Below are 162,929 nucleotides of genomic sequence, written 5' to 3'. Positions count from 1 at the left end.
GATCGGGGGTTTGGTGTATGAGCTTGACGATGACCTACTCTCACATGGGGAAGCCCCACACTACCATCGGCGATGCGTCGTTTCACTTCTGAGTTCGGGATGGGATCAGGTGGTTCCAACGCTCTATGGTCGTCAAGCAATTCGGTTGGGGAGTCGGTGTTGAGTCGCTTCCCCTAATTGGGCATGTGATGGTGGTGCTTTGTTTCGGTTCGCTTTGCGAGCGATGCGTCTTTTCGGTTTGTTTGTCGACTTCGACCGTCTGACACGCAAACATCAAATTGTTTGGGTGTTATATGGTCAAGCCTCACGGGCAATTAGTACAGGTTAGCTCAACGCCTCACAACGCTTACACACCCTGCCTATCAACGTCGTAGTCTTCGACGGCCCTTCAGGGAGCTCAAGGCTCCAGTGAGATCTCATCTTGAGGCAAGTTTCCCGCTTAGATGCTTTCAGCGGTTATCTCTTCCGAACATAGCTACCCGGCAATGCCACTGGCGTGACAACCGGAACACCAGAGGTTCGTCCACTCCGGTCCTCTCGTACTAGGAGCAGCCCCTCTCAAATCTCAAACGTCCACGGCAGATAGGGACCGAACTGTCTCACGACGTTCTAAACCCAGCTCGCGTACCACTTTAAATGGCGAACAGCCATACCCTTGGGACCGGCTTCAGCCCCAGGATGTGATGAGCCGACATCGAGGTGCCAAACACCGCCGTCGATATGAACTCTTGGGCGGTATCAGCCTGTTATCCCCGGAGTACCTTTTATCCGTTGAGCGATGGCCCTTCCATACAGAACCACCGGATCACTAAGACCTACTTTCGTACCTGCTCGACGTGTCTGTCTCGCAGTCAAGCGCGCTTTTGCCTTTATACTCTGCGACCGATTTCCGACCGGTCTGAGCGCACCTTCGTACTCCTCCGTTACTCTTTAGGAGGAGACCGCCCCAGTCAAACTACCCACCATACACTGTCCTCGATCCGGATAACGGACCCGAGTTAGAACCTCAAGGTTGCCAGGGTGGTATTTCAAGGTTGGCTCCACGCGAACTGGCGTCCACGCTTCAAAGCCTCCCACCTATCCTACACAAGCAAGCTCAAAGTCCAGTGCAAAGCTATAGTAAAGGTTCACGGGGTCTTTCCGTCTAGCCGCGGATACACTGCATCTTCACAGCGATTTCAATTTCACTGAGTCTCGGGTGGAGACAGCGCCGCCATCGTTACGCCATTCGTGCAGGTCGGAACTTACCCGACAAGGAATTTCGCTACCTTAGGACCGTTATAGTTACGGCCGCCGTTTACCGGGGCTTCGATCAAGAGCTTCGCTTGCGCTAACCCCATCAATTAACCTTCCGGCACCGGGCAGGCGTCACACCCTATACGTCCACTTTCGTGTTTGCAGAGTGCTGTGTTTTTAATAAACAGTCGCAGCGGCCTGGTATCTTCGACCGGCAAAAGCTTACGCAGTAAATGCTTCACCCTCACCGGCGCACCTTCTCCCGAAGTTACGGTGCCATTTTGCCTAGTTCCTTCACCCGAGTTCTCTCAAGCGCCTTGGTATTCTCTACCCAACCACCTGTGTCGGTTTGGGGTACGGTTCCTGATTACCTGAAGCTTAGAGGCTTTTCCTGGAAGCATGGCATCAACCACTTCGCTTTCTAAAAGAAAGCTCGTCATCAGTTCTCGGCATTAAGACCCCGGATTTACCTAAGATCTCTGCCTACCACCTTAAACTTGGACAACCAACGCCAAGCTGGCCTAGCCTTCTCCGTCCCCCCATCGCAGTAACCAGAAGTACGGGAATATTAACCCGTTTCCCATCGACTACGCTCTTCAGCCTCGCCTTAGGGACCGACTCACCCTGCGTCGATTAACGTTGCGCAGGAACCCTTGGTCTTTCGGCGTGCGAGTTTTTCACTCGCATTGTCGTTACTCATGTCAGCATTCGCACTTCTGATACCTCCAGCCAGCTTCTCAACTGACCTTCACAGGCTTACAGAACGCTCCTCTACCGCTCACCTTACGGTGAACCCGTAGCTTCGGTACCTGGTTTGAGCCCCGTTACATCTTCCGCGCAGGCCGACTCGACTAGTGAGCTATTACGCTTTCTTTAAAGGATGGCTGCTTCTAAGCCAACCTCCTAGCTGTCTAAGCCTTCCCACATCGTTTCCCACTTAACCAGGATTTTGGGACCTTAGCTGACGGTCTGGGTTGTTTCCCTTTTCACGACGGACGTTAGCACCCGCCGTGTGTCTCCCGTGCTGACACTTGCTGGTATTCGGAGTTTGCATCGGTTTGGTAAGTCGGGATGACCCCCTAGCCGAAACAGTGCTCTACCCCCAGCAGTGATACACGAGGCGCTACCTAAATAGCTTTCGAGGAGAACCAGCTATCTCCGAGCTTGATTAGCCTTTCACTCCGATCCACAGGTCATCCGCTAACTTTTCAACGGTAGTCGGTTCGGTCCTCCAGTCAGTGTTACCTAACCTTCAACCTGCCCATGGATAGATCGCCCGGTTTCGGGTCTATTCCCAGCGACTAAACGCCCTATTAAGACTCGCTTTCGCTACGCCTCCCCTATTCGGTTAAGCTCGCCACTGAAAATAAGTCGCTGACCCATTATACAAAAGGTACGCAGTCACCTAACAAAGTAGGCTCCCACTGCTTGTACGCATACGGTTTCAGGTTCTATTTCACTCCCCTCTCCGGGGTTCTTTTCGCCTTTCCCTCACGGTACTGGTTCACTATCGGTCAGTCAGTAGTATTTAGCCTTGGAGGATGGTCCCCCCATATTCAGACAAAGTTTCTCGTGCTCCGTCCTACTCGATTTCATTGATAAGAGATTTTCGCGTACAGGGCTATCACCCACTATGGCCGCACTTTCCAGAGCGTTCCGCTAATCTCAAATCAACTTAAGGGCTAGTCCCCGTTCGCTCGCCACTACTAAGGGAATCTCGGTTGATTTCTTTTCCTCAGGGTACTTAGATGTTTCAGTTCCCCTGGTTCGCCTCACACACCTATGGATTCAGTGTGTGATAACCAGCTTATGCTGGCTGGGTTCCCCCATTCAGAGATCTCCGGATCAAAGTCTGTTTGCCGACTCCCCGAAGCTTTTCGCAGGCTACCACGTCTTTCATCGCCTCTGACTGCCAAGGCATCCACCGTATGCGCTTCTTCACTTGACCATATAACCCCAAGCAATCTGGTTACTGTCTTAAACGTGAAGACGACATTCGCCGAAAATCCGCACTTCGCTCTTTCGAGCAACTCGCAAATTTTACCTTAGCCTGAACAATGCCCAGTGAAAGACACCATTCAGTCTATTTCTATCACATACCCAAATTTTTAAAGAACGATTCTGGTAAAGACCAGAAATCAACATTCATCCGCACCGCGGAAAATGCTCATTTCTGAACTCTGAACAGGACGATTTCAAGATGGTGGAGCCAAGCGGGATCGAACCGCTGACCTCCTGCGTGCAAGGCAGGCGCTCTCCCAGCTGAGCTATGGCCCCAATGTCTTGAAGCCTGCGCCCCACTCGACATTGGTGGGTCTGGGCAGATTCGAACTGCCGACCTCACCCTTATCAGGGGTGCGCTCTAACCAACTGAGCTACAGACCCAATCGTCTTCGCAATGAATCAAGCAATTCGTGTGGGAACTTATGAAGAAGCTGATGGCTTCGATTAAGGAGGTGATCCAGCCGCAGGTTCCCCTACGGCTACCTTGTTACGACTTCACCCCAGTCATGAATCACTCCGTGGTAACCGTCCTCCCGAAGGTTAGACTAGCTACTTCTGGAGCAACCCACTCCCATGGTGTGACGGGCGGTGTGTACAAGGCCCGGGAACGTATTCACCGTGACATTCTGATTCACGATTACTAGCGATTCCGACTTCACGCAGTCGAGTTGCAGACTGCGATCCGGACTACGATCGGTTTTATGGGATTAGCTCCACCTCGCGGCTTGGCAACCCTTTGTACCGACCATTGTAGCACGTGTGTAGCCCAGGCCGTAAGGGCCATGATGACTTGACGTCATCCCCACCTTCCTCCGGTTTGTCACCGGCAGTCTCCTTAGAGTGCCCACCATAACGTGCTGGTAACTAAGGACAAGGGTTGCGCTCGTTACGGGACTTAACCCAACATCTCACGACACGAGCTGACGACAGCCATGCAGCACCTGTGTCAGAGTTCCCGAAGGCACCAATCCATCTCTGGAAAGTTCTCTGCATGTCAAGGCCTGGTAAGGTTCTTCGCGTTGCTTCGAATTAAACCACATGCTCCACCGCTTGTGCGGGCCCCCGTCAATTCATTTGAGTTTTAACCTTGCGGCCGTACTCCCCAGGCGGTCAACTTAATGCGTTAGCTGCGCCACTAAGTTCTCAAGGAACCCAACGGCTAGTTGACATCGTTTACGGCGTGGACTACCAGGGTATCTAATCCTGTTTGCTCCCCACGCTTTCGCACCTCAGTGTCAGTATTAGCCCAGGTGGTCGCCTTCGCCACTGATGTTCCTTCCTATATCTACGCATTTCACCGCTACACAGGAAATTCCACCACCCTCTGCCATACTCTAGCTTGCCAGTTTTGAAAGCAGTTCCCAGGTTGAGCCCGGGGCTTTCACTTCCAACTTGACAAACCACCTACGCGCGCTTTACGCCCAGTAATTCCGATTAACGCTTGCACCCTTCGTATTACCGCGGCTGCTGGCACGAAGTTAGCCGGTGCTTATTCTGTTGGTAACGTCAAAATTGCAGAGTATTAATCTACAACCCTTCCTCCCAACTTAAAGTGCTTTACAATCCGAAGACCTTCTTCACACACGCGGCATGGCTGGATCAGGCTTTCGCCCATTGTCCAATATTCCCCACTGCTGCCTCCCGTAGGAGTCTGGACCGTGTCTCAGTTCCAGTGTGACTGATCATCCTCTCAGACCAGTTACGGATCGCAGCCTTGGTGAGCCATTACCTCACCAACAAGCTAATCCGACCTAGGCTCATCTGATAGCGCAAGGCCCGAAGGTCCCCTGCTTTCTCCCGTAGGACGTATGCGGTATTAGCGCCCGTTTCCGGACGTTATCCCCCACTACCAGGCAGATTCCTAGGCATTACTCACCCGTCCGCCGCTAAATCCAGGAGCAAGCTCCCTTCATCCGCTCGACTTGCATGTGTTAGGCCTGCCGCCAGCGTTCAATCTGAGCCATGATCAAACTCTTCAGTTCAATACTGCTTGGGTTTTGAGAAAACCCTAAACTTGGCTCAGCAATCGCAATCTCTTCCAGAGAATCTCCAGAAGAGCACTCAATGATTTCTCGTTGAGTACATTGTGATGCTGATAATCTTGCTGACCATCAGTCTTACCTCACAAGCACCCACACGAATTGCTTGATTCAGTTGTTAAAGAGCGTTTCGATCAGGCCTTTCGGCTCAACCGAGGCCGCGCATTCTACAGCAGCCTTGTGTCGCGTCAAGCTGTTTTTGAAGAAGTTTTTCTTTCTTCTCAACCGCTTATGCCTTCGATCAACTCAGCGCCTCTCGTCAGCGGGAGGCGAATTCTACAGCGTTCAAACCCGCTGTCAACCACCTCTTTCAACCGCTTTCGATCCACCTGACCGAAGCGCCAACAGAGCCATACCACCACCCTGCCAGCCCGGCGCATTCTACGTGAATCCGCCGTCCGTGCAAGCCTTTAATTTAGCTAACTTCTTGATTTACAAGAGGTTTTGCTGAAGGCCTGCGCCGGAGAAGGTGCGCATTATAGGCACCTCAAATCTCGCGTCAACCGCTATTTGAAGATTTATTCGGCGAGCAGTCGTAGCGCGCCTTTATACATAGCAGGATCGCCTCAGGCCTACTGCTCCGTGCGCATTGCGCTAAGCTCGGCACATGAACTATCTCGCACATCTTCACCTGGGCGGCTCCCAGCCCGGCGACATGCTTGGCAGCCTCTATGGTGACTTCGTCAAAGGTCCGCTGAATGGCCAGTGGGAGCCAGATATCGAAGCTGGCATTCGTTTACATCGCCAGATCGACGCCTTTACCGACAGTCATCCGCTGGTATTGCAGGCCAAACAGCGTTTTCCCCGTGAGCGCCGTCGCTATGCAGGAATTCTGATCGACCTGTTCTTTGACCATTGCCTGGCGGTGCATTGGCATAGCTATGCCGACGAACCTCTGAACATCTTCACTGCGCGTGTTTATCAAGCACTGCGTGAAGAAGAGCTTAGACTTCCAGGCAAGCTTGCATTGATCGCACCACGCATGGCAGCTCAAGACTGGCTTGGCAGCTACCGAAACTTCTCGGTGATGGAGCAGGTTATAACAGCTATGAGTCGCAGACTCTCACGCCCCGAGGGCCTTGTTGGTGGGGCCGTCGAACTGGAGCGGTTGTATCAACCTCTCCAGCAAGATTTCCACGACTTCTATCCGCAGCTGCAGATCTTTGCCAAACAGAACAGCACCGCTCCCCCTGAGCGATAATCTTGACCCTAGCCCTGTCGAACCGCCTCAGCTACGCAGGGCCGCTACGAAGCTGTCCAGCCATGGCTCGGCGTCGCTTTCAGGAGTTACAGTCTCGCTTGCATCGAGGCGCAGCATGTCTACTACCTCGTTAACGCCCAGCTCGGCAAAAAGCTCGCGAACCAGCTCTCCCCCGCCACAAAACGTTGCGCCATAACTGGCATCGCCCAAGGCAATGATTCCTCCCGGCAAGCCTGCCCAGGCAGGAAACTCATCCCGAATCGCCGAGTACAGCGGGATGAAGTTGTCCGGCAGCTCGCCCATACCCGTAGTCGCCGTCACTACCAACAGCGCTTGCGGGGAGAACTCAACAACCTGCGCCAACTGCGCACGCGGGTCATGCCAAGCTTCGAAGCCAGCCGCCTGCAGTCTACTAGCTGCATGCCTGGCGACATCTTCAGCTGTGCCGTAGACCGTACCGGAAAGAATGGCCACTCTCATAATCGACTCCTTGCAATGAATCCTGGAGATTACCGCATTCCAGCGACCGACTTAGCGTACTCGCCTAAGGAACCATCTGATAAAGAAGAGGTCCTAGAGGCACCCAATTACGGGTTCACCCTCGAGTCGACTGGAAAGGGCTCAGCCAACCGCCTCGAAAGGACAGAAAAAAATGGCGGACAAGATTGCTCTCACCAATGCCGAACTGGCCTACATCAAAAGGCTTCTCGGCAGCTCCGAACTCGATTCCGATGAAGTCCAGACCGGCTTCAGTATTGAAGGCGGCGAGCATGCAAATGGGCTGTTACTGCAGCTTGCGGCAAAGGCCAGCCTGACACTTGAGGCGCAGCTGGATGAATATTGCATGCGATTCCCGCTACGCCTGAATGAAGACGAACTTCACGGCATTCAATTGCAGCTGGCCCCCCCGACCATCTACGAACGCGGCCCCGTTCTCAGGGCCTGGCGTTTGCCTTTGGAAGAGCCCCTTGCGCTTCTGTCGCACGATGGTCGCGAAACCGCATTAAGCGTCCATGAGCTGTCGGCTCACGGACTTTTGGTAGACACCGGCGCGAAAAAAGCCCCCAAGCGACTCCACCTGCAGCTACCACTCCCAGGCGAATCCCCCCTCAAGTTCGACGCTCTACAGGTCCGTAACACGCCAGGCGGATTGACTGTCTATGAAGTCGAGTATCACAGCAAGGATGCCGAGCGAATCCGCTCCTATCTATATGAGCAACATCAGCGTCTACATCCGGAGCTACAGCAGGAACTGCCGGTAAAAATCGCCAGCTGAAGAAACCTCTCACCGTCTGGTATAAGCTGGTTCGCATTCGCGCCGCAGCAGCGAGCGCCCGAACCACCCGCTTACCCGTCAAACATGAACCGGACCCGACCTCCAATTCTTATTACAGGCGCCAGCCAGCGTATCGGCCTGCATTGTGCCGAACGCCTGCTCGACGATGGCCAGCCAGTGATCGTCAGTTACCGGACTCACCGCGCCAGTCTCGAGCGGCTACGTAATCGCGGCGCGGTGACAATTCAGGCGGACTTTTCCGGGGCTGGCTCAATACACGCCTTTATCACCACGCTGAAGCAACAGACGTCATCCTTGCGCGCCATCATTCACAACGCGTCGGACTGGCACATCGAGACGACGGGGCAAGAGGCCGAAGTCTTTCAGCGGATGTTCGAGGTGCATATGCTTGCGCCTTACTTGATCAACCTGCATTGCGCCGAACTACTGCAACAGGGCGGCCCGGCGGACATCATTCATATCGGTGACGATGTCACACGCCGCGGCAGCAAGAAGCACATTGCCTACGCGGCCAGCAAAGCCGGGCTGGACAACCTCACCCTGTCCTTCGCCAGCAGCCTGGCGCCCGCTATAAAGGTCAACGCCATTGCGCCGGCGCTGATACAGTTCAACACAAACGATGACGAGGAATACCGGCGCAAGGCGCTGGCCAAATCTGCGCTGGGTATTGAACCCGGCGCAGAAGTGATCTATCAGAGCCTTCGTTATCTTCTGGACAACCCTTACGTCACCGGCACGATACTAAGCGTCAACGGTGGACGCCATCTGATCTGACTATCAAAGGAAAACCATGCTCCGACTGGAACCTTCGATGGCGCGCATACGCGTCAAGGACTTGAGACTGCGCACCTTCATTGGCATCAAGGAAGAGGAAATCATCAACAAGCAGGACGTGTTGATCAACCTGACGATGCTCTATTCAGCTGCCGATGCTGTGCGCGACAACGATATCGAACATGCCCTGAACTACCGCACCATTACCAAGGCCGTCATTCAGCACGTCGAAGAAAACCGCTTCGCCCTGCTCGAACGACTCACCCAGGAAATCCTCGACTTGGTCATGCGGCATCCAGAGGTGCGCTATGCCGAAGTTGAAGTCGACAAGCCTCACGCCTTGCGCTTCGCCGAATCGGTATCGATAACCCTGGCAGCCCATCGCGACTGAGCGATGTCGGTCGCAATTATATTTCCGAATTCACCCGCAACACCGAGACCATGCCATGAATGAACAACAACGCCTCGAAATCGAAGCCGCTGCTTTCCGTCGTCTGGTACAGCATCTGCGCAGCCGTCCGGATGCACAAAACATAGAGCTGATGAACCTCGCCGGCTTCTGCCGCAACTGCCTGTCGAAATGGTACAAGGCAGCCGCTGACGACCTGGACATCGAAATCAGCATGGATCAGGCGCGCGAAGAGATATACGGCATGCCCTACGCCGAATGGAAGCAGCGCTACCAGAAAGAGGCTACTCCAGAGCAGCAGGCCGCCTTTGCAAAGTCGCAGAAGCCATGAGCGACTTTGGTGTATTTCGCGCCAGCCTAGAAAGCCCCGATCACACCTTCAGTGAAACCCTGGCTTACATCGCCGGTGCTTACGACTATCAGCCCCGCCGCTTCACCAATGGCAGCCTGGAAAATGCGGCCGGCGAGAATGAAGGCTCATGCAAGATCTTGGGGCTGGCGATACTGGAAGGGCTTACTACCGAGCAGGCTCTGTTGGCATTCGGGGAGCACTACCGTGCGGTGCTGGCCGAGCCTGAGGCAACGGACCACCGCAACATTCGTGCGCTAATGCAGTCAGGCTTGTCTGGCGTGCACTTCGACCAGCTGCCGCTGAAGCGCAAGGCAAAATAAAAAAGGGCCATCCAGCACTTGGGGAAGGCCTGGAAGCGGATGGCCCTGGGAAACCTGCAAACAAGTCTGCCCATTCACCTCCAGCTAGGCCATTTGGCAATCCAAATGGCCTGCATAGCCGGAGCCTATTGACGACTGTTTCGCCCTTCCGACAGACAATCGCCCTTCATTGCATTCGGAGCCCTATATGCCTATCGCCGCCCTAACCGGCCCGCAATATCTGCGTGAAGGCTTGAAGCTGGTTCTCGGCCCAGGCCTGCGCCGGTTCGTGATCCTGCCGCTGACGGTAAACCTGCTTGTATTCATTGGCCTGATCTATCTGGCTGTACGCCAGTTTGGCAGCTGGGTAGACGCATTCATGCCCAGCCTGCCCGAGTGGCTAATGTTTCTCGAATACGTTCTATGGCCGTTGTTTGTGGCGCTGGTTGTGTTGATGGTGTTCTTCACCTTCACCTTGCTGGCCAACATCATCGCCGCGCCGTTCAATGGCTTTCTTGCCGAAAAGGTCGAGCTGGTCGCGCGTGGTCAGGACAACTCCCCGCCTTTCAGCTGGGCCGAACTGCTGGCCATGCTGCCACGCACCATAGGGCGCGAGGCACGCAAACTGGCCTACTTCGCCCCCAGGGCGCTTGCTTTGCTGGTTTTATCCTTTATCCCGCTGGCCAACCTGGCTGCTGCGCCGCTATGGCTACTCTTTGGGATCTGGATGATGGCAGTGCAATACATCGACTACCCGGCAGATAACAACAAAATGAGCTGGGGCGAAATGATGAACTGGCTGCGCGGTCGACGCTGGAAGAGCCTGAGCTTCGGCGCGGCAACCTATGCCGCCCTGCTGGTTCCGGTGCTAAACCTGTTGATCATGCCGGCAGCCGTTGCCGGAGCGACACTGTTCTGGGTGCGCGAAGGTGGTCAGGGCCAGCCTGCCACGCACCACTAAACAGCCTGGGCAGTCAGCCCGCGAGAGCGCTCTCGATAGCCTGGATCAGCTGAGGATCCTCTGGTGCGGTACGAGGCGAGAAGCGGGCCAGCACACGACCGTCCCGATCAACGAGAAACTTCTCGAAATTCCAGCTGATATCGCCCGGAAAATCCGCACCCTCGCCCGCCAGCAGACGATACAGCGGGTGACGTTGCGGACCGTTGACCTCAAGCTTGCCGCTCAGGGGAAAGCTGATGCCGTAGTTTTCGGAACAGAACTGCAGGATCGCCGCATCACTACCCGGCTCCTGCGAGCCGAACTGGTTACAGGGGATGCCAAGCACGCCGAAACCACGCTCCTGATAACGCTGATGCAGCTCCTGCAGCCCCGCGTATTGCGGAGTCAGGCCGCATTCGGAGGCTACGTTGACCACCAGGGTCAACTGCTCTTTCAGCGGGGCAAGCGGCAGCTCTCGACCGTCGAGGCCGGGAAGAACCAGTTCGTGGAACGCGCTCATTTTTCTCTACTCCAGAAGATACAAAAGCGCTCCGACAAAACCGAAGCGCTTCCAGGGTCCGGTCGTACACAACAGCGTTACGACCGCTCACCTCGCTGGGGGGTGAATCAGTGATGGTGCCCACCTTCACCGTGGACGTGGCCATGGGCGACTTCTTCTTCGCTGGCGTCACGCACGCTGACAATCTTGACCTCGAAATTGAGGCGCTGCCCAGCGAGCGGGTGATTGCCATCGACGATCACGTCATCACCTTCCACATCGCGGATGGTGACAATCTGCATACCGCCGTCCGGGCCGGAAGCGTGGAACTGCATGCCCACTTCCAATTCGTCGACACCCTCGAACATGGCGCGGTTAAGTGTCGCAACCAGCTCGGGGCTGTATTCGCCGTAGGCGTCCTGCGGTTCAATGGAGACCTTGACCTCATCCCCGCCCTGCTTGCCTTCCAGGGCTTTTTCAAGGCCAGCGATGATGTTGCCTGCACCGTGCAGGTAGACCAGCGGGGCGCCGCCGGCCGAGCTGTCGATCACCTCACCAGCGTCATTAGTGAGGGTATAGTCGATTGACACAGCCTTGTTAGCGGCAATCTGCATGAGGCGAAACCTTTTACTGGGAAATGTGGGAAGAAAGTTTAACCGGGGGCGCCGACGATTGCGAATCAAGGTCGGATAAACGGAGCAACCTAGACACCTGCAGACGATATGTAGTCCTGCGTCGGTTGGGGCTACATACAACCTTTGGAGAGCATCCATACCCTCAATAGCTGTGCAAGAATCAGGGCCAGAATGATAGGCGACCCCTACCCCACAATTACTCAAGCTTAGATAAGGAGCACCGATGTCGGCTCGTAACATCCTTGTGATTAACTGCGGCAGCTCGTCGATGAAGTTCGCACTGGTGAACGAAGAGCAAGCCACATTCCCTCTGCAAGGCCTGGCCGAACGCCTCGGCAGTCCCGAAGCGGTGCTTCACTGGCAACTGGGCGATAACAAGCAGAGCCTTGAGATTCCCGGTGCCGATCATCACGCTGCCCTGCAGCACGTCCTGCCCATGGCCCAGGATGCCTCCGGCGGCCATCTGTCGGCCATTGGCCACCGTGTAGTACATGGTGGCGAACACTTCACTGGCTCCTGCTTGATCAATGAGGAAGTCCTGAACGCCATCCGCGACAACGCGCAACTGGCTCCGCTGCACAACCCGGCCAACCTCGTCGGCATCAACGCCACCCTGGATCTGTTCCCCGATCTGCCGCAGGTGGCAGTGTTCGACACCGCGTTCCATCAGACCATGCCCGAGTATGCCTACCGCTACGCCGTGCCGGAGTTCCTCTACAAGGAACACAGCGTGCGTCGCTATGGCTTCCACGGCACCAGCCACAACTATGTAAGCAAGCGCGCCGCCGAGATGACCGGCCTGCCGGTCGAAGACAGCTGCTGGCTGACCGCACACCTGGGCAACGGCTGCTCCACCTGCGCCATCGTCAACGGCGAAAGCCGCGATACCAGCATGGGTATGACCCCGCTCGAAGGCCTGGTCATGGGTACACGCAGTGGCGATGTCGACCCGAACCTGCACAGCTACCTGAACCGCACTCTGGGCTGGAGCCTGGAGCAAATCGACCGCGCGCTAAACCACGACAGCGGCATCAAGGGCCTGTCCGGGCTTTCCAACGACATGCGCACCCTGTCCGAAGCGCGTATGGCGGGCCACCCCGGCGCCAACCTGGCGTTCGAAGTGTTCTGCTATCGTCTGGCCAAATCCCTCGCAGCCATGGCTTGCGCACTGCCGAAGCTCGACGGTCTGATCTTCACCGGCGGTATCGGCGAGAACTCGGCGCCTGTGCGCGAACGCACCCTGGAACATCTCAAGTTGTTCAACTTCAAGCTCGACAAAGCCGCTAACGAGCGTTGCACCCGCGGTGTCGCTGGCGAAATCCAGGCAGAAGGCAGCCCTCGCGTACTGGTAGTGCCGACCAACGAGGAGCGCCAGATCGCCCTAGAGTCACTCGAGCTTCTCGACGCCTGACAGCTGACGAAAAACCGCGCAGGCACGCGTGGCATAACAAACCCGAAGCCCTTTTGCGGCTTCGGGTTTGAGCTGTTCACCCATGCGTTGCCCGAACCCTCTGTTTGACAGGAGATTCCCATGCATACGCTTTTTCTCGCCCCCTGCGGTTTCGGCGGCGGCCTCAACTCCATCAGCCTTGGCCTGATACGCGCCCTGGAGCGTGCAGGCCTGAAAGTCGGCTTTTTCAAGCCGATCGCCCAGCCGTTCCCCAATGATCAGGGCCGCGAGCGCTCCTGCCTGCTGGTCGAAAGCACCCTCAGCATCACCTCTCCCGAGCCCGTGCCACTGGCGCAACTGGAGCGTCAACTGGCTAATGGCGAACTCGACCTGCTGCTTGAAGACGTGGTCAGCCGCTATCAGCAAGTTGCCGCTGGCAAGGACGTGGTAATCGTCGAGGGCATGGTGCCAACCCGCGAAAGCGACTACACCGCTCGCATCAACGCTCTGCTGGCCAAGAGCCTGGACGCCGAAGTGATCCTGGTCGCAGCGCAAGGCGATGACGAGCTCAAGCAACTGGCCGAGCGCATCGAGATCCAGGCGCAGATGTTCGGCGGCGCCAAGGACCCCAAGGTATTGGGCACCATACTCAACAAGGTCAAAAGCGAAGACGGCGTGCCTGCCTTCGTCGAACGCATCAAAGCCCAACTGCCTCTGCTCGGCAGCGATATTTTCCAGCTGCTCGGCGCCGTCCCCTTCAACGCGGAGCTCAATGCCCTGCGCACCTGCGATATCGCCTCAGCTCTGGGTGCCCGCGTATTGAGCGCTGGCGAAGCCGACCAGCGCCGCGTGCAGAAGATCATCCTGGCCGCGCGCACCGTACCGAACATGGCGCACCTGCTACAGCCCGGTGTGCTGGTCGTAACCCCCGGCGACCGTGACGATGTCATCCTGGCCGCCTGCCTGGCTTCGCTCAATGGCGTCAAACTGGGCGGCCTGCTGCTGACCGGCGACTTTGGCCCCGACCAGCGCATCCTCGATCTTTGCAAGGCCGCGCTGGACAGCGGCCTGCCGGTAATGACCGTGCAGACCGGCTCCTACGAGACCGCCACCAATCTGAACGGTCTAAACCGCGAAACCCCGGCCGACGATGTCGAGCGCGCGGCCAAGGTCACCGATTTCATCGCCTCGCATCTGCAACCCGAACTGCTCCATCCTCGGCTCAGCGTGCCGCGTAGCGAGCTGCGCCTGTCACCGCCGGCGTTCCGCTACCAGTTGGTCAAGCGTGCCCAGGATGCCAACAAGCGCATTGTCCTGCCCGAAGGCAACGAGCCGCGCACCATCCGCGCAGCAGTCATCTGCCAGGAACGCGGCATTGCCCGTTGCGTACTCCTGGCCAAGCCGGAAGAAGTGCAGGCCGTGGCCCGCGAGCAAGGCATCGTGCTGCCGGCGAGCCTGGAGATTCTCGACCCGGATGCGATCACCGAGCGCTACGTTGCACCCATGTGCGAAATGCGCAAGGCCAAGGGGCTGACCCCGGATGATGCCCGCGAGCAGCTCAAGGACACCGTAGTACTTGGCACCATGATGCTTGCTCTGGATGAAGTGGACGGCCTGGTTTCCGGCGCCGTACATACCACCGCGAACACCATCCGTCCGGCCCTGCAGCTGATCAAGACCGCACCGGGCTACAGCCTCGTGTCTTCGGTATTTTTCATGCTGCTGCCCGACCAGGTGCTGGTCTACGGCGACTGCGCGGTCAACCCGAACCCGAGCGCTTCCGAGCTGGCAGAAATTGCCCTGCAGAGCGCCGAGTCGGCCGTTGCCCTGGGCGTCAACCCGCGTGTAGCGATGATCAGCTACTCCACCGGCAGCTCCGGCGCTGGTGCTGAAGTGGAAAAGGTCACCGAGGCCACGCGCATTGCTCAAGAGCGTGCGCCTGACCTGCCGATCGACGGCCCTCTGCAGTACGATGCCGCCTCCGTACTCAGCGTTGGCAAGCAGAAGGCTCCAAACAGCAAGGTTGCAGGCCAAGCCACCGTGTTCATCTTCCCCGACCTGAACACCGGCAACACCACCTACAAGGCGGTTCAGCGCAACGCTAACTGCCTCAGCGTGGGCCCGATGCTGCAAGGACTGGCCAAGCCGGTCAACGACCTCTCCCGCGGCGCCCTGGTCGACGACATCGTCTTCACCATCGCCCTCACCGCACTGCAGGCTGCTAACCGCACCGCCTGATGTCCCGCCTCCGCTCCCGGCCAACCCGGCCGGGAGCGGAGGCTGCCGGGTCACTTCCCGCTTGCAGTTCATCGGACAATCATTACTCTTGCCGCCATTGTTGTCCTGGCGAGCCGATTGATGCTGAGTTTTCTTCCTGCCCCGCTGCGGGGCGTTCTGGCCGGTTTGATACTGGCGCTGAATACGTTGTTCTGGTGCTGGCCGCTGTTCTTGCTTGCGTTGCTCAAACTGCTCCTACCTGTCCCCCCAATACAACGTGCTTTGCGTACCGGCATGCACTGGATCGCCGAGTCCTGGATGGGGGTAAATGCTTTCTGGATGGATTCGGTCCAGCGCACCCGATGGCATGTCGAAGGTCTGGAGAAGGTCGATATGCGCCATTCCTGGTTGGTCACCAGCAATCACCAGAGCTGGGCTGACATTCTGATGTTGCAATACCAGCTCAACCGACGGATGCCGATTCTCAAGTTCTTTCTCAAGCAGGAGCTGATCTGGGTGCCGGTGATCGGCCTGTGCTGGTGGGCGCTGGAGTTTCCCTTCATGAAACGCTTCAGCAAGGAATATCTGGCCAAGCATCCGGAGAAACGCGGCGAAGACCTGGCCACCACGCGCAAGGCGTGCGAGCGCTACCGAACCAACCCTGTATCGGTGTTCAACTTCCTCGAAGGCACGCGTTTTACAACCGGCAAGCACGCCGAACAGGCGTCGCCCTACCGCCACCTGTTAAGGCCCAAGGCCGGCGGTATCGCCTTCGTCATCGACGCAATGGGTGAGCAGCTTACCGCGCTGATCGATATCACCATCCACTACCCCAGCGGCAACCCAAGCTTCTGGGACTTGCTCTGCGGCCGGGTAGACCAAGTGGTCATGTGCATCGACTCGCGGCCCATACCGGACGAGTTCCTGAGCCGCAGTTATGACCAGGATGAAAGCTATCGCACGAGTTTCCAGCTGTGGGTTAACCAGCTCTGGGCCGAAAAAGACACCCAGCTCGACCGGCTGCACCAGCAGTTTCCTTCGAGCTAGCTGCTGCCCACTTCATCCAGCTGCAGCCAGTCCACCTGACTCGGGAAGTTCTGGGTTTCCTCGAGAGTCAATCCCGGGGCAACCAGGAAGCCCTGCATTACCTGGCAACCATGTGCGACCAACCAGTCGCGCTGTGCTACGGTCTCGACGCCTTCGGCAATCACTTCGAGCTCCAGATTGCGCCCCAGGTCGATGATGGTGCTGACCACAGCAGCATCGCGTGGCGAGTCCAGCATATTGGCGATGAACAATCGATCGATCTTCAGCGTATCCAGTTCGAAGTGACGCAGGTAGGCCAGGGATGAATAGCCTGTGCCGAAGTCGTCCACTGCCACCCGTACCCCGAGCTCCCGCAACCGGCGCAATTGATCGCAGCTCTGCTGCAGATCCTGCATCAGTGCGCCTTCGGTGACCTCCAACTCAAGTTGATGTGGATCGAGCTGGAACTCGTCCAGCAGACGGCGCAGGTCGTCGAGCAGCCCGGCACGACCGAACTGTACCGGGCTGACGTTGAAACTGAGTACCAGGTCCTTTCCAAAACTGTCACGCCACTCGCGGCACTGAGCCATGCCTTCGCGCAAAGCCCACTGACCGACACGGTCGATCAGCCGGGTTTCTTCCAACAGGGGAATGAAGACATTCGGCTCGACCTCTCCACGCCCCTTGAAATCCCAGCGCAGCAAGGCCTCGAAACCGCGCAGCTCACCGGTTTCGAGCATGATCTGCGGCTGGTAGACCAAATCGAAACCATTGCGGTCGATGGTGCTGCGCAGGTTTTCCTCCATCATCAGGCGTGCATGGGCGCGCCCGTTCATTTCCTTGGAGAAGAACCGATACTGCTGCCGCCCTGCCCGTTTGGCTTCGTACATGGCCATATCTGCCGAGCGCAGAAGCTCTTCGACGCTTTGTCCGCAGTCAGGAAAGTGAGCGATGCCAATGCTCGCACCGAGGGTTACTTCGGTGCCGTCGACGGTGTGCCGAACGGAAATGAGTTCGATGAGCTTTTCCGCCACCCTGGCGGCATCTTCCGGATGATCGAGCGAGTCCAGCAAGGCGGTGAATTCGTCACCGCCCATGCGCGCGATGATGTCGTAAGGACGCATGCAGGTTTCCAGCAGCCGCGCCACTCGACAGAGGATTTCGTCACCGGCATCGTGCCCCAGGGAATCATTGATGCGTTTGAAGCCATCCAGGTCGATATAGAGGATGGCCATACGCTTGCCGTTTCGATCGACCCGCGCCAGCGCGGAATCCAGGGCCTGGTGAAAGCCGCGGCGGTTGAGCAAGCCGGTCAGCGAGTCGGTAACAGCCTGGGTCTCCAGCTGCACATGCAGGTTGCGCACGACCGACATGTCCAGGGCAATCACCACCATCGAGCGCTGCTGGCGTGGCAGAGGCGAGGCTGACAGGGCAACCGGCAGGGTGCCGCCACGAGCGGTGTTCAGCTGGGCTTCGTGCAGCCGATAAGTCTCGCCGTTGCGCCAATGCTTGTAGAAGTCACTGTCGCGCCAGGCATCGGGCAGCTGCGGACTGGCAAGGTGATCCGCCAGCGCGGTGCCCTGCAAATGTTCCACATCGGTATGCAGCATCCGCGCAATGGCCGGATTGGCGAAATTGATGTAGCCGTCCTCACCAACCACCAGAATGCCTTCGGCAGCATTGTTCAGCACCGATGCATTGAACGCCCGAGCGCTGTCCAGCTGCTGGCTGAGCAGCTGCAGATTGCGCCGATTGTGTTCGTGGCTTAGCAACGTGTTGATCTTGAGCTTGAGCACCTGAGGGTCGAAAGGCTTAAGGACGAAGTCCACCGCGCCGGTCGCGTAACCGCGTAGGACCGATTCACGGGTATGGGCTATGGCCGAAACGAAAATGATCGGCGTGTAGCGCGTATGCGGGTTGCCGCGCATCAATCGAGCCACTTCAAAGCCGTCCATGCCCGGCATCTGAACGTCCAGCAGCACCAGCTCGACATCCAGATCCAGCAGCGCTTGCAGCGCTGCCTCGCCAGAGTTGACCGTATGTACAGTCCAGTCCTCATCGCCCAGCAGGGCTTCCATCGCGACCAGGTTCGCCTCGCGATCATCCACCACCAGCAGCGTGCGGGCCTCTGACTGCTCCTTGGCCTGGGGCCAGGGCATCAGTCGCACTTCCGGCGGGATAGGCACCCGACGCCGGCTCGAGCGATGCGGACTGCTAGACCGGATGAGAATGTGGGGCGCATCGAAGACTCTCCTTATTGTGAGCCGGGCCTGATTATCGTGGGCCCGACAAGGCTGCGGCATTTCCCAGGCAGCGCTGCAGCAGCATACTCAAAGCGACGCTTTCTACCGGCTTGCTCAGCCAGTCGTCAGCACCAGCGGCAAGTCCCGCCTCGCGCTCTTCAGGCGCTTCGGTCGCCGTCAAAACGACGATGGGCACCTGGCAGCCATAGTCGTTTCTCAATTGCCGAATCAGAGCGATACCATCTTCGTTAGGCAGTTTCATATCCACCAGTGCAAGGTCGAAGGCATCTTCATCGAAGCGTTTTAGCGCTTCGATGGCTGTCGTTGCCGGCACCACCTGCAGGCCCTGCTCATCCAGCAGGGCACTGATGGCATAGATGGATCGCACATCGGGCACAGCCAGCAATACCCGCTGGCCCAACATCGGCTGTTCCTGCTCGTTTATTGCCACTGCCACAGGAGTATTCGCAGCAGGTTTCAGTGCATCATCCATGTGCTCAAGTCCTTCGTTTTTTGACAACGCCACCGACGAATAGCGCCGCAAGCGTTGCAGATTTTTTTGCGAAAGAGGTTCGCTGCTGGTCAGCAGCACGCGCGTATCATCCAGGGGACGCAGGCGGTCGAGCGCTTCGAGCAGATCCAGCCCATTTTCATCAGGCAGGTCGAAGTCAATGACCAGCACAACGAAGGAATGTTCGGCAAAAGCCAGCCGAGCCTCTTCACTGCGCCGGCATTCGGTAACGCGATATCCCATTTCCTCGAACCGGTTGCGCAGCTGCCGGCGTCTTTCGCCGTCGGTCTCGACCAGCAGCAGACGTGCTGGATTGATCTCCTGCACCGCCAAGTCGATAAACAGTCGCTCCAGCTCTGCCTGGGCTACTGGCTTGAGCAGCCAGCGCGAATCGTCATCCGTCCAGTCTGCCGGTTGCGCTACGGTGGAAATGAGATACACCGGCATGCCCTGATGACGGCCATCGGCACGCAGCATGCGGTAGACCTGCCAGCCACTCATGTCGGGCAACAGGATGTCGAGGAAGACCGCCGCAAAACGGTTGCGCTCCAGCGCCACCAATCCCTGCTCTCCAGTAGTACAGCTGACACTGGAGAAGCCGTGCTCCAGCCCAACGTCGCGGATCTCGGCAGTTAGCTCGGCGTCGTTATCAATGATCAGTACGTTGGAGCCACCGCTACGGACGCTCACCTCGCCTCGGCTTCGTGGTTCGCTCGCAGGCACCTGCCCTACCGGCAGATCCACAATGAAGCACGCCCCGCAACCCTCGCTGCTCTCCAGCCTGATCTTGCCGCCAAGCACCTCGGTCAGCTGGCGCGCGATGGCCAGCCCTAATCCCGTTCCGCCATATTGACGACTGATGGAGCCGTCGATCTGCTGAAACGCCAGGAAGATGCGCTCATGCTGATCCTCGGCGATGCCTATTCCTGTGTCCCGAATTTCGATGCGCAACATCTCGCCGTCGGCTTCCACGCGATAGCTGGCGTAGATCGTTACCGAACCCTGCTGGGTGAATTTCAGCGCGTTGGTAACCAGATTGAGCAGGATCTGCTGCAGGCGCTGGCGATCACTGATGATCGTAGCCGGCACATCGGCATCGATCTGCGTGCTCAGGGCCAGCTTTTTCTGCTCAGCCATGGGCGCGAGCGTGCTGGTCAGCTCGGCCAGCAGCCCAGGCAGATCCAGCGGCTCCAGCCTGATCTGCATATGCCCGCTCTCGATCCTGGCCAGATCAAGCACATCATTGATCAGTTGCAGCAGATCTTGCCCGGAGCGGTAAATGATGTCGGCGTGCCGGACCTGCTTCTCCGTAAGATTATTGCCGGCGTTCTGCCGAAGCTGGTCGCCGAGGATCAGGATGCTGTTGAGCGGCGTGCGCAGCTCATGGGACATATTGGCAAGAAATTCGGACTTGTAACGGTTGGCCACCATCAGTTCATGAGCCTGATCACGCAGACGCCGCTCGGCTTCCTTGCGGTGACTTATGTCGGTCACCACCGCCTGCACCAGCAACTCTTCGCCGCTACGCAGCGGCGATAGCCCCACCTCTACCGGCACCAGATGACCATCGCGTCGACGGCCAAACAGCTCACGATTGTCCCCAAGCCGGAGAGATTCCGGCTCCTGCATGAAGCGGTGGCGTACCTGCAGGTAGGCTTTGTGCATCGACTCGGGTATCAGTATCTCAACCGGCTGCCCAACCAGCTCCTGCCGGTCGTAACCGAACAGCAGTTCGGTCTGGCGGTTGACCATGACGATCCGGCCCCTGTGATCCAGTAGCAGAAACGCATTGGGCGAGGCTTCAACCACGTTGCGGAAGCGCTCCTCGTCGCGCTTGCGCGGCTGCAGATCAACCAGGTTGAGCAGATGGTAGATGCCGTCGTCCCGATTGAAACTGGTCAGGCTGAGGGAAACCGGGATCACCCGCCCGTCTTCACGCAGCGCCGAGGTTTCCTGCTGGCCGTCCATGGGCTGCTGCTCGCGCGATGGCTCCTCCAGCGCGCCCGGCACGTAGCGGTTGAGTCGTTCACCGGCAAGCAGGCCTGCCGTACTGCCCAGAAGCGTCGCAGCGCTCTGGTTGGCCAGTTCGATACGCCCCTGGGAGTTGCACAGCAGGGTCGCCACCGGAAGCTGTTCAATAAGATGGCGAAAACGCGCCTCGCGCTCCTGCAATCGCGCGCCAAGCTCCTGGCTGCTGCGCAGCGCACGCTCACGGAGGTAGAGGTAACCGCCGACCAACAGAGAAAACAGCAAGGCTGCCGTCAGCGCCGTCACCAGATTAAAGGCCCGCCCGACGCGAGCAAGAATCGCCTCGTACTCAGGGGTACTGGCAACTTCCAACTGCCAGCTACGACCGTACACATAAAGATTGCGCGTGCGGTGATACATGGCATCGGTACTGACTGGTGCTCGCCCCACCAGCAGCGGCGTCTCGGGGTCGGCTGCATCGAAAAGCTGCAGCTGGAACAGCCGACTGCGTGAACCCAACACGCCTTCCATCAGATCGGTGAGCCTAAAGGCTCCGTGCAAGGTGCCGGCGAAGGAGCGCTGGCGCTCTTCAAGCGTAGTGACCGGCTCCCCAGGACGATACAGCGGCAAATAAAGAAGCACGCCCGCCTGTGCGTTCTCCTCGGTTTCCTGTTTCAGGCGCAGGGGTTCGGTCAGCATCGGCATGCCCATATTGCGCGCAGCCAGAACCGCATCCCGCCGCGCCGCCTCGCTGAGCATGTCGAAGCCCTGCACACGACGATTGCGCCAGCCAAGCGGGTGAATGAAGTCAGTGATCAGATAATCGTCGCGCTCCCCGGCTGGATATACGCGAAAGTCGCTGCGACCGCTGGCGATGATCCGCTCAAGCATGCCTGGCATTTCATCGGCACGAACATAGCGAGCCAACGCAACGGCCTGGATACCGGGGTAGAGCTCCTGCACCTGCAACTGGTCTGCAGCCTGCGTCCACTCGGCCAGGGATACATCGTCGCCGGCTACAAAAAGGCCCGCCAACCCACGCAGCACCATCTCGTAGGCCCGCATGCGTTCGCGCAATGTGCTTTCGACATCGTTGACCGCCAGGTTGAATCGCTGTGCCTGTTCGGCTCGTACGCGCGCTTCCTGGACATGCCACTGCCAGCCAATCCACCCACTCAGCCCGGCCATCAATACGGAGGTCACCAGCAGAGGCAACCAAGGCTTGCGAGGATGGAGAGCGGACCGACTATCCATTCGACCTCCTCAGTGCCATGGCTCGCTGTCACCAGCGTGAGAGTCACGGAGTGTCGATAGGTTCCATGGGAGAAGAGAAAAGCTGGATTAATGACGCCAGTACTTCGACGCAGGCGAGCCCATTGCGGGCCACGCCTGCTATTACGAACTTAAAGCGGGCGCAGATTGATCTCGACGCGGCGATTCTGCGCGCGACCTGCAGCGGTATCGTTGCTGGCGATCGGTTGGCTCGGTCCGGCACCGTAAGAGGAGATACGTGAAGGTGCTACACCGTTGCCTTCAAGATAGGCAGCGACACTACGTGCACGGCGGTTCGACAGGTCCTGGTTGAGCTGCAGCGAACCAGTGCTATCGGTATGGCCGACGATATCGATGCCGTTCTTGTTGAACTCTTTGAATACCAGCACCAGCGAGTTCAGGGTCGGGTAAAAGCTACTGGAAATATCTGCCGAGCTGCTGGCAAAGGTGATGTTGCCCGGCATGATCAGGGTCAGGTTGTCGCCCTGGCGCTGAACCTGGACGCCAGTGCCCTGCAGCGTCTGGCGCAGCTTGGCTTCCTGGGTATCGACGTAATAACCGTAGCCACCAGCAGCGGCACCACCAACTGCCGCGCCGATCAGCGCACCCTTGGCACGATCCTTCTTGCTTGACGTCGCTGCACCGATCACGGCGCCACTGACCGCGCCTACGCCACCGTAGATGCCGGCCTTGCCCGCTTCGCGCTCGCCTGTATAGGGGTTGGTCGTACAGCCGGCCAGTAGAGCAAGGGAGGCGGCGAATGCGGTCAACTTCAGCGTTTTCATGGGGAGTACTTCCTTCATCTCTTCAATTACCCGAAGGGCCGCCGCCTGGCTGGGGCAACCCTGAACAGGCCGTAGGGTAGCATCGCCCAGCGGTAAAAACGGGAACGAAAGAGCAAAAGCTGCCCGATTCCACCTGCGAAGTCATGCTGGGAAAATGGCTGGCATAAAGGCATTTTGCCTCAGGCCATCTCACTGGCTACCAGACGTACGCCGAGGCCAATCAGCACCAGTCCCGTCAGCCAGTCGAACCAATGCCCCATGCGAGCGAAGCCGGCCCGCACCCGCGAGCGGCTGAACAGCCAGGCCAGCAGGCAGAACCAGGCACCGGTGGCGAGCGCCAGATACAACCCGTATCCGGCCTGAACGGCCAGCGGGGTGTGAGGGTCGATTACCACTGTAAACAGAGACAGGAAAAACAGCGTCGCCTTGGGGTTAAGACCGTTGGTGACGAAGCCGATGGTGAAGGCTCGTCTGCGCGACCGGGGCTCATCCGGGACGCCAGCTGAAATATCACCGACCGCAGCAGGGCGCGCGCGCAATGCCTGGAACCCCAGGTAAAACAGATAGCCCGCAGCCAACCACTTGAAGAGGTTGAACAGCAGGATCGACTGCGAGACGATCAGGCCAATACCGAGCAACGAATAGCCGACGTGCAAGCCAATACCGCAGCCTATACCCAGTGCAGTCCAGCTACCGCTGCGCTGACCATGGGTCACGCTTTCGCGCACGACAACTGCAAAATCCGGCCCGGGGCTGGCCACCGCCAGCAGATGCACCAGAGCCACCGTGAGAAATTCCATCCAGTACATTCGCCGACTCCGCCGTATCAATCATTCGCTACAGATCACTTCAGGTAAGACTTCATGAGCAACCGCCGCGCCGTATTTCTCGACCTCGCCCCCCTCGATCAGGGCGATCTCGATCTGACTCCACTGCAATCGGTCTTCGATGAGCTGATTTGTCATACCCAGACCAATGAGTCCCAGATCATCGAGCGCCTTCAGGGCGCACAGGTCGCCATCGTCAACAAGCTCAGGCTGGGCGATGAGGTCTTCAGCGCGTGTCCGGATCTGAAACTGATCCTGGTGGCCGCCACCGGCCTCAACAATATCGACCTGGCTGCTGCCCGCCAGCGCGGCATCAGCGTCTGCAACTGCCAGGGCTACGGCACCGCCACGGTTGCCCAGCACGCCCTGATGTTATTGCTGGCGCTGGCCACACGCCTGCCCGACTATCAAGCCGCGGTCGCCCGCGGTCGCTGGCAAGAAAGTGGACAATTTTGCCTGCTGGACTTCCCAATCGTCGAGCTCGCTGGCAAGACACTTGGCATTCTCGGCCACGGCGAACTGGGCAGCGCAGTCGCCAAACTGGCTGAAGCGTTCGGTATGCGCGTGCTGACCGGCAATCTGCCGGGCCGCCCGCCGCGCCCCGAGCGCCTTGATCTCGACGAACTGCTGCCTGAGGTCGATGCCCTGAGCCTGCATTGTCCGCTGACCGAGCAGACGCGCAACCTGATCGGCGCCCGCGAGCTGCAACTGATGAAACCAACGGCGTACATCATCAATACCGCGCGCGGCGGCCTGATCGACGAACAGGCACTGGCCGACACCCTACGCCGGGGCCATTTGGGCGGTGCCGCCACCGACGTACTGACCAGCGAGCCACCGAGCAATGACAACCCGCTGCTAGCAGCGGACATACCGCGCCTAATCGTCACCCCACACAGCGCCTGGGGCAGCCGCGAGGCACGGCAGCGCATCGTCGGCCAGATGTGTGAAAACGCTGAGACGTTCTTCACCGGTACGCCCAAGCGCCTGGTCAACTGACGTCGCTACGCTTATCAGGCAGCGGCAAGCTTGCTAAGCTCGCCGGCTTTTCCCGGAGGCACCATGGATCCCCGAAGCGAAGTACTGCTGCGCCAGGCCGGACTTTTCACTGGCAAGTTGCTGCTGGCCGGCTTGCCGGCGGACGACCTCCTCGGGCAGCTCCCGGGAGCCAGCGGCTGGAGCTGGCACGCCGGGGATCATCAGGCGCTGCAGGCCCGCTTCTCCGGTCGCTGCACATTTGGTGTAGAGCCGCCGGCGGTCGGCTTCGATACAGCGGTGCTGTTTCTTCCCAAATCCCGTGAGCTGACCGATTACCTCCTCCAGGCGCTGGCCTCCAGGCTCGTAGGCCGCCTGCTGTACCTGGTCGGCGAGAAGCGCGCCGGCGTTGAGCGCGCGGCAAAGCAATTGGCACCCTTCGGCGAGACGCGCAAACTCGACAGCGCGCGGCACTGTCAGCTCTGGCAAGTGCGTGTGGAACACAGCCCCCAGCCACCGGAGCTATCGAAACTGGCTCAGCGTTTCAGTCTGGAACTGGCGGACGGACCGTTGCAGGTCGTCAGCCTGCCCGGCGTCTTCAGCCATGGTCGGTTGGACCGGGGCACACAGCTGCTGCTGGCGCACCTAGATGATTTGCCAAGCGGGCGTCTATTGGATTTCGGCTGTGGCGCCGGCGTCATCGGCGCCTCGCTACAACGCCGCTACCCCGATAGCGAGGTATGCCTGCTGGACGTCGACGCCTTCGCTGCCGAAAGCAGCCGGATGACCCTCGCCGCCAACTGGCTACAAGCCGAAGTCATCAGCGGTGACGGCATTGATGCAGCCCCCCACGAATGCGCAGCGATCATCAGCAATCCGCCCTTCCATCAAGGCGTGCACACCCATTACACAGCCAGCGAAAATTTGCTGCAGCGTGCAGCTTCCCACCTTCGCCCTGGAGGAGAGCTGCGCCTGGTGGCGAACGCCTTTCTCAAGTATCCACCACTGATCGAAGCGCACCTGGGTCGCTGCGAGACCTTGGCCAGCGCCGACGGTTTTCGCATCTACCGCGCACGACGCACCAGCTGATCGACTTGCACAACGCGCTGGGCTTGGGCAAACTCGCGTCCGTCCTGGGGGAGTAGTCTCCGGCGAGCGCCCTGCTCGCCTGGCATGCGTCAACATACTTGGTCCACAGACCATGGTGCATGCGACCTGCGCGGCAGCATCGGCAGCCGACGCCCGGTTTGACAAGACCCATGACACCAACCTCTGACCCTGGGCGGGCGGATGTTGCGTGTCATGGTATCGAGTCGACCCGCCCTTCAAGGAACCCGCTTGGAATCGCTTTACATCTCCACACTGATCGTCGCGCTCGCTGAAATCGGCGACAAGACTCAGCTGCTCGCCCTGCTCTTGGCCGCACGCTACAGACGCCCGGCTCCAATCATCTGGGGCATCCTCATTGCTACGCTAATCAACCATGCATTGGCAGGGGTAGTAGGCAACTGGGTATCCACGCTGGTGTCACCGGCCATTCTCAGCTGGGTCCTTGCCGCCTCCTTCGCCGCTGTCGCGCTGTGGACGCTGGTACCGGACAAGCTGGAAGCGGACGAAGCCGCGCGTGGTCGCTACTTTGGCCCCTTCCTGGCAACTCTGGTCGCATTCTTCCTCGCCGAAATGGGTGACAAGACGCAAGTGGCGACGGTCATGCTCGCGGCGCAGTACTCGGATCTGCTGCTGGTGGTGCTGGGTACGACCCTGGGCATGCTGCTTGCCAACGTGCCTGTGGTGCTGGTCGGCAACTTCGCCGCCGACCGCCTGCCGCTGACGCTGATCCGCCGGATCGCTGCCATCGGCTTCGCCGCCCTGGCCTTGTATGCCACCTATCAGGCGCTGAGTCTGAACGGCATGCTTCCAGTCTGATACACAGCGCAACCTGCCAATTCTCCGCTGCTGCTAGAGTGCCGCCATACCGCGTTCTGGCAGCAACCCAGGGGGAGCAGGCTGCATGTCACCAGAAGAACAAAAACGTCGGGTTGTCAAACACGTCGAACTGAGCTGGGGAAAGGGCCGCCTGGCGCTCGCCGAGCAGCTGCAGAGCCGCTACTTCACCTACAAGAGTTCTTTTATCAGCCAGCCGGTCAATAGCGCAGGATTTGGCCTGATCGTGCGGGAAATCCGCTCGGCGATGGAGGATCTGGAAGTCGTCGTGGACGAATGTCTCAGTGAAGGGAACCGCGTGGTCACTTCCAGCACACTGTTCGGCACCCTGACGAAGCCTGCGTTCGGTCACTCCGCGACCGGCAAGATCCTCACCGTGGCGGTCATGTCCTTCTGGACCCTGAACCCCAATGGCGATATCGAGGAAATCAACAGCCTGTTCGACCTGGAAAGCGCCCGACAACAGCTGGGTATGGACAGCCCGCTGCCGATCACCCTGCCACCGACCTGAAGCGGACGGTGGCAGGCCCTTGCTTCAACGGTTCTTGCGGCGCTGTTCGTACAGCGGCATCACCTTGGGAATAGTGCTCTGCAAAGCCTGTGTACGGCTGCTTGAAGAAGGGTGTGTGCTGAGGAACTCCGGCGGCGCCGAACCTGCTGCCGCTCCCATCTTTTCCCACAGGCTGATCGCGGCGTTCGGGTTGTAACCGGCGCGAGCGGCCAACTCCAGCCCGATCAGATCGGCTTCGTTCTCGTTGCTGCGGCTGTTGGGCAGCGTCATCAGGTATTCGACGCCCATGTTGGCCAGTTGCAGGCTGCCATCACCAACGCCAAAGGCCGAACCCAGTTGAGTCGCCATCTGCACGCCATAGGCCTTGGACATTGCTTCACGCCCGTGCTCGCGCAGCGCGTGGGCGATCTCATGACCCATCACCGCAGCGATTTCGTCATCGGTCAACTTGAGTTTGTCGATCAGGCCGCTGTAGAAAATGATCTTGCCGCCCGGCCCGCAGTTGGCATTCAACTCCGGGCTTTCGATCACATTGACTTCCCAATCCCACTGGGCGGCATCTGGACGGAACGCCGGCACCTCGGCAATCAGTCTCTGAGCGATGCCGTTGACGCGCTTGCTCAGCGCACTGTTCTTGGCCAGCACGCCTTTCTGCGATGCGGCGCTCAGGGTCTCCTGGTAGGACTGCGCGTACATCTGGTTGACCTGTTCAGTGGACAGCATGCTGAACATGTACTGCTTGCGCTCGACGCCGACAGCACCGCCGCTGGTGGTGTTGACGGCCTGACAACCGAGAAGCAGGGAAGCGGCCAGGGTCAGGGTAAAAAGGTGCGGCTTTGGCATGTCGCGTCTCCAGTGAATACTGCGCCGTATGCTAGAGCGAGCCTCTCGGCCGGGCAATAAGCACAATGTTCGCCGGAGCAGAAACAAGTCCCGAAGGGAGCCAGGCTGATCAACCTGTTTCGAAGCTGACTCAGCCTGCTAGTTGGCTGGCGTCAGACATTCTGGCGCATCCAGCTTGGGGTCATTGATAAAGGTCGCCAGGGGCCGCTCGCGCAGAACTGGCTGCGGCGCAGCAAGCAACTCCTGCAGCGATTCGAGGGGCGTATGGGGGTCAAGCCAAGCGCGCACACCTGCCTCATCCACGACCAGAGGACGGCGCTGATTCGCCGCCGGCAAGGTCACCACGGCCGCGCTGAGATAGGTGTGCCCCTCCACCGGGTAGGCTTCCCACACCGCAGCGAAATACATCAACGAAGCTTCACCGGTCATCCAGTAAGGACGTTTTCGCGCCGTACCACGCCATTCATAGAAACCGTTGGCCGGCAAAACGCCTCGCCGCTGGCGAAAGGCATCACGAAACATCGGTTGCTCGGCCAAGGTTTCCGCCCGCGCCTGAGCCGGAGTGCGGGTGAAATCGCTCAGCCAGGCTGGCGTCAGCCCCCAGCGCACACGGCTGAGCTGTACTTCATCTGCCTCACCCCGATGCAGCATAAGCACCGAAGCCCCAGGAGCCAGACTCCAGTGCGGAGATTGATCGGCAGGGAAGCCGGGCAAAGCGGCAAAAGCCGGGCTCCAGCGAAACAGGGCATAGCGGCCACACATGGGAAAACTCAACAAGGGAAAGCGAAAGCAATCAGCAGATAAGCTCGCCCGGATAACTCACGGGGCCGTCTGGCTCATCGCCGGGCAACAATTCGGCGTCATTGTACTCGGCGATCAGCTGTCGCGCGCGCTCGGCCTGGTCGTCGTTCACCATTAGCCCGAGCAACCCGGCTGCTGGCAACTCACCGATCGCACCAATCAGATGTCGTCCGGTCAGGAACGTCTCGATCCCCTCGTTGGCCAGCATGCCGATAAGCATTTCGGCTTCCAGCAGATCTCGTGCCTCATATATGCGTTGCATCGCAGCTTCCTTCTGGCAAATGACTACGATCCACAGTTCTCCCGTTAGGGAGTGTGGCCCAGTTTCGCTATCAACGTCGCCCGCGTGACTTGCCGTTATAATCGCCGTCTAGTCACGACCCCAAATCGATTGGGGTTATTCAATGGTTTCCCTTACAGAGAGCATGATGGACGAGTTCGAAACCATCCGACCGTACGCTGACGCCGAAGTCCCTACCGTGATGGCACGGCTTTTTGCAGATCGTGAGTTTCTCGATATCTTGGCGCGTTTCCGCTTCCCTCGACTGGCTGGCACCTTCGGCTGGCTACTCAAGCCGCTGATTGCCCAACGCCTGCGTAGCGAGTTTGCCGGCATTCATTCAGTGGATACGTTGCAGGCGCGGATCGAGATGTACCTGGATCGCACCATCGAGCGCGCCACAGACGGCATCACCTACTCCGGTCTGGACAGGCTGCAGCAAGGCTGCGCTTATCTGCTCATGGCCAACCACCGCGACATCGTGATGGATCCTGCGTTCGTCAACTACGCGGTGTTCCAGGCCAAGCTGCGCACCCCACGCATCGCCATTGGCGACAACCTTTTGCAGCGGCCTTTCGTCAGCGACCTGATGCGCCTGAACAAAAGCTTCATCGTGCGCCGCTCGATCACCGCTCGACGCGAGAAACTTGCGGCCTATCAGCAGCTGTCGGCCTATATCAACCATTCGATTCGCAACGACGGCGAGTCGATCTGGATCGCTCAGGCCGAAGGACGGGCGAAGGACGGCGACGACCGCACCGATACCGCCATCCTGAAAATGCTGCACATGAGCCGCAAGGACGAGCCATTCGCGGACGCCTTGTCGGCCCTGCGACCCACGCCGGTATCCATCAGCTATGAATACGACCCCTGCGATCAGGCCAAGGCTCGCGAGCTGTATATCCGTGACACCACCGGCAGCTACACCAAGGCGCCCGGCGAGGATGATGCCAGCATCGCCCTTGGTATCACCGGCTACAAGGGCCGTGTGCATATCAATTTCGGTACACCCATTACCCAGGTTCCGGAAGATCCCAAGCAACTGGCCGCCGAGATCGACCGGCAGATCCTCTGCGACTACCGCCTGTTCCCGGTGCATTATTTGGCCTATGCAATGTGGGACCAGCGCGACCCGGAACTGGCGATACCCGGTCTCAGCGAGCTGTTCGACAAAGAAGAGATCGCCCGCGCCGAGGGCGAATGGAGCCGCCGCCTTGGCGCTTGCCCAAGCGAGTACCGCCCCTATTTGATCAAGCAATACGCCACGCCGGTGCGCAACCAATACCGCCTCAAGGCCGGCCTGCCGCTTTAATCCCTCTCTGCGAACACTCGCTCGGTGTCCGCTTCGCCGCAACGGCAAGCGGACGCCGTTCTTCCGATCTGCCGCGATTTAGCGGCTGATTGTGCCATTTATCCCGATAGAGCCTGGTTGTTCCTTGACTAGCAGGGGCATTGGGCTTAACCCTCGTTCCGCTCCAAATGACTGGAATAGAGCACCCGCCCGAGAATGGAGCATTCAGGCGAACAGCCCGTTACGGAGAACGGAAACGCGTGCCGGCGCTCGCAGGATCAGACAGGACCTCATAATGAATAAGAACAGAGCACGAACGGGGGCACTCTCACTCACTCTGCTGGCAGGCACCATTCTGGCCAATGGGGCAATCGCCGCCGTGTCCGAAACGCAAGCAGCCAAGCTCGGCGTCAGCCTGACTCCCATTGGCGCCGAGATGGCTGGCAATGCGGCCGGCACCATTCCCGCCTGGACCGGCGGCCTGCCGACCGATGCTGCCCCCATCAGCGCGGATGGCTTCGTCAGTGATCCTTTTTCGAATGACACTGCCAAATTCACCATCACGGCACAGAACTACGAGCAGTATCAGGACAACCTGACACCCGGCCAGATCGCCATGCTCAAGCGTTACCCCAACACCTATCGGTTGCCGGTCTTCGAAACCCGCCGCAGCGCGGCCATGCCGCAGCACATCTATGATGCCGCGCAGCGCAACGCCACACGGACCAATCTGGTACGCGACGGCAATGGTCTGGAGAACCTCGATACGGCCGTCGCCTTCCCTATTCCGCAGAACGGTCTCGAAGCGATCTGGAACCACATCACCCGCTACCGCGGTGGCTCGGCTCGGCGCGTCGTGGCGCAGGCAACCCCTCAGGTCAACGGCAACTACAGCCTGGTCAAGTTTGTCGATGAAGTCGTCTATACCGACACCTTGAGCGACTACAGCCCGGATAAGCATGGCAACGTGCTGTTCTATTTCAAACAGCAGGTCACCGAGCCTTCTCGCCTGGCAGGCAACGTGCTGCTGGTGCACGAGACCCTGGACCAGGTGAAGGAACCGCGTATGGCCTGGATCTACAACGCCGGCCAGCGTCGGGTGCGCCGCGCCCCGCAGGTGGCATACGACGGCCCCGGCACTGCCGCCGATGGCCTGCGCACCTCCGACAACCTGGATATGTTCAACGGCGCGCCGGATCGCTACGAATGGAAACTGGTGGGCAAGAAAGAACTGTATATCCCCTACAACTCCTACCGCCTGGATTCACCGCAGCTCAAGTACAGCGACATCGTCAAGGCCGGCCATATCAACCAGGATCTGGCCCGCTACGAGTTGCACCGCGTATGGGAAGTGGAAGCCACGCTGAAGAGCGGCGAGCGGCATATTTACGCCAAGCGCAACTTCTTTATCGACGAAGACACCTGGCAAGCCGCCGTCATCGATCATTACGATGGCCGCAATTCTCTATGGCGTGTAGCCGAGGCGCATAACGCCTACTACTACCACGAGCAGGTGCCCCTTTATGCCATGGAGACCCTGTATGACCTGATTTCAGGCCGCTACCTGGTCATGGGCATGAAGAACGAAGAGAAGAACCCCTACCACTACAACTATCAAACCAGCTCGAACCGCTACACGCCGGCGGCATTGCGCAGTTCCGGGGTGCGCTAAAAGCGCAACTGCACTCGCTGTCTGTAGCTGCATAAAAAGAAACCCGCAGTCAATGCGGGTTTCTTTTTTGTCTGGCGTCAGGTGCAGGTGTTACTGGGACAGCAGCTGACCGATATTGGGATCCTTGAATACTCGCGTAAGGGCATCGCTCAGCACGTCGCTGACCAGCTTGGTATTGGTCTGCTCGTTGGGCGCCATGCCGAAGCGCTGGTTTAGCGTCGCGCCATAACGGCCGTTATAGCGCCGACCGCCATTCTGCACCTCGATGCGGAACGTGGCACCGATGGTCGCCTCGGTAACGTACAGCCCTTCCTTGGGCGACTGATACTTCAGTTCGGCCAGGGTAAGGGTCAGCTGCGGCGCATTGTAGGCATTGGGCGATGGGGTGAATCCGAGCAGGCGCACGGCTGCTTCGGCTTCAGCCTGGAGCTTGGGCAGGATTTTTTCCTTGGGCACGCTGACCGCGCTGGTTTCAGGATACAAGCCACCGCGCGTACCGAGAGTAGCGGACTGACGACCATCAACGATGCGCACCGCGACCGGCTGGCCCTGGCCGACCGGGCTGATGGTGCCGGTGAGTTTCGGGGATGGATCGAGCTGTTGCGGGCTATGTGCACAGCCGGCGAGCGCCAGCGCGGACACAGCGAAAAGGCTGAACAACAAGCGTTGCAGCATGCCATTTTCTCCAGATTGGGGTGAGCGATGGAGTGCAGTATAACCAGCGCCGACGCCCTTCGACAGTGATGCCCGCAGCGTCAGCGGAAGACGGTAATGAGGCTGTAACGCCGAGCTGCGATAACACCGTCAAGCACACTCGGAGCCAGCCCCATGCCGTTGCCGATCGCCCTGCTGCGCCAACCCAGACGCCGCCACTATGCACTTCTGGATGAACAGCGCCGTTGCCGCATGCTGCTGACCGCAGAACAACCACCACGCGGCGCGAATTGGGTGGAGGTACCTGAAATCTGTCTCCAATGGATTGGCAAGCCAGTACCCGGAGCCGCCATGACTTCGTCCACGACTGCGGCCATGTCGGGATAGGCCCGGTACGCTACGGAAGGTTGATGGCTCAAGCGCTACCACACTGAGCGAAAGCAACCGCTTTATAAATGAAAAACCGCCCTGCTCATGACAAGCAGGACGGTTTCGAACGCAGGATGCCAGCCGCTTTAGTCAGCCAAACCCAGGCGTTTGTCAGTTGCAGCAACCACCTCACGGTAGACAGCTGCATCGCTTTCCAGAACCGTTTCACGGGCCGGGAAGATTTCGTTGAGCTTGGTGGTCCAGGCCTCGCTGACTGCCTGCTCGGGGAAGCAGCGCTGAATCAGATCCAGCATGATGGAGACCGTTACCGAAGCGCCCGGCGAAGCGCCCAGCAGGGCTGCGATGGAGCCGTCCTGAGCGGACACCAGCTCAGTTCCGAACTGCAGAATGCCACCCTTTTTCGGATCCTTCTTGATGATCTGCACGCGCTGGCCGGCCACCTCCAGACGCCAGTCCGCAGGATTGAGCTCGGGGTAGAAGCCTCGCAGCGTGTTCAGACGGTCTTCCATGGACTGCCGCACTTCCTTGATCAGGTAGCGGGTCAGATCCATGTTGTCACGAGCAACGGCCAGCATCGGCTTCAGGTTGCTTGGACGGATCGACATGGGCAGATCGAGGGGCGAGCCGTATTTCAGGAACTTGGTGGTAAAGCCGGCATACGGCCCGAAGAGCAGGGACTTTTTGCCGTCGACCACTCGCGTATCCAGATGCGGCACGGACATCGGCGGCGCGCCCACAGCTGCGAGACTGTAGACCTTGGCCTGATGCTGACTGACGATTTCCGGATTGTCGCAACGCAGCCACTGACCGCTGACCGGGAAGCCGCCGTAGCCGTTACCTTCTTCAATACCGGACATCTGCAGCAGCGGCAGCGCCGCACCGCCAGCGCCAAGAAACACGAATCCGGCATCGATTTCACGGCTGCTGCCGTCCTGGAGACTCTTGACCTCGACCCGCCAACCCTTGCCGTTACGTGACAGGCCGGTGACCTTCTGGCGGTAGGACATCTTCACACCCGTGCGGGTGGCCAGATAGTCCAGCATCTGGCGGGTCAGCTTGCCGAAGTTGACGTCGGTGCCGTTCATGGCACGGGTAGCAGCCACTCGCTCATCAGCCGGGCGGCCCGGCATCATCAGCGGCATCCACTCTTGCATGGTGGCGCGATCTTCCGTGTACACCATGTTTTCGAAGGCATGGTGCTGCTTCAACGCGTCAAAACGGCGCTTGAGGTAATCAATGTTCTTCTCGCCGCGGACGAAACTCAGATGCGGCACTACATTGAGGAAGTCCTTGGGACTGCCGAAGCCTTCACGATCGCTGAGGTAGGCCCAGAACTGCTTCGAGACCTCGAACTGGGTATTGATGGTGACGGCTTTCTTGATGTCGATCGAGCCATCCTTGCTGTCCGGCGTGTAGTTCAGCTCACACAGCCCCGCATGGCCGGTACCGGCGTTGTTCCAGGGGTTGGAGCTCTCGACGGCTCCAGACTCCTGCAGTTCGACAATTTCAAGGCGGATGTTGGGATCGAGTTCCTTGAGCAGTACTGCCAGAGTGGCACTCATGATACCGGCCCCCACCAGCACCATATCTACCGCTTCGCTATCGTGTTGCGCCATTAACGCGTTCTCCAGAAACACAGCATTAAACTGTCACGACCGCAGTACGCGATCGCGTGAATCCACTAGCCAGACGGTTGAAAACGGAGTTGGTCTTCATACCGCTGTCCGGGCTGGTGCCCGAAAACAACCCTCGTCTAACGAAAGCTGTCCGCTGTCAGGAGAACGGCTTTTGGCCTACTCCCTCCTACCCCAGGCGTCCCGGAGCAAGGCCACTGGCCTGGGCTCTACAGGAAGCGCGCAGCAGGAAAATCTTGTGTGACGACCTCTCACTCGGCCTGCATTACAACAGGCCCTATGCCGGTAATCCGCTTGCTCAGCCGCGAGCGGTCCGGATAGCTTCTATATAAGGTGCTGCCTGACGCTGATCACCAACCAGGTCGACGAAATCCCGCCCCTTTGCATCCTTCGCCTGCAGGTCATAGCCCGCTTCGGTGAAAAAGCCGATGAAGCGCTCGAAATCATGGACGCGCAAACCGCGATAAGCCTTGATCAGCTTGTGCAGCGATGGCGGCGTATCGTCAGCAGGCTCGGGCTCGAGAAACAGCTTGATCGACTCGTCAGATATCTCTTCACCAATCACCTTCTGCTTATCTTTGCGCATCTTCACTCCAATCACCGAGCCTTACGGGGGCGGCAGTTTACTCCTGCGAGCCAACTCTCTCAACGAACCAACGACCGTTGCGACCAAGGTCGTACAGATCACCTGGGCATTTGCAGGCCGGCTTCGCTCTGGGCATATACTCTGGCTTTGCGCACATGGAGTGTTCGGATGAGTTTTCCGCCCTTGTTCGCCGCTTGGCGTCAAGCCTTGCGCTCAGGCTATGACCGTCACGCCCTGCGTGGTGATATCAGCGCTGGGCTTACGGTCGGCATCATCGCCATACCTCTGGCCATGGCGCTGGCCATTGCCGTAGGCGCACCGCCGCAACACGGCCTTTATACCGTGCTGGTCGCCGCCCCCTTGATCGCCTTGACCGGCGGCTCACGCTTCAACGTATCCGGTCCGACAGCGGCTTTCGTGGTTATCCTGCTGCCCATCACTCAGCAATTCGGCCTGGGCGGCCTGTTGCTGTGCACCATGCTGGCAGGCCTGATCCTGATTGCCATGGGCCTGCTGCGCGCCGGCAGACTGATCGCTTTCGTGCCTTACCCGGTGATTCTTGGGTTTACTGCTGGCATCGGCATTGTCATCGCCACGCTACAGCTGAAGGATGTATTCGGCCTCAGCTTCAGCGAGCAGCCGCAGCATTACATCGAGCAGATCAGTCTGCTGGTAAGCGCCTTCCCCAGCGTGCAAATGGGCGACACGCTAATCGCGGCACTCTGCCTGACGGTCCTGATTCTCTGGCCCCGCTGGGTGCCCAAGGTACCCGGCCATCTGGTCGCGCTCACACTCGGCGCACTGGCCGGGCTTGCGCTTGAGGCCTGGGGGGTGCCGATAGCCACTTTGGGCGAGCGTTTCAGTTATAGCGTCAATGGGGTGAGCTACCCCGGGATCCCACCATTTCTTCCCGATTTCGCCTGGCCCTGGGCGCTCCCGGGGCCCGACGGGCAGCCACTAGTACTGAGCTTCGAGCTGTTTCATCAGTTGCTGGCCCCGGCCTTCGCGATTGCCATGCTAGGCGCCATCGAGTCACTGTTGTGTGCGGTGGTCGCAGATGGCATGACCGGTAGCAGTCACGACCCCAACGCAGAACTGCTCGGCCAAGGCATCGGCAACCTGGTAGCGCCGCTGTTCGGTGGTATCACCGCCACCGCCGCCATCGCACGCAGCGCTGCCAACGTACGTGCAGGTGCGTTTTCGCCACTGGCGGCGATCATCCATGCTGGCGTGGTACTGGTCGCCATTCTCTGGCTGGCGCCCTTGTTCAGTTATTTGCCGATGGCGGCCTTGGCGGCGTTGCTACTTATGGTCGCCTGGAACATGAGCGAAGCCCCCCATGTGCTGAAAACCCTGCGCATCGCTCCACGCAGCGACGTCCTGGTATTGCTCACCTGCCTGATCCTGACCGTCTTGTTCGACATGGTGCTGGCCGTGGGGGTAGGCCTGTTGCTGGCGGCCGGCCTGTTCATCAAACGCATGAGCGAGTTGACCGATACCACCAGCCTGCGTCAGAGCCAGAAACGGTTATTTGCCGATATGCCCGAGCATGTGGCCGCCTACAGCATTCGCGGACCGCTGTTCTTTGGTGCAGCCGAAAAGGCGCTCAGCGCGCTGCGGCGCTTCAACCCGGAAGTCAAGGTGGTGATCGTCGATATCAGCGGCGTGCCGATGCTGGACATGACAGCCCTTGCGGCGCTGGAAAACGTGCTGCTGGACTACCGCAAGCAGGATATCGCCCTGATCCTCGTGGGCTGCAGCCCAAATGTACGCCTCAAGCTGCGCCATGCCGGCATCCGTAGCTTGCCGGGGCGCCTGCATTACGTACGCGATCTGCCCCAGGCCAAGCTGACGGCCCAACGTCTTGTTCCCGTCAGCACCTAGCAGGAGCACACAACCTGAACCCGCACTCGACAAAATCAGCTTGTGCCCAGGCGATCCCGTTATCCGGCTTCGCTCGACAGGGGTCGGTAATAAGGCAGGCGAGCCCCCTGGCCCTGTTGCTCATAGCTCTCCTGCTCTTGGCTGGATGCGGAGAGACTGCATCGGACAGCATCGAGCAACAGCTTGAAGCCCGAGGCCTCGTGGAACTCCAGGCAGCGGTGCCCAAAGACTGGGAGCGCGTCTGCATCCTTGGCCCCTACTCCAACGATGAGGCCGCCATGAAGACGCTTGGCTTCAACTGGCCGGTCGAAAAACATTCAAGCATTTCTTACAACGACGGTATTGCCCTGCTGGTTTTTGTGCGCGATCGGAAAGTCGTCAAGGCTCTTGAAGACCCCAGGCGCAGCGGAGACTTTTCCGATCTTTCGGGACGCTGCTTCCCCAGAGATAAAGCCCAGTTCGTCCAGCAGGCTCTGCCAGATGACGGTTGGCTACGGCTAGTGCCCAGGATGGAGCCTGACACCAGCCCGTAACCCGACACTCTCGCGGCTGAGTTCAGCGGTGTTTCTGCAGGTTGGCCATCATCTCCTGCAGCGCCTGCATGTTGTCGGTCGGGTGTGTGGCGTTGTCGAAGCTGCAGATATCGCCCCAGCGGACGGCGACATCTTCGACGTCGAAACCCGCCGCCGGATCGAAGCCGGCGCCGCGGCTGCGCTCCCAGCGCACTTTGCCCATCCAGCCGCCGCCCACCTCGAACAGGCCGGCAGTTTCCTGGCAGCGCTCGCTGGCCAGGTACACCACCAGCGGACTGACCAGCTCGGGCTTGAGTTGCTCGAAGATCTGCGGCGGGATCAGCCCTTCGGTCATTCGCGTGGCCCCTGTCGGCGCAATGGCGTTGACCAGGATATTGCTCTTGCGCCCTTCCAGCGCCAGGGTGCGGGTCAGGCCGTAAAGACCCAGCTTGGCCATGCCGTAGTTGGCTTGGCCAAAGTTTCCGTAAATGCCGGAAGTGGATGAGGTGAAGATCACCCGCCCGTAGCCCTGCTCTCGCATATATGGCCAGGCGGCGCGCGTAACCTTGTAGGCGCCTTCGACATGCACCCGGTAGACCGAGTCCCAGTCGGCCTCGTCCATCTTGTGGAAAGACTTGTCGCGCAGGATTCCAGCATTGTTGACCACCACATCCAGGCGTCCGAAGCTGTCCAGAGCCTGCTGCACAATCTTCCCGCCATCGGTAACCGAGTCATGATTGGCGACCGCGGTCCCGCCTGCCTGGCGGATTTCCTCCACCACCTGATCAGCGGCGGAACGGCTGGCGCCTTCGCCCTGAGCACTGCCACCAAGGTCGTTGACCACGACACGGGCGCCATGACGGGCAAACAGCAAGGCATGGGCACGACCAAGACCGCCACCGGCACCTGTAACTATCACCACCTTGTCGTCAAAACGGATGGTTTCACTCATCTGAGCACTCCATAGTGCGATTTGTCCGCGCAAAGTGTCCGTTCCACTTCGCCGTCCTGCAATCGCTCAATCCAGGGTGAATGCCCTGCCATAAGGCTTAGGGTGGATGGCGCGTCGGTAAAAGACTTTAGGCTCAGTACATTAGCGTTCACTGATCAACAAATGATCAACAACCGCTACGCTGCGCCTGACGGACCTTTGGCAAAGCTGCAAAGAGGTTATCCACAGGGCCATGCACAACGATCTTGGATAACCGGTGCAAAGGCTATGGCTGTCATTGGCATAAGCAAAGAGCGCTAAGCCCAGAGCGCGGCTAATCTTGCGCTACAGCATTGAAGGAGAGCTGCCATGTCCCAGTCCAAATCGTCTTTTTTCGAAACGCTGTTTGCCAACTACGCCCTGGCTGCGAGTGGTTCCAGTACCCACTAAGGCTTTGTCTGAATACGGCTGATCAACAAGTCTGATCAAAAAACACACAGAAAGCTGCACGCCTCGGTGTGTAAGGCTTGGGGGAAGTTCGCCAGAGCTTATCCACAATGCCTTCCACATCTGGCGGGGATAACTTCAAGCCTGCGCCCGCTGCTGTTTCGGAAGCGCCTAGATCAGGGTTCGAAGGACTTGTTAGAAGCGCAGCGCTGTGCTTGTATGTTCTCTTCACAAGCCTTGGCTAAAAAACATACAAAGCTCTGAACAGCCCATTCCAAGCAGGGCCTGGGGATTAACCCCAAGGTTATCCACAGAACGCCGCACAGATAAGCGGGATAACTTTCCGGCAGATGTCTCTACGAACTTCCCAGTCCCGCGAAGGCTCCAACCCACATACTTCCCCGATCCCTGGATCGTTAAAAACACGCAACCCTACTGGCAGGACGTCGCCTCATGTATCCGCAGCCCTGTTTCCACGGTTATGCTTTTGCTTTTCGGGGTTCGGTCAATCGAGGCGGAGTTCAATGACAGCCTTTATCACGCTGGTGCTGGCCGCCTTTGTCTGTTTCACGCTGGTGTTCTACATCAAACAGCGGCAGTTCCGGCACCCGGCATTGAGCATGCCCTATCAGCTTAGGCGGCCTGTATTAAAGACTGAAGAGCGCGAGCTCTTGGCCATGCTTCAGCAAGCCGTGGCCGATGACTACCTGATTCTGTGCAAGATACGTGTCGCTGATGTGGTCGACGTCACGGCAATACCCCGACGTACCCCCTGGTATCAGGCGACCAATAGAATCTCGGCCGGGTGTTTCGACTTTCTTCTATGCGACCCCCAAACACTGGACCCCGTCTGCGCCATCGAAATGGAGCCGGCAGACGACGGCAATGCATTCCTCGATCAACTGTGCAGCACCATCGGGCTGCCGCTGGTGCGGCTACCCGCGGAAAAGGCACGCTCCTACAGCGAAGTGCGCTCTGCCATCCAGCGTGTCGCTACGGCCTAAGCACAGCCCCGGCCGCCGGGCCCTGCTCGCGCGCTCTTGATTGGCGGCATTTAGGAGATTCGGCATGCCGCTGAAATCCTGGTTCACCGCCGGTTTCAAGTGGGGATCGCGACTCATAAGTCGCTACCCGGGCAGCATTGCGCTGTTCGGCTTCTGCTCGGGCATCGCCAGTTTCGTGCTGGTGGAACGTCAGGCCGGACTGGCCAAATTCATCGCTGCCCTGATGCTGTTCAGTTGGCTCTGGCTTATGCTGGAGAACTCCTTGCGCCGCACTCTGGAGCGGCGGCTTGGCTGGAAAGTGCCTCCACCCCTGCTGCGCTATGTCACCCAGATGGTGCATCAGGAAAGCCTGTTCTTCATCATCCCGTTCTTTTTCGTCACCACCACCTGGAACAGCGGCCAGTCCGTGTTCACGGTGATACTGGGGCTGGCCGCACTGATCTCGCTGGTCGATCCGCTTTATTACAAATGGCTGGCGCCACGGCGCTGGTTCTATCTGGCATTCCATGCACTGACGCTGTTTGCAGTGCTGCTCACGGCCCTGCCGATCATCTTTCACCTCTCGACCCCGCAGAGTTATCTCTGGGCGCTGGGTATCGCCGTACTACTGGCACTGCCGAGCCTGCGCGGGCTGTTTCCGGAGTGGAACTGGAAAAGCCTGCTCGCGATTCCACTGCTGACCCTCGTCGTCGCCATGGGCGGCTGGCTGGGACGCACCTGGGTGCCGCCCGCCACGTTATGGATGACCGACGTCGCTGTGACGCAGAGCCTGGACAACGCTTCGCGCAAGCCCGGCAACCGCCTCAAACGAGTGAGCCAGGCCGAGCTGCATGCCGAGGGGCTGTTCGCCTTCACTGCGATCAATGCGCCACGCGGCCTGAAGGAGCGGATCTATCACGAGTGGGTACATAACGGCAGGCGGGTCGATCGCATCCCGCTCGACATCAATGGCGGGCGCAAGGCGGGCTACCGAGCCTGGACGCACAAACGCAACTTTCCCGCTGACGCCGCTGGCAAGTGGCGCGTGCAGGTCATGACCGAAGCTGGACAAATGATCGGCATGCTGCGCTTCGAGGTCACTCAATGAACCGCGCCTGGGCTGCAGACTCGAAATGCACGAGAGCAGCTGTCGTTACGGTCGAAAGGAGAAATTCATGGAATGGTGGGAGGTGGTGGGCAACACCGTTGCCGCAGAGTTTTCTGACCTTCCCGATCTAGAGCACGCCACCCGCGTTTCGGTACGGCTGCTGCTGGCCGCCACCCTGGGTGGCGTGCTCGGCTACGAGCGCGAACACAAGGGCAAGGCCGCGGGACTGCGCACGCATATGCTGGTCGCTGTGGGGGCTGCGCTATTCGTGCTGGTACCTCTGCAGGCCGGCATGCCCCTCGAAGACGCCTCACGGGTGATACAAGGCATCATCGCCGGTATCGGTTTCCTTGGCGCCGGTACTATCCTCAAGGGCAACTCGGCTCAGGACGTTAAAGGTTTGACCACCGCAGCGGGGATCTGGCTGACGGCCGCCATCGGCGTTGCCTGCGGACTGGGGCACGAGGCTACCGCTGTGCTCACCACCGGCTTTGCGCTGGCTATCTTCGTCCTGATGCCGCGTCTGGAGCAGCATGCCTCCGAATATATGGAGGACACCAGCCACGAAGGGCGCGACAGCGAACGGAACCCCTGATATTCATGCAGGAGACCTCATGCGCAACCATCCAATCCTGTTGGCAACAGCAATTGCCATGTTCGGCCTCGCCGGCTGCGGCGAAACCGCAAAGTTGCCTGTGGGATCCGGTTACGGACCGCACCCCACCTTGCCTGAACCCAATAAAACGCTGATTCCCACCGTCAGTATCGCCAAGGCAACCGGCTGGCCCGAAGGCGCAAAGCCACTGGCGGCACCCGGCCTGCGCGTTGAAGCATTCGCTGGCAACCTCGATCACCCACGCTGGCTGCATGTGCTGCCCAACGGCGACGTACTGGTAGCCGAAAGCGACGCACCGGCGAAGCCGGAAGGATTTCGCGGCCTGCGCGGCTGGGTCATGAAGAAGGCCATGGCACGGGCCGGCTCTGGCGGACAGAGCGCCAACCGCATCACCCTGCTACGCGACCGCGATGGTGACGGCACACCCGAAGTGCGCACGGTATTGCTTGAGGGTTTGAACTCGCCCTTTGGCATGGCGCTGGTCGACGACTGGCTGTACATCGCCAACACCGGCGCGCTGCTGCGCTTCCCCTATAAAGAAGGCGCCACGCGGATCGACGAGCCCGGGGAAAAAGTGGTCGATCTGCCGGCCGGCCCAATAAACCACCACTGGACCAAGAACGTGATCGCTAGCCGTGACGGCTCGCGCCTGTATGTCACCAGCGGCTCCAACAGCAACGTCGGTGAAAACGGCATGGACGCGGAGAAAAACCGCGCCGCCATCCTGGAAGTCGACCCACAGCACAAGCGCCTGCGCCTGTTCGCCTCGGGCCTGCGCAATCCCAACGGGCTGGCCTGGCAACCGGACAGCGGCGAGCTGTGGACCACCGTCAACGAACGCGACGAAATCGGCAGCGATCTAGTGCCCGATTACATGACGTCCGTGCAGGACGGCGGCTTCTACGGCTGGCCCTACAGTTACTTCGGCCAGCACCTCGACAAGCGCGCCGAGCCGCCACGAGCCGATCTGGTGGCCAAGGCGATCGTTCCCGATTACGCCCTGGGGGCGCATACCTCTTCCATGGGCCTGGCCTTTTACGAGAGCCAACTTTTACCGGAGCGTTACCGCAACGGCGCCTTCATCGGCCAGCACGGCTCCTGGAACCGCAAGCCGCGCAGTGGCTACAAGGTAATTTTCGTGCCATTCAAGGATGGCAAGCCGGACGGCCCACCCGAGGATATTCTCACCGGATTCGTCAGTGCCGACGAAAAAGCTCTGGGGCGTCCCGTAGGCGTCGCGGTCGACAAGACCGGCGCCCTGCTGGTTGCCGATGATGTCGGTGACGTCATCTGGCGCGTGACGCCGGACGCCGACTGAGACGGCTCAGAGAATCACCGGGAGCCTCTGGGTCAAACGGATTTCCTCCGGCGAGATCTCCACGCCATAGGCCAATACCTCGACGCCCGCCGCCACCGCATCACGCAAGGCGGTGGCGTACAACGGGTCGATCTCGGTGGCCGGGCGCACCGCTTCGATGCCGGTCAGGTTCACGCAGTACAGCTGCACGGCACGCACGCCGTCACGGGCCAGCGTCGCCAGCTCACGCAGATGGCGCGTGCCACGGGTGGTGACTGCATCGGGGAAGGCTGCGACCGCCGTATCACTGAAGCCCAGGGTGACGCTCTTGACCTCGACGAAGGCCGGCCCTGTCGGATAATCCAGGCGAAAATCCACCCGGCTGTTCTCCGTGCCATAAGCGACTTCCCGCTTGAGCGCAGTAAAGCCAATCAGCTCTTCGACCACACCGCCCATCAGGGCCTCCTCTACCAGGCGGTTGGCACGTGCAGTATTCACACAGGCCAACCGACCCTGCGGCGTCTCTACCAGCTCCCAGGTGCCGGGCAGTTTGCGCTTGGGATCATCGTTGCGCTGGAACCAGACTCGGGCGCCCTCCCCCATGCAGTTGAGCATCGAGCCGGTGTTGGGACAGTGAATGCACAAATGCTCACCGTTGTCCGTGACGATATCAGCGAGAAAGCGCTTATAGCGGCGCACCAGCCGCCCCGTTTCCAACGGGCTGGAAAAAAGCATCAGCCTTGCCAGCTCTGCAGTCCGCGGGCAATACGCTCGACCGCCATTTCAAGCCGGGGCAGGTCCTGGGTATAGGCGAAACGTACGTGATGCCCGGCCTGGTGGCGTCCAAAATCCAGCCCCGGCGTAATGGCCACGAACTGGGTTTCCAGCATGTGCTGACAGAAGGCAAAGGCATCGCCACCGAAGGCACTGATGTCGGCATACAAGTAGAACGCGCCTTCCGGCTCCACCGCGATGCGGAAGCCCAGCTCACGCAGGGCCGGCAACAGGAAATCACGGCGGCGGGCGAACTCTGCGCGGCGTGCCTCGAAGATCTCCAGCGTGGCCGGTTCAAAGCAGGCCAATGCCGCATGCTGAGCCATGGTCGGTGCGCTGATGTAAAGGTTCTGCGCCAGCTTTTCCAGCTCGGGCACGGCTGCTTGCGGCGCAACCATCCAGCCCAGGCGCCAGCCGGTCATGCCGAAATATTTGGAGAAGCTGTTGAGTACGAATGCCTCATCGTCCACTTCCAGCACGCTGGCCGCATCGGTGCCATAGGTCAGACCGTGATAGATCTCATCCACCACCAGGTGCCCGCCACGCGCCTTGAGCTCGGTCGACAGCCCCGCTAGCTCATCACGCTTCAACAGGGTTCCGGTCGGGTTGGCCGGCGAGGCCACCAGCGCGCCAACGCTGTGCTCATCCCAGTGTCTTGCAATCAGCTCAGGCGTCAGCTGGTAACGCACCTCCGGCCCTACCGCCACCAGTTGCGCCGCACCTTCGATCAGGCGCAGGAAGTGCCGATTGCAGGGATAACCGGGGTCCGCCAACAGCCAGTGCTTGCCCGGATCGACCAGCAGGCTGCTGGTAAGTAACAAAGCACCGGAACCGCCGGGAGTAATCAGCACGCGTTCGGGGTCAATAGACAGCTGATAACGCTGCGCATAGAACCCGGCGATAGCCTCACGCAGCTGCGGCAGCCCTCGGGCAGCCGTATAACTCGTGTGGCCAGCGGCAAGCGCAGCTTGACCCGCCGCGACTATGGGCGCTGCGGTGGTGAAGTCCGGCTCGCCGATTTCCAGATGAATGACATCGCGCCCCAGGGCCTGTAACTCATTGGCACGCGCAAGCAGCGCCATGACGTGAAAAGGCTCTATCGCGCGGCTACGTGCACTGTAAAACGAGGTCATATGACCTCCCTGACGAAAAGAAAAAACGATTCTACCCAAGGTCTCCCCGACGCTGCAGCCACCGTGATACTCGGGAGTAGCGCACCCCGGTACGATCTGGTAAGTTCGCCCGCTTGTAGCCGCAGGGCCGGCACGGGCCGGCAGAGGGATCCATCATCCTGCGCAATGGACATAGCGAGAGGCGTTCATCCATGCCCATTACCAAAACGAAAAAAAGCACCCAACTGATTCGCGCCTTCGAGCCTTACAAGGAATCCAAAGGTGAGGAGTACATGAGCGACAAGATGCGCGCTCACTTCACCGGCATCCTCAACAAGTGGAAGCAGGAGCTTATGGAGGAAGTCGACCGCACCGTGCATCACATGCAGGACGAAGCGGCCAACTTCCCTGATCCGGCCGACCGCGCCAGTCAGGAAGAAGAGTTCAGCCTGGAACTGCGCGCCCGCGACCGCGAGCGCAAGCTGATCAAGAAGATCGATGAAACCCTGCAGCTGATCGAAGAAAACGAATACGGCTGGTGTGATTCCTGTGGCGTCGAGATCGGCATCCGCCGCCTTGAAGCCCGCCCCACCGCTACGCTCTGCATCGACTGCAAGACGCTGGCGGAAATCAAGGAAAAGCAGATCGGTTCCTGATCTGAGAACGGGGCGCTAAGGCGCCCCGCTTCATTTATGCCCCCCGCCTCGTGGAACAGCAACCGAGCCGGCCATGTCGTCATCTCCTTCCATCAATACCGCCTACACCGGCCGCTTCGCGCCCACCCCTAGCGGTTACCTGCACTTCGGTTCGCTGGTTGCGGCCCTAGCCTCCTACCTGGATGCTCGCGCCGTCGGCGGCCGCTGGCTGCTGCGGATGGAAGACCTCGACCCGCCACGGGAAATGCCCGGCGCACAAGCGGCCATTGTGGAAAGCCTGCGCAACTACGGCTTCGAGTGGGATGGCGAAATGCAGCGCCAGAGCGACCGCCATGACGCCTACGAACAGGTCATCGAGCGCCTGCTGCGTGAAGGCCTGGCCTATCCTTGCCAATGCTCACGCAAACAGCTCGAAGACTGGCCAGGCGCCTACCCTGGCTTCTGCCGCGATGCCAACCAGCCGCTGCAAAACGCTGCAATCCGCCTCCGTGTACCTGAGCTGGAATACCGCTTCACTGATCGCGTCCAGGGTGAGTACGGCCAACATCTCGGCCGCGACGTGGGCGATTTCGTGATTCGTCGTCGCGATGGCCTGTTCGCCTACCAACTAGCCGTGGTCCTGGATGACGCCTGGCAGGGCGTGACCGACGTGGTGCGCGGCGCCGACCTGCTCGATTCGACCCCGCGGCAGCTGTATCTGCAGGAGTTACTCGGCCTGCCGCAACCGCGCTACCTTCATGTGCCACTGATCATCCAGCCGGACGGGCACAAGCTGGGCAAGAGTTATCGCTCCCCGCCACTGCGCCCGGACGAAGCCGTGCCGCTGCTGCTGCGGGCACTGCGCACCCTCGGCCAGCCCACCGTTCCCGAGCTGAAAGACGCCCTACCTGGCGAACTCCTGGCGTGGGCCATTCCACGCTGGAATGCCGAACGCATCCCGCGCACCCTTACGCTGGCTGAAGCGCAGTTGCGCTGACACAAAGTCGAACTACGGCTTTTCCGAAGGCTGTGGCTTGCAGCTTGCCGCTTCCTTTACCATCCGTCTCACTTCTGACACGAGACCCGGCATGTACATCTACCGACTGGTACTGCTCCTGGTAGTGGGGATCTATCTGTTCTCCCCCGCGATCATGGACTGGTGGATCGACCCCAACGGCGCCTGGTACCGGCCCTATCTGTTGTGGCTGATCCTTATCGTGGTGACTTTCATTCTTCAGAGCCAGCGCGATGCAGACGAGCTTTAGCCTCAGCCACCTGATCCTCATCAGCGTCGCCTACCTGCTGCTGCTATTCGGCGTAGCCTGGGTCAGCGAGCGCGGATTGATACCACGCTGGATCATTCGCCACCCGCTGACCTACACCTTGTCACTGGGCGTGTACGCCAGTGCCTGGGCCTTCTACGGCACCGTCGGCCTGGCCTATCAGTATGGCTATGGTTTTCTTGCGACCTACCTGGGCGTCTGCGGCGCCTTTCTGCTGGCACCGGTCCTGCTCTATCCGATCCTGCGTATAACCCGCACCTACCAGCTGGCATCGCTGGCAGACCTGGTCGCCTTTCGCTTTCGCAGCACCTGGGCCGGTGCGCTGACGACCATCGTCATGCTGGTCGGCATGTTGCCGCTATTGGCCCTGCAGATACAGGCCGTTGCCGACGCCATCGGCATTCTCACCCTGGAACCGCTGCAGGAACGCGTAGCCTTGGGCTACTGCGTGATGATCATGCTCTTCACCATTCTCTTCGGTGCCCGGCATATCGCCACCCGTGAGAAGCATGAGGGGCTGGTGTTTGCGATTGCCTTCGAATCGCTGGTCAAGCTGGGGACCTTCGGCGCCATTGGTCTGTATGCGCTCTACGTTGTCTTCGGCGGCCCGCACCAGCTGGAAATCTGGCTGCTGCAAAACCAGTCAGCCCTCCAGGCGCTGCACACGCCACTGCAGGAAGGGCCCTGGCGCACACTGCTGCTGGTTTTCTTCGCCTCGGCGATCGTCATGCCGCACATGTATCACATGACCTTTACCGAAAACCTCAACCCGCGGGCGCTGGTCAGTGCCAGCTGGGGGTTGCCGCTGTACCTGCTGCTGATGAGCCTGGCGGTGCCGCTGATTCTCTGGGCCGGACTCAAGCTGGGGGTTAGCACCAATCCCGAGTACTTCACGCTGGGCTTGGGCATCACCGCGCAAAGCGAAGTGCTCACCCTATTGGCATTCGTGGGCGGCCTGTCGGCGTCCAGCGGCTTGATCATCGTCTGTACCCTGGCGCTGTCTGGCATGGCTCTCAACCATCTGGTACTGCCGCTTTATCAGCCCCCCACCGAAGGCAACATCTATCGCTGGCTGAAGTGGACTCGGCGCAGCCTGATCCTGACCATCATCATGGCCGGCTACGGCTTCTATCTGATGCTGGGCGCCGAGCAGGACCTGTCCAACCTGGGCATCGTAGCCTTCGTCGCCACCCTGCAGTTCCTGCCGGGCGTACTCTCGGTTCTTTATTGGCCCACCGCCAATCGGCGTGGCTACATCGTCGGACTGCTCGCGGGGATCAGCGTCTGGGTGGTCACCATGCTGCTGCCGCTGGTGGGCAACCTGAATGGCTTCTATATACCGCTGTTCAACCTCGTCTACGTGCTCGATGACACCAGCTGGCACCTGGCGGCAATCGCCTCGCTGGCGGTCAACGTGCTGGCCTTCTCGCTGTTCTCGCTGTTCACCGAAACCAGCCCCGAGGAGCAGAGTGCCGCCGAAGCCTGCGCTGTGGAGAACATCCGCCGCCCGCAACGCCGCGAACTGACGGCCAACTCGCCGCAAGAATTCGCCGTGCAGCTGGCCAAACCGCTGGGAGGCAAAACCGCACAGCGTGAAGTGGAGCAGGCCCTGCGCGATCTGCAGCTGCCCTTTGACGAACACCGCCCCTATGCCCTGCGGCGTCTGCGCGACCGTATCGAGGCGAACCTGTCCGGGCTGATGGGCCCGAGTGTGGCGCAGGATATCGTCGAAAACTTCCTGCCCTACAAGGACGGCGCCGAGGGCTATGTGACCGAAGATATCCACTTCATCGAGAACCGCCTCGAGGAGTATCACTCGCGTCTGACCGGTCTCGCCGGCGAGCTTGATGCCCTGCGCCGTTACCACCGACAGACGTTGCAGGATCTGCCCATGGGCGTCTGCTCGCTGGCCAAGGATCAGGAAGTGTTGATGTGGAACCGTGCCCTGGAGGAGCTCACGGGAATCCCTGCACTGCAGGTGGTCGGTTCACGCCTGACTACCATCAGCGAGCCCTGGCAGAGCCTGCTGAGCGACTTCATCGGTCAGCCAGATGAGCATCTGCACAAGCAGCGCCTATCCATAGAAGGTGACACCCGCTGGCTGAACCTGCACAAAGCCGCTATCGACGAACCTCTGGCCCCCGGTAACAGCGGACTGGTCCTGCTGATCGAAGACCTCACCGAAACCCAGGTGCTGGAAGATCGCCTGGTGCACTCCGAACGCCTGGCCAGCATTGGCCGTCTCGCCGCGGGCGTCGCTCACGAGATCGGCAACCCCATCACCGGCATCGCCTGCCTGGCACAGAACCTGCGCGAGGAGCGCGAAGAGGATGGCGAAATCACCGAAATCAGCAGCCAGATCATTGAGCAGACCAAACGCGTGTCGCGCATCGTCCAGTCCCTGATGAGCTTTGCCCATGCTGGCGGGCGCCAGCACAACCTGTATCCGGTATCCCTAGCCGCGATTACCCAGGATGCCATTGGCCTGCTCTCGCTCAATCGCGAATCCACCGAAGTGCAGTACTTCAACCTCTGCGACCCGCAGCATCTGGCCGAAGGCGATCCCCAGCGTCTTGCCCAGGTGTTGATCAACCTGCTCTCCAACGCCCGCGACGCCTCCGAGCCGGGCGGCATCATTCGCATCCACAGCGAAGTGTCCGAGCAGACGGTTTATCTGATCATCGAGGACGAAGGCAGCGGTATTCCCAAGCTTGTCCAGGACCGGCTGTTCGAGCCGTTCTACACCACCAAAGACCCCGGAGAAGGGACCGGTCTGGGCCTTGCGCTGGTCTATTCCATCGTGGAAGAGCATTATGGACAGATCAATATCGACAGCCCCACCGATCCTGAAACCCAACGCGGCACCCGTTTCCGGATCACCTTGCCCCGGTTTACCGAGGCATCGGAGGCTGTAAGTTGAAGAGGCGATCACAGAAATCTGCCCATAGCAGGCCGTCACATGCGACGGCCGTAGCAGGCTGCTGAAACGTAGGCGAAACAGGCAGGACAAGGCGCAACCACCAGAGAAAGTAACAGCTCTGGACTCACCCAAAGGGCGAGCGCCGCGAGTGCAAACAGCCAAAGATGCGGAGTTTAGTTTTCTAAATGAGCATGCCGAGGCCGATCTTAACGACGTCATGCCAACGCAGTTTCGGTGGCCTGTTAGCCGCCTCCAGACCGTCGAGAGAGTACTGATGTCACATATTCTGATCGTCGAAGACGAAACCATCATCCGCTCCGCCTTGCGCCGGTTGCTCGAACGCAACCAATACGAAGTGAGCGAAGCAGGCTCGGTACAGGAAGCCCAAGAGCGCTATGACATTCGCGGCTTCGACCTCATCATCAGCGACCTGCGCTTGCCCGGAGCGCCCGGTACCGAATTGATCAAGCTTGCTGAAGGCGTACCGGTGCTGATCATGACCAGTTACGCCAGCCTGCGCTCTGCCGTCGATTCGATGAAAATGGGCGCCGTTGATTACATCGCCAAGCCATTCGACCATGATGAAATGCTGCAAACCGCCGCGCGCATTCTTAGTGAGCGCGAGCAGGCTTCCAGCACACCCCAGGCACAGAGCACACAGCCCACAGCAGCAGCGGAGGCGACCCAAGGCGAGATCGGCATCATCGGTCACTGCGCACCGATGCAAGACCTGTTCGTGAAGATCCGCAAGGTTGCCCCCACCGACTCTAACGTCCTGATCCAGGGCGAATCCGGAACCGGCAAGGAACTGGTTGCCCGCGCGCTGCACAATCTTTCGCAACGCGCCAAGGCCCCGATGATTTCCGTCAACTGCGCGGCGATCCCGGAAACGCTGATCGAGTCCGAGCTGTTCGGCCACGAAAAGGGTGCATTCACGGGCGCTAGTGCCGGACGGGCCGGTCTGGTTGAAGCTGCCGACGGCGGCACGCTGTTTCTCGATGAAATCGGAGAATTGCCCCTGGAAGCTCAGGCGAGACTGCTACGGGTACTTCAGGAAGGCGAGATCCGCCGCGTCGGCTCGACCCAGTCGCAGAAGGTCAACGTACGCCTGGTGGCTGCGACGCACCGCGACCTGAAGAACCTGGCCAAGCTCGGCGAGTTTCGTGAAGACCTCTACTACCGTCTGCACGTCATTGCTCTCAAGCTGCCGCCGCTACGTGAGCGTGGCAGCGATATTCTGGAGATTGCCAAGGCTTTCCTCGCCCGCCAGAGCGCTCGTATGGGAGGTGAAGAGATGCACTTCTCACACGAAGCCGAGCAGGCCATCCGTCACTACTCCTGGCCTGGCAACGTGCGCGAGCTGGAAAATGCCATCGAGCGCGCGGCCATCCTCAGCGAGAGCCCGGAAATCAGCGCGGAACTGCTGGGTGTCGACATCGAACTCGATGGCCTTGACGACGAGTACGACGAGCACTGCGAGCCCCTTGGTGGCGGCAGTACCGGCGCCCCCAGCAATGAGCCGACCGAAGACCTTTCACTGGAAGACTATTTTCAGCACTTCGTGCTTGAGCATCAGGACCACATGACCGAGACCGAGCTGGCGCGCAAGTTGGGAATCAGTCGCAAGTGCCTATGGGAACGGCGCCAGCGCCTGGGCATCCCGCGACGGAAATCCAGCACAACTGCGGGGTAGCGTGTTACCTACCACCCCCTCGCGTAACAGCGAACCGGGTTCATAGGTAACGAAATGCAACTTCCCACACCTGCCACCCCAACCACCAAACCCTGTAAGTCATTGATTTGTAAGGGATATCAAAACCTGGCACGGCAAGTGCTTTATATCTGGCACAACAACAATAACAAGCAGACCCACAATAAGAACAAAACGTACCGACTCCAGCAAAATAACGACAAGAAGGCGGAGGCGTAGCTAACTGATTCTTTTGGAGAGGACTTGCCAAATGGGGTTCAGCCCCACGACCAGGCCGAGAACAACAAGAACTGCTCTAAGCAGTACCTGCACTGGTTGGATCACAGGATCAATGGCAGCTCAGCGACCAAAGCAATCCGTTTGCTCTTGGCTCCCAATGTAGGAGCGATTCCCTAAAAGCGATGGCCAAAGGGAACGGGCGAACCAACAAAAACAACACGCCCGAATATTAATAACAACAAAGCACGCAACATCTTTAAAAGGGAGCTTCGGCTCCCTTTGTGCTTTGCGATCCCTACCGAGTTTTGACACCCCCTCTCGCTTCGTTCACCATCCCCCGATTCCGGTGCTAGAATTCACGAAGTTTTGTGCAATTTCTACCTCACCCGCCCTTTCGCCACACAGTGCCTCCCATGCTGAAAAAGCTGTTCCAGTCTTTTCGTTCTCCCCTGCGCCGTTTTCCGCGCCCTCGACACACACCCGAAATTCTGTCCGGCAGACAACATTCACTGCACAGCGAGGACATCAATCGCCACGCTGTCAGCGTCGTCGAGAGGCTCCAGCAGGCTGGCTATGAGGCATATGTGGTGGGCGGCTGCGTGCGCGACCTGCTGCTGCATCTCTCCCCCAAGGACTATGACGTGGCTACCAGTGCCACGCCCGAACAGGTTCGCGCCGAGTTTCGCAATGCTCGCATCATCGGCCGGCGTTTCAAGCTGGTTCACGTGCACTACGGTCGCGAAATCATTGAAGTTGCCACCTTCCGCGCCAACCACCCTGAAACCGATGACGAGGATGATGCCAGCCATCTGGCTTCGCGCAATGAAAGCGGCCGCATCCTGCGGGACAACATCTACGGAACACTTGAGGATGATGCCCAGCGCCGCGACTTCACTATCAATGCGCTGTATTACGACCCGACCAGCGAACGTATTCTCGACCACACCCGTGGCGTCCACGACATCCGCAACCGACTGATCCGTCTGATCGGCGACCCTGAACAGCGCTACCTCGAAGATCCGGTACGGATGCTGCGGGCCGTGCGTTTCGCCGCCAAGCTGGACTTCGAGATCGAGAAACACAGCGCCGAACCCATCGCCGAGCTGTCCGACCTGCTCTGTGACGTGCCCTCAGCGCGCCTGTTCGATGAGATTCTCAAGCTGTTCCTGGGCGGCAAGGCTCTGCGCACATTCGAGTTGCTGCTGGAATATGACCTCTTCGCTCCGCTGTTCCCGGCAAGCGCCGAGGCGCTTGAGGACAATCCGGAGTATGCCGGCACGCTGATTCGCAACGCCCTGGCCAACACCGACCAGCGCATTGCCCAGGGCAAGCCCGTAACGCCTGCGTTCCTGTTCGCCGCACTGCTCTGGCCGGCCTTGCCGGCGCGCGTGCAGGAAGCTCAGGGGCGCGGCCTGCCGCCGATCCCGGCGATGCAGGAAGCTGCGCATGAACTCGTCTGGGAGCAGTGCCAGCGCACCGCCATTCCCAAGCGTTTCACCATGCCCATGCGCGAGATCTGGGACATGCAGGAACGCCTTCCACGTCGCCAGGGACGCCGCGCCGACCAACTGCTGGATAACCCGCGGTTCCGTGCCGGTTACGATTTTCTGCTGCTGCGCGAGAGCGCTGGCGAGCAGACCAACGGCCTTGGCGACTGGTGGACCGAGTATCAGGAGGCCGGAGATAGCGAACGCCGCAGCATGATTCGCGAGCTCAGCAATCGGAGCGACGACAGCGGTGCACCACGCAAACGCCGCCGTAGCGGTGGACGCCGCAAGCGTGGGGCGAATGAGGGTGCTCCTGCGAGCGAATGATGGAACGCGTTTATATAGGTCTTGGTAGCAATCTTGCCGAGCCGCAGCAGCAGTTGCGCTGCGCGCTCATGGCGCTCGATGCCCTCCCCGACAGCCGCCTCGTTGCCGTTTCTTCTCTGTATGCCAGCGATCCGCTCGGCCCTGCTGACCAGCCTCGCTATAACAATGCCGTCGCAGCGCTGGATACCAGCCTCGCGCCTCTGCAACTGCTCGACGCACTGCAAGCCATCGAACAAGCCCAGGGCCGCGAGCGCAAAGCCGAACGTTGGGGGCCGCGCACACTGGATTTGGACATCCTGCTGTTTGGCCAACGCCTGATCGACGAACCCAGGCTCACCGTCCCTCACTATCACCTGCACGCGAGAGCCTTCGTACTCTACCCGCTGGCCGAAATTGCTCCAGCCGGGCTGCAGCTAGCGGATGGCCGCCAGCTCGCCGCATTGCTGGCGGCATGCCCCTTCGAGGGAATAGAGCGGCTGGCTGCGCTCAGGTAACACGTAACGCGTGCGGTAACACTCTCATTGACTTGGCAGGCCGCCATCGAGACTATTAGCGCCCTCTGCCGGCAAGTGCTCATTTGACGCAGCAAAGCGGCTCGCGCAAAACCTAGGAGGACGGCATTCATGGCCGACGTAACCCTGACCACCCTGCAAGGGCTCAAACAGAAAGGCGAAAAGATCGTCATGCTTACCTGCTATGACGCCACCTTCGCCAAGACCGCCAGCGAAGCTGGGGTCGAGATGCTGCTGATCGGCGATTCCCTGGGTATGGTTCTGCAGGGGCATGACAGCACACTGCCCGTCTCTGTCGAGGAGATGGCCTATCACACTGCGTGCGTGAAGCGCGGCAACCGTGGCGCCATGATTGTCACCGACCTGCCGTTCATGGCCAACGCCACCATCGAGCAAACGCTGAACAACTCAGCCGCACTGATGAAAGCCGGTGCGCACATGATCAAGGTCGAAGGCACAGCCTGGCTGGCTGAATCCATCCGCCTGTTGGCCGAACGCGGGATTCCTGTCTGCGCCCACATGGGGCTTACACCACAGGCGGTGAATATCTTCGGCGGCTACAAGGTGCAGGGGCGCCAGGAAGCTCAGGCGCAACAGATGGTCGAAGACGCCAAGGCACTGGAAGCCGCCGGCGCGGCCCTGCTGCTGCTCGAATGCGTGCCCAGCGAATTGGCCGCACGCATCACTCAAGCGGTTTCGGTCCCGGTGATCGGCATCGGCGCCGGCAGCGAAACCGACGGCCAAGTTCTGGTTCTGCATGACATGCTGGGTCTGTCGCTCAGCGGTCGCACGCCGAAGTTCGTGAAGAACTTCATGGCCGAGCATGGCGACATCGCCAAAGCTATCGCCGCCTATGTCGCCGCCGTCAAGGCTGTGGAGTTCCCCGCTGCCGAACACGGATTCTCCGCATGAACGTAGTCAGGACCGTTGCCGATCTGCGTGCTGCGATCAAGCGTGCACGCAACGAGGGCAAACGCATCGGTTTCGTGCCGACCATGGGCAACCTGCACGACGGCCATATCGCACTGGTCCGAAAGGCTGGCCAGCGCGCCGACTTCGTTGTCGCCAGCATCTTTGTCAACCCGCTGCAGTTCGGCCCCAACGAAGACCTGGCCAGTTATCCGCGCACTCTGGCGGCCGACCAGGACAAGCTGTTCGAAGCCGGCTGCCACCTGCTGTTTGCGCCCAACGTGGAAGAGATGTATCCCAACGGCCAGGGTCTGCAGACCATCGTCAGCGTGCCCGGCGTTTCCGAAGGGCTCTGCGGCGGAAGCCGTCCTGGCCACTTCGATGGCGTCTCGACGGTGGTCAGCAAGCTGTTCAATATGGTGCAGCCGGATCTTGCCGTGTTCGGCGAGAAGGATTTCCAGCAACTGGCAGTCATCCGCACCATGGTGCGGGACCTGAATATGCCGGTGCAGATCATCGGTGAGCCCATCGTACGCGCCGCAGACGGTCTTGCACTGTCCTCGCGCAACGGCTACCTCAGCCCTGCAGAGCGCGAAAGCGCACCGGCGTTGTATCGCACGCTGAAGCAGATGGCCGAGGCGCTGCGCAACGGCGAACAGGACTACGCAGCGCTGCTGCGTCAGGGACGCGAAGCCCTGGAAGCCGCTGGCATGCGTCCCGACTACCTGGAAATCCGTAGCGCCAGCGACCTGCAACCGGCCACGCCCGGGACCCGCGAGCGGATCATCCTGGCCGCCGCGTTCCTCGGCAAGACCCGCCTGATCGACAACCTGCAAGTCGATAGCGGCCCGTCCCACCCGTAACAGGCCGTTGAGCAACGTAGCGAGAACAGGCGAGGAAGCGGAGCTTAGTGTTTCAAATGAGCGTTCCGAGCCTGCTTCTAACGCAGCAATGCTCACGTAGGTAGCTTTCAACGGCCTGGTAAACCATTGATATCCCGAACTTCTTAACCTTGAACACGCCGGGGGGTTCGGGCACACTCTGCGCCGCTTGCGAACCCGGAGGATCCCGCCATGCACGCCATCATGCTCAAGGCCAAACTGCACCGCGCCCAGGTGACCCACGCGGTACTGGACTACGAAGGCTCCTGCGCCATTGACGGCGACTGGCTGGACCTGGCCGGCATTCGCGAATACGAACAGATCCAGATCTACAACGTCGACAATGGCGAGCGCTTCACCACCTACGCCATCCGTGGCGAGGAAGGTTCGAAGATCATCTCCGTCAACGGCGCTGCAGCGCACAAGGCCGGCGTTGGTCATCGCCTGATCATCTGTGCCTATGCCCACTACAGCGAGGCTGAACTGGCCAGCTTCAAGCCAAGCGTCCTTTATATGGGCGACGATGGCGATCTCAGCCATACCAGCAACGCCATTCCGGTGCAGGTTGCCTAGTCGCAGCGCACCACCCCGAAAGCCCGCAACGCCCAGCGCGTCGCGGGCTTTTTACTATCCGGGGGTTTTACTTGGCGGGTGAATCTGCAATGGTTTCGCAGCTGCACCCGGCGCTAGCGAAGCGGCACGACAGCTTCGGAACGCAGAGCGTTTTTTCCAGTCAGACCAGTCTGCGACACCGGATGTATCGCCGCCGCTTCGAACACTGCGCAGCGGCCCGCAGCTACAGGATTCAGGAAGAATGCGCTTGCATGATCGGATGTTTCCGGATCGAGCCTGGCAACTACCAGCGCATGCAGCCGCTACAGCAACCGTGCAGTCAGTCCGCCACGCAAAGGAAGCCGCACCCCATGAGTTACTATCAGCACCCTCTCGACGCTACTGCCTTGCCCTCCTGGAAGGCCCTGGAAGAACATCGGCTGGCCATGCAGAACTTCAGCATGCGCGAGGCGTTCAAGTCAGACCCAACACGTTTCGAGGATCTCTCGGCTTCCTGCTGCGGCCTGTTTCTCGACTACTCGAAAAATCTGATCACGCCTGAAACCCGCGCCCTGCTGGTCAACCTAGCGCGCGAAGCCGGAGTCGAGCAGGCTACCCGCGCCATGTTCGAAGGCGAACGGATCAACGCTTCGGAAAACCGTCCGGTTCTGCACACCGCCCTGCGCCGGCCAATGGGCGACAGCGTGATGGTCGACGGGAAGAACATCGTCCGTGAGGTCCACACCGCGCTGGCGCAGATGACCGATTTCGTCACTCGCATCCACAACAACCTTTGGCGTGGCTACAGCGAAAAGACCATCACCGACGTGGTGAATATTGGTATCGGCGGCTCCTTCCTCGGACCCCAGCTGGTTTCAGAGGCGCTGCTGCCGTTTACCCAGCACGGCGTGCGCAACCATTACCTGGCCAACATCGACGGCAGCGAGTTCCGTGAGGTAACTGCCAAACTGAACGCCGAGACCACCCTGTTCATCATTTCCAGCAAGACCTTCGGCACCCTGGAGACGCTGAAGAACGCCCAGGCCGCACGTAGCTGGTACCTGGGCAAGGGCGGCACCGAGGAAAAGCTCTACCGCCATTTCGTCGCGGTAACCAGCAACCGCCAGGCGGCCGTCGACTTCGGCATTCGCGAAAAGAACATCTTCCCCATGTGGGACTGGGTCGGAGGACGCTATTCGCTGTGGTCGGCCATCGGCCTGCCCATCGCGCTGGCCATCGGCATGTCCAACTTCAAGGACCTGCTCTCCGGCGCCTACAGCATGGACCAGCATTTCCTTACCGAGCCGTTCGAAAGCAACATGCCGGTGCTGCTGGCCATGCTCGGCGTCTGGTATCAGAACTTCTGGGGCGCGCAAAGCTACGCCTTCCTGCCCTACGACCATTACCTGCGCAACTTCGTCCAGCACCTGCAGCAGCTGGATATGGAGTCCAACGGCAAAAGCGTGCGTCAGGACGGTTCGCCCGTTGCCTGCGGTACCGGGCCGGTGATCTGGGGCGGCGTCGGCGCCAACGGCCAACACGCCTATCACCAGCTGTTGCACCAGGGCACACCGCTGATTCCTGCGGACTTTATCGTCCCGGTGGTCAGTCATAACCCGGTGGCCGATCACCATGAGTGGCTTTACGCCAACTGCCTGTCCCAGAGCCAGGCGCTGATGCTCGGTAAAACCCGTGAAGAAGCCGAAGCCGAGTTGCGCGCCAAGGGACTTCCCGAAGCCGAAGTGCAGCGTCTGGCGCCGCACAAGGTCATTCCCGGCAACCGACCAAGCAACACGGTGGTGATGGAAACCATCAGCCCCGGCCGTCTCGGCGCACTGATCGCGCTCTATGAGCACAAGGTATTCGTGCAAGGCGTGATCTGGGGGATCAACTCGTTCGACCAGTGGGGCGTCGAGCTTGGCAAGGATCTGGGCAAGGTGGTCTATGGCCAGATGACCAGCTTCGATGCGGCACCAGCCGACGATGCATCGACCCAAGGTTTGATCGACTTCTTCCGCAGCCGTCATCGCGGCTGAAGCTGCGCCTGGCAACCGGATGGCACGGCGCTCGCCGTCCGGTTGCCGCTTCTACGGTGAGCCAGGCGTTCGGGTACCATTCGTCCTCTCCTCCAACACTGTCGCCGCCCGCCATGGAATTCGTTCGCCGCCATATAGAAGCCCAGGTACAGAGCCTCACCGGCCTGGCCATCGGCGGTGTGGACTATGAAAACCCGCCGGGCGATCCGGGGCTGTTCGGCCCGGATTCGGTGTGCTGGAAAGTGCATGGCGATTTCACCTCAATGCTCATCGGCGGCATCTCGGCACTGCTGCTGCAGGCATTGCACCCGCTGGCCCTGGCCGGCGTCTGGGATCATTCGAACTTTCGTCAGGACTTGCTGGGTCGCCTGCGCCGCACCGGGCAGTTCATCTCCGGCACCACCTTCGGCAGCCATGCCGATGCCCAGCGTCTGATTGAGCGGGTCCGCACGATACATCTGCAGGTCACGGGACATGCGCCGGATGGGCGTCCATATGCGGCCAGCGATCCCGACCTGCTGACCTGGGTTCATGTCGCCGAAGTCAGCAGCTTCCTCAAGGCGCATCTGCGCTACCTCAACCCGGAGTTGCCCGGCAGCGAGCAGGATCGCTACTACGCCGAAGTTGCTCGGATCGCTGAAGCTCTCGGCGCCCGCGACGTACCCCGCAGCCGCAACGAAGTGGCAAATTATTTCCAGACACTGCGCCCCCAATTGCAGTGCGACGAGCGCTCGCAAGAGGTTCTGCGCATTCTGCTCAACGCACCTGCACCCAGCGCACTGGCCAAGCCCTTCGGCGCCCTGATGATGCAGGCTGGCATTGAGCTGCTACCGGATTGGGCCAGCGAGCAGTTCAGACTCCAGCAAGGTTCCCGTCAGCGCCAGCTGATTCGGCTCGGGGTCAGATGCACCGCCCCACTGTTGCGTTGGGCGGTACGCAATGGCTCAGTACATCGCGCCAGACGCCGTATGGGCCTCCCGTTGCACTCGCCACGCTGAGCTATTGCTGGCGGCCGCGCACACCTGAACCCGAGACCCATGCCATACTCCAACGCAGTCAATCGTCTGGAATCCACGTCGCATGCCAACCGGAATAAAGCGCGCGCTCATCGGCCTGATGGCCGCTTTGACCTGTTACTGCCTGATCGGCTTTCTGATCCTGCCGGGCGTCGCCCAGCGCATCATCAACCAGCAACTGGTTCAGTACGCCACCGTTCCGGCGCGCCTGGAGCGGATCGAGTTCAACCCCTTCACGCTCAAATTGACGCTATTCAACCTGCACCTGGGCGAAGAGGGGCAGCAACAGCTTGGCTTCGAACGCCTCTTCCTGGATCTGGAGTGGAGCAGTCTCTGGCGCCGCGAGCTGCAGATCGCCGACCTCGAATTGGTGCGGCTGCAGACCCAGGTGCTGTTCGACAAACAGGGTGAGCTTAATCTGAGCCAACTGTTCAACCTTCCGCAAAGCAGCGAAGAGCAAGCTGACGAAGCCGACGCAGAGCCCTTTGCTCTGAGCATCGGACGGCTGCAATTGATAGAAGGCTCGCTTCGATTCGCCGACCAGCGCCCCGCCGAGCCCATCGATTTTCTGCTCGACTCCCTGAACTTCGAGCTCCTCAACTTCGCCACCCGCGCGGATAACTCGGCCGCTGCGAACCTGGTCGCCACCGGCCCCAGCGGCGCACGCGTGGACTGGACTGGACAGTTCGGCCTGTCGCCCATAGCTTCATCCGGCCAGCTGAAGATCAGCAACCTGCAGCTAAAGGATTTCTGGGCCTACGCCCAGGACGCCTTGCCCCTGAGGCTCGTCGAAGGCCGAGCCAGCTTCGCCAGTGATTACCGCCTCGACCTTGGACAAGGCACCGAACTGCAGCTGAGCGACCTGAGCCTGCAGCTTTCCCCGTTCAAACTCGACAGCACGGACGGCCAACCACTGGTGCGGTTGGAGCAACTTCAGATCAGCCAGAGCTCGCTGGACTTGGCCAAACAGCAGGTTGTCATCGGCGCGCTGAGCAGCCAGAAGCTCGAAACCTGGGCAACCCGCGAGCGCGACGGTGAGCTGAACTGGCAGAAACTGCTCGCCGGCTCCAAGGGAGAAGAACCGGCAGCTGAGCCCCCTGAAGCAGCAGAGGATGCTGAGCCAGCACAGGCATGGCAGGTTCTTTTGCAGAGCGCGCAGCTTCGCGATTATCAACTGCACTTGAGCGATCGTGTTCCGGAGCAGGAAGTGGCTCTGGAGGTTGGGCCGCTGAACCTTGAGGTCTCCGATTTCGACAGCCGCGGCACCTCGCCTTTCGGACTCAAACTCGATACCGGCATTGGCAATCGAGGCTCACTGCAGGCGCAGGGCCAGCTGCAGCTGACGCCATTGACGGGTACGCTGGCCATCGACAGCCAGGATATCGACCTGCGCATAGCCCAGGCCTACCTGACGCCTTTCGTGCATCTGGAGTTGCGCAGCGGCTTTCTCGCCAGCCAATTGAAGCTCGAACTGACCGAAGCAGAACCACTGGCGTTCAACCTGACCGGGGACGTCGAGGTCACCCAACTGCATACGCTGGACACCATTAAGAACCGCGACTTCCTCAAATGGCAACGCCTGCAGCTCAAAGGGCTGGACTACCGGCACTCACAGCAATTGCAGATGGCGAGTATCGATCTGACTCAGCCCTATGCCCGTTTCATCATCAACCCCGACCTCACCACCAACATCAATGACCTGCTGGTGGACAAGAGCGCAACGTCTGCGGATGACGCCGCAGCCGGAACATCGTCGCAGGAAGCCCCGCTGGCTATTCGCATCGGCGGGATCAACATCAACGACGGCTCGGCCAACTTCTCCGACCTCAGCCTGCGACCACCCTTCATTACCGCCGTGCAGGATCTCAACGGTGCAGTCGGCACACTGGACAATCATCAGCAAAAGCCGGCCTCAGTGAACATCGCTGGCAAAGTTGACCGCTACGCGCCGGTAACGATCAAAGGCAGCCTGACACCCTTCGACCCACTGCAGAGCCTGGACATCGCAACCAGCTTCAAACAGGTCGAACTCACCACGCTATCGCCCTACTCCGGCAAGTTTGCCGGCTATCGCATCCAGAAAGGCCGAATGGACCTGGACCTTCACTACCGCATCCAGCAGGGCCAGCTCAACGCTGAAAACAAGGTCGTTCTGCAACAGTTGCAGCTCGGCGAACAGGTCGACAGCCCCGAGGCCGTCGACCTGCCTGTACGCCTGGCGGTGGCGCTGCTCAAGGACAGCAAAGGCACCATATCCATTGAGCTGCCGGTACAGGGTGACCTCAACAACCCGCAGTTCGATGTCATGCCCATTGTCTGGCAGACCCTGCGCAACCTGATCACCCGTGCCGTTCAGGCGCCCTTCAAGTTTCTCGCAGGGCTGGTGGATGGTGATCAGGTGGACCTCAGCCAGGTGCTGTTCACCCCCGGCAGCAGCGAGCTCGACCCGCAGGCACGCAGCAATCTCGACACCCTGGCCAAGGCACTGAATGAGCGTCCGGTGCTGCGTCTGGAGATCGAAGGACAAAGCTCGGCACAGGCCGACGGTCCCCTGCTCGCCGAGCAGTGGTTACAACGCGAGTATCAAGAGACGCTGTACAGGATGATGCAACGGCGGGGTGACAAGGTGCCGGCCGATGCAGCGCAGCTGGAGGTCAGCGAAGAAGACAAGTCAGCCCTGCTCGAAGGCATCTACCGTAGCCGCCTGAAACAGCAGCCCCCCGAGGAGTGGAAAGAACTCGATGACGCACAGCGCTTGCAGAACATGCATGACGCCGTGATTGCCAGCCGTGCCGACAGTACCGCGCTGCTGCGTGCGCTGAGCCGAGAGCGAGCCAATTCGATCAAGGATTACCTGGTCGATCAGACCGGCCTCGACGCTTCACGTGCCTATCTGCTTGATACCAGCACCAGCGAAACGGCAGCTAACGGCCAAGTTCCCACCGCCCTGCACTTGGGGAGTGAATGAGTGCGCAGGCCCTTTCATCTATTGCTGCTCGGCGTGATCTGCAGCCCTGCCATCCAGGCCGACACCTTGCGTTGCGGCACTCAGCTTGTAAGTACGGGCGACCGGACATTCGAGGTCGAACGCAAATGCGGTGCACCCAGTCAACGTGATTTGGTTGGCTACACCCTCGGGCCGAATGTCAGGCAGGAAATGGTTATCGAGGAGTGGCTCTACGGCCCTACCAACGGAAAGCTCAGCATTCTTACCTTTCAGGGCAATCGCCTGATACGGATAGAATTTCGCCGTGCACCCTGAGAGGAGTGGATGAACATGAGTAAGGTGCCGCCTCTTGTCGCGCTGTTCTTGCTCAGCGTGGCTTGCAATGCCCAGGCCTCTTCGACCTACCGTTGCGGCAGTGCATTAGTCAGTCTGGATGCTTCTACAACTGAAGTTCGGGCCAAGTGCGGCGAACCCGCCAGCGCAGCGCCGATAGGCTTCAAACAGATCGTGGATGACTATGGCTTTCGTCAGGAAGTACAGGTCGAAGAATGGACCTATGGGCCCAAGCACGGCATGTATCATTTCCTGCGTTTCGAAGGGAACCGCCTGCGCCGCATCGACAGCGAGCGCGGGCGTTAAGGCTTTGCCTCTGCTGACGAGGCATCCATGCCTGCATCAACAGTGGCGATCAGCACTTTAAGGTAACGGTTTAGTCAGCAGCTTTCAGACCGTCTGCGGAAACTTCACGTACGCCCTTGATGCCCTTGGCCTTGTTGATGGCCATTTCACGCTCGGCCTCAGTGGCTACGGTACCGGAAAGCGAAACAACGCCGTCCTTGGTTTCAACTTCAATGTCCATGCCAGGTGTCGCATCCTCGGCCAGCAAGGTTGATTTCACCTTGGTGGTAATCCAGGTATCGGAAACGGCGTCACCAGCCTTTTCCACGTTGTCGTTAGCGGCCAGCATAAGCGTATCGGTCTTTTGCACCGCTGGGTTGACGTCGGCGAAGGCAGCACCGGCCATAGGCAGGCTCAGGGCAGCAGCAATGGCGGTAGCAGTAAGAGATTTCTGGATTGTATTCATAATGGCACTCCTGTTTTTTAAATGACTGCGGTATTACTCCGACCGCAGATCCACAGGAAATATCGCAAGCGGCATGCCAGTTTTTTACGCTTAAAAAAGCCTTAAATTTCAATAACTTGAAAACCAGCAATGGCTTAAAGCCACTAGCACCTTGCATGTTTTGCGGTGCCAGAGCGTGCAAGTTGCACAGGTTTGCCCGCTGAAAACAAAACGCCCCGACGAGTCGGGGCGTTTGGTCAAACGGCATGCCTGATGACGCCAGGCTTGCGAGCTGCCTTTCGGTCAATCAGGCTTCGGAAGCCTTCGCCGCAGCAACGTCCTTGATCGAGAGCTTGATGCGACCGCGGTTGTCCACGTCCAGCACCAGCACCTCGACTTCCTGACCTTCTTTCAGAATGTCAGTCACTTTTTCGACACGCTGATCGCTCAACATCGAAATGTGCACCAGACCGTCCTTGCCCGGCAGGATGTTGACGAAGGCACCGAAGTCGACGATGCGCTCCACCTTGCCGACGTAGATCTTGCCGATCTCGGCTTCTGCCGTGATGGCCAGCACGCGCTGCTTGGCAGCCTCGGCCGCATCTTTGGTTTCGCCAAAGATCTTGATCGAGCCATCGTCTTCGATGTCGATCGAGGCCTTGGTTTCTTCGCAGATGCCACGGATGGTCGCGCCACCCTTGCCGATCACGTCGCGGATCTTGTCCTGATCGATCTTCATCGCAATCATGGTCGGCGCGTTGGCCGACAGCTCGCTGCGCGACTGGGAAATGACCTGGTTCATCTGGCCGAGGATGTTCAGGCGCGCTTCCAGCGCCTGCTCCAGCGCCTGCTCCATGATCTCTTCGGTGATGCCCTGGATCTTGATGTCCATCTGCAGCGCGGTGACGCCATTGGCGGTACCGGCCACCTTGAAGTCCATATCGCCCAGGTGGTCCTCGTCACCGAGGATGTCGGTCAGTACGGCAAACTTGTCGCCTTCCTTGACCAGGCCCATGGCGATACCGGCCACCGGCGCCTTCATCGGCACACCGGCGTCCATCAACGCCAGGGAAGCACCGCAGACGGAAGCCATCGAGCTGGAGCCGTTGGATTCGGTGATCTCCGAAACCACGCGAATGGTGTACGGGAACTCGTCAGCGCTCGGCAGCATTGCGGCAACACCACGACGGGCCAGACGGCCGTGACCGATTTCGCGACGGCCAGTGGCGCCCATGCGACCACACTCACCGACCGAGTACGGCGGGAAGTTGTAGTGCAGCAGGAAGGGGTCTTTCTTCTCGCCTTCCAGGGTGTCGAGGATCTGTGCGTCACGGGCGGTGCCGAGGGTGGCTACGACCAGTGCCTGGGTTTCGCCACGGGTGAACAGCGCGGAACCGTGGGTCTTGTCGAGCACGCCGACCTCGATGTTCAGACCACGCACGGTACGGGTGTCACGGCCGTCGATACGCGGCTTGCCGTTGACGATGTTCTCGCGAACGGTGCGGTATTCGATCTCGCCGAACGCATCCTTCACTTCACCCGCGGAAGGCTGACCTTCTTCCTTGGCGAAGCGGGCAACCACCTGCTCGCGCAGCTCGCCCAGGCGTGCATAGCGGTCCTGCTTGATGGTGATGGTGTAGGCCTGGGAAATCGCCTCGCCAAACTCGCTGCGAATAGCGTTGAGCAGCTCGGTGTTTTCCGCCGGCGGCTGCCAGTCCCAAGTCGGCTTGCCGGCTTCGGCGGCCAGCTCGGCAACGGCCTGGATAACCACCTGGAATTCGTCGTGGGCGAACAGCACCGCGCCCAGCATCTGGTCTTCGGTGAGCTCCTTGGCTTCGGACTCCACCATCAGGACGGCGTCCTTGGTGCCGGCCACGACCATGTCCAGGCTGGAAGCCTTGAGCTGCTCGTAGGTCGGGTTCAGCAGGTAGCCGGTTTCCGGATGGAAAGCCACGCGCGCGGCGCCAATGGGGCCGTTGAACGGAATACCGGAGATGGCCAGCGCAGCCGAGGTACCGATCATCGCTGCAATGTCCGGATCGGTCTTCTTGCTGGTCGATACCACGGTGCAGATCACCTGCACTTCATTCTGGAAACCTTCCGGGAACAGCGGGCGGATCGGACGGTCGATCAGGCGCGAGGTCAGGGTTTCCTTTTCGGACGGGCGCGCTTCACGCTTGAAGAAGCCACCCGGAATCTTGCCGGCAGCGTAGGTCTTTTCCTGGTAATGGACCGACAGCGGGAAAAAGCCCTTGCTCGGGTCGGCGGTCTTGGCGCCAACGACGGTGACCAGCACGCTCACGTCGTTGTCGACGGTGACCAGGACGGCGCCGGAGGCCTGACGGGCAATACGGCCAGTCTCGAGGGTTACGGTCGACTGACCGAACTGAAATTTCTTGATTACCGGGTTCACGGTGTTTTCCTTCTCTCTGTTGCCTTTGGGGGAAATTGGCGGGAGTGGCGGGAATCGGACCCGGTCTCTCCTGCAGAAGCCAAAAAGCTGGAAGCCCGAAGTCGCAAGCGGAGGATTGTTCCGTCTTTCAACTTCAAGCTTCCAGCTCTAGGTTTCCAGCTCGCTACGTCTTAACGACGCAGACCCAGACGACCGATCAGGGTGCTGTAACGAGTAGCATCCTTGCCCTTCAGGTAATCCAGCAGCTTACGACGCTGGTTGACCATACGGATCAGGCCACGACGGGAGTGGTGGTCCTTGCCGTTGGCCTTGAAGTGGCCTTGCAGCTTGTTGATGTTGGCGGTCAGCAGGGCAACCTGCACTTCCGGGCTACCGGTATCGCCTTCAGCTTGCTTGTACTCGTTAACGATCTGGGCTTTTTCTTCAACGCTAAGTGCCATGATGGGCTCCTTACAGTGAACAGGCCGGGAATATCCCGTGTTTAAAAAGAGGGCTGACCGTGCCTGCCAACAGCCATCCTCATGACGCAATGCACACTCAGGAGCATTGCGTATCGGTCATTCCGACCGAATCAGTCGACGCGGCGCAATACGCCCGTCATCACTCACTTCACCGATACCGATAAAGCGACCGTTGTGATCTTGTACCCGCAGCATGCCGAATTGCGGCGCTTGCGGTGCACGTACGGGCTGCCCGTGCAGCCAGTAAAAGGCGCTGTGCTCCGATAGCTGCAGCAGAGGCCAATGCTCCAGACCGCTGTCGACCGGAAGGAGGAAGGCATCAAGCGCCTCTGGTCCACCATCGGCATGAGCCTGTTCCAGCTCTTCGAGCGTGACCGTCCGGCTCAAATCGAAGGGGCCTGCCTGGGTTCGCCGCAGCTCTGCCACGTGCGCCCCACAGCCCAGCTCCCGTCCGATATCCTCGACCAGCGTACGGATATAGGTGCCCTTACTGCACGACACTGCGAGCCTTGCCCGATCAGCCTCCAGAGACAGCAGATCCAGGCGCGCAATGGTAACAGAACGTGGCTCGCGCTCCACCACTTCTCCTGCGCGGGCCAGCTTGTAAAGTGGCTGTCCGTCACGCTTGAGAGCGGAGTACATCGGCGGAACCTGCTGCAGGTCACCGCGGAACTGCGGCAAAACCGCTTCGAGCTGGGCCTGGCTGATATTCACCGGCTTACGCTCGATAACCTCGCCTTCGGCATCCGCCGTGGTCGTGGTTACGCCAAGTTGAGCGACCGTCTCGTAGGCCTTGTCGGCATCGAGCAGATACTGGGAAAACTTGGTGGCCTCGCCGAAGCACAGCGGCAACACACCGGTTGCCAGTGGATCGAGGCTGCCGGTGTGGCCGGCCTTCTCGGCGTTCAGCAGCCAGCGAACCTTCTGCAGTGCAGCGTTGGAAGTAAACCCGCGCGGCTTATCGAGAAGAATGATGCCACTGACCGCGCGGCGAATGCGTTTTACCTGGGCCACGCCTTATTCTCCATCGCCATGCTGGTGCTTGCGGTCTTCGGCAACCGCCCGCTCGATCAGCGAAGCCAACTCGACCCCGCGACGAACACTGGCGTCATAGCTGAAGTGCAGCTGCGGAACCGTACGCAGTTTCATTGCCTTGCCCAACTGCATACGCAGGAAGCCGACCGCGTCATTGAGTATCCGCAGGTTGTCCTTGACCGCATCCTCATCATCGTCCTTGCCCATGACAGTGATGAACACCTTGGCATGGGAGAGGTCGCGGCTGACTTCGACTCCGGTAATTGTTACCAGAGCCAGGCGCGGGTCTTTGATTTCGCGCTGAATCAGCGAAGCCAGCTCGCGTTGCATCTGGTCGCCGATACGCTGGGTACGGCTGTAATCTTTTGCCATGACTCTAACCTTCTTAAAAGCCAAAAGCTGGAAGCTCGAAGCCGGAGACCACTTGGGTGGCGTCCGGCTTCTGAGTTCCAGCTTCCAGTTTGCGTTTGATTACAGAGAACGCGCTACTTCGACTTTCTCGAAGACTTCGATCTTGTCGCCAACCTTCACGTCGTTATAGCTCTTCACGCCAATACCGCATTCCATGCCGGCACGTACTTCGGCAACGTCATCCTTGAAGCGACGCAGCGATTCCAGCTCACCTTCGAAGATAACCACGTCCTCACGCAATACGCGGATTGGACGGTTACGATGCACCATGCCTTCAAGAACCATACAACCGGCAACGGCACCGAACTTCGGCGAGCGGAACACGTCACGCACTTCCGCGACGCCGAGGATGTTCTCGCGAACATCGCTGCCAAGCATGCCGGTCAGGGCTTTCTTGACGTCCTCGATGATGTCGTAGATCACGTTGTAATAACGCAGATCCAGACCTTCCTGCTCGACGATCCTGCGCGCGCCTGCGTCGGCCCGCACGTTGAAGCCGAACAGCACCGCATTGGACGCCAGCGCCAGGTTGGCATCGCTTTCGGTAATACCACCGACACCGCCACCGATGACGCGCACCTGCACTTCGTCGTTGCCCAGACCGCTGAGCGAACCCTGCAGCGCCTCGAGCGTACCGCGCACGTCGGTCTTGAGGACGATATTGAGCGTCTTCTTCTCTTCCTGCCCCATGCTCTCGAAAATGTTTTCGAGCTTGCCGGCATGGGCGCGAGCCAATTTGACTTCGCGGAACTTGCCTTGGCGGAACAGCGCCACTTCGCGCGCTTTCTTCTCGTCACTCAGCACACTGAGCTCGTCACCCGCCTCAGGCGTGCCATCGAGACCGAGGATTTCCACCGGAATCGATGGACCGGCTTCCTTGATGCTCTTGCCGTTCTCGTCGAGCATTGCGCGGATGCGGCCATAGGTCGATCCGACCAGGGCCATATCACCCTGACGCAGCGTGCCTTCCTGAACCAGAACGGTCGCCACCGGGCCACGACCCTTGTCCAGACGCGACTCAACCACCACGCCACGGCCAGGCGCCGAGGGCGTGGCAGTAAGCTCGAGCAGTTCAGCCTGAAGCAGTACGGCCTCAAGCAGTTCGTCGACACCGGTACCCATCTTCGCCGATACCGGCACAAACGGAGTATCTCCGCCCCAGTCTTCCGGAATCACATCCAGCGCGGCCAGGCCGTTCTTGATGTTGTCCGGGTTGGCTTCCGGCTTGTCGATCTTGTTCACCGCAACCACGATCGGCACGCCAGCCGCTTTCGCGTGCTGAACGGCTTCCTGGGTCTGCGGCATCACGCCGTCGTCGGCTGCCACAACCAGAATCACGATATCGGTCGCCTTGGCACCACGGGCACGCATTGCCGTAAAGGCCGCGTGACCGGGGGTGTCGAGGAAGGTAACCATGCCGCGCTCGGTTTCCACATGGTAGGCACCGATATGCTGGGTAATCCCGCCAGCCTCGCCAGTGGCGACCTTGGCGCGACGAATATAGTCGAGCAGCGAAGTCTTGCCGTGGTCAACGTGACCCATCACGGTCACAACCGGGGCGCGGGTGATGGCCTCGCCCTCGTACTTGAGCATTTCTGCCAGCTGTTCTTCCAGGGCGTTGTCACTGACCAGCTTGACCTTGTGGCCCAGCTCTTCAGCGATCAGCTGAGCGGTTTCCTGATCCAGCACCTGGTTGATGGTCACCGGGGTGCCCAGCTTGAACATGAACTTGATGACTTCAGCAGCCTTAACAGACATCTGCTGAGCCAGATCGGCCACTGTAATGGTCTCGCCAATAGCCACTTCGCGAACGATAGGGCCGCTCGGGCTCTGGAAACCATGCGCGTTACGCTTCTTCAGCTTGGATTTACCACGTCCGCCACGACGGAAGCTGTCGGCATCATCATCACCGCTGCGCACGGCACGCGACAGGGGAGCCTTGGCTTTGGCCGCCGGGCGCTGCTGAGCCTGCTTGCGTTCACGACGCTCGTCGTCATCGCTGCGCGACTTCTCGGCGCGACGCGGCTCTTCCTTCTTGCGCTCTTCAACCGGAGCAACGGCTTCAACGGGAGCTTCCTGGACCGGAGCCGGAGCGACAACCGGCGATCCGGCGCGCGCCTCCAGCTCAGCCTGCGCCTTACGACGCGCTTCTTCCTCGGCCTGCTGACGCGCTTCTTCCTCGCTCTTCAGGCGTGCGGCCTCTTCGGCGGCGCGCTGGGCTTCCAGTTCGCGCTGCTTCTCGGCCTCAATCTCGTCCGGGGTACGCTTGACGAAGGTTTTCTTCTTGCGTACCTCGACACTGATGGTCTTGCTACCAGCCACTTTCAGCTTGGTGGTGGTCTTGCGCTGCAAGGTAATCTTGCGCGGCTCGTCCACCTTGGCGCCATGGCTGCTTTTCAGGTGCGCCAACAGCGCGTGCTTTTCATTATCGGTCACTACTTGCTCGGCGCTGGTGTGCGGCAGTCCTGCCTCACGCATCTGCTGCAGCAGTCGCTCGACCGGTGTGTCGACCACCTGGGCCAGTTCTTTCACCGTGACTTGCGTCATGCATCTCTCTCCTCAGGCCGCTAATTACTTACTCGAACCAATGGGCTCGGGCGGCCATGATCAGCTTGCCGGCACGTTCTTCATCAATGCCGTCTATGTCGAGCAGGTCGTCAATCGACTGCTCGGCCAGGTCTTCGCGGGTGATGACTCCCCGCACTGCCAACTCGACCGCCAGTTCTTTGTCCATGCCTTCCAGCGCGAGTAAATCCTCGTCTGGCTGGGCATCTGCCAGTTTCTCTTCCGTCGCGATCGCCTTGGTCAGCAGGCGATCTTTGGCACGGGTACGTAGCTCATTGACGATCTCTTCGTCGAAGCCTTCAATGCCGAGCATTTCCTCCAGCGGGACGTAGGCAATTTCTTCGAGAGTAGAGAAACCTTCCTCTACCAGGACCTGTGCCAGTTCTTCATCGACATCCAGCTCTTCAATGAAATTGCGCAGGATATCGCCCGTTTCTTCCTGCTGCTTGGCCTGGATGTCGTCCTCGGTCATCACGTTCAACGTCCAGCCAGTCAGCTGACTGGCCAGTCGCACGTTCTGGCCACCACGGCCAATAGCCTGGGCCAGGTTGTCTTCGGCAACGGCGATGTCCATGGCGTGGGCATCCTCATCAACGATGATGGCAGCCACTTCGGCGGGTGCCATGGCGTTGATGACGAACTGCGCCGGGTTCTCGTCCCAGAGGACGATATCGACACGCTCGCCACCGATCTCACCCGAAACCGCCTGTACACGTGAGCCACGCATACCAATACAGGCGCCTTGCGGATCGATGCGCTTGTCCTTGGAGCGGACCGCGATCTTGGCACGAGAGCCCGGATCACGCGACGCGCCCATTACCTCGATCAGCTCTTCGGCAATTTCCGGCACTTCAATGCGGAACAGCTCGATCAGCATCTGCGGCGCGGTACGCGACAGGATCAGCTGCGGGCCGCGGTTCTCGGTGCGAATTTCCTTGAGCAGCGCACGAACACGAGCACCTACACGGAAGGTTTCGCGTGCAATGATGTCCTCGCGAGCCAGCAACGCTTCGGCGTTGTTGCCCAGATCGACAATCACGCTGTCGCGGGTAACCTTTTTCACCGTGCCGGAGATGATCTCGCCCAGACGATCACGGTAGGCCTCGACGACCTGCGCGCGTTCAGCCTCACGAACTTTCTGCACGATGACCTGCTTGGCGGTCTGGGCGGCGATACGACCGAACTCGATGGACTCGACCTTCTCTTCGAGCACATCGCCAACCTTGGCGTTGGCCTCGCGGGCCTGCTCCATATCGACCGTCAACTGATGTGCCGGATCGTCGAAATCCTCTTCTTCGACCACAGTCCAGCGACGGAACGTTTCATAGCTGCCGTTCTGTCGATTGATCTCTACACGCAGGTCAACTTCGTCCTCGAAACGCTTTTTGGTAGCCGTGGCCAAAGCCAGCTCCAACGCCTCGAAAATCACACCGGCCGGTACGCCTTTTTCGTTGGATACCGATTCCACAACCAGCAGTACTTCTTTGCTCATCGTACGCCTCGCCTTTCGCAATCCATTGGGGTCCGCGGGAACCGCGTTTTACTCAAAACGGGGAACAATATTTGCCTTGTCGATCATATCGACCGGCAACAGATACTCGTGATCATCAACCAGCACCACCACATCCTGCTCTTCCACCCCGCGAAGAAGACCCTGGAAATTTCGCCGCCCCTCAAAGGGCGATCGCAGTTTTATTTTGACCTGCTCACCAGCATTCGCAGCGTACTGTTCCAGCGTAAACAACGGCCGGTCCAACCCAGGCGAAGACACTTCAAGGGTGTAGTCGCTGCTGATGGGATCTTCAACATCGAGCACACCGCTAAGCTGGCGACTGACCTTTTCACAGTCATCGACAAGAATGCCGTTGGAATGATCGATATATACCCTCAGCAAGGAATGCTTACCCTGCGAGAGAAACTCGACTCCCCAGCATTGATAGCCCAGTGCTTCAACCACCGGGGCCAGCAAGGCGTGCAACTGTTCTAGCTTGCTCGACATCGAAGTCCCTCGCGCATGCTGTACAAATGAAAAATGGGCGAAACGCCCATCCCTATTGATCGCCTGTAAATGCCGGCGACCTGGCTAGTAGCTAATAAAAAGCCCCTCTATAGGGGCCTTTATCAACTGGTTGCGGGGGCTGGATTTGAACCAACGACCTTCGGGTTATGAGCCCGACGAGCTACCAGACTGCTCCACCCCGCGACAAACTGGGCACGAATTATACAATTGCATAACACGCAGGTCAATCAAAACGCTGAAACAAGAAAGCCCGCATATGCGGGCCTGCTTGTATGGTACCGAGGAGGGGACTCGAACCCCTACAGCCTATGGCCACTACCACCTCAAGGTAGCGTGTCTACCAATTCCACCACCTCGGCAAAAACCCTTGCTTACTGCTTCTCCTCAACCTGAGGAACATCACCAGCAGAACCTGCGGACGGAGCGGACTCCAGAACAGGTACATCTTCGACAGCTGGCTTGCTGACCGGAATCTCAAGAACCGCCGGATCAGGAAGACCCGCCTGAGACAGCATTCCTGCTTGCTGGGTAGCGAAGTAGGCCAGACCCAAACTTGTCAGGAAAAAAACGCCGGCAAGTATAGCAGTAAAACGACTAAGAAAGGTAGTAGAACCCTGACTTCCAAACACGGTTGCCGAAGCACCCGAACCGAAGGAAGCGCCAGCATCCGCACCCTTGCCCTGCTGCAGCAGAACCAACACAACCAAAGCAAGGGCAACCAGCAGATGCACCACAATCACAACAGTCTGCAACATCTGATCAGTTCCCTGCAGCGCGACAGATCGCACCGAATTCATTCGCTTTCAGAGAGGCGCCACCGATAAGCCCCCCGTCGATATCCGCCATCGCAAAAAGCTCAGCGGCATTTTCCGCCTTTACGCTGCCGCCGTACAGAATACGCACACCATCAGCGATGCGCTTGTCCTCATGCGACAGCTGCTCACGAATAGCAGCATGTATTTCCTGAGCCTGCTGTGGCGTTGCCGTCAAACCCGAGCCGATAGCCCAGACCGGCTCATACGCCACAACCGCCTTTTCAAAAGAGCCTATACCGGCAATCGCCAGCACACTGGCCAACTGACGCCCAACCACTTCGAGCGTCTGCCCCGCCTGACGCTGTTCGAGCGTTTCGCCAAGGCACAGCACCGGTGTCATATCACACGCCAATGCCGCTTTGAACTTGCGGCCAGTCATCTCGTCACTCTCGCCTAAAATCAGGCGCCGCTCGGAATGACCAACCAATACCCACCCGCACCCGACATCCACCAACTGGGAAGCAGATACTTCACCTGTAAGTGCAGCAAAACCGGGCTCTGCTGCGCAGTCCTGAGCACCGACGGCAATCGCACTATCCGCCAGCCCGCTCACGACCTGCCCAACATGGACGCATGATGGAAAAACCACCATCTCTACCGATTCAGGAAACTCCTGCTGGCCGAGCGCTTCGATCAGCTCTGCGACGCTGGCGCGGGTACCGTTCATCTTCCAGTTACCAGCTACCAGGGGGCGACGCATGCTTTACCTCGTCGATCAAAGTGGGCGCAGATGGTACTCAAGGAAATCCAACCTGGCAAGCGAGAATCACGCACAAACTTCAGTAACCACTGCGGTCAGTTCTTCGGCATAGCTACGCACTTGATTCTCGTCGTCACCTTCGACCATAACCCGCACCAAAGGCTCTGTTCCCGACTTGCGCAGCAGTACGCGCCCCCGACCGGCCATGCGCTCTGTAACACTGTCACAGGCAGCCTTCACCTGCGGATCGGAAATTGGATCCCGGTCGCCGGCGAAGCGCACATTGATCAAGACTTGCGGGAATTTCTTCCAGGCCAGACGTTCCTGGGCCAGGCTTTGCCCACGGCGCTTGAGGGCAAGCAATACCTGCAACGCGGCGATAATTGCATCACCCGTGGTCACATGTTGCGAGCAGACGATGTGCCCTGAGTTTTCGCCACCGAGCACCCAGTTACGTTCCAGCATCTCGGCCATGACGTAGCGGTCCCCGACCTTTGCACGCACAAATGGGATTTCGCGCTTCTGAAGCGCCAGCTCCAGCCCAAGATTGCTCATCAGGGTACCAACGACGCCACCCTCGAGACGCCCACGCTCCTGCAGATCGGTCGCGATCACATAGAGCAACTCGTCGCCGTCGACCAAAGCACCGGTGTGATCAACCATCATCACCCGGTCGCCATCACCATCGAAGGCGATGCCAAGATCGGCACCGTGTTCGAGCACTGCCTTCTGCAGCTGTCCGACATGGGTCGAGCCGACATCGGCGTTGATATTGAGGCCGTCCGGCTGCGCACCGATGACCACCACTTCGGCTCCCAGCTCACGAAACACGCTGGGCGCTACCCTGTAGGTCGCACCGTGAGCGCAATCGATCACCAGCTTGAGGCCGGAAAAGTCGGTACTGGTCGGCACGCTGCTCTTGCAGAACTCGATATAGCGGCCGGCCGCGTCGTTAATTCGCGAAGCCTTGCCCAGCTGGGCTGATTCGACCACCGTCATCGGCGTATCGATCAGCTCTTCAATCATCAGCTCGACCTCGTCGGGAAGCTTGGTGCCGCGCCCGGAGAAAAACTTGATGCCGTTGTCATGATGCGGATTGTGCGAGGCACTGATGACGATTCCTGCCTCAGCGTGGAAGGTACGGGTCAGGTAAGCCACCGCCGGAGTCGGCATAGGACCCAGTAGCGCAACATCGGCGCCCGCAGCGGAAAGGCCGGCCTGCAGCGCAGACTCGAACATGTAACCGGAGATGCGCGTGTCCTTGCCAACCAGAATGCGGCACTTGCCCTGCTTTCGAAATGCCATACCGGCTGCCCAGCCGAGCTTGAGCATGAATTCCGGAGTGATGGGGAACTGCCCCACCTGACCGCGGATGCCATCGGTTCCAAAGTATTTTCTGCTCATGGGCTTCCCTATTCCGCGGCCTGCACCGCAGCAATCATTCGGACTACATCAACCGTTTCAGCCACATCGTGCACCCGCACGATGTGCGCACCCTTACTGACAGCCAATGCCGCCAGCCCCAGACTGCCATACAGGCGTTGCCCGACATCGCGCCCCAACGCCTGCCCGATCATGCTTTTTCTTGAAACACCAACCAGCAGTGGACGCCCCAGTGCATGCAGACGCTCCATGTGTTTGAACAGACTGAGGTTGTGCGCCAAGGTCTTGGCAAAGCCGAAGCCCGGATCGAGCACGATACGGTCCTGCGCAATGCCCGCGGAGGCACAGGATGCCATGCGCTCGGCGAGGAAAGTGTAAACCGCTTCGGTCACGTCGTCGTAGCGCGGATCATCCTGCATATCGACCGGCTCGCCGCGCATGTGCATCAGGCATACCGGGAGCCCACTGTCGGCCGCAGCATCCAGCGCCCCGTCGCGGGTGAGCGAGCGAACATCATTGATCAATCCGGCCCCCAACCGCGCGGTCTCACGCATCACCGCTGGGGTAGAAGTATCCACGGAGATGATCACATCTAGCTCGCGCGCGATGGCATCGACGACTGGAGCGACACGTTCCAGCTCCTCGGTGGGCGAAACGGCTCGCGCACCAGGCCGCGTTGACTCGCCGCCTACGTCAATCAGAGTCGCGCCGGCGGCAACCATTGCAGCAGCATGGCGCAAGGCGGCATCGATGCCTTCGTGCCGGCCACCGTCAGAGAAGGAGTCTGGCGTAACGTTGAGAATGCCCATGACGTGCGGGCGTGATAAATCAAGAACCCGACTGCCGCAAGGCAGTCGGGTTGGGTGCATCGTTTCAGTCATTAGCTTCAGCCTGGGCTTAGTGTTCGCCTGCCGGACCACCAATTGGCGTTTGCGGCAGATCACCTTCCGGCTGCACCGGCATTCCCGCCGAACCGGAACCACCCTGCCAGTCTCGAGGTTCACGTGGCATGCGGCCGTTCATGATGTCGTCGATCTGCTCGGCATCGATGGTTTCATACTTCATCAGCGCTTCGGCCATGAGGTCGAGCTTGTCACGGTTGTCTGCAAGAATCTGCTTAGCCGTGCCGTAGCAGTGATCGATGATGCTGCGCACCTCAAGGTCGATCAGCTTCGCCGTGTCACCGGAAACGTTGGTGTGCTGACTACCTGCGCTGCGACCGAGGAAGACTTCACCCTCCTCCTCCGCGTACATCAATGGACCGAGCTTCTCGGACAGCCCCCACTTGGTAACCATGTTCCGCGCCAACTGGGTCGCACGCATGATGTCGTTGGATGCACCGGTAGTGACGCCATCGAAGCCCAGCGTCATCTCTTCAGCGATACGCCCGCCGAACAGGGAGCAGATCTGACTGATCAACGCGCGCTTGGACAGGCTGTAACGATCTTCTTCAGGCAGGAACATGGTTACACCCAGCGCCCTGCCACGAGGAATGATGGAGACCTTGTAAACAGGATCATGCTCGGGAACAAGGCGACCGACGATGGCGTGGCCCGCTTCGTGATAGGCAGTATTCAGGCGTTCCTTCTCCGACATGACCATGGACTTGCGCTCGGCGCCCATCATGATCTTGTCCTTGGCCAGCTCGAACTCCTTCATCTCGACCACGCGCTTTCCGGCACGAGCCGCGAAGAGCGACGCCTCGTTGACCAGGTTGGCCAAGTCGGCACCGGAGAAGCCCGGGGTGCCACGCGCGATCAACGCCGGCTCGACGCTATCACCCAGCGGAACCTTGCGCATATGGACGTTGAGGATCTGTTCACGGCCGCGAATATCCGGCAGACCGACCACCACCTGACGGTCGAAACGGCCTGGACGCAGCAGCGCCGGGTCAAGCACGTCGGGACGGTTGGTAGCGGCAATCACGATGATGCCGTCATTCATTTCGAAACCGTCCATCTCAACCAGCAACTGGTTGAGGGTCTGTTCACGCTCATCGTGACCACCGCCCAGCCCGGCGCCTCGATGGCGACCGACGGCATCGATCTCGTCAATGAAAATGATGCAGGGCGCATGCTTCTTGGCCTGCTCGAACATGTCGCGCACGCGGCTCGCACCCACACCCACAAACATCTCGACGAAGTCGGAACCGGAAATGGTGAAGAACGGCACCTTGGCCTCACCCGCAACGGCCTTGGCCAGCAATGTCTTACCGGTACCCGGTGAACCGACCATCAAAACACCGCGCGGAATACGACCGCCGAGGCGCTGGAACTTGCCCGGATCACGCAAAAACTCGACGAGCTCGGTCACTTCTTCCTTGGCTTCGTCGCAACCGGCTACATCGGCAAAGGTGGTCTTGACCTGATCTTCAGAGAGCAGGCGCGCCTTGCTCTTGCCGAAGCTCATTGGCCCACCCTTGCCGCCTGCACCGCCCTGCATCTGGCGCATGAAGAACATGAACACCGCGATGATCACCAGGATCGGAAAGCTGGCAACCAGCAACTGGGTCCAGATGCTCTGCTGTTCGGGCTGCTTGCCTTCGATCAGCACGTTGTTGTTGAGCAGATCGCCAATCAGGCCGTTGTCCTGAATCGCCGGGCGGATCGTCTTGAAGCTTTCGCCATCGCTGCGCTTGCCGATGATCACGTAGCCGTCGACGGTCACACGCTCGACGCGACCTTCCTTGACCTGTTCAAGGAACTGCGAATAGTTGAGCGTCTGTGGTTCGCTCGGACTGGAAAAATTGTTCATCACAGTCACCAGCACGGCGGCGATGATCAACCACAGAATCAGGTTTTTTGCCATGTCATTCAAATTCATTACCCTCTGGAACGACCTGCTGTCGTTGGCCCGCATCGCGGCCTTGTTGGCTGCTCTGGCTAACTTACTACACATCCCCGCCGAACACGCAGGGCGGTCTGTAACGCCGTATTAAACATCTTAGCCCGACTGCACCGGGCCGCCGCAAAAAACCTTTCGCGAGCCTGATCGGCCACATGCATACCACTCATATTGGGGCCAGGCAGGAAACTACAAGGTCTTTTTCCGGATCTCCAGCAACTTGCTATTCAGTACTGGGACAGCAATGACTGCCACTCTGCTTTCCCCTAAAGCGATCCCTGAATATCTTCAGCTAACGCGTGCTTCCCCGAGCGCACCGTTACCTCCTGTGCGGTTCGGTACCTCTCAGTTACACTAGCGCCCGTTTTTCAGGATTCTGACGCAAGGGTCGAATTATGCCGCTCACCAACGAGCAGAAGAAACACTACAAATCCATCGGCCATTACTTGAAGCCGGTGCTGATCGTATCCGAAAACGGACTGACCGAAGGCGTACAGGCCGAACTGGATCGCGCACTGACCGATCATGAGCTGATCAAGGTACAGCTACGCATCACCGAGCGCGACGATCGCCGCGCGCTGATCGACGAACTGTGCCGCATTGGGCAGTGCGAACTGGTGCAAACCATCGGCAAGATGGCGCTGGTCTATCGCAAGAACCCCAAGGTCAACAAGCAATTGTCCAACGTGCATCGTTACCAGAGCTGATCGTAGCTCAGGCCGCTGGAGCCTTGGTGGAGCCCGTCGCGCGCGGCGGCTCCTGCAATACCAGCATCAATCCGCACAACCCGATCATCAGAAAGCTGAACAGCATCCAACGGGCCGATTCGAGCCACGGCGCCGCGACGAAGAAACTGGCCGCCAGCAGCACAACTGCCAACAGCAACTGACCGCGTACGTCGCGCCAAAGACTGCGCAAGCCGGCCGCCTGTATCAGCACGGCGATTTGCAGCAGCGCGCAGAAAGCGGCGAAGCCCACCATCAACGGCCTCAGTGCGGCGGCGATTTCCGCCACCAGCAATGGCGCCAGACCGATTTTGTCCAGCGCCGGCAACATCACGAACTGCAGTAGCCAGAGCCCGCCGACCCAGAAAGTCTGGGCCAGCCGCCAACTGATGATGCCGGCACGCAAGGGACGCGACTCAGAGATGGCGTACCTCGACAATCTCAAACTCGACCAATCCGCCTGGTGTCTTGACCACGGCGACATCACCTTCCTGCTTGCCGATCAGCGCACGGGCGATGGGGGAGCTAACCGAGATCTTGCTCAGCTTGATCTCCGCCTCGTCCTCGCCAACGATCTGGTAGGTGACGCGCTCGTCAGTCTCGACATTGGCAATTTCGACCGTCGTACCGAAGATTACCTTTCCGGAGTGCGGAATCGCCGTGACGTCAATGATCTGCGCATTCTGCAGACGCCCTTCGATATCGCGGATCCGCGCCTCGACCATGCCCTGCTGCTCGCGCGCCGCATGGTATTCGGCATTCTCCTTGAGGTCCCCCAGCTCACGCGCCACACCAATGTCGTGGCTTAGCTTGGGCCGCACCACCTTGGTGAGATGCTGGAGTTCTTCTTCCAGGGCGCGAGCGCCCTGGACGGTCATTGGATACTTGGTCATGTCTCAATTCCTGCATGAAGGTCCTGCAGACGGCGCACGGTCTTCTCAGGACCGAATTTGAGCGCCTCACAAACTGCCTGGCCACCGGCAATGGTGGTGGTGATGCAGATCTTGTGCTGCAGAGCGTTACGACGAATGGAGTAAGAATCAGCGATGGACTGACGCCCTTCGGTGGTGTTGATGATCAGGGTAACTTCTTCGTTCTTGATCATATCAACTATGTGCGGGCGCCCCTCGGTCACCTTGTTCACGCGGCGCACCGGCAAACCAGCGGCCTCGATGATACGCGCCGTACCGGCGGTGGCCACCACTTCGAAGCCGAGACCGATAAGATCACGGGCCACGTCTTCGACGAAGGGCTTATCGTCCTCGCGCACGCTGATGAAGGCGCAACCAGAGGTCGGGAGGATCTCGCTCGCTCCAAGCTGAGCCTTGGCGAAGGCTTCGGCGAAGCTGTCGCCGACGCCCATCACCTCACCGGTGGACTTCATTTCCGGACCGAGAATGGTGTCCACGCCCGGGAACTTGGCGAAGGGGAACACTGCCTCCTTGACGCTGAAGAACGGCGGAATGATTTCTTTGGTGAAGCCAATCTCCGCCAGGGTCTTGCCAGCCATGACACGCGCGGCCACCTTGGCCAGGGACTCGCCGATGCACTTGGAAACGAACGGCACGGTACGCGAGGCGCGCGGGTTCACTTCCAGTACGTAGATGTCTTCGCCCTGCACGGCCATCTGCACGTTCATCAAGCCAATCACATCGAGCTCCAGCGCCATCTTGCGCACCTGCTCGCGGATCTCGTCCTGGATGTGTTCGGGCAGCGAATACGCCGGCAGCGAACAGGCCGAGTCACCAGAGTGCACGCCCGCCTGTTCGATGTGCTGCATGATGCCGCCGATCACCACTTGCTCGCCGTCGCACACGGCATCCACGTCCACCTCGATGGCGCAGTTGAGGAAGTGGTCGAGCAGCACCGGGCTATCGTTGGAAACCTTTACCGCCTCGCGCATGTAGCGCTTGAGTTCTTCTTCCTCATAGACGATTTCCATGGCGCGGCCGCCCAGCACGTAGGACGGACGCACCACCAGCGGATAGCCGATGGCCTTGGAAGCAGCGATGGCTTCTTCCTCGCTGCGCGCGGTGGCGTTTTGTGGCTGACGCAGGTTCAGGCGCTGAACCATCTGCTGGAAGCGCTCACGATCCTCGGCGCGGTCGATGGCGTCGGGGCTGGTGCCGATGATCGGCACGCCGGCCTCTTCCAGAGCGCGGCAGATCTTCAGCGGAGTCTGGCCGCCGTACTGCACGATGACGCCCTTGGGCTGCTCAACGCGGACGATCTCAAGCACGTCTTCCAGTGTCACCGGCTCGAAGTATAGACGGTCGGAGGTGTCGTAGTCGGTGGAGACGGTTTCCGGGTTGCAGTTGACCATGATGGTCTCGTAGCCGTCTTCGCGCATGGCCAGCGCGGCATGTACGCAGCAGTAGTCGAACTCGATGCCCTGACCGATACGGTTCGGGCCGCCACCGAGGATCATGATCTTGTCGCGGCTGGAGGCATTAGCCTCGCACTCTTCCTCATAGGTCGAGTACATGTAGGCCGTGTCGGTGGCGAACTCGGCGGCGCAGGTATCCACGCGCTTGTACACCGGCAGCACTTTCAGCTTGTGGCGATGGCTGCGCAGGTTCTTCTCGGTGATGCCCAGCAGCTTGGCCAGACGGGCGTCGGAGAAACCCTTGCGCTTGAGACGGTACATCAGGTCGCGGTCGATGCTGGACAGACCCATGGTCTTGACCTGCTCTTCTTCCTTGACCAGATCCTCGATCTGCACCAGGAACCAGGGATCGATCTTGGTCAGGGCAAAGACATCCTCGATGCTCTTGCCGGCACGGAAGGCATCGGCCACATACCAGATACGGTCAGCACCTGGCACGGTCAGCTCACGGGTCAGTGTGCTCTCAGCCTCGGCAGACTCCAGGTTGAGCTTGGGATCGAAACCGGTGGCGCCGACCTCCAAGCCACGCAGGGCCTTCTGCATGGACTCCTGGAAGGTCCGCCCGATGGCCATGACTTCACCCACGGATTTCATCTGGGTGGTCAGGCGTGCATCGGCCTTGGGGAATTTCTCGAAGGCGAAGCGCGGGATCTTGGTCACGACATAGTCGATGGCCGGCTCGAAGGATGCCGGAGTGCGGCCGCCGGTGATGTCGTTGGACAGCTCGTCCAGGGTGTAGCCGACCGCCAGCTTGGCAGCGATCTTGGCGATCGGGAAACCGGTAGCCTTGGAAGCCAGGGCCGAGGAACGCGACACGCGCGGGTTCATCTCGATCACCACCATGCGCCCGGTGTTCGGGCAAATGCCGAACTGCACGTTGGAGCCGCCGGTTTCCACGCCGATCTCACGCAGTACCGCCAGGGAGGCGTTGCGCAGGATCTGGTATTCCTTGTCGGTGAGCGTCTGCGCCGGTGCGACGGTGATGGAGTCGCCGGTGTGCACGCCCATCGGGTCGAAGTTTTCGATGGAGCAGACGATGATGCAGTTGTCCTTCTTATCGCGGACCACTTCCATCTCGTATTCTTTCCAGCCGATCAGCGATTCGTCGATCAGCAGCTCGTTGGTTGGCGACAGGTCCAGACCCCGGGTGCAGATCTCTTCGAACTCTTCACGGTTGTAAGCAATGCCGCCACCAGTGCCGCCCATGGTGAACGAGGGGCGGATAATGCACGGGAAGCCGACCTTGTCGAGGACCTTGAAGGCTTCTTCCATGCTGCGTGCGATACCTGAAACCGGGCAAGACAGGCCGATATCCTTCATCGCCTTGTCGAAGCGCGAACGGTCTTCGGCCTTATCGATGGTGTCGGCATTGGCACCAATCATCTCGACGCCGAATTTCTCCAGAACGCCGTGCTTTTCCAGGTCCAGCGCGCAGTTCAGCGCGGTCTGGCCGCCCATGGTTGGCAGCAGCGCATCAGGGCGCTCTTTCTCGATGATCTTGGCCACCGTCTGCCATTTGATCGGCTCGATGTAGGTGGCATCGGCCATGGCCGGGTCGGTCATGATGGTGGCCGGGTTGGAGTTCACCAGAATGACGCGGAAGCCTTCTTCGCGCAGGGCCTTGCAGGCCTGTGCGCCGGAATAGTCGAATTCGCAGGCCTGGCCGATGACGATGGGGCCGGCGCCGAGGATCAGGATGCTTTTAATATCTGTACGTTTTGGCATGAAGTAGCTCTCGAATTCCTGGTTTCAGCGATCAGCGACGGGCCGCCATGGCGGAAATGAAGCGGTCGAACAGCGGCGCGACATCGCACGGGCCAGGGCTCGCTTCCGGATGGCCCTGGAAGCCGAAGGCCGCCTTGTCGGTACGCTCGATGCCCTGCAGGGTGCCGTCGAACAGCGACTTGTGGGTAGCGCGCAGATTGGCCGGCAGGCTCGCCTCGTCGGCGCAGAAGCCGTGGTTCTGGCTGGTGATCATCACCACACCGGTGGCCGTGTCCTGCACCGGATGGTTGGCGCCATGGTGGCCGCTGGGCATTTTTACCGTCTTGGCACCGGAGGCCAGCGCCAGCAGCTGATGGCCCAGGCAGATGCCGAATACCGGAATGTCGGTCTCGAGCACTTCCTGAATCGCCTTGATGGCGTAATCGCACGGCTCGGGGTCGCCCGGGCCGTTGGCGAGGAAGACACCGTCCGGGTTGAGTGCCAGCGCCTCGCTGGCCGGGGTCTGCGCCGGCAGCACGGTCACGCGGCAACCGCGCGCTACCAGCATGCGCAGGATGTTGTATTTGACGCCGTAGTCATAGGCGACCACGTGGTACGGCAGCTCGCTGGCCGGGATTTCCGGATGGCTGTCGGTTGCCAGGTCCCAGAGCCCGGAGCGCCACTCGTAGCGTTCCTTGACGCTGACCTCCTTGGCCAGGTCCATGCCCTTGAGGCCGGGGAAGCTGCGCGCCAGCTCCAGCGCTTTTTCTTCTGTCGCATCCGCTCCAGTCAGAATGCAACCGTTCTGCGCGCCCTTTTCCCTCAGGATGCGCGTCAGGCGCCGGGTATCGATGCCGGCGATGGCGACGGTGCCATTTTCCTTCAGGTAGGCATCCAGCGGCTGCTTGTTGCGCCAGTTGCTGGCCAGCAACGGCAGATCACGAATGACCAGGCCGGCAGCCCATACCTGACGGGACTCGGCATCCTCCGGCGTGGTACCGGTATTGCCGATGTGCGGATAAGTCAGGGTGACGATTTGCTTGGTATAGGACGGGTCGGTGAGGATTTCCTGATAGCCGGTCATGGCAGTGTTGAACACCACCTCGCCGATTGTCTGGCCGTCGGCACCGATGGATTCGCCGCGAAAGATGCTGCCATCGGCAAGGGCCAGAATGGCTGGCGTAGGAGCTGGCTTAGTCAAGAGACCTCCCAAAGATCATGGCTGGAGCAGGCGCAGATTGTAAAAAAGCGGGATGACGTGTGAAGGTCATCCCGCTTTTTATTAGAGTCATTCTGCGCAACTTTTAGTGGACACACTAAAGCGGGAAGCTTACAGAAAAGCCCTTTTACGGTCCAGCCGTAATCCGCGCCAATTGCATCGTGGCGACGAACTCAGCGCAGGCCCAGCACGTCCTGCATGTCGTACAGGCCGGCAGGCTTTTCCTCCAGCCATAGCGCTGCACGCACCGCGCCCTTGGCAAAGGTCATGCGGCTGGACGCCTTATGGGTGATTTCCACGCGCTCGCCGTCCGCTGCGAACAATACGGTGTGATCACCCACCACATCGCCAGCGCGCACGGTGGCAAAACCAATGGTCTCGCGCTCGCGCGCTCCGGTCTGCCCTTCGCGCCCATAGACCGCAACCTTCTGCAGATCACGCCCCAGGGCCTCGGCAACCACCTCACCCATGCGCAGCGCGGTACCGGAAGGCGCATCGACCTTGTGCCGGTGGTGCGCTTCGATGATCTCGATATCCACTTCGTCGCCCAGCACCCGCGCGGCAGTGTCCAGCAACTTCAGGCAGAGGTTGACGCCAACACTGTAGTTCGCCGCAAAGACGATGGGGATTTCCTTCGCGGCAGCGGCCAGGCGCTCCTTTTCCTCAGCAGTGAAACCGGTGGTGCCAATCACCATGGCTTTGCCGGCGCGCCGACAGATCTCAAGATTCTTCAGCGTCACCGAGGGATGGGTGAAGTCAATCAGCACATCGAACTCGTCGATCGTCTTCGCCACTTCGCCGGTCAGCGGCACACCGAGGCGACCGATGCCCGCCAGTTCACCAGCATCCGCACCGACCAGCGTACTGTCCGGACGATCCACCGCAGCGGTCAGCCCAGCGGCGCCAGCGGTCTGCTGCACTGCCTCGATAAGAATCTTGCCCATGCGCCCGGCGGCGCCCATTACTGCTATACGTCGCATAACTCAGAGCTCCAAGCTGGAAGCTGAAAGCTGGAAACTGGCCCGACGCACTTCAGACTTCAGGCTTGCGGCTCCCAGCTCCCGCTCAAACATCACCAAAAAAGCGCTTTACGCCTTCGAACCAACCGCTGGCCTTGGGAGAGTGGGAGGTATCGCCCTGAAGCGTGCCACGGAACTCCTCGAGCATTTCACGCTGGCGCTTGCTCAGATTGACCGGCGTCTCTACCGCCACCCGGCACAGCAAATCGCCAGGCGCGCCACCACGCACCGGCGCCACACCCTTGCCACGCAGGCGGAACTGCTTACCGGTCTGGGTACCCTCGGGGATCTTCAGCTTGACCCGACCGTCCAGGGTCGGCACTTCCAGCTCGCCACCCAGTGCCGCATCGGCAAAGCTGATCGGCACTTCGCAATAGAGGTGCTTGCCGTCACGCTGGAAAATCGCGTGCTCACGCACATTGACCACAACGTAGAGGTCGCCGGACGGGCCGCCCTGGGTACCCGCTTCGCCCTCTCCGCTCAGGCGGATGCGGTCGCCGGTATCGACCCCTGCCGGCACCTTGACCGAGAGGGTCTTCTGCTCCTCGACCCGGCCCTGCCCATGGCAACTGCCGCAAGGATCGGAAATCATCTTGCCGCTGCCATGGCAGCGCGGGCAGGTCTGCTGAACGGAGAAAAAGCCCTGCTGCATGCGCACCTGGCCGATACCGCCACAGGTGGTACAGGTGACCGGGCTGGTGCCCTTCTTGGCGCCCGAGCCATCGCAGGTCTTGCATTCGGCTAGGGTCGGCACGCGGATGGTCACGGTGGTGCCACGAACCGCCTCTTCCAGGTCCAGCTCCAGGGTGTAGCGCAGGTCGCTGCCGCGCTGTGCGCCACCGCGAGAACTGCCGCGAGCACCGGTGAAGAAGTCGCTGAACACATCACCGAAGATATCGGAGAAGTTGGCACCGCCATAGGCCGCACCCGCACCTGCACCCATCTGCGGATCGACACCAGCATGACCATACTGGTCATAGGCCTGGCGCTTGCTCGCGTCGGACAGCACTTCGTAGGCCTCATTGGCCTCCTTGAAGGCTTCCTCAGCCGCCTTGTCACCCGGATTGCGGTCGGGATGGTGCTTCATCGCGAGGCGGCGGTAAGCCTTTTTCAGCTCCGCTTCGCTGGCGCCACGCTCGACGCCCAGCACTTCGTAATAATCACGTTTGGCCATAAATTTCCTGAACCTTCAAATTCGTACCCTCCAGACACGCCGACGCGGGAGCAAGCCCCCGCGCAGCGGTCACGCCTGTCGCGAACGTGCCGCGTCAGGCCGGTGAGAACACAGCCTGCGCTGATGGCGGCAGGCTGCACTCCCCTCCATGTGGGTCACAAGCGGCGGATTACTTGTTGTCCTTGACCTCTTCGAACTCCGCATCAACCACATCGTCGCCCGGCTGTGCGCCGTCATCGGCCGGCTGACCTTCGCCACCCTGCGGCTGCTCGGCATACATCTTCTGCGCCAACGGAGTGGAAGCCTGGGACACGGCGGCAATCTTGGCTTCGATCTCGGCCTTGTCGTCGCCCTTGATAGCCACTTCCAGCTCACCAATGGCCTTCTCGATGTTGGCCTTGTCTTCCTCGGTAGCCTTGTCGCCCGCCTCGACCAGCATCTTGCGGGTGGCATGGACCAGTTGATCGCCCTGGTTGCGCGCACCAGCCAGCTCTTCGAACTTGCGGTCTTCCTCGGCATTGGCCTCGGCGTCGCGAACCATCTGCTCGATCTCTTCCTCGGACAAACCGGAGTTGGCCTTGATCACGATGGACTGATGCTTGCCAGTGGCCTTGTCCTTGGCAGACACGTGCAGGATGCCGTTGGCGTCGATATCGAAGGTGACCTCGATCTGCGGCATGCCACGCGGCGCCGGCGGAATCTCGGCCAGGTCGAAGCGACCCAGCGACTTGTTCTGCGAGGCCTGCTTACGCTCACCCTGCAGCACGTGAATGGTCACGGCGCTCTGGTTGTCGTCGGCAGTGGAGAACACCTGCGACTTCTTGGTCGGGATGGTGGTGTTCTTCTCGATCAGCGGCGTCATCACGCCACCCATGGTTTCGATACCCAGGGTCAGCGGAGAAACGTCGAGCAGCAGTACGTCCTTGACGTCACCGGCCAGTACCGCGCCCTGAATGGCGGCACCCATGGCTACGGCTTCGTCCGGGTTGACGTCCTTGCGCGCTTCCTTACCGAAGAACTCGGCGACCTTCTGCTGCACCAGCGGCATGCGGGTCTGACCGCCAACCAGGATCACGTCGTCGATCTTGCCCACTTCGACACCGGCGTCCTTCAGAGCGATGCGGCACGGCTCGAGGGTGCGCTGCACCAGGTCTTCCACCAGGGCTTCCAGCTTGGCGCGGGAAATCTTCACGTTCAGGTGCTTCGGACCGGTGGCGTCGGCAGTGATATACGGCAGGTTGACGTCGGTCTGCTGGCTGGAGGAGAGCTCGATCTTGGCCTTCTCGGCCGCTTCCTTCAGGCGCTGCATGGCCAGCGGGTCGCCTTTGAGGTTCATGCCGCTTTCTTTCTTGAACTCGTCGACCAGGTAGTCGATCAGGCGGATGTCGAAGTCCTCACCACCGAGGAAGGTGTCGCCGTTGGTAGCCAACACTTCGAACTGGTGCTCGCCGTCGACTTCGGCAATCTCGATCACCGATACGTCGAAGGTACCGCCACCCAGGTCATAGACGATGACGGTGTGGTCGCCCTTGGCCTTGTCCATGCCGTAGGCCAGCGCAGCCGCAGTCGGCTCGTTGATGATGCGCTTGACGTCCAGGCCGGCGATGCGACCGGCATCCTTGGTGGCCTGACGCTGACTGTCGTTGAAGTAGGCCGGCACGGTGATAACCGCTTCGGTCACCGGCTCGCCGAGGTAGTCTTCGGCGGTCTTCTTCATCTTCTTCAGGATTTCTGCAGAAATCTGCGGTGGTGCCATCTTCTGGCCGTTGACTTCCACCCAGGCATCGCCGTTGTCGGCCTTGACGATCTTGTAGGGGACCAGCTGGATGTCTTTCTGCACCACATCCTCTTCAAAGCGGCGACCGATGAGGCGCTTCACCGCGTACAGAGTGTTGTGCGGGTTGGTCACTGCCTGACGCTTGGCCGACTGACCGACCAGAATCTCGCCATCGTTGGCGTACGCGATGATGGACGGCGTGGTACGGCCGCCCTCGGCATTCTCGATGACCTTGGACTTGCCGTTTTCCAGAATGGAAACGCAAGAGTTGGTAGTACCCAGGTCAATACCGATGATTTTGCCCATTTGTCTGTCTCCGAAAATCTTGGATTAAATCCGCGCCTGTTTACCGGCTGCGGGTAACACAAAAACGCTTGGCTACCAGATGGGGGTCAGCCGTAAGAATTCAAGCCTTCTCATCGATTGAAGGCGGAGTTTGCGCAGGCGCCTTGCTGACCACCACCATCGCTGGGCGCAGCAAACGACCGTTAAGCAGATAACCTTTCTGGAACACCTTGAGCACACTGCCTGGCTCAGCATGGGTGCTTTCTTCCATCGCCATGGCCTGATGATGCTCGGGATTAAAGGGCTCACCCTGCGGATCCAGCTGCGCCAGCTGGTGGCGCGCCATGGTGTCGAGCAGCAGTTTGAGCGTCAGCTCCAGCCCCTCCCGCACGGCCTTGACCGCACCGTCATCCGGGCTCGACAGCTCAAGACCACGCTCCAGGCTGTCGGCCACGGGCAAGAGATCGCCAGCGAACTTTTCCAGGGCGAACTTGTGTGCTTTCTCGACATCCTGCTCAGCCCGGCGACGGATGTTCTGCAGCTCTGCCGCAGTGCGCAGAGCCTGGTCTTGGGCAGCCGCCAACTGCTCTTCCAGAGACGCTACTCGCGTAGCCAGATCTTCGGGCGCTTCAGCTTGAAGCTCTTCGTTCTCTTCAGGGTTCTGGTTGTCCAGGTTCTGCTCGTCAGCCATGCAATCCTCCTCATAAAGACTTCAGCGGACTGTCGAGCCCGCGCTTGTGCCGCTATATGGGGGCAGCAGATTCAGGTTCAAGAGGGAATGTGGCAAGCGCACAAATAAATGGGCCGAACAGCCCGCTCATCCAATGATGGGAAACGAGTCGATTTCCATGCATTCCACTGCTTGTAGCGGGCACAAATAGTACTGTATAAATAGCCAGCCTCAGCTTATCGGAGCTTTGACATGCTGGTTCATCTGTCTGTTCACAACTTTGCCATCGTCGAACACCTCGATCTCGAACTGCAGCGCGGCATGAGCGTGATCAGCGGTGAAACCGGGGCGGGCAAGTCGATCATGCTCGGCGCCCTCGGCCTCGCCCTGGGCGACCGCGCCGACAGCAGCGCAGTCCGCATCGGCGCCGACAAGGCCGACATCCTCGCCAGCTTCGATCTGGACGACATTCCCGATGCCCGCGCCTGGCTCGCGGAACGCGATCTGGACAGCGACGGCCCGTGCATCCTGCGCCGCGTTATCACCGCCGAGGGTCGCTCGCGGGGCTATATCAACGGCACTCCATGCCCGCAGAGCGACCTCAAGGCGCTGGGCGAGCTGCTGATCGACATCCACAGCCAACACGAACATCAATCCCTGCTCAAAACCGACACCCATCGACGACTGCTCGATGAGTACAGCGGCAGTCAGGAACTCGCCCGCCAGGTACAGCTGGCTGCCCAGCGCTGGCGCCAGACCCGCCAGACCCTCGAACGCCTGAGCAACAGCAGCGATGAACAGCGTGCGCGCCATCAACTGCTCAGCTACCAGTTGGAAGAACTGGAGAATCTTGCCCTCGGTGAGAACGAGCAGGAACAGCTGGAGGATGAACACCGCAACCTGGCCAATGCAGAACAACTGCTCAGCGCCTGCCGCCAGGTCATGGACATGTGCAGCGAAAGCGATGCCGGCAATGTGCTCTCTGCCCTGACCGGGAGCCTGCAACGACTCTCAGCGTTCCAGAATCAACCCGGCGCACTGGCCGAGGCGGCGGGCCTGCTGGCCAGCGCCCGGATCCAGGTCGAGGAAGCCATGGGCGAGCTAAACCGCTTCGTCGACCACTTCGATGCCGACCCCGAACGCCAGCAAATGCTCGAAGAACGACTGGATGCCATCTACACCCTGGCGCGCAAACATCGCGTACAGCCCACCGAGCTGCCAGCGCTGCAGCAGCGTCTGCTCGACGAGCTGGAAAGCCTGAATGCCGACGATGAAGCCCTGGAGCGCCTGAGCGAAGAACTGGCTGCCTATGGCCGCCACTATGAAGAAAAGGCCTCGGAGCTGAGCAGAATCCGCCAGGAGGCCGCCACTGCCCTGGCAGCCTCCGTCGAGAGCGAAATCCAGCGTCTGGGCATGCCAGGTGGCAAATTCAGCGTTCAGCTCAAGCCCGCCGCAGAAGGCGACTACATGCCCTTCGGCCTGGAGCAGGTGGAGTTTCTCGTCAGCGCCAACCCCGGCCAGCCACTGCGCCCCTTGGCCAAGGTCGCATCCGGCGGCGAGCTGTCGCGCATCAGCCTCGCGATTCAGGTGATCACAGCACAAACCTCACGCGTACCTACCCTGGTATTCGATGAAGTCGACGTGGGAATCGGCGGCCCAACGGCCGAGGTGGTTGGGCAGCTGCTGCGCCGCATCGGTGAGCAGGGGCAGGTTCTGACCGTCACCCACCTTCCGCAGGTGGCCGCGCAGGGACACAACCATCTATTCGTGCACAAGGCTCGCGGAAAAGATGAAACCCATACGGCAGTTGCAACGCTGCAGAAGGACGAGCGCATCGAAGAGATCGCACGGATGCTCGGCGGCGTCGACCTGACAGAACAAGCACTGGCGCACGCTCGCCAAATGATCGAGTCCGCCCAGGCCTGAGGAACGCGGCAACAAAAAGGCGACCCTTGGGTCGCCTTTTTGCTATCAGCTCGAAATCATTCCGACTTCTTGCGTACGTAGAGCACCAGATTGTGGTCCACCAGCTCGTAGCCGTGGCGCGTCACAATCTCTTTCTGCAACTTCTCGATCTCGTCATCGAAGAACTCGATAACATCTCCCGTCTCCACACAAACCATGTGGTCATGATGGCCGCCATCGGCCAGCTCGAATACCGCATGACCTCCATCGAAGTTGTGGCGAACCACCAGGCCTGCGGATTCGAATTGGGTGAGCACCCGATAGACGGTGGCTAGCCCCACATCCTCACCGGCCTCCATCAATGCCTTGTAGACATCCTCGGCACTCATGTGACGCTGCTCCGTGGTATCCAGCATCTGCAGGATCTTGACCCGCGGCAGGGTTACCTTGAGACCAGCTTTACGTAGTTCGTGATTTTCTACCATGGTTGGCTTTCTCGCTGCTGCTGTTTCGCAGCCTCCTTCAATACAGGTATGATCCGGGCTTTGCCCAGCCAAGATAGTGGAAGTCATCTACCGATGCAAAACACCAAGCTCATGCTGTCTGGCCTCACGCTCGTGGGCCTGTTCGCACTCGCCGGTTGTTCGTTCCCGGGGGTTTACAAGGTGGACATTCAACAGGGCAATGTCGTTACACAGGACATGATAGACCAGTTGCGCCCCGGAATGACCCGGTCCCAAGTGCGGTTTATCATGGGTAACCCGTTGATAACTGATACTTTTCATGCCAATCGATGGGATTATCTGTACAGCATCCAGCCGGGCGGTAGCCAACGCCAACAAGAGCGCGTGAGCCTGGTTTTCAACGCCAACGACCAGCTGGCTGGGCTCGCCGGCGACTTCAAACCTGGCGTCAGCCGTGACGAAGCGATACTTGGCACCGGCCAACCCACAGGCGAGATCCCACAGCGCACCGAAGCCCAGGACGAGGCCATCGAGCCCGGTTCCCTGCTTGAGCAGATCCAGCGAGAGGTTGATGCTGCCGAGCCGGTACCCGTACCAACCCCGACACCTATCGAAACAAACTAATTGCGCAAGGCCAGCTCAGCTGGCCGCAGGTCTTGGAAAAACGAACAGATTCGACGTAACGAACCTGTTCGCAAAATCGCCTTGTCAGACATGACAAGCACGGGCGGGCCAACCAAACATGGAGCCTCAACGGGCTCTCAACCCTCTCCCGCCTCGGCCCTGTTTTTCGCTGCCTTGGCGGCGCGCTGCTTGCGCACCTCCTTAGGATCGGCAATCAACGGGCGGTAGATCTCAACCCGTTCTCCCTCCTCCAGCACGCGCTCATCCGGCTTGGGCACCGCTTTGCCGAAGATGCCCAGTGGCGCAGTTGCCAGATTCAACCCTGGAAAGTAGCCGTCCATTCCGGAAAGCAGCGCCGCCTGGCGCACGCTGGTGCCGGCCGGTACGGTCAGGCGCAACAGCTTCTGCTTATCCGCCAGCGCGTAGACCACCTCGATCGCAATGATGGTCTTATCCATAGAGCTGCTTCGCGCGATCGCAAAAGGCATCGACCAGGGTATTGGCTGCCTGGTTGAACAGCGGCCCGAGAGTTGCCTTGACCAGCGGCCCGGCATAATCGAAGGTCAGATCCAGGCTAATCTTGCAGGCCTTCTCGCCCAGCGCTTTGAACTCCCAGATGCCGTGCAGATGGCTGAAGGGGCCTTCCTCCAGCTTCATCTCGATACGCTTGCCTGGCTGCAACTCATTGCGGGTCAGAAAACGCTGGCTGAGTCCCGCCTTGGCAACGGTCATGCTGGCCTTCATCTCGGTTTCGCTGGTGGACAGCACTTCGGTAGCCGAGCACCAGGGCAGGAACTGGGGGTAGCTGGCCACGTCGTTGACCATGTCAAACAGCGCGTGCGCCGGATACGGCAGCAAAGCCGAACGTTGAATATGTGTCGTCATGCAGACCTTCTACTTCGTCAGTCGACAGCCTAAATCGCCACCCTCAAACGCCTAACGTCAAGTGCGGGAATCGGCCCCGTACGGTTTCCGGCACACGCCACAGCCGGCACGCGCGAAAGAAAGATGGCGCATTGTCGGGGATAAGACCGCCCGGCCTCAAGTTTCATGCCGTCGCAGCTTGCAGGTTCTCGCCAGCCGCAAGCGGACTCCTTATAATGCGCGGTTATGGCCAAACAGAAGAAACAGTCCCCCGGGACCATTGCGCTAAACAAAAAAGCGCTACACGACTACTTCATCGAACAGAAATTCGAGGCCGGCCTCGTTCTGGCCGGCTGGGAAGTCAAAAGCCTGCGTGCCGGCAAGGCTCAGCTGGTGGATAGCTACGTGCTGCTCAAGGACGGCGAAGCCTGGCTGATGGGCTGCCATATCACCCCGCTGACCACCGCCAGCACCCACGTCATCGCCGATCCGACGCGCACCCGCAAGCTGCTGCTGAACAAGCGCGAGCTGGGCAAGCTGTTCGGTGCGGTACAACAGAAGGGCTATGCCTGCGTCGCCCTTTCGCTGTACTGGAAAAAGCACATGATCAAGTGCGAGATTGCGCTGGGTAAGGGCAAGAAGGAATACGACAAGCGCCACACCGAGAAAGAGCGCGACTCGGCACGCGAAATTCAGCGCGTCATGCGCTCCAAGGGTAAGGACGAGTAAACCGCAGGCTGCCGCTTTGCCTTGAGCTCAAGCAGCAGCCTCCTGCACACCCTATCCCTTGCCACCCTCTCGCCGATGCGCCCGGGCCAGGCGCTGCGCCTCCTGTTGACCCTCGGCGAGCACTTCCTGCACGTAATTGATATGGCGATGGATCACGTCACGGGCGTCTGACGCTCTACGCTCGATGATTGCGTCGTAAAGCTCCTGGTGCTGCTTCATCAGCATCACGCGCGTCTCGTTTCGTAACGCATACATGCCGCCAATGTTGGTCACCACGTTGCGCTTGAGCATGTCGAACAGACCACGGATCGTGTGCAGCAGGACGGCGTTGTGACTGGCTTCGGCAATAGCCAGATGGAAGCGCGCATCAGCGGCCCCCTCTTCTGCGCGACTTACATTGCCTTCACGCGAATAGCACTCCTGCAGCGCGGCAAAAGCCTCGCCGAGACGCCGCTGGTCGACTTCCGTGGCCCTTAACGCCGCGTAGTAGGCGCAACTGCCTTCCAGTGTGTGACGAAACTCCAAGAGGTCACGCTGGGCGTCGGTGTTGTTTTCCAGCAGGTGCAACAAAGGGTCACTAAAGGTCGAACCCAGGGATTCGACCACAAAATTCCCGCCGCCATGGCGGCTGACCAGCAAACCCTTTGCTGCCAGCTTCTGAATGGCTTCGCGCAGGGACGGGCGCGACACTCCAAATTGCTCGGCCAGAACCCGCTCAGCCGGCAGGCGCTCCCCAGGCTTGAGCGTCCCCTCAAGAATCATGGTTTCCAACTGCTCCACGATCTTGTCGGCCAGCCTCCGCTGGCGAACCATTCCGACTTCCATGACACCTCTCGACTGGTTAGACCACTAACAGGCTCAGCGTAACCACGCCACACCCACCCGGCAAGGCACAGCTTTGCGACGAAAGTATATACCCATCTAATTGACGTATCCGCAGGACAACTCTTACGCTGGCCAGACTCTGTTGACAATTGGTAAGACCAAATTACAAACAGGGTTTATCACGTAAGAGGTCTTCTCATGCGGTCTCCAGAAAACTGCTTGCAAATGGTCCATTCGGGCCCCCACCCGCACCTCACCACTACGGGAGCCTGAACATGTCCACCGGACTACTTGCCCTATTCGCTTTTACCCCCATCCTGCTTGCAGCCGTTCTGCTGCTCGGCCTGCGCTGGTCCGCCGGCCGCTCCATGCCACTGGTCTTCCTGTTTACCGCCGCCATCGGCCTGTTCGTCTGGGACATGAGCGTAACCCGGATTATCGCCTCGACCTTGCAAGGACTGGTAATCACCCTTGGTCTGCTTTGGATCATCTTCGGCGCGATCCTGCTGCTGAATACCCTCAAGCACTCCGGTGGTATCACGGCAATTCGCGCCGGTTTCACCACCATCAGCCCTGACCGCCGCATCCAGGCCATCATCATTGCCTGGCTGTTCGGCTGCTTTATCGAAGGCGCGTCCGGTTTCGGTACCCCTGCCGCCATCGCCGCACCTCTCCTGGTTGCGGTCGGCTTCCCAGCCATGGCCGCCGTGCTAATGGGCATGCTGGTGCAGAGCACGCCTGTGTCCTTCGGCGCGGTTGGCACGCCCATCGTCGTCGGCGTCAACAGCGGCCTGGATACCGCAACCATCGGTGCGCAGCTGGCCGCTCAAGGCTCCAGCTGGGAGCTGTTCCTGCAGCAGATCACCAGCAGCGTGGCGATTACCCACGCCATCGTCGGCACAGTAATGCCGCTGATCATGGTGCTGATGCTGACGCGCTTTTTCGGCAAGGAGAAAAGCTGGAAAGCCGGCTTCGAAGTCCTGCCTTTCGCACTCTTCGCCGGCCTGGCCTTCACCCTGCCCTATGCCGCTACCGGCATCCTTCTCGGCCCGGAGTTTCCATCCCTGCTGGGTGGCCTGCTCGGTCTGGCCATCGTTACCACTGCAGCTCGCTACAACTTCCTGACGCCGAAGAAAACCTGGGATTTCGCTGATTCCAAAGAGTGGCCTGCCGAGTGGATCGGCACCATTGAGATGAAGCTTGACGAGCTTGCTGCACGCCCGATGAGCGCTTTCCGCGCCTGGCTGCCTTATGTACTGGTGGGCGCGATCCTGGTGATTAGCCGGGTATTCCCCGAGGTTAGCGCTGCTTTGAAGTCGGTATCCATCAGCTTCAGCAACATTCTTGGCGAGAGCGGTATTGGCGCCAGTATCGAACCGCTGTTCCTGCCCGGCGGCATCCTTGTCGCGGTTGTGCTGATCACCTTCTTCCTGCATGGCATGCGCGCTTCAGAGCTGAAAGTCGCAGTGAAAGAGTCCAGCGGAGTTCTGCTCAGTGCCGGTTTCGTCCTGCTGTTCACCGTGCCCATGGTGCGCATCCTGATCAACTCCGGCGTCAACGGCGCGGACCTGGCCAGCATGCCGATCATCATGGCGCGTTACGTTGCCGACAGCGTGGGTGGCGTTTATCCGCTGCTGGCTCCTATGGTGGGTGCGCTAGGCGCCTTCCTCGCTGGGTCCAACACGGTCAGCAACATGATGTTCAGCCAGTTCCAGTTCGGCGTTGCGCAGTCGCTCGGGATTTCCGGTGCGATGGTGGTTGCCACACAAGCAGTTGGCGCCGCAGCGGGCAATATGGTCGCGATCCACAACGTAGTGGCCGCCTCCGCTACCGTGGGTCTGCTGGGCCGAGAGGGCTCGACGCTGCGCAAGACCGTGTGGCCTACTCTTTATTACGTACTCTTCACCGGGGTGATCGGCTTGATCGCCATCTACCTGATGGGTATCAGCGACCCTCTAGTCGGACAATAAGAACCATAACTAGAAACGAGCCTCGCCCCTTTAATGGGGCGGGCCGCATTCCACACACCGTATCCTTGCGGATAACCGGGCCCACCCGGAGACCAAACTGATGAGCGAACTCTTCTACAACGCCGCCCCCAACGCCACTCGCGTTGCGCCGCCGCTGCCGAAACCCCGCCAGTACCCCGCCAAGCCGAGCCAGGTCTACCTGTTCGGCACCTGCGTGGTGGACCTGTTCTATCCCGAGGCCGGCCTGGATGCCATCCAGCTGCTGGAGCGCGAAGGCCTCACCGTGCATTTCCCGCAAGGGCAGACCTGTTGCGGCCAGCCGGCCTATACCACCGGTTATACCGATGAGGCCCGCAAGGTGGCTCGCGCTCAGCTGGCACTGTTCGCCAACGACTGGCCGGTGGTAGTTCCCTCCGGCTCCTGCGCCGGGATGCTGCGCCATCACTACCTTGACCTGTTCAAGGACGAGCCGGAAACCCTGAAGCAGGCCCAGGCACTGGCCGAGCGCACTTTCGAGCTGGCCGAGTTTCTGCTGTTCGTCTGCAAGGCCGAATTCAAGGACGCCGGCACGCCGACCAAGGTTGCCCTGCACACCTCCTGCTCGGCCCGCCGCGAAATGAACACCCACCTGCACGTGCGCGAACTGCTGGCGCAGCTGGACAAGGTCGAGCGTGTCGAGCATGACCACGAGAGCGAATGCTGCGGCTTCGGCGGCACCTTCTCGGTGCGCATGCCGGACATCTCCGGCGCCATGGTGCTGGACAAGACCCGCGCGCTGAAGGAATCCGGCGCGCACCAGGTGGTCAGCGCCGACTGTGGCTGCCTGATGAACATCAACGGTTCGCTGGAGAAGCAGCGCGAGTCCCTGCGCGGCCAGCACCTGGCTACCTTCCTCTGGCAACGCACCGGAGGTGCCCGATGAACGCCGAACAACGCATTCCCGCCATCGAGCTGGACTTCAAGGGCCGCGCCCACAATGCCCTGGGCGACGAGCAGCTGCGGCGCAATTTCCGCACCGCGATGGACTCGCTGATGACCAAGCGTGCGGCCTCCTTCAGCGATGCCGACGAACGTGAGCGCCTGCGTGAAATGGGCAACCACATCCGCGCCCGCGCTCTGTCCAAGCTGCCAGAGCTGCTGGAGCGCCTGGAAGCCAACCTGACCCGCAACGGCGTGCAGGTGCACTGGGCCGAGACGGTGGAAGAAGCCAACCAGATCGTGCTGAAGATCGCCCAGGCGCGTCAGGCCAAGCAGGTGATCAAGGGCAAGTCCATGGTCAGCGAGGAAATGGAGATGAACCATTTCCTCGAAGGCCACGGCATCGAAAGCCTGGAGTCGGACATGGGCGAATACATCGTCCAGCTCGATAACGAAAAGCCGTCGCACATCATCATGCCGGCGATCCACAAGAACGCCGGCCAGGTCGCCTCTCTGTTCACCGACAAGCTCGGCGTGGAATACACCAAGGACGTCGACCAGCTGATCCAGATCGGCCGTCGTACGCTGCGGCAGAAGTTCTTCGAGGCCGACATCGGCGTCTCGGGCGTGAACTTCGCGGTAGCCGAGACCGGCACCCTGCTGCTGGTGGAGAACGAGGGCAATGGCCGCATGTCCACCACAGTGCCGCCGGTACACATCGCCGTCACCGGTATCGAGAAGGTGGTGGAGAACCTGCGTGACGTGGTGCCGCTGCTCTCGCTGCTGACCCGCTCGGCGCTGGGTCAGCCGATCACCACCTACGTCAACATGATCTCCGGCCCACGCAAGGAACATGAGCTGGACGGCCCGCAGGAAGTGCACCTGATCCTGCTGGACAACGGCCGCAGCCAGGCCTTTGCCGACAGCGAGCTGCGCCAGACCCTCAACTGCATCCGCTGCGGCGCCTGCATGAACCACTGCCCGGTGTACACCCGCGTCGGCGGCCACACCTATGGCGAGGTCTATCCCGGCCCCATCGGCAAGATCATCACCCCGCACATGGTGGGCCTGCACAAGGTACCGGACCACCCCAGCGCCTCGTCGCTGTGCGGCGCCTGCGGCGAAGTCTGCCCGGTGAAGATCCCGATCCCGTCGCTACTGCGCCGCCTGCGTGAAGAGAACGTCAAGGCACCGGATGACCCGCATAAGGTCATGCGCGGCCAGGGCAGCAAGTACTCGAAAAAGGAACGGATGATCTGGAACGGCTGGCGATTGCTCAACACCAGCCCGGCGCTGTACCGGGTCTTCAGCTTCTTCGCCACCCGTCTGCGCGCCCTGACGCCATCCAACGTCGGCCCCTGGACGCAGAACCACAGCGCACCGAAGCCAGCTGCCCGCTCGCTGCATGAATTGGCGAAACAACATCTGGAGGGCAAGCGATGAACGCCATCCTACACCGCCTCCGTAGGAGCGAGCTTGCTCGCGAAGCGGCGACGCCCCTGTTCGCGAGCAAGCTCGCTCCTACTCAAAGCACCGTTGTTTCCGGGAGGCTTGCATGAGCGCCAAAGCTAATATCCTCGCCAAGCTGAAGAAAAGCCTGGAAGGCACCGCCCCCGTGGTCGATGACTACGACGAGTCGCTGGTCACCCAGTCCTGGAGCTATCCGCCCGAGCAGCGTATCGCCCGCCTGCGCCAGTTGATGGAAGCGGTGCACACCGAGATCCACCTGACCAGCGACGCGGCCTGGCCGGAATTGCTGCAGCAGCTGCTGCACGACCGCCAGTTGCCGAGCCTGCTGATCGCACCAACTACGCCCTACGGCCAGCGTTTCGCCGAGTACTGTGCCGGTCGCGACGATGCGCCCACGCTCAAGGCCTACGACCGCCCGGTGGAGGAATGGAAGGACGAGCTGTTCAACGACACCCCGGCTAGCCTCACCGGCACCCTGGGTGCCATAGCGTCTACCGGCAGCCTGATCATGTGGCCGACTCGCGAAGAACCGCGCCTGATGAGCCTGGTGCCGCCGGTGCACTTCGCCATCCTCAAGGCCAGTGAAATTCACAACAATTTCTACGAGATTCAGCAGAAGTTTCAATGGGCCGCCGGCATGCCGACCAACGCTCTGCTGGTGTCCGGGCCATCGAAGACCGCCGACATCGAACAGGTGCTGGCCTATGGCGCCCACGGCCCCAAGGATCTGGTCTTGCTGATCCTGGAGGACGCATGAACGCGGCAGCACCGGTCCAGCGCAACGCGCTGCCCGCTGCATTCCTCGCCGGCGTCGAGCAACTGATCCCAGCCGAGCGACTGTTCGACGACCCGCTCTCGACACTGGCCTTCGGCACCGATGCGAGCTTCTACCGGCTGATTCCCAAGCTGGTGGTTCGCGTCGAGTCCGAAACCGAGGTGATCCGGCTGCTCAAGCTGGCCCACGCCGAAAAAGTCCCAGTGACCTTCCGCGCCGCCGGCACCAGTCTCTCCGGCCAGGCGATTTCCGACTCGGTACTGATCGTGCTGGGGGACAACTGGAACGGCCGCGAGATTCGCAACGGTGGCGAACAGATCCGCCTGCAGCCGGGTGTGATCGGCGCCAACGCCAACGCCGTGCTGGCACCGCTGGGCCGCAAGATCGGCCCGGACCCGGCCTCGATCAACGCGGCAAAGATCGGCGGCATCGTCGCCAACAACTCCAGCGGCATGTGCTGCGGCACCGCGCAGAACAGCTACAAGACGCTCGCCGGCCTGCGCCTGGTGCTGGCCGACGGCACCCTGATCGACAGTGAAGACCCGGCCAGCGTCGCTGCCTTCCGCCAAAGCCATGGCGCCCTGCTCGACCAGCTGGCGCAACTGGGCAGAGAAACCCGCGCTAACACCGAGCTGGCCGCGAAGATCCGCCACAAGTACCGGCTGAAGAACACTACCGGCTTCTCGCTCAACGCACTGGTCGACTACGACGAGCCGCTGGATATCCTCAACCACCTGATGGTCGGCTCCGAGGGAACCCTCGGCTTTATCAGCGCGGTGACCTACGACACCGTGCCCGACCACGCGCACAAGGCCAGCGCACTGATCGTCTTCCCCGACGTGGAAAGCTGCTGCCTCGCGGTGCCGGTGCTCAAGCAGCAACCGGTCTCGGCGGTGGAGCTGCTGGACCGCCGCAGCCTGCGCTCGGTGGAGAACATGAAAGGCATGCCGGAGTGGGTCAAGGCGCTTTCGCCCACCGCCTGCGCGCTGCTGATCGAATCCCGCGCAGCGACCCAGTCGCTGCTGCACGAGCAGATCAACCTGATCATGGCCTCCATCGCCCACTTCCCGGTAGAGAAGCAGGTCGATTTCAGCGAAGACCCGGTGGTCTACAACCAGCTCTGGCGCATCCGCAAGGACACCTTCCCAGCCGTCGGCGCCGTGCGCCAGACCGGCACCACAGTGATCATCGAGGACGTCACCTTCCCGGTCGAGCGCCTGGCCGAAGGCGTCAACCGTCTGCTCGAACTGCTGGACAAGCATCACTACGACGAGGCGATCCTCTTCGGCCACGCGCTGGAGGGCAACCTGCACTTCGTCTTCACCCAGGGCTTCGATGATCCGGTGCAGGTCGCCCGCTACGAAGCCTTCATGCAGGACGTGGCGCAGCTGGTCGCCGTCGAGTTCGGCGGCGCGCTCAAGGCCGAGCACGGCACCGGGCGCAACATGGCCCCCTTCGTCGAGCTGGAATGGGGCGAACAGGCCTACCAGCTGATGTGGAAGATCAAGCGGCTGCTCGACCCGACCGGCATCCTCAACCCGGATGTGGTGCTGTCGGAAGACCCGCAGATCCACCTGAAGAACCTCAAGCCGATGCCCGCCGCCGACGAGATCGTCGACAAGTGCATCGAGTGCGGCTTCTGCGAACCGGTCTGCCCGTCCAACGGGCTAACCCTGACGCCACGCCAGCGCATCGTCATCTGGCGTGATATCCAGGCGCGCAAGCGTGCCGGCGTCGACACTAGCGAACTCGAACGCCTCTATCACTACCATGGCGTCGAGACCTGCGCCGCCACCGGCCTTTGCGCCCAGCGCTGCCCGGTGGGCATCAATACCGGCGACCTGGTGCGCAAGCTGCGCGGCAAGGAAGCCGACAAGACCGGCGCCGCCAACTGGCTGGCCGATCACTTCAGCACCGCCGTACAGGGCACGCGTTTCATGCTGCATGCCGCCAACGGCGCGCACCTGATTCTGGGCACGAAGAACCTCGGCAAGGCCTCTGCGGCGTTCACCAAGCTCAGCAAGGGCCGCGTGCCGCAATGGACGCCGGCCATGCCGCAGCCCCTGCAGCGCTTGAATCTGCCCAAGCCGGCCGCTGGGGACGAACGCCCGCGGGTGGTCTATCTCGCCGCCTGCGTGTCCCGCGCCATGGGCCCCGCAGCCCGCGACCAGGAGCAGGAACCACTGCTGGATGTGACGCGCAAGCTGCTGGAGAAAGCCGGCTATCAGGTGGTCTTTCCGGACGACCTGAACAACCTCTGCTGCGGTCAGCCCTTCGCCTCCAAAGGCTATGCCGAACAGGCCGAGCGCAAGCGCCAGGAAACCCTCGACGCCCTGCTCAGGGCCAGTCGCGGCGGGCTCGACCCGATCTACTGCGACACCAGCCCCTGCACGCTACGCCTGGTGCAGGACCTGGCCGACGACCGTCTGCAGGTCTACGACCCGGTGAAATTCATCCGCACCCACCTGCTGGACAAACTGGATTTCGTCCCGCAGGAAACACCCATCGCCGTGCATGTCACCTGCAGCACCCAGCACTTGGGCGAAGCGCAGGCACTGATCGACATCGCCCGCCGCTGCGCGAAGGAAGTAGTGATCCCGGAAGGCATTCACTGCTGTGGTTTTGCCGGGGACAAGGGCTTCAGCACGCCGGAGCTCAACGCCCACGCGCTGCGCAGCCTGAAGGACGCGGTACAGGTCTGCAGCGAAGGCATCTCCACCAGCCGCACCTGCGAGATCGGCCTGTCGCGCCACGGCGAGATCGACTACCACGGGCTGGTCTATCTCGTGGACCGCGCCAGCCGGACGAAATCGCCCATCCCCGCCTGAAATCCAGATGGACATGGACGTCCATCACAAAAATGAAACGCTTGAGCGAAGCCGCAGTCGGAAATTCAGAGCCCGGCAGTCCGAGGGCTCCAATTTCGCCTCGGCGCTGCCGCAAAACTGTTACAGGCAGACCCGCCGGGAAAACAACCCTGGAGGACGCTCATGAAACGATTTGCCCTATACGCCGCAGCTGCAATTCTGGCCAGCCCGGCCGCCTTCGCCGCTGACAAGGATCTCTGCGAAATCAACATGCAGGAGATCGACGACAACATGGCCACCACCATGGCCACCCTCGGCGAACCTGCCAAGAGCCAGGTCGAGGAACATCTCGAACAGGCCCGTCAGGCACAACAGTCCGGCGACACCGAAGCCTGCATCGCCCACTCGACCAAGGCACTGCAGGAACTCAAAGGCCCGGGCAGCTCCGGCAGCGGCGGCACCAGCGGAAGTGGATCGGGCTCAGGCAACTGATCCATCCGACACGGGCAGGCCAACCTGCCCGTTTTCACGTCCGCCCTTGAAACCCGACGCAATGCCCCTATCTATGGATTCGACGCAGCCTCAGCTTTGGCGTAGACTGCGCAAACCTGAAGCAGCAACTCGCTTCACGGGGCCGATTAGGATTCGACGCCGGTAACGAAACTTTAGGTGCATGCCGAGTTGGTAACAGAACTCGTAAATCCACTGTTGCAAACCTATAGTTGCCAACGACGACAACTACGAAGGGTACGCGCTAGCCGCCTAACCTTCATCTGGTCGCTTCGGCGCCAGCGGTCATGAGGGGATGCCTGTAAACCCAAAATGACTGTCAGACAGAACAGGATCGCCGCCAAGTTCGCTGTAGACGTAACGGCTAAAACTCATACAGCTCGCTCCAAGCACCCTGCCAATCGGGCGGCGCGGAGTTAACTCAGTAGATCTGGCTAAGCATGTAGTACCGACAGCGGAGAACTGGCGGACGGGGGTTCAAATCCCCCCGGCTCCACCAAATACACATCTAAGGGCGTCCACGGACGTCCTTTTTTGTGCCTGAAATCCAGTAAATACGGGCTTTCAGCATCGTTAAGGTCCGATAGCGTCCATGGGTGCCTCAAACTGCGCCACATCAGCTATGCCCTCCTCTATAGAAATACTCCCAATGATCAAATTGCTGATCCGTTTGAACAGTCTTTCTTCATGATGGTGCACTTCCCCTACCTGCAGCCCTTTGCCGATCGAGATTGTCACCCATCCGGAGCTTGATCCACTGACCTTCATTCAACGCGCTGTAACAGAGCATGTTTCAGGCGGCGAGCAGCCAGACGTACAGGCGCTAGTCGTTGAAGAACTCCGACGACTCCACGAAGGTGTGCTGGCGCGTTACGGACTACGGCCATCCGAGTTCAACCTCTGGAAATCGCACCAAGGAAACTGATTTCTCGGGTGAGGAGACAGGCCATAGACTCACAGAAGCAAAAGTATTGCTGGGTTGACCCAAAAAATGATGGGACTGCAGACCTTCTCAATAGCGAAGATACGAGTGTCGTCCTGCCTTCTCAAATCTGCTCGCGCCGTGACTTTCTTGCTTCGAAGAAACGGTCTATTGCTACAGGAAAGCTGGGCCGTGCGACACATTGCAAAAACGCGTCACGCTCTTCCTCTAACTGACTATCAAGCGATCTATCTAGAGAGGTTCGAAGAAGATACTTTAGGTGCTTGAGGGCAAACGGGTCGCGTGTCAGCAAACGCTCGACCATGCGATTCGTAACTTGTGCAAGCTGCGATGCCGGTACGACGCGATTAAGCAAACCGAGCTTGAGCGCCTCATGCGGATCGAGCGGCTCACCCAGCATTGCGATCTCAATGGACTTGCGAAGCCCGACCAGGCGCGGAAGCGCCCAGGAAGCGCCGCCATCGCAAGATGTCGCGATATCGCTGTAAGCGAAACTGAATCTCGTGTCCTCGGAAGCAATGACAATATCGGCAATCATCATCAGGCTGAGGCCGGCGCCGGCCACCGCGCCGTGTACCTGTGCTACAACCGGGACTTGCATGGAATCAAGCAAGCTGATGCTTGCTTGGAGAGGCGCAAGAATGCGCTTGGCCGCTTCCACACTGTCCTTCCTCAAATCTTGCAGATCGCCTCCGGCCATGAAGGCCCGCCCTTCGCCGCTGAGGAGCAATACACGCACATCGGAATCGCTTGCGACGTCTTGGCAGGCCGCCAGCAAGGCCTCGGCCATTTCAGTATTCAGCGCGTTGAGTACTTCAGGGCGGGCGAGGCGGATGTGGGCCAGTTGCCCTTCACGCTCAAGCACGACCGACGAATTCTGTACCATCTTAGCATCGCACCATTGAGGCCCTCACGGGCCTCGTTCTGGACCATAGAAAGCGCCCGCCGACTCAGCGAGCAGTCGGATCATTCAGACCGCAGATCAACCGTGACGATTTCACGGCGCTCGGCCATGCTCGCGGGTACCAGGTCTTCGTCGGTATAGAACTGCTGATACCACTCGCGAAGCTGATAGACCGGGCCGTCATTCTCCGCAAGCACCGGCTTATCGATACGGGTTTTCGTTTTCCAGATCACCACGTCCTGGTAGAAGGAGTTGCGATTGCCCACCACGTACTGCTTCGCGATTTCGCGCGTCTGCTCCTCGGTCATGCCCTGCACGCGCTTGACCATGCAGCCGAAGCGCAGCACGAAGCTGTTGGGCGAGATTGGAACATGGCTGTTCAGCAGGATGGCATTAACCTCTACCCCGCCAAAGTTGGAGCTCAGGCGGGTAAAGTGCGTCGCCGGGCCATAGTAGGCCGAATCGGCCGCGAGACTACCGCCGAGGTGCTCTGAATCACCGCGGAAAAACTGATGACCGATGTGGCCTTCAAAGACGTTGGAGAAGTAGGTGGTCGGCGTGCCGTGTACCGGCCCGAAATGCTGCGCGTCGGCTAGGTTGTCCACTAGCTCGCGAGGGTGGGTCTCGATCAGCATGGTATCGATGTTCCACTCATGGATCCACTCGTCGCTGTCCATCTCCGGCAGATGCGGAATAACCACTTCTTCGCGCGGCGGCCGGCCTTCCGGGTTGTTCCAGACGAATAGCAACCCGTTCTCGACACAGGTCAGCCAGCTGCGTGTTTTTGCTTTCGGTGGAATCCGCTTGCAATAGGGAATGTCGACGCACTTGCCGCTGGCATCGTACTTCCAGTGGTGAAACGGACAGACGATGCGATCACCTTCCACGGTACCTTGGGAAAGGTCTGCGCCCATGTGCGGGCAATAGGCGTCAAGGACATGGATATCACCCTTGGTATCGGCAAACGCCACCAGGCGGCTGCCGAACGCTTCCACGGTATGCGGCTTGCCGTCACGGTACTCTTCGACTGCCCCCAGGCAGTGCCATCCGCGGGCATAGCGATGGGGTTGAAGCCTGTCTTCAACACTGATTTCTGCGAGTTTGGTCATCATTATTGTCCTCTAAGGAAACCCAGTGGCTGCCGGTTGCTGCTGCGCCATCTTCAGCCAATGGGAAATCGCTCTTCATCCTCCGCATGGACTAGATAAAACGTCTCATGCCTCAGCCGTGCTGGGAGGCGCAGCTGTCCACCCTGACACGCACTGCACCCAGTGCGGCGAACTTCGCCGGCAGCGGACCTGTGGAGACCGCCTCCAGGCTAAGCAGCGCAGCGTAGGGAAAGTCGTCGCACCAGAAGGGTTGCAGCGCCTCCAGACAGGCGCCGTCCCTGATCGCAACCGGCAGTCCCTGGAAAGCCTTCTGCAGCGACTCGGACTCGGCATCGCCGTGGGGTATCAGCCAGAACTCGCGGCGAGCCAGGGACCGCGACGGCGCCGGCTCGCCGCAAAGCAGCGTGGCTTGCGCGGTACGGGTGCTGTCACGCTCGATGAAGTTGCCTTCGTCCTCAGCCAGCGCTGGGCCCGCAGTTGTCCCCATGGCCGCCTCGATATCGAACCCATCGGGGTAAGCGAACTCGCAGAGGCAGTCGACGGCCAGCTCAACATCGGGAACAGGATAATTGCGACGATACAGTTGCGGCGGGAAGAAACTCAGCGCAAGCGGTACGTGCTGGTTTTCGTAGTAGTTGCGGAAGGCTTCGGCGGAGAAGTCCCTCCGCCGTTTGATTAGGCTCAGGTATTTCAAGGTACCTCCGGTGCGACGCACGGCAGGTTGCAGTGACGCCGTGGCGCCAAGCGCCACGGCGTACAACTCAGTTGCCAGTGCAGCCGTTACTGGCCGGCACGGCGCGCGGCCTCAGGCCCGAAGTCGCCGGGAGTGATGCCGCCACGGTTCAGGTAGTAGCCACGGCGCTGCTCGTTGATGAGGTTGAAGGCCAAGTAGGTGCCGGCGTTCAGGTCGTGATAGAGGCCAACGCCCGCCTGCCAGCCTTGCAGCTCCGGCAGATGGATGGTGTTGAGCATGGAGGTGCGCCACAGCTCGCCACGGTTGTCGTAGTTGTCGCCCATCACCGGCATCCAGCTGTCTTCATCGATGTACAGGTCACGCTTGGCGTACAGGTGCCGGAAGCCGTCCTTCAGGGTGGCACGGATCACCCAGACACGACGCAGCTCGTAGCGCATCACGTCGGGATTGATGTGATGAGGCGTGAGCATGTCGGCGTACTTGTGCTCCTTGGCGTGAATCTTGTAGTTGTTGGCCGGGATATACAGCTCTTGCTTGCCGATGATCTCCCAGTTGTAACGCTGGCCCGAGCCGTTGAAGATCCGCACCTCATCCACGGTGATGGAGCCGCCGGTGCCGGGGAACGACATGTCGTAACCGTAGCCAGGCGACTGGCGCACGCGACGAGTACCCGGATCGTAGCGCCAGCTCTGGGACGGGTTGGCGACGTAGTCCCAGGTATGGATACCGTTGTTCACCTCACCCTTGTCACGCTGCGGCAGCAGGGTCAGGTTGCTGTAGTAGGCAGAGGCGGCAAGATCCTTGGTATAGATCACCTTGCCCGGCTCGTTGCCCGGCGCCGAGTTGCGCGAGTGAACCCGGCCCCAGTTGATCTTGCCATCCTTGAGCACATAGGCGTTGTCGGAGATGTAATCTTCGGTCCAGGCATAGCGACCACCCATAGTCGCGTTCATGCGGATTTCTTCGGCCGATTGAGGAATCGGGAACATCACCCCGCCGGCACGCCCCTCGATACCTTCGCCGTTGTTCACCAACTTGGCGATGCGGGCGTTCTCCAGCGTCGCATCGCAGACGCCCTGGCTGTAGGTGAAGTCGCGATGCGACGGATACACAGGCATGCGGAAGGTAGCCGGATACTGCCGGAAGAGCGCCTTCTGCCCTGCCGACAACTTATCGGCGTGGCTATCCATGTTGTCCGCGGTGATCACGAAAAGTGGCTGTTCGTTGGCGTATGGATCCTGGGGATGGGTACTGGCGCTTGGATCGATGCCGTCCGGAGCAGCAGACCATTTGCCACTGAACTCCGGAATTGTGCCGTCGGCATTGCCGGCCTTGATCGCGCCGAAACAGGTCAGCTCGGTGCTAAGACGGGCGATTTGATCCTCCGGTAATTGTGCAAATGCCACACCGAAGGTGGTCGGCAAAGCAAATACGCTAGCAAGGCCTAGGCCCAAGAGCTTTTTACGTCGCATATTGTTCTCCTTATTGGTTCGACGGCAGTGCGCGGCACGGCTCGAATGACAGGAGGACCGGGAAGCTTCAGCCTCTGGCTCAGAACAAATGAGGCGGCGTGGCCCCGATCAGCCCCTGTACTGCACCTAGGCAGTGCGTCGAGTATCAACAGGGGCGTCGGAGCGCAGCATCGTCCGCTCGGACTACGGGAGACGAAGTGCAGGTCAGGCAGAACGCCTGACCGAAGGGGCGAGTTGCGGGCGCGGCACCGGGCTTTCGTACACCTTGGGAGAACTGCCCAGTGCCATGACACTGTTCAGCATGATCCGGACCAGCTCCGTCTGGCGCCGCACACCGGTCTTGGAAAAGATCGATCGCAGGTGCGCGCGCGCCGTGTTGCGCCGGATATTCAGCTCTTCAGCCGCCTCCTCCAGCGACAGACCATTGGCCAGTTCCAGCGCCAGGGCGGTCTCGGCCGGGGTCAGATTGAACAACTGCTTGGTCACCATGGTGTTGGCCAGGGACTTTCCAGCCGCATCGCGGATGTACACCACCGCAGCGGGCCGAACCTTGCTGTCGGCCAGGTCCTGGGACGGTACGCTCTCGACCACCACGCCGAAGCTCACCTGCCCGGAAGGACGCGCAATCGACAAGGCAGCCGTAGCGTTTTCAGCCTCCGCGCCCTGGCCTGCAAAGGCTGCACGCAGCACCCTTTGCAATTCTCGATTGTCGCTCGGATAGGTCGCCTCCAGACGCCCACCGACCAGCTTGAGTCCGTCATTGCTTTCCAGAATCTCGCTTGCCACCGGGTTGTATTCCAGTACCTTGCCGCTTTCGTCGAGCACCATGGTGGCCACGGAAAGGCGGCTGATGGCCTGAGAGTACAGCGTTCCCATCGAGGCCTTGCGATCGAGTTGCGAATGGATATGCATCGCTCTTCGCAGATGAGGAACCAGCAGCTCGCACAGAAGACGATCCGTCTCACTGAAGGCCGGCGCGGACTTAGGCCGATTGATGCGAAAGCGCAGCGTACCGCCCTCAGGCGTAGCGATGTTGACGCCCAGCATGTAGAAGGAGTTATAGGGGTGGCAATACATAAGATAGTAAGTCGAGCTCGACCACTCTGCCAGGCTCATCAAGTCTTCAATCGTGAACACCACATCCGGCTTGATGGCGTTGAACGGCGCGCCCTCGTTCTCGTAGGTCAGGTAGATGACCGCACCACTGGGGTCATCCACACCGCCCACTTCGCCCGAAACGATCATCGGCGCCATCGCCGTGTCCTCCGAGACGCGCAGAATCAGCGTGACGTAGTTGGCCTGGAACAGGTTGCGCATAAGCTTCATCGCACGCCCAAGGCTCAGGGAATCGAGTGCAGCGTCGTACATGCTGCTGATGATTTCGTCGTACTGTTCCACCCCGATACCCGCCTGGACCAGCAACTGTCTCTGCTGTGCATTCATGCTCGTTCACCTCGCAATGGGTAGCCTGTGGCTCCCTTGTTGTTATTTTAATGGCGGCTCCCGACAAGCCATGGTGCTGTCGGAAGTCGCGCATCAGACGTCGAACGCCCGCGCATGTCGCTTAATATAAAAGCCGCCTCCTACCTTTCGGAAGTGCTCGTTTCGCAACGTGCAGCACACCTTCAAGCCTGAGCCTCGGCAGGCAATGCCGTCACCGTCCGGGGAGTGACCAGCGCCCTGCCCTGATCAAACCAGGCTGCCAACGCCGGCAGCACCAGAATCGCGCCGAACACGTTTACCAAGAACATGAACGCCAGCAACACGCCCATGTCTGCCTGGAACTTGAGTGGTGCAAACGCCCAAGTGCAGACACCGATGGACATGGTCACCGCGGTGAATACCGCCGCCGTGCCGCGTTGGCACATGGCCTCGTAGAATGCCGTTCGCAGATCCCGGCCCTCGGCCATCTCGTGCTGGATACGCTCGTAGAGATAGATGCCATAGTCCACGCCAACGCCTACCCCAAGCGCCATCACCGGCAAGGTCGCCACTTTCAGGCCGATGCCGAGCATGGCCATGAGCGCATTGCAGAGGATGGCAACGATGCCCAACGGCACCAGGATGCACAGCACCGCGCGCAGTGAGCGGAAGGTCAATAGGCAGAACAGGGCGACCGAACAGAACAGTGCGGCCAGCATGATCACCTCGGCTCGCTTGACTGCCTCGTTGGAGGCGGCCATCACTCCGACGTTACCTCCGGCGAGCTTGAAACGAGCCTCGGGCACCGACACCGCAGCGATAACCCGCTTGGCCTCGTTGACGACATGGAAGATCGTCGCGCCCTCATGATCGCTGAGGAACACCAGAATCTGCTGATGCGCGCAACCCTCACTGACCAGGCCGTGGTCTGGCGAGTAGGCCAATGAGCCCTGCTGCAGGCCACGCGGCGCGCCGGGGATGGCCGCCCAGCGCGGGTTGCCCTCATTGTTGCCGGCGATCACGGCCTTGGCCATACTCGCCACGCTCTGCACGGACTGAACGCCGGTCACATTGCGCATCTCGAAATCGAAGGCCTCGATGGCGCGCATCACCTTGGGATCAAGGCACGCCTCTTGGCCGCCAGGCGACTCGACAAAGACTGCGAGCACATCCAGGCCGATGGAGTAGCTGCCTATAATCCTTTCGTTATCCTGGTTGTAACGCGAATCGGCGCGCAGTTCCGGCGCGCCTGCGCCGATATCGCCCACCTCCAGCTGCCGCGCCTTGGTCACTCCAAAGCCGAGAAGCAGCACACAGCAGGCGAACACCACCAGCGCCGGCCCCGGCAACGCCAGTGCGGAGAGCCGCCACCACAGCGGGTGTCGCCCGGCCGATACCGGCCTGTTGCCCACTCGAGCGCTGGCCTCCAGGCTGAGGTGGGAAATGATGATGGGCAACATCATCTTGTTGGTGATGATCATGAGCATCACGCCGATACAGGCGGTAATTCCCAGCTCATGAACGATGGGAATGTCGATGAGCATGATCACCGCAAACCCCAGCGCGTTCATCAGCAACGCCAGAGCGCCGGGAATGAAGATCTTGCAGAACGCCGAGCGCGCCGCATTGATCGAGTCACAGCCCTGCAACACATCCTGCTTCCAGGCGTTGGTCATCTGCACGGCGTGGGATACGCCGATGGAGAAGATCAGGAAAGGTACCAGGATCGACATCGGGTCGATGCCCAGCCCCAGCAACGGCAGCAGCCCGAGCAACCAGATCACCGGCAACAGCGCCACAACCAACGCAACCAACGTCAGCTTCAGCGAACGGGTGTAGATCCAGAGCAGCGCCGCGGTGATAAAAAAAGCCACCACGAAGAAGCCGATCACCGTACTCAGGCCCTCGATCACATCGCCCACCAGCTTGGCGAACCCAACGATGTGGATCTCAATGTTGTCGCTGGCGTAACGATCCCGGATCGCTTCGAGTTCGGCGGCGACCGCCGCATAAGACACGGCCGCCCCGGTCCGCGCGTCGCTGTCCTGCAGGTCAGCCCGCACCAGGGCCGACCTGAGGTCGTTAGCGATCAAACTGCCAACCTGCCCTGACCGGGCCGCGTTGCTGCGCACCTGGGCCAGGTCCTCCACCGTACCCGAGTAGTGAGGCGGCACCACCAGATCGCCCACGTAGCCCTCTTCGGTGACCTCGATATAGCGCACGTTCGGGGTAAAGAGCGATGTCACGCTAGGGCGGCTGACGCCTGAGATGAAGAACACATCGTCAGTGACGTTTTGCAGCGTTTCGAGGAATTCCGGGTTATAGATATCGCCCTCGCCTTTCCAGCGCACGCTCACCAAGATCCGGTTGGCGCCGGTGAACATGCGGCTGTAGTCAAGGAAGTTCAGCATGTAGTCGTGGCTGACCGGAATCTGCTTGTTGAATGCCGGGTCCAGCCGAACCTGGGTTGCGCTGTAGCCCAAGCCCACCGTGATCAGCACGAACAGCACTAGAAGGCTCCTTCTCCACGCCATCAGCCCGTCGGCACAACACTCTACCCAGCGCTCGACTCTGCTCGGTGTATGGCTCATGGCATGCTCCTGTTTGCACTCGCCGTCAGGCGTTGCGCCCCGATGCCTTGGAAAACGCCACGTTCACCGCCTACCAGCAGCTGTCGTTCGTTTACGGCAACAGCCGAAGTCAAGGTCCCCAAGCCGCTGCCCTGAGTACTTTCCAGTAATTGTCCGTCGGCAGACAGATGCACCATGCTGCCGTCTGCCCCCACCAGCATGACCCCGGCTCCGTTAGGCAGCAGTACATGGCCATACAGCGCGTGGCTGTGGCCGAGCTCGACCTGGGTCCAGCTTCCACCGAAATCCGCGCTGAGGAAGACCCGTCCGCGCATACCGTAAGTGACCCACAGTTCGTCGCTCAGCCTCGCTACGCCGAACAGTGAGCCGTTATAGAACGGCGGCAGGGTTTCCCAGGTACGACCGCCGTCTTCGCTACGCAGCACAAGCCCCTGCTCACCCACCAGCATCTGCTGGCCGTTGCGGTCTCCGCCCATACCATTGAGGTGCCAGCCGTCCGCGGTCATTTCGCGGGCCGACCAGGTGTGGCCGGCGTCAGCGGACTCGTAGAACTTGCCGAAGCTGCCCAGCGCGAAGACGTCCTGACCGTTAGCGCTCCAGACATCCAGAAGCGGCTCGCCCAGTTCGCCATCGAAGGCAATCTCCTGCCAGGTGGCGCCGCCATCAGCGGAACGCAGCTTCCAGCCATCATGGCCGACGGCCAGCAGGACGTTTTCATCCAGCGCCGCGACGCCAGTCAGCGTCGCCATGCGCTGCGTAGCCAGCGTAGCTTCCTGCCAGGACCGCCCCTGGTCCTGGCTGAGCAAAATGGTGCCACGCTCGCCCACGGCAAGCAGCCGCTCGCCATTGATCAACATATCGTTGATGTGCAAGCGGTCGGGATGGAGTTGAGTAGGTTCTAGCGCAGCCGGCGCGCGCGGGGCAAAAGCATAGGCAACGGTGGCCATGACCAGCGCGCTCAGCGCGTAGGCGATCAATTGACGCCGGCCTGTCGGTCGACGGCAGCCGGCAGTTTCATAGGATTGCATTTCGCGTCCTCTTCAAATTACCAATCAGCGAAACGCGTCCCAGGGGATGCTTGAGCCAAAGGGCAGCGGCATGGAATGGGCGTTTAGACTGGCGCCCTGGCCAGGCGCCCTGGGCTGTTCCAGGGCTTGGGCGGCTATCAGGACAATCAATCCCAGGACGGTGATTGCGTAGGCCGTCCGCTGGCCCCAACGGCGTTTAGGAAGCGAAGCGAATTTTGATAAGCGCATGCTGCATCCTTCTTATTCTTATGGACATCTGGGCTTGCGGGGCGCCAGGGGCAACCCTGACGGCCGCTTTGATCATCTGGCCAGGCCGCGCCCGCAACATCGTCCAAACGGATTAGATACAACCGCACCCCGACGGTCGGACAGGGCGCTCGCTCACGGCAGTTCGAACAGGCCCGCCGCGCCCATGCCGCCGCCAATGCACATGGACACCACCACGAAACGTGCACCGCGACGGCGCCCTTCGATCAGCGCATGGCCGACCATCCGCGCTCCGGACATGCCAAAGGGATGGCCGATGGCGATGGCGCCGCCGTTGACGTTGAGGCGTTCGTTGGCGATGCCCAGGGCATCGCGGCAGTGCAGCACCTGGCTGGCAAAGGCTTCGTTGATTTCCCAGAGATCGACATCGTTGACCGCCAGGCCGAAGCGCCGAAGCAGCCGCGGCACTGCGTAAACAGGCCCGATACCCATTTCCTCCGGCGCGCAGCCCGCCACCGCGATCCCACGGTAGACCCCCAAAGGCTGAAGCCCTCGACGTTTGGCTTCGGTGGCGCCCATTAACAGGCAAGCGCTGGCGCCGTCGGAAAACTGCGAGGCATTGCCGGCGGTGACGAATTCACCCTGCTCGATCCACTTGCCGCCCTTCCATACCGGTTTAAGAGCCTGCAGATCCTCGATACGGGTACTGGGCCGGTTGCACTCGTCGCGATCGACCAAAACCTCTTCATGGCCGATGGGCGCACCGTCCTTGTCGAGCACCAGCTTGCGCGCAGCCAGCGGCACGATCTCGTCGGAGAACAGCCCAGCCTGCTGCGCCGCCGCGGTACGCTGCTGGCTTTGTAACGCGTATTCGTCCTGGGCGGCGCGACTGATGCCATAGCGCTGCGAGACGATCTCGGCGGTTTCGATCATCGGGATATAGGCGCTCGGCATGCAATCGATGACAGCCTCGGACTGCGCTCGGTAGGTGTTCTTGTGCTTGGTCTGGGTCAGCGAAAGAGACTCCACGCCCCCGGCGATGGCGATGTCCATCTCACCGGCCATGATGCTTTTCGCCGCAACGCCGATGCTCATCAGGCCAGAGGCACACATGCGGTCCAGCGCCATGCCCGGCACGCTTGGCGGCAAGCCACCGGTGTAGGCGCACAGGCGGCCGATATTGTAGGCCTGGGTACCCTGCTGCACCGCGGCGCCCATGATCACATCTTCGACGGCGTCGGGCTCAATGCCGGCGCGCTCGATTACCGCGCGCACCACGTGGCCGCCGAGCACAGGGGCCTCGGTATCGTTGAACGACCCGCGGAAAGACTTGGCCAGCGCGGTACGCGCCGTGGAGACAATGACGACTTCATTCATGGATTTCACTCGCTAAGGGGATTGAAGGTGTAGCGGCTGACGGTATCCACCACGCAGCCAGGTCGTTCGGCGCCCTCGATTTCCACGCTCACGCGCACGGTCTGCTGCACCGCCACGCCGATCTGTTCAACCTTGATAACTTCGCCGCGGCCGCGCACCCGCGAGCCGACCTTTACCGGCGCGGGGAAGCGCACCTTGTCGCAGCCGTAATTGACGCCCATCTGCATGTTCTGCACCTGCATCAGCTGCGGCAGGAACAAGTTGGCCAGCGACAGCGTCAGGTAGCCGTGGGCGACTGTGCAGCCGAACGGGCCGTCAGCGGCGCGGACCGGGTCGACATGGATCCACTGGTGGTCGCCGGTGGCCTCGGCGAACAGATCGATACGGGCCTGATCGATCACCACCCAGTCGGTCGTCCCCAGGTCGAGGCCAGTGGACGCCAGCATCTCTTCGGTGCTCTTGAATACGGTTGTCATGGCGGCGTCCTCAGGCGTGCTGCGAGCTGACCGACAGCACTTCGCCGACCATGTAGGAGGCGTAGTCGCTGGCCAGGAAGATCATCACATTGGCCACTTCCCAAACCTCGGCGGCTCGGCCGAAGGCTTCGCGGCTGGCCAGCTGCTCGAGCAGCTCCTGGCTGGAGGCCTTTTTCAGGAAGTCATGGAGGGCGATGGAGGGCGACACGGCATTGATGCGCACGCCATGCTCGGCGGCCTCCACGGCGCTGCAACGGGTCAGCGCCATCACCCCGGCCTTGGCCGCGGCGTAGTGGGCTTGCTCCTTCTGGGCGCGCCAGCCGAGCACCGAAGCGTTGTTGACGATGGCGCCGGTGCCACGCTTCTCCATGTGCGGCAACATGGCCCGGGTCATGCGGAAGGTGCCGGTCAGGGTCACATCGATCACCCGCAGCCACTCTTCGTCGCTCATCTCGGTGACGCGCTTCTGCCCGCCGAGCCCGGCGTTGTTGATCAGCACATCGACGCCGCCCAGGGTCTGCTCGGCAGCGGCGACCAGGGCCTGCACTTCCTCTTCCACCACGACGTTGCACAGCTGGCCGTAGATGGCCTGCAGACCGGTTTCGGCCTTCAAGCGCTCCACCGCCTCTTCCAGGCGCCGCGGGTGGATGTCGGAAATCATCAGGGCACGGCAGCCTTCCTCGGCGCAGCGCTTGGCCGCCGCATAGCCGATGCCGGCACCGGCCGCGGCGGTGATCAGCACGGACTTGCCGGCCAGCAGTTGGTGACCTGGAACATAGGCGGGAGCTTGTCTCACGGTGCATACCTCGGTAATGACAGTTCGCTGCCAGGTATACCGGTCGGGAACCCCGGCAACATCGTCAAAACGGACGTGTCCACGCGGTTCGGCAGATACCGCCGGCCAGAAACACGCGTGGCCGCATAAAGCGGCCACGGTGGTCAGCGCTACGACCGCTGCTAGCTGCCGTAGACCTTCTGCGCCGGCACTTCGGCGGCCAGCAGCGCCTGCATCGCCTCACCAACTTCAGCAGGCTGCCAGCGATCACCCTTGTCGACACCCTGGGTGGTGCGCCAACCATCGGCGATGGAAATCTTGCCGCCTTCGGCCTCGAACACCCGTCCTGTGACATGAGCCGACTCGGTGGACGCCAACCAGGCCAGCAGCGAGGAGACGTTTTCCGGCGCCCAGTAGTCGAAGCTGCCGTCGTCCGGCGCGGCCATGCGTGTGGCCATGGACTCGACGGCGGTGGTCATGCCAGTGCGGGCTGCCGGTGCAACGGCATTGGCAGTGATCCCATAGCGCCCCAGCTCGGCGGCCTGGTTCAGGGTCAGCGCGGCAATGCCGGCCTTGGCCGCGGCATAATTGGACTGGCCGATGGAGCCTTGCAGGCCCGCCCCGGAGGTGGTGTTGATGATGCGCGCATCGACCTTGCGGCCGGCCTTGGTCTGGTCGCGCCAGTAATGCACCGCGTGCGAACTGATGCAGAAGTGACCCTTGAGGTGCACGCTCATGATGGCGTCCCACTCGGCCTCGGTCATCGAGGCGAACATGCGGTCGCGGTTGATACCAGCATTGTTGAGCACCACGTGCAGGTCGCCGAAGGTCTCGATGGCCTGCTTGACCGCGTTCTCGCTGTCGCTGTAGTGGGTGATGTCGGACGTATTGGCCACTGCCTTGCCACCGGCGGCGACGATCTCGTCCACCACCCTCTGAGCCGCGGACTGGTTGATGTCGTTTACAACTACACAGGCGCCTTCAGCGGCGAACACCCGTGCGTGGGCCGCGCCCAGACCACCCCCGGCGCCGGTAATGATGGCCACGCGGCCGTTCAGAATACCCATTTCACATTCTCCAGAAACTTGTCGCGGCACTCGGTGCCGGAAGCCCTTACAGGCGCTCGATGATGGTGACGTTGGCCTGGCCGCCGCCTTCGCACATGGTCTGCAGGCCGTAGCGGCCGCCGCTGCGCTCCAGTTCGTGCAGCAGCGTGGTCATTAGGCGCGCGCCAGTGGCGCCGAGCGGATGGCCCAGGGCAATGGCGCCGCCGTTGACGTTGGTTTTGGCCGGATCGAAGTCCAGCTCCTTGGCCCAGGCCATGACCACCGAGGCGAAGGCCTCGTTGATTTCCACCAGATCGATATCAGCCATGCTCATACCGGCTTTTTTTAGCGCGTGGCGGGTCGCCTCTATCGGCGCGGTCAGATGCCAGATCGGGTCGTCGCCACGCACGCTCAGGTGGTGAACGCGTGCCCGCGGCGTCAGGTTGTAGCGCGTGAGCGCCGCCTCCGAGACCACAAGCAGGGCTGCCGAGGCGTCGCAGGTCTGGCTCGAAACCGCTGCGGTGATGCTCGGGAAGCTTGGGTCGACTGGCTCCAGGCTGGCCATCTTTTCCAGCGTGGTGACGCGCGGCGTCTCATCCTGATTCAGGCCTTCGCAGGCCACCACTTCGCGGGCGAAGCGGCCGGCTTCGATGGCCGCCAGGGCGCGACGGTGGCTTTCCAGAGCGAAGTTTTCCATGTCGGCGCGGCTGATCTGCCAGTGATCGGCGATGCGCTGCGCGGCATAGAACTGGTTGACCGGCTGATCGGCGAAGCGCGCGCGCCAGCCGGCGCTGCCGGAGAACGGATCGGGAAAGCCCAGCGGCTGACCGGCGAGCATGGCCGAGGAGATCGGAATCTGCGTCATGGTCTGCACGCCCCCGACAGCCACCACGTCCTGGGTGCCGCTCATCACCGCCTGGGCGGCAAAATGCAGCGCTTGCTGCGAGGAACCGCACTGACGATCCACTGTGGTGCCCGGCACGCATAGCGGCAGACCAGCGGCCAGCCAACTGGTGCGGGCGATGTCGGCGGCCTGCGAGCCGATGGTATCGACGCAACCGAAGATCACATCGTCGTATTCGTCGGCCGGAACCGCGTTGCGCTCTACCAGGGCCTTGAGCGCATGCGCGCCCAGGTCGATGGCATGCACATGGGCCAGGCTGCCCTTGCGCTTGCCGGTGGGCGTGCGCAGTGCGTCAACAATATAGGCTTCAGGCATGGTTCATTCCTCGAAAGTGCTTCCAGGCAGCAACGCGGCACCTAGCAGATACTGGTCGATGCGGGTTTTGTGCAGGGCACGGTCGCCCCAGGCGTTGTCCAGCGCCCAGGCACGCTTCATGAACATCTGCAGATCCACTTCCCAGGTGTAACCCATGGCGCCATGCACCTGGATGCCGTGCCGGGCCGCCAGCCAGCTGGCCTCGCAACAGGCCAGACGGGCGTGGGAGATACGCACGTCGACGTCCGCCTCGCCTCTGGCCAGGGCATGCGCGGCGCGATACAGCACCGGCTTGGCAAACTCGATCTGGGTGGCCACGTCGGCCAGATGGTGCTTGACCGCCTGGAAGCTGCCGATCGGCTTGCCGAACTGTTTGCGCTGGGCGACGTAGTCCACCGACAGATCAAGCATGCGCTGGGCCAGGCCCACCAGTTGCCCGGCCACCGACAGGGCGCCGCGGTTCAGCATCTGCGCCCACAGCACGCGGCCCAGTTCGGCATCGGCGATGCGGGTCTCGGCGCTCGGCGTCCACTTCACGCAGTACAGGCGGCGCGAGGCATCGATACTGGTATTGGCCTGCAGCTCGACCTGATCGCTGCGCAGGGCATGGATCTCATGGTTATGCGCCAGCAGCAGCAGGTCGGCCAGCTGCGCATCGGCCACCCAGGGGTTGACCGGATGGCCGACAGCCACGCGGATGCCGCCTTCGGCGATCTGCGCCAGCCAGGCGTCGCGGGCCTCGCTCTGCGGCAGGCCGGCGAGCATGCCCACCGCCACATAGGCGGTATCGGCCAGCGAGTCGGGAATGGCGTAGTAGCCAAGTTCCTGGGTCATCAGGGACCAGGCGATGTCGTCCATGCCCAGGCCACCACACGCCTCTGGGACAGAGAGTGCAGTCATGCCCTGCTCGGCGAGCTTACCACGCAGGTCCGGGGACCGCCCGGTATCGGTTTCCCAGATGTCACGGAGCATTTCCGGAGCGGCCTCGGTCATCAGGAAACGGCTGATGGCCTCACGGAACGCCAGTTGATCTTCGGTAAAGGTGAAGTTCATCGCCCGCCCCTCACTTCGGCAGACCGAGCATCCGCTCGGCGATGATGTTGCGCTGGATTTCGTTGGTACCGGCGTAGATCGGGCCGGCTTGGGCGAAGAGGAAGCCTTCCAGCCAGCCATCCTCGCTGGCAGCCAGCAGCGGTGCACCGCTGCGCAGCTCGCCACGGGCGCCAAGGATGCGCATGGCGGTTTCGTTGATCAGCAGGTCCAACTCAGACCAGACGAGCTTGTTGGTGCTGGACTCGGCGCCGATCTTTTCGCCGCGGCTCAGCCGGCCCACGGTGTGATAAGCGCCCAGGCAATAGGCTTCAGCGCCCATCCAGGCGCGGGCCACCGCGTCACGGATGCTCGGGTCGCGGTCGGCCACCTCGCGGTTGGCGCGATACAGCTCGACCAACTGCTTGGCGGTGGACTGGAAACGAGCCGGCGAGCGCAGCAGCAGACCGCGCTCGAAACCGGCGGTGGCCATGGCCACATGCCAGCCCTGGCCCTCGTCGCCGATGCGGTTGGCCACCGGCACGCGCACGTCGTCGAAGAAGATTTCGGCGAAGGCGTCCTTGCCGTTGAGCGCCTTGATCGGGCGAATGGTCACGCCGGGAGCATCCAGCGGCACCATCAGGAAACTCAAACCGTGGTGCCGGCTGGACGCCGGATCGCTGCGGAATAGGCCAAAGGCCATGTCGGCGAAGCTGGCCCGGGTCGACCAAGTCTTCTGGCCATTCAGAACATAGTGGTCGCCGTCGCGGATCGCCTTGGAGCTGATCGCTGCCATGTCCGAGCCGGCATTGGGCTCCGACCAGGCCTGCGCCCACATGATCTCGCTGGAGGCCGTGCGCGGCAGGAAATCGCGCTTCTGTTCCTCGGTACCGAACTCCATCAGCGTCGGGCCGAGCAGCAGCTGGCCATTGATGTTGACGCGCATGGGCGCGCCGGCACCGTAATACTCTTCCTCGAAGATCAGCCATTCGATCAGGTCGCAGCCGCGGCCGCCCAGATGTTCGGGCCACATGACCATCGAATAGCGCGCCTCGAACAGCTTGCCTTCCCAGGCCCGATGCTGCTCGAAACCTTCACGGGTGTCGTAGCTGGCCAGCTTTTCCTTGGGCAGGTTGGCTGCCAGCCAGGCACGCACTTCGGCGCGGAAGGCCTTTTGCTTGGGGGTGTAGATCAGATCCATGGCGTGCCTCAGAACTTCGCGTCGCGTTTTTCGACGAAGGCGCGACGGGTTTCCGCCGAATCCGCCTCGTTGTAGGCCTGCAGGGTGAAGCCCTGCTCCCAGCGGTACTTGTCTTCCAGGTTTCCGTCTTCGATGCCGTTGAGGGCTTCCTTGGCGATGCGAATCATCGCCGGGCTCTTGGTGGCGATCTTGCCGGCGATTTCCAGCGCGGCTTCACGCAGTTGCTCGCGCGCCACCACGCGCTCGATGAAGCCGTAACGCTCGGCCTCGCGCGCGCCGATCTTGTCGCCGGTGAAGAACAGGTAACGCACCTTCTGCACCGGAAACAGGCGCTGCAGGTGGGCGCCGCCACCCATGGCGCCGCGGTCCACTTCCGGCAGGGCGAAGGTGGCGCATTCGGAGGCGACCACGATGTCGGCCGCGCCGGTGATGCCGATGCCGCCGCCGAGGACGAAACCGTGCACCGCGACGATCACCGGCACCGGGCAGCGGTGCACGGCCTTGAAGGTCTCGTAGTTGCCACGGTTGACCTTGACGATCCGCTCCGGATGCTGGTCCAGCTCCTTGATGTCGACGCCGGCACAGAAGCCGCGGCCTTCGGCGCGGATGACGATGACGCGGGTCTGCGGGTCGGCGCCCAGGGCATTGACGGTATCGGCCAGGGCCTGCCACTCGTGGCTGTCCAAGGCATTGACCGGCGGCTTGTTGATGACCAGTTCGGCCACGCCGTTGTCGAGGCTGGTACTAAAGGCGGTATTCATTGGGCGGCTCCTGCATATTCGGCCTGGGGCTGAACGTGGCGCTGATAAAGCTCGGCGAGGCAGGCCTCGGCCTGCGCGACGATCTCGGAAATGATGGCTTCGCAGCTAGCCAGCTCGCCGATGGCCGCCGCCACCTGGCCGGAGGGCAGGATGCCCTCGTCCGGCTGACCGTCCTGCATGGACTTCTGCAGCAGCACCGGCTGGTTGGCGGCCATGATGGTTTGCGACAGGGCCTCCGGTTCTTCCTTGAGTACCTTGAGCAGGGTCGAGAGCATGTGCGCGCTGCTCATGCCGGTCTGCTGCTTCCAGCTCCAGGCGCTGCGCAGGGCGATCAGCAGGCGGCCCAGGCCGCTGGCCTTTTCCAGGCGGTTGATGAAGGCGTTCTCGATCATGCGATGGCGCATGCCGTCAACCGCCAGGGTCACGCGAATCTGCTGCGGGTCATTGACCTTGAGATAGCGCTCCAGGGTGGCGGCCGGGGTCGGCGATTCCTGGCTCATCAAAAAGCGTGTGCCCATGGCGATGCCACAGGCACCGGCAGCCAGCGCCGAGGCCAGACCGCGGCCGGTGGAGAAGCCACCGGCCGCAATCACCGGCACATTCACCGCGTCCAGCACCTGCGGCAGCAGGATCGAGCTGGGCACGCCACCGGTATGACCACCGCCCTCGCCACCCTGGATGGTGATCAGGTCGGCGCCCATCTGTACCGCCTTGATCGCGTGCTTAACCGCACCGACAGTGGGAATGCACAGCACCCCGGCGTCCTTGAAGCGCTGCACGGTCTTGGCATCCGGACCACGGCCGTAGCTGACCGCCTTGAGGCCGAAGTCGATGGCCATGTCCACGCAGTCCGCGGCGTTCTCCTGGAACATGTGGAAGTTCAGGCCGAAATTGCGGCTGCCGGTGGCGGCGATGATCTTCTCGATCTCGCTGCGGGTCTGCGCCGTATCCAGCGTGGCGGCGGCGAGAAAGCCGAAGCCGCCGGCGCGGGTGGTGCCAATCACCAGATTGGCATCAGCCACCCAGCCCATGGCCGTCTGCACCACCGGATAGCGGCAGCCCAGGCGGCGGGTCAGTTCGGTTTGCAGCCAGGCGCTCATCCGGCTTCTCCTGCAGACTTCTTGTTCGCCGCGGCCATGGCCTTGGCGTCATAGCCGCCCAGCTTGTCGCCGGACAGCAGCTCGTTGTGGGTGTGGGCGAAGTGATGCCAGGCGAACACCGCATCCATGGCGGTGCGCTTGCCGGCCAGATCTTCCACGTGATTGATCGCCTGCTTGGTCAGCGCCAGCCCCATACGCGGCTGCTTGGCCACCTTGGCGGCCAGCTCGTAGGTCGCGGCTTCCAGGTCGGCACGTGACACCACGCGGTTGACCATACCAACTTCATAGGCGCGGCCGGCCGGCATGCGGTCGCCGGTCATGAGGAATTCCTTGGCGATGCGCGGGTTCATCTCGTAGGGATGGGCGAAGTACTCCACGCCGGGAATGCCCATGCGCACCACCGGGTCCTGAAAGAAGGCGTCATCGCTGGCGACGATCAGGTCGCAGACCCAGGCCAGCATCAGGCCGCCAGCGATGCAGGCGCCCTGCACCATGGCGATGGTCGGTTTGGGCATCTCGCGCCAGCGCCGGCACATGCCCAGGTAGACCTCCTGTTCGCGCATGTAGAGGAACTCGCCGCCCGGCTTGTTGCTGTGATCCCAGAGCAGATGGGCGCGCTCGAACTCCTTATTGATGTCGCGGCCCGGCGTGCCGATGTCGTGTCCGGCGGAGAAATGCTTGCCCTCCCCGCGCAGGACGATGACCTTGACCGCGTCGTCGCTGACTGCCCGCTTGAAGGCGGCATCCAGCGCATAGGTCATCTGTGAGTTCTGCGCATTGTTGAAACCGGGTCGGTTCATCGTCACCGACGCAATGCCGTCCCGCACCAAGTAGCGCACCGGCTCGTCGGTCTCGTACTCGCTGGCGTCCACGCGTTGGATAAATTCGCTCATTGACGCGGCTCCCGATTCAGGCCTGACGAATGCCGGGCGGATTGCCCTTGAGCTGCTTGCTGCGCAGGTCGTGTGGATCCAGACGCCGGATGATCTCCAGCTGGGCCTCAGTGGGCGCTGGCGTGACGCCCATGTCCGGCGCGGCGAGCAATTCGAAGCCGGTGTTTTCCTGCACTTGCTCGAAGCTCACACCGGGGTGCAGCGAACGCACCTGAGGCGCATGGTTCGGCCCGTTGTAGTCGATCACGCAGAGGTCGGTCAGCAGTATCCCGACAGACATGAACGAGGCGTTCATGCCCTCTTCCCAGCGCTCAGGGTTGAAGCCGACGCCGGAGACCATGTCCACTTCCGCCACCAGCGAGCGGGTCGAGTGGTTGGGCACCAGGAAGGAATTCTTGTGGTTGATGCTGTTGCCCGGCAGACCGCGTACGCCGAGCATGGCGATCTTCGGCTGGTAGTAATCGCCGCCGATGGCCGAGAGGTTGGTCTGGGCGAAGCGATCCACCTGGGTCGGGCCGATCATCGCGTGGCGGCGACCGCCCCATACCGCTTCGAACACACGCTCGAAACCCAGATAGCCGGAATACTTGGGCACGTAGTCACCGCGCGGCCCAACCGGAATCGGTTCTTCCACGAGGAAGCACTCGCTGTCGGTCATCAGCAGCTCGGGGGTATGGGTCAGTTTGGCGAGGCTGGCGCCCAGCCTCGGCAGCACACCGAGACCCGAGGCGAAGAGTTCGCCGTTGTCACGCCAGGCTTCGCTGGCGGCAACGATCATCAGTTCGGCAAGTGAATAATTCTCTGCAACGCTCATGTCGAACTCCTCAGAACACCGGCAGGGCCAGCGTACGCAGGCGGTCTTGGCCGCCGTTCTTGGTCTGGTAATCGGCTTCGCCGACGTGGATGAATTCGTCCATGTAGGCCGCCCAACCGCCGTCGCCTTCCGCCGATTCGGCGTAGCGCTTGAGGTGCGTCATGTCCCACCCGTACTCCGGTGCGCAGGTGGTCGGGTGTGCGCCGAACGGCGCATGCACCACTCCTGTCACCAGGTAGCGCTCGAACAGGTTGAAGCGCGCCTGCTCGGCACAGAGCTCCAACCGGTCGCTGATGCGCTCGCAGGAGACCACGCACTGCGCCGAGGCCCGTGCCATCAGGTGATCGAAATAGGGATCGTTGCCAGTGATCAGGGTATTGCCCAGCCGGTCGGCCTCATTGACATGCAGGAAGCTGATATCCAGGTTCAGTGCCGGCATCGCCAGCAACACCTCACCGTCGTCGTAGGGCGAGCGGATGGTCTTGAGTTCAGGGTTCAGGCGGGTGACATCCGTGGCCAGGCCGCAGCGGGTCGGCAGGAACGGCAAGCGCATGCCGGCGGCACGCAATCCCCACTGGTACATGCCTTCGTCCAGCTCCATCAGCTCCTTGATCTGCCCTACCTGGCGGCACTTACGAAACCAGGGCTCCAGCGGAATGGCATCCAGCGTCGCGAAACAGAAAATCAGTTTCCTGACCTTGCCGGCGGCACAGAGCATGCCCATTTCCGGGCCGCCATAGCCGACCACGGTGAGACCCTTGACGTCCGAGCGAAGGATTTCTCGCACCACGGCCATCGGCTTGCGGCGCGGACCCCAGCCACCAAAGCCGACAGTCATGCCGTCCTTGAGCAGGGCCACTGCGTCCCGGGTTGTCATTTGCTTGTTCATGGCGACTCCTTATTGCTGGCGCCCGACCGAGAAGTCGTGGCCCCAGATGCTCACACGGGTGAATTCGAAGGCCGAATGCTGCTCCCAGTCGACCTGCAGCCCGCCGTAGCCGTATTCGAGGTCGAAGCCGGACGGCGTCTTCATGTAGAAACTGGTCATGCGGTCGTTGAGGTGCTGCCCGAGGGTGGCCGACAGCGCGACGCCAGCGGCCTGCATACGGTCATGAGCACGCCCCACCTCGGTCATCGAGTCGACTTCCACCATGGCGTGCACGCAGCCGCTGGGCACTGGGTACTCGGCCAGGGCCAGGCTGTGGTGGCGCGCATTGGCGCAGTGCAGGAAATGGATGCGCACCGGCGGCGCATCGGGCGCCGGACGGAAGTTAAAGATGTCGGAAACCTCGAAGCCCAATACATCGCGGGCAAAGGCCACGGTGGCGTCGAAATTCGGTGCCGGCAGTACAGTGTGTCCCAGCCCCATGTCGCCGGTAATGAAACGCGGCACGCCCTGGGGCGAGACGAAAGGCTGACAGTCGGAGCGATAGCCCCAGGACAGTTCGTGGCGGTTGCCGGAGGGGTCGACGACCACCGCGAGCGCCTGTACGCCACGCTGGTTGCATTCGGCGGCAGCGCCCTGCTGGTAGGCCACGCCCTTTTCCTCGAGCAACTGCAGCGCTCGGCCGAAGGCCTTCTCGCTGGCCAGCTCCCAACCGGATGCGAAGTAGCGTGCCTCGGCGCCTTCGACGATGAGCATGCGGAACGGACGCTCGTCCATCTTCACGTAGAGCCCGCCGCCCGGTGCGGCACTGACCTGCATGCCAAGCACATCTTCGGCGTAGCGCTGCCAATCGTTGAGATTGCTCGCCTGGACGACCAAGTAACTCAATGCTCGGATTTCGATCATATCTGCGCTCCTGCAAGAAGGCTCATCGTGGATTGAGCGCATTCTGTGAAGCGTCGAAGAAAGCTTCATCGTCCGTTGAGACTAGGCACCAGCGCCGGTTGGCGGGCGCTCAACCCGAGCGCAAGAGGCGGGCTAGTCCTTTTTGAGGATTCGCCGCATGGCCATGCCAGTGAGACTCGCACCTGAGACTTTCCAAGGAGCCAGTCATGGACTTCGCCTTTAACGAAGAGCAATTGATGATTCAGGAGACCGCCGCCGGCTTTCTGGGCAAGGCGTCGGACTCTGCCGCCGTTCGCACCGCCATGGAGAGCGCGCTGGGCTACGACGCCCAGGTCTGGCAACAGATCGGCCAGGAGCTGTACTGGCCGGCATTGATGATCCCCGAAGCCTATGGCGGCGTCGGCATGGGCTTCGTCGAGCAGGCGATCCTTCTTGAGCAGATGGGCCGCCACCTGCTCTGCGCCCCGTTCCTGTCCAGCGCCTGCCTGGCCACGCCGGCACTGTTGCTGGGCGACAGCGAGCCACTACGGGAAACCTGGCTGCCCGAACTGGCCGCCGGCACCCTGACTGCCACCCTTGCCTTCGGCCAGGAGCGCAACGGCTGGAGGGCGTCCCGGCAGCCGAGCGCGCGCCCGGACGCCGGAGGCTGGCGACTGGATGGCGAATATGACGCGGTGCTCGACGGCGCCAGCGCCGACCTGCTGATCCTCACCGCCGAACACGAGGACGGTCGTCTTGCCCTGTTCGCGGTGCCAGCGAACCAGGCCGGTATCGAGCGCAGCGCCCTGCCGACCCTTGACCAGACCCGCCGGCTGGCGCGAATCAGGCTCACCAACGTGACGGTCGCGCCCGAGCAGAGCCTGACGCTCGATCAGGACGCCGCCGCCCTGCTGGAAAAAACGCTGCAGATTGGCGCCATCGCCCTCGCCTGCGAGCAGACCGGCGCCGCCCAGCGCTGCCTCGACCTGACCCTGGCCTATATCGGCGAGCGCCAGCAGTTCAACCGACCGATCGCCAGCTTCCAGGCCATCAAGCATCGCTGCGCGGACCTTATGCTGCACATCGAGAACAGCCGCTCGGTCGCGTACTACGCGGCCTGCATCGCCCAGCAGGTGCTGGCGCCGGACGGCGATCCGCAACTCAAGGCAGAACTGAGCGAAGCCGCCGCCATTGCCAAGAGCGAGGCCAGCGAAGCCTTCATGCTCTGCGCCGGCGAATCCATCCAGCTGCACGGCGGCGTCGGTTTCACCTGGGAATACGACCCCCACCTGTATTTCAAACGTGCCCGCGCCAGCGAACAGTTGCTGGGCACCCCTGCCTGGCACCGCGAGCGCCTCGCTGCCCTTATCCTGGAGTCACGCCCATGAAAATTGGCTTCACCCCTGAAGACGAAGCGTTCCGCCAGCAGGTCGCCGACTGGCTCGCGACGCACCTACGCGGCGAGTTCGAGCAACTGCGCTTTCGCGGCGGGCCCGGCGACGAGCACATGTTCCCCGAGGAGAGAAAGGCCTGGGAACGCGAGATGGCCAAGGGCGGCTGGATCGGCATCGGCTGGCCCACCGAGTTCGGCGGGCGCGGCCTTTCCATCTCGCAGCAGGTGATCTTTCATGAAGAATACGCCCGCGCCGGCGGTCCCGGCCGCATGGGCCACATCGGCGAAGGCCTGATCGGCCCGACTCTGGTGGCACTGGGCAGCGAGGCGCAGCGCCAGCGGTTTCTCCCTGGCATCCTCGAAGGACGCGAGTTCTGGTGCCAGGGCTATTCGGAACCCAGCGCCGGCTCGGACCTCGCCGGCGTCAAAACCCGCGCTCAACTGGAAAACGGCGAGTGGATCATCAATGGCCAGAAGGTCTGGACCTCTCTCGCCCATGAATCCCAGTGGTGCTTCGTGCTGGCGCGCACCGAGCCCGGCAGCGTCGGCCACCAGGGGCTGACCTTCCTGCTGGTGCCGATGGAGCAGCCCGGCATCGCGGTGCAACCAATCCAGCAACTGACCGGCACCAGCGAGTTCAACGAGGTGTTCTTCAGCGACGCCCGCACCGCGGCGGACAACATCATCGGCGCGCCGGGCGACGGCTGGAAGGTGGCCATGACCCTGCTGGGCTTCGAGCGCGGTGTGTCAACCCTCGGCCAGCAAATGCAGTTTCGCAACGAGCTCGAAGAGGTCATCCGCGCCGCCCGGGATACCGGTGCCGACCGCGATCCGTTGATCCGCCAACGTCTGGCACGGGCCTGGGCCGGGCTCAAAGTGCTGCGCTACAACTCGCTGCGCATGCTCTCCGGCACCCAGGACGGCAGTCTGCGTGGCGAAGCGATGATCTACAAGCTGGCCTGGTCGAACTGGCACCGCGACCTGGGCAAATTGGCTATGGACGTGCTCGGCCCGCAGGCGGAGCTGCTCGAAGGCGCGCCGTACCAGCTGTCACGGCTGCAATCGCTGTTTCTCTTCACCCGCTCGGACACCCTCTACGGCGGCAGCAACGAGATTCAGCGCAACATTATCGCCGAGCGCGCCCTGGGCATGCCCCGCGAGCCGCGGGTACGCTGATTCGACCTGTGCATGCTCGACCAAAAAGCCCGCTTCGCGTTTAACGAAGCGGGCTTTTTTACCGCTGCAGCACGCGAGGGACTGAACTCAACCCGACCACGCCGGATAGTCGCTATAGCCTGCCGGGCCCGCACTGTAGAGGGTCTTGCGGTCGAAACCCGTCACCGGCCATCCGTTGCGCAGGCGCTGAGGCAGATCGGGATTGCCGATGAAGTGACGGGCGAAGGACACCGCCTCGCCCTGACCAGCCTCGATCGCCGCCGCGGCACTGGGACCATCAAAGCCATCATTGAGAATCAACGCGGTCTGGCCGTGCTCGCGAGCCAGTGCGAAGGCATCCAGGCCGGCGACCGGTGAGCGCATGATATGCAGGTAGGCCAGTTCCAGTGGGGTGACGGCCTTCATCAGTGCCACCGCTGTGCCGGCGGGATCCTCGTCCTGGATGTCGTTGTAGGGATTTCCCGGACACATCCGATAGCCGACACGACCTGCGCCGATGGCCTCGGCCATGGCCGCTAGTACCTCGGCCGGGAAGCGCACGCGGTTTTCCACCGAGCCGCCATAGTGGTCCTCGCGACGGTTGCTGCCACTGGCCATGAACTGCATGGGTAGGTAACCGCTGGTGCAATGCAGCTCGACACCGTCGAAGCCGGCCTCCCGCGCCAGCACCGCCGCGTCGCGATACTGACGTACCACCTCGGCCACTTCCTGGGTACTCAAGGCATGTGGTTCATCGGTATCGACCATCCCCGCGGCGTCGCTGTACAGCTGCGTGTTGGCGCGCAGGGCCGAGGGTGCGACGGTACGCGCCCCCACCGGCTTGTTGTGGCGGCTGGCGGCACGGCCGACGTGCATCAATTGCAGGACGATCAGGCCGCCCTCGGCATGCACGGCGTCGGTCACTGCACGCCAGGCGGCCACCTGCTCGGAGTTGAAGATGCCCGGCGTCCTGCAGTAGCCAAGGCCCTCGGCCGAAGGGGCGGCCCCCTCGGCGACAATGAGCCCGGCACCGGCGCGCTGCCGGTAGTAGTCGACCATCTCGGCAGTGGGCACGGCACGGGAATCGGCGCGGCTGCGGGTCATCGGAGCCATCACGATACGGTTGGCAAGTTGCAGCTCACCCAGCCGCAGCGGCTGAAACAATGGATTCATCGATCGATCCTCAATGAGGCCGACGCCGGGAGGCGGCTTCGGCGATGCTCAGGCGGCAACAAAAAAAGCCCACCGCCGTGGCGGGCGAGTGGGCAAAGAGGTGTAACGTCAGCGCACGCGGATTTTCGGGTCCGCCGCACCCCGGCGCATCGTCGCCAGGAAGCCTTCCAGCGGTGCAGGCTCGGCCACCTCGGGCAGCTCGTCCTTGTTCGGACGCTTGGCCCAGAAGGCATCCCACGACGGGAACAGCTCATGGAAGGAACCGGCGTAGGGCTCGCGACCCGGCCAACGCATCTTCAAGCCACCGATCGGCGGCTTGTTCAGGTCGCTGGCATACCAGTAGCACGGCAACCGGCGGCGGAAACACCAGCGCCCGTCGATGCGCTCATAGTCGTCCCAGTAGAGCATCTGCATGATCACCCACTCCGGGCCGGTCTCATGTTCGTTCTTGGAATACACCACGCCGGTGGCGTGGTCCGCATCGCTGAACTCGATGATGTGCTGGCCCAGGTGATGCGAGGTGCCATGGAACTGCAGGCGCATGGTGTCGTCGAGCCAGGCCTTGAGATGCGCGCGGCCGACCTTGTCGCGACCGACACGCACGTCCGGCGCGAAGCAGTTGGCCATGGCGTCAAGGTCGCGCATGTCCAGAGACAGCGCGTACTTTCCGGCCAACTGGCGAATCGCATCAAGGGACTCCAGGCGGTCGATACGCGCCAAAAGATCCTGATCACTCATGGGCACCTCACTCAAACACGGTGTAGAGGTCGGAGCTGCGCCCACCGTCGACGTTCAGGCAGGCACCGGTGACATAGGACGCTTCGTCGCTGGCCAGGAACAGGATCGCGTTGGCCAGCTCGACCGGCTGACCCACGCGCTTCATGGGAATCAGTTTTTCGGTATTACCGCGGGCCTTGTCGTCGCTCATCATGCCGGCCATGGCCGGGGTATCGACCACCCCGGGGATGACCACATTGCAGCGCACGCCATAGGGCGCGCCTTCACTGGCCACCGCCCGGCTGAAGTTGTTCACCGCAGCCTTGGCCGCCGAGTATCCGCTCATCCAGGCCGTGCCGAACTGGCCACAGATCGAGGAGATATTGACGATGCTGCCGCCACCCTTCTCCTTCATCAGGCGCATCGCGGTGCGTGTGCCCCAGAAGGTGCCGTCGACCGTGGTCTTGAAGTTGGCATGCCAATCCTCGGTGGACATGTTGTCCACAGCGCCCCAGGTGAACGCCATGGCGTTGTTGACCAGGATATCCAGGCGACCATGGCGCTGGGCCGTGCTTTCGATCGCCCCTACATAAGCGGCCTCGTGACTGACGTCAGCCACCGCGATTTCAGCCTGGCCGCCGGCGCTGAGAATTTTTTCCTGTACCACGGCCAGCGCCTCCTCGCGGCGCCCGCAGAGCACCACCAAAGCGCCCTCCTGGGCAAAGCGAATGGCGGTGGCTTCACCGATACCCGAGCTTGCGCCGGTGACGAAGGCAATCTTGCCTTGCAGACGTTGAGTCATTGCTACTTCTCCTGACTTAGATGAAGGCCATGCCGCCATTTACGGCGATGTTCTGACCGGTGATGAAGCTGGCGTCTTCGCTGGCCAGGAAGGTCGCGACGCGGGCGATTTCGTCGGTGCCGCACAGGCGCCCGAGGGGCACCGCCTTGAGCAGGTCCGCCATCATGTCGTCGGGAATACCAGCCATCATCGGTGTGTCGGTGGGGCCGGGCACCAGGGTGTTGACGCGGATGCCATGGCCGGCCAGCTCGCGGGCGATGCCTCGGGTCAGCCCCATGATTCCGGCCTTCGAAGCGCAGTAATGGTTGGGGCCTTCGCCGGTCAGCGCCGAGGTGCTGGACAGGTTGATGATGCTGCCGCCAGCGCCGCCCTTGACCATCAGCCGGGCGCTTTCACGGGCACAGTAGAAGGCGCCGGTGAGGTTGACACCGATGACGCGCTGCCAGCTCTCGTCGGGGGTGTCGAGGAAGCTGTCCAGGCCGCCGACACCGGCGTTGTTGACCAGGATGTCGAGGCGCCCGAAGTGCTTTTCGGCAAGCTTCACCGCTTCGGCCACCGAGGCGCTGTCAGCGACGTTGCAGACCACCGGCACCACCTTGTCGCCCAGCTCGCCGAGGCCTTCACGCAGGCTGTCGAGGTTTATGTCGGCGGCCACTACCCGAGCGCCCTCTCCCACGAAGCGGCGGGCGATGGCCAGGCCCATGCCCTGGGCGGCGCCGGTCACGAACGCGACTTTGTTCTGCAATTTCATAACGAGTCTCCTGCGGACGGGCTTGACGCCCTGGTTCTTGTTTTGTCCGCATGATTCGGGTCGCCGCGCAGCGCCGCATCGTCCAGGGGGACTAAACGGAACGTCTTGTGTGCGATTACCCGCCGACTCGTCTGAACGAACGATGCTCTTGGATACCGGGCGTCCGACCATCGCGTGACGGGATACACGGCGCGCTGCATGCCGTTGCCCCTTCCCTGCTATCGGAGAATCCGCGATGACCCAGAACCAAGACCTGCCCCTGCCGGTGGGCCATTACCTGACGCTGCACAACGGCCTGCGCCTGCATTACCTGGACGAGGGCCAGGGCCCCGTAGTGCTCTGGCTGCATGGCAGCGGCCCCGGCGCCAGTGGCTTCAGCAACTTCAAGGGCAACTTCCCTGTGCTGGCTGAGGCCGGCTACCGCAACATCGTGCTCGACCTGCCGGGATTCGGTCGCTCCGACAAGCCGGACACCGGCATGTACGATCTTGAATTCTTTGTCGCCACGCTGCGCGCCTTCACCCAGGCTCTGGACATCACCCGCTGCACACTGCTGGGCAACTCGCTGGGCGGCGCCATCGCGCTGGGCCTGGCGCTGGCCGAGCCGGAGCTGGCGGAGAAACTGATCCTGCTGGCGCCTGGCGGCGTGGAGGAGCGCGAAACCTACTTCCAGATGCCGGGCATCCAGCGCATGGTCTCGCTGTTCGGCGCCGGCCCTATCGGCCTGCCGGAAATGCGCAGCATGATGAGCCTGCAGCTGTTCGATCCGTCGATCCTGCCCGAGGAACTCCTGGCCGAGCGGGTGGCCGTTGCGGTCACCCAGCCGAAGAACCTCTTCAGTACCATGCTGATCCCCAACATGACTGCGCGCCTGGGCGAAATCGCCTGCCCGATTCTGTGTTTCTGGGGCAACAACGACAACTTCAACCCGGTCGGCGGCGCTCAACGCATTGTCGACAACGCCCAATGGGCACAGGTGGTCATCCTCAACCGCTGCGGCCATTGGGTTCAGGTCGAGCATCGCGAGCTGTTCAATCGCAGCTGTCTGGATTTCCTGCGCCACGCATGATTGCAGCCGGCGGACCGTCGCTCACGGTCTGCCGGTGTCGCCCGCCCGATCACTCAGGCGTTGGAAGCATCCAGAAACGCCGGGCGCTCGCCGCCGCCGTGCAGCAGCAGGTTGCAGCCACTGGCGTAACCACCCAGCGGAGAGGCGATAAACAGGCAGGCCGCGCCGATATCCTCAGGTGTCGCCAGACGATTGGCCGGAATGGTGGCACTCACCGCCGCGATGCCCGCCTCGTCTCCGTAGTGCTGGTGGGACTGCTCGGTATGCACCAGGCCGGGACTGACCGCCACCACCCTCACCTTCGGCGCCCACTCCACCGCCAGCGAGCTGGCCAGCGAAAGAATGCCCGCCTTGGCCGCACCGTAAGCCGCGGTCAAAGGCGATGGACGCAAGGCGCTGATGCTGCCGATAAAGACGATCACGCCGCCTTCGGCCTGCGCCTGCATCAGCGCATTGGCCTGCTGGGCCACGTTCAGCGGGGCGATCAGGTTCAGCCGGATAATGCTCTCGTGGAAGCGAGGCGAAGCCGTACCCGCGTCCGCCGGCGGGCTGCCGCCAGCGTTGTTGACCAGCACGTCGAGACGGCCGAAACGCTGGCGGATCTCGCCGAACAGGGCCTCCAGTGATTGCAGGTCGCGCACGTCTGCGGCAATGAAGCTGGCACGGTTATGCGCCACCTGCGGCAAGTCTTCCGGCTCGTTGCGGCCGCACACCACCACCTGTGCCCCGGCCGCGAGAAAGGTGCGCGTGATGCCGGCGCCCACGCCTCGGGCGCCACCGGTCACCAGCACCACCTTGCCGCTGTAGTCCAAGCCCGCCTGGATATCCATAAATTGCTCCTGTTGCGATGTTGTCGGCATTCTGGGCAATCGCCGCGGGTGCGCTCGTCGTCTGAACGGACGATGAGCGCGGAACAGGCGCCTCCGACAATCGGTGTTCGATCCAGCATCGGAGTCATGGCATGAGCGATCCATCCCCTCCCGTTCTGCTGGAGCGCCCGGAACCCGGCATTGCCCTGTTGCGCCTGCATCGCCCGGACGCGCGCAACGCGCTCAGCCCGGAATTGCAGACAATGCTGGCGGCGCAGTTTTCGATATTGTCGGAAGATCCGCAGACCCGCTGCATCCTGGTCACCGGCGGCGACCAGGTGTTCGCCGCAGGCGGTGACATAGGGGACATGCTCGAGGTCGGCGCGATGGAGCTTTACCAGCGACACACCGAACGGCTCTGGGCGCCGATCCGCAATTGCCCCAAACCGGTCATCGCGGCGGTTTGCGGCTATGCCTACGGCGGCGGCTGCGAACTGGCGATGCTTGCCGACATCATCATCGCCGGACGCAACGCACGTTTTTCCCAGCCGGAAATCCGGCTCGGCATCATGCCCGGCATCGGCGGCACCCAGCGCCTGGTTCGCGCGGTCGGCAAGGCCAAGGCGATGCACATGGCGTTGACTGGCCAGCCCCTGAATGCCGAACAGGCGTGGATCGCCGGGCTGGTCAGCGAGGTGGTCGCCGACGACGAAGTGCTGGGTCACGCACTGGGACTGGCCCGCTCGATCGCCGCCATGCCGCCGCTTGCCGCCGAGCAGATCAAGGAAGTCATCCTCTTGGGCATGGATGCGTCGCTGGACGCCGGGCTCGCCCTGGAGCGACGAGCGGCGGCGCTGTTGTTCGCCACCCGCGACCAGAAGGAAGGCATGCAGGCGTTTCTCGAAAAACGTCCGCCCCGTTTCGAAGGCCGCTAGAGCGAGGCGGCCCCGACAGCGTTGAGCTGCGCGTCCCCCGGCTCGCCCAGCACGCAAGAGGTGCCGCCCGGCGTGTACATCATCGCCACGCAGCGATTGCACGCCGTACAGATGGAGTCACGGCAGGCACCGGAGCGCAGCTTGTTGACATAATCGGGCTCGGCCAGCAACACACGGCCCAGCGCCACCGCATCGAAGCCCTGCGCCATGAGGTGCTCGATACTCTCCAGACTTTTCACCCCGCCGAGGTAGGCCAACGGCATGCGCACGGCGGCGCGGACCTTGCGCGAGTGCTCGAGCAGGTACAGTTCGCGAAAGCGCACCTGCGGCTCCAGCAGGCTCTTCAGGGCTACCACGGCGTCGATCACCGGTTTGCCGGTGCTGACGCGGTTTTCCTTGGGAAAGGATGAGCCGAACATGGTGGTGATCGACTCAACGTTCATTCCGGCGCTCAGTACCAGCAGGTGGGCACCCTCGGCCTCGAACAAGCGCGCTATGGCGGCGCCGTCCTCGGCCTGGTTGCCTCCGCGTACGCCGTCGGTGACGCTGTACTTGCAGACCACCGCCAGCTCATTCCCCACTGCGTCCAGCACCTGGCGCAGGACCCTGAGCGGGAAGCGCATGCGGTTCTCCAGCGATCCGCCATAACCGTCACGGCGCTTGTTGTAGAGCGGCGAAATGAACTGGCTGAGCAGGTAACCGTGGCCCATGTGCAGCTCGACGGCATCGAAGCCCGCCTCCCGTGCCAGCCGCGCACCCTGCACGAACTCGCCGGACACTTGCGCCAGATCCGCCTCGGTCATGGCCTGCTTGCACAGCATGCCACTCATGATGCCGACCTTGTTGAAGCCGCCGCTGGCCGACAGCGGCAAGGCGGAACCACTCGGTGGCAGGAAGGTGAAGCAGCCCCCATGGGTAATCTGCGCGGCTGCCGCCGCCCCCTCGCGATGCACCGCCTGGGTCAACGCACGCAGGTGCGGCAGGCTGTTGCGGTCGAGCACCACCTGATCGGGCAGGGTGCGCCCGTCGGCACTCACCGCACAGTAGGCCAGCGTGGTCATCCCCGCGCCGCCAGCGGCGATGCGCTCGTGCAGGCGCAGCGACTGGCCGGTGGGGATGCCGTTGCGGGCGGCGCCTTCGTTGGTCGCCGCCTTGATAAAGCGATTGCGCAGGGTCAGCGGACCGATGCGCAACGGCTGGAAAACCGATACATCCACGGAACTGTTCGACATATGAGCTCCTGGCAAAAAAACGAAAGGTGGAACACAGGTCACCCCGCGCTCCACCTTTCGGTCAGTGGGCCCTAGACAGCAATCAGAAGCTGTACTTGGCGTTGAACGACAGATAGTCGCGATCTGCCATCATCCGCCCCTGGGAAATACTCGGCGAGCTGAGGTAATCGACATAGGTCACCCCCACCTGGAAGTTGCCCAGGTACTTGAGGTCCGCCCCCAGGGTCAGGCGCTTTTCCGCACGGCCAATGCCCTGTAATGCGCTGCCGTCGAGGTTCTGCTGCCAGTTGACCTTGGTCACCAGGTCCCAGCCGCTGAACAGGCTCGGGTACTCCATCTGCGCGCCCAGGCCGAGCAGCGTCGATCCACGGGTCTGGCCGTCATAGATGAAGCTGTCGAAGCTGCCGATATTCACCCCGTCGACGGTGATGCCGACCGGGTCCACCGACTCGATGTACTGGTGCATCACTTCGCCGAACACCGAGGTCTGGTGCGACAGCCAGCTCGGGCCGATGAGGTACTGCGCGTTGAGGTTCGCCTGCCAGACTTCGCCGCGTGCCGGCGTGCCGTTGTCCAAGTAGACCGCCGAGCCGTCGCGATAGCTGAGGTCGCCGGCGAACTGCACTGCGTCCCCGATCTTCGAGCTGAAACTCACCCCGGTCAGTTTCACGTCCTCGAAGTAACCCAGCTTGAAGGTGCCGGGCGCCACGTTGCCGGACAGTGACGAATAGCGGGTATCGCCACCGAAGTTGAAGAACAGCGCACCGACGCGCTCGTGGTAGCGATAGTGGAACAGGCCGACCTCAGTGCTGTCGGTCAGCCGGTAGCGCAGGCCCAGGCCCCACTGGCCGCTGTCGCGCGGTTTTTCCTCGCCTGCGTAGGCCAGTGCGGCAAACTGCGGATCGCCGGCGGCGAAACGAAAGTACTCGGCGCCGGGGCCGAAGATATCGCTGCCGTTGAAGTAGTCACCCACGGGATTGAGCTGCGTTTCTTCCCACTCGTACTGGTAGAAGCCCAGCAGCGCCAGATCCTCGTTCAGCGACCAGGACGCCGAGAACTGCCCCACCGGCAGATAGGCGTCTTTCGCCTCGGTGCCCGGCACGTTGAACTTGGTCGCATCGACCGGCGCCTGCCCCTGGCTGATATTGGGCCAGAACATGCTCTCGCCCCAGGCCACCAGATGCCGGCCGGCCTTGAGCGACAGGTACTGCCCATCCAGAACGTCGAAGTTGCCGTACACATAGGCATCGAGCAGGCGGGCGCGGCCGCCGCTGTCGCGCCGAGTGTCGCGAGTGAAGGTGTTGTTGCGCCCGCCTTTGTTCACGGTATCGGGTGAATCGTTGTCGTTGCGGCCGTGATAGGCCTCATCATAGAAGTGGCTGCCGCGCAGCACTGCCCCCAGGTTGTCATGGCGCACCAGCACTTCGCCGAAAAGACTGACCCGGTTGGTGATCAGCGAGCCGCGATCGAAGTTGCGCGTACTGTCATCGTTGTTGATGCTTTCAAGATACTGTTTGGCGGGTTTGCCGGTTCGCACCGAGGCGGTGTAGTTCACCGTCAGGGTGGTATCGACCGTGGTTCTTTCACCGATTTCAAAGGAAGGTCCGGCCACCGCCGCGCCGCTGGCGATGGCGACCGATACACCCAGCAGGTGCGGGACAAAACTCGCTTTCTTCACGCTCATAGCTATCTCCGTTCTTGTTGTTGTACTGCTATCGCTTCGGGGTTGCGGCCGGTAACCCGGCAGCCAGGAAACGGGAGTGCCCGCTGCGGCTCAGGTCGCCAGCAGCGTGCGCAGGTCGTTCTTGGCGACCTTGTTGGACGGGTTAAGGGGCAGCGCCTCGAAGAAATGCACCATGCGCGGCACCTTGTAATTGGCCATTCGCTCGCGGCACCAGGCAATCAGCTCGGGTCCCTCCAGCGACTGGTTCGCGTGGCGTACCACGCAGGCACAGCCGACCTCGCCCATGCGCTCGTCCGGTACGCCGATCACCGCCACCTGGGCGATGGCCGGATGCTGGAGCAACACGGCTTCGATCTCTGCCGGGTAGCAGTTGAAGCCACCCACGATGAACATGTCCTTGAGGCGGTCGGTGATCTGCAGATTGCCTTGCTCGTCGAGCCGTCCCACATCACCGGTGTGCAGCCAGCCCTCGGCATCGATCGCCTCGGCGGTGGCGTCCGGGTCCTGGAAATAGCCACGCATGACGTGGAAGCCGCGCAGGCAGATCTCACCGGTCTCCCCCGCAGGCAGAAGCTGGTTCTCGGCATTGCGGATGCTCACCTCGGTCCCGGCGATGGGCCGTCCGCTGGTGGCGGCAACCACCTCGGCCGGCGCGCCGGGATCGCAGATGGTCGCCAGCCCTCCGCATTCGGTAAGGCCGTAGGCCGTGGTCACCACCTCGAAGCCCAGGTCGGTACGCATGCGCTCGATCAGCACCGCGGGAATGGTGGCCGCCCCAGTGACGGCCACGCGCAGCGAGGACAGATCGGTTTGCGCCAGCTGCGGATGCGCCAGCATCGACAGGTACAACGTCGGCGGGCCCGGCAGCACGCTGATGCGGTCCTCGGCGATGCGCCGGATGACCACGTCGGCGTCGAATACCGCGTGCGGCAGGATCGTCGCACCGGCCAGCAGGCAGCTGATCCAGCCGGCCTTGTAACCGAACGCGTGAAAGAACGGATTAACGATCAGGTACCGATCGCCTGGGCCGAGTCCGATCACCTTGCCATATTCGTGAAAGGCGCGGAGCAGCTGACCCTGGGTGCTCAGCACGCCCTTGGGTTTGCCGGTAGTGCCGGAGGTGAATAGCAGGTCGCTGACATGCTCGGGCGTTACCGCGGCCATTCTGGCCTTGACCCGCTCCAGGGACACTGAAGCCCCCTCATCGAGAAACGCTTGCCATCCCAGCCTTCCATCGATCGAGACCGGCTCATCGAGGATGATCTCGCCTTCCAGGCTATCCGGCCGGAAAGGCTGGAGCAGCGCCGGGTAATCGACGCCCAGGAACTCTCGACACAGGAACAGCAGCCGAGTCCCGCTGCGAGCCAACACGTCGGCTGCCTCGGGGCCTTTCATGCGGGTATTGATCGGCACCATCACCGCACCTGCGCAATGAATGCCGAGGGCAGCAATGATCCAGGCCCGGCAGTTCGGCGCCCAGATGGCGACCCTGTCGCCTTCTTCGATGCCACGGGCGAGCAGGCCACGGGTCACGGCCATGACCTGTTCGGGCAGCTCGGCGTAGCGGGTGACCACGCCGTTCTCTTCGATTGCGGCGATTCCGGCAAAGCGCCGCGACGCCTCAGCCAGCAGCGCTGGGAGGGTCATGGGCGCAACAGCAGCGGTTGGCTCAAGCAGTGTCTGGGGCGAATGGGTGTCGGTCATGTTAGAAGTCGCCTGGTGATCACGGGAAACGAATGTGCAGTTGGTCGCTGGTGGGTACGGCCTGGCAGGTGAGGATCCAGCCTTCGTCCAGCTCCGAGGCGTCCAGCGCATCGTTGACAAGCAGCTCGACCTGGCCTTTTTCCAGGGTGCACATGCACGAGGCGCAGCCGCCGACCCGGCAGGCACTGGGTGGCTTGAGACCCGCGCGCTCCATGGCCGCCAGCAGTGTTTCCCCGGCCTCGCATTCAAGCTGGTGGTGCTCGCCATCCAACTCCACCGTGACGGCCGCGGCAGAGGCCGCTGCGCTGGCGGCCAGCGGCTGGATTTCACCTTCGCCTGGCAGCGAGACGAAACGCTCCACATGGATGCTCGGCCCCGGCATCCCGAGGGCCTTCAGCGCACTGACCGCGGTGTCCATGAACGGCCCAGGCCCGCAGATAAAGGCCTCGGCACGAACGAAGGGACGTGCCAGCTCGGCGAGCTGCTCGGCGCTAGGGATGCCCTGGATCGAGTCCAGCCAGTGCACAACCTGCAGGCGAGCGGGATGCGCGCTGGCCAGCTTGCGCAGTTCGTCGCGGAAAATTACCGAGGCTTCGTCGCGGTTGGCGTAGATCAGCAAGATCCGACCTGTACCGGCGAGCAGCGCCGAGCGCAGGATCGACAGCACCGGCGTGATTCCGCTGCCGCCGCCGAACAGCAGCAGATCCCCGTCCAGTCGCTTGGGCACGAACACACCCGCTGGCGGGAGGACTTGCAGATTGTCCCCGGCGCGCAGCTGGTCACAGAGCCAATTCGATGCACGGCCGTCGGCAACGCGCTTGATGGTGACCCGCAGCGGCTCTTCCAGCAGCGGCGTGCTCGACAGCGAATAGCAGCGCGGCAACCAGCCGTCGCCGTGGGGCACGCGCAGCGTGAGGAACTGGCCCGGCCGATAGCGAAACGCCTGGGCCAGACTCGGCGGGACCTCGAAGACCAGCGAGCGGGCATCGGCGGTTTCCTCGACGACCTGCGCAACCCGCAGTGCTATGTAGTTGCTCATGACTCAATACTCATGTGAAGGCGCCGGCACTCGTCCGAGCGAACGCAGCGATGCAGCACTGCGGCGGCGATGACAGCGGACATGCTAGGAAGACTCATACGACGACTTTTTCCGGCACGGGCCTGGCGATGGTGGCCGCGGCGGCGCGTCCTGCGCGCCGACCGGAAAACACACAATCGGCCAGCGACAAACCGCTGATGTACATATGCGATGGGATGCCAACCGCCGCGCGGCCGGCGGCGTAAAGACCGGGAATCGGTATGCCGGACTGGTCGAGCACGACCCCGCTGCTCTCATCCACCTGCAGCCCGCCCAGGGTCAGCCCCCCCATGGGATAGGCAGCGCTGCCGACGGAAATGTCGCAGGCGTAAAAGGGACCTTGCTCCAGGGCCTGGCGACTGTCTGCTGACTTGCCCGTTTCATCCTCGCCCACGCCACGCGCAGCGGCGTTGTAGCGTGCCAGGGTATCGGCCAGCGTGACGGGATCGGCGCCGATCGCCCCGGCCAGTGCCTCGATGGTCTTGCCCTTGCGGGCGAACAGCATCAGCAGCAATGCCGGCATCGTCTGAAACCACCAGTAGCCGCCGCGCAGCGTTTCCTTCAGTGCTTGTCGGCGCAGGTTCCGGTCGAGGATCAGCCAGCCCTTGCCGTCGTGTTCCTCGCACAGGCGCACGCCCAGCGTGGCCCCGTAGACCTCCTCGTTGCAGACGCGTCGTCCCCGGCCGTTCACTACCATGCCTTTGGGCCAACACAACGGCGGGCTGAGGAAGCGCCAGGCAGAAATCCGTTCAAGCTGGGCGCTGGCGGCGCCGACACTGGAGCCCAGGCGTATAGCCGAGCCGTCACAACCGGTGGCGCCTACCTTGAAGGTGTGCAGGTAGCGGGCACCATGCTCGCGCATCATCTGTTGGTTGAAAATGAAGCCGCCGGTGCTCAGCACAACGCCGCAACGGGCGCGAATCGTGATCGGTTGCGCGTAGTCACGCTCGATGCACACAAGGCGTGCGCGCAGTCGGTCGCTGTAACTGGGGGCGAGGTTCTGCCAGCGCTCGGCAGCGGCGGCCAGTCGAGCATGAGTGCGCGCCTGACGGCTGCCTGACGGCAGGCACCAGAGTTCAGCGCCAACCACCGCGCCCTCGCCATCGAGTACCAGGCGGCGGATGCTGGACTGCAACCGGGTGCGAATGCCGGCCCGGCGGCAGGCGTCGCGCAGCTGATTGAACAGCACCTGGCCGCTCTGGCCCTTGCCCACGGTGCGATGACCGCGAGGCGCCGGCGAGTCCGCACCGGCATAGGCCGGCACCTTTTCGTTGCCCGAGTAATAGAGGTAGTAGCCATCCGGCGGATAGGAGGTCTTGCCGCCACCGGGCGGCATGCTCGAGCCATATTCGGCGCCGTGACTTTCCAGCCACTGCAGGTTCTCCACGCTTTGCTCACAGAAACGCCGCAAGGTGTCATCGCCGACGACGCCCTGCGTTTCATGGCGCAGGTATTCGAACATGGCTTCAGGCGTATCGGCGAAGCCCGCGTCGCTCTGTTGCCGCGTGCCGCCGCCGGCATAGACGATTCCACCGCTCTTGGCGCTGGCGCCGCCGCCCTGGAAGCGGTCGGCTATCAAAACCTGGAGACCCTGTGCATGAGCTTCCAGCGCGGTGCAGGCACCGGCGGCTCCCCAACCTGCCACCAGCAGGTCGCAGGTATCGTCCCAGGCATGCCGATCGGCATCGTCGACCCGCAAGGGCGGCAGGATTTCGGTCACGCCTTGGTCGTCATAGCTGCTCATGTGCCGCTCCTCAGCGCTGGCCGGACAAGTGTCTGGCGGCGATGTAGCCGAAGGTCATGGCAGGCCCCAGCGTGCCGCCGGCGCCCGGATAGGTGGTGCCGAACACAGAGGCGGAAGTGTTGCCAATCGCGTACAGCCCCTCGATCACCTCGCCATTGGCAAGCAGGACCTGGGCATGCTCGTTTGTCAGCAGCCCACCCTTGGTGCCGATGTCGCCGGCATCCATGCGCATCGCGTAGAACGGTGCCTGGTCCAGGGGCGCGAGGCAGGGATTGGGTTTGACGTCGACACTGCCGTAATAACGGTCGAACACGTTGCCGCCGCGGCCGAACTCCAGGTCCTGCCCCGTACGGGCGAAGCCGTTCAAACGCGCAACGCTCGCCTGAAGGCCTGCCGAGTCCACGCCGATCTGCTGTGCCAGCGCGTCGAGGGTGTCTGCCTTGAAATACAAGTTGCCCAGCCAGTCGGCTGGCAGTCGGTCATCAGGCATGATCTGCGAGGGCATCAGCGGCCCCATGGCGTAGCGGAAGCGGAAACGCGCGTCGAAGATCACCCAGGCCGGCAGCGACTGGCCGTCAGTCGCCTGATTGTCGCGATACATGGCCGCCACGAATTCCAGGTAGGGCGCCGCCTCGTTGACGAAGCGCTGGCCTCGGCCGTTGACGACGATGGAGCCGGGAAAGGCGCGTTCGGCAAAGATCGGCCTGGGCTTTTCCTCTCCCGGCACGGCAATGGTGGGTGCCCACCAACCGTGTTCCATCAGATCCGTGGCAGCTCCCTCGGCCAGTGCCGCCTCCAACGCGGCGCCAGTGTTGGCACCTGGCGGCGTCGCGCTCCAGGCGGCATTGGTGGGCTTGGGCAGATAGCGCTCGCGCAGGGCCTGGTTGTGCTCGAATCCCCCGGAGCCGAGAATCACTCCTCGCGAGGCGTGCAGTTCGATCAGCTCGCCATCGCGCTCGACGCGAACACCACTGACCCGCCCCTCCGTTACCAGCAGCTCGCGGAAATCGGTGCGCAACCACAGCGGCACCTGGCGATCCATCAGCGAACGGCGCAGCGAGGCCACCAGCGAAGCCCCCAGAGCGGTTCGGCGGTCGAGATCAGTTTTGCGCCGCCATTTGAAATCCAGGCGGTAGCGCAACATCAGGCCCAGCAGCACGAAACGCCAGCCGAAGCTGCGCGACATGGCCTTGTGCGCCTGACGCGCGGTCCAGGCGATCTTGCCCATCAACAGCGTGGTCGGCGATGCCGGGCGCAGGTTGTCGAACTCCTCCTCCAGCACGCTGGCATCGAAGATCTCCGGGTCCAATGAGCGTCCACCGGGCAAGGCGCCCGGCAAGTGCGGGTAGTAGTCGGGGTATTTCTCGGCGACGGCGAAGCGCACGCGACTGCATTGTTCAAGCTCACGCACCATCCGCGGCGCCTGTTCCAGATAGGCGCGAAGCCGAGCCTCGTCGACCCGGTCGCCAACGGCGGCCTTGAGATAGGTCCAGGCCTTGTCGAAACTGTCGCCGCCGCCCTTGGCCTGGAAATGATGGTTATTGGGAATCCAGATGCCCCCGCCGGAAATGGCCGAGGTGCCGCCGTACTGAGCAGTCTTTTCGATCATCAGGACCGACAGCCCTGCGTCGGCGGCAAACACGGCCGCCGTCATGGCGCCGGCGCCGGAACCGACGATGATGACGTCGTAACGGGTTTCAGTCGAAGCTTGGCCTGTCATTGTTATTCTGCCTTGCACCAGAGGGAATCCATCACCGCACCGCCGGCGTCCGAATGCCGAACGGTACGGTCGCCGTCAAACGAAGGGATCGGGATTGGGCAGGCCCAGCAGTACCGCGCCATAGCTGCGACCGTAGGCCATGTAGTTGTTGGCGATATGCCCACGCGCCTGGTGTAGGTCGCGGAAGATGCGCGCCACCGGATTGCTGCTGTACAGCCCCGAGGCGGCCATGCAGCGCAGCAGCTCGTTGACCTTTTCGGCGCAAATGTTGGTCACGTAGGAAGACTGGAAGCGGTACAGCAGCCGCGTCTCTACGTCCGGATACTTGTTGGCCTGCGCCAGCTCCATCAACTGCCCGTAGTTGCGCTCCAGTACCAGCTTGAGCATGTCGAGGGTGATGGTGGCGTCGGCCACGGCGTTCTGCGCGCCTGGGTCTTCGGCGGTCTTGGCGCCGTGCTTGCCGATGTGCTGCGCGGCATTGCTGCGAAACTCATCGATCGCCCCCTGCAGCGCTCCCATTGCTGAGGTGGACACCGCGCGGGCGAAGATCTGGGCGAAGGGAATGGCATAGATTGGGTTGGTGTTGACCAGCCGGCCCGGAGTGGCTTCCACCGTCCAGTTGTTGGTGCGCTGGACCCGGTAGGCCGGCACAAAGGCGTCTTCCACCACGATGTCGTGACTGCCGGTACCGCGTAGCCCCAGAACGTCCCAGTTGTGCTCGATGCGGTAGTCGCTGCGTGGCAGCAGGAAGGTGCCGTGCTCGGCGGGCTGGTCGCCTTCCGGCGGGATGATGCCGCCCAGCAGGCACCAGCTGCAGTGCTCGCTGCCGCTGGAGAAGCCCCAGCGCCCGCTGATGCGGTAGCCACCTTCTACCGGGGTTACTTTCGCCACCGGCATGTAGGTGGAGGACATCAGGGTGCTGCTGTCCTCGCCCCAGACGTCCTTCTGGGCCTCAAGGGGATAGCGGGCCAGCTGCCAGGGGTGGACGCCGAGCACGCCGTAGACCCAAGCGGTGGACATACAGCCCTCCGCAAGGGTCATCTGGATTTCGAAGAAGGCCCGCAGGTCGATCTCATAGCCGCCGTAGGCCTTGGGCTGCAGAGCACGGAACAGCCCCATCTCCTGCATGTCAGCAATGGTTTCCACCGGCACCTTGAATTCACGCTCGGCCTGGGCCGCGCGAGCCTTGAGCTGCGGCACCAGGCGCCGTGCACGTTCGATCAATTCGATTTCTTGTGGCGTTTTTTCCCGAGTCGCAGTCATCGTCGGCTCTCTCTTGTTATCGCGCGGTTGCGCAGGCGTGACTGGATAATCCGACGCGAGGGCAAAGCGGCTCATCGTCAAAGCGGACTAGACGCAACTTCGGAGGATGCGCGCTCGACAATGAAGCGCGCCGACAGACGAGCCAGCTCGGCGGCCAGGCGATCCAGATCGGCCGCTGCCTCGGCGCCGCGCTCGGCGCTTTGTGACAGCTCCCGGGTGCCACCGGCCATCTCCTCGACTTGCTCGGTAATCTCATGCATGGCCTGTGCCTGGGCCTGGACCGCATCACCGATGCCACCCACCGCCTCGATCACCCGCTCGGCGCCATGCCTGATCTGGGTGATCGCAGAACCCGCCTCGTCCGCCAGGCCGACCCCGTCCTGCACCCGCTGGACGGCCCTATCCATACTGCGCACCACGTCCTGAGTGCCGTTCTGGATGCGCGCGACGATGTCGCTGACCTGGGCAATGGAGTTCCCGGTTCGCCTGGCCAGCAGGCGAACCTCATCGGCCACGACGGCGAAACCTCGCCCCTGCTCGCCCGCCCGGGCCGCCTCGATGGCAGCATTGAGGGCTAGTAGGTTGGTCTGCTCGGCCACCTCGCGGATGACTCCGAGAACACTGCTGATATCCCCGGACAGAATGTCCAGCTCGCGAATGTGTCGCGCCGTGTCCGCCACCACCTCCGAGATGCCCTGCATCTCATCGGCCATGGCGCGAACCGCACCCTCGCTCTCGGCGGAGCGACAAGCCGACTCTTCGGTGATTCGCCGCGTAGCTTGCGCGTGGGTCTCGACCCGCTCGATGGCCTGCGACAGCCCCTTGACCAAGCGGGACATGGCATCGACCGCCAACGTCTGCTGTTGCGTGGCGACCGACGACCCGGCCGCCACGTCAGCCATTTGCCGCGCCTCATGCTCCAGCCGCTGCGTCTGCTCGCGCACAGCGGCGATCAGCCCCCGCAGGCTGTCGCGCATCACCGCCATGTCGTGCAGCATCCTGCCGACCTCGTCCCGGCCCAACTGGGGAACCGGGCGCGACAGGTCCCCGGCGGCCATGGCGCCCAGACTCTCGCTGGCCACGGCAAAAGCGCGCCGCAGCCGCCTTAAAACGGAGAACGCCGTCAGGCCGCCCGCCAACACCCCCAGCACCGCCAGGGCCAGATAGGCCATCAACACCCACTGGTAGCGCCGCTCCGCGGCCCGATAATCCTGTTCAGTAAGGGCCCGCTGAGCCTGGCGCAAGCCATCCAACGCCCTCATCGCCTGCTCGCCCAGAGGCATGCCGATGCCCAGAAACGCCACCATGCCATCGGAGCGGAAGTCTTCCAGGCGCAGCGAGGCCAGGACGCTGTCGAGTTCCAGCAACCATTCCGAATAGGCCGCCTCGAACGCCTCGACGTGCGCCTGCTCGCCGGGCCAGGTTGCCGCTTGCGCCCACAGGGTGGCAATGGCCTCGTTGTTGCCTTCGATGGCATCCAGATGCACCCCGACCGGACGCTCATGAGCGCGCACCAACTGCCCGCTGGGATCGTACTGGAAGGCCAGCAGCACCAAGCGACGGTTTTCATCCAGGCGCCGACCGATCTCGGCGAACTCCTCCAATGCCCTCAACCGCTGGTCATGCACCACGCGTAAGCTGTCGCGGGCCTGGTACAGGCCATGCCAGCCCAGCCCCACGGCGCAGAAGAACAGAAAGCTGGCAAGCATGGCCCAGAGCCAAAGACGCTGAGCGATAGTGATGCGGTTGAGCATGGGATGTCCTTATGGGGCAGCAATGACTGCACCACTCCCTGCGCGCAGGTGCGGGTGCGGGGCGCACTCAAACCGGGCGCCAGCGCCGGAACATGCCGTCCCGCTCGGCGACCTCGCCACGTCCAAACGGACGACCCGAACCGCGGCCACCGCGTTAGTCCGTTGAGACGATGTTGGTGCCAGCCGGCCTATCGATACTCAATGCTCACGTAATCCCAGTCCGGCGGGCATGTCATGAACGCATACACCAGCTTCGATCCGCAGTCCTTTCGCGCCGCTCTCGGCACCTTTACTACCGGGGTCACCATCATCACCAGCCGCGGCGTTGACGACGAGCCGGTGGGTGTAACGGCCAACAGCTTCAACTCGGTTTCACTGAACCCGCCCATGGTGCTCTGGAGCCTGGCCAAGAATGCCAGGAGCCTTGCGGCGTTCAGCCAGGCCAAGCATTGGAACGTCCACGTGCTGTCCCACGAGCAAGAGGAGCTGTCGAGCCGCTTCGCCCGCCAGGGTGAAGACAAGTTCGCCGGCATCGACCTGGACCAGGGCATCAGCGCAGCACCACTGCTGCCGCAGTGCACCGCCCGTTTTCAGTGCCGCACGGCCTTCCAGTACGAGGGTGGCGATCATGTGATCTTCGTCGGCGAAGTGATGGCGTTCGACTATTGCGATGCCCCGCCGCTGGCTTTCCAGAGCGGCCAGTACGCCCTCGCCACCCGACAGCCAGGCAAGGCCCTGCGCCTGGGCAGCCCACCGCCGCCCGAATGCAGCTACACCGAGGACCTGCTGGGATATCTGCTGGGGCGCGCCCACTACCAACTGCTCAACGAACTACGCCACCTGTTGAGCAGCCAGCAGCTGGACGAGCATGCCTTCTTCGTACTTTCCGTACTGTGCATACGCGATGGACTGACTCTGGAAGAGATCAATGAGTTCGTGGCCTACACAGGCTTCTCCGTCACCCCGGCCACCATGCGCTTTCTCGAAAAGCAGGGCCTGGTCGCCATCGAACGTATCGCCCGTGCGAACCGCTATGTCCTCACCGGCGCCGGTCGCGAGGCCTCGCTGGAAGAAATCGCGCTGGCCAAGGCGGTTGAGCAGGATCTGGTCACGCGTCTCGGCGAGGTGGACGCCAAGATGCTCAAGGTTCTGCTCAAGCGCCTGATCGCCACCACCGACCGCGGCCTTCCAGACCTCTGGGGCCCCCGCTAGGACCGTCACATCTCTTGCATCCGACATGAGCGCACTAATGAACCTTCACCTGATCGAGACCCTGGGCGACGAACTGTTCAACGCCCTACAAGGACGGCGCAGCCTGCCGCCCTTGACCCAACGACATCCTGAGATCCAGCTCGAGGATGCCTATCGCATTTCTCTGCGCTTCCTGCAGCGGCGCGAGCAGCTCGGTGAGCGCGTGGTCGGCAAGAAGATCGGCGTCACCAGCGAGGCCGTGCAACAGATGCTGAATGTGCATCAGCCCGACTTCGGCTTCCTGACCAACCGCATGCAGGTGCCCGATGCCAGCGACGTCAGCCTGCTCGCGTACCGCCTGGTACAGCCGCGGGCCGAAGGCGAGATCGCCTTCATTCTCGGCGAAGACCTGACTGGCACGGACATCACGGCAGACGATGTACTGGCGGCGACTGAATACGTCGCACCCTGTTTCGAGATCGTCGATTCGCGTATCGAAAACTGGCAGATCCGCATCCAGGACACCGTGGCCGATAACGCCTCCTGCGGCGTCTTCACCCTAGGCCCGCAGCGCGTCGACCCACGCGAGATCAACCTCGCCCAGGTGCAGCTGAAGCTCTTCAAGAACGGCGAGCCCGCCGGCAGTGGCCTGGGCAGCGCGGTTCAGGGACATCCCTGCGCCGCCGTAGCCTGGCTGGCGAACACCCTTGGCCGACTGGGCATTCCGTTTCGCAAGGGGGAAATCATCCTGTCGGGCGCCCTCGCCCCACTGGTACCGGTCGCCGCTGGCGACCAGGTCAGCCTGACGCTCAGCGGGATCGGCGAATCCAGCCTGCGCTTCGTCGAATGACCTGCACCTCAACCGGGAGAACACCATGAGCAAGAAGATCCGCTGCGCCCTGATCGGGCCCGGCAATATCGGTACCGACCTGTTGTACAAGCTCAAGCGCAGCGAGGTGCTGGAGCCAGTCTGGATGGTCGGCATCGACCCCGCCTCCGAAGGCCTCAAGCGCGCCGAGGAAATGGGCCTGAAAGTCACCGCCGAAGGTGTAGACGGCCTGCTGCCGCACATCAAGGCCGATGATATCCGCATCGCCTTCGACGCCACCTCAGCCTATGTACATGCCGAGAACAGCCGAAAGCTCAACGAGCTGGGCGTATTGATGATCGACCTCACCCCCGCGGCTATCGGCCCCTATTGCGTGCCGCCGGTCAACCTGAAGGACAACCTTCGCGCCGGCGCGATGAACGTGAACATGGTTACCTGCGGGGGCCAGGCCACCATTCCGCTGGTGGCCGCGGTGTCGCGCGTACAACCGGTGGCGTACGCCGAGATTATCGCCACGGCTGCGTCCAAGTCGGTCGGCCCCGGCACCCGCAAGAACATCGACGAGTTCACCCGCACCACGGCCAGTGCCGTGGAACAGGTGGGTGGTGCGAAAAAGGGCAAGGCGATCATTGTCATCAACCCGGCCGAGCCGCCGCTGATCATGCGCGACACCGTGCACTGCCTGGTGGAAGGTACGCCGGACGAAGCGGCAATCACCGAATCGATCCACGCCATGATCGCCGAGGTGCAGAAATACGTGCCGGGCTATCAGCTGGTGAACGGGCCGGTGTTCGACGGCAATCGCGTCTCCGTCTTCATGGAAGTGGAAGGCCTGGGCGACTACCTGCCCAAGTACGCCGGCAACCTCGACATCATGACCGCAGCCTCGGCCCGCACTGCCGAGATGTTCGCCGAAGAACTGCTCAAGCAGACCGACCTTTAAGGAGCGTGCCATGGACCTTCGCGGCAAGAAAATCACCGTACACGACATGTGCCTGCGCGACGGCATGCACCCCAAGCGTCACCAGATCAGCCTGGAGCAGATGAAAAATATCGCCCAGGGTCTGGACGACGCCGGCGTCCCGCTGATCGAAGTCACCCACGGCGACGGCCTGGGTGGCAGCTCGGTCAACTACGGCTTCCCCGCGCACAGCGATGAGGAGTACCTCTCAGCGGTCATTCCGCTGATGAAGCAGGCCAAGGTGTCGGCTCTGCTGCTGCCGGGCATCGGCACGGTCGATCATCTGAAGATGGCCCATGAAATCGGTGTTTCCACTATTCGGGTGGCAACCCATTGCACCGAGGCGGACGTCTCCGAGCAGCACATCAGCCACGCCCGCGGCCTGGGTATGGACACCGTGGGCTTTCTGATGATGGCGCACATGAACAGCCCCGAAGGCCTGGCAGCCCAGGGTAAGCTGATGGAAAGCTACGGTGCCAACTGCGTGTACATCACCGACTCGGCGGGCTACCTGCTCCCCGACGACGTGGCGGCTCGGGTCGCCGCGTTGCGCGCAGTGCTCGCGCCGCAAACCGAGATCGGCTTCCATGGCCACCACAACCTGTCGATGGGCGTAGCCAACTCCATCGCCGCCATCGGCGCCGGGGCGACTCGCATCGACGCTGCCTGCGCAGGCCTCGGGGCGGGCGCCGGCAATACCCCGATGGAGGTGCTGGTGGCGGTTTGCGACCGCATGGGCATCGAGACCGGTGTTAGCGTGTTCGGCATCCAGGACGTCGCTGAAGACCGAGTGGTGCCGATCATGGATTTCCCCATCCGCAGCGACCGCGACGCCCTGACCATGGGCTATGCCGGCGTCTACGGCTCGTTCCTGCTGTTCGCCAAACGTGCCGAGAAAAAGTACGGCGTGTCCGCTCGCGAGATTCTCGTCGAGATGGGTCGGCGGGGCATGGTGGGCGGTCAGGAAGACATGATCGAGGACACCGCGCTGACGCTGGTCAAGCAGCGCCAAGCGAGCGCCTGATTCTGTCTCCTGGCGTGTTCCAGCCACCGGCGGTGCGCTGCGAACAACGCCCTTCGATCCAGCAATACGGCCGGATGGGGCCACCCACTCCGGCACACTGGCCACGATCAGGCACCCATCCATATCCCAAGCAAAATTGGCACTTCTTCAAGCAGGTGCCAATATCGGTGCACGTGCCCATCACGGTTCGCCAGATGCAAGACAGCCTGACGCCTGACGCCGCCCGGTTTCGCCATGCCCGCGCTAAGAGCGCCAGGCTAAGCCGTGTGGACGATGCCGGCAGCCTTTGTTTGCCCGAGAATATCGACAACGCATCGCTGCAGCGCGGCAGCGAAACATCAAACTTACGGGACGGACGATTTCATGTCAGAGCGCGAAACTCTCGTCGTCGGGGCGGTTCGCACAGCCATAGGCAGCTTCGGCGGTTCGCTGAAGGATGTTCCCCTCTCCTCGCTTGCCACTACCGTGGTCCGTGCAGCCTTGGAACGGTCCGGGGTTACCCCCGAACGGGTTGGCCACGTGGTCATGGGCAACGTGATACCGACCGAGCCGAAGGATGCCTACCTCAGCCGCATCGCCGCCCTCGATTCGGGCATGCCCGTCACCACGCCCGCCTTCAACGTCAACCGGCTATGCGGCTCGGGCTTGCAGGCGATCATCTCGGCGGCCCAGGCCATTCAGCTGGGCGACACCTCCATCGCCATTGGCGCCGGAGCTGAAAGCATGAGCCGCGGACCCTTCCTGCTGCCAGGGTTGCGTTGGGGCAACCGCCTGGGCGACGCCAGCGCCATCGATTACATGAATGGCGTTTTGCATGACCCCTGGCAGCAGATCCACATGGGCATCACCGCGGAGAACGTCGCCAAGCGCTATGGCATCAGCCGCGCGCAACAGGACGCCCTCGCCCTTGAAAGCCAGCGCCGCGCCGCCCGCGCCCTCGCCGAGCAGCGCTTCGCCAGCCAGATCGTTCCGGTCGAAGTGAAGACGCGTAACGGTACTCGCCTGTTCGAAACGGACGAGCATGTACGCGCGGAAGTGACCGCCGACCAGCTCGCCGGCATGCGGCCGGTCTTCGACAAGTCCGCCGGCACCGTCACCGCCGGCAATGCGTCGGGCCTCAATGACGGGGCCGCCGCCGTGGTGCTTGCCGAGGGCGGCGTGGCTCGGGAGCTGGGCCTGCGACCCTTGGCCCGCCTTGTCGGCTATGCCCATGCGGGGGTCGAGCCGGCCTTCATGGGCATCGGGCCGGTACCGGCAATAAAGCTGGCCTTGCAGCGAACCGGACTCGACCTGAAGCAGATGGATGTCATCGAGGCCAACGAGGCCTTCGCCGCACAGGCCTGCGCCGTGATGCAGGAACTCGCCCTCGACCCGGACAAGGTGAACCCAAACGGCTCGGGTATCTCGCTGGGCCATCCCGTGGGGGCTACTGGCGCCATCATCACCACCAAGGCGATTCATGAGCTGCAACGCGTCCAGGGGCGCTACGCCCTGGTGGCGATGTGCATCGGCGGCGGACAGGGTATCGCTGCGATTTTCGAGCGAGTCGAGGCCTAGCGATCTGGAGATTCGCCCCCTCGACCGGCGTCGAGGTGGGCGAGCTGTACCTACGTCATTCTGAGCAACGAGACGTCATCATGAAAATTCTGGTTAGTGTGAAGAGAGTGGTCGATTACAACGTCAAGGTCCGCGTCAAGGCGGACAACTCCGGCGTCGACCTCGCCAACGTCAAGATGTCGATGAACCCCTTCTGCGAAATCGCCGTTGAAGAAGCCGTACGCCTGAAGGAAAAGGGCGTGGCCAGCGAGATCGTCGTGGTGACCATTGGCCCGACTGCTGCCCAGGAGCAGCTGCGCACCGCACTGGCGCTGGGCGCCGACCGCGCCATCCTGGTCGAGTCCGGCGAAGAGCTGAATTCCCTGGCCGTGGCCAAGCTGCTCAAGGCCGTGGTGGACAAGGAACAGCCGCAGCTGGTGATCCTTGGCAAGCAGGCCATCGACAGCGACAACAACCAGACTGGCCAGATGCTCGGCGCGCTGACCGGCTATGCCCAGGGCACCTTCGCCTCCAAGGTGGAAGTGGCCGGCGACAAGGTCAACGTCACCCGCGAAATCGACGGCGGCCTGCAGACCGTCGCGCTGAACCTGCCGGCAATCGTCACCACCGACCTGCGTCTGAACGAGCCGCGCTACGCCTCTCTGCCGAACATCATGAAGGCCAAGAAGAAGCCGCTGGAAACCGTCACGCCGGATGCGCTGGGGGTAACCACCACGTCCACCTTGAAGACCCTCAAGGTCGAAGCGCCGGCTGCCCGTGGCGCCGGTATCAAGGTCAAGTCCGTGGCTGAACTGGTCGAGAAACTGAAGAACGAGGCGAAGGTAATCTAAATGACTATCCTGGTTATCGCTGAACACAACAACGCCGTTCTGGCTGCCGCGACCCTGAACACCGTGGCGGCAGCAAAAGCCATTGGCGGCGACATTCATGTACTGGTAGCCGGCAGCGGCTGCGGTGCCATCGGTGAAGCCGCGGCCAAGATCGAAGGCGTCGCCAAGGTGCTGGTCGCCGACGACGCGGCCTACGCCAACCAGCTGCCGGAAAACGTCGCGCCGCTGATTGCTGATCTGGCCAAGAATTACAGCCACGTCCTGGCCGCTGCCACCACCAACGGCAAAAACTTCCTGCCGCGCGTGGCCGCGCAGCTGGACGTCGACCAGATCTCCGAGATCATCGCGGTCGAAAGCCCCGATACCTTCAAGCGCCCGATCTACGCCGGCAACGCCATTGCCACCGTGCATTCCTCGGCGGCCATCAAGGTCATCACAGTGCGCGCCACCGGCTTCGATCCGGTCAATGCCGAAGGCGGCTCCGCTGCGGTCGAGCAGATCGCCAGCACTGGCGACAAGGGCATTTCGGCCTTCGTCGGCGAAGAGCTGGCCAAGTCCGATCGTCCCGAGCTGACCGCTGCCAAGATCGTCGTCTCCGGCGGCCGTGGCATGGGCAACGGTGACAACTTCAAGCACCTGTACAGCCTGGCCGACAAACTTGGCGCCGCGGTCGGTGCCTCCCGCGCTGCCGTCGATGCCGGCTTCGTGCCCAACGACATGCAGGTCGGCCAGACCGGCAAGATCGTCGCGCCGCAGCTGTATATCGCGGTCGGCATTTCCGGAGCCATCCAGCACCTGGCGGGCATGAAGGACTCCAAGGTGATCGTCGCGATCAACAAGGACGAGGAAGCGCCGATCTTCCAGGTGGCTGACTACGGCCTGGTGGGCGATCTGTTCGAGATCGTGCCGGAGCTGGAAAAGCTCGTCTGATCCTGGCCTTCGGGCCGTCTCAATCCGAACCCAGTCTGTGCCCTCTTCGCCTGCGTCATCGCGAAGGGGCCCAGCCTGCCTGCGCAACTGATTCGTACCAGGAAAGACTATGCATATCGGTGTTCCTCTCGAAACCCGACCCGGCGAGACGCGCGTTGCCGCGACGCCGGAAACCGTCAAGAAGCTGATCGGCCAGGGGCATCAGGTCACCGTGCAGCGTGGCGCCGGCGTGCTGGCCAGCGTCCCGGACAGCGCCTATGAGGCCGCTGGCGCGACTATCGCCGAGGCCGACGCGGCCTTCGCAGCAGCGATCCTGCTCAAGGTGAACGCACCGACCGACGCCGAGCTGGCGCAGATGCAGCCAGGCGCCGTGCTGATCGGCATGCTCAACCCCTTCGATAACGCCAATATCGCCCGCATGGCCGAGCGCGGCATCACTGCGTTCGCCCTGGAAGCCGCGCCGCGTACCTCCCGCGCGCAGAGCCTGGATGTGCTGTCGTCCCAGGCCAACATCGCCGGCTACAAGGCGGTGATGATCGCGGCCAACCAGTATCCGCGCTTCATGCCCATGCTGATGACCGCAGCCGGCACGGTGAAGGCTGCACGCGTGCTGATCCTCGGGGCCGGCGTCGCCGGATTGCAGGCCATTGCCACGGCCAAGCGCCTGGGCGCAGTGGTGGAAGCCTCCGATGTGCGCCCGGCGGTAAAGGAGCAGATCGAGTCGCTTGGCGCCAAATTCGTCGATGTTCCCTGCGAAACTGAAGAGGAACGCGAGTGCGCCGAAGGCGTCGGCGGCTATGCCCGGCCGATGCCGGCCTCGTGGATGGCGCGCCAGGCCCAGGCGGTGCACGAGCGCGCCAAGCAGGCCGACATCGTCATCACCACCGCGCTGATCCCCGGTCGCCAGGCCCCTGTGCTGCTGCAGGAAGCCACCGTCGCCGAGATGAAACCGGGCTCGGTGATCATCGACCTGGCCGCGGCCCAGGGCGGCAACTGCCCGCTGACCGAAGCCGACCGGGTGGTGGTCAAGCACGGCGTGACGATCGTCGGCCACAGCAACCTGGCGACCCTGGTGCCGGCGGATGCCTCGGCGCTGTATGCCCGCAACCTGCTGGATTTCCTCAAGCTGGTCCTCGACCAGGACGGCCAGTTCCAGCTCAACCTCGAAGACGACATCGTCGCCGCGTGCCTGATGTGCCGCGACGGCCAGGTCGTGCGGACCAACGGTTAAGGGAGACGCGAACATGGATCTGATTTCCGACGGCATCTACAACCTGATCATCTTCGTGCTGGCGATCTACGTCGGCTACCACGTGGTCTGGAACGTAACTCCGGCGCTGCACACGCCGCTGATGGCGGTCACCAACGCCATCTCGGCGATCGTCATCGTCGGCGCCATGCTGGCCGCCGCGCTGACCGTCACCCCGCTGGGCAAGGCCATGGGCACCCTGGCGGTGGCGCTGGCCGCGGTCAACGTCTTCGGGGGCTTTCTGGTCACCCGGCGCATGCTGGAAATGTTCAAGAAGAAGGACCGCAGCGCGGCCAAGGCGGAGGGCCAGTAAGCCATGAGCATGAACCTCATTACCCTGCTCTACCTCGTCGCGTCGGTGTTCTTTATCCAGGCGCTCAAGGGGCTGTCACACCCGACCACGTCGCGGCGCGGCAACCTGTTCGGCATGCTCGGCATGGCCATCGCCGTGCTCACCACGGTAGGGCTGATCTTCAAGCTGGGCAGCGAACTGGCCACCACCGGCATCGGCTACGTGATCGTCGGCCTGCTGATCGGCGGCAGCGTCGGCACCGTCATGGCCAAGCGCGTCGAAATGACCAAGATGCCCGAGTTGGTGGCCTTCATGCACAGCATGATCGGCCTGGCCGCGGTCTTCATCGCCATCGCCGCGGTGGTCGAGCCGCAGTCGCTGGGCATCGTCGCCAGCATGGCCGACCCGATTCCCTCCGGTAACCGCCTGGAGCTGTTCCTCGGCGCGGCCATCGGCGCCATCACCTTCTCCGGTTCGGTGATCGCCTTCGGCAAACTGTCGGGCAAATACAAGTTCCGCCTGTTCCAGGGCGCGCCGGTGGTGTTCAAGGGCCAGCACATGGTCAACCTGGCGGTGGGCCTGGCAATCCTCGGCCTGGGCCTGGTCTACACCTTCACCGGCAATATCACCGCGTTCGCCATTCTGGTGGCACTGGCCTTCGTCATCGGTGTGCTGATCATCATCCCCATCGGCGGTGCGGACATGCCGGTGGTGGTGTCGATGCTCAACAGCTATTCGGGCTGGGCGGCGGCGGGTATCGGCTTCTCGCTGAACAACTCGATGCTGATCATCGCCGGTTCGCTGGTCGGCTCTTCCGGTGCGATCCTCTCCTACATCATGTGCAAGGCGATGAACCGCTCGTTCTTCAACGTCATCCTCGGTGGCTTCGGTGCCACTGCCGATGCCGGCGGCCCGGCGGGTGCCCAGGAAGCGCGCTCGGTGAAATCCGGCTCCAGCGATGATGCCGCGTTCCTGCTGACCAACGCCGACACCGTGATCATCGTCCCCGGCTACGGCCTGGCGGTGGCCCGTGCGCAGCACGCACTGATGGAGCTGGCCGAAAAGCTGACCCACATGGGCGTGACCGTGAAGTATGCGATCCACCCGGTTGCCGGACGGATGCCGGGCCATATGAACGTGCTGCTGGCCGAGGCCGAAGTGCCTTACGAGCAGGTGTTCGAGATGGACGACATCAACTCCGAGTTCGGCCAGGCCGACGTGGTGCTGGTGCTCGGCGCCAACGATGTGGTCAACCCGGCCGCCAAGACCGACCCGAAGTCGCCGATCGCGGGCATGCCGATTCTCGAGGCGTACAAGGCCAAGACGGTGATCGTCAACAAGCGCTCCATGGCCAGCGGCTATGCGGGTCTGGACAACGAACTGTTCTACATGGACAAGACCATGATGGTCTTCGGCGATGCCAAGAAGGTCGTCGAGGATATGGTCAAGGCGGTGGAATAAAGCCTGACCACTGCAACAGCAAACCCGGCCTGGCGCCGGGTTTGACCACGTATCGACAAAAGTGATGAACCCAACCGGGAACATTGACCGAACACACCGTTCGCTCCATTGCCGAGAGGGAAAACGCAATGGAAATGAAGCAACCTTGGCGTTGACCAGAGGAACGAATCCCTGATCTCTTTCAAGCGTGCATGATTATCTGACTTGGCACGAGACAGGACCGAGTCCACCTGGCACTCAAAGCATCCGCGACGAACCGGATCGCCGTCGCTCGGCGGTTTGCCTCGGCGTACTCACACACTGCTGACAACGCGCCTAGACCTGCTTCGAAGACTGCAAATGGTCTTGTAGGGGCTTCGTCAGATTCGGCTTGACCCTACGTAAGTCACAACCTGATACTGTATACCCATACAGTATCAGTGCAAGTGAACCGTCTATGTCTTCTGTTGTAGCCATTGAGCGCCTGCTCGATTCGCGTCAGATCTGGCGTGGTCAGGGGACGGGACATTCAGCCTCCTCACAGCCAACCGGGCATGCCGAGCTGGATAAGGCCTTACCGGGAGGAGGCTGGCCGGATTCGGCGCTGAGCGAGATTCTCGTTGCCGCCCCGGGCATCGGTGAGCTTCGCCTGCTGTGGCCGACGCTGGCTCGGTTGAGCCGTGCAGGTGAACGAATCGTGTTGATAGGCCCGCCTTACCTGCCCTACCCCCATGCCTGGCTTGGCGCCGGAGTGGATCTGCACCAGCTGAGCATCATCCAGGCCGCTGGCCGTGACGCTCTGTGGGCCACCGAACAATGCCTGCGCTCGGGGTGCTGCGGTGCCGTGGTGTGCTGGCCCAGGCAGGTGGACGACCGCGCCCTGCGCCGTCTGCAAATCGCTGCCGAAACCGGTAGAACATTGGCGTTTGCCTACCGCCCTCTGGATGCTGCGGCCAATGCTTCACCCGCCGCCTTGCGCATGGTTGTGGATGCCCGTCAGCTGCGCATTCTCAAGTGCCGCGGCGGGATTGCACCGGAACGGCCCATCGCCACTCCACTGGCTGCCGAAAGCTGGCATTGAGGCTGCGATGCTCTGGACTTGCATCCTGTTTCCGCAGCTGGCCATGGACGGCGTGCTGCGCCAGCGCGCCGATACGGAGACGCCACTGGCATTGCTCGCCGGGCCGGCACAAAGGCGCGTGGTACAAGCCGTCAACCCGGCGGCACGCGCGATCGGCCTTCGATCCGGCCAGTCCCTGATTGCCGCCCAGGCATTGGGGCGGGCCTTTGCCACCGCCGAATACGATCCGGCGGCCATCGACCGCTGGCAACAGTTACTCGCCGCCTGGGCCTATGGCTTCAGTGCCCAGGTCAGCCTGCACTATCCTCGCTGCCTGCTCCTTGAAGTGCATTCGTCTCTCAATCTGTTCGGTCCCTGGCCCCGCTTTGAAGCACGGCTACGTGAAGAGCTGAACGCCCTGGGCTTTCGTCATCGCATCACCGCCGCCCCCAACCCTGCCGCGGCACGCGCTCTGGCCAACGCTCACGATGGCCTGGCCATCTCGGACCGAGCGCTCCTGCAGCAGGCTCTCCAGCAGTTGTCGGTGCAGCATCTGGGCTTTTCCCGAGAGGCAGTCACGGCCTTCAGCCGCATGGGCCTGCGAGATCTGGCCAGGATTCTCGAGCAACCGCGTGACGGCCTTGCTCGGCGTTTCCCTGCCGAGGTTCTGCTGCAACTGGACCGACTGCTCGGCCAACGCCCGTTAGCGCTGGACTTTTACCGTCCACCGGATGTTTTTGAGCAGCGGATCGAGTTGAATTTCGAGGTCGAGTCGCATCAGGCACTGTTGTTTCCAATGCGGCGCTTGACCTCGGACCTGGCCGCCTACCTGGCCGGGCGCGATAGCGGCGTACAACGCTTCATTCTGCATCTGGAGCATCGGGCCATGCCCGACAGCCAGGTGCCGGTCGGGCTCTTGAGCGCCGAGCGTGACGCCAACATGCTCTTCGAGCTGACCCGTGGGCGTCTCGAACAATTGCAGTTGCCGGCCCCGGTATTGGCGGTACGCCTGATCGCCCGCGAGCTTCCGCGCTTCGCTCCGGCACACGGCCAGCTCTTCGAAGAAAGGCCCCAGCAATCCCTCCCCTGGGAGCGGCTCCATGAACGTTTGCGCGCCCGCTTGGGTGACGATGCCGTGCAGGGCCTTGGCATCCGCGCCGATCACCGTCCGGAGCATGCCTGGTCCGGACTGCCCTCAAACTTTCAACCAGCCACAGGGCCTCGCCCCGGATGGTTACTGGCTCAACCGCGGCCCTTGCACGACAACAGCCTGCAGATTCTCGCCGGCCCCGAGCGCATCGAGAGCGGCTGGTGGGACGGAGCCGACATACGCCGCGACTACTACCTCATCCAGACCCGTAGCGGCCAGCGTGGCTGGGCATTTCGCAACGTGGGCAGCCAAGGCCCACTGCAACTGCACGGCTGGTTCGCATGAGTGGTTACGCTGAACTGCATTGCCTGTCCAACTTCAGCTTCCAACGCGGAGCCTCCAGCGCCGAAGAACTGTTCAAGCGCGCGGCACAGTTGGGCTACCGCGCACTGGCGATCACCGATGAATGCACCCTGGCCGGCATTGTGCGTGCCTGGAAGACGTCCATGGAAAGCGGCGTAGCACTTATCGTCGGCAGCGAAATGCGCGTCGAAAATGGCCCGAAACTGGTGCTGCTGGCGGAGAACCTCAAGGGTTATCAAAGCCTGTCCCACCTCATTACCCTGGCACGGCGGCGTGCTGAAAAGGGCCATTACCGGCTGCTGTTCGAGGACTTTCCGGCATCGACCGAAGGGTTGCTGGCGATCTGGCTGGCGGATAACGACACCCAGCATGCCACCTGGCTAGGCGCATGCTTTCCGGATCGTCTGTGGCTCGGCATCGAGTTGCACCGGGGGCCGGACGACGCCGCGCAGTTGCAGCAACGCCTCCAGTGGGCCGAGGCCTGCGGCTTGCCTGCCGTAGCCTGCGGTGATGTGCACATGCATGCCCGCGGACGCCGAGCCCTGCAGGACTGCATGACCGCCATCCGTCATCACCTGCCGGTGGCCGAGGCCGGCGCCTATCTTTTCCCTAATGGCGAACGGCACTTGCGCCGCCCGACGGAACTAGCCGAGCTCTATCCCCCGCCTTTGCTTGCCGAAACCCTGCGCATCGCCGAACGCTGCAGCTTCGAGCTGAAACAGCTGCGCTACCAGTACCCCCACGAAGTGGTGCCGTCAGGCCATGACGCGACCTCCTGGCTGCGAGAGCTTGTTGAGCAAGGTGCCCACTGGCGCTGGCCTGACGGAGTGCCGGAGCAGGCCCAGAAACTGATCCGGCACGAGCTGCAACTGATCGCCGACCTGAAGTACGAAAGCTATTTCCTGACCGTGCATGACATCGTTCGCTGGGCGCGTGAGCAGGGCATTCTGTGTCAGGGCCGCGGTTCGGCGGCGAATTCCACCGTGTGCTTTGCCCTGGGCATCACCGAGTTGGACCCGACACGAACCGGCACCCGGCTGCTGTTCGAGCGGTTTCTCTCGCGCGAGCGCAATGAGCCGCCGGACATCGACGTCGACTTCGAGCACGAACGCCGCGAAGAAGTCATCCAGTACATTTTCCGCCGCTATGGCCGTGAACGCGCGGCACTCACGGCCGTGGTCAGCAGCTACCACGCAACCGGCGCCATACGAGACGTGGCCAAAGCGCTCGGCCTGCCGGCGGACCAGATCAGTTCCCTGGCCGATTGCTGCGGGCGCTGGAGCGACAAGATTCCAGGCTCCGATCGGCTGATCGAAGCCGGATTCGATCCGGACAGCCCCCTGCTGCGCCGTGTGCTGGTGCTGGCCGGTGAACTGATCGGCTTTCCCCGTCATCTGTCCCAGCACCCCGGCGGCTTCGTCATTTCCGAGCAGCCACTGAGCACGCTGGTGCCCGTGGAAAACGCGACCATGCCCGGACGTACCGTGATTCAGTGGGACAAGGACGACCTTGATCTTCTGGGCCTGCTGAAGGTCGATGTACTGGCCCTCGGCATGCTCAGTGCCCTGCATCGCTGCTTCGATCTGATCGAGCGTTATCGCGGCACCCGCTGGACGTTGGCAACGCTGCCTCAGAACGACAGAGCGACCTACGAAATGATCAGCCGCGCCGACACCATCGGCGTCTTCCAGATCGAATCACGGGCGCAGATGGCCATGCTGCCGCGCCTGAGACCCAGGGAGTTTTACGATCTGGTGATTCAGGTGGCCATCGTCCGTCCAGGCCCCATTCAGGGCGACATGGTCCACCCCTATCTGCGCCGGCGAAACGGCGAGGAAAAAATCGAGTACCCCTCAGCGGAGCTTGTTCCCGTGTTCGAGCGCACCCTCGGGGTCCCGCTGTTTCAGGAACAGGTCATGGAGCTGGCCATGGTCGCGGCACAGTACACGCCGGGCGAGGCCGATGAGTTGCGCCGCAGCATGGCCGCCTGGAAGCGCCACGGCGGCCTGGAGCACCATCGCGAGCGGCTGACCAATCGCATGCTTGAAAAGGGCTATCAGCTGCCGTTTATCGAGCGCATCTTCGAGCAGATCAAGGGCTTTGGCAGCTACGGTTTTCCCGAATCCCACGCGGCCAGCTTCGCCCTGCTCAGCTATGCCAGCAGCTGGCTGAAATGCCACGAACCAGCAGCTTTCGCCTGCGCACTGGTCAACAGCTGGCCGATGGGGTTCTACAGCCCCGACCAGGTGCTGCAGGATGCCCGACGCCATGGCCTCGAGGTCCGTCCTGTGGATGTGCGCTACAGCAACTGGGATTGCACCCTGGAACCCACGGACAAGGTCCAGCCGGCCATCCGCATGGGGTTCAGGATGATTCGCGGGTTGCATCAGGACTGCGCCCGACGCCTCGAAGCCGCTCGACAGCTGCAAGCCTTCCGCGACGTCGAGGATCTGTGCCTGCGCGCCAGGCTGGATAGCCGAAGCCGGGAACTCCTGGCCGACGCCAGCGCCCTGCAGGGGCTGGCCGGCAACCGTCACCAGGCTCGCTGGGCGGTGGCCGGTGTTGAACCGCAGCTCCCGCTGTTTGCCGGAGTTTCCATGAGTCATGAAACGCCTGCCGCCCTGCCGCGCCCTTCTGTGGGCGAGGACCTGCTGACCGACTACGCCACACTCGGCACTACCCTCGGGCCTCATCCTCTGCAGCTTCTGCGCACGCAACTCCGCACCCAGCGCTGCCGCAGCTCACGTGAACTGGCAGAAGTCGAACCCGGGCGCCTGATCAGCATTGCCGGCCTGGTCATTGGGCGGCAACGTCCACAGACAGCCAGTGGCGTCACCTTCGTGACCCTTGAGGACGAATTCGGGCTGGTGAACGTCATCGTCTGGCACGACCTGGCTGAACGCCAGCGACGAGCACTGGTGCAGTCGCAACTGCTGAGAGTCGATGGCCACCTGGAATCAGCGGACGGCATCCGCCATGTGATCGCCGGCCGCCTTACCGACCTCAGCGCACTGTTGACCGGCCTGGATGTGCGCAGTCGGGATTTTCAATAACGAGATGAGCTGAGCAGCTTCCAGCGTATTGATGACGGCCAAACGGGCACCGCCCATCCATGGCCACTCGCTTAATTATCACCAGTGCTCGGTGACACCCTGTGCAATCGC

At 61.5% G+C, this 162,929-nt stretch carries 138 protein-coding genes, 4 tRNA genes, 3 rRNA genes, 1 other RNA gene and 1 riboswitch; of the genes, 65 read left to right on the top strand and 81 right to left on the bottom strand.

Annotation, left to right across the window (positions count from 1 at the left end):
• Window positions 1-21: 21 nt before the first annotated feature.
• The 5 genes from rrf to BN1079_RS17090 all read right to left on the bottom strand — a co-directional run bounded on the left by rrf (window position 22) and on the right by BN1079_RS17090 (window position 5,222).
• Window positions 22-137, bottom strand: a 5S ribosomal RNA gene (gene rrf / locus BN1079_RS17110).
• A gap of 156 nt (window positions 138-293) precedes the next feature.
• Window positions 294-3,184, bottom strand: a 23S ribosomal RNA gene (locus tag BN1079_RS17105).
• 253 nt (window positions 3,185-3,437) lie between these two features.
• A tRNA-Ala gene (locus BN1079_RS17100) sits at window positions 3,438-3,513 on the bottom strand.
• Window positions 3,514-3,544: 31 nt separating this feature from the next.
• A tRNA-Ile gene (locus BN1079_RS17095) sits at window positions 3,545-3,621 on the bottom strand.
• Window positions 3,622-3,685: 64 nt separating this feature from the next.
• A 16S ribosomal RNA gene (locus BN1079_RS17090) occupies window positions 3,686-5,222 on the bottom strand.
• Together the 16S, 23S and 5S rRNA genes with 2 tRNA genes alongside form the textbook arrangement of a ribosomal RNA operon.
• Window positions 5,223-5,886: 664 nt before the next feature.
• Here BN1079_RS17090 and BN1079_RS17085 point away from each other — a divergent pair.
• Window positions 5,887-6,480 carry an acyl carrier protein phosphodiesterase gene (locus tag BN1079_RS17085; RefSeq protein ID WP_037026518.1) on the top strand — a complete coding sequence of 198 codons (594 nt, stop codon included), beginning with the start codon at window positions 5,887-5,889 and terminating at the stop codon, window positions 6,478-6,480.
• Between the two features lie 27 nt (window positions 6,481-6,507).
• Here the strand turns inward: BN1079_RS17085 and BN1079_RS17080 are convergent, their stop codons facing one another.
• Window positions 6,508-6,960, bottom strand: a complete 453-nt coding sequence (locus BN1079_RS17080) for a flavodoxin (RefSeq protein WP_037026517.1) — start codon at window positions 6,958-6,960, stop codon at window positions 6,508-6,510.
• 172 nt (window positions 6,961-7,132) lie between these two features.
• Here BN1079_RS17080 and BN1079_RS17075 point away from each other — a divergent pair, with 172 nt between their 5' ends.
• The 6 genes from BN1079_RS17075 (at window position 7,133) to cysZ (ending at window position 10,572) form a co-directional block, all read left to right on the top strand.
• Window positions 7,133-7,756 (top strand): hypothetical protein, encoded by a 624-nt coding sequence (locus BN1079_RS17075; protein ID WP_037026516.1) that lies wholly within the window; start codon window positions 7,133-7,135, stop codon window positions 7,754-7,756.
• A gap of 84 nt (window positions 7,757-7,840) precedes the next feature.
• Window positions 7,841-8,551: a dihydromonapterin reductase gene (gene folM / locus BN1079_RS17070; RefSeq protein WP_037026515.1), complete on the top strand. Its 711-nt coding sequence runs from the start codon at window positions 7,841-7,843 to the stop codon at window positions 8,549-8,551.
• Window positions 8,552-8,567: 16 nt separating this feature from the next.
• The gene (gene folX, locus BN1079_RS17065) at window positions 8,568-8,942 is read left to right on the top strand and encodes a dihydroneopterin triphosphate 2'-epimerase (protein WP_037026514.1); all 375 of its coding nucleotides are present in this window, start codon (window positions 8,568-8,570) and stop codon (window positions 8,940-8,942) included.
• 55 nt (window positions 8,943-8,997) lie between these two features.
• On the top strand, window positions 8,998-9,291 hold the full coding sequence (locus BN1079_RS17060) for a DUF1244 domain-containing protein (protein ID WP_037026513.1): 294 nt from the start codon (window positions 8,998-9,000) through the stop codon (window positions 9,289-9,291).
• Window positions 9,288-9,632: a HopJ type III effector protein gene (locus BN1079_RS17055; protein WP_037026512.1), complete on the top strand. Its 345-nt coding sequence runs from the start codon at window positions 9,288-9,290 to the stop codon at window positions 9,630-9,632. Before BN1079_RS17060 ends, BN1079_RS17055 begins: the two co-directional genes overlap by 4 nt.
• 187 nt (window positions 9,633-9,819) lie before the next feature.
• A complete protein-coding gene (cysZ, locus tag BN1079_RS17050; protein WP_037026511.1) occupies window positions 9,820-10,572 on the top strand; it encodes a sulfate transporter CysZ in 753 nt (250 codons plus the stop codon).
• Window positions 10,573-10,585: 13 nt separating this feature from the next.
• Here cysZ and BN1079_RS17045 read toward each other — a convergent pair whose 3' ends face one another.
• Together BN1079_RS17045 and BN1079_RS17040 are read right to left on the bottom strand one after the other, a co-directional pair.
• Window positions 10,586-11,071 (bottom strand): glutathione peroxidase, encoded by a 486-nt coding sequence (locus BN1079_RS17045; RefSeq protein WP_037026510.1) that lies wholly within the window; start codon window positions 11,069-11,071, stop codon window positions 10,586-10,588.
• Window positions 11,072-11,178: 107 nt separating this feature from the next.
• Window positions 11,179-11,664 (bottom strand): FKBP-type peptidyl-prolyl cis-trans isomerase, encoded by a 486-nt coding sequence (locus tag BN1079_RS17040; protein ID WP_037026509.1) that lies wholly within the window; start codon window positions 11,662-11,664, stop codon window positions 11,179-11,181.
• A gap of 244 nt (window positions 11,665-11,908) precedes the next feature.
• On the opposite strand from BN1079_RS17040, the gene BN1079_RS17035 reads away from it, so the two are divergent.
• The 3 genes from BN1079_RS17035 to BN1079_RS17025 all read left to right on the top strand — a co-directional run bounded on the left by BN1079_RS17035 (window position 11,909) and on the right by BN1079_RS17025 (window position 16,339).
• Complete coding sequence (locus BN1079_RS17035; RefSeq protein ID WP_037026508.1) at window positions 11,909-13,096, top strand: acetate kinase; 1,188 nt, start codon at window positions 11,909-11,911, stop codon at window positions 13,094-13,096.
• 120 nt (window positions 13,097-13,216) lie between these two features.
• On the top strand, window positions 13,217-15,313 hold the full coding sequence (pta, locus tag BN1079_RS17030; protein ID WP_037026507.1) for a phosphate acetyltransferase: 2,097 nt from the start codon (window positions 13,217-13,219) through the stop codon (window positions 15,311-15,313).
• Between the two features lie 120 nt (window positions 15,314-15,433).
• A complete protein-coding gene (locus tag BN1079_RS17025) occupies window positions 15,434-16,339 on the top strand; it encodes an acyltransferase (RefSeq protein WP_037026506.1) in 906 nt (301 codons plus the stop codon).
• Here the strand turns inward: BN1079_RS17025 and BN1079_RS17020 are convergent.
• The 4 genes from BN1079_RS17020 to BN1079_RS17005 all read right to left on the bottom strand — a co-directional run bounded on the left by BN1079_RS17020 (window position 16,336) and on the right by BN1079_RS17005 (window position 23,906).
• A complete protein-coding gene (locus BN1079_RS17020) occupies window positions 16,336-18,477 on the bottom strand; it encodes a putative bifunctional diguanylate cyclase/phosphodiesterase (RefSeq protein WP_037026505.1) in 2,142 nt (713 codons plus the stop codon). The genes BN1079_RS17025 and BN1079_RS17020 overlap by 4 nt on opposite strands.
• A 115-nt stretch (window positions 18,478-18,592) precedes the next feature.
• A complete protein-coding gene (locus BN1079_RS17015) occupies window positions 18,593-22,294 on the bottom strand; it encodes a CHASE domain-containing protein (RefSeq protein ID WP_037026504.1) in 3,702 nt (1,233 codons plus the stop codon).
• A gap of 149 nt (window positions 22,295-22,443) precedes the next feature.
• A complete protein-coding gene (locus tag BN1079_RS17010) occupies window positions 22,444-23,097 on the bottom strand; it encodes a YiaD family glycine zipper/OmpA-like lipoprotein (protein WP_037026503.1) in 654 nt (217 codons plus the stop codon).
• 179 nt (window positions 23,098-23,276) lie between these two features.
• Window positions 23,277-23,906, bottom strand: coding sequence for a LysE family translocator (locus BN1079_RS17005; RefSeq protein ID WP_037026502.1), 630 nt, complete (start codon window positions 23,904-23,906; stop codon window positions 23,277-23,279).
• 54 nt (window positions 23,907-23,960) lie between these two features.
• Here BN1079_RS17005 and BN1079_RS17000 point away from each other — a divergent pair, with 54 nt between their 5' ends.
• From BN1079_RS17000 to BN1079_RS16985, 4 genes are all read left to right on the top strand, one after another.
• Window positions 23,961-24,923, top strand: coding sequence for a 2-hydroxyacid dehydrogenase (locus tag BN1079_RS17000; RefSeq protein WP_037026501.1), 963 nt, complete (start codon window positions 23,961-23,963; stop codon window positions 24,921-24,923).
• A gap of 63 nt (window positions 24,924-24,986) precedes the next feature.
• Window positions 24,987-25,988, top strand: a complete 1,002-nt coding sequence (locus tag BN1079_RS16995) for a class I SAM-dependent methyltransferase (RefSeq protein WP_037026500.1) — start codon at window positions 24,987-24,989, stop codon at window positions 25,986-25,988.
• 35 nt (window positions 25,989-26,023) lie between these two features.
• A riboswitch (yybP-ykoY riboswitch) is annotated at window positions 26,024-26,129 on the top strand.
• Window positions 26,130-26,237: 108 nt separating this feature from the next.
• The gene (locus BN1079_RS16990) at window positions 26,238-26,825 is read left to right on the top strand and encodes a TMEM165/GDT1 family protein (protein WP_037026499.1); all 588 of its coding nucleotides are present in this window, start codon (window positions 26,238-26,240) and stop codon (window positions 26,823-26,825) included.
• Window positions 26,826-26,910: 85 nt separating this feature from the next.
• Window positions 26,911-27,354: an ester cyclase gene (locus BN1079_RS16985; protein WP_037026498.1), complete on the top strand. Its 444-nt coding sequence runs from the start codon at window positions 26,911-26,913 to the stop codon at window positions 27,352-27,354.
• Window positions 27,355-27,378: 24 nt separating this feature from the next.
• On the opposite strand, the gene BN1079_RS16980 is transcribed toward BN1079_RS16985, so the two are convergent.
• From BN1079_RS16980 to BN1079_RS16970, 3 genes are all read right to left on the bottom strand, one after another.
• The gene (locus BN1079_RS16980; protein WP_037026497.1) at window positions 27,379-28,197 is read right to left on the bottom strand and encodes a M48 family metallopeptidase; all 819 of its coding nucleotides are present in this window, start codon (window positions 28,195-28,197) and stop codon (window positions 27,379-27,381) included.
• A 138-nt stretch (window positions 28,198-28,335) separates the two neighbouring features.
• On the bottom strand, window positions 28,336-28,959 hold the full coding sequence (locus BN1079_RS16975; RefSeq protein ID WP_037026496.1) for an SOS response-associated peptidase: 624 nt from the start codon (window positions 28,957-28,959) through the stop codon (window positions 28,336-28,338).
• A gap of 31 nt (window positions 28,960-28,990) precedes the next feature.
• Window positions 28,991-29,260 (bottom strand): putative signal transducing protein, encoded by a 270-nt coding sequence (locus BN1079_RS16970; protein WP_037026495.1) that lies wholly within the window; start codon window positions 29,258-29,260, stop codon window positions 28,991-28,993.
• A 166-nt stretch (window positions 29,261-29,426) separates the two neighbouring features.
• Between BN1079_RS16970 and BN1079_RS16965 the strand changes: the two genes are divergently transcribed.
• Both BN1079_RS16965 and BN1079_RS16960 read left to right on the top strand, forming a co-directional pair.
• Window positions 29,427-30,590, top strand: a complete 1,164-nt coding sequence (locus BN1079_RS16965; RefSeq protein ID WP_171819311.1) for a 1-acyl-sn-glycerol-3-phosphate acyltransferase — start codon at window positions 29,427-29,429, stop codon at window positions 30,588-30,590.
• Window positions 30,591-30,864: 274 nt separating this feature from the next.
• Window positions 30,865-32,241, top strand: coding sequence for a DUF1329 domain-containing protein (locus tag BN1079_RS16960; protein ID WP_037026493.1), 1,377 nt, complete (start codon window positions 30,865-30,867; stop codon window positions 32,239-32,241).
• Between the two features lie 90 nt (window positions 32,242-32,331).
• Here the strand turns inward: BN1079_RS16960 and BN1079_RS16955 are convergent, their stop codons facing one another.
• The 3 genes from BN1079_RS16955 to BN1079_RS16945 form a co-directional block, all read right to left on the bottom strand.
• On the bottom strand, window positions 32,332-32,916 hold the full coding sequence (locus BN1079_RS16955) for a YajG family lipoprotein (protein WP_037026492.1): 585 nt from the start codon (window positions 32,914-32,916) through the stop codon (window positions 32,332-32,334).
• A gap of 494 nt (window positions 32,917-33,410) precedes the next feature.
• The gene (mqo, locus tag BN1079_RS16950) at window positions 33,411-34,916 is read right to left on the bottom strand and encodes a malate dehydrogenase (quinone) (RefSeq protein WP_269450536.1); all 1,506 of its coding nucleotides are present in this window, start codon (window positions 34,914-34,916) and stop codon (window positions 33,411-33,413) included.
• Between the two features lie 301 nt (window positions 34,917-35,217).
• Complete coding sequence (locus BN1079_RS16945; RefSeq protein ID WP_037026490.1) at window positions 35,218-35,505, bottom strand: PA4642 family protein; 288 nt, start codon at window positions 35,503-35,505, stop codon at window positions 35,218-35,220.
• Window positions 35,506-35,673: 168 nt separating this feature from the next.
• On the opposite strand from BN1079_RS16945, the gene dauA reads away from it, so the two are divergent.
• Complete coding sequence (gene dauA / locus BN1079_RS16940) at window positions 35,674-37,389, top strand: C4-dicarboxylic acid transporter DauA (RefSeq protein WP_037026489.1); 1,716 nt, start codon at window positions 35,674-35,676, stop codon at window positions 37,387-37,389.
• A gap of 278 nt (window positions 37,390-37,667) precedes the next feature.
• Window positions 37,668-37,922, top strand: coding sequence for a hypothetical protein (locus BN1079_RS17660; RefSeq protein WP_139053066.1), 255 nt, complete (start codon window positions 37,668-37,670; stop codon window positions 37,920-37,922).
• 22 nt (window positions 37,923-37,944) lie between these two features.
• Here the strand turns inward: BN1079_RS17660 and BN1079_RS16930 are convergent, their stop codons facing one another.
• A complete protein-coding gene (locus BN1079_RS16930) occupies window positions 37,945-38,853 on the bottom strand; it encodes an SDR family oxidoreductase (protein WP_037026488.1) in 909 nt (302 codons plus the stop codon).
• Window positions 38,854-39,803: 950 nt separating this feature from the next.
• Between BN1079_RS16930 and BN1079_RS16925 the strand changes: the two genes are divergently transcribed.
• The 4 genes from BN1079_RS16925 to BN1079_RS16910 all read left to right on the top strand — a co-directional run bounded on the left by BN1079_RS16925 (window position 39,804) and on the right by BN1079_RS16910 (window position 43,304).
• Window positions 39,804-40,283 (top strand): DUF2726 domain-containing protein, encoded by a 480-nt coding sequence (locus BN1079_RS16925; protein WP_037026487.1) that lies wholly within the window; start codon window positions 39,804-39,806, stop codon window positions 40,281-40,283.
• 64 nt (window positions 40,284-40,347) lie between these two features.
• Entirely contained in the window at window positions 40,348-41,370 is a 1,023-nt protein-coding gene (locus tag BN1079_RS16920; RefSeq protein WP_037026486.1) for a DUF5924 family protein, read from the top strand.
• A 67-nt stretch (window positions 41,371-41,437) separates the two neighbouring features.
• Window positions 41,438-41,965, top strand: coding sequence for an MgtC/SapB family protein (locus BN1079_RS16915; protein WP_037026485.1), 528 nt, complete (start codon window positions 41,438-41,440; stop codon window positions 41,963-41,965).
• A 19-nt stretch (window positions 41,966-41,984) separates the two neighbouring features.
• Complete coding sequence (locus tag BN1079_RS16910) at window positions 41,985-43,304, top strand: PQQ-dependent sugar dehydrogenase (protein WP_037026484.1); 1,320 nt, start codon at window positions 41,985-41,987, stop codon at window positions 43,302-43,304.
• A 6-nt stretch (window positions 43,305-43,310) separates the two neighbouring features.
• On the opposite strand, the gene sfsA is transcribed toward BN1079_RS16910, so the two are convergent.
• Entirely contained in the window at window positions 43,311-44,018 is a 708-nt protein-coding gene (sfsA, locus tag BN1079_RS16905; protein ID WP_037026483.1) for a DNA/RNA nuclease SfsA, read from the bottom strand.
• Window positions 44,018-45,190, bottom strand: coding sequence for a pyridoxal phosphate-dependent aminotransferase (locus tag BN1079_RS16900; protein WP_037026482.1), 1,173 nt, complete (start codon window positions 45,188-45,190; stop codon window positions 44,018-44,020). The genes sfsA and BN1079_RS16900 overlap by 1 nt, the downstream gene beginning before the upstream one ends.
• A gap of 191 nt (window positions 45,191-45,381) precedes the next feature.
• Here BN1079_RS16900 and dksA point away from each other — a divergent pair, with 191 nt between their 5' ends.
• The 15 genes from dksA to BN1079_RS16825 all read left to right on the top strand — a co-directional run bounded on the left by dksA (window position 45,382) and on the right by BN1079_RS16825 (window position 63,243).
• Window positions 45,382-45,825 carry an RNA polymerase-binding protein DksA gene (gene dksA, locus BN1079_RS16895; RefSeq protein ID WP_037026481.1) on the top strand — a complete coding sequence of 148 codons (444 nt, stop codon included), beginning with the start codon at window positions 45,382-45,384 and terminating at the stop codon, window positions 45,823-45,825.
• A gap of 73 nt (window positions 45,826-45,898) precedes the next feature.
• Window positions 45,899-46,801: a tRNA glutamyl-Q(34) synthetase GluQRS gene (gene gluQRS / locus BN1079_RS16890; RefSeq protein ID WP_037026478.1), complete on the top strand. Its 903-nt coding sequence runs from the start codon at window positions 45,899-45,901 to the stop codon at window positions 46,799-46,801.
• A gap of 91 nt (window positions 46,802-46,892) precedes the next feature.
• Window positions 46,893-47,069, top strand: coding sequence for a hypothetical protein (locus BN1079_RS17655; RefSeq protein ID WP_003095129.1), 177 nt, complete (start codon window positions 46,893-46,895; stop codon window positions 47,067-47,069).
• On the top strand, window positions 47,053-50,007 hold the full coding sequence (locus BN1079_RS16880; RefSeq protein WP_037026475.1) for a sensor histidine kinase: 2,955 nt from the start codon (window positions 47,053-47,055) through the stop codon (window positions 50,005-50,007). Before BN1079_RS17655 ends, BN1079_RS16880 begins: the two co-directional genes overlap by 17 nt.
• A 274-nt stretch (window positions 50,008-50,281) precedes the next feature.
• Window positions 50,282-51,700 carry a sigma-54-dependent transcriptional regulator gene (locus tag BN1079_RS16875; RefSeq protein ID WP_037026472.1) on the top strand — a complete coding sequence of 473 codons (1,419 nt, stop codon included), beginning with the start codon at window positions 50,282-50,284 and terminating at the stop codon, window positions 51,698-51,700.
• 650 nt (window positions 51,701-52,350) lie between these two features.
• Window positions 52,351-53,751 (top strand): polynucleotide adenylyltransferase PcnB, encoded by a 1,401-nt coding sequence (locus BN1079_RS16870; protein WP_037026471.1) that lies wholly within the window; start codon window positions 52,351-52,353, stop codon window positions 53,749-53,751.
• Window positions 53,751-54,245, top strand: coding sequence for a 2-amino-4-hydroxy-6-hydroxymethyldihydropteridine diphosphokinase (folK, locus tag BN1079_RS16865; RefSeq protein ID WP_037026469.1), 495 nt, complete (start codon window positions 53,751-53,753; stop codon window positions 54,243-54,245). Before BN1079_RS16870 ends, folK begins: the two co-directional genes overlap by 1 nt.
• 129 nt (window positions 54,246-54,374) lie before the next feature.
• Window positions 54,375-55,175 (top strand): 3-methyl-2-oxobutanoate hydroxymethyltransferase, encoded by an 801-nt coding sequence (panB, locus tag BN1079_RS16860; protein WP_037026467.1) that lies wholly within the window; start codon window positions 54,375-54,377, stop codon window positions 55,173-55,175.
• Complete coding sequence (gene panC, locus BN1079_RS16855) at window positions 55,172-56,035, top strand: pantoate--beta-alanine ligase (RefSeq protein ID WP_037026465.1); 864 nt, start codon at window positions 55,172-55,174, stop codon at window positions 56,033-56,035. The genes panB and panC overlap by 4 nt, the downstream gene beginning before the upstream one ends.
• A gap of 210 nt (window positions 56,036-56,245) precedes the next feature.
• Entirely contained in the window at window positions 56,246-56,626 is a 381-nt protein-coding gene (panD, locus tag BN1079_RS16850; protein ID WP_037026463.1) for an aspartate 1-decarboxylase, read from the top strand.
• Window positions 56,627-56,976: 350 nt separating this feature from the next.
• Window positions 56,977-58,641: a glucose-6-phosphate isomerase gene (gene pgi, locus BN1079_RS16845; protein ID WP_037026461.1), complete on the top strand. Its 1,665-nt coding sequence runs from the start codon at window positions 56,977-56,979 to the stop codon at window positions 58,639-58,641.
• Window positions 58,642-58,754: 113 nt separating this feature from the next.
• Window positions 58,755-59,639 carry an oxygenase MpaB family protein gene (locus BN1079_RS16840; protein ID WP_037026460.1) on the top strand — a complete coding sequence of 295 codons (885 nt, stop codon included), beginning with the start codon at window positions 58,755-58,757 and terminating at the stop codon, window positions 59,637-59,639.
• 82 nt (window positions 59,640-59,721) lie between these two features.
• Window positions 59,722-62,625 (top strand): DUF748 domain-containing protein, encoded by a 2,904-nt coding sequence (locus tag BN1079_RS16835; protein ID WP_037026458.1) that lies wholly within the window; start codon window positions 59,722-59,724, stop codon window positions 62,623-62,625.
• Window positions 62,626-62,919: a DUF2845 domain-containing protein gene (locus BN1079_RS16830; protein WP_052114511.1), complete on the top strand. Its 294-nt coding sequence runs from the start codon at window positions 62,626-62,628 to the stop codon at window positions 62,917-62,919.
• A gap of 15 nt (window positions 62,920-62,934) precedes the next feature.
• Window positions 62,935-63,243, top strand: a complete 309-nt coding sequence (locus BN1079_RS16825) for a DUF2845 domain-containing protein (RefSeq protein ID WP_037026456.1) — start codon at window positions 62,935-62,937, stop codon at window positions 63,241-63,243.
• Between the two features lie 70 nt (window positions 63,244-63,313).
• On the opposite strand, the gene BN1079_RS16820 is transcribed toward BN1079_RS16825, so the two are convergent.
• The 15 genes from BN1079_RS16820 to ftsH all read right to left on the bottom strand — a co-directional run bounded on the left by BN1079_RS16820 (window position 63,314) and on the right by ftsH (window position 78,278).
• Window positions 63,314-63,688 (bottom strand): BON domain-containing protein, encoded by a 375-nt coding sequence (locus BN1079_RS16820; RefSeq protein ID WP_037026454.1) that lies wholly within the window; start codon window positions 63,686-63,688, stop codon window positions 63,314-63,316.
• Between the two features lie 286 nt (window positions 63,689-63,974).
• The gene (gene pnp, locus BN1079_RS16815) at window positions 63,975-66,080 is read right to left on the bottom strand and encodes a polyribonucleotide nucleotidyltransferase (protein ID WP_037026453.1); all 2,106 of its coding nucleotides are present in this window, start codon (window positions 66,078-66,080) and stop codon (window positions 63,975-63,977) included.
• A gap of 170 nt (window positions 66,081-66,250) precedes the next feature.
• Window positions 66,251-66,520 carry a 30S ribosomal protein S15 gene (gene rpsO / locus BN1079_RS16810; RefSeq protein ID WP_037026451.1) on the bottom strand — a complete coding sequence of 90 codons (270 nt, stop codon included), beginning with the start codon at window positions 66,518-66,520 and terminating at the stop codon, window positions 66,251-66,253.
• Between the two features lie 117 nt (window positions 66,521-66,637).
• On the bottom strand, window positions 66,638-67,555 hold the full coding sequence (gene truB, locus BN1079_RS16805) for a tRNA pseudouridine(55) synthase TruB (RefSeq protein WP_037026449.1): 918 nt from the start codon (window positions 67,553-67,555) through the stop codon (window positions 66,638-66,640).
• Window positions 67,556-67,558: 3 nt separating this feature from the next.
• Entirely contained in the window at window positions 67,559-67,948 is a 390-nt protein-coding gene (rbfA, locus tag BN1079_RS16800) for a 30S ribosome-binding factor RbfA (protein ID WP_037026447.1), read from the bottom strand.
• 99 nt (window positions 67,949-68,047) lie between these two features.
• Complete coding sequence (gene infB, locus BN1079_RS16795; RefSeq protein WP_037026445.1) at window positions 68,048-70,534, bottom strand: translation initiation factor IF-2; 2,487 nt, start codon at window positions 70,532-70,534, stop codon at window positions 68,048-68,050.
• A gap of 28 nt (window positions 70,535-70,562) precedes the next feature.
• Window positions 70,563-72,044, bottom strand: coding sequence for a transcription termination factor NusA (gene nusA / locus BN1079_RS16790; RefSeq protein ID WP_037026443.1), 1,482 nt, complete (start codon window positions 72,042-72,044; stop codon window positions 70,563-70,565).
• 48 nt (window positions 72,045-72,092) lie between these two features.
• Window positions 72,093-72,551 carry a ribosome maturation factor RimP gene (rimP, locus tag BN1079_RS16785; protein ID WP_037026440.1) on the bottom strand — a complete coding sequence of 153 codons (459 nt, stop codon included), beginning with the start codon at window positions 72,549-72,551 and terminating at the stop codon, window positions 72,093-72,095.
• A gap of 127 nt (window positions 72,552-72,678) precedes the next feature.
• A tRNA-Met gene (locus BN1079_RS16780) sits at window positions 72,679-72,755 on the bottom strand.
• A 90-nt stretch (window positions 72,756-72,845) separates the two neighbouring features.
• Window positions 72,846-72,931 (bottom strand) — tRNA-Leu (locus tag BN1079_RS16775).
• A gap of 12 nt (window positions 72,932-72,943) precedes the next feature.
• Complete coding sequence (secG, locus tag BN1079_RS16770; RefSeq protein ID WP_037026437.1) at window positions 72,944-73,327, bottom strand: preprotein translocase subunit SecG; 384 nt, start codon at window positions 73,325-73,327, stop codon at window positions 72,944-72,946.
• 4 nt (window positions 73,328-73,331) lie between these two features.
• Window positions 73,332-74,087 carry a triose-phosphate isomerase gene (gene tpiA, locus BN1079_RS16765; RefSeq protein WP_037026434.1) on the bottom strand — a complete coding sequence of 252 codons (756 nt, stop codon included), beginning with the start codon at window positions 74,085-74,087 and terminating at the stop codon, window positions 73,332-73,334.
• A 66-nt stretch (window positions 74,088-74,153) separates the two neighbouring features.
• Window positions 74,154-75,491, bottom strand: a complete 1,338-nt coding sequence (glmM, locus tag BN1079_RS16760; RefSeq protein WP_037026431.1) for a phosphoglucosamine mutase — start codon at window positions 75,489-75,491, stop codon at window positions 74,154-74,156.
• 8 nt (window positions 75,492-75,499) lie between these two features.
• Complete coding sequence (gene folP, locus BN1079_RS16755) at window positions 75,500-76,351, bottom strand: dihydropteroate synthase (protein ID WP_037026429.1); 852 nt, start codon at window positions 76,349-76,351, stop codon at window positions 75,500-75,502.
• Between the two features lie 16 nt (window positions 76,352-76,367).
• Window positions 76,368-78,278: an ATP-dependent zinc metalloprotease FtsH gene (gene ftsH / locus BN1079_RS16750; RefSeq protein WP_037026426.1), complete on the bottom strand. Its 1,911-nt coding sequence runs from the start codon at window positions 78,276-78,278 to the stop codon at window positions 76,368-76,370.
• Window positions 78,279-78,709: 431 nt separating this feature from the next.
• On the opposite strand from ftsH, the gene BN1079_RS16745 reads away from it, so the two are divergent.
• Window positions 78,710-79,021, top strand: a complete 312-nt coding sequence (locus BN1079_RS16745) for a YhbY family RNA-binding protein (RefSeq protein WP_037026423.1) — start codon at window positions 78,710-78,712, stop codon at window positions 79,019-79,021.
• Between the two features lie 7 nt (window positions 79,022-79,028).
• Here BN1079_RS16745 and BN1079_RS16740 read toward each other — a convergent pair whose 3' ends face one another.
• The 8 genes from BN1079_RS16740 to grpE all read right to left on the bottom strand — a co-directional run bounded on the left by BN1079_RS16740 (window position 79,029) and on the right by grpE (window position 89,294).
• Complete coding sequence (locus tag BN1079_RS16740; protein ID WP_037026420.1) at window positions 79,029-79,478, bottom strand: hypothetical protein; 450 nt, start codon at window positions 79,476-79,478, stop codon at window positions 79,029-79,031.
• On the bottom strand, window positions 79,456-79,932 hold the full coding sequence (gene greA / locus BN1079_RS16735; protein ID WP_037026418.1) for a transcription elongation factor GreA: 477 nt from the start codon (window positions 79,930-79,932) through the stop codon (window positions 79,456-79,458). The genes BN1079_RS16740 and greA overlap by 23 nt, the downstream gene beginning before the upstream one ends.
• Window positions 79,929-83,150: a carbamoyl-phosphate synthase large subunit gene (carB, locus tag BN1079_RS16730; RefSeq protein ID WP_037026416.1), complete on the bottom strand. Its 3,222-nt coding sequence runs from the start codon at window positions 83,148-83,150 to the stop codon at window positions 79,929-79,931. Before carB ends, greA begins: the two co-directional genes overlap by 4 nt.
• Before the next feature lie 31 nt (window positions 83,151-83,181).
• Window positions 83,182-84,330, bottom strand: a complete 1,149-nt coding sequence (gene carA / locus BN1079_RS16725; RefSeq protein ID WP_037026414.1) for a glutamine-hydrolyzing carbamoyl-phosphate synthase small subunit — start codon at window positions 84,328-84,330, stop codon at window positions 83,182-83,184.
• 191 nt (window positions 84,331-84,521) lie between these two features.
• On the bottom strand, window positions 84,522-85,328 hold the full coding sequence (dapB, locus tag BN1079_RS16720; RefSeq protein ID WP_037026411.1) for a 4-hydroxy-tetrahydrodipicolinate reductase: 807 nt from the start codon (window positions 85,326-85,328) through the stop codon (window positions 84,522-84,524).
• A gap of 85 nt (window positions 85,329-85,413) precedes the next feature.
• Window positions 85,414-86,541 carry a molecular chaperone DnaJ gene (dnaJ, locus tag BN1079_RS16715; RefSeq protein WP_037026409.1) on the bottom strand — a complete coding sequence of 376 codons (1,128 nt, stop codon included), beginning with the start codon at window positions 86,539-86,541 and terminating at the stop codon, window positions 85,414-85,416.
• Between the two features lie 169 nt (window positions 86,542-86,710).
• The gene (gene dnaK, locus BN1079_RS16710; protein ID WP_037026405.1) at window positions 86,711-88,624 is read right to left on the bottom strand and encodes a molecular chaperone DnaK; all 1,914 of its coding nucleotides are present in this window, start codon (window positions 88,622-88,624) and stop codon (window positions 86,711-86,713) included.
• A 100-nt stretch (window positions 88,625-88,724) separates the two neighbouring features.
• Window positions 88,725-89,294, bottom strand: a complete 570-nt coding sequence (grpE, locus tag BN1079_RS16705) for a nucleotide exchange factor GrpE (protein ID WP_037026403.1) — start codon at window positions 89,292-89,294, stop codon at window positions 88,725-88,727.
• A gap of 231 nt (window positions 89,295-89,525) precedes the next feature.
• Here grpE and recN point away from each other — a divergent pair, with 231 nt between their 5' ends.
• Window positions 89,526-91,199 (top strand): DNA repair protein RecN, encoded by a 1,674-nt coding sequence (gene recN, locus BN1079_RS16700; RefSeq protein WP_037026400.1) that lies wholly within the window; start codon window positions 89,526-89,528, stop codon window positions 91,197-91,199.
• A gap of 56 nt (window positions 91,200-91,255) precedes the next feature.
• On the opposite strand, the gene fur is transcribed toward recN, so the two are convergent.
• Complete coding sequence (fur, locus tag BN1079_RS16695) at window positions 91,256-91,663, bottom strand: ferric iron uptake transcriptional regulator (RefSeq protein ID WP_037026398.1); 408 nt, start codon at window positions 91,661-91,663, stop codon at window positions 91,256-91,258.
• Between the two features lie 93 nt (window positions 91,664-91,756).
• Here fur and BN1079_RS16690 point away from each other — a divergent pair, with 93 nt between their 5' ends.
• Window positions 91,757-92,266 (top strand): outer membrane protein assembly factor BamE, encoded by a 510-nt coding sequence (locus BN1079_RS16690; protein ID WP_037026396.1) that lies wholly within the window; start codon window positions 91,757-91,759, stop codon window positions 92,264-92,266.
• A 137-nt stretch (window positions 92,267-92,403) separates the two neighbouring features.
• Here the strand turns inward: BN1079_RS16690 and BN1079_RS16685 are convergent, their stop codons facing one another.
• Window positions 92,404-92,724, bottom strand: a complete 321-nt coding sequence (locus BN1079_RS16685) for an RnfH family protein (protein WP_037026394.1) — start codon at window positions 92,722-92,724, stop codon at window positions 92,404-92,406.
• Entirely contained in the window at window positions 92,717-93,151 is a 435-nt protein-coding gene (locus BN1079_RS16680; RefSeq protein WP_037026392.1) for a type II toxin-antitoxin system RatA family toxin, read from the bottom strand. Before BN1079_RS16680 ends, BN1079_RS16685 begins: the two co-directional genes overlap by 8 nt.
• Window positions 93,152-93,376: 225 nt before the next feature.
• On the opposite strand from BN1079_RS16680, the gene smpB reads away from it, so the two are divergent.
• The gene (smpB, locus tag BN1079_RS16675; RefSeq protein ID WP_037026390.1) at window positions 93,377-93,859 is read left to right on the top strand and encodes an SsrA-binding protein SmpB; all 483 of its coding nucleotides are present in this window, start codon (window positions 93,377-93,379) and stop codon (window positions 93,857-93,859) included.
• 51 nt (window positions 93,860-93,910) lie between these two features.
• On the opposite strand, the gene BN1079_RS16670 is transcribed toward smpB, so the two are convergent.
• On the bottom strand, window positions 93,911-94,684 hold the full coding sequence (locus tag BN1079_RS16670; protein ID WP_037026389.1) for a GntR family transcriptional regulator: 774 nt from the start codon (window positions 94,682-94,684) through the stop codon (window positions 93,911-93,913).
• 275 nt (window positions 94,685-94,959) lie between these two features.
• Here BN1079_RS16670 and BN1079_RS16665 point away from each other — a divergent pair, with 275 nt between their 5' ends.
• The 7 genes from BN1079_RS16665 to ssrA all read left to right on the top strand — a co-directional run bounded on the left by BN1079_RS16665 (window position 94,960) and on the right by ssrA (window position 103,633).
• A complete protein-coding gene (locus tag BN1079_RS16665) occupies window positions 94,960-96,654 on the top strand; it encodes an L-lactate permease (RefSeq protein ID WP_037026387.1) in 1,695 nt (564 codons plus the stop codon).
• Between the two features lie 100 nt (window positions 96,655-96,754).
• Window positions 96,755-97,576 (top strand): (Fe-S)-binding protein, encoded by an 822-nt coding sequence (locus tag BN1079_RS16660; RefSeq protein WP_037026385.1) that lies wholly within the window; start codon window positions 96,755-96,757, stop codon window positions 97,574-97,576.
• Window positions 97,573-99,015, top strand: a complete 1,443-nt coding sequence (locus BN1079_RS16655; protein WP_037026382.1) for a LutB/LldF family L-lactate oxidation iron-sulfur protein — start codon at window positions 97,573-97,575, stop codon at window positions 99,013-99,015. Before BN1079_RS16660 ends, BN1079_RS16655 begins: the two co-directional genes overlap by 4 nt.
• Window positions 99,016-99,127: 112 nt before the next feature.
• Complete coding sequence (locus BN1079_RS16650; RefSeq protein WP_037026381.1) at window positions 99,128-99,799, top strand: LutC/YkgG family protein; 672 nt, start codon at window positions 99,128-99,130, stop codon at window positions 99,797-99,799.
• Window positions 99,796-102,645: an FAD-binding and (Fe-S)-binding domain-containing protein gene (locus tag BN1079_RS16645; RefSeq protein ID WP_037026378.1), complete on the top strand. Its 2,850-nt coding sequence runs from the start codon at window positions 99,796-99,798 to the stop codon at window positions 102,643-102,645. The genes BN1079_RS16650 and BN1079_RS16645 overlap by 4 nt, the downstream gene beginning before the upstream one ends.
• Before the next feature lie 162 nt (window positions 102,646-102,807).
• A complete protein-coding gene (locus tag BN1079_RS16640) occupies window positions 102,808-103,116 on the top strand; it encodes a hypothetical protein (protein ID WP_037026375.1) in 309 nt (102 codons plus the stop codon).
• A gap of 138 nt (window positions 103,117-103,254) precedes the next feature.
• Window positions 103,255-103,633: a transfer-messenger RNA gene (gene ssrA, locus BN1079_RS17470) on the top strand.
• A 547-nt stretch (window positions 103,634-104,180) separates the two neighbouring features.
• Here the strand turns inward: ssrA and BN1079_RS16635 are convergent.
• The 20 genes from BN1079_RS16635 to BN1079_RS16535 all read right to left on the bottom strand — a co-directional run bounded on the left by BN1079_RS16635 (window position 104,181) and on the right by BN1079_RS16535 (window position 125,987).
• Window positions 104,181-104,963, bottom strand: coding sequence for an enoyl-CoA hydratase/isomerase family protein (locus tag BN1079_RS16635; RefSeq protein WP_037026372.1), 783 nt, complete (start codon window positions 104,961-104,963; stop codon window positions 104,181-104,183).
• A gap of 80 nt (window positions 104,964-105,043) precedes the next feature.
• A complete protein-coding gene (locus BN1079_RS16630; protein ID WP_037027037.1) occupies window positions 105,044-106,090 on the bottom strand; it encodes a 3-ketosteroid-9-alpha-monooxygenase, oxygenase component in 1,047 nt (348 codons plus the stop codon).
• Window positions 106,091-106,202: 112 nt separating this feature from the next.
• On the bottom strand, window positions 106,203-106,784 hold the full coding sequence (locus BN1079_RS16625; protein ID WP_037026371.1) for an EthD domain-containing protein: 582 nt from the start codon (window positions 106,782-106,784) through the stop codon (window positions 106,203-106,205).
• Between the two features lie 86 nt (window positions 106,785-106,870).
• Window positions 106,871-108,256 (bottom strand): DUF1329 domain-containing protein, encoded by a 1,386-nt coding sequence (locus BN1079_RS16620; RefSeq protein WP_037026369.1) that lies wholly within the window; start codon window positions 108,254-108,256, stop codon window positions 106,871-106,873.
• Window positions 108,257-108,460: 204 nt separating this feature from the next.
• Window positions 108,461-109,699 (bottom strand): helix-turn-helix transcriptional regulator, encoded by a 1,239-nt coding sequence (locus tag BN1079_RS16615; protein ID WP_037026364.1) that lies wholly within the window; start codon window positions 109,697-109,699, stop codon window positions 108,461-108,463.
• Between the two features lie 182 nt (window positions 109,700-109,881).
• A complete protein-coding gene (locus BN1079_RS16610; RefSeq protein ID WP_037026362.1) occupies window positions 109,882-112,269 on the bottom strand; it encodes an efflux RND transporter permease subunit in 2,388 nt (795 codons plus the stop codon).
• Window positions 112,266-113,297 carry a WD40/YVTN/BNR-like repeat-containing protein gene (locus tag BN1079_RS16605; protein WP_052114510.1) on the bottom strand — a complete coding sequence of 344 codons (1,032 nt, stop codon included), beginning with the start codon at window positions 113,295-113,297 and terminating at the stop codon, window positions 112,266-112,268. The genes BN1079_RS16610 and BN1079_RS16605 overlap by 4 nt, the downstream gene beginning before the upstream one ends.
• A gap of 381 nt (window positions 113,298-113,678) precedes the next feature.
• Complete coding sequence (locus tag BN1079_RS16595; protein WP_037026359.1) at window positions 113,679-114,881, bottom strand: acetyl-CoA C-acyltransferase; 1,203 nt, start codon at window positions 114,879-114,881, stop codon at window positions 113,679-113,681.
• Between the two features lie 5 nt (window positions 114,882-114,886).
• Entirely contained in the window at window positions 114,887-115,357 is a 471-nt protein-coding gene (locus tag BN1079_RS16590) for a MaoC family dehydratase (protein WP_037026358.1), read from the bottom strand.
• 10 nt (window positions 115,358-115,367) lie between these two features.
• Window positions 115,368-116,153 carry an SDR family oxidoreductase gene (locus BN1079_RS16585; RefSeq protein WP_037026357.1) on the bottom strand — a complete coding sequence of 262 codons (786 nt, stop codon included), beginning with the start codon at window positions 116,151-116,153 and terminating at the stop codon, window positions 115,368-115,370.
• A 161-nt stretch (window positions 116,154-116,314) separates the two neighbouring features.
• A complete protein-coding gene (locus BN1079_RS16580; protein ID WP_037026354.1) occupies window positions 116,315-117,199 on the bottom strand; it encodes an SDR family oxidoreductase in 885 nt (294 codons plus the stop codon).
• A 46-nt stretch (window positions 117,200-117,245) separates the two neighbouring features.
• On the bottom strand, window positions 117,246-118,397 hold the full coding sequence (locus BN1079_RS16575; RefSeq protein WP_037026353.1) for an acetyl-CoA C-acetyltransferase: 1,152 nt from the start codon (window positions 118,395-118,397) through the stop codon (window positions 117,246-117,248).
• A gap of 3 nt (window positions 118,398-118,400) precedes the next feature.
• Window positions 118,401-119,450, bottom strand: a complete 1,050-nt coding sequence (locus tag BN1079_RS16570) for an acyl-CoA dehydrogenase family protein (RefSeq protein WP_037026351.1) — start codon at window positions 119,448-119,450, stop codon at window positions 118,401-118,403.
• A 10-nt stretch (window positions 119,451-119,460) separates the two neighbouring features.
• Window positions 119,461-120,627: an acyl-CoA dehydrogenase family protein gene (locus tag BN1079_RS16565; RefSeq protein ID WP_037026349.1), complete on the bottom strand. Its 1,167-nt coding sequence runs from the start codon at window positions 120,625-120,627 to the stop codon at window positions 119,461-119,463.
• A gap of 8 nt (window positions 120,628-120,635) precedes the next feature.
• Window positions 120,636-121,388, bottom strand: a complete 753-nt coding sequence (locus BN1079_RS16560) for an enoyl-CoA hydratase family protein (protein ID WP_037026337.1) — start codon at window positions 121,386-121,388, stop codon at window positions 120,636-120,638.
• Window positions 121,385-122,488, bottom strand: a complete 1,104-nt coding sequence (locus tag BN1079_RS16555; RefSeq protein WP_037026335.1) for an NAD(P)H-dependent flavin oxidoreductase — start codon at window positions 122,486-122,488, stop codon at window positions 121,385-121,387. Before BN1079_RS16555 ends, BN1079_RS16560 begins: the two co-directional genes overlap by 4 nt.
• Complete coding sequence (locus BN1079_RS16550; RefSeq protein WP_037026332.1) at window positions 122,485-123,381, bottom strand: enoyl-CoA hydratase; 897 nt, start codon at window positions 123,379-123,381, stop codon at window positions 122,485-122,487. Before BN1079_RS16550 ends, BN1079_RS16555 begins: the two co-directional genes overlap by 4 nt.
• Before the next feature lie 16 nt (window positions 123,382-123,397).
• Window positions 123,398-124,195: a CoA-transferase subunit beta gene (locus BN1079_RS16545; protein WP_037026328.1), complete on the bottom strand. Its 798-nt coding sequence runs from the start codon at window positions 124,193-124,195 to the stop codon at window positions 123,398-123,400.
• Between the two features lie 10 nt (window positions 124,196-124,205).
• Window positions 124,206-125,084: a CoA transferase subunit A gene (locus tag BN1079_RS16540; RefSeq protein WP_037026326.1), complete on the bottom strand. Its 879-nt coding sequence runs from the start codon at window positions 125,082-125,084 to the stop codon at window positions 124,206-124,208.
• 9 nt (window positions 125,085-125,093) lie between these two features.
• Entirely contained in the window at window positions 125,094-125,987 is an 894-nt protein-coding gene (locus tag BN1079_RS16535) for a VOC family protein (protein ID WP_037026324.1), read from the bottom strand.
• A gap of 206 nt (window positions 125,988-126,193) precedes the next feature.
• On the opposite strand from BN1079_RS16535, the gene BN1079_RS16530 reads away from it, so the two are divergent.
• Both BN1079_RS16530 and BN1079_RS16525 read left to right on the top strand, forming a co-directional pair.
• Window positions 126,194-127,354 carry an acyl-CoA dehydrogenase family protein gene (locus tag BN1079_RS16530; RefSeq protein ID WP_037026323.1) on the top strand — a complete coding sequence of 387 codons (1,161 nt, stop codon included), beginning with the start codon at window positions 126,194-126,196 and terminating at the stop codon, window positions 127,352-127,354.
• Window positions 127,351-128,535, top strand: coding sequence for an acyl-CoA dehydrogenase family protein (locus BN1079_RS16525; protein WP_037026321.1), 1,185 nt, complete (start codon window positions 127,351-127,353; stop codon window positions 128,533-128,535). The genes BN1079_RS16530 and BN1079_RS16525 overlap by 4 nt, the downstream gene beginning before the upstream one ends.
• 87 nt (window positions 128,536-128,622) lie before the next feature.
• Here the strand turns inward: BN1079_RS16525 and BN1079_RS16520 are convergent, their stop codons facing one another.
• From BN1079_RS16520 to BN1079_RS16505, 4 genes are all read right to left on the bottom strand, one after another.
• Complete coding sequence (locus BN1079_RS16520) at window positions 128,623-129,687, bottom strand: alkene reductase (RefSeq protein WP_037026319.1); 1,065 nt, start codon at window positions 129,685-129,687, stop codon at window positions 128,623-128,625.
• Between the two features lie 108 nt (window positions 129,688-129,795).
• A complete protein-coding gene (locus tag BN1079_RS16515) occupies window positions 129,796-130,425 on the bottom strand; it encodes a nuclear transport factor 2 family protein (protein WP_037026318.1) in 630 nt (209 codons plus the stop codon).
• A gap of 7 nt (window positions 130,426-130,432) precedes the next feature.
• Window positions 130,433-131,206, bottom strand: coding sequence for an SDR family NAD(P)-dependent oxidoreductase (locus tag BN1079_RS16510; RefSeq protein ID WP_037026316.1), 774 nt, complete (start codon window positions 131,204-131,206; stop codon window positions 130,433-130,435).
• Between the two features lie 16 nt (window positions 131,207-131,222).
• Window positions 131,223-131,957, bottom strand: coding sequence for an SDR family NAD(P)-dependent oxidoreductase (locus BN1079_RS16505; RefSeq protein ID WP_037026313.1), 735 nt, complete (start codon window positions 131,955-131,957; stop codon window positions 131,223-131,225).
• Window positions 131,958-132,192: 235 nt separating this feature from the next.
• Between BN1079_RS16505 and BN1079_RS16500 the strand changes: the two genes are divergently transcribed.
• Window positions 132,193-133,026, top strand: coding sequence for an alpha/beta fold hydrolase (locus BN1079_RS16500; protein ID WP_037026310.1), 834 nt, complete (start codon window positions 132,193-132,195; stop codon window positions 133,024-133,026).
• Window positions 133,027-133,079: 53 nt separating this feature from the next.
• Here the strand turns inward: BN1079_RS16500 and BN1079_RS16495 are convergent, their stop codons facing one another.
• On the bottom strand, window positions 133,080-133,856 hold the full coding sequence (locus tag BN1079_RS16495; protein ID WP_037026308.1) for an SDR family oxidoreductase: 777 nt from the start codon (window positions 133,854-133,856) through the stop codon (window positions 133,080-133,082).
• 131 nt (window positions 133,857-133,987) lie between these two features.
• Between BN1079_RS16495 and BN1079_RS16490 the strand changes: the two genes are divergently transcribed.
• A complete protein-coding gene (locus BN1079_RS16490) occupies window positions 133,988-134,770 on the top strand; it encodes an enoyl-CoA hydratase (RefSeq protein WP_037026307.1) in 783 nt (260 codons plus the stop codon).
• Here BN1079_RS16490 and BN1079_RS16485 read toward each other — a convergent pair.
• From BN1079_RS16485 to BN1079_RS16450, 8 genes are all read right to left on the bottom strand, one after another.
• Window positions 134,767-136,002 (bottom strand): NADH:flavin oxidoreductase, encoded by a 1,236-nt coding sequence (locus BN1079_RS16485; RefSeq protein ID WP_037026306.1) that lies wholly within the window; start codon window positions 136,000-136,002, stop codon window positions 134,767-134,769. The two genes, BN1079_RS16490 and BN1079_RS16485, sit on opposite strands and share 4 nt — an antisense overlap.
• Window positions 136,003-136,084: 82 nt before the next feature.
• Window positions 136,085-137,686 (bottom strand): DUF1302 domain-containing protein, encoded by a 1,602-nt coding sequence (locus tag BN1079_RS16480; protein WP_052114509.1) that lies wholly within the window; start codon window positions 137,684-137,686, stop codon window positions 136,085-136,087.
• A gap of 90 nt (window positions 137,687-137,776) precedes the next feature.
• Window positions 137,777-139,390 (bottom strand): FadD3 family acyl-CoA ligase, encoded by a 1,614-nt coding sequence (locus tag BN1079_RS16475; protein ID WP_052114508.1) that lies wholly within the window; start codon window positions 139,388-139,390, stop codon window positions 137,777-137,779.
• Window positions 139,391-139,409: 19 nt separating this feature from the next.
• On the bottom strand, window positions 139,410-140,429 hold the full coding sequence (locus BN1079_RS16470; RefSeq protein ID WP_037026305.1) for a ferredoxin--NADP reductase: 1,020 nt from the start codon (window positions 140,427-140,429) through the stop codon (window positions 139,410-139,412).
• A 94-nt stretch (window positions 140,430-140,523) separates the two neighbouring features.
• Window positions 140,524-142,212: an FAD-binding protein gene (locus tag BN1079_RS16465; RefSeq protein WP_052114507.1), complete on the bottom strand. Its 1,689-nt coding sequence runs from the start codon at window positions 142,210-142,212 to the stop codon at window positions 140,524-140,526.
• 10 nt (window positions 142,213-142,222) lie between these two features.
• Window positions 142,223-143,932, bottom strand: coding sequence for an FAD-binding protein (locus BN1079_RS16460; RefSeq protein ID WP_037026303.1), 1,710 nt, complete (start codon window positions 143,930-143,932; stop codon window positions 142,223-142,225).
• Window positions 143,933-144,007: 75 nt separating this feature from the next.
• Entirely contained in the window at window positions 144,008-145,195 is a 1,188-nt protein-coding gene (locus tag BN1079_RS16455) for an acyl-CoA dehydrogenase family protein (protein ID WP_037026300.1), read from the bottom strand.
• Between the two features lie 77 nt (window positions 145,196-145,272).
• Window positions 145,273-146,949 (bottom strand): methyl-accepting chemotaxis protein, encoded by a 1,677-nt coding sequence (locus BN1079_RS16450; protein WP_052114506.1) that lies wholly within the window; start codon window positions 146,947-146,949, stop codon window positions 145,273-145,275.
• A gap of 234 nt (window positions 146,950-147,183) precedes the next feature.
• Between BN1079_RS16450 and BN1079_RS16445 the strand changes: the two genes are divergently transcribed.
• The 13 genes from BN1079_RS16445 (at window position 147,184) to BN1079_RS16385 (ending at window position 162,818) form a co-directional block, all read left to right on the top strand.
• Window positions 147,184-148,161, top strand: coding sequence for a flavin reductase (locus BN1079_RS16445; protein ID WP_037026299.1), 978 nt, complete (start codon window positions 147,184-147,186; stop codon window positions 148,159-148,161).
• 37 nt (window positions 148,162-148,198) lie between these two features.
• Complete coding sequence (locus BN1079_RS16440) at window positions 148,199-148,990, top strand: fumarylacetoacetate hydrolase family protein (RefSeq protein ID WP_037026298.1); 792 nt, start codon at window positions 148,199-148,201, stop codon at window positions 148,988-148,990.
• Between the two features lie 25 nt (window positions 148,991-149,015).
• Entirely contained in the window at window positions 149,016-149,912 is an 897-nt protein-coding gene (locus BN1079_RS16435; RefSeq protein ID WP_037026295.1) for an acetaldehyde dehydrogenase (acetylating), read from the top strand.
• Between the two features lie 10 nt (window positions 149,913-149,922).
• Complete coding sequence (dmpG, locus tag BN1079_RS16430; RefSeq protein WP_037026294.1) at window positions 149,923-150,954, top strand: 4-hydroxy-2-oxovalerate aldolase; 1,032 nt, start codon at window positions 149,923-149,925, stop codon at window positions 150,952-150,954.
• Between the two features lie 363 nt (window positions 150,955-151,317).
• Complete coding sequence (locus BN1079_RS16425; protein ID WP_037026293.1) at window positions 151,318-152,511, top strand: acetyl-CoA C-acyltransferase family protein; 1,194 nt, start codon at window positions 151,318-151,320, stop codon at window positions 152,509-152,511.
• 80 nt (window positions 152,512-152,591) lie between these two features.
• Window positions 152,592-153,341 (top strand): electron transfer flavoprotein subunit beta/FixA family protein, encoded by a 750-nt coding sequence (locus tag BN1079_RS16420; RefSeq protein WP_037026292.1) that lies wholly within the window; start codon window positions 152,592-152,594, stop codon window positions 153,339-153,341.
• Complete coding sequence (locus tag BN1079_RS16415) at window positions 153,342-154,271, top strand: electron transfer flavoprotein subunit alpha/FixB family protein (RefSeq protein WP_037026289.1); 930 nt, start codon at window positions 153,342-153,344, stop codon at window positions 154,269-154,271.
• 109 nt (window positions 154,272-154,380) lie between these two features.
• Window positions 154,381-155,502 carry a Re/Si-specific NAD(P)(+) transhydrogenase subunit alpha gene (locus BN1079_RS16410; protein ID WP_037026287.1) on the top strand — a complete coding sequence of 374 codons (1,122 nt, stop codon included), beginning with the start codon at window positions 154,381-154,383 and terminating at the stop codon, window positions 155,500-155,502.
• A 13-nt stretch (window positions 155,503-155,515) separates the two neighbouring features.
• On the top strand, window positions 155,516-155,833 hold the full coding sequence (locus tag BN1079_RS16405; RefSeq protein WP_037026285.1) for an NAD(P) transhydrogenase subunit alpha part 2: 318 nt from the start codon (window positions 155,516-155,518) through the stop codon (window positions 155,831-155,833).
• Window positions 155,834-155,836: 3 nt separating this feature from the next.
• On the top strand, window positions 155,837-157,273 hold the full coding sequence (locus BN1079_RS16400; protein ID WP_037026283.1) for an NAD(P)(+) transhydrogenase (Re/Si-specific) subunit beta: 1,437 nt from the start codon (window positions 155,837-155,839) through the stop codon (window positions 157,271-157,273).
• 436 nt (window positions 157,274-157,709) lie between these two features.
• The gene (gene imuA / locus BN1079_RS16395) at window positions 157,710-158,333 is read left to right on the top strand and encodes a translesion DNA synthesis-associated protein ImuA (RefSeq protein ID WP_037026280.1); all 624 of its coding nucleotides are present in this window, start codon (window positions 157,710-157,712) and stop codon (window positions 158,331-158,333) included.
• Window positions 158,334-158,340: 7 nt separating this feature from the next.
• Window positions 158,341-159,747: a Y-family DNA polymerase gene (locus tag BN1079_RS16390; RefSeq protein ID WP_037026277.1), complete on the top strand. Its 1,407-nt coding sequence runs from the start codon at window positions 158,341-158,343 to the stop codon at window positions 159,745-159,747.
• Complete coding sequence (locus BN1079_RS16385; RefSeq protein WP_037026276.1) at window positions 159,744-162,818, top strand: error-prone DNA polymerase; 3,075 nt, start codon at window positions 159,744-159,746, stop codon at window positions 162,816-162,818. Before BN1079_RS16390 ends, BN1079_RS16385 begins: the two co-directional genes overlap by 4 nt.
• The last annotated feature ends 111 nt before the right edge of the window (window positions 162,819-162,929 follow it).

Origin of the sequence: Pseudomonas saudiphocaensis (genome assembly GCF_000756775.1) — a bacterium.
In the GTDB taxonomy this organism is placed as follows: Bacteria; Pseudomonadota; Gammaproteobacteria; order Pseudomonadales; family Pseudomonadaceae; genus Stutzerimonas; species Stutzerimonas saudiphocaensis.
This window is presented reverse-complemented; position numbering and strand designations above follow the sequence as displayed.

Excerpts from the sequence above, each read along its gene's own strand:
- BN1079_RS16960 (WP_037026493.1), top strand. The coding sequence starts at position 30,865 with ATGAATAAGAACAGAGCACGAACGGGGGCACTCTCACTCACTCTGCTG.
- recN (WP_037026400.1), top strand. The coding sequence starts at position 89,526 with ATGCTGGTTCATCTGTCTGTTCACAACTTTGCCATCGTCGAACACCTC.
- BN1079_RS16405 (WP_037026285.1), top strand. The coding sequence starts at position 155,516 with ATGGATCTGATTTCCGACGGCATCTACAACCTGATCATCTTCGTGCTG.
- BN1079_RS16980 (WP_037026497.1), bottom strand. The coding sequence starts at position 28,197 with ATGCCAAAGCCGCACCTTTTTACCCTGACCCTGGCCGCTTCCCTGCTT.
- BN1079_RS16910 (WP_037026484.1), top strand. The coding sequence starts at position 41,985 with ATGCGCAACCATCCAATCCTGTTGGCAACAGCAATTGCCATGTTCGGC.
- BN1079_RS17075 (WP_037026516.1), top strand. The coding sequence starts at position 7,133 with ATGGCGGACAAGATTGCTCTCACCAATGCCGAACTGGCCTACATCAAA.
- pta (WP_037026507.1), top strand. The coding sequence starts at position 13,217 with ATGCATACGCTTTTTCTCGCCCCCTGCGGTTTCGGCGGCGGCCTCAAC.
- BN1079_RS16545 (WP_037026328.1), bottom strand. The coding sequence starts at position 124,195 with ATGAGCGTTGCAGAGAATTATTCACTTGCCGAACTGATGATCGTTGCC.
- BN1079_RS16445 (WP_037026299.1), top strand. The coding sequence starts at position 147,184 with ATGAACGCATACACCAGCTTCGATCCGCAGTCCTTTCGCGCCGCTCTC.
- dksA (WP_037026481.1), top strand. The coding sequence starts at position 45,382 with ATGCCCATTACCAAAACGAAAAAAAGCACCCAACTGATTCGCGCCTTC.
- BN1079_RS17045 (WP_037026510.1), bottom strand. The coding sequence starts at position 11,071 with ATGAGCGCGTTCCACGAACTGGTTCTTCCCGGCCTCGACGGTCGAGAG.
- BN1079_RS16415 (WP_037026289.1), top strand. The coding sequence starts at position 153,342 with ATGACTATCCTGGTTATCGCTGAACACAACAACGCCGTTCTGGCTGCC.
- BN1079_RS16565 (WP_037026349.1), bottom strand. The coding sequence starts at position 120,627 with ATGGATCTGATCTACACCCCCAAGCAAAAGGCCTTCCGCGCCGAAGTG.
- sfsA (WP_037026483.1), bottom strand. The coding sequence starts at position 44,018 with ATGCTTTTTTCCAGCCCGTTGGAAACGGGGCGGCTGGTGCGCCGCTAT.
- BN1079_RS16450 (WP_052114506.1), bottom strand. The coding sequence starts at position 146,949 with ATGCTCAACCGCATCACTATCGCTCAGCGTCTTTGGCTCTGGGCCATG.
- BN1079_RS16685 (WP_037026394.1), bottom strand. The coding sequence starts at position 92,724 with ATGGATAAGACCATCATTGCGATCGAGGTGGTCTACGCGCTGGCGGAT.
- BN1079_RS16465 (WP_052114507.1), bottom strand. The coding sequence starts at position 142,212 with ATGAGCAGCTATGACGACCAAGGCGTGACCGAAATCCTGCCGCCCTTG.
- glmM (WP_037026431.1), bottom strand. The coding sequence starts at position 75,491 with ATGAGCAGAAAATACTTTGGAACCGATGGCATCCGCGGTCAGGTGGGG.
- dapB (WP_037026411.1), bottom strand. The coding sequence starts at position 85,328 with ATGCGACGTATAGCAGTAATGGGCGCCGCCGGGCGCATGGGCAAGATT.
- BN1079_RS16560 (WP_037026337.1), bottom strand. The coding sequence starts at position 121,388 with ATGAATACCGCCTTTAGTACCAGCCTCGACAACGGCGTGGCCGAACTG.
- dnaK (WP_037026405.1), bottom strand. The coding sequence starts at position 88,624 with ATGGGCAAAATCATCGGTATTGACCTGGGTACTACCAACTCTTGCGTT.
- BN1079_RS16660 (WP_037026385.1), top strand. The coding sequence starts at position 96,755 with ATGAGCGAACTCTTCTACAACGCCGCCCCCAACGCCACTCGCGTTGCG.
- BN1079_RS16550 (WP_037026332.1), bottom strand. The coding sequence starts at position 123,381 with ATGAGCGAATTTATCCAACGCGTGGACGCCAGCGAGTACGAGACCGAC.
- gluQRS (WP_037026478.1), top strand. The coding sequence starts at position 45,899 with ATGTCGTCATCTCCTTCCATCAATACCGCCTACACCGGCCGCTTCGCG.
- panD (WP_037026463.1), top strand. The coding sequence starts at position 56,246 with ATGCACGCCATCATGCTCAAGGCCAAACTGCACCGCGCCCAGGTGACC.
- BN1079_RS16965 (WP_171819311.1), top strand. The coding sequence starts at position 29,427 with ATGGACGAGTTCGAAACCATCCGACCGTACGCTGACGCCGAAGTCCCT.
- BN1079_RS16745 (WP_037026423.1), top strand. The coding sequence starts at position 78,710 with ATGCCGCTCACCAACGAGCAGAAGAAACACTACAAATCCATCGGCCAT.
- secG (WP_037026437.1), bottom strand. The coding sequence starts at position 73,327 with ATGTTGCAGACTGTTGTGATTGTGGTGCATCTGCTGGTTGCCCTTGCT.
- BN1079_RS16480 (WP_052114509.1), bottom strand. The coding sequence starts at position 137,686 with ATGAGCGTGAAGAAAGCGAGTTTTGTCCCGCACCTGCTGGGTGTATCG.
- BN1079_RS16645 (WP_037026378.1), top strand. The coding sequence starts at position 99,796 with ATGAACGCGGCAGCACCGGTCCAGCGCAACGCGCTGCCCGCTGCATTC.
- BN1079_RS16525 (WP_037026321.1), top strand. The coding sequence starts at position 127,351 with ATGAAAATTGGCTTCACCCCTGAAGACGAAGCGTTCCGCCAGCAGGTC.
- BN1079_RS17040 (WP_037026509.1), bottom strand. The coding sequence starts at position 11,664 with ATGCAGATTGCCGCTAACAAGGCTGTGTCAATCGACTATACCCTCACT.
- BN1079_RS16835 (WP_037026458.1), top strand. The coding sequence starts at position 59,722 with ATGCCAACCGGAATAAAGCGCGCGCTCATCGGCCTGATGGCCGCTTTG.
- BN1079_RS17035 (WP_037026508.1), top strand. The coding sequence starts at position 11,909 with ATGTCGGCTCGTAACATCCTTGTGATTAACTGCGGCAGCTCGTCGATG.
- BN1079_RS16875 (WP_037026472.1), top strand. The coding sequence starts at position 50,282 with ATGTCACATATTCTGATCGTCGAAGACGAAACCATCATCCGCTCCGCC.
- ftsH (WP_037026426.1), bottom strand. The coding sequence starts at position 78,278 with ATGGCAAAAAACCTGATTCTGTGGTTGATCATCGCCGCCGTGCTGGTG.
- BN1079_RS16680 (WP_037026392.1), bottom strand. The coding sequence starts at position 93,151 with ATGACGACACATATTCAACGTTCGGCTTTGCTGCCGTATCCGGCGCAC.
- BN1079_RS16425 (WP_037026293.1), top strand. The coding sequence starts at position 151,318 with ATGTCAGAGCGCGAAACTCTCGTCGTCGGGGCGGTTCGCACAGCCATA.
- BN1079_RS17055 (WP_037026512.1), top strand. The coding sequence starts at position 9,288 with ATGAGCGACTTTGGTGTATTTCGCGCCAGCCTAGAAAGCCCCGATCAC.
- BN1079_RS16455 (WP_037026300.1), bottom strand. The coding sequence starts at position 145,195 with ATGACTGCGACTCGGGAAAAAACGCCACAAGAAATCGAATTGATCGAA.
- BN1079_RS16820 (WP_037026454.1), bottom strand. The coding sequence starts at position 63,688 with ATGAATACAATCCAGAAATCTCTTACTGCTACCGCCATTGCTGCTGCC.
- BN1079_RS16400 (WP_037026283.1), top strand. The coding sequence starts at position 155,837 with ATGAGCATGAACCTCATTACCCTGCTCTACCTCGTCGCGTCGGTGTTC.
- imuA (WP_037026280.1), top strand. The coding sequence starts at position 157,710 with ATGTCTTCTGTTGTAGCCATTGAGCGCCTGCTCGATTCGCGTCAGATC.
- BN1079_RS16500 (WP_037026310.1), top strand. The coding sequence starts at position 132,193 with ATGACCCAGAACCAAGACCTGCCCCTGCCGGTGGGCCATTACCTGACG.
- folM (WP_037026515.1), top strand. The coding sequence starts at position 7,841 with ATGAACCGGACCCGACCTCCAATTCTTATTACAGGCGCCAGCCAGCGT.
- BN1079_RS16655 (WP_037026382.1), top strand. The coding sequence starts at position 97,573 with ATGAACGCCGAACAACGCATTCCCGCCATCGAGCTGGACTTCAAGGGC.
- BN1079_RS16475 (WP_052114508.1), bottom strand. The coding sequence starts at position 139,390 with ATGACCGACACCCATTCGCCCCAGACACTGCTTGAGCCAACCGCTGCT.
- BN1079_RS16915 (WP_037026485.1), top strand. The coding sequence starts at position 41,438 with ATGGAATGGTGGGAGGTGGTGGGCAACACCGTTGCCGCAGAGTTTTCT.
- rbfA (WP_037026447.1), bottom strand. The coding sequence starts at position 67,948 with ATGGCAAAAGATTACAGCCGTACCCAGCGTATCGGCGACCAGATGCAA.
- BN1079_RS17080 (WP_037026517.1), bottom strand. The coding sequence starts at position 6,960 with ATGAGAGTGGCCATTCTTTCCGGTACGGTCTACGGCACAGCTGAAGAT.
- BN1079_RS16440 (WP_037026298.1), top strand. The coding sequence starts at position 148,199 with ATGAACCTTCACCTGATCGAGACCCTGGGCGACGAACTGTTCAACGCC.
- BN1079_RS16590 (WP_037026358.1), bottom strand. The coding sequence starts at position 115,357 with ATGACAACCGTATTCAAGAGCACCGAAGAGATGCTGGCGTCCACTGGC.
- BN1079_RS16925 (WP_037026487.1), top strand. The coding sequence starts at position 39,804 with ATGACAGCCTTTATCACGCTGGTGCTGGCCGCCTTTGTCTGTTTCACG.
- BN1079_RS16435 (WP_037026295.1), top strand. The coding sequence starts at position 149,016 with ATGAGCAAGAAGATCCGCTGCGCCCTGATCGGGCCCGGCAATATCGGT.
- BN1079_RS16535 (WP_037026324.1), bottom strand. The coding sequence starts at position 125,987 with ATGATCGAAATCCGAGCATTGAGTTACTTGGTCGTCCAGGCGAGCAAT.
- panC (WP_037026465.1), top strand. The coding sequence starts at position 55,172 with ATGAACGTAGTCAGGACCGTTGCCGATCTGCGTGCTGCGATCAAGCGT.
- BN1079_RS16530 (WP_037026323.1), top strand. The coding sequence starts at position 126,194 with ATGGACTTCGCCTTTAACGAAGAGCAATTGATGATTCAGGAGACCGCC.
- BN1079_RS16520 (WP_037026319.1), bottom strand. The coding sequence starts at position 129,687 with ATGAATCCATTGTTTCAGCCGCTGCGGCTGGGTGAGCTGCAACTTGCC.
- BN1079_RS16690 (WP_037026396.1), top strand. The coding sequence starts at position 91,757 with ATGCAAAACACCAAGCTCATGCTGTCTGGCCTCACGCTCGTGGGCCTG.
- BN1079_RS16900 (WP_037026482.1), bottom strand. The coding sequence starts at position 45,190 with ATGACCTCGTTTTACAGTGCACGTAGCCGCGCGATAGAGCCTTTTCAC.
- panB (WP_037026467.1), top strand. The coding sequence starts at position 54,375 with ATGGCCGACGTAACCCTGACCACCCTGCAAGGGCTCAAACAGAAAGGC.
- dauA (WP_037026489.1), top strand. The coding sequence starts at position 35,674 with ATGAGTTTTCCGCCCTTGTTCGCCGCTTGGCGTCAAGCCTTGCGCTCA.
- rimP (WP_037026440.1), bottom strand. The coding sequence starts at position 72,551 with ATGTCGAGCAAGCTAGAACAGTTGCACGCCTTGCTGGCCCCGGTGGTT.
- BN1079_RS16410 (WP_037026287.1), top strand. The coding sequence starts at position 154,381 with ATGCATATCGGTGTTCCTCTCGAAACCCGACCCGGCGAGACGCGCGTT.
- BN1079_RS16985 (WP_037026498.1), top strand. The coding sequence starts at position 26,911 with ATGTCACCAGAAGAACAAAAACGTCGGGTTGTCAAACACGTCGAACTG.
- BN1079_RS16570 (WP_037026351.1), bottom strand. The coding sequence starts at position 119,450 with ATGAACTTCACCTTTACCGAAGATCAACTGGCGTTCCGTGAGGCCATC.
- BN1079_RS16650 (WP_037026381.1), top strand. The coding sequence starts at position 99,128 with ATGAGCGCCAAAGCTAATATCCTCGCCAAGCTGAAGAAAAGCCTGGAA.
- tpiA (WP_037026434.1), bottom strand. The coding sequence starts at position 74,087 with ATGCGTCGCCCCCTGGTAGCTGGTAACTGGAAGATGAACGGTACCCGC.
- folK (WP_037026469.1), top strand. The coding sequence starts at position 53,751 with ATGGAACGCGTTTATATAGGTCTTGGTAGCAATCTTGCCGAGCCGCAG.
- BN1079_RS16975 (WP_037026496.1), bottom strand. The coding sequence starts at position 28,959 with ATGTGTGGCCGCTATGCCCTGTTTCGCTGGAGCCCGGCTTTTGCCGCT.
- BN1079_RS16555 (WP_037026335.1), bottom strand. The coding sequence starts at position 122,488 with ATGAGCGCCTGGCTGCAAACCGAACTGACCCGCCGCCTGGGCTGCCGC.
- BN1079_RS17000 (WP_037026501.1), top strand. The coding sequence starts at position 23,961 with ATGAGCAACCGCCGCGCCGTATTTCTCGACCTCGCCCCCCTCGATCAG.
- nusA (WP_037026443.1), bottom strand. The coding sequence starts at position 72,044 with ATGAGCAAAGAAGTACTGCTGGTTGTGGAATCGGTATCCAACGAAAAA.
- BN1079_RS16880 (WP_037026475.1), top strand. The coding sequence starts at position 47,053 with ATGCAGACGAGCTTTAGCCTCAGCCACCTGATCCTCATCAGCGTCGCC.
- BN1079_RS16665 (WP_037026387.1), top strand. The coding sequence starts at position 94,960 with ATGTCCACCGGACTACTTGCCCTATTCGCTTTTACCCCCATCCTGCTT.
- BN1079_RS16505 (WP_037026313.1), bottom strand. The coding sequence starts at position 131,957 with ATGAAATTGCAGAACAAAGTCGCGTTCGTGACCGGCGCCGCCCAGGGC.
- BN1079_RS16605 (WP_052114510.1), bottom strand. The coding sequence starts at position 113,297 with ATGCAATCCTATGAAACTGCCGGCTGCCGTCGACCGACAGGCCGGCGT.
- folX (WP_037026514.1), top strand. The coding sequence starts at position 8,568 with ATGCTCCGACTGGAACCTTCGATGGCGCGCATACGCGTCAAGGACTTG.
- BN1079_RS16385 (WP_037026276.1), top strand. The coding sequence starts at position 159,744 with ATGAGTGGTTACGCTGAACTGCATTGCCTGTCCAACTTCAGCTTCCAA.
- carB (WP_037026416.1), bottom strand. The coding sequence starts at position 83,150 with ATGCCAAAACGTACAGATATTAAAAGCATCCTGATCCTCGGCGCCGGC.
- BN1079_RS17005 (WP_037026502.1), bottom strand. The coding sequence starts at position 23,906 with ATGTACTGGATGGAATTTCTCACGGTGGCTCTGGTGCATCTGCTGGCG.
- BN1079_RS16620 (WP_037026369.1), bottom strand. The coding sequence starts at position 108,256 with ATGCGACGTAAAAAGCTCTTGGGCCTAGGCCTTGCTAGCGTATTTGCT.
- BN1079_RS16970 (WP_037026495.1), bottom strand. The coding sequence starts at position 29,260 with ATGCAACGCATATATGAGGCACGAGATCTGCTGGAAGCCGAAATGCTT.
- BN1079_RS16540 (WP_037026326.1), bottom strand. The coding sequence starts at position 125,084 with ATGAACAAGCAAATGACAACCCGGGACGCAGTGGCCCTGCTCAAGGAC.
- BN1079_RS16670 (WP_037026389.1), bottom strand. The coding sequence starts at position 94,684 with ATGGAAGTCGGAATGGTTCGCCAGCGGAGGCTGGCCGACAAGATCGTG.
- smpB (WP_037026390.1), top strand. The coding sequence starts at position 93,377 with ATGGCCAAACAGAAGAAACAGTCCCCCGGGACCATTGCGCTAAACAAA.
- BN1079_RS16945 (WP_037026490.1), bottom strand. The coding sequence starts at position 35,505 with ATGCGCAAAGATAAGCAGAAGGTGATTGGTGAAGAGATATCTGACGAG.
- pgi (WP_037026461.1), top strand. The coding sequence starts at position 56,977 with ATGAGTTACTATCAGCACCCTCTCGACGCTACTGCCTTGCCCTCCTGG.
- BN1079_RS17085 (WP_037026518.1), top strand. The coding sequence starts at position 5,887 with ATGAACTATCTCGCACATCTTCACCTGGGCGGCTCCCAGCCCGGCGAC.
- greA (WP_037026418.1), bottom strand. The coding sequence starts at position 79,932 with ATGACCAAGTATCCAATGACCGTCCAGGGCGCTCGCGCCCTGGAAGAA.
- BN1079_RS16575 (WP_037026353.1), bottom strand. The coding sequence starts at position 118,397 with ATGCCTGAAGCCTATATTGTTGACGCACTGCGCACGCCCACCGGCAAG.
- BN1079_RS16470 (WP_037026305.1), bottom strand. The coding sequence starts at position 140,429 with ATGAGCAACTACATAGCACTGCGGGTTGCGCAGGTCGTCGAGGAAACC.
- BN1079_RS16840 (WP_037026460.1), top strand. The coding sequence starts at position 58,755 with ATGGAATTCGTTCGCCGCCATATAGAAGCCCAGGTACAGAGCCTCACC.
- grpE (WP_037026403.1), bottom strand. The coding sequence starts at position 89,294 with ATGGCTGACGAGCAGAACCTGGACAACCAGAACCCTGAAGAGAACGAA.
- BN1079_RS16495 (WP_037026308.1), bottom strand. The coding sequence starts at position 133,856 with ATGGATATCCAGGCGGGCTTGGACTACAGCGGCAAGGTGGTGCTGGTG.
- BN1079_RS17655 (WP_003095129.1), top strand. The coding sequence starts at position 46,893 with ATGTACATCTACCGACTGGTACTGCTCCTGGTAGTGGGGATCTATCTG.
- cysZ (WP_037026511.1), top strand. The coding sequence starts at position 9,820 with ATGCCTATCGCCGCCCTAACCGGCCCGCAATATCTGCGTGAAGGCTTG.
- BN1079_RS17060 (WP_037026513.1), top strand. The coding sequence starts at position 8,998 with ATGAATGAACAACAACGCCTCGAAATCGAAGCCGCTGCTTTCCGTCGT.
- BN1079_RS16640 (WP_037026375.1), top strand. The coding sequence starts at position 102,808 with ATGAAACGATTTGCCCTATACGCCGCAGCTGCAATTCTGGCCAGCCCG.
- BN1079_RS17020 (WP_037026505.1), bottom strand. The coding sequence starts at position 18,477 with ATGCCCTGGCCCCAGGCCAAGGAGCAGTCAGAGGCCCGCACGCTGCTG.
- BN1079_RS16595 (WP_037026359.1), bottom strand. The coding sequence starts at position 114,881 with ATGAATGAAGTCGTCATTGTCTCCACGGCGCGTACCGCGCTGGCCAAG.
- BN1079_RS16930 (WP_037026488.1), bottom strand. The coding sequence starts at position 38,853 with ATGAGTGAAACCATCCGTTTTGACGACAAGGTGGTGATAGTTACAGGT.
- BN1079_RS16460 (WP_037026303.1), bottom strand. The coding sequence starts at position 143,932 with ATGACAGGCCAAGCTTCGACTGAAACCCGTTACGACGTCATCATCGTC.
- BN1079_RS16485 (WP_037026306.1), bottom strand. The coding sequence starts at position 136,002 with ATGTCGAACAGTTCCGTGGATGTATCGGTTTTCCAGCCGTTGCGCATC.
- infB (WP_037026445.1), bottom strand. The coding sequence starts at position 70,534 with ATGACGCAAGTCACGGTGAAAGAACTGGCCCAGGTGGTCGACACACCG.
- BN1079_RS16825 (WP_037026456.1), top strand. The coding sequence starts at position 62,935 with ATGAGTAAGGTGCCGCCTCTTGTCGCGCTGTTCTTGCTCAGCGTGGCT.
- BN1079_RS16580 (WP_037026354.1), bottom strand. The coding sequence starts at position 117,199 with ATGGGTATTCTGAACGGCCGCGTGGCCATCATTACCGGCGCCGGGGGT.
- BN1079_RS16870 (WP_037026471.1), top strand. The coding sequence starts at position 52,351 with ATGCTGAAAAAGCTGTTCCAGTCTTTTCGTTCTCCCCTGCGCCGTTTT.
- BN1079_RS17015 (WP_037026504.1), bottom strand. The coding sequence starts at position 22,294 with ATGGATAGTCGGTCCGCTCTCCATCCTCGCAAGCCTTGGTTGCCTCTG.
- BN1079_RS16390 (WP_037026277.1), top strand. The coding sequence starts at position 158,341 with ATGCTCTGGACTTGCATCCTGTTTCCGCAGCTGGCCATGGACGGCGTG.
- BN1079_RS16635 (WP_037026372.1), bottom strand. The coding sequence starts at position 104,963 with ATGGTACAGAATTCGTCGGTCGTGCTTGAGCGTGAAGGGCAACTGGCC.
- BN1079_RS16955 (WP_037026492.1), bottom strand. The coding sequence starts at position 32,916 with ATGCTGCAACGCTTGTTGTTCAGCCTTTTCGCTGTGTCCGCGCTGGCG.
- BN1079_RS16515 (WP_037026318.1), bottom strand. The coding sequence starts at position 130,425 with ATGAGTGATCAGGATCTTTTGGCGCGTATCGACCGCCTGGAGTCCCTT.
- dmpG (WP_037026294.1), top strand. The coding sequence starts at position 149,923 with ATGGACCTTCGCGGCAAGAAAATCACCGTACACGACATGTGCCTGCGC.
- BN1079_RS16630 (WP_037027037.1), bottom strand. The coding sequence starts at position 106,090 with ATGACCAAACTCGCAGAAATCAGTGTTGAAGACAGGCTTCAACCCCAT.
- folP (WP_037026429.1), bottom strand. The coding sequence starts at position 76,351 with ATGACTGAAACGATGCACCCAACCCGACTGCCTTGCGGCAGTCGGGTT.
- BN1079_RS16610 (WP_037026362.1), bottom strand. The coding sequence starts at position 112,269 with ATGAGCCATACACCGAGCAGAGTCGAGCGCTGGGTAGAGTGTTGTGCC.
- BN1079_RS17660 (WP_139053066.1), top strand. The coding sequence starts at position 37,668 with ATGAAGACGCTTGGCTTCAACTGGCCGGTCGAAAAACATTCAAGCATT.
- BN1079_RS16995 (WP_037026500.1), top strand. The coding sequence starts at position 24,987 with ATGGATCCCCGAAGCGAAGTACTGCTGCGCCAGGCCGGACTTTTCACT.
- BN1079_RS16420 (WP_037026292.1), top strand. The coding sequence starts at position 152,592 with ATGAAAATTCTGGTTAGTGTGAAGAGAGTGGTCGATTACAACGTCAAG.
- BN1079_RS16490 (WP_037026307.1), top strand. The coding sequence starts at position 133,988 with ATGAGCGATCCATCCCCTCCCGTTCTGCTGGAGCGCCCGGAACCCGGC.
- BN1079_RS17010 (WP_037026503.1), bottom strand. The coding sequence starts at position 23,097 with ATGAAAACGCTGAAGTTGACCGCATTCGCCGCCTCCCTTGCTCTACTG.
- rpsO (WP_037026451.1), bottom strand. The coding sequence starts at position 66,520 with ATGGCACTTAGCGTTGAAGAAAAAGCCCAGATCGTTAACGAGTACAAG.
- BN1079_RS16615 (WP_037026364.1), bottom strand. The coding sequence starts at position 109,699 with ATGAATGCACAGCAGAGACAGTTGCTGGTCCAGGCGGGTATCGGGGTG.
- BN1079_RS17025 (WP_037026506.1), top strand. The coding sequence starts at position 15,434 with ATGCTGAGTTTTCTTCCTGCCCCGCTGCGGGGCGTTCTGGCCGGTTTG.
- BN1079_RS16510 (WP_037026316.1), bottom strand. The coding sequence starts at position 131,206 with ATGACTCAACGTCTGCAAGGCAAGATTGCCTTCGTCACCGGCGCAAGC.
- dnaJ (WP_037026409.1), bottom strand. The coding sequence starts at position 86,541 with ATGGCCAAACGTGATTATTACGAAGTGCTGGGCGTCGAGCGTGGCGCC.
- BN1079_RS16920 (WP_037026486.1), top strand. The coding sequence starts at position 40,348 with ATGCCGCTGAAATCCTGGTTCACCGCCGGTTTCAAGTGGGGATCGCGA.
- fur (WP_037026398.1), bottom strand. The coding sequence starts at position 91,663 with ATGGTAGAAAATCACGAACTACGTAAAGCTGGTCTCAAGGTAACCCTG.